The 227578-nt window shown below is 64.5% G+C and carries 210 protein-coding genes and 1 pseudogene (1 of these 211 only partly in view); 100 read left to right on the top strand and 111 right to left on the bottom strand.

The features are described 5' to 3' along the window. Nucleotides 1-191 precede the first annotated feature (191 nt). Together AB7008_RS06300 and AB7008_RS06295 are read right to left on the bottom strand one after the other, a co-directional pair. Entirely contained in the window at nt 192-575 is a 384-nt protein-coding gene (locus AB7008_RS06300; RefSeq protein ID WP_028157453.1) for a cell division protein ZapA, read from the bottom strand. Next, nucleotides 572-892, bottom strand: a complete 321-nt coding sequence (locus tag AB7008_RS06295) for a DUF4164 domain-containing protein (protein WP_020608063.1) — start codon at nt 890-892, stop codon at nt 572-574. The genes AB7008_RS06300 and AB7008_RS06295 overlap by 4 nt, the downstream gene beginning before the upstream one ends. Nucleotides 893-1177: 285 nt before the next feature. On the opposite strand from AB7008_RS06295, the gene tkt reads away from it, so the two are divergent. The 8 genes from tkt to AB7008_RS06255 all read left to right on the top strand — a co-directional run bounded on the left by tkt (nt 1178) and on the right by AB7008_RS06255 (nt 10712). Continuing rightward, nucleotides 1178-3163 carry a transketolase gene (gene tkt, locus AB7008_RS06290; RefSeq protein WP_304492791.1) on the top strand — a complete coding sequence of 662 codons (1986 nt, stop codon included), beginning with the start codon at nt 1178-1180 and terminating at the stop codon, nt 3161-3163. Nucleotides 3164-3332: 169 nt separating this feature from the next. Further along, complete coding sequence (gene gap / locus AB7008_RS06285; RefSeq protein ID WP_014498144.1) at nt 3333-4340, top strand: type I glyceraldehyde-3-phosphate dehydrogenase; 1008 nt, start codon at nt 3333-3335, stop codon at nt 4338-4340. Between the two features lie 138 nt (nt 4341-4478). Then, nucleotides 4479-5675, top strand: coding sequence for a phosphoglycerate kinase (locus AB7008_RS06280; protein WP_304492790.1), 1197 nt, complete (start codon nt 4479-4481; stop codon nt 5673-5675). Nucleotides 5676-5727: 52 nt separating this feature from the next. Beyond that, on the top strand, nt 5728-6795 hold the full coding sequence (gene fba, locus AB7008_RS06275; protein WP_028170307.1) for a class II fructose-bisphosphate aldolase: 1068 nt from the start codon (nt 5728-5730) through the stop codon (nt 6793-6795). A gap of 239 nt (nt 6796-7034) precedes the next feature. Next, nucleotides 7035-8060, top strand: coding sequence for a class I fructose-bisphosphate aldolase (locus AB7008_RS06270; protein ID WP_304492789.1), 1026 nt, complete (start codon nt 7035-7037; stop codon nt 8058-8060). 3 nt (nt 8061-8063) lie between these two features. Next, the gene (locus tag AB7008_RS06265; RefSeq protein ID WP_028157448.1) at nt 8064-8738 is read left to right on the top strand and encodes a thiamine phosphate synthase; all 675 of its coding nucleotides are present in this window, start codon (nt 8064-8066) and stop codon (nt 8736-8738) included. Nucleotides 8739-8746: 8 nt separating this feature from the next. Next, nucleotides 8747-9829 carry a tetratricopeptide repeat protein gene (locus tag AB7008_RS06260; protein WP_304492788.1) on the top strand — a complete coding sequence of 361 codons (1083 nt, stop codon included), beginning with the start codon at nt 8747-8749 and terminating at the stop codon, nt 9827-9829. Nucleotides 9830-9926: 97 nt separating this feature from the next. Further along, nucleotides 9927-10712 (top strand): inositol monophosphatase family protein, encoded by a 786-nt coding sequence (locus AB7008_RS06255; protein ID WP_248881434.1) that lies wholly within the window; start codon nt 9927-9929, stop codon nt 10710-10712. Between the two features lie 141 nt (nt 10713-10853). On the opposite strand, the gene AB7008_RS06250 is transcribed toward AB7008_RS06255, so the two are convergent. From AB7008_RS06250 to AB7008_RS06230, 5 genes are all read right to left on the bottom strand, one after another. Further along, complete coding sequence (locus AB7008_RS06250) at nt 10854-11153, bottom strand: hypothetical protein (protein WP_304492787.1); 300 nt, start codon at nt 11151-11153, stop codon at nt 10854-10856. A 20-nt stretch (nt 11154-11173) separates the two neighbouring features. Continuing rightward, nucleotides 11174-12277 carry a hypothetical protein gene (locus AB7008_RS06245; RefSeq protein WP_441258641.1) on the bottom strand — a complete coding sequence of 368 codons (1104 nt, stop codon included), beginning with the start codon at nt 12275-12277 and terminating at the stop codon, nt 11174-11176. 162 nt (nt 12278-12439) lie between these two features. Next, nucleotides 12440-15598, bottom strand: coding sequence for a multidrug efflux RND transporter permease subunit (locus tag AB7008_RS06240; protein WP_304492785.1), 3159 nt, complete (start codon nt 15596-15598; stop codon nt 12440-12442). A gap of 6 nt (nt 15599-15604) precedes the next feature. Then, nucleotides 15605-16798, bottom strand: coding sequence for an efflux RND transporter periplasmic adaptor subunit (locus AB7008_RS06235; protein WP_304492784.1), 1194 nt, complete (start codon nt 16796-16798; stop codon nt 15605-15607). 232 nt (nt 16799-17030) lie between these two features. Continuing rightward, nucleotides 17031-18059, bottom strand: a complete 1029-nt coding sequence (locus AB7008_RS06230) for an SAM-dependent methyltransferase (RefSeq protein WP_304492783.1) — start codon at nt 18057-18059, stop codon at nt 17031-17033. Nucleotides 18060-18442: 383 nt separating this feature from the next. Here AB7008_RS06230 and AB7008_RS06225 point away from each other — a divergent pair, with 383 nt between their 5' ends. The 3 genes from AB7008_RS06225 to AB7008_RS06215 all read left to right on the top strand — a co-directional run bounded on the left by AB7008_RS06225 (nt 18443) and on the right by AB7008_RS06215 (nt 21093). Continuing rightward, nucleotides 18443-19465, top strand: a complete 1023-nt coding sequence (locus AB7008_RS06225; protein ID WP_304492782.1) for a flagellar motor protein MotA — start codon at nt 18443-18445, stop codon at nt 19463-19465. A 153-nt stretch (nt 19466-19618) separates the two neighbouring features. Beyond that, a complete protein-coding gene (locus AB7008_RS06220) occupies nt 19619-20647 on the top strand; it encodes a peptidoglycan -binding protein (RefSeq protein ID WP_014498158.1) in 1029 nt (342 codons plus the stop codon). Beyond that, nucleotides 20647-21093, top strand: coding sequence for a GNAT family N-acetyltransferase (locus AB7008_RS06215; protein WP_304492781.1), 447 nt, complete (start codon nt 20647-20649; stop codon nt 21091-21093). The genes AB7008_RS06220 and AB7008_RS06215 overlap by 1 nt, the downstream gene beginning before the upstream one ends. Before the next feature lie 177 nt (nt 21094-21270). Here the strand turns inward: AB7008_RS06215 and AB7008_RS06210 are convergent, their stop codons facing one another. Next, the gene (locus AB7008_RS06210; protein ID WP_304492780.1) at nt 21271-23115 is read right to left on the bottom strand and encodes an ABC transporter ATP-binding protein/permease; all 1845 of its coding nucleotides are present in this window, start codon (nt 23113-23115) and stop codon (nt 21271-21273) included. 200 nt (nt 23116-23315) lie between these two features. Between AB7008_RS06210 and rpmE the strand changes: the two genes are divergently transcribed. Beyond that, the gene (rpmE, locus tag AB7008_RS06205) at nt 23316-23543 is read left to right on the top strand and encodes a 50S ribosomal protein L31 (RefSeq protein WP_008137002.1); all 228 of its coding nucleotides are present in this window, start codon (nt 23316-23318) and stop codon (nt 23541-23543) included. A 208-nt stretch (nt 23544-23751) separates the two neighbouring features. Here rpmE and rcdA read toward each other — a convergent pair whose 3' ends face one another. After that, the gene (gene rcdA / locus AB7008_RS06200) at nt 23752-24261 is read right to left on the bottom strand and encodes a protease adaptor protein RcdA (RefSeq protein ID WP_014498161.1); all 510 of its coding nucleotides are present in this window, start codon (nt 24259-24261) and stop codon (nt 23752-23754) included. 51 nt (nt 24262-24312) lie between these two features. Here rcdA and AB7008_RS06195 point away from each other — a divergent pair, with 51 nt between their 5' ends. Further along, complete coding sequence (locus tag AB7008_RS06195; RefSeq protein WP_441258640.1) at nt 24313-24462, top strand: hypothetical protein; 150 nt, start codon at nt 24313-24315, stop codon at nt 24460-24462. Nucleotides 24463-24823: 361 nt separating this feature from the next. On the opposite strand, the gene AB7008_RS06190 is transcribed toward AB7008_RS06195, so the two are convergent. After that, nucleotides 24824-25015, bottom strand: coding sequence for a DUF1192 domain-containing protein (locus AB7008_RS06190; RefSeq protein WP_441258639.1), 192 nt, complete (start codon nt 25013-25015; stop codon nt 24824-24826). 275 nt (nt 25016-25290) lie between these two features. Between AB7008_RS06190 and metG the strand changes: the two genes are divergently transcribed. The 3 genes from metG to AB7008_RS06175 all read left to right on the top strand — a co-directional run bounded on the left by metG (nt 25291) and on the right by AB7008_RS06175 (nt 31067). After that, a complete protein-coding gene (gene metG / locus AB7008_RS06185; RefSeq protein ID WP_441258638.1) occupies nt 25291-26970 on the top strand; it encodes a methionine--tRNA ligase in 1680 nt (559 codons plus the stop codon). Between the two features lie 67 nt (nt 26971-27037). Beyond that, a complete protein-coding gene (locus AB7008_RS06180; RefSeq protein ID WP_039158422.1) occupies nt 27038-28036 on the top strand; it encodes an NAD(P)H-quinone oxidoreductase in 999 nt (332 codons plus the stop codon). Nucleotides 28037-28190: 154 nt separating this feature from the next. Further along, on the top strand, nt 28191-31067 hold the full coding sequence (locus AB7008_RS06175) for an EAL domain-containing protein (protein WP_014498165.1): 2877 nt from the start codon (nt 28191-28193) through the stop codon (nt 31065-31067). Between the two features lie 782 nt (nt 31068-31849). On the opposite strand, the gene AB7008_RS06170 is transcribed toward AB7008_RS06175, so the two are convergent. Beyond that, the gene (locus AB7008_RS06170) at nt 31850-32107 is read right to left on the bottom strand and encodes a DUF7662 domain-containing protein (protein WP_028170312.1); all 258 of its coding nucleotides are present in this window, start codon (nt 32105-32107) and stop codon (nt 31850-31852) included. A gap of 137 nt (nt 32108-32244) precedes the next feature. On the opposite strand from AB7008_RS06170, the gene AB7008_RS06165 reads away from it, so the two are divergent. Next, nucleotides 32245-33741 (top strand): sensor domain-containing diguanylate cyclase, encoded by a 1497-nt coding sequence (locus AB7008_RS06165; RefSeq protein ID WP_304492778.1) that lies wholly within the window; start codon nt 32245-32247, stop codon nt 33739-33741. A 160-nt stretch (nt 33742-33901) separates the two neighbouring features. Here the strand turns inward: AB7008_RS06165 and galU are convergent, their stop codons facing one another. After that, complete coding sequence (gene galU / locus AB7008_RS06160; RefSeq protein ID WP_028157432.1) at nt 33902-34780, bottom strand: UTP--glucose-1-phosphate uridylyltransferase GalU; 879 nt, start codon at nt 34778-34780, stop codon at nt 33902-33904. A 253-nt stretch (nt 34781-35033) separates the two neighbouring features. Here galU and AB7008_RS06155 point away from each other — a divergent pair, with 253 nt between their 5' ends. Beyond that, nucleotides 35034-36365 (top strand): lytic murein transglycosylase, encoded by a 1332-nt coding sequence (locus tag AB7008_RS06155; protein ID WP_304492777.1) that lies wholly within the window; start codon nt 35034-35036, stop codon nt 36363-36365. A gap of 171 nt (nt 36366-36536) precedes the next feature. Then, nucleotides 36537-38240 carry an SGNH/GDSL hydrolase family protein gene (locus AB7008_RS06150; RefSeq protein ID WP_248881422.1) on the top strand — a complete coding sequence of 568 codons (1704 nt, stop codon included), beginning with the start codon at nt 36537-36539 and terminating at the stop codon, nt 38238-38240. Nucleotides 38241-38428: 188 nt separating this feature from the next. Here the strand turns inward: AB7008_RS06150 and AB7008_RS06145 are convergent, their stop codons facing one another. Together AB7008_RS06145 and AB7008_RS06140 are read right to left on the bottom strand one after the other, a co-directional pair. Next, nucleotides 38429-38803: a CsbD family protein gene (locus AB7008_RS06145; RefSeq protein WP_014498172.1), complete on the bottom strand. Its 375-nt coding sequence runs from the start codon at nt 38801-38803 to the stop codon at nt 38429-38431. A gap of 130 nt (nt 38804-38933) precedes the next feature. Further along, complete coding sequence (locus tag AB7008_RS06140; RefSeq protein ID WP_028157429.1) at nt 38934-39671, bottom strand: SDR family NAD(P)-dependent oxidoreductase; 738 nt, start codon at nt 39669-39671, stop codon at nt 38934-38936. Between the two features lie 98 nt (nt 39672-39769). Between AB7008_RS06140 and AB7008_RS06135 the strand changes: the two genes are divergently transcribed. Continuing rightward, a complete protein-coding gene (locus AB7008_RS06135) occupies nt 39770-40549 on the top strand; it encodes an SDR family NAD(P)-dependent oxidoreductase (protein WP_304492775.1) in 780 nt (259 codons plus the stop codon). 202 nt (nt 40550-40751) lie between these two features. Beyond that, nucleotides 40752-41639 (top strand): TauD/TfdA dioxygenase family protein, encoded by an 888-nt coding sequence (locus AB7008_RS06130; RefSeq protein WP_441258637.1) that lies wholly within the window; start codon nt 40752-40754, stop codon nt 41637-41639. Nucleotides 41640-41878: 239 nt separating this feature from the next. Here the strand turns inward: AB7008_RS06130 and AB7008_RS06125 are convergent, their stop codons facing one another. Beyond that, nucleotides 41879-42523: a YqgE/AlgH family protein gene (locus AB7008_RS06125; protein WP_014498176.1), complete on the bottom strand. Its 645-nt coding sequence runs from the start codon at nt 42521-42523 to the stop codon at nt 41879-41881. A 142-nt stretch (nt 42524-42665) separates the two neighbouring features. Between AB7008_RS06125 and AB7008_RS06120 the strand changes: the two genes are divergently transcribed. The 3 genes from AB7008_RS06120 to AB7008_RS06110 all read left to right on the top strand — a co-directional run bounded on the left by AB7008_RS06120 (nt 42666) and on the right by AB7008_RS06110 (nt 46248). Further along, nucleotides 42666-43508: a protein-disulfide reductase DsbD domain-containing protein gene (locus AB7008_RS06120; protein WP_248881420.1), complete on the top strand. Its 843-nt coding sequence runs from the start codon at nt 42666-42668 to the stop codon at nt 43506-43508. A 358-nt stretch (nt 43509-43866) separates the two neighbouring features. Further along, on the top strand, nt 43867-45234 hold the full coding sequence (locus AB7008_RS06115) for a flippase (protein WP_441258636.1): 1368 nt from the start codon (nt 43867-43869) through the stop codon (nt 45232-45234). A gap of 189 nt (nt 45235-45423) precedes the next feature. Then, the gene (locus AB7008_RS06110) at nt 45424-46248 is read left to right on the top strand and encodes a sulfite exporter TauE/SafE family protein (RefSeq protein ID WP_441258635.1); all 825 of its coding nucleotides are present in this window, start codon (nt 45424-45426) and stop codon (nt 46246-46248) included. A 147-nt stretch (nt 46249-46395) separates the two neighbouring features. On the opposite strand, the gene AB7008_RS06105 is transcribed toward AB7008_RS06110, so the two are convergent. The 12 genes from AB7008_RS06105 to cysG all read right to left on the bottom strand — a co-directional run bounded on the left by AB7008_RS06105 (nt 46396) and on the right by cysG (nt 57616). Continuing rightward, nucleotides 46396-47184 (bottom strand): 3-hydroxybutyrate dehydrogenase, encoded by a 789-nt coding sequence (locus AB7008_RS06105; RefSeq protein ID WP_028157423.1) that lies wholly within the window; start codon nt 47182-47184, stop codon nt 46396-46398. Nucleotide 47185: 1 nt separating this feature from the next. Then, nucleotides 47186-48361 (bottom strand): DUF3734 domain-containing protein, encoded by a 1176-nt coding sequence (locus AB7008_RS06100; protein WP_028157422.1) that lies wholly within the window; start codon nt 48359-48361, stop codon nt 47186-47188. 78 nt (nt 48362-48439) lie between these two features. Continuing rightward, a complete protein-coding gene (locus AB7008_RS06095; RefSeq protein WP_248881416.1) occupies nt 48440-48943 on the bottom strand; it encodes a CAP domain-containing protein in 504 nt (167 codons plus the stop codon). A gap of 92 nt (nt 48944-49035) precedes the next feature. Then, nucleotides 49036-50070: a sulfate/molybdate ABC transporter ATP-binding protein gene (locus AB7008_RS06090; RefSeq protein WP_014498183.1), complete on the bottom strand. Its 1035-nt coding sequence runs from the start codon at nt 50068-50070 to the stop codon at nt 49036-49038. Beyond that, entirely contained in the window at nt 50060-50971 is a 912-nt protein-coding gene (gene cysW, locus AB7008_RS06085) for a sulfate ABC transporter permease subunit CysW (RefSeq protein WP_441258634.1), read from the bottom strand. Before cysW ends, AB7008_RS06090 begins: the two co-directional genes overlap by 11 nt. 9 nt (nt 50972-50980) lie before the next feature. Beyond that, a complete protein-coding gene (cysT, locus tag AB7008_RS06080; protein WP_080584160.1) occupies nt 50981-51817 on the bottom strand; it encodes a sulfate ABC transporter permease subunit CysT in 837 nt (278 codons plus the stop codon). A gap of 37 nt (nt 51818-51854) precedes the next feature. Next, entirely contained in the window at nt 51855-52856 is a 1002-nt protein-coding gene (locus AB7008_RS06075; protein WP_028157420.1) for a sulfate ABC transporter substrate-binding protein, read from the bottom strand. 124 nt (nt 52857-52980) lie between these two features. Then, complete coding sequence (locus AB7008_RS06070) at nt 52981-53712, bottom strand: phosphoadenylyl-sulfate reductase (protein WP_038933483.1); 732 nt, start codon at nt 53710-53712, stop codon at nt 52981-52983. Next, nucleotides 53709-54224: a DUF934 domain-containing protein gene (locus tag AB7008_RS06065; RefSeq protein ID WP_014498188.1), complete on the bottom strand. Its 516-nt coding sequence runs from the start codon at nt 54222-54224 to the stop codon at nt 53709-53711. The genes AB7008_RS06070 and AB7008_RS06065 overlap by 4 nt, the downstream gene beginning before the upstream one ends. Beyond that, on the bottom strand, nt 54211-55866 hold the full coding sequence (locus tag AB7008_RS06060) for a nitrite/sulfite reductase (protein ID WP_028148399.1): 1656 nt from the start codon (nt 55864-55866) through the stop codon (nt 54211-54213). The genes AB7008_RS06065 and AB7008_RS06060 overlap by 14 nt, the downstream gene beginning before the upstream one ends. Before the next feature lie 11 nt (nt 55867-55877). After that, nucleotides 55878-56195 (bottom strand): DUF2849 domain-containing protein, encoded by a 318-nt coding sequence (locus AB7008_RS06055; protein WP_028148398.1) that lies wholly within the window; start codon nt 56193-56195, stop codon nt 55878-55880. Beyond that, nucleotides 56192-57616, bottom strand: a complete 1425-nt coding sequence (cysG, locus tag AB7008_RS06050) for a siroheme synthase CysG (protein WP_441258633.1) — start codon at nt 57614-57616, stop codon at nt 56192-56194. Before cysG ends, AB7008_RS06055 begins: the two co-directional genes overlap by 4 nt. 236 nt (nt 57617-57852) lie before the next feature. On the opposite strand from cysG, the gene cysD reads away from it, so the two are divergent. The 3 genes from cysD (at nt 57853) to AB7008_RS06035 (ending at nt 63113) form a co-directional block, all read left to right on the top strand. Beyond that, complete coding sequence (gene cysD, locus AB7008_RS06045) at nt 57853-58647, top strand: sulfate adenylyltransferase subunit CysD (RefSeq protein ID WP_028148396.1); 795 nt, start codon at nt 57853-57855, stop codon at nt 58645-58647. Between the two features lie 20 nt (nt 58648-58667). Beyond that, nucleotides 58668-60584: an adenylyl-sulfate kinase gene (cysC, locus tag AB7008_RS06040; protein WP_441258632.1), complete on the top strand. Its 1917-nt coding sequence runs from the start codon at nt 58668-58670 to the stop codon at nt 60582-60584. A gap of 363 nt (nt 60585-60947) precedes the next feature. After that, a complete protein-coding gene (locus AB7008_RS06035; protein ID WP_441258631.1) occupies nt 60948-63113 on the top strand; it encodes a malate synthase G in 2166 nt (721 codons plus the stop codon). A 158-nt stretch (nt 63114-63271) separates the two neighbouring features. Here AB7008_RS06035 and AB7008_RS06030 read toward each other — a convergent pair whose 3' ends face one another. Next, the gene (locus AB7008_RS06030) at nt 63272-63427 is read right to left on the bottom strand and encodes a Thivi_2564 family membrane protein (RefSeq protein WP_011084288.1); all 156 of its coding nucleotides are present in this window, start codon (nt 63425-63427) and stop codon (nt 63272-63274) included. A 275-nt stretch (nt 63428-63702) separates the two neighbouring features. Between AB7008_RS06030 and AB7008_RS06025 the strand changes: the two genes are divergently transcribed. Beyond that, nucleotides 63703-65796 (top strand): methyl-accepting chemotaxis protein, encoded by a 2094-nt coding sequence (locus AB7008_RS06025; protein WP_441258630.1) that lies wholly within the window; start codon nt 63703-63705, stop codon nt 65794-65796. A gap of 214 nt (nt 65797-66010) precedes the next feature. Here AB7008_RS06025 and AB7008_RS06020 read toward each other — a convergent pair whose 3' ends face one another. Then, on the bottom strand, nt 66011-66664 hold the full coding sequence (locus AB7008_RS06020; protein WP_028157413.1) for a DUF2865 domain-containing protein: 654 nt from the start codon (nt 66662-66664) through the stop codon (nt 66011-66013). Between the two features lie 17 nt (nt 66665-66681). Further along, a complete protein-coding gene (locus AB7008_RS06015; protein ID WP_441258629.1) occupies nt 66682-67464 on the bottom strand; it encodes a L,D-transpeptidase in 783 nt (260 codons plus the stop codon). Nucleotides 67465-67671: 207 nt separating this feature from the next. On the opposite strand from AB7008_RS06015, the gene AB7008_RS06010 reads away from it, so the two are divergent. The 3 genes from AB7008_RS06010 to AB7008_RS06000 all read left to right on the top strand — a co-directional run bounded on the left by AB7008_RS06010 (nt 67672) and on the right by AB7008_RS06000 (nt 69770). Continuing rightward, nucleotides 67672-68784, top strand: a complete 1113-nt coding sequence (locus AB7008_RS06010) for an AI-2E family transporter (RefSeq protein ID WP_304492759.1) — start codon at nt 67672-67674, stop codon at nt 68782-68784. Between the two features lie 79 nt (nt 68785-68863). Next, nucleotides 68864-69235 (top strand): DUF883 family protein, encoded by a 372-nt coding sequence (locus AB7008_RS06005; RefSeq protein WP_028157410.1) that lies wholly within the window; start codon nt 68864-68866, stop codon nt 69233-69235. 79 nt (nt 69236-69314) lie between these two features. Beyond that, nucleotides 69315-69770, top strand: coding sequence for a hypothetical protein (locus tag AB7008_RS06000; protein ID WP_304492758.1), 456 nt, complete (start codon nt 69315-69317; stop codon nt 69768-69770). 26 nt (nt 69771-69796) lie between these two features. Here AB7008_RS06000 and AB7008_RS05995 read toward each other — a convergent pair whose 3' ends face one another. From AB7008_RS05995 to AB7008_RS05985, 3 genes and pseudogenes are all read right to left on the bottom strand, one after another. After that, entirely contained in the window at nt 69797-70105 is a 309-nt protein-coding gene (locus tag AB7008_RS05995; RefSeq protein ID WP_441261192.1) for a hypothetical protein, read from the bottom strand. Further along, a pseudogene (locus AB7008_RS05990) lies at nt 70051-71181 on the bottom strand (PepSY-associated TM helix domain-containing protein); the annotation flags it as partial. The pseudogene AB7008_RS05990 and the gene AB7008_RS05995, both read right to left, overlap by 55 nt. A gap of 12 nt (nt 71182-71193) precedes the next feature. After that, nucleotides 71194-73524 (bottom strand): TonB-dependent siderophore receptor, encoded by a 2331-nt coding sequence (locus AB7008_RS05985; protein WP_441258628.1) that lies wholly within the window; start codon nt 73522-73524, stop codon nt 71194-71196. Between the two features lie 441 nt (nt 73525-73965). Here AB7008_RS05985 and AB7008_RS05980 point away from each other — a divergent pair, with 441 nt between their 5' ends. Together AB7008_RS05980 and AB7008_RS05975 are read left to right on the top strand one after the other, a co-directional pair. Beyond that, a complete protein-coding gene (locus tag AB7008_RS05980) occupies nt 73966-75108 on the top strand; it encodes an OpgC domain-containing protein (RefSeq protein WP_304492753.1) in 1143 nt (380 codons plus the stop codon). Nucleotides 75109-75288: 180 nt separating this feature from the next. Beyond that, on the top strand, nt 75289-75897 hold the full coding sequence (locus tag AB7008_RS05975) for a TetR/AcrR family transcriptional regulator (protein ID WP_041956215.1): 609 nt from the start codon (nt 75289-75291) through the stop codon (nt 75895-75897). 73 nt (nt 75898-75970) lie between these two features. Here the strand turns inward: AB7008_RS05975 and AB7008_RS05970 are convergent, their stop codons facing one another. The 15 genes from AB7008_RS05970 to urtA all read right to left on the bottom strand — a co-directional run bounded on the left by AB7008_RS05970 (nt 75971) and on the right by urtA (nt 89854). Continuing rightward, the gene (locus AB7008_RS05970; RefSeq protein WP_014498206.1) at nt 75971-77629 is read right to left on the bottom strand and encodes a CHASE domain-containing protein; all 1659 of its coding nucleotides are present in this window, start codon (nt 77627-77629) and stop codon (nt 75971-75973) included. Nucleotides 77630-77928: 299 nt separating this feature from the next. After that, complete coding sequence (ureG, locus tag AB7008_RS05965) at nt 77929-78552, bottom strand: urease accessory protein UreG (protein ID WP_014498207.1); 624 nt, start codon at nt 78550-78552, stop codon at nt 77929-77931. A 39-nt stretch (nt 78553-78591) separates the two neighbouring features. After that, entirely contained in the window at nt 78592-79320 is a 729-nt protein-coding gene (locus tag AB7008_RS05960) for an urease accessory protein UreF (protein ID WP_369525501.1), read from the bottom strand. Beyond that, a complete protein-coding gene (locus tag AB7008_RS05955) occupies nt 79301-79951 on the bottom strand; it encodes an urease accessory protein UreE (protein WP_304492752.1) in 651 nt (216 codons plus the stop codon). Before AB7008_RS05955 ends, AB7008_RS05960 begins: the two co-directional genes overlap by 20 nt. 12 nt (nt 79952-79963) lie before the next feature. Further along, nucleotides 79964-80263 carry a putative quinol monooxygenase gene (locus AB7008_RS05950; protein WP_014498210.1) on the bottom strand — a complete coding sequence of 100 codons (300 nt, stop codon included), beginning with the start codon at nt 80261-80263 and terminating at the stop codon, nt 79964-79966. A 129-nt stretch (nt 80264-80392) separates the two neighbouring features. Next, on the bottom strand, nt 80393-82108 hold the full coding sequence (ureC, locus tag AB7008_RS05945) for an urease subunit alpha (RefSeq protein ID WP_014498211.1): 1716 nt from the start codon (nt 82106-82108) through the stop codon (nt 80393-80395). Nucleotides 82109-82142: 34 nt separating this feature from the next. Beyond that, a complete protein-coding gene (locus AB7008_RS05940) occupies nt 82143-82682 on the bottom strand; it encodes an HD domain-containing protein (protein ID WP_441258627.1) in 540 nt (179 codons plus the stop codon). A gap of 3 nt (nt 82683-82685) precedes the next feature. Beyond that, the gene (locus AB7008_RS05935) at nt 82686-82991 is read right to left on the bottom strand and encodes an urease subunit beta (RefSeq protein WP_014498213.1); all 306 of its coding nucleotides are present in this window, start codon (nt 82989-82991) and stop codon (nt 82686-82688) included. A gap of 9 nt (nt 82992-83000) precedes the next feature. Beyond that, complete coding sequence (locus AB7008_RS05930; protein WP_007605424.1) at nt 83001-83303, bottom strand: urease subunit gamma; 303 nt, start codon at nt 83301-83303, stop codon at nt 83001-83003. A 39-nt stretch (nt 83304-83342) separates the two neighbouring features. Next, entirely contained in the window at nt 83343-84173 is an 831-nt protein-coding gene (locus AB7008_RS05925) for an urease accessory protein UreD (protein WP_028157401.1), read from the bottom strand. A 36-nt stretch (nt 84174-84209) separates the two neighbouring features. Then, a complete protein-coding gene (urtE, locus tag AB7008_RS05920; protein WP_014498215.1) occupies nt 84210-84905 on the bottom strand; it encodes an urea ABC transporter ATP-binding subunit UrtE in 696 nt (231 codons plus the stop codon). A 3-nt stretch (nt 84906-84908) separates the two neighbouring features. Continuing rightward, the gene (gene urtD, locus AB7008_RS05915) at nt 84909-85670 is read right to left on the bottom strand and encodes an urea ABC transporter ATP-binding protein UrtD (protein WP_014498216.1); all 762 of its coding nucleotides are present in this window, start codon (nt 85668-85670) and stop codon (nt 84909-84911) included. Nucleotides 85671-85675: 5 nt separating this feature from the next. Beyond that, nucleotides 85676-86845: an urea ABC transporter permease subunit UrtC gene (gene urtC, locus AB7008_RS05910; RefSeq protein WP_028157400.1), complete on the bottom strand. Its 1170-nt coding sequence runs from the start codon at nt 86843-86845 to the stop codon at nt 85676-85678. Next, complete coding sequence (urtB, locus tag AB7008_RS05905) at nt 86842-88449, bottom strand: urea ABC transporter permease subunit UrtB (RefSeq protein ID WP_441258626.1); 1608 nt, start codon at nt 88447-88449, stop codon at nt 86842-86844. Before urtB ends, urtC begins: the two co-directional genes overlap by 4 nt. Nucleotides 88450-88531: 82 nt before the next feature. Then, nucleotides 88532-89854, bottom strand: a complete 1323-nt coding sequence (gene urtA / locus AB7008_RS05900) for an urea ABC transporter substrate-binding protein (RefSeq protein WP_248881398.1) — start codon at nt 89852-89854, stop codon at nt 88532-88534. Nucleotides 89855-90359: 505 nt separating this feature from the next. On the opposite strand from urtA, the gene AB7008_RS05895 reads away from it, so the two are divergent. From AB7008_RS05895 to AB7008_RS05885, 3 genes are all read left to right on the top strand, one after another. Next, entirely contained in the window at nt 90360-91934 is a 1575-nt protein-coding gene (locus tag AB7008_RS05895; RefSeq protein ID WP_441258625.1) for a DEAD/DEAH box helicase, read from the top strand. Nucleotides 91935-91957: 23 nt separating this feature from the next. Then, the gene (gene infA / locus AB7008_RS05890; protein WP_008131890.1) at nt 91958-92245 is read left to right on the top strand and encodes a translation initiation factor IF-1; all 288 of its coding nucleotides are present in this window, start codon (nt 91958-91960) and stop codon (nt 92243-92245) included. Nucleotides 92246-92513: 268 nt separating this feature from the next. Further along, complete coding sequence (locus AB7008_RS05885) at nt 92514-92726, top strand: cold-shock protein (RefSeq protein WP_028148374.1); 213 nt, start codon at nt 92514-92516, stop codon at nt 92724-92726. 177 nt (nt 92727-92903) lie between these two features. Here the strand turns inward: AB7008_RS05885 and AB7008_RS05880 are convergent, their stop codons facing one another. Both AB7008_RS05880 and AB7008_RS05875 read right to left on the bottom strand, forming a co-directional pair. Then, on the bottom strand, nt 92904-93401 hold the full coding sequence (locus AB7008_RS05880) for a pilus assembly protein N-terminal domain-containing protein (protein ID WP_441258624.1): 498 nt from the start codon (nt 93399-93401) through the stop codon (nt 92904-92906). A 158-nt stretch (nt 93402-93559) separates the two neighbouring features. Then, complete coding sequence (locus tag AB7008_RS05875) at nt 93560-94387, bottom strand: sterol desaturase family protein (RefSeq protein WP_028157395.1); 828 nt, start codon at nt 94385-94387, stop codon at nt 93560-93562. Between the two features lie 269 nt (nt 94388-94656). On the opposite strand from AB7008_RS05875, the gene AB7008_RS05870 reads away from it, so the two are divergent. The 9 genes from AB7008_RS05870 (at nt 94657) to AB7008_RS05830 (ending at nt 103574) form a co-directional block, all read left to right on the top strand. Beyond that, nucleotides 94657-94821 (top strand): Flp family type IVb pilin, encoded by a 165-nt coding sequence (locus AB7008_RS05870; RefSeq protein ID WP_014498224.1) that lies wholly within the window; start codon nt 94657-94659, stop codon nt 94819-94821. Between the two features lie 340 nt (nt 94822-95161). After that, nucleotides 95162-95686, top strand: a complete 525-nt coding sequence (locus AB7008_RS05865) for an A24 family peptidase (RefSeq protein ID WP_014498226.1) — start codon at nt 95162-95164, stop codon at nt 95684-95686. A gap of 126 nt (nt 95687-95812) precedes the next feature. Next, the gene (gene cpaB, locus AB7008_RS05860; RefSeq protein ID WP_028157393.1) at nt 95813-96607 is read left to right on the top strand and encodes a Flp pilus assembly protein CpaB; all 795 of its coding nucleotides are present in this window, start codon (nt 95813-95815) and stop codon (nt 96605-96607) included. Between the two features lie 11 nt (nt 96608-96618). Further along, nucleotides 96619-98094: a type II and III secretion system protein family protein gene (locus AB7008_RS05855; protein WP_304492747.1), complete on the top strand. Its 1476-nt coding sequence runs from the start codon at nt 96619-96621 to the stop codon at nt 98092-98094. A 20-nt stretch (nt 98095-98114) separates the two neighbouring features. Then, on the top strand, nt 98115-98849 hold the full coding sequence (locus tag AB7008_RS05850; RefSeq protein WP_028157391.1) for a CpaD family pilus assembly protein: 735 nt from the start codon (nt 98115-98117) through the stop codon (nt 98847-98849). Next, a complete protein-coding gene (locus AB7008_RS05845) occupies nt 98846-100111 on the top strand; it encodes an AAA family ATPase (protein ID WP_014498230.1) in 1266 nt (421 codons plus the stop codon). The genes AB7008_RS05850 and AB7008_RS05845 overlap by 4 nt, the downstream gene beginning before the upstream one ends. Before the next feature lie 21 nt (nt 100112-100132). Next, nucleotides 100133-101596, top strand: coding sequence for a CpaF family protein (locus tag AB7008_RS05840; RefSeq protein WP_014498231.1), 1464 nt, complete (start codon nt 100133-100135; stop codon nt 101594-101596). A 16-nt stretch (nt 101597-101612) separates the two neighbouring features. After that, nucleotides 101613-102590: a type II secretion system F family protein gene (locus AB7008_RS05835; RefSeq protein WP_441258623.1), complete on the top strand. Its 978-nt coding sequence runs from the start codon at nt 101613-101615 to the stop codon at nt 102588-102590. A 9-nt stretch (nt 102591-102599) separates the two neighbouring features. Beyond that, complete coding sequence (locus tag AB7008_RS05830) at nt 102600-103574, top strand: type II secretion system F family protein (protein ID WP_039156207.1); 975 nt, start codon at nt 102600-102602, stop codon at nt 103572-103574. Nucleotides 103575-103637: 63 nt separating this feature from the next. Here AB7008_RS05830 and AB7008_RS05825 read toward each other — a convergent pair whose 3' ends face one another. The 3 genes from AB7008_RS05825 to AB7008_RS05815 all read right to left on the bottom strand — a co-directional run bounded on the left by AB7008_RS05825 (nt 103638) and on the right by AB7008_RS05815 (nt 106501). After that, the gene (locus AB7008_RS05825) at nt 103638-104450 is read right to left on the bottom strand and encodes a tetratricopeptide repeat protein (RefSeq protein WP_441258622.1); all 813 of its coding nucleotides are present in this window, start codon (nt 104448-104450) and stop codon (nt 103638-103640) included. Between the two features lie 93 nt (nt 104451-104543). Next, a complete protein-coding gene (locus tag AB7008_RS05820; RefSeq protein ID WP_441258621.1) occupies nt 104544-106046 on the bottom strand; it encodes a metallophosphoesterase family protein in 1503 nt (500 codons plus the stop codon). A gap of 251 nt (nt 106047-106297) precedes the next feature. Beyond that, entirely contained in the window at nt 106298-106501 is a 204-nt protein-coding gene (locus AB7008_RS05815) for a hypothetical protein (protein ID WP_018454690.1), read from the bottom strand. Nucleotides 106502-106721: 220 nt separating this feature from the next. On the opposite strand from AB7008_RS05815, the gene AB7008_RS05810 reads away from it, so the two are divergent. Both AB7008_RS05810 and AB7008_RS05805 read left to right on the top strand, forming a co-directional pair. Continuing rightward, a complete protein-coding gene (locus AB7008_RS05810) occupies nt 106722-108095 on the top strand; it encodes a leucyl aminopeptidase family protein (protein WP_441258620.1) in 1374 nt (457 codons plus the stop codon). Then, on the top strand, nt 108088-108954 hold the full coding sequence (locus tag AB7008_RS05805) for a C40 family peptidase (protein WP_441258619.1): 867 nt from the start codon (nt 108088-108090) through the stop codon (nt 108952-108954). Before AB7008_RS05810 ends, AB7008_RS05805 begins: the two co-directional genes overlap by 8 nt. Nucleotides 108955-109049: 95 nt before the next feature. Here the strand turns inward: AB7008_RS05805 and AB7008_RS05800 are convergent, their stop codons facing one another. The 6 genes from AB7008_RS05800 to AB7008_RS05775 all read right to left on the bottom strand — a co-directional run bounded on the left by AB7008_RS05800 (nt 109050) and on the right by AB7008_RS05775 (nt 117543). Continuing rightward, nucleotides 109050-110687 carry an ABC transporter ATP-binding protein gene (locus AB7008_RS05800; RefSeq protein WP_028157383.1) on the bottom strand — a complete coding sequence of 546 codons (1638 nt, stop codon included), beginning with the start codon at nt 110685-110687 and terminating at the stop codon, nt 109050-109052. A 7-nt stretch (nt 110688-110694) separates the two neighbouring features. Next, entirely contained in the window at nt 110695-111873 is a 1179-nt protein-coding gene (locus AB7008_RS05795) for an ABC transporter permease (protein ID WP_014498240.1), read from the bottom strand. Continuing rightward, nucleotides 111873-112982, bottom strand: a complete 1110-nt coding sequence (locus AB7008_RS05790) for a microcin C ABC transporter permease YejB (protein ID WP_028157382.1) — start codon at nt 112980-112982, stop codon at nt 111873-111875. The genes AB7008_RS05795 and AB7008_RS05790 overlap by 1 nt, the downstream gene beginning before the upstream one ends. Before the next feature lie 2 nt (nt 112983-112984). After that, nucleotides 112985-114859, bottom strand: a complete 1875-nt coding sequence (locus AB7008_RS05785; RefSeq protein ID WP_248881386.1) for an extracellular solute-binding protein — start codon at nt 114857-114859, stop codon at nt 112985-112987. Between the two features lie 14 nt (nt 114860-114873). Next, nucleotides 114874-116775, bottom strand: coding sequence for an extracellular solute-binding protein (locus tag AB7008_RS05780; RefSeq protein WP_441258618.1), 1902 nt, complete (start codon nt 116773-116775; stop codon nt 114874-114876). Nucleotides 116776-116988: 213 nt separating this feature from the next. Continuing rightward, the gene (locus tag AB7008_RS05775) at nt 116989-117543 is read right to left on the bottom strand and encodes a c-type cytochrome (RefSeq protein WP_441258617.1); all 555 of its coding nucleotides are present in this window, start codon (nt 117541-117543) and stop codon (nt 116989-116991) included. Nucleotides 117544-117762: 219 nt separating this feature from the next. On the opposite strand from AB7008_RS05775, the gene AB7008_RS05770 reads away from it, so the two are divergent. Continuing rightward, nucleotides 117763-118503, top strand: a complete 741-nt coding sequence (locus tag AB7008_RS05770) for a 3-deoxy-manno-octulosonate cytidylyltransferase (RefSeq protein ID WP_014498245.1) — start codon at nt 117763-117765, stop codon at nt 118501-118503. A 21-nt stretch (nt 118504-118524) separates the two neighbouring features. Then, nucleotides 118525-119385, top strand: a complete 861-nt coding sequence (locus AB7008_RS05765; RefSeq protein WP_038933521.1) for a prephenate dehydratase — start codon at nt 118525-118527, stop codon at nt 119383-119385. A gap of 32 nt (nt 119386-119417) precedes the next feature. On the opposite strand, the gene AB7008_RS05760 is transcribed toward AB7008_RS05765, so the two are convergent. Next, nucleotides 119418-120434 (bottom strand): LLM class flavin-dependent oxidoreductase, encoded by a 1017-nt coding sequence (locus tag AB7008_RS05760; RefSeq protein ID WP_441258616.1) that lies wholly within the window; start codon nt 120432-120434, stop codon nt 119418-119420. A 399-nt stretch (nt 120435-120833) separates the two neighbouring features. Between AB7008_RS05760 and metF the strand changes: the two genes are divergently transcribed. The 3 genes from metF to AB7008_RS05745 all read left to right on the top strand — a co-directional run bounded on the left by metF (nt 120834) and on the right by AB7008_RS05745 (nt 127060). Then, nucleotides 120834-121775: a methylenetetrahydrofolate reductase [NAD(P)H] gene (gene metF, locus AB7008_RS05755; protein WP_441258615.1), complete on the top strand. Its 942-nt coding sequence runs from the start codon at nt 120834-120836 to the stop codon at nt 121773-121775. A 7-nt stretch (nt 121776-121782) separates the two neighbouring features. Further along, nucleotides 121783-125631 (top strand): methionine synthase, encoded by a 3849-nt coding sequence (gene metH, locus AB7008_RS05750; protein ID WP_441258614.1) that lies wholly within the window; start codon nt 121783-121785, stop codon nt 125629-125631. A 640-nt stretch (nt 125632-126271) separates the two neighbouring features. Further along, nucleotides 126272-127060, top strand: a complete 789-nt coding sequence (locus AB7008_RS05745; RefSeq protein WP_028157374.1) for a hypothetical protein — start codon at nt 126272-126274, stop codon at nt 127058-127060. A 12-nt stretch (nt 127061-127072) separates the two neighbouring features. On the opposite strand, the gene AB7008_RS05740 is transcribed toward AB7008_RS05745, so the two are convergent. From AB7008_RS05740 to AB7008_RS05690, 11 genes are all read right to left on the bottom strand, one after another. Further along, nucleotides 127073-127702, bottom strand: coding sequence for a glutathione S-transferase family protein (locus tag AB7008_RS05740; RefSeq protein WP_441261191.1), 630 nt, complete (start codon nt 127700-127702; stop codon nt 127073-127075). Nucleotides 127703-128096: 394 nt separating this feature from the next. Next, nucleotides 128097-128690 (bottom strand): GNAT family N-acetyltransferase, encoded by a 594-nt coding sequence (locus AB7008_RS05735; protein WP_441258613.1) that lies wholly within the window; start codon nt 128688-128690, stop codon nt 128097-128099. Nucleotides 128691-128886: 196 nt separating this feature from the next. Further along, nucleotides 128887-131334: a penicillin acylase family protein gene (locus AB7008_RS05730; protein ID WP_441258612.1), complete on the bottom strand. Its 2448-nt coding sequence runs from the start codon at nt 131332-131334 to the stop codon at nt 128887-128889. Nucleotides 131335-131457: 123 nt separating this feature from the next. Then, complete coding sequence (gene glpK, locus AB7008_RS05725) at nt 131458-132963, bottom strand: glycerol kinase GlpK (protein ID WP_441258611.1); 1506 nt, start codon at nt 132961-132963, stop codon at nt 131458-131460. A gap of 263 nt (nt 132964-133226) precedes the next feature. Next, a complete protein-coding gene (locus tag AB7008_RS05720) occupies nt 133227-133619 on the bottom strand; it encodes an endonuclease domain-containing protein (protein ID WP_248881377.1) in 393 nt (130 codons plus the stop codon). A 106-nt stretch (nt 133620-133725) separates the two neighbouring features. Beyond that, nucleotides 133726-134499, bottom strand: a complete 774-nt coding sequence (locus tag AB7008_RS05715) for an SDR family NAD(P)-dependent oxidoreductase (protein ID WP_441258610.1) — start codon at nt 134497-134499, stop codon at nt 133726-133728. 163 nt (nt 134500-134662) lie between these two features. Then, the gene (gene pimD, locus AB7008_RS05710; protein WP_441258609.1) at nt 134663-135805 is read right to left on the bottom strand and encodes a pimeloyl-CoA dehydrogenase small subunit; all 1143 of its coding nucleotides are present in this window, start codon (nt 135803-135805) and stop codon (nt 134663-134665) included. A gap of 131 nt (nt 135806-135936) precedes the next feature. Beyond that, entirely contained in the window at nt 135937-137127 is a 1191-nt protein-coding gene (gene pimC, locus AB7008_RS05705; protein ID WP_441258608.1) for a pimeloyl-CoA dehydrogenase large subunit, read from the bottom strand. Between the two features lie 135 nt (nt 137128-137262). Beyond that, nucleotides 137263-138450: an acetyl-CoA C-acyltransferase gene (locus AB7008_RS05700; protein WP_014498261.1), complete on the bottom strand. Its 1188-nt coding sequence runs from the start codon at nt 138448-138450 to the stop codon at nt 137263-137265. After that, the gene (gene pimA / locus AB7008_RS05695; RefSeq protein WP_441258607.1) at nt 138447-140129 is read right to left on the bottom strand and encodes a dicarboxylate--CoA ligase PimA; all 1683 of its coding nucleotides are present in this window, start codon (nt 140127-140129) and stop codon (nt 138447-138449) included. The genes AB7008_RS05700 and pimA overlap by 4 nt, the downstream gene beginning before the upstream one ends. A gap of 126 nt (nt 140130-140255) precedes the next feature. Beyond that, entirely contained in the window at nt 140256-142352 is a 2097-nt protein-coding gene (locus AB7008_RS05690; protein WP_441258606.1) for a 3-hydroxyacyl-CoA dehydrogenase NAD-binding domain-containing protein, read from the bottom strand. Between the two features lie 130 nt (nt 142353-142482). On the opposite strand from AB7008_RS05690, the gene AB7008_RS05685 reads away from it, so the two are divergent. From AB7008_RS05685 to AB7008_RS05645, 9 genes are all read left to right on the top strand, one after another. Beyond that, nucleotides 142483-143349 (top strand): IclR family transcriptional regulator, encoded by an 867-nt coding sequence (locus tag AB7008_RS05685; protein ID WP_014498264.1) that lies wholly within the window; start codon nt 142483-142485, stop codon nt 143347-143349. Nucleotides 143350-143415: 66 nt separating this feature from the next. Continuing rightward, entirely contained in the window at nt 143416-144213 is a 798-nt protein-coding gene (locus AB7008_RS05680) for an ABC transporter ATP-binding protein (RefSeq protein WP_028151938.1), read from the top strand. Further along, on the top strand, nt 144210-144923 hold the full coding sequence (locus AB7008_RS05675) for an ABC transporter ATP-binding protein (protein ID WP_014498266.1): 714 nt from the start codon (nt 144210-144212) through the stop codon (nt 144921-144923). Before AB7008_RS05680 ends, AB7008_RS05675 begins: the two co-directional genes overlap by 4 nt. Before the next feature lie 12 nt (nt 144924-144935). Next, complete coding sequence (locus AB7008_RS05670) at nt 144936-145814, top strand: branched-chain amino acid ABC transporter permease (protein WP_014498267.1); 879 nt, start codon at nt 144936-144938, stop codon at nt 145812-145814. Nucleotides 145815-145816: 2 nt separating this feature from the next. Further along, on the top strand, nt 145817-146836 hold the full coding sequence (locus AB7008_RS05665) for a branched-chain amino acid ABC transporter permease (RefSeq protein WP_028151939.1): 1020 nt from the start codon (nt 145817-145819) through the stop codon (nt 146834-146836). Nucleotides 146837-146876: 40 nt separating this feature from the next. Then, nucleotides 146877-148106 (top strand): ABC transporter substrate-binding protein, encoded by a 1230-nt coding sequence (locus AB7008_RS05660; protein WP_304492729.1) that lies wholly within the window; start codon nt 146877-146879, stop codon nt 148104-148106. A gap of 142 nt (nt 148107-148248) precedes the next feature. Continuing rightward, a complete protein-coding gene (locus AB7008_RS05655) occupies nt 148249-149475 on the top strand; it encodes an ABC transporter substrate-binding protein (protein ID WP_028157360.1) in 1227 nt (408 codons plus the stop codon). A gap of 240 nt (nt 149476-149715) precedes the next feature. Beyond that, nucleotides 149716-150945, top strand: a complete 1230-nt coding sequence (locus AB7008_RS05650; protein WP_028151942.1) for an ABC transporter substrate-binding protein — start codon at nt 149716-149718, stop codon at nt 150943-150945. Nucleotides 150946-151139: 194 nt separating this feature from the next. Next, the gene (locus AB7008_RS05645; RefSeq protein WP_304492728.1) at nt 151140-152423 is read left to right on the top strand and encodes a glycerate kinase type-2 family protein; all 1284 of its coding nucleotides are present in this window, start codon (nt 151140-151142) and stop codon (nt 152421-152423) included. A gap of 155 nt (nt 152424-152578) precedes the next feature. On the opposite strand, the gene AB7008_RS05640 is transcribed toward AB7008_RS05645, so the two are convergent. Then, on the bottom strand, nt 152579-153100 hold the full coding sequence (locus tag AB7008_RS05640; protein ID WP_028157357.1) for a MarR family winged helix-turn-helix transcriptional regulator: 522 nt from the start codon (nt 153098-153100) through the stop codon (nt 152579-152581). Between the two features lie 175 nt (nt 153101-153275). On the opposite strand from AB7008_RS05640, the gene AB7008_RS05635 reads away from it, so the two are divergent. The 3 genes from AB7008_RS05635 to AB7008_RS05625 are packed head-to-tail and all read left to right on the top strand — an operon-like array spanning nt 153276 to nt 156819. Next, entirely contained in the window at nt 153276-154316 is a 1041-nt protein-coding gene (locus tag AB7008_RS05635) for a branched-chain amino acid ABC transporter permease (RefSeq protein ID WP_441258605.1), read from the top strand. Between the two features lie 5 nt (nt 154317-154321). Next, on the top strand, nt 154322-156091 hold the full coding sequence (locus AB7008_RS05630) for a branched-chain amino acid ABC transporter ATP-binding protein/permease (protein WP_049812996.1): 1770 nt from the start codon (nt 154322-154324) through the stop codon (nt 156089-156091). Further along, nucleotides 156088-156819: an ABC transporter ATP-binding protein gene (locus tag AB7008_RS05625; protein WP_014498276.1), complete on the top strand. Its 732-nt coding sequence runs from the start codon at nt 156088-156090 to the stop codon at nt 156817-156819. Before AB7008_RS05630 ends, AB7008_RS05625 begins: the two co-directional genes overlap by 4 nt. Nucleotides 156820-157059: 240 nt before the next feature. On the opposite strand, the gene AB7008_RS05620 is transcribed toward AB7008_RS05625, so the two are convergent. Then, entirely contained in the window at nt 157060-157695 is a 636-nt protein-coding gene (locus tag AB7008_RS05620) for a pyridoxamine 5'-phosphate oxidase family protein (protein WP_028157355.1), read from the bottom strand. A 121-nt stretch (nt 157696-157816) separates the two neighbouring features. Between AB7008_RS05620 and AB7008_RS05615 the strand changes: the two genes are divergently transcribed. Beyond that, nucleotides 157817-158701 carry a LysR family transcriptional regulator gene (locus AB7008_RS05615; protein ID WP_441258604.1) on the top strand — a complete coding sequence of 295 codons (885 nt, stop codon included), beginning with the start codon at nt 157817-157819 and terminating at the stop codon, nt 158699-158701. A 146-nt stretch (nt 158702-158847) separates the two neighbouring features. Here AB7008_RS05615 and AB7008_RS05610 read toward each other — a convergent pair whose 3' ends face one another. Then, nucleotides 158848-159267 carry a PaaI family thioesterase gene (locus tag AB7008_RS05610; protein ID WP_441258603.1) on the bottom strand — a complete coding sequence of 140 codons (420 nt, stop codon included), beginning with the start codon at nt 159265-159267 and terminating at the stop codon, nt 158848-158850. A 235-nt stretch (nt 159268-159502) separates the two neighbouring features. Next, complete coding sequence (gene pobA, locus AB7008_RS05605; protein ID WP_441258602.1) at nt 159503-160672, bottom strand: 4-hydroxybenzoate 3-monooxygenase; 1170 nt, start codon at nt 160670-160672, stop codon at nt 159503-159505. 260 nt (nt 160673-160932) lie between these two features. Between pobA and AB7008_RS05600 the strand changes: the two genes are divergently transcribed. The 4 genes from AB7008_RS05600 (at nt 160933) to AB7008_RS05585 (ending at nt 164617) form a co-directional block, all read left to right on the top strand. After that, nucleotides 160933-161949, top strand: a complete 1017-nt coding sequence (locus AB7008_RS05600; RefSeq protein WP_441258601.1) for a TRAP transporter substrate-binding protein — start codon at nt 160933-160935, stop codon at nt 161947-161949. Between the two features lie 294 nt (nt 161950-162243). Next, on the top strand, nt 162244-162753 hold the full coding sequence (locus AB7008_RS05595; RefSeq protein WP_014498282.1) for a TRAP transporter small permease: 510 nt from the start codon (nt 162244-162246) through the stop codon (nt 162751-162753). A 2-nt stretch (nt 162754-162755) separates the two neighbouring features. Continuing rightward, nucleotides 162756-164075 carry a TRAP transporter large permease gene (locus AB7008_RS05590; RefSeq protein WP_028157350.1) on the top strand — a complete coding sequence of 440 codons (1320 nt, stop codon included), beginning with the start codon at nt 162756-162758 and terminating at the stop codon, nt 164073-164075. 83 nt (nt 164076-164158) lie between these two features. Beyond that, nucleotides 164159-164617 carry a DUF3237 domain-containing protein gene (locus tag AB7008_RS05585; protein ID WP_441258600.1) on the top strand — a complete coding sequence of 153 codons (459 nt, stop codon included), beginning with the start codon at nt 164159-164161 and terminating at the stop codon, nt 164615-164617. Nucleotides 164618-164655: 38 nt separating this feature from the next. Here AB7008_RS05585 and AB7008_RS05580 read toward each other — a convergent pair whose 3' ends face one another. Next, a complete protein-coding gene (locus AB7008_RS05580; RefSeq protein ID WP_441258599.1) occupies nt 164656-165279 on the bottom strand; it encodes a histidine phosphatase family protein in 624 nt (207 codons plus the stop codon). Nucleotides 165280-165502: 223 nt separating this feature from the next. Here AB7008_RS05580 and AB7008_RS05575 point away from each other — a divergent pair, with 223 nt between their 5' ends. From AB7008_RS05575 to AB7008_RS05550, 6 genes are all read left to right on the top strand, one after another. Beyond that, the gene (locus AB7008_RS05575) at nt 165503-166183 is read left to right on the top strand and encodes a DUF2270 domain-containing protein (protein ID WP_028157347.1); all 681 of its coding nucleotides are present in this window, start codon (nt 165503-165505) and stop codon (nt 166181-166183) included. 130 nt (nt 166184-166313) lie between these two features. Then, entirely contained in the window at nt 166314-167123 is an 810-nt protein-coding gene (locus tag AB7008_RS05570; RefSeq protein WP_028151954.1) for a crotonase/enoyl-CoA hydratase family protein, read from the top strand. Beyond that, a complete protein-coding gene (locus AB7008_RS05565) occupies nt 167120-169003 on the top strand; it encodes a feruloyl-CoA synthase (RefSeq protein WP_441258598.1) in 1884 nt (627 codons plus the stop codon). The genes AB7008_RS05570 and AB7008_RS05565 overlap by 4 nt, the downstream gene beginning before the upstream one ends. A 24-nt stretch (nt 169004-169027) precedes the next feature. Next, the gene (locus AB7008_RS05560) at nt 169028-169789 is read left to right on the top strand and encodes an SDR family NAD(P)-dependent oxidoreductase (protein ID WP_028157345.1); all 762 of its coding nucleotides are present in this window, start codon (nt 169028-169030) and stop codon (nt 169787-169789) included. A 25-nt stretch (nt 169790-169814) separates the two neighbouring features. Then, a complete protein-coding gene (locus AB7008_RS05555; protein ID WP_028157344.1) occupies nt 169815-170234 on the top strand; it encodes an acyl-CoA thioesterase in 420 nt (139 codons plus the stop codon). Nucleotides 170235-170324: 90 nt separating this feature from the next. After that, on the top strand, nt 170325-171476 hold the full coding sequence (locus AB7008_RS05550) for an ABC transporter substrate-binding protein (RefSeq protein WP_028157343.1): 1152 nt from the start codon (nt 170325-170327) through the stop codon (nt 171474-171476). A gap of 213 nt (nt 171477-171689) precedes the next feature. Here the strand turns inward: AB7008_RS05550 and AB7008_RS05545 are convergent, their stop codons facing one another. Next, nucleotides 171690-172418, bottom strand: a complete 729-nt coding sequence (locus tag AB7008_RS05545; protein WP_441258597.1) for a glutathione S-transferase family protein — start codon at nt 172416-172418, stop codon at nt 171690-171692. A gap of 68 nt (nt 172419-172486) precedes the next feature. Continuing rightward, nucleotides 172487-172747: a hypothetical protein gene (locus AB7008_RS05540; protein ID WP_041956256.1), complete on the bottom strand. Its 261-nt coding sequence runs from the start codon at nt 172745-172747 to the stop codon at nt 172487-172489. 113 nt (nt 172748-172860) lie between these two features. Between AB7008_RS05540 and AB7008_RS05535 the strand changes: the two genes are divergently transcribed. Both AB7008_RS05535 and AB7008_RS05530 read left to right on the top strand, forming a co-directional pair. Then, nucleotides 172861-173559, top strand: a complete 699-nt coding sequence (locus tag AB7008_RS05535; RefSeq protein ID WP_014498294.1) for a helix-turn-helix transcriptional regulator — start codon at nt 172861-172863, stop codon at nt 173557-173559. A 5-nt stretch (nt 173560-173564) separates the two neighbouring features. Then, the gene (locus AB7008_RS05530; RefSeq protein ID WP_041956257.1) at nt 173565-173888 is read left to right on the top strand and encodes a YkgJ family cysteine cluster protein; all 324 of its coding nucleotides are present in this window, start codon (nt 173565-173567) and stop codon (nt 173886-173888) included. Here the strand turns inward: AB7008_RS05530 and AB7008_RS05525 are convergent. Beyond that, nucleotides 173885-174298, bottom strand: coding sequence for a hypothetical protein (locus AB7008_RS05525; RefSeq protein WP_014498296.1), 414 nt, complete (start codon nt 174296-174298; stop codon nt 173885-173887). The two genes, AB7008_RS05530 and AB7008_RS05525, sit on opposite strands and share 4 nt — an antisense overlap. Before the next feature lie 376 nt (nt 174299-174674). After that, on the bottom strand, nt 174675-175022 hold the full coding sequence (locus tag AB7008_RS05520; RefSeq protein ID WP_441261190.1) for a DUF3307 domain-containing protein: 348 nt from the start codon (nt 175020-175022) through the stop codon (nt 174675-174677). 405 nt (nt 175023-175427) lie between these two features. Here AB7008_RS05520 and AB7008_RS05515 point away from each other — a divergent pair, with 405 nt between their 5' ends. The 4 genes from AB7008_RS05515 (at nt 175428) to AB7008_RS05500 (ending at nt 179282) form a co-directional block, all read left to right on the top strand. Next, nucleotides 175428-176873: a TAXI family TRAP transporter solute-binding subunit gene (locus AB7008_RS05515; protein ID WP_028157339.1), complete on the top strand. Its 1446-nt coding sequence runs from the start codon at nt 175428-175430 to the stop codon at nt 176871-176873. Between the two features lie 125 nt (nt 176874-176998). Then, the gene (locus AB7008_RS05510) at nt 176999-177217 is read left to right on the top strand and encodes a hypothetical protein (protein WP_041956264.1); all 219 of its coding nucleotides are present in this window, start codon (nt 176999-177001) and stop codon (nt 177215-177217) included. 157 nt (nt 177218-177374) lie between these two features. Continuing rightward, nucleotides 177375-178484 (top strand): cyclic nucleotide-gated ion channel, encoded by a 1110-nt coding sequence (locus AB7008_RS05505; RefSeq protein ID WP_041956266.1) that lies wholly within the window; start codon nt 177375-177377, stop codon nt 178482-178484. Between the two features lie 12 nt (nt 178485-178496). Beyond that, complete coding sequence (locus tag AB7008_RS05500; RefSeq protein WP_441258596.1) at nt 178497-179282, top strand: enoyl-CoA hydratase/isomerase family protein; 786 nt, start codon at nt 178497-178499, stop codon at nt 179280-179282. Here AB7008_RS05500 and AB7008_RS05495 read toward each other — a convergent pair whose 3' ends face one another. Both AB7008_RS05495 and AB7008_RS05490 read right to left on the bottom strand, forming a co-directional pair. Next, nucleotides 179283-179717: a DUF6157 family protein gene (locus AB7008_RS05495; protein ID WP_253574418.1), complete on the bottom strand. Its 435-nt coding sequence runs from the start codon at nt 179715-179717 to the stop codon at nt 179283-179285. Nucleotides 179718-179734: 17 nt separating this feature from the next. Continuing rightward, complete coding sequence (locus AB7008_RS05490) at nt 179735-180379, bottom strand: glutathione S-transferase family protein (RefSeq protein WP_441258595.1); 645 nt, start codon at nt 180377-180379, stop codon at nt 179735-179737. Between the two features lie 84 nt (nt 180380-180463). On the opposite strand from AB7008_RS05490, the gene AB7008_RS05485 reads away from it, so the two are divergent. Together AB7008_RS05485 and AB7008_RS05480 are read left to right on the top strand one after the other, a co-directional pair. Beyond that, nucleotides 180464-181447, top strand: a complete 984-nt coding sequence (locus AB7008_RS05485; protein WP_441258594.1) for a helix-turn-helix transcriptional regulator — start codon at nt 180464-180466, stop codon at nt 181445-181447. A gap of 138 nt (nt 181448-181585) precedes the next feature. Continuing rightward, nucleotides 181586-181819, top strand: coding sequence for a hypothetical protein (locus AB7008_RS05480; protein WP_014498305.1), 234 nt, complete (start codon nt 181586-181588; stop codon nt 181817-181819). Nucleotides 181820-181875: 56 nt separating this feature from the next. Here the strand turns inward: AB7008_RS05480 and AB7008_RS05475 are convergent, their stop codons facing one another. From AB7008_RS05475 to AB7008_RS05460, 4 genes are all read right to left on the bottom strand, one after another. Then, nucleotides 181876-182823: a fatty acid desaturase gene (locus AB7008_RS05475; RefSeq protein ID WP_441261189.1), complete on the bottom strand. Its 948-nt coding sequence runs from the start codon at nt 182821-182823 to the stop codon at nt 181876-181878. Nucleotides 182824-182838: 15 nt separating this feature from the next. Beyond that, nucleotides 182839-183858, bottom strand: a complete 1020-nt coding sequence (locus AB7008_RS05470) for an alpha/beta fold hydrolase (RefSeq protein WP_441258593.1) — start codon at nt 183856-183858, stop codon at nt 182839-182841. 156 nt (nt 183859-184014) lie between these two features. Next, complete coding sequence (locus tag AB7008_RS05465; protein WP_441258592.1) at nt 184015-184818, bottom strand: MBL fold metallo-hydrolase; 804 nt, start codon at nt 184816-184818, stop codon at nt 184015-184017. A 249-nt stretch (nt 184819-185067) separates the two neighbouring features. Next, complete coding sequence (locus AB7008_RS05460; RefSeq protein WP_441258591.1) at nt 185068-185256, bottom strand: hypothetical protein; 189 nt, start codon at nt 185254-185256, stop codon at nt 185068-185070. A 150-nt stretch (nt 185257-185406) separates the two neighbouring features. Here AB7008_RS05460 and AB7008_RS05455 point away from each other — a divergent pair, with 150 nt between their 5' ends. Beyond that, nucleotides 185407-186357, top strand: coding sequence for a helix-turn-helix domain-containing protein (locus AB7008_RS05455; protein ID WP_441258590.1), 951 nt, complete (start codon nt 185407-185409; stop codon nt 186355-186357). Here the strand turns inward: AB7008_RS05455 and AB7008_RS05450 are convergent. The 3 genes from AB7008_RS05450 to AB7008_RS05440 form a co-directional block, all read right to left on the bottom strand. After that, nucleotides 186354-187361, bottom strand: a complete 1008-nt coding sequence (locus AB7008_RS05450) for a zinc-dependent alcohol dehydrogenase family protein (protein WP_441258589.1) — start codon at nt 187359-187361, stop codon at nt 186354-186356. The genes AB7008_RS05455 and AB7008_RS05450 overlap by 4 nt on opposite strands. A gap of 16 nt (nt 187362-187377) precedes the next feature. Then, nucleotides 187378-188991, bottom strand: a complete 1614-nt coding sequence (locus AB7008_RS05445; protein ID WP_441258588.1) for an acyl-CoA synthetase — start codon at nt 188989-188991, stop codon at nt 187378-187380. Between the two features lie 68 nt (nt 188992-189059). Beyond that, nucleotides 189060-189827, bottom strand: coding sequence for a FadR/GntR family transcriptional regulator (locus AB7008_RS05440; protein WP_304492708.1), 768 nt, complete (start codon nt 189825-189827; stop codon nt 189060-189062). A 166-nt stretch (nt 189828-189993) separates the two neighbouring features. Here AB7008_RS05440 and AB7008_RS05435 point away from each other — a divergent pair, with 166 nt between their 5' ends. Continuing rightward, complete coding sequence (locus tag AB7008_RS05435) at nt 189994-191199, top strand: ABC transporter substrate-binding protein (protein WP_085403529.1); 1206 nt, start codon at nt 189994-189996, stop codon at nt 191197-191199. A gap of 45 nt (nt 191200-191244) precedes the next feature. On the opposite strand, the gene AB7008_RS05430 is transcribed toward AB7008_RS05435, so the two are convergent. Beyond that, a complete protein-coding gene (locus AB7008_RS05430) occupies nt 191245-192189 on the bottom strand; it encodes a helix-turn-helix domain-containing protein (protein WP_304492707.1) in 945 nt (314 codons plus the stop codon). Nucleotides 192190-192450: 261 nt separating this feature from the next. Between AB7008_RS05430 and AB7008_RS05425 the strand changes: the two genes are divergently transcribed. The 6 genes from AB7008_RS05425 to AB7008_RS05400 all read left to right on the top strand — a co-directional run bounded on the left by AB7008_RS05425 (nt 192451) and on the right by AB7008_RS05400 (nt 201207). Further along, nucleotides 192451-194352, top strand: coding sequence for an AMP-binding protein (locus AB7008_RS05425; RefSeq protein WP_441258587.1), 1902 nt, complete (start codon nt 192451-192453; stop codon nt 194350-194352). A 40-nt stretch (nt 194353-194392) separates the two neighbouring features. Next, the gene (locus AB7008_RS05420; RefSeq protein WP_028157322.1) at nt 194393-195364 is read left to right on the top strand and encodes an ABC transporter permease; all 972 of its coding nucleotides are present in this window, start codon (nt 194393-194395) and stop codon (nt 195362-195364) included. Nucleotides 195365-195405: 41 nt separating this feature from the next. Beyond that, entirely contained in the window at nt 195406-196422 is a 1017-nt protein-coding gene (locus AB7008_RS05415; RefSeq protein ID WP_028157321.1) for a sugar ABC transporter substrate-binding protein, read from the top strand. Between the two features lie 77 nt (nt 196423-196499). Then, complete coding sequence (locus tag AB7008_RS05410; RefSeq protein ID WP_248881340.1) at nt 196500-198623, top strand: ABC transporter permease subunit; 2124 nt, start codon at nt 196500-196502, stop codon at nt 198621-198623. Continuing rightward, entirely contained in the window at nt 198620-199714 is a 1095-nt protein-coding gene (locus tag AB7008_RS05405; RefSeq protein WP_441258586.1) for a hypothetical protein, read from the top strand. The genes AB7008_RS05410 and AB7008_RS05405 overlap by 4 nt, the downstream gene beginning before the upstream one ends. Further along, nucleotides 199711-201207 carry a sugar ABC transporter ATP-binding protein gene (locus AB7008_RS05400; protein ID WP_441258585.1) on the top strand — a complete coding sequence of 499 codons (1497 nt, stop codon included), beginning with the start codon at nt 199711-199713 and terminating at the stop codon, nt 201205-201207. The genes AB7008_RS05405 and AB7008_RS05400 overlap by 4 nt, the downstream gene beginning before the upstream one ends. 10 nt (nt 201208-201217) lie before the next feature. On the opposite strand, the gene AB7008_RS05395 is transcribed toward AB7008_RS05400, so the two are convergent. The 3 genes from AB7008_RS05395 to AB7008_RS05385 all read right to left on the bottom strand — a co-directional run bounded on the left by AB7008_RS05395 (nt 201218) and on the right by AB7008_RS05385 (nt 206359). Next, a complete protein-coding gene (locus AB7008_RS05395) occupies nt 201218-201706 on the bottom strand; it encodes a DUF2059 domain-containing protein (protein ID WP_441258584.1) in 489 nt (162 codons plus the stop codon). 41 nt (nt 201707-201747) lie between these two features. Then, a complete protein-coding gene (locus AB7008_RS05390; protein WP_212453171.1) occupies nt 201748-202968 on the bottom strand; it encodes an OpgC domain-containing protein in 1221 nt (406 codons plus the stop codon). A gap of 349 nt (nt 202969-203317) precedes the next feature. Further along, entirely contained in the window at nt 203318-206359 is a 3042-nt protein-coding gene (locus tag AB7008_RS05385) for an ATP-binding protein (protein WP_441258583.1), read from the bottom strand. 261 nt (nt 206360-206620) lie between these two features. On the opposite strand from AB7008_RS05385, the gene AB7008_RS05380 reads away from it, so the two are divergent. The 5 genes from AB7008_RS05380 to AB7008_RS05360 all read left to right on the top strand — a co-directional run bounded on the left by AB7008_RS05380 (nt 206621) and on the right by AB7008_RS05360 (nt 211683). Then, nucleotides 206621-207115, top strand: coding sequence for a hypothetical protein (locus AB7008_RS05380; RefSeq protein ID WP_028157314.1), 495 nt, complete (start codon nt 206621-206623; stop codon nt 207113-207115). 313 nt (nt 207116-207428) lie between these two features. Then, the gene (locus AB7008_RS05375) at nt 207429-208466 is read left to right on the top strand and encodes a thermonuclease family protein (RefSeq protein ID WP_041956294.1); all 1038 of its coding nucleotides are present in this window, start codon (nt 207429-207431) and stop codon (nt 208464-208466) included. A gap of 234 nt (nt 208467-208700) precedes the next feature. Beyond that, nucleotides 208701-210353, top strand: a complete 1653-nt coding sequence (locus tag AB7008_RS05370) for a tyrosinase family protein (protein ID WP_441258582.1) — start codon at nt 208701-208703, stop codon at nt 210351-210353. Between the two features lie 9 nt (nt 210354-210362). Next, nucleotides 210363-211142, top strand: a complete 780-nt coding sequence (locus tag AB7008_RS05365; RefSeq protein ID WP_441258581.1) for a copper chaperone — start codon at nt 210363-210365, stop codon at nt 211140-211142. A 187-nt stretch (nt 211143-211329) separates the two neighbouring features. Then, nucleotides 211330-211683: a hypothetical protein gene (locus AB7008_RS05360; RefSeq protein ID WP_441258580.1), complete on the top strand. Its 354-nt coding sequence runs from the start codon at nt 211330-211332 to the stop codon at nt 211681-211683. Nucleotides 211684-211693: 10 nt separating this feature from the next. Here AB7008_RS05360 and AB7008_RS05355 read toward each other — a convergent pair whose 3' ends face one another. The 13 genes from AB7008_RS05355 to AB7008_RS05295 form a co-directional block, all read right to left on the bottom strand. Further along, a complete protein-coding gene (locus AB7008_RS05355; protein WP_441261188.1) occupies nt 211694-212089 on the bottom strand; it encodes a VirK family protein in 396 nt (131 codons plus the stop codon). A gap of 66 nt (nt 212090-212155) precedes the next feature. Next, entirely contained in the window at nt 212156-212467 is a 312-nt protein-coding gene (locus tag AB7008_RS05350; RefSeq protein WP_441258579.1) for a chorismate mutase, read from the bottom strand. Then, on the bottom strand, nt 212464-213153 hold the full coding sequence (gene ureG / locus AB7008_RS05345; RefSeq protein WP_304492700.1) for an urease accessory protein UreG: 690 nt from the start codon (nt 213151-213153) through the stop codon (nt 212464-212466). The genes AB7008_RS05350 and ureG (AB7008_RS05345) overlap by 4 nt, the downstream gene beginning before the upstream one ends. Continuing rightward, on the bottom strand, nt 213150-213848 hold the full coding sequence (locus AB7008_RS05340; protein ID WP_441258578.1) for an urease accessory protein UreF: 699 nt from the start codon (nt 213846-213848) through the stop codon (nt 213150-213152). Before AB7008_RS05340 ends, ureG (AB7008_RS05345) begins: the two co-directional genes overlap by 4 nt. A 23-nt stretch (nt 213849-213871) precedes the next feature. Continuing rightward, nucleotides 213872-215575, bottom strand: a complete 1704-nt coding sequence (gene ureC, locus AB7008_RS05335) for an urease subunit alpha (protein WP_441258577.1) — start codon at nt 215573-215575, stop codon at nt 213872-213874. A 12-nt stretch (nt 215576-215587) separates the two neighbouring features. Further along, nucleotides 215588-215926: an urease subunit beta gene (locus AB7008_RS05330; protein WP_441258576.1), complete on the bottom strand. Its 339-nt coding sequence runs from the start codon at nt 215924-215926 to the stop codon at nt 215588-215590. After that, a complete protein-coding gene (locus tag AB7008_RS05325) occupies nt 215923-216150 on the bottom strand; it encodes a HupE/UreJ family protein (protein WP_248881327.1) in 228 nt (75 codons plus the stop codon). The genes AB7008_RS05330 and AB7008_RS05325 overlap by 4 nt, the downstream gene beginning before the upstream one ends. Before the next feature lie 6 nt (nt 216151-216156). After that, nucleotides 216157-216459 (bottom strand): urease subunit gamma, encoded by a 303-nt coding sequence (locus AB7008_RS05320; protein ID WP_028148889.1) that lies wholly within the window; start codon nt 216457-216459, stop codon nt 216157-216159. A 26-nt stretch (nt 216460-216485) separates the two neighbouring features. Then, nucleotides 216486-217397, bottom strand: a complete 912-nt coding sequence (locus AB7008_RS05315) for an urease accessory protein UreD (RefSeq protein ID WP_441258575.1) — start codon at nt 217395-217397, stop codon at nt 216486-216488. A gap of 110 nt (nt 217398-217507) precedes the next feature. Then, nucleotides 217508-218782 (bottom strand): lactonase family protein, encoded by a 1275-nt coding sequence (locus AB7008_RS05310; RefSeq protein WP_441258574.1) that lies wholly within the window; start codon nt 218780-218782, stop codon nt 217508-217510. 62 nt (nt 218783-218844) lie between these two features. Then, the gene (locus tag AB7008_RS05305; protein ID WP_441258573.1) at nt 218845-219426 is read right to left on the bottom strand and encodes a cytochrome P460 family protein; all 582 of its coding nucleotides are present in this window, start codon (nt 219424-219426) and stop codon (nt 218845-218847) included. Nucleotides 219427-219450: 24 nt separating this feature from the next. Continuing rightward, entirely contained in the window at nt 219451-220059 is a 609-nt protein-coding gene (locus AB7008_RS05300; RefSeq protein ID WP_014498344.1) for a cytochrome P460 family protein, read from the bottom strand. Nucleotides 220060-220295: 236 nt separating this feature from the next. Beyond that, the gene (locus AB7008_RS05295; protein ID WP_441258572.1) at nt 220296-221834 is read right to left on the bottom strand and encodes an amidase; all 1539 of its coding nucleotides are present in this window, start codon (nt 221832-221834) and stop codon (nt 220296-220298) included. 222 nt (nt 221835-222056) lie between these two features. Here AB7008_RS05295 and AB7008_RS05290 point away from each other — a divergent pair, with 222 nt between their 5' ends. Genes AB7008_RS05290 through AB7008_RS05275 form a run of 4 tightly spaced genes read left to right on the top strand, consistent with a single transcriptional unit; the run spans nt 222057 to nt 223953 of the window. Next, nucleotides 222057-222674: a sulfite oxidase-like oxidoreductase gene (locus AB7008_RS05290; RefSeq protein WP_028157298.1), complete on the top strand. Its 618-nt coding sequence runs from the start codon at nt 222057-222059 to the stop codon at nt 222672-222674. After that, on the top strand, nt 222661-223422 hold the full coding sequence (locus AB7008_RS05285) for a ferredoxin reductase (protein ID WP_441258571.1): 762 nt from the start codon (nt 222661-222663) through the stop codon (nt 223420-223422). Before AB7008_RS05290 ends, AB7008_RS05285 begins: the two co-directional genes overlap by 14 nt. A gap of 5 nt (nt 223423-223427) precedes the next feature. Continuing rightward, nucleotides 223428-223694 carry a DUF6510 family protein gene (locus AB7008_RS05280; protein ID WP_441258570.1) on the top strand — a complete coding sequence of 89 codons (267 nt, stop codon included), beginning with the start codon at nt 223428-223430 and terminating at the stop codon, nt 223692-223694. 46 nt (nt 223695-223740) lie between these two features. Then, nucleotides 223741-223953, top strand: coding sequence for a hypothetical protein (locus tag AB7008_RS05275; RefSeq protein ID WP_028157295.1), 213 nt, complete (start codon nt 223741-223743; stop codon nt 223951-223953). A 28-nt stretch (nt 223954-223981) separates the two neighbouring features. Here AB7008_RS05275 and AB7008_RS05270 read toward each other — a convergent pair whose 3' ends face one another. The 5 genes from AB7008_RS05270 to AB7008_RS05250 form a co-directional block, all read right to left on the bottom strand. After that, the gene (locus AB7008_RS05270; protein WP_038957895.1) at nt 223982-224392 is read right to left on the bottom strand and encodes a DUF2000 family protein; all 411 of its coding nucleotides are present in this window, start codon (nt 224390-224392) and stop codon (nt 223982-223984) included. 88 nt (nt 224393-224480) lie between these two features. Next, nucleotides 224481-225251 (bottom strand): SDR family oxidoreductase, encoded by a 771-nt coding sequence (locus tag AB7008_RS05265; RefSeq protein WP_441258569.1) that lies wholly within the window; start codon nt 225249-225251, stop codon nt 224481-224483. Nucleotides 225252-225283: 32 nt separating this feature from the next. Beyond that, a complete protein-coding gene (locus AB7008_RS05260; RefSeq protein ID WP_304492689.1) occupies nt 225284-226258 on the bottom strand; it encodes a zinc-binding alcohol dehydrogenase family protein in 975 nt (324 codons plus the stop codon). Between the two features lie 41 nt (nt 226259-226299). After that, nucleotides 226300-227169, bottom strand: a complete 870-nt coding sequence (locus AB7008_RS05255; RefSeq protein WP_441258568.1) for an alpha/beta fold hydrolase — start codon at nt 227167-227169, stop codon at nt 226300-226302. A 186-nt stretch (nt 227170-227355) separates the two neighbouring features. Further along, nucleotides 227356-227578: the 3' portion of a helix-turn-helix transcriptional regulator gene (locus AB7008_RS05250; RefSeq protein WP_441258567.1), read on the bottom strand. The gene runs 710 nt beyond the window's last position; 223 of the gene's 933 nt are visible here — the last part of the coding sequence; its start codon lies beyond the right edge, outside the window; it ends in the stop codon at nt 227356-227358.

The raw sequence follows: 227578 nt of genomic DNA, 5'->3' as shown, positions 1-227578 counted from the left end.
CGCTCTCGCGCGGCATTCACGGGTTTTACCCTCCCCTGGAGGGGGAGGGTCGGCTCACATTGAGCGCAGCGAAATGTGAGACGGGGTGGGGTGACGGTCTCTCCACGCCGAACGCTGCCCGAGTGGAGAGATCACCCCACCCCGCTCGCGCGTCGCGCGATCGACCCTCCCCCTCCAGGGGAGGGTGAACGTCAGCCGATCGCGATGCCGTTGCCCACCGTCCGGTTCAGGACCTGGGTCGACTTCTCGATGCGCTCGGCGGCAGCGTTCAGCGCATTCACCACGGCGGTCTGGGTCATCCGGGCGCGCTCGACGGCGGCATTGCGGAAATCCCTGAGCTCAGTCAGCTCCTGCTCCATGGTGCGGACGCGGTTGCCGACGTCGACCAGCTCGTCGCAGACGGTCAGCGCCGCCATCACGGTGAGCCTGGCATCACCGATCTCGCCGAATTTTCCGCGCAGCGACTGAATCCGCATCTCCAGGCTTTCGGCGAGCTTGAGCAGCCGCACCTCCTGGCCCTCCTCGCAGGCCATGCGGTATTGCCGACCGTTGATGGTGACGTTGATGTGGCTCATCCGTCCTCTCCGGTATCGAGCACTGAGCGTATCGTCACGATGGCGGAATCCAGCCGATCGGAGATTTCGCGATTGGTGCGCTCGAGCTTGCGCGCCTTCACCAGCGCGCCGTCGAGCTCATCGGCAAGCCGCGAGCGATCTGCGCCGAGTGCCTGGATTCGCGCCGCGAGCTCGTTCTCGTCGCGATCGGCATCGCGCCGCCGCTCCACCGCGCTTTCAAGCGCGTCGAGCGCCGCCATGAGTCTGCGGGTCGCGATCTCGATCTCGACAGCCGAGGACTCCGTCATGGCAGAGCTGTTGGAAACGCGATCGTTCATGCAGTCAGCGGCGGAACCTGTGGCCTTGCCCGTGGGGCTTGCCGTCCGGCAAAAGACTCGGTTCGGCAAGCGGTTACAAGCAGAAATTTACGTGGCAAGCTAGCGGAGCGCAACGTCGCCGCGAAACTATGCACTGCTAAGCAACTTTTACGGCCAAACCGACGTTTGATTGCCTTGGACTCCCGGAACCGAGGTGCTATCCCAGCCCAACCTTCCGTGGCCGCCAGGCTCCCCCCACGCGGCCCGCACCACCGCCAAGCGCCTCATTTCAGACGGATTTCAGACATGACGCAAGTCGACCACAACCGCATGGCCAACGCGATCCGTGGCCTCTCGATGGACGCTGTCGAGAAGGCGAAATCGGGCCATCCCGGCCTGCCGATGGGCGCCGCCGACGTCGCCACGGTGCTGTTCACGCAATTCCTGAAATTCGACGCTGCAGTCACCGACTGGCCCGATCGCGACCGCTTCGTGCTCTCGGCCGGCCACGGTTCGATGCTGCTCTATTCGCTGCTGTATCTGACCGGCAATGCCGACATGACGCTGGATCAGCTCAAGCAGTTCCGCCAGCTCGGCGGCTTGACCCCGGGCCATCCCGAGAACTTCCACACCAAGGGCATCGAGACCACCACCGGTCCGCTCGGCCAGGGCATCTCGACCGCGGTCGGCATGGCGCTCGCCGAGAAGATGCTGGCCGCCGAGTTCGGCAAGAAGATCGTCGACCACCACACCTACGTGCTCGCCTCCGACGGCGACCTGATGGAAGGCGTGTCGCAGGAAGCGATCGCGATGGCCGGGCACTGGAAGCTCGGCAAGCTGATCGTGCTCTACGACGACAACGGCATCTCGATCGACGGGCCGACCTCGATCTCCGATTCCGTCGACCAGGTGAAGCGCTTCAAGTCCGCGGGCTGGGCCGCCGAAAAGATCGACGGCCATGACCAGGCCGCCATCGCTGCTGCGATCACCCGCGCGCAAAAATCCAACAAGCCGACGCTGATCGCCTGCCGCACCACCATCGGCTTCGGCGCGCCGCACAAGGCCGGCACCGCGAAGGCGCATGGCGAGGCGCTCGGCGCCGACGAGCTCAAGGCCGCCAAGGAAAATCTCGGCATCTCGCTCGAGCCGTTCTCGGTGCCGGATGACGTGCTGAAGGCCTGGCGCGCAGCCGGCAGCCGCGGCGCGGCGGCACGGCAGGAATGGGAAGCACGGCTCGGCGAGCTCGGCAGCCGCAAGCGCGCCGAGTTCGAGCGCCGTCTGCGCCACGAGCGTCCGGCCTCGCTCGCGAAGGCGGTGCGCGCGTACAAGAAGGAGCTGCTGGAAAAGCCGATGATTGCGGCGACCCGCAAATCCTCGGAAGCGGTGATCGAAGTCATCGCCGGCGCGATGCCGATGGAATTCCTCGCAGGCTCCGCCGACCTCACCGGCTCCAACAACAACAAGGCGAAGTCGGCCACAGCTTTCTCGGCCAAGACGCCGAAGGGCCGCTTCATCCATTACGGCATCCGCGAGCACGGCATGGCGGCCGCGATGAACGGCATCTTCCTGCATGGCGGCTTCGCGCCGAACGGCGCGACCTTCCTGGTGTTCACCGACTATGCGCGTCCCGCGATGCGCCTTGCCGCGCTGATGGGCGCCGGCGTCGTCTACGTGATGACGCACGATTCCATCGGCCTCGGCGAAGACGGCCCGACCCACCAGCCGGTCGAGCATCTCGCCGCACTTCGCGCCATTCCGAACATGCGCGTGTTCCGCCCCGCCGACTCGATCGAGGTCGCCGAGTGCTGGGAGCTTGCGCTCAATCGTATCGACGGCCCGACCGTGCTGGCGCTGACGCGGCAGAACCTGCCGCAGCTCCGCACCAATGCGCCGAACGACATTCCCTGCGCGGCCGGCGCCTACGAGCTGGTCGCCGCCCAGGGCGAAGCCAAGGCAACGCTGTTCGCTTCCGGCTCCGAGGTCGAGATCGCGGTTGCCGCCCAGAAGCAGCTCGCCGAGCGCGGCATCGCGTCACGGGTGGTCTCGGTGCCGTCGCTCGAGCTTTTGTTAGCGCAACCAGAAGCCAAGCGTGCCGAGATCATCGGCAACGCGCCGGTGAAGGTCGCGATCGAGGCCGCAGTGCGCTGGGGCTGGGATGCCGTGATCGGCCAGGATGGCGATTTTATCGGCATGCATTCGTTCGGCGCGAGCGCGCCGGCGAAGGATCTTTACAAGCATTTCGGCATTACCGCCGAGGCTGCGGTTAACGCTGTGCTGAAGCGCGTTAGCTGAGAGTTGAGCTTGCCAAAAAAAAGGACTACGTAACGTCTCATATGATCAAGCACCGCCCGGCCGAACCGGGCGTCCGCCCCTAAAAAACCCTCGCAGGCGCGTAGAGCGCGTTGTGCGGGATGATTAGGCTTATCGAACCCGTCATTGAACGGTCATAAGGAGATGAAACATGGCAGTCCGCGTTGGAATTAACGGTTTTGGCCGCATCGGCCGCAACATCCTGCGGGCTATTGCCGAGTCCGGCCGCAAGGACATCGAGGTCGTCGGCATCAACGACCTCGGCCCGGTCGAGACCAACGCGCACCTCCTTCGCTTCGACAGCGTCCATGGCCGCTTCCCCGGCACCGTGACCGTCGATGGCGACTCGATCAGCCTCGGCGGCAGCAAGATCAAGGTGACCGCCGAGCGCGATCCCTCGAAGCTGCCCTGGAAGGATCTCGGCGTCGACATCGCGATGGAATGCACCGGCATCTTCACCTCGAAGGACAAGGCGTCCGCGCATCTCACCGCCGGCGCCAAGCGCGTGCTGGTCTCCGCGCCCGCCGACGGCGCCGACGCCACCATCGTCTACGGCGTCAACCACGACACGCTGACCAAGGATCATCTGGTCGTCTCCAACGGTTCCTGCACCACCAACTGCCTCGCGCCGGTCGCCAAGGTGCTGAACGACCTGGTCGGCATCGAGACCGGCTTCATGACCACGATCCACGCCTACACCGGCGACCAGCCCACGCTCGACACCATGCACAAGGATCTCTATCGCGGCCGTGCGGCTGCGATGTCGATGATCCCGACCTCGACCGGCGCCGCCAAGGCGATCGGCCTCGTGCTGCCCGAGCTGAAGGGCAAGCTCGACGGCGTCGCGATCCGCGTGCCGACCCCGAACGTCTCGGTCGTCGACCTCAAGATCATCGCCAAGCGCGCCACCGACGCCAAGGAAATCAACGCGGCGATGAAGCGTGCGTCCGAGCAGCAGCTCAAGGGCATCCTCGGCTACACCACCGCGCCGAACGTCTCGATCGACTTCAACCATGATCCGCACTCCTCGACCTTCCACGAGGACCAGACCAAGGTGCAGAACGGCACGCTGGTGCGCGTGATGTCCTGGTACGACAACGAGTGGGGCTTCTCGAACCGCATGGCGGACACCGCCGTCGCGTTCGCGAAGGTGATCTAACGCCACTCTCGTGTCCCGGACGCGATGCAGCGTGAAACGCTGCGTCGCAGATCCGGGACCCATGTCCCTCCAGCGTAGGTCCCGGTTCTGCACGGCGGCACTCCGCGCCGCTATGCGCCCGGGACAAGAGAGTGTCCGATGACCAACAAATTCCGCACCCTCGACGACGTCGATGTGAAGGGCAAGCGCGTGCTGCTGCGCGTCGATCTCAACGTGCCCATGGACAACGGGCGCGTCAGCGACGCGACCCGGCTCGAGCGCGTCGCGCCGACCATCACCGAAATCTCGGACAAGGGCGGCAAGGTCATCCTGCTCGCGCATTTCGGCCGGCCGAAGGGACGCGACCCCAAGGAGTCGCTCAAGCCGGTTGCCGAAGCGCTGTCGAAAGTCGTGAACAGGCCCGTCGCCTTCGCCGACGACTGCGTCGGCGAGCCCGCGGCCACGGCCGTGGCGGCGTTGAAGGATGGCGACATCCTGTGCCTGGAAAATACCCGCTTCCACAAGGAAGAGGAAAAGAACGATCCCGCCTTCGTCGCGGAGTTGGCAAAACTCGGCGACATCTGGGTCAATGACGCCTTCTCGGCCGCGCACCGCGCCCATGCCACGACCGAAGGCCTCGGCCACAAGCTGCCGGCCTATGCCGGCCGCACCATGCAGGCCGAACTCGTCGCGCTGGAGAAGGCGCTGGGCTCGCCGACCAAGCCCGTCATCGCGATCATCGGCGGCGCCAAGGTCTCGACCAAGATCGATCTGCTCGAAAACCTCGTGACCAAGGTCGACGCGCTCGTGATCGGCGGCGGCATGGCCAACACCTTCCTGCACGCCCAGGGCGTCGCGGTCGGCAAGTCGCTGGCCGAGAAGGATCTCGCCGCGACTGCGATCCGCATCATGGAGAAGGCGGAAGCCGCCAATTGCGCGATCATCCTGCCGGTCGACGCCACCGTCGCCTATCATTTCGCGGCGAACGCGCCCTCGCATGCCTACGGGCTCGATGCGATCCCGGCCGACGGCATGATCCTCGACGTCGGCCCGCAATCGATCGCGCGCGTCCACGCGGCGATCGACGACGCCGCAACGCTGGTCTGGAACGGACCGCTCGGCGCCTTCGAGATGCAGCCGTTCGACCGCGGAACCGTGTCGGCCGCCAAGCACGCCGCCGAGCGCACCAAGGCCAAGAAGCTGATCTCGATCGCGGGCGGCGGCGACACGGTTGCGGCCCTCAACCAGGCCCATGTGGCCGGTCAATTCACCTACGTCTCGACCGCCGGTGGCGCATTTCTTGAATGGATGGAAGGCAAGCCCCTTCCCGGCGTCGAAGTTCTGCGCACCAAGTAATCAGTCGGCCCTTTAAGTCGGCCTTGCAGGCCCAAACCGGAGAAAAAGACAGATGGCTCGGATCACGTTACGTCAATTGCTCGACCATGCAGCGGAGAACGATTACGGCGTACCGGCCTTCAACATCAACAACATGGAGCAGGCGCTGGCGATCATGGACGCGGCCAACACGGTCGACGCGCCCGTCATCATCCAGGCCTCGCGCGGTGCGCGCTCCTACGCCAACGACATCATGCTCAAGCACATGATGGACGCGGTGACCGAGATCTATCCGCACATTCCGGTCTGCGTGCATCTCGACCACGGCAACGAGGCCGCGACCTGCATGACCGCGATCCAGGCCGGCTTCACCTCGGTGATGATGGACGGCTCGCTCAAGGCCGACGGCAAGACCCCCGGCGACTGGAACTACAATGTCGGCGTCACCAAGACCGTGACCGACATGGCCCATCTCGGCGGCATCTCGGTCGAGGGTGAGCTCGGCGTGCTCGGCTCGCTCGAGACCGGCATGGGCGACAAGGAAGACGGCCATGGCGCCGAAGGCAAGCTGAGCCACGACCAGCTCCTGACCAATCCGGACGAGGCCGTGAAGTTCGTCCAGGAGACCAAGGTCGACGCGCTCGCGATCGCGATGGGGACATCGCACGGCGCCTACAAATTCACCCGCAAGCCTGACGGCGACATCCTCGCCATGAACGTGATCGAGGAGATCCACCGCAAGCTGCCGAACACGCATCTGGTGATGCACGGCTCCTCCTCGGTGCCGCAGGACCTCCAGGACATCATCAACGAGTTCGGCGGCAAGATGAAGCCGACCTGGGGTGTGCCGGTCGCCGAGATCCAGCGCGGCATCAAGAACGGCGTGCGCAAGATCAACATCGACACCGACAACCGCATGGCGATGACCGGCCAGATCCGCAAGGTGTTCAAGGAGCACCCGGAAGAGTTCGATCCGCGCAAGTACCTGAAGCCCGCCATGGAAGCCATGACCAAGCTGTGCAAGCAGCGGCTCCAGGAGTTCAATACCGCAGGCCAGGCCTCCAAGTTCAAGAAGGTCCTGACCCCCGCCGAGATGGCCAAGCGCTACGCCAAGGGCGAGCTGGATCCCCGCGTCGCGTAGCGATCGCGTGATGGCGTAAGCCCCTCAGGCCCATTCCCGGGTCATTCCGGGACACGCGAAGCGTGGGCCCGGAATCCATAACCACAGCCTGGGGTTATGGATTCCGGGCCTGCGCCTTTCGGCGCATCCCGGAATGACAGAAAGCCCCCTTTACCCTGCGACGAACGTTAACTCGGCAATTGCCCGAGAACGGTCTATTTTCACAGGCAAGGGCAGAATCGTTTTGGGAGGACCTCTCGATGAATCTGACTGAGCTCAACAGGATCGCGACCGCCATGGTCGTGTCAGGCAAGGGCATCCTTGCCGCCGACGAATCCTCCGGCACCATCAAGAAGCGCTTTGACGCGATCGGGGTGGAATCGACGGAATCAAATCGACGCGACTATCGCGAGATGCTGTTCCGCTCCAGGGAGGCCATGAGCCAGTACATCTCCGGCGTGATCCTCTATGACGAGACGATCTGGCAGGATGCGAAGGACGGCACGCCCCTGGTCAAGCTGATCGAACAGAGCGGCGCCATCCCTGGCATCAAGGTCGACGAGGGCACGCAAGCCCTGCCGATGTGTCCGGGCGAGCTCGTCACCGTCGGGCTCGACAAGCTCGCCGAACGCCTGAAGAAATATTACGAGCGCGGCGCGCGCTTCGCCAAATGGCGCGCGGTGATCGATATCGGCGGCGGCATTCCCTCGATGACCGCGATCGGCGTCAACGCCCATGCGCTGGCTCGCTACGCTGCGCTGTGCCAGGCCGCGCAGATCGTGCCGATCGTCGAGCCTGAGGTGCTGATGGACGGCGATCACGACATCGACCGCTGCTATGAAGTGACGACCCGCGTGCTCAACAAGACCTTCCAGGAATTGCGCGTGCAGCGCGTTGCGCTCGAAGGCATGGTGCTGAAGCCGAACATGGCGATCTCCGGCAAGAAATGCGCGAAGCAGGCCCCCGTCGAGGAAGTCGCGGAGAAGACAATTCGGCTGCTGAAGGCCTGCGTGCCCGCGGCCGTGCCCGGCATCGCCTTCCTCTCCGGCGGCCAGTCGGACGAAGAGGCGACGGCGCATCTCAACGCCATGCACAAGCTCGGGCCGCTGCCCTGGGGTCTGACCTTCTCCTACGGCCGCGCGCTGCAGGCCGCGCCGCAGAAGGCCTGGTCCGGCAAGGCCGAGAATGCCGCAGCCGGCCAAAATGCATTCAGCCATCGCGCCCGGATGAATGGTCTGGCGTCCAAGGGCGAATGGCAAAGCAGCCTGGAAAAGAAAGCAGCCTAGATCTTGTCGAACAAATCGCCTCCGCCGCGCCCGGCGCCGCGCCTTTATCTCGCGACGCCTGCCGTCGATGATCCCGCTGCGTTCGTCGCCGAGCTACCGGGCCTGCTCGCCGCCGCCGACGTCGCGGCCGTGCTGCTGCGGCTGAAGGAGACCGACCAGCGCACCATGATCACGCGCATCAAGACGCTGGCCCCGCCGGTCCAGAGGGCGGGCGCCGCGCTGCTCGTTGAAGGTCATGCCGAACTGGTCGCACGTGGCGGCGCCGACGGCGCGCACCTACCCGGCATCGCCGCGCTGAAAGAAGCGCTGCCATCGCTCAAGCCCGATCGCATCGCCGGCGTCGGCGGGCTGACGACGCGGCACCATTCCATGGATGCGGGCGAGATGGGCGCGGACTATGTGCTGTTCGGCGAGCCTGACGCAAAGGGCCAACGCCCGTCGTCCCAGGCGATCGCCGAGCGGCTGGACTGGTGGGCCGAGCTGTTCGAGCCGCCCTGCGTCGGCTTTGCCACCTCGCTCGAAGAGGCGCACGACTTCGCCGCCAGCGGCGCCGATTTCGTGCTGGTCGGCGATTTCGTCTGGTCCGATCCGCGCGGTCCCAAGGCCGCGCTGGTCGAGGTCGACGCTGCGATCAAGAAGGCCCATGCGGCCGCGCTTGCGGGTCAGGAGCACGGCTAGCGCCCGACATGAAGCTCCCGCGCATCACCATCCTGGCCACGCTGCTGCTGACGGCGCCCGCGGCCGCGCAGCTCCAGATCACGCCGCCGGTGGCAACGCCGGGCGCCGTGCCTGAGAAACAGAAGCCCAAGCCGCCCGCGGCCGCCAAGAAGAAGGAGGCCGCGCCGGCGCCAAAACCTTCGGCCTCGCCCAAGCCGGCCGCTTCGCCCAAGCCGGCGCTGCCTGCAACCGTGATCCCCGCGCCGGCCGCCGACAATCCCAATGTCGATCTGGTGTTCGGCGCCTATCAGCGCGGCCAGTACAAGACGGCGTTCGATCTCGCCACCGCCCGCGCACAAGCAGGCGATCCCAAGGCGATGACCATGCTCGGCGAGCTCTATTCCAACGCCATGGGCATCCGCCGCGACTACGCCAAGGCGCTGGAATGGTACAAACGCGCCGCCGATGCCGGCGACCGCGAGGCGATGTTCGCGCTCGCCATGCTGCGAATTTCCGGCCGCGGCGGCTCGGTCGACAAGAGCGAGGCGGTGAAGCTGATGGCTTCCGCCGCCAAGCTCGGTGAGCCCAAGGCGGCCTATAACCTCGCGCTGCTCTACCTCGACGGCCAGACCCTGCCGCAGGACGTCAAGCGGTCCGCCGAGCTGCTGCGTCAAGCCGCCGATGCCGGCCTGCCCGAGGCACAATACGCGCTGGCGACCTTCTACAAGGAAGGCACCGGCGTGCCGAAGGACCCGGAACGCGCGGTGCGCCTGCTCCAGGCGGCTTCCCTGGCGGACAATGTCGATGCCGAGGTCGAATATGCCATCGCCATGTTCAACGGCACCGGCACGCCGAAGAACCAGCCGGCCGCCGTCGCGTTGCTCCGCAAGGCCTCCCGCCAGGGCAGCGCGATCGCGCAGAACCGCCTGGCCTGGGTGCTGATCAACGGCATGGGCACGTCCGTGGACAAGGTCGAGGGCTTTAAATGGCACCTGGTGGCGAAAACCGCCGGCAAGGGCGATCCGGAGCTCGACAAGCAATTGTCCGACCTGCCGGCCGAGGACCGCGGCAAGGCCGAGGCCGCCGCCAAAAGATGGCTCGGGACCAAATGACTTGACGCAATGACTTGACCTTGGGGCCCTCGCAGGGCACCCAATCCTTCAAACAGGCGCGATTTCGCGCCATTTCCCCCGATCAAGACCAGAGCACATGCTGTATTCCGCCACTATCAACGTCATGGTCAAGGCCGCGCGCCGCGCCGGCCGCAGCCTCAAGCGCGATCTCGGCGAGATCGAGCATCTCCAGGTCTCGCTGAAGGGGCCGGCCAATTTCGTCTCGCTGGCCGACAAGCGCGCCGAGGAGATCCTCTATCAGGACCTCGCCAAGGCCCGTCCCGGCTACGGCTTCATCGGCGAGGAAGGCGGCACCCGCGAGGGCAGCGACAAGAGCCACACCTGGATCGTCGACCCGCTCGACGGCACCACCAACTTCCTGCACGGCATCCCGCAATTCGCGATCTCGATCGGCCTCGTGCGCGAGGGCACGATCATTGCGGGCGTGATCTACAACCCTGCCAATGACGAGCTCTACATCGCCGAGCGCGGCAAGGGCGCCTTCCTCAACGACCAGCGCCTGCGCGTCGCCGGCCGCCGCCAGCTCAACGAATGCGTCGTGGCCTGTGGCCTGCCCCATATCGGCCGCGGCGACCACGAGGAATTCCGCCGCGAGATGACCGCGATCCAGGACCGCGTCGCCGGCCTGCGCCGTTTCGGCGCCGCCTCCCTCGACCTGGCCTTCGTCGCCGCCGGCCGCCTCGACGGCTACTGGGAGCGCAACCTGCAATCCTGGGACATCGCCGCCGGCATGATCATGGTGCGCGAGGCAGGCGGCACGGTGAGCGACATCGCAACGCCGGGCGACGCGCTGGTCACGGGCGACGTCGTGTGCGGCAATGAATTCGTGCACGGGGAGCTGGTGAAGATTTTGCGGAAGTAGGCGTGGTTTACCCCCCGTCACGTCCCCGACGAGCAGGACAGTTTGCGGCGCACCGTTGCGCCGGGACCATGCTAAACGCCGTCCTCTCCTGCGGCCCTGGCTGCGTTGCGTACTTAGCCGCGCTGCGTTCGGTGAACGCGTCTATGTGCAAACGCAGAAGGGATCATTCTCATCGCAATCGCAATCGTCCAAATGCTTAGCGAGACTTGGATGGTCAGCGACGAATTCTTTCAGCTTCTGGAATCTGCTCCGACTCATCTTGATAAAGACGGTCTCCTTGGTCTTGCCCAGCGCTCTCCGTAGACCTTCCGGTACGTCCGCCTTGTCGGCCGCTTTTGCAGCAATCTTGTCGGCTGCTTCTGCAATTTTCAACAGGCGATGCTGTCCGACATGCACTGTCGCTTTCTTTGCCGACTTCTTTTTCGCGGGCTTCTTGGTCATCTAATCAGTCCTCCATCATATTACTGTTGAAACACGAACGTCGGCTTGAATATCTTCAACTCCAGGAATTGTTGAACTGCTATTGCGGCTCCCTTCTCGGCTGGTCCACCCGTTGCGGTTATCAAGCCAGCAAACAACGGGCCTTTCCCTCCCTTTTTCGCGGCAACGCCGTTGAACAGAACCGAGCGGGCGTCGAGCACTTCATCGATGATACCGGTTTTATCCAGAAACAGGCCCACCGTAAGCTTATGGACGTCCTTACGCGACACGCTTGCGCCGAAATTCGCGTCCGCCACCTGGAAGGTGCCGCCGACGGGAGAAAAAGTCACCTTGGGGGTTACCGAGCCACCGATGGTGGTCTCGAAGTCAAGCTGATCTACCATCGTCGGCGGCCCCTTTGCGTCGACGGCGGTGGGGTCCTGTCTTCCGTCGGCGCTCAGATTCCCAAAAAGCGTGAGCTGCACGAAATCGTGGATCACCCTGCGCATACCAACGTTACCGGTGATCGGGTAGACGATGTTCGCTTCCACAATTGATTTTGTGCAATAGCTGTCCGGAACGGTCGCGACCAAGCCGTGGAAGGTATCCGTAATCGTGAAATAGCGCTGGCTCTGCCGCGATCTGTCGAAGTTGCCCTTAGCGTTGAGCGAGGGCAACGTCATGATCGGCAACGGGCGGAGAAAGTTTACTTCCGAACCGAGATTATTGGTTTCTGTTCCTGTGAGATCGAAATTATAGGCGACGCCGGTGTGGAGCATCAAATCGACGACATAACGCGCAAACCCCGTTAGCGACGTAGATTTGAAGCCTCCGATCGTGGTCGGGTCGGCCTCATACGCCTCCTTGGCCGCTCTACCGATCGCGTAGGAGTTGTCATCGACCTTCTGAAACGTACGGCCGTTTGCCAAGTGAATCACATGATGATTTTTTTCGTGCGTTAGAAAAGTAAGAATCGAGTCAATGACCGCCTGACGCGTTTCGCAGCGAATTTGCCTGACAATGGTGTAGGTCGATACGTGAGCGAAGTCGTCTGGCAACGGATGAATAGCGCACCCGCTGATGATCAAAGCACAAAACGCAATAACAATCGCACGCCGGCAATTCGCGAAATCGCGCGCCAACATAACCGCCCCCTAAAAATTTCCCCGGAGCGATTATGCATGGAATCAAATCCACCGAAAGTTGAATCTTTGGTGCAAGTCTCCTACGAGCGATCCAGCAAGAAGCCTGACCAACTTTGGGCGATAGGGGATCGCAATTATCCCCGATGCGAACGACGCAATATATTACCTCGACCTAGCCGGTGCCGGCGGCCCATACACCTCGCCGTCCTTCGCCGCCTTCGGCTCCCGGTCCCCGGCCAGCACGCGCTGCACCGAGACGAAGAACACCGGCACCATCAGCAGCGCCAGGATCACCACTGCGATCATGCCGCCCATCACGATGCTGCCGAGCGCCTGCTGGCTGGCGCCGCCGGCGCCGTGCGCAATCGCCATCGGCAGCACGCCGCAGATGAAGGCAAGGCCGGTCATCAGGATCGGGCGGAAGCGCAGGCGGCAGGCCTCGATGGTGGCTTCCACCAGCGGCTTGCCCTCTTTCCGCAGATCCTTGGCGAACTCGATGATCAGGATCGCGTCCTTTGCCGCGAGGCCGATGATGGTGATCAGCCCGACGGTGAAATAGACGTCGTTGGGCAGGCCGCGCAGCATCGCCGCGGCCACCGCGCCGACGATGCCGAGCGGCACCGTGAGCAGCACCGCGAGCGGAATGGTCCAGCTCTCGTAGAGCGCGGCAAGACACAGGAACACCACGAACACCGACAGCGCCAGCAGGAACGGCGCCTGCGAGCCCGACAGCTTTTCCTGGAGCGACTGTCCGGTCCATTCATAGCCGAAGCCCCGCGGCAATTTGCCGGCGAGCCGCTCCATCTCGGCGATCGCGTCGCCCGAGGTGAAGCCGGGTCTCGCCTCGCCGGAGATGCGCACAGCCGGATAGTAATTGAAGCCCGCGATCTGCGTCGGGCCGCGCGCCCATTCGACCGTGGCGAAAGAGGAGAACGGCACGAGCTGGCCACGGCTGTTCTTGACGTTGTAGTTGAGAATGTCCTCGGTCCGCATGCGGTCGCGGGCATCCGCCTGCACCACGACGCGCTGCATGCGGCCGCGGTTCGGGAAGTCGTTGATGTAGTTCGAGCCGAGATTGGTCGAGATCGTGTTGTTGATGTCCTCGAAGGTGACGCCGAAGGCGCCGGCCTTCTCGCGGTCGATCACGAGATTGACCACGCCGGCCTCGGGCAGGCCCTCGATGTAGACCTTCTGCAGCACCGGGCTGGCATTGGCCTCCGCGATCAGCTGGTCGGCGGCGCGCATCAATGCCGGATAGCCTTTCTGGCCGCGGTCCTGGAGACGGAACGAGAAGCCCGAGGAGTTGCCGAGATTGTCGATCGGCGGCGGCTGGAGCGCGGAGATCTTTGCATCGCGGATCGACGACGACAGATCGCGGTTGATGTCGTTGACGATCGCGGCGGCGGAGTCCTTCGGCCCGCGCTCCGACCAGTCCTTCAGCGTGATGAAGGCCTGCGCGGTGTTCATGCCCTGGCCGGAGAAGCTGAAGCCGGTGAGGAAGGTGACATCCTTCACACCCGGCCGCTCGGCGAGATATTTCTCGACCTTCTCGATGACGGCCTCGGTGCGGGGATACGACGAATCCGACGGCGTCTGCACGTCGGTGGTGACGAAGCCCTGGTCGTCGATCGGCAGGAAGCCGCCGGGCAGGCTGACGAAGGCCCAGGAGAGACCGACCAGCAGCGCGACATAGACCATCATCAGGCGGCCGGTCCGCTTCAGCGAGAAGCCGACGGTGCGGGAATAGCCCTCCTTGCCGCCTTCGAGCATGCGGTTGAACCAGCCGAACACGCCCCGCTTCGCATGGCCGTGGCCGGCGGCGACGGGCTTGAGCAGGGTCGCGCACAGCGCCGGCGTCAGCGACAGCGCGAGGAAGGCGGAGAAGCCGATCGCGGCGACCATGGTCACCGAGAACTGGCGGTAGATGATGCCGACCGAGCCGGGGAAGAACGCCATCGGCACGAACACGGCCATCAGCACCAGCGTGATGCCGATGATGGCGCCCGATATCTGCGCCATCGCCTTCCGCGTCGCTTCCTTCGGCGGCAGGCCTTCCTCGGACATGATGCGCTCGACGTTCTCGACCACGACGATGGCGTCGTCGACGAGGATGCCGACCGCGAGCACCATGCCGAACATCGAGAGCATGTTGATGGAATAGCCGGCGAGCAGCAGCGCGGTGCACGCGCCCAGCAGCGCCACGGGCACCACGATGGTCGGGATGATGGTGTAGCGGATGTTCTGCAGGAACAGGAACATCACCACGAACACCAGCACCACGGCTTCGACCAGCGTCGTCAGCACCTTCTTGATCGAGGCCTCGACCACGGGCGTGATGTTGTAGGGAATCTCGTAGGAGATGTTGGCCGGGAAGAAGCGCGACAGCTCCTTCATCTTCTCCTCGACCGCGCTCGCGGTCGCCAGCGCGTTGCCGGTCGGCGACATCAGCACGGAGAGGCCCGCGGTCGGCTTGCCGTTCAGGCGCGTGTTGAACTGGTAGCTGAGGCCGCCGACCTCGATACGTGCGACGTCGCGCAACCGCACGGTCGAACCGTCGGCATTGGCGCGCAGGATGATGGAACCGAATTCGTCCGGGGACGAGAGCTGGCCCTTGACCAGCACCAGCGAGGAGGTGCGCTGGCTCGCGGTCGACGGCTCGGCGCCGATGCTGCCCGAAGCGACCTGTGCGTTCTGCGCGGCGATCGCCTTGTTGACGTCGTCCGCGGTCAGCCCGTAGCCGACGAGCTTTGCCGGATCGACCCAGACGCGCAAGCTGCGTTCGGTCGAATAGAGCGTGGCGCGGCCGACGCCGGGGATGCGGCGGATCTCGCCGAGCACGTTGCGGATCATGAAGTCGCCGAGGCCGACTTCGTCGAGGCTGCCGTCGGTCGAGTTCAGCGTGATGATCTGGAGCACGGCACTCGAGGCTTCCTCGATCAGGATGCCCTGCTGGATCACCGCGCGCGGCAGCCGCGCTTCGACGCGCTTGATGCGGTTCTGCACCTCGACGGAGGCGGCGCTGGTATCGGTGCCCGGCTGGAAATTGGCGATGATCTCGACCTGACCGAGCGAGTCGCTGGTCGATTCGAAATTGAGGATGCCGGAGGCGCCGTTGAGCTCCTCCTCGATCAGCCGGGTGACGCTGTTGTAGAGGTTTTCGGGCGAGGCGCCAGGATAGCTGGTCGAGATCGAGATCGAGGGCGGCGCGATGATCGGATATTGCGCGATCGGCAGCAGCGGCACCGCGATCGCGCCGATCAAGCAGATGAACAGCGCGACCACCCAGGCGAAGATCGGCCTGTCGATGAAGAAGCTCGCCATGGCGCGTTACCGCGTGACCTGCTGGGCGTGCCGGTTGTCCGCGGTCGCATCCGCTTCCGACCAGGGTTGCGGCTTGACCTTGTCGCCCGCGGCGAACTTCTGGAAGCCTTCGACCACGACCTTGTCGCCGGCCTTGAGGCCTTCGGTCACGAACCAGAGTCCGTCCTGCACCGACCCCGTGCGGACCGGTTGCACGGCGATGTGATTGTCGTCCTTGACGACGAACACCTCGCTGCCGCCGCCGCCGTTGCGCTGGATCGCCTGCTGCGGCACCGCGATCGCGTCGCTGTCGAGACCCTGGTCGATCCGGACGCGGACATACATGCCCGGCAGCAGCTCGCGCTTGGGATTGCGGAACTCGCCGCGCAAGGTCACCTGGCCGGTATGGGCATCGACCTTGGCATCCGAGAACAGCAGCTTGCCGTCGAGCGAATAGAGGGTGTTGTCGTCGAGCACGAGGCGCACCTTGGCGGCATCGGCCGCGATGCGCTCGAGGTCGCCGCTCTCGAAGGCGCGGCGGAGCTGGTTGAGCTCGGTCACCGACTGGGTGAAGTCGGCATAGATCGGATCGAGCTGCTGGATGGTGGCAAGATTGGTCTCGTTCTGCACCGCGAGCGCGCCCTCGCTGACCAGCGCCGCACCGACGACGCCGTCGATCGGCGCGCGCACGGTGGCATAGTCGAGATTGAGTTTTGCGCGCGCGAGTTCGGCGTTGCGGCCTTCGACCTCGGCATGGGCCTGACGCTCGGCCGCGATCGCCTTCTCGTTCTCGGCTTCCGGGGCAGCGCGATCCTTGGTGAGGGTGGCGATGCGGTGCGCCTGCTGTCTCGCCTGCATCAGCGCGGCCTCGGCCTTGGCGACGGCCGCCTCGCTGGCCATCACCTCGACCTCGAACGGACGCGGATCGATGCGATAGAGCGCATCGCCCGCCTTCACCTCGCTGCCCTGACGGAACAGGCGCTCGACCACGATGCCGGAGATACGCGGCCGCACGTCGGAGACGCGCGTCGGCGCGATGCGGCCCGGCAGCTCGCGCACTACGGCGCGCGGCTGCGGCTTGACGATGACGACGCTGACGTCAGGGTCGGCGGGCTGGGCAGCGGACACCGCAGAGACGGATTCGTCGCAGCCCGCGAGCAGCGGCGTAAAGGCCGCGAGCATCATTGCAACGCATGCCGATCGCGCGCGAAGTCCTGACATGAAGTTAAGCGCCCCGATGTTGTTGAAACTGAAATCACGCTCCGCACGAGCCCGTTCTGGGCGATTCCACGCGGCTGATGCCGTCAAAATAGAACGTAGTTGCTGCGACGCAACGCATTGCGTGGGCGGCTCAATGCCACATGACCTATCCTGCTGAGTTCAGGGCGCTTTTCGGGACTCACCGGATTGTGAATCGGGTTCCATCGCGGCGTGCTGCGACACAAGATCGCAATTACCCGGGGGCCTTCATCCGGTAGTGGCTGACGCCCCATTCGCTGCCATCGGCGTAGCCGAACAGCCCTGATGTCGCGAGGAAGAACCAGCGCCAGCGTCGCATCCACAAAGCGGTCTCCTCGCCGTGGACGTTGCGCAGGGACGCTTCGATCGTATCGCGATGCGCATCGAAATTGGCGAGCCAGTCGTTCGCGGTGCGCTGATAATGCGTTCCGCTCCAGCACCATTCCTTCTCGATCCTGAAGACGTCGCCGAATTGCCTGACGAGGTGATGGCTCGGCATCAATCCATCCATGAAGACATGCTGCGCGATCCAGTCCTCGCGATTGGCGCGGTCGAACAGATGAGAGCCGGAACGATGGGTGACGATGTGCATGAAGAAGCGCCCGTCAGGCGCGAGCCAGGACCGCACGCGCGTCATCAGCTTGCGCCAGTTCATCATCTGCTCGAACATCTCGACCGAGACGATGCGATCGAACTGCCCGTCGGGCGCGAACACGTTCATGTCCGCGGCGACCACGCGCAGGTTCAACAGCCCGCGCAGCCGCGCCTGCTCCTCGACATAGGCGCGCTGGGCCTGCGAGTTCGACACCGCCGTCACTTTCGCGTGCGGGAACCGCCGCGCCATCCATAGCGACAGCGAGCCCCAGCCGCAGCCGAGCTCGAGGATGGTCTGGCCGTCGGCGAGACCGGCGTGCTCGACGGTCTGGCGCAGCGCCTCCTCCTCCGCCTCCTGCAGCGTGCTCGCATCGGACTTGTAGAAGCAGGACGAATAGTTGCGGTTGGGGCCGAGCACCTCCGCAAAGAACGCCGCGGGCACCTCGTCATGCCCGGCATTGACGGCATCCGCGTCCCCGGCGATCGGCCGCAGGATCATCCGCCCGGCGAAGGCGGCATCGTCGGCCGCGCCCAGCGCGGACATGCGCATCGCCGTGCGCGAGCACAGGCGCTGGATCGCGGCACGGATCACGACATCCGGCAGCGGCACGCGTTCGGCAGTCCCGAAGATCGCGGAAACGACGCTCATGCGACCACTCCGTTGATCAGGTCTCGTTGTGGTGGCGGCGGAAGGAACGGACAGGCTCGGGCGTTGCCACCCGCCCGGCGGGCTCCGATGTCCAGACGGGTTCGACCGAGCGGCTGCTGCTGCCGCGCCACCCGGGCGAGCGCCATCCGGACCGCGAGCAAGAGCGCGATGACGGCCAGCCCCCCAGGATTCGTCACCATGCAAAAAGTCCGACCCAAGCCTGCGGAATGCCGAAGTTTTGCAAATTGCGCCTCTATCAAAGCGCGGTTTCGGCTTTGGGTTCCGAGAGCTCTCCACGAAATCGGCACATCCGGCGCTTTTTTTGGGCTGCCGCTGTGCCATAGTGCGCCCCGCAAGCAAGTTCCTAACGGATGATACCGGCCATGCCGCCAGGCGCCTCGCCCCGCTCCCCCATCGATATCGAATATACCAAGCTATCCTCACCCAGCGTTTTCCTGGTGCGGATGCTGGTCTTTCTGGTGCTGTGCACCCTGGTCGGCGTGGTGCTCTACAAGCAGATCATCCTGGCCTTCTTCGCCAATCCCGGCCTCAATGCCCTGATCGGCGGCGTGCTGTTCATCGGCATCATCCTGGCCTTCCGCCAGGTGATCCGGCTCTACCCCGAAGTCTCCTGGGTCAACAATTTCCGCATCGCCGATCCCGGCCTGGCGCCGTCCCGGCACCCGAAACTGCTGGCGCCGATGGCCATGATCCTCGGCGGCGAGCGCACTGGGCGGATGACGATCACCCAGACCACCATGCGGCACCTGCTCGATTCGATCGCGACCCGCCTGGACGAGGCCCGGGACATCTCCCGCTACATGACCGGCCTGCTGGTCTTCCTCGGTCTGCTCGGCACCTTCTGGGGCCTGATCGAGACGGTCGGCTCGGTCGGCAAGGTGATCGACGGACTCAAGGTCGGGAGCGATTCCGGCGCCCTGTTCGACACGCTGAAGGAGGGCCTCGCCGCCCCGCTCGGCGGCATGGGCATCTCGTTCTCCAGCTCGCTGTTCGGCCTCGCCGGCTCGCTGATCCTCGGCTTCCTCGATCTGCAATCGAGCCAGGCCCAGAACCGCTTCTACACCGACCTCGAAGACTGGCTCGCCACCACCGTGCGCGAATATGGCCACGGCGAGGTTGCGGTCGCAGCCGGTGGCGGCGGCGGCGTTGCCAGCGGCGAGCTCCAGGCCGCCGTCGAGCGGTTGCGCTCCGTGCTTGAGGAAGGCAGCGCCAGCCGCGGCACCACGGCGGCAATGGCGAGCCTTGCCGAAGCCATCCAGGCGCTGGTCTCGCACATGCGGACCGAGCAGCAGATGATCCGCGAATGGGCCGACGGCCAGGGCGAGCAGAACCGCGAGATCCGCCGCCTGCTGGAGCGCATCGCGCGCCAGCCGGAGAAGGGCTAGCGACAGCGAAGATATCGTGCCCCGGACGCGGCGCAGCACGAAGTGATGCGCTGCTGAGCCGGGGCCCAGAGAAACGAAGGAATGGGTCCCGGCTCTGCGCAGCAGCGCTTCACGCTGCAGCGCGTCCGGGACACGAGAGTGGAGATCGACGACATGGCTCTAGCCCGCGGCCGCCGCAGCGAAACCGGCTTCAACTACTGGCCGGGATTCGTCGACGCGCTGTCGACACTGGTGCTGTCGATCGTGTTCCTGCTGTCGGTGTTCCTGGTCGTGCAGTTCTTCCTGTCGCAGGAGGTCACCGGCAAGGACAAGGCTCTGGAGCAGCTCAACGCCAAGATCGCCCAGCTCAACGAGCTCCTGTCGCTGGAGAAGCTCGGCAAGCTCACGCTCGACGACCAGGTCTCGCAATTGAAAGCGGGCCTCGCCTCGGCCGAGACCGAGCGCGATCGCATCAAGGGTCTCTATGACGGCCTCGCCGCCGCCGGTAACGACGCCCAGGGCAAGACCACCGAGCTCGGCAAGGCGCTGGACTCGGAGAAGGCGGTCTCGGCGCGGGCGCTGGCGCAGATCGAGGTGCTGAACCAGCAGATCAGCGCGCTGCGGCGGCAACTGGCGGCGCTGGAGGAGGCGCTCGATGCCAGCGAGAAGCGCGACAAGGAATCGCAGAACCGCATCGCCGATCTCGGATCCCGCCTGAATGTTGCCTTGGCGCAGCGCGTGCAGGAATTATCGCGTTATCGCTCGGAGTTCTTCGGCCGCCTGCGCGCCATCCTCGGCAACCGTCCTGACATCCGCATCGTCGGCGACCGCTTCGTGTTCCAGTCCGAAGTGTTCTTCGACACCGGACAGGCGACCTTGCTGCCGGAAGGCCGCGCCGAGCTCGACACACTGGCGACCGCGCTGATCGATCTCGACAAGAAGATCCCGAGCGAAATCCCCTGGGTGCTGCGCGTCGACGGCCACACCGATTTGCGCCCGGTCAGCGGCGCGAACTTCAAGTCGAACTGGGACCTATCCGCGGCGCGCTCGATCTCGGTGGTGCAATACCTGATCTCGCTCGGCGTGCCCGCCCAGCGCCTCGTCGCCGCCGGCTTCGGCGAATTCCAGCCGCTCGACACCGCCAACACGGAAGAGGCCTACAAGCGCAACCGCCGCATCGAGCTGAAGCTGACGGAGCGGTAGTGAGCGCCCTCCACCTCCGCCCCTACCGCGCCGAGGACGAAGCCGCCGCGATCGACCTCTGGCATCGCACCTGGCAGCAGGCCTATCCGCAGATCGATTTCGCCGCGCGGCTGGACTGGTGGCGCGAGCGCTGGCGCAAGGATCTGGTGCCGAAAGCCTCGATCGTGGTCTCGGAAGCGGACGGCGTGCTGACCGGCTTCGTCACCATCGACGGCGAAGGCTATCTCGACCAGCTCGTGGTCGATCCCGCGCACTGGGGCTCGGATGCGGCGCGGCTGCTGGTGGATGAGGCCAAGCGCCTGTCACCATCAGGCGTCACGCTGCTCGTCAACAAGGACAATGCCCGCGCCATCCGATTCTACGAGCGCAACGGGTTTGCCCGTGCCGGCGAGGATCTGAACCCGACCTCGGGACGGCCGGTGCTGAAGATGGTGTGGAAGCCGTAGATATTCTCTCCGCTGTCGTCCCGGCGAAGGCCGGGACCCATACCGCGTGATTTATCGATAGGCGCAGGTGGTCGTTCCGCGGGAAGACTCTTCACGACGAGCCTCCGCCAAACTTCTCCCTGTGGTTATGGGTCCCGGCCTTCGCCGGGACGACACTGAATTTGGAGCAGCCGCCCCTCACGCCCCCTCGAACTGAAGCCTCGCGAGCCTCGCATAGAGCCCGTTCGCAGCAACGAGCTCCGCGTGCGTGCCCTGCTCGACGATCTTGCCATGGTCCATCACCAGGATGCGGTCGCAGGACAGCACGGTGGCGAGCCGGTGCGCGATCACCAGCGTGGTGCGGTGGCTCATCAGCTCCTCGAGCGCGGTCTGCACCAGTGTCTCGCTTTCGGCGTCGAGCGCGGAGGTGGCTTCATCGAGCAGCAAGAGCGGCGCATCGCGCAGGATGGCGCGGGCGATGGCGATGCGCTGGCGCTGGCCGCCGGAGAGCGTGACGCCACGCTCGCCGAGCGGGGTCTCGAAACCTTCGGGCAGGCGGCGGATGAATTCGGCGGCATGCGCGAGCTCGGCGGCGCGCTCGACCTCGGCATCGGTCGCATCGGGCCGGCCGAAGCGGATGTTCTCGCGGGCGCTCGCGGCAAACACGTTGGATTCCTGCGGCACCAGTGCGATGCGCAAGCGGAAATCGCGCGGGTCCGCGGATTTGACCGGCACGCCGTCGAGGGAGATTGCGCCGCTCCGCGGGTCGTAGAAGCGCAGCAGGAGATGAAAGATGGTGCTCTTGCCGGCGCCTGAGGGGCCGACGATCGCGACCTTCTCGCCGGGGCGCACGGTGAACGACACGGCATCGAGCACATTGACGTGGGGCCGCGCCGGATAAGCGAAGCTGACCTGGTCGAAGCCGACCTCGCCGCGCGCCGGCACCGGCAGCGCGCGCGGTGACGCCGGCGCGGTGATCTCGGGCTGCACATGCAGGATCTCGAACAGGCGCTCGGCGGCGCCGGAGGCGGCCGAGACCTCGCCCCAGACCTCGCTGAGCTGGCCGAGGCCGGCCGCGGCGAAGGCCGCATAGAGCACGAACTGGCCGAGCCGGCCCGGCGAGATCGTGCCGATCAGGACGTCATGCGAGCCGATCCAGAGGATCGCGACCACGCTTGCGAACACGATGAAGATGACGATGGCGGTGAGCACGGCGCGGGCCTGCGTCGAGGTGCGCGCGGCCTCATAGGCCTGTTCGACCTCGCCGCCGAAACGCTTCTCGGCGAGCCCTTCGCTGGTATAGGCCTGCACGGTGCGGATGGCGCCGACCAGCTCGCCCGCATAGGCGGACGCATCGGCCAGCGTGTCCTGCGCGTTGCGCGACAGACGCCGCACCCAGCGCCCGAACGCGACCAGCGGCAGCACGATCAGGGGAATGGCGAGCAGCACAAAGCCGGACAGGCGCGGGCTGGTGATCACCATCATCGCCGCCGCGCCGAAGAACATCATGAGATTGCGCAGCGCGATCGAGACGGAGGCGCCGACCGCGGACTTGATCTGGGTGGTGTCGGCCGTGAGCCGCGACACCAGCTCACCGCTGCGCGCGGAATCGAAGAAGGCCGGCGAGAGCGAGAGCAGATGGGCGAAGACGTCGCGCCGGAGGTCGGCGACGATGCGCTCGCCGATCGTCATCACGAGGTAGTATCGCGAGGCGCTGGCAAGCGCGAGCACGGCGACCACCGCGATCATCACCGAGAAGTAGCTGTTGATCAGCGCGATGCCTTCCGGCGTCAGGCCGAAATCGATCATCCGCCTCACAGCGACGGGCACCAGCAGCGTGGTCAGCGCCGCGATCGTGAGCGCGACGAAGGCGAGTGCCGCGCGGCCGCGATAGCGGGCCACATAGGGCGCGAGCGCCAGCAGCGGCCGCAGCTTCGCGCGGCCCTTCGCCGGCGTCTCGATCAACTCGGCTTCGATCGACGGGGCCTCAGGCGCGGCATGCTTGTCGCGGTATTGGTCGTCAAGCCGTTCCACAGCGCTCATGAGATCGGACCCAAGGAGACAGATGAACTCCACATAGGCCGCTGCGGGGGGAGTGGCAAATCCGGGATGTCCCTTAGGGAACGGCCCGGTTCTCCTTTGCCCACAATGGCTTGTTTTAAAGGGGCCTGTGGGGTATAGACCCCGCCAAATCCGTCATTCGATAGCCACTCAAGACAGGCGCCGGGCGCCGAGGAATTGCCATGAAAGCCGAAATTCATCCGAATTATCATACGATTAAGGTCGTGATGACCGACGGAACCGAGTACCTGACCCGCTCCACCTGGGGCAAGGAAGGCGACACGCTGAACCTCGACATCGACCCGAAGTCGCATCCGGCCTGGACCGGCGGCAACGCCCAGATGCTGGATCGCGGCGGCCGCGTCTCCCGCTTCCAGAAGAAGTTTTCGGGCTTTCTCAAAAAGGATTGATCCCGCCGCAAGGCTGGAGACGAAAAACGCCCCCGGTGAGACCGGGGGCGTTTTTGTTTGTGGGTCCAAACCCGTCATCCTGAGGTGCGAAGCTTGCGATGCGAAGCATCGCAAGGGGAGCCTCGAAGGATGAGCGGCCACAGTCGGGCCGTCGCCCTTCGAGGGCCGCTGAAGAAGCGGCCACCTCAGGGTGACGGTTCGAAATCGATTACCGCTCGAACGCGGCCTTCAGCGCGTTGAGCTGCGGCACCAGCGGGTTGCCGATCGCCACGTATTCGACCGGCGGGGTGTGAATGGTTGTGTCGAGGCGGCGCACGCGGGTCTGAAGGCTCATCGAGCGATGGATCAGGTCCTGGAGCTGCGAGGGCAGCTTCTCGACGGTGTCGGACGGGCCGGGATCGGCGGCGGTGAGCTTGACCTTGGTCTTCTCGCGATTGGCCTGGCTCAGCGTCATCTCGCCTTCCTTCACGGCGCGGTGCAGCAGCAGCCAGGAGGCAAGCTGCATCAGGCGGGTGGTCAGGCGCATGCTCTCGGTCGCATAGGTGAGGCTGACGGCGCGATCGAGCGCCTTGGCCTCGGCGCGGCCGGCGCCGTCGAGATAGGCGGCGGTCTCTTCGACCAGGTCCATGCCTTCACGGAACAGGACGCTGAACGCCGCAGAATTGGTGAACCGCTCGCTGAGTTGAACGAGAGCACCTTCGGCTTGCAAACGTTCCATGGTTAACGCCCCTTACGCAACTGCCTGACTGTCCGGCTTTGGCGCCGGCTTATGATGAACAAATCATTGCGCGGGCGGGACGCGGAGTCCAGCGACAAGCGCGGATATGGTTTCCGCGCGTCTTTCCTCGGAATTCAACCGGAACGAGACCCAAAAAAGGCAAAAAAAGAGCCGCCGGAGACCGGCGGCTTTGAAAGTTGATAACAGGGAGGCGTCAAACAGAGTGGACAGGAGCCACTCGGTGTCCAAACGAGGACAGTTCCAGTCATAAACCCGAAAGCTTAATTGGAAGTAAACGAGCTAATTTTTTGAGAGTCCGTTAGCCATGTCGGTCACTGGCCGAGTGCGCTGCGGAACAAACCTTCCGATGTCATTCCGGGGCGCGCGTAGCGCCGCCCGGAATGACGGTGGAAGTTCAGTGCACCGTGGAAGAATCTATCCGTCATGCCCGGGCTTGTCCCGGGCATCCACGTTCTTCGTCGTTGTTGGAAAGAAAACGTGGATGGCCGGGACGAGCCCGGCCACGACGCCGTGGAAGCGGCTCGCGTTACTCTGTCGAAGTCTACTTCTTGAAAAAACTATCCGCCGCATCGCGCGAGGCGCGCTTCTTGGTGGCGGCTTCATCGAGCCTTGCGATCTCGGTGTTGAGCAGCGCCACGCGCTCGGTCAGTTCCTCGACTGACAGGAGTGAGAGATCCTGTCCGATTTCATGGCTGACCTTCTTGCGCGGCTTGTCGTCGTCCTCGATGGCCATGTGTCCTCCCGGGCAGTCCTGTCCTGAACGACGCCGATCTGGCGCTTTCCGAGCCGAAATGGTATCGCTTCTCCACAAGGAGAATTTGCAGTGACTTTCGCGAGCGCGCAACACCTGACGCGAATGCCCCGGCCCAACCGCAAGGAGGTTGACCGGACGGGATAAGCGCGCGTCCACGCGCGTGAGGCATGAGCCGACCCCAAGCCCTTCCGATCATGCGGGAGGGCTTTTGATTTTTCGTCGGTCGGCATCACCAAACGCGAAAGACCGCAGTCATGACCAAAATTCTCATCACCAGCGCCCTTCCCTACGTGAACGGCGTCAAGCATCTCGGCAATCTCATAGGCTCGCTCCTCCCCGCCGATGTCCATGCCCGCTTCAGGCGGCAGATCGACGACGACGTGCTGTTCATCTGCGCCACCGACGAGCACGGCACGCCGGCTGAGCTCGGCGCCGTTCGCGCCGGACAGGATGTCCGCACTTTCTGCGATGCGCAGCATGCAATCCAGGCCGACATCTACCGCCGGTTCGGCCTTTCCTTCGACCATTTCGGGCGAACCAGCTCGCCACAGAACAGCGCTCTGACGCAGCACTTCTATCGCAGGCTCGACGATGCCGGATTGATCGAGGAACGTAAGTTGCCGCAGGTCTGGTCACCCACGGACGGCCGCTTCCTGCCGGACCGCTACGTGCTCGGCACCTGCCCGCATTGCGGCGACCCGTCCGCGCGCGGTGATCAATGTGATCGGTGTGGCGCGCTGCTCGATCCGCCCGAACTGATCGACCCGCGATCCGCGCTGTCGGGCGACCGGGCGCTGGAGGTCCGCGAAAGCCGCCATCTGTTCCTGCGCCAGTCGCAGCTTGTCGGAGCGTTGAGCGCGTGGATCGACAGCCGCTCCGGCTGGCCTTCCTTCGTGGTGTCGACCGCGAAAGGCTGGCTGACAGCCGATCTGCGCGATCGCTGCATCACGCGCGATCTGGCCTGGGGCATCCCGGTTCCGCGACAGGGATTCGCCGACAAGGTCTTCTATGTCTGGTTCGACGCGCCGATCGGTTACATCGCCGCCACCCAGGAATGGGCCGCCGCCGCGCCGGGCCGCGACTGGCGAAAATGGTGGTGGCAGGCCGATGACGTCCGCTACGTCCAGTTCCTCGGCAAGGACAACATCCCGTTCCACACCGTGAGCTTCCCGGCGACGCTGATCGGCTCGAACGAGCCCTGGAAGAGCGTGGACGTAATCAAGGGATTCCACTGGCTCAATTACGAGGGCGGCAAGTTCTCGACCAGCCGCAATCGGGGCATCTTTACCGACCAGGCCCTGGAGGAATTGCCCGCCGATCTCTGGCGCTGGTGGCTGATCGCCAACGCGCCCGAGACCGCCGACACCGATTTCAACGTTGCCAGGTTCGTCGCCGACGTGAACAAGGATCTCGCCGACATCTTCGGCAACCTCGTCAATCGCATTGTCAGCTTTGCCCATCGGGCCTTCGACGGCCGGATTCCGGAAGGCGGCGCTCCTGACGAGGCCGAGCACCTGCTCGCACGGGAACTGGAGCAGCGTATCGCGACGCTGCGACGGCATCACGAGGCGCTCGAGTTTCGTGCAGCGGCCGCCGCGACGCGCGCGATCTGGGATGTAGCGAACGCGTACCTGCAGCATGCCGCGCCGTGGACAGCCATCAAGTCCGATCGGCTTCGCGCGGCGATCGTGACGCGAACAGGCCTCAATCTGGTCCGCACCTGCGCCGTGCTGGCGTGGAGCATCGTGCCCGGCCTGTCGGAAAACGTGCTGCACGCCTTCGGTGGCGAAGATGCCGCGCCACGCTGGCCCCGTGGCCCAATCGCGGACCTGCTCGATGGCGGTGCCGGCACGGCGATCGCGCCGATCGGTCCGCTGGTCGAAAAAATCTCTCCCGAAAGAGCAGGCCATCTGGCGGCGCGGTTCGGGCCTTAATGTCGTTTCACTTCGGCGGAAAAAGGCGATATGCCATCCGCCGAATTCATTCATCCAAGGACACATCATGGACAAGCTGCCCGCGCAAATGACCGTGGTCGCCATCTCCAAGCCCGGCGGACCGGAGGTGCTGGTGCCGGAACAACGTGCCGTTCCGCAGCCCGGTCCCGACGAGATCCTGGTCAAGGTGCAGGCCGCGGGCGTCAACCGACCCGACGTGGCGCAGCGCTCCGGCGCCTATCCGCCGCCGCCCGGCGCCAGCGACCTGCCGGGGCTCGAGATCGCTGGCGAAGTGGTGGCGGTCGGCAGCAACGCCAAACGGCACAAGATCGGCGACAAGGTGATGTCGCTGGTCGCCGGCGGCGGCTATGCGCAGTACTGCATCGCGCAGGACGCCCAGGCGATGAGCGTGCCGCCGGCACTGTCGATCAAGGAAGCCGGCGCGCTGCCGGAAACCCTGATGACGGTCTGGCACAACGTGTTCGAGCGCGGCGGGCTGAAGGCCGGCGAGACGCTGCTGATCCATGGCGGCTCCTCCGGCATCGGCACCATGGCGATCCAGCTTGCGAAAGCCTTCGGCGCGAAAGTGTTCGTCACCGTGGGATCGCAGGACAAGATCGATGCCTGCCTCAAGCTCGGGGCCGACCGCGCCATCAACTACAAGACCGAGGACTTCGTCGCCGTGGTCAAGGCGGAGACCAACAATACCGGCGCCAACCTGATCCTCGACATGGTCGCCGGCGAGTATGTCGACCGCAACTATGATGCCGCGGCGGTCGACGGCCGCATCGTGCAGATCGCAACCCTCAACGGCCCCAAGGTCAGCGTCAACATCGCCAAGGTAATGGTGAAGCGCCTCACCCATACCGGGTCGACCTTGCGCCCCCGTAGTAATGCGGACAAGGCGGCCATGGTGGCCGCAATCGAGGCGAAAGTGATGCCGCTGTTGCGCGAAGGCCGCGTCAAGCCGCTGATGGACAGCAGTTTCCCGCTGGAAAAGGCATCCGACGCACACCGGCGCATGGAGACCTCGGCACATATTGGCAAAATTGTGTTGGAGGTCTAGGCCAGCGGCCCATCAGGCAAGGCGGAAACCCTTTGATTTTCCTCGCTTTCGTGGCATCTATCGCGACGCGCCGAACCATCTTGTTCCGTTCGGAAAACGCCTTGCACTGACCACCTTGCACTGAAGAGTTTGCGTCGAACGCGGAGAACCGACCTTGCGTCTGATCAGGTGCCTCGCGCCCATAGCGCTGGGCCTCATGATTCTCGTCGGCGCGTCCCCGGCGCGCGCCCTGGATGCCGTCAGCGTCCGCGGCGACGCGCCCGCGATCGACCTCACCGGCGTGCTCGAGCATCAGCGCAGTGACGCCGATCGCATCCAGGTCTCCACTGCACCCGGCACCGACGGCATCGTCCGCCGCATCGAGGTGCGCGCCCGCGAGGGCGGCCAGAACTGGGTGGTGTTCGCGCTCGCCAACAACACCGACGACCAGCTCGACCGCCTGATCGTCGCCCCGCATTACCGCATCGTCTCGTCGGGCCTGCTCTGGCCCGACCTCGGGCTGTCGCGCATCGCGACCATCACGCCGTCGATCGGCGACCGCCCGGAACGCCAGGAGAGCGCGACGGCCGACGTGTTCCGCATCACGCTTGATCCCGGCGCGGTCGTCACCTTTGTCGCGGAGTTGCGCACCGACAAGCTGCCGCAGCTCTATCTGTGGGAGCCCGAGTCCTACAAGGACAAGGTCAACTCCTTCACGCTGTACCAGGGCATCGTGATCGGCATCTCCGGGCTTTTGGCGCTCGTGCTCACCATCCTGTTCGTGGTGAAGGGCAGCATCATGTTCCCGGCCGCCGCGGCGCTGGCTTGGGCGGTGCTGGTCTATATCGGCGTCGATTTCGGCTTCTGGGGCAAGGTGCTCGACATGTCGAACAACGCCGAGCGCATCTGGCGCGCGGCGGGCGAAGCGATTTTGGCGGCGACGCTGCTGGTGTTCCTGTTCGCCTATCTCAACCTCAGTCGATGGCACGTGCGCTATTCGCACATCACCGTCGGCTGGCTCGCATTCCTCGGCTCCCTCGTCGCGCTGGCCCTGTTCGATCCGGCCGTGGCGTCCGGCATCGCGCGCATCTCGCTGGTGCTGATCGCTTTCGCGGGCTTCGCGCTGATCGTCTATCTCTCCACCCACGGCTTCGACCGCGCGGTGCTGCTGATCCCGACCTGGTTCCTGCTGGTGGTCTGGGTGGTCGCGGCCGGCATGACGGTCGCCGGCTCCGTCACCAACGACATCGTCGGCCCGGCGCTGCTCGGCGGCCTCGTGCTGATCGTGATGCTGATCGGCTTCACGGTGATGCAGCACGCCTTTGCCGGCGGTGGCGCCAGCACCGGCGTTGTCTCCGACATCGAGCGGCGGGCACTGGCGCTGGCCGGCTCCGGCGATCTGATCTGGGACTGGGACGTCTCCGCCGACAAGGTGTTCACCAGCCCCGAGACCGAAGCCCTGCTCGGCCTCAAGCGCGGCACGCTGGAAGGCCCGGCGGCGTCGTGGCTCGAGGTGCTGCATCCGCTCGACCAGGACCGGTTCCGCGCCGCGCTCGACAGCGTGCTCGACCAGCGCCGCGGCCGCCTGGTGCAGGATTTCCGGCTGCGCACGCCGGACGGTCATTTCATGTGGTTCGCGCTGAAGGCGCGCCCGGTGGTCGGCTCGGACGGCGAGGTCTCGCGCGTCGTCGGCACGCTCACCGACGTCACCGAGCTGCGCAACGCCGAGGAGCGCCTGCTGCACGATTCCGTGCATGACAACCTCACCGGGCTGCCCAACCGCAAACTGTTCATGGACCGGCTCGGCGCGGTCGCGCATTTCGCCAAGACCATGCCGACGCTGCGGCCGACGCTGATGGTGATCGACCTCGACCGCTTCAAGCAGGTCAACGATTCCGTCGGCATCGCGGTCGGCGACTCGATCCTGCTGACGCTGGCCCGTCGCCTCACCCGCATCCTGAAGCCGCAGGACACGCTGGCGCGGCTCGCCGGCGACCAGTTCGGCCTGATCCTGCTCTCGGAGCAGGACCCTGCCCGCATCACCGCCTTCGCCGAGACCATCCGCAAGACCATCCGCGCCCCGATCGCCTTCAACGACCGCGAGATTTTTCTCACGGCCTCGATCGGGCTGGCGCTCTCCGATCCGCAGACCCAGTTGACGGACGAGATCATCAAGGACGCCGAGCTTGCGATGTATCATTCCAAGCGGATCGGCGGCGACCGCATCGACGTCTACAAGCCTGCGATGCGCGCGCGAAAGACCGACCGCCTGACGCTGGAGAGCGAGCTGCGCCGCGCCATCGAGCGGCAGGAGCTCACGATCCTGTACCAGCCGATCGTGCGGCTGGAGGATCGTTCGATCGCCGGCTTCGAGGCACTGGTGCGCTGGGATCATCCGAAGCTCGGACGCATGGCGCCGTCGGAATTCATCAGCATCGCGGAAGAGACCGGCCTGATCGTCGACCTCGGCATGTTCGTGCTCGACCAGACCGCAAAGCAGCTTTCGGTGTGGCAACGCGCGATGCGCTCGCGCGAGCCGATCTTCGCCTCCGTCAACGTCTCCTCGCGGCAATTGCTGCGCCACGATCTGATCCACGACATCCGCACCGTGCTGTCGCGCTCCTCGGTGGCCCGCGGCACGCTGAAGCTGGAATTGACGGAATCGCTGGTGATGGAGAACCCGGAGCACGCAGCCCAGATGCTGACGCGCATCCGCGAGCTCGGCACCGGGCTGTCGCTCGACGATTTCGGCACCGGCCATTCCTCGCTGGCCTATCTGCAGCGCTTCCCGTTCGACACCATCAAGATCGACCAGTCCTTCGTGCGCACCACCAACCGCGGCACCCGTCCGGTGATCCTGAAGTCGATCATCGCGCTTGCGCATGATCTCGGCATGGACGTGGTCGCGGAAGGCGCCGAGACCGATTCCGACGCGGTCGAGCTCTACCAGATGGGCTGCGAATACGCGCAGGGCTTCGCGTTCGGCGAGCCGATGGACGCGGACGCGGCGATGCGCCTGCTCACGGAAGTGCGGCTGGAAGCGGCGAGCTAGCGCTCATCTTCTTCCGCTCTCCTCCCGGAAAGGGTCGCTCGCAAAGCGAGCGGGGTGCCGCACCGGCGCGCTGATGCCGGGCTTGATCCAGATCAATGGACCCTGCTCGACCGTTCTCAGGATGAGCAGACCACGCGCGTCTTTGTCAGGAGTCACGGATGAGCCGGCACCTTTTCTACGCGATCACCCTCATCGGCACCGGAGTGTTCCTCGCCTCCTCGGCCGAAGCAGTGACAGCCGCACGATGCGAGGATCGAGGCGCAAATTGCCTCGGCTCATGTGCCAACTACACCGGCGGGGCCGGTGACGTTCGAGGACGCCAGAACACATGCGTCCGCACCTGCGACCGGCAGACGGCCAGCTGCCTTATACGAGCCCATGCCGCTGACGAACGCTGGCCCGGCAATCGCCAATGAAGGCCGTGGTTCTACACTTGGGCTGAACACGTCGGCTAAACACGTGGGCCAAACATTTGGGCTAACGCCCCCCGTCTCGCGCTTGCGGCGCAGCGCGTCCAGCTGGCCTATCCTGGCTTGCGTCGTAGCCCCGCGACCAAACCAAACCCCACCAGCAGCGAGATCGCGGCGAGGCTGCCCCAGACCAAACCGGCCTGTTCGAGATAGACATCCTGCGAGATCGGGTCGTAGCAGCGGCCGAGCTCATTGAAGCAGTCGCGCCAGCGCCAGTAGCGGGCCTCGAAGGCGAGCGCGAACAGCTGCCTGTTGCAATCAGGGCTGCGCCAAAAATCCCCCTTAGCCAGCGCAGAATCATGCAGCGTCAGCTCACCTGCGCTGCTTCTTCCTGGTGAACCGCACGCTCTGGCCGTCCGGCATCCGCGTCGCGACGAACCCCGCGGCGAGACAGGCTTCGCGCTGGGGCATCTGGATGTCGGGGCTGCGGAGGCTGTCCCACCATGAGGCGCGATTCGCCGCACGCGGCAGGGCCGCGCCGATGATCTCCTCGATCTGCTCGAAGCTCAGCACGAATTCCGTTTGCTTCTGCCGCATCAGATAATCCCGCAGCGCGTCGTAATCGTTCACAATCGTCCTCTCGTCCCAGCTCCGCTGCCCAAAAGCGATGCCTGCGGAAACCAATTCTTAACTCATTGCGATCGCGCCGTCCCGGCTTAAACACTACGCAAGATTTCGGGCGCATCCACTAGTGTCGGGAGCAATCGATGCTATCTGGATGGCGCGACGTCACGCCCCGCCGGCCGTGGCGGATTTCGGCGAAGCTGCTGATCATATCGTCCGTCGTGACGGTGATCGGCTTTTCCGCCATTTGCGTCAACGTCATGCTGGACATGCGCCGCGGCGAGGAGGCCCTCGCGCGCCAGACGCTGGACAATCTGGCCACCTCCATCGAAGCAGATATCAGCCGCAACATCGAGATCTACGATCTCTCCCTGAAGGCGGTCGCCAGCAACATGCTGCTGCCGGAGATCAATGCGGTCTCGAAGCCGATCCGTCACCTGATCCTGTTCGACCACGCCACCACGGCGCGGCACTTCGGCGCCATCCAGGTGTTCGATGCCGAAGGCAGGCTGACCATCGACGCCTCCACGCTCGATCCCCCGCCGGAGAACCGGAGCGAGGAGGATTACTTCAGGGTTCATCGCGACGATCCCGACGCCGGCCTCTTCATCAGCCGTCCGATGCTGTTCCGCGGCGCCTATTCCATCGTGCTGAGCCGGCGCATCAGCGATACCGACGGCGGCTTCTTGGGGGTCGTCACCGGCTCGATCCGCTTCAGCTACTTCCACGAATTGTTCGAGCGCCTGAACCTCGATCCCGATGATACCATCACCGTGCTGAGGCGCGATCGCACCATCATGATGCGGCGGCCGTTCGATCTCGACGTCATCGGCAAGAATCTGGGGACACAGCAGAGCTGGAAGGCCGACAATCTCAAGGCCGGCGGGTCCTATGCGGGCCAGGGCCCGGTGGACGCGACGCCGCGCCTCTACGTCCGCAGCACCGGCCCGGGTCCGCTGTTCGTGGTGGCAGGCAAGCCGCTCGCCGCCGTGTTCGAGCTCTGGCAGAAGGAAGCCTACCGCATCGGCGCCGTGGTCCTGGCGCTCATCCTGTTCATGCTGGCCTCGACGCTGGTGCTCGCCCGCGAGATCAGTCGGCGCGCCGAAGCCGAGCGCAAGCTCGAGGAGATGGCGACGACGGATGCGCTCACCGGCTTGAAGAACCGCCGCAAGTTCGACCAGGTCATCGACGTCGAATGGCGCCGCGCGATGCGCCAGAAGACGCCGATCGCACTGCTGATGATCGATGCCGATCACTTCAAGGCCTACAACGACACGTTCGGCCATCAGGCCGGCGACCAGGTGCTGGTCGGCATCGCCATCTGCATTTCCGATTCGGTGCGGCGGTCCGGCGACTGCGCCGCGCGCTATGGCGGCGAGGAATTCGCGGTGCTGCTGCCGAACACCTCGGCCGCCGAGGCCTTCAATATCGCCGAGACGATCCGCGGCAAGGTGCAGGGCTGGTCCGACGACCAGGCGACGTCGACGGTCTCCTGCGGCATTGCGGGCTTGGTTCCTACCAGCGGCCTGGACTGGCCGGTCCTGGTCGCCGCCGCCGACAAGGCGCTCTATGCGGCGAAAGCCGGCGGCCGCAACCAGTCCGTGGTCGCGAGCCTTCCGAAGCTGTCGCTGGTGGCGTGAGACCTCAGTGTCGTCCCCGCGAACGCGGGGACCCATACCGCGGAATCTATCGATCGTCGGAGGTGGCAGTCCCGAACGACGAGTCTTCGCCAAACTACTCCCTGGGATCATGGGTCCCGGATCTGCGCTTCGCTTGTCCGGGACGACACCGAGAGTGTGGCTATGACTGCCCCAGATACTTCTTCATCTCCGCAATGAGCCCATCACGCAGTTCCGGCCGCTTCAGGCCGTAGGCGATGTTGGCGCGGAGGAAGCCGGGCTTGGAGCCGCAATCATGGCGCTCGCCCTCGAACTCGACGCCGTAGAATTTCTGCGACTTGGCGAGGCCGATCATCGCGTCGGTGAGCTGGATCTCGCCGCCGGCGCCGCGCTCCTGGGTCTCCAGGATCTTGAAGATCTCCGGCTGGAGGATATAGCGGCCGGTGATGGAGAGATTGGAGGGCGCGGTGCCCTTGGCCGGCTTCTCGACCATGCCGTCGACCTCGAACATCTTGCCGGTGCGCTTGCCGACGCCGCAGATGCCGTATTGATGGGTGAGATGATCGGGCACCGCCTCGACCGCGATGACGTTGGATTTTTCGCCGAGCGTTGAAGCCGTCTCGATCATCTGCTTCAGGCAGCCGGTCGTGTTGAGCACGAGCTCGTCGGGCAGCACGACCGCGAACGGCTCGTTGCCGACGATGTCGCGCGCACACCAGACCGCGTGGCCGAGGCCGAGCGGCGCCTGCTGGCGGGTGAAGCTGACGGCGCCGGCCTCCGGCTGGTTCTGCGCCAGGATGTCCTGCTCGGCCTTCTTGCCGCGCGCGGCGAGCGTCGCGTCGAGCTCGAACATCTTGTCGAAATGATCTTCGATGACGTTTTTGTTGCGGCCGGTGACGAAGATGAAATGCTCGATGCCGGCTTCCCTCGCCTCGTCATAGACGTATTGGATCAGCGGCTTGTCGACGATGGTCAGCATTTCCTTCGGCATCGCCTTGGTGGCGGGCAGGACGCGGGTGCCGAGGCCGGCGACGGGGAATACGGCTTTGCGAATTTTCATGGGACAGATCGAATACCTGAGGACGTGAAGGGAGCAATGGTATCTTGCTAGCTTGTTTGCAGCCGCTAACAAAGGCGGATGTGGGGCCTCGCGCTCACAGAGTTGAGAAAAAGGCCGACACCAAAATTCACCTTTGTTAAGCTATTGGCAACCGGTACCGGGCCTCCTGAAGGCGGATTTTCGGCCGGACAGGTAGGGTATGATGCAATCAGTGGCAGCGCTGGCGAAACGTGCTGGATTTGTGACCGGCGCAATGATGCTTGCGACCGCTGTGCTGCTGCCTGTCAGCGCGAACGCCCAGGCGCAGAACGGTCTGTCGAACCTGTTCGGTGGCATTTTCTCCGGCCCGAATCCGGCGCCCTCGCAAGCCCCGCCCGGCCCCGGCGGCGCGCTGCCCTGGACCGGCGAGGACGGCGCCTCCGGTCATCCGCTGATGACGGCCGCCGCGATCCGCGAAGCGGCCGCCAACTTCAACAATTGCGTCGCGGGGATGTGGCCCGATGCCGCACGCCGCAACATCACGCAGGAGAATTTCCAGCGCTTAACGGCCGGGCTCACACCCGACCTGCGCATCATGGACCTGATGGATTCGCAGCCGGAATTCACCAAATCGATCTGGGACTATCTCGACATCCTCGTGAACGACAACCGCCTCGCCAAGGGCCGCGAGGTCCTCGCCAAATACAAGGCGCAGTTCGACGCCACCGAAAAGGCCACCGGCGTCGACCGCTATATCATCGCCTCGATCTGGGGCATCGAGTCCAATTACTCGACGCAGATGGGCGACCGCAGCGTGCTGCAATCGACCGCGACGCTCGCCTGCATCGGCCGCCGCCAGGCCTATTTCAAGGACGAGTTTCTCTCCGCGCTGGAGATCCTCAACCGCGGCGATCTCAGGCCTGAGCAGATGCGCGGCTCCTGGGCCGGTGCCTTCGGCCCGACCCAGTTCATGCCGACCGCGTTCAAGCGCTTTGCCGTGGATGGCGATGGCGACGGACGGCGCGACGTCGTCGACAATCCCAGCGATCTGATCGCCTCGACCGCCAACAATCTGAAGAAGGACGGCTGGCAGGCCGGCCAGACCTGGGGCTACGAGGTCGTGGTGCCCCAGGGCTTCAACTACATGCTGGCCGATCGCGCCAAGGCGATGACGATGGCGCAGTGGGAGAAGCTCGGGCTCAAGCGCCCGGCCAACCAGCCCTTCCCGCATCCGGCCGAGAAAGCCTATCTGCTCGCCCCCGCCGGGGCGCAGGGCCCGGGCTTCCTGATGCTGCAGAATTACCGCGTCATCATGAAGTACAACCCGGCCGAGGCTTATGCGCTGGCGATCGGCCATTTTGCCGACCGCCTGCGCGGCGGCCAGCCCTTCGTGCAGCCCTGGCCGCGGCAGGAGCGCGAGCTGTCCCGCACCGAGCGGCTGGAACTCCAGCAACTGCTGGCCCAGCGCGGCTTCTACAAGGGTACCCCGGACGGCCAGTTCGGCGGCCAGACCCGGGAGGCGCTGCGCAATTTCCAGGCCTCGATCGGGGTCCCCGCCGACGGATTTGCCTCCTCCGACGTGCTGGATCGGCTCCGCGGGCGGTAAAACCGCCCCGAAAGTAACCCTGAACAGGGATTTTGCCCGATCACCTTGACCGGGACGGCTGTTCCCCGGTGTATGGCGGAAGAATCTGCGAAGAGAATCTGCCCGTTTGGCGCCGGATTCCGCTATTATATCGAGCCTGTCCCAATCCCCATTGCGCGTGCCTGAGATCGCATGTCGAAGCCAAAGTCTTTCTTCAAGGCGCTGACCGAGACCGGCCCGTTGATCGCGCTGGGGACGGCGCTTGCGATCCTGGTGTCGGTCGCGGGACCCGCCTCGGCGCAGTTCTTCAACTTCCCCGGCTTCGGCGGCCCGCCGCAGCGGCAGGCCCCGCCACCACGGAACGGTGGAGGCGGCGGCTGGTTCGGCGGCGATTTCTTCGCGCCGTTCCAGCAGCAACAGCCGCAGGCGCCGCGCCAGGATTTTTCGCGCGCGCCGGCACCTAGCAAGCGCGACACGACGCCCGACAAGAACGTGCTGGTGATCGGCGACGCCATGGCCGACTGGCTCGCCTACGGCCTCGAAGACGCCTACACCGAGCAGCCCGACATGGGCGTGATCCGCAAGCACAAGACCACGTCCGGGCTGATCAAGTACCAGCCGAAGGGTGAGCCCGCGGACTGGGCGGGGGCAGCGAAAGGCATCCTCGAGACCGAGAAGCCCGACGTCATCGTCGTCATGCTCGGCCTCAACGACCGCATCTCGATCCGCGAGGCCGCGCCCGACAAGGCGACGGACAAGGACAGGAAGAACGACAAGGGCGCGCGCGCCAAGCCGCAAGGCAAGCCAGGCGACAAGGCCGGCGACGCCAAACCTGATTCCGCCGCCAAGCCGGACGACAAGCCCGCCGACGCCGACCTGCCGCAGGACGACGCCGACAACGCCGACACCCCGGCGGCCGCAGCGCCCGAGAAGACCGCGCGCAACCCGAACGGCCTCTACGAATTCCGCGACGAGCGCTGGGTCGAGCTCTACGGCAAGAAGATCGAGGAGCTGGCCAACGTCCTCAAGTCCAAGGGTGTGCCGGTGCTCTGGGTCGGCCTGCCCGCGATCCGCGGCCCCAAGGGCACGGCGGACATGCTGTTCCTGGATTCGCTCTATCGCGAAGGCGCGGCCAAGGCCGGCATCACCTATGTCGATGTCTGGGACGGCTTTGTCGACGAAGCCGGCCGCTTCCTCCAGAAGGGCCCGGACTTCGAAGGCCAGATCCGCCAGCTCCGCAGCTATGACGGCGTCTATTTCACAAAGGCCGGCGCACGCAAGCTCGCCCACTATGTCGAGCGCGAGATCACGCGCCTGCTCGCCGGACGCTCCGGCCCGATTGCGTTGCCGAGCGAGCCTGCGACCCCCGACACCAGCGCCGAGCCCGGCAAGCCCGCGCCGCGGCCGCTGGCGGGCCCGATCGTGCCGCTGGTAGCGGCCTCGATCTCGACCGATCAATTGCTGGGCGGACCGGGTTCACGTCCCGCCGCCGTCGATGCGCTCGCCGCGAAGACGATGGTGAAGGGTGAGCCACTGGCCGCCCCCGCCGGCCGTGCCGATGATTATGCCTGGCCGCGCCGCGAAGTCGGCCGCGAGCAGGCCAAGGGCGATACGCCGATGGCTGCGACGACGCCGGATGGTGGTGCTGCGGCTCCCGGTACGCCAAGCGCCGCCGCCGCGATCGCGCCGCCCAGACTCGCGCCGAAGAAGCCGCCGGTGGTGCAGCAGCCGCAGCAGCCGGCCCAGGCATCGCCGTCGTTCCGCGATTTCTTCGGCTTCGGCTCTCCGCAGCCGCCGCCGCGTCAATTCGCGCCGGCGCCGCGCAATCCGAATCCCAATCCCGCGATCCCGCGCCCGCCTGGCAACGTCGGGCGATCGGCGGAGATGTTCCGGTAGTTTTTCTGAATTGAGATCTCGTGTCCCGGACGCGCTGCAGCGCGTAACGCTGCTGCGCAGAGCCGGGACCCAGCATTGCAGCACTCACAAAAGAATGGGCCCCGGCTCAGCAAAGCGGCTTTACCGGACGATGCTACGCATCGCCCAGGCCGCATTGCGTCCGGGGCACGAGAGACGGGAGCTTTGGCTCAGCCGTAATAGCGCCAGCGCGGCGGCGGGCGACGGGCCGGACGCGACATCAGAAGCGCGAGTGCGAAGCCGATCCCGCCGGCGATCAGCAGCGCACCGAGCGGATTGTCCTGTACCTTCTTGGCAAGCGCCTGCGAACCGTCGCGCAAGGTCTCGGCCGGCTTGTCGTAGGCATCCTTGGCGTAGCCCGCCGCCGTCTCGCCGGCGTCGCGCACGGCATCCTTGGCCTGGCCGTAGAGGTTCTGCACGGTGCCGGCGGCTTCCCGCGCCTTGCCTGACGCCTGTGTCTGCGCATCGCCAGCGAGATCACCGACGGCGCTTTCTGCGCGCCCAGCGAATTCCTTGGCCGATCCGACGATCCGATCCTTGTCCATGTTGCTCCTCCTCGGGGGTCAGCCCAAGTAACCGATCAGGAGCAGTGCGGTTCCAAGCTTCTGCGAAAGTGTGTAGGCCGGACTACGCTTCCGCCTGCGCTCTCCGGGCGGACCAGTCGCTCCATCCGGGCTACAGGATGAGCCCGCCATCGACCACCAGCGTCTGGCCAATGATGTAGGACGACAGCGGCGAGGCCAGGAACAGCGCCGCGCCCGCCATGTCAGCCGGCGTGCCCAATCGCCGCAGCGGAATGCGTGACAACGCGCCTTCGAGCCGCTTGGGATTGTCGGTGGTCACCTTCGTCATCTTGGTGTCGACGAGGCCGGGTGCGATACCGTTGACGCGGATGCCGTCCTCGGCCCAGGCCTCGCCCAGCGTCCGCGTCAATCCGACTGCGCCGGTCTTCGAGGCGTTGTAGGCGGGATTGCCCATGGTGGAATGATAGGCTGCGGTCGAGGACACCATGATCAGCGCGCCCTTGCTATCGCGCAGCATGGAGTGAAACCGCGTCGCGCAGGCCATCAGGCTCATCAGATTGACCTCGACGACCTTGCGGAAGCCGGCCATCTCGAACTCGCCGCGGCGATAGAGCACCGCGCCCTGCGCGAGCACCAGGATGTCGAGCCGGTCGAACGACGGATCGAACGCCTCGATCGCGCCGGCATTGCTGACATCGAGCTGTGCATAAGCGAGCCCCGTGAGATCGGAGCCTTCCCCAGCTGAATATTCCGTTGCGTGAGCACGCGTGCCGCAGACTGCAACTTGCGCGCCCCTGGCGCGAAAGGCTTGCGCGATGCCGTTGCCGATGCCGCTGGAACCGCCGACCACCAGCACCTGCTTGCCTGAGAAATCGAGCTCGTTCGCCATCGCGGCCTCCCCTTTTGTTTTGCTTGTTTGACCTGTCTGCGGATCGATGCCAGCCTTGTCCATCTCATAACAAGAAACAAGAGACGCGAGGAAACGGCATGTCCGAATTCAAGGAGCTCAGCCGGTCGGTGAAGGGCCTGACCGTTCTCGTCACGGGCGCGGCGAGCGGCATGGGGCGCGCGACCGCGCGCGTGTTCGCCGCTGAAGGCGCGAACGTCGCCGTCACCGACTTTGATGAACAGGGCGCGCTGTCCGTTGCCAGGGATATTGCAGCGAACGCCGGATCAGCGAAGGCGTGGAAGCTCGATGTCGCCGATGGCGGCGAGATCAAGCGCGTGGTTGGCGATGTCGCGGCGCATTTCAGCGGGCTCGACATCATCGTCAACAATGCCGGCATCTCCGTGCGCGTCGCGATCGACGACGAGGCTTACGAAGATGCCTGGGCCAGGGGCATCGCGGTGATGCTGACGGCGCATCCGCGTATCATCCGCGCTGCGCTGCCGCACCTGCGCAAGTCGAAGAGCCCGCGCATCGTCAACATCGCCTCGACCGAGGCGCTCGGCGCCACCGCATTGCACAGCCCCTATTCGGCAGCGAAGGGTGGCGTGGCGAGCCTCACGCGCTCGCTCGCCGTCGAGCTCGGCCGCGAGGGCATCACGGTCAACTGCATCTGCCCGGGCCCGATCCGCACCGCCATCACCGACCGCATCTCCGAAGAGCACAAGACCATCTACGCCAAGCGCCGCACTGCACTCGGCCGTTACGGCGACCCCGAGGAGGTCGCGCATATGACGCTCAGCCTGTGCCTGCCGGCGGCCTCTTTCCTCACCGGCGCGGTGATCCCGGTGGATGGCGGGCTGATGGCGCGCAACGCGTGAGAGGTATCAAAGGCGCGTAGCCCGGATGGAGCGTAGCGCAATCCGGGAAGGTCTTTCCGCGGGGCAAGAACCCCGGATTACGCTGCGCTCCATCCGGGCTACGGGCTACCATGCGTGGCAAGCGTTGACATCTGCTAGTGCGAGAGTAGCTTTTTCACGGGCAGAGCGGGACCAACCGCTCGCGGTTCGCGGGAGAAACACCATGACGATCGCCATCCGGCAGCTTCAGACACATTTTGTCGGCGAGGTTTCCGGCCTCGACCTGCAAAAGCCTCTCACCGAGGCCGAGGCGCGCGAGGTCGAGGCTGCCATGGACAAATATGCGGTGCTGGTCTTCCACGACCAGGACATCACCGACGAGCAGCAGATGGCCTTCGCGCTGAATTTCGGCCAGCGCGAGGACGCGCGCGGCGGCACCGTGACCAAGGAGAAGGACTACCGGCTCCAATCGGGCCTCAACGACGTCTCCAATCTCGGCAAGGATGGCAAGCCGCTGGCGAAGGACAGCCGCGCGCATCTGTTCAATCTCGGCAACTGCCTGTGGCATTCGGACAGCTCGTTTCGCCCGATCCCCGCAAAATTCTCGCTGCTGTCGGCGCGGGTGGTGAACCCGAAGGGCGGCAATACCGAGTTCGCGGACATGCGCGCGGCCTATGACGCGCTCGATGACGACACCAAGGCGGAGATCGAGGATCTCGTCTGCGAGCACTCGCTGATGTATTCGCGGGGATCGCTCGGCTTCACTGAATACACCGACGACGAAAAACAGATGTTCAAGCCGGTGCTGCAACGGCTGGTGCGGACGCACCCAGTGCATCGCCGCAAGTCGCTCTATCTTTCATCGCATGCCGGCAGGATCGTCAGCATGAGCGTCCCCGAAGGCCGGCTGCTGCTGCGCGATCTGAACGAGCATGCGACGCAGGCCGAGTTTGTCTACGTCCACAAATGGAAGCTGCATGATCTCGTGATGTGGGACAACCGCCAGACCATGCATCGCGTCCGCCGCTACGACCAGTCCCAGCCCCGCGACATGCGGCGCGCGACGGTGGCGGGGACAGAGCCGACGGTACAGCAGCAGGCAGCGGAATAGGCGCGGCATTGGAGTAGCCACAAATTCCGCCGTCGTCCCGGACAAGCGTAGCAAAGCGAAGCGCAGATCCGGGACCCATAACCACAGGCCGTGGTTTGGCGAAGACTAGTGGTGACCAGCCCGCTTCAACAACGACTTCCTGGGGTTATGGGTCCCGGATCTGCGCTCCGTTCTGGACAACGCTACGCGTTGCCAGAAGCTCCGCTTGTCCGGGACGACAGCGGAGGTTGGCGCAACAGTTACGCGTGTCCCGCCTCGTTGGATAGCATCCCGGGATCGATGCCGATCTTGCGCAGCGCGCGGCCGTACTTCTCGTCGACATCGTCGCCGAAGATCAAATCCGAATCCGCATCGCAATGCAGCCAGCCATTGCTCTGGATTTCCGTCTCGAGCTGGCCCGGCGCCCAGCCGGCATAACCAAGCGCGAGGATGGCGTGCTTCGGGCCGGAGCCGTTGGCGATCGCCCGCAGGATGTCGACGGTCGCGGTGAGGCAGACGCCGTCGTCGATCCGGAGCGTCGCGTTCTCGATGTAGAAATCGCTGGAATGCAGCACGAAGCCGCGGCCGGTATCGACCGGCCCGCCGCGCAGCACCTTCATGCTTTCGGCGTTCTCCGGCAGCTTGATGTGCTCGCCCTTCTTGATGATGCCGAGCTGCTGCAGGAGCTCGGGGAAGTCGATGCTGCCGGCGGGATGATTGACGATGATGCCCATCGCGCCCTCGGCGGAATGCGCACAAAGATAGATCACCGAGCGCTCGAAGCGCTCATCACCCATCACGGGCATCGCGATCAGGAGCCGACCGTCGAGATAACCGGCCGAACTGGGGAGCGCGGGAGCCGCGCTGCGGGTGCTTTCGCCCGTCCTTTTGCCTGTGGGAGCCATCGGTGAAGCACTCCGGTTTCAATTCCTATCCTGATGTCGGGCCGGGCCGCTGTCAAATCAAGGCTTGCCTAGACTTGATTCAGGTGCATCCATCACAAGCAATTCAATGGTTTGCCCAGGGGCGACCCTGTAAAGACGTGCCATGCTGACAAGAGTTCCCCTGCATGCGGCGATTGGCGTCGCAACAACCCTGCTTGCGTCGTCGATTGCGCTTGCCGCCCGCGCCGACGACGCTTCGCCCTGGCAGCGCGACGGTCATTCCGCAGTGCGATTGCTGGCGGGATCGCGCAGCGGCGCCGTCCTGCTCGGCGGTATCGCCTTCCAGCTCCAGCAGGGATGGAAGACCTACTGGCGTATCCCCGGCGATTCCGGCGTTCCGCCGCGGTTCGATTTCTCGAAATCGGACAATGTCGAAGCGGTGACGGTGATGTGGCCGGCGCCGCTGAAATTCGATGACGGCGCGGGTGGGCATTCGATCGGCTATCACGGCCAGATCGTGCTGCCTCTGCGCATCGTGCCCAAGGCGCCCGACAAGCCGGTGACGCTGCGCGCCGAGATCAACTATGCCGTGTGCGAGAAGCTCTGCGTTCCCGTCGAGGCCAATGTCGAGCTCGGCTTCAACAACGTCGCCTCGACCGAGGACGCCAATCTGCGTGCCGCGCTCGACACCGTGCCGAAGCCTGCCACGATCGGTGATCCCAATCCGCTGACCATCCGCGACGTCAGGCGCGACGGGCCCAAGAATGTCGTGGTCGATGTGGTCGTGCCCGATAGCCGCGGCGTCAATTTGTTCGTGGAAGGGCCGACGCCCGATTGGGCGTTGCCGATCCCGGCGCCGGTCGAGCGCGGCGGCCCGCCCGGCGTGCAACGATTTTCCTTCGAGCTCGACGGACTGCCGCCGGGCGCCAAGCCCGACGGAGCGGCGCTGAAGTTTACGCTCGTCGCGCCCGAGAAATCGTACGAGTTCAATACGAATTTGGAGTGAGCCGGAGCTATCGTCCCAGCGAAGGCCTGGATAGCGGCGAGCGAGTTGCTCTGCTAGCGCCCCACATTCAGCTGTCGTCCCGGGGCGCGCAACGCGCGAGCCCGGGACCCATACCCACAGGGTGTGGTTTGGCGAAGACTCGTGGTTACCTGTGGGCGCAACAACTTCTCCCTGGGGTTATGGGTCCCCGCCCCCCGTGCGCAATTGCGCACTAGGCGGGGAGGACAGCTAGGCTGGAGCGACAGCATGCCTCACCCAACCCAATCTTAACGAATGGTTGCTAATCCCCCAAGGGCTACCGCATCAGGCCTGCCGCAACATGCGGGACGCCTGATACGGACGCCCTGGGGATCTCGAATTGGCCGTGATGGATGCAGAACCCGCAACGACCGGACCTGCCGGCCTCATCGCGCGGCTGCGCGCGAAGCTGACGGGCGGATCGAACGAAGCGTCGCTGACGCGGCGCTTGGCGGGCACCATCTTCATCATCCGGGTGATCAGCGCGGGCCTTGCCTATGTCTCGCAAGTTCTGCTCGCGCGCTGGATGGGGACGTCCGACTACGGCATCTATGTCTATGTCTGGACCTGGGTGCTGCTACTCGGCAGCATGATGGATTTCGGCATCTCGGCGTCCGCGCAAAAGATCATTCCCGAGTATCGCACCAGCGGCGAGCATGCGCTGCTGCGCGGCTTTCTCTCCGGCAGCCGCTGGCTGACCTTTGCCGCGTCCACGCTGGTGTCGCTTGGGCTCGCCGGAATCGTCAAGCTGCTGTCGCCCTGGATCGATCCGGCCGAGGTGCTGCCGCTCTATATCGGCTGCATGACGCTGCCCGCCTTCGTCGTCGCCAACACCCAGGACGGCATCGCGCGCTCGCATGACTGGATGCGGCTCGGTCTGATGCCGCAATTCATCATCCGCCAGGCGCTGATCATCGGCATCACCGCCGCTGCCTTCCTGCTCGGCTATCATCTCGGCGCGGTCGCCGCGATGGTCGCGAGCGCCGGCGCGGTGTGGATCGCGATGACCGGGCAGATGGTGGTGCTGAACCGCAGGCTCGCCGATCACATCGAGCCCGGCCCCAAGACCTACGACATCAGCGGCTGGCTCGCCGTCTCGCTGCCGATCCTGCTGGTCGAGAGCTTTTACCTGCTGCTGTCCTATACCGACGTGCTGGTGCTTCAGCAGTTCCGCCCATCGGACGAGGTCGGTGTCTATTTCGCGGTGGTGAAGACGCTCGCTTTGGTCTCGTTCATCCACTACGCGATGTCGGCGACCACGGCGCATCGCTTCGCCGAATACAACGCGCTCGGCGACAAGGCGCGCCTGTCGGCCTATGTCGCGCATGCCATCAACTGGACGTTCTGGCCGTCGCTGGCGGCGACGATCGTGCTGCTTGCGCTTGGCAAGCCGCTGCTCTGGCTGTTCGGCCCGCAATTCACGGTCGGCTACGACATCATGTTCGTCGCCGCGATCGGCCTCGTGGTGCGCGCCGCGATTGGACCGGTCGAGCGCCTGCTCAACATGCTCGGTCAGCAGAAGATCTGTGCGCTGGCCTACGCGCTGGCCTTCGTGATGAACCTCGTGCTCTGCATCGCGCTGGTGCCACGCTTCGGCGGTCACGGCGCCGCGGCCGCGACCTCGATCTCGCTGACATTCGAGACAGTGCTGCTGTTCTGGATCGTGCGCCGGCGGCTCGGCCTGCACGTGCTGGCGTTTGGCAAATAGGCGCCGCCACCCGGGTTGCCGGCCTGGAGAATGGCTGTTTCGCGCCTTGCGCGGCGGCGACTGAAACCCCCTCCCCGCCCGCAGTATGTAGCAAGATTTTTCTTATTCAACCCAAGCGGTTGCGCTTCAGGGAAATTTTATTCTACGTCATATTGCCCAACCGACGAGATAAACCTAAGATTCCCAGACATGATTGATCCGCTCTATGTCGCCTCCGGATTCGGCGTCGGCCTGCTTGTCGGGATGACCGGCGTGGGTGGCGGTTCGCTGATGACGCCGCTGCTGATCCTGCTGTTCGGCATCCACCCCTCCACCGCCGTCGGCACCGACCTGCTCTATGCCGCCGCCACCAAGACCGGCGGCAGCGTGGTGCATGGCTGGTCGCGGAGCGTGCACTGGCCCGCCGTGCTGCGGCTCGCCTGCGGCAGCATCCCGGCGAGCGCGCTGACGCTGCTCGTGCTGTGGAAGCTCGACCTCAGGAGCGATGCCGAGCGCAGCCTGGTCAATCTGGTGCTGTGCTTTGCACTGCTGCTGACCGCGACCTCGCTGATCTTCCGCAAGGCCCTCATGGAGCGCTATCGCGGCCGGCTGGAATGTGTCGACGATCGTGCCACGGCGATCGCGACCATCGTCACCGGCATCGTGCTCGGCGTGCTGGTGTCGATCTCGTCCGTCGGTGCCGGCGCGGTCGGCGTCACCGTGCTGCTGCTGCTCTATCCGCGCCTGCCGATGGCGACCATCGTCGGCTCGGACATCGCGCATGCGGTGCCCCTGACGCTGGTGGCCGGTGCCGGACATTGGGCGCTCGGCGACGTCGATTGGGCCCTGATGGGCGTGCTGCTGCTTGGCTCGTTGCCCGGCATCATCGTCGGCAGCCTCAGTGCGACGCGCGTCCCCGAGACGGTGCTGCGGCTGACGCTTGCCTGCGTGCTGTTCGTGGTCGCCGGCAAGATCATGTTCGCGGAGCTGAACCTGTCGTCCGCGATCGTGACAGCGCTGGCCTGGACGCATTAGGCCGAGGGTTGCACCCCACTCTCACTGTCATCGCCCGGCTGACCGGGCGATCCAGCATTCCAGAAGCTAACGTTGGCGAACGCGCTCTTGTAACTTCCGCCGCGGCGTACTGGATGCCCCGGTCAAGCCGGGGCATGACACCGGTCGTTACTCCGCCGTCCAGCCGCCGTCGATCGACAGGTTGGTGCCGGTGATCTGCGCGGCGTCGTCGCCGCACAGGAACAGCGCGAGCGCTGCGACCTGCTCGGAGGTGACGAACTCCTTGGTCGGCTGCGCGTCGAGCAGCACGTCGTTGATGACCTGCTCGCGCGTGAGGTTGCGCGCCTTCATCGTGTCGGGGATCTGCTTCTCCACCAGCGGCGTCCAGACATAGCCGGGGCTGATGCAGTTGCAGGTGATCTTGTGGGTCGCGACCTCGAGCGCCACGGTCTTGGTCAGGCCGGCGATGCCGTGCTTGGCCGACACATAGGCGGACTTGAAGGGCGAGGCGACCAGCGAGTGCGCCGACGCCGTGTTGATGATGCGGCCCCAGCCCTTCTTCTTCATGCCGGGCACCGCCGCGCGGATGGCATGGAAAGCCGAGGACAGGTTGATCGCGATGATCTGGTCCCACTTCTCGACCGGGAATTCCTCGATCGGCGAGACGAACTGGATGCCGGCATTGTTGACGAGGATGTCGACCGAGCCGAACGACTTCTCGCCGAGCGCGATCATCCCGGCGATCTCGGCGGGCTTGGTCATGTCGGCCGGCGAATACACCGCCTTCACGCCGAAGTCGGACTCGATCTTGGCGCGTTCCTTCTCGATGTCTTCCGGCGAGCCGAAGCCGTTGATGACGACATTGGCGCCGGCGGCGGCGAAGGCGCGCGCATAGGCGAGCCCGATGCCGCTGGTCGAACCGGTCACGACGGCGTTCTTGCCTGACAGACTACCCATGTTATTCGCTCCTTTTTGGCGGGGGCGCGGTGACGTCCCCCGTGAGATCGTAGGTCACCATGGTCTCGCCGGACTGCGGCCGCTCGAGCCAGTCCTTGTGGCGCATCGACAGATGCACGTCGCGCACGCCGGCTTCCCAATGCTCGACCATGGCGACATGCGAGAAGTCGTAATCCTTCGACGAGGATTCGTAGTTCTTGCTGCGATAGATCAGGTGCACCACGGTGACGGTGCTTTCGCGCGACACCTTCGCGAGGAATTCGACGGACGGATCGTTCTTCAGATAGTCCGGCAATTTGCCGATCAGGTCGCGCACGGCCCTGCGGGCGTTGTGCAGCTGCTTGTTCTTGTCGGTGTTCATCCGCGTGCGGCTGGAGAAGCGGATGTCCTTCTCGCGCTCGGTCGCCTCGAGCAGCGAATTCGGCAGATCGCCGCGGGCGCTGAACAGATCGACCTGGAAGATCAGCATGTCGCGAGCGACCTCGGCATCGAGCACGTAGTCGAGCGGCGTGTTGGAGGCGATGCCGCCGTCCCAGTAATGCTCGCCGTCGATCACGACGGACGGAAAGCCCGGCGGCAGCGCGCCGGAGGCCATGATGTGCTCGGGGCCGATGGTCTTGCCGAGCTTCTTGAACTCGTAATTGTCGAAATATTTGAAGTTGCCCGAAGTGACGCCGACGGCGCCGACCGACAGGCGCGTCTTCAGATCGTTGATGCGGTCGAAATCGACCAGGCGCTCCAGCGTCTTCTTCAGCGGCGCGGTGTCGTAATAGCTCTCGGCCTGCTTGCTGCCGGGCGGCCAGAGCGGCGCGGGCGGAATGCGCGGCGTGAAGAAACCGGGCACGCCGAAGGTCGCGATCAATGCGGCACTGGTCGAATTGAACAGCTCGCGGCTGTGATCGCTCTTGCCGATCGGCTTCCACGGCACCGGCGCCGACACCATCTCCCAGAATTCCTTGAGCCGGTTGATGCGGGTGTGTCCCTCATTGCCGGCGATGATGGCGGCGTTGACCGCGCCGATCGAGATCCCGGCGACCCATTCCGGCTCGAAGTCGAAATGGCACAGCGCCTGATAGGCGCCGGCCTGATAGGAGCCGAGCGCCCCACCGCCCTGGAGGACCAGGACGCGCTGCGCCTTCGCGGGGACTGTTGCGACTTCCGGGCTATGATCGGTCATGTGGGAACAATAGCAAAAGGCGAGCCACCGTGGCGACAGTCCGCCGCGGCGTCAATGCATCCCGGGATCAAGTCTGGCTTATCGGGGGTCGGTCGAGGCCAGGATCAAGGTCCAGAACACCTTGTATTTGGTGCCGGGAGCATAGCCCGCCGCGATGCCCAGTTTTGTGACACCGCTCTTGAGCATGTTGGCGCGGTGCGGAGGCGAGTCGCGCCAGCCGGAAAACGCTTCCGCCAGCGTATGATAGCCCGCCGAGACGTTCTCGACCGCCACCGTCGCCGGATAGCCGCCCGCGCTGAGGCGCTTGGCCAGCGGCGCGCGGACGTCATGGTCCATCTTGTTGGCCGCCGCCATGGCCTGGGACTGGGATTCGGCGAGCCGCATCAGGTCGGGGTCGATCACGACGGTGCCGAGGGCGTTGTTCTGGCGGTATTGCGAGATCATGATCGCTGCCGCCTGCGCGTCGAGCTTGGCGCCCGGGACCGACATGTCGGCATACATGGTCGGCTGCTGGACCGGTGCTTCGTTGCCGGCGCAGCCGGCGAGAAGCAAAGTGATTGATATCGCGGCCGCGGCGCGCATTTTCAGGAGCCCCCAATGAGGGGCCGTTGTTGCATACCAACCGTGGCTGAAAGGTGAATATTGAGGAAGATTTGAGCGTTTGGCCGCGGCGCCTAGCCCGCAAATATCCGGTAGCGGCGCGGTTCGAGGCCGATCGTGTCGCCGGCGCGAAGTTCCCTGTCGCGCGGGGCGTCGATCTCGATGGTCTCGCCGCCGGACAGGGCCACCTCGGCCCGCTGCACCGGGCCGAAATTCCGGACGTGCTGCACGGCGCCCTCGAAGGCACCGCTTCCGGGCGGGCCGACCAGCATGTCATGTCGCCGCACGAACAGTTTTGACGCGCCAGACACCAAGCCGTCTGCTGCAAGATTGAGTGGGCGGTCGCCGAGCCTGATGACGCCGCCTTCGACCTGGACCGGCAGCTCGATGGATTCGCCGATGAAGCCGTGGACGAACGCGGTCGCCGGGCTTTCATAGACGTCGTCGGGCGAGCCGATCTGCTCGATCCTGCCCTTGTCCATCACCACGACGCGGTTGGCGACTTCGAGCGCCTCCTCCTGGTCGTGGGTGACGAAGATCGAGGTGACGTTGATCTCCTGGTGCAGCGAGCGCAGCCATCGGCGCAGCTCCTTGCGCACCTTGGCATCGAGCGCGCCGAAGGGCTCGTCGAGCAGGAGGATGCGCGGCTCGATCGCGAGCGCGCGGGCGAGTGCGATGCGCTGGCGCTGGCCGCCGGAGAGCTGGCTCGGATAGCGGTCGGCGAGCCAGTCGAGCTGCACGAGATCAAGCAGCTCCTTGACGCGCGCACGAATGGTGGACTCGTCCTTGCGGCTGGCGCGCGGCTGCACGCGCAGGCCGAAGGCGACGTTCTCGAACACCGTCATGTGGCGGAACAGCGCGTAGTGCTGGAACACGAAGCCGACGTTCCGTTCGCGCGCGCCCTGCGCCAGCGCATCCTCGCCATTGAAGGAGACCTCGCCGGAATCGGGCCAGTCGAGGCCGGCGATGATGCGCAGCAGCGTGGTCTTGCCGGAGCCGGACGGCCCGAGCAGCGCCAGCAACTCGCCATTGTCGACCTTGAGATCGACGCCGTCGAGGGCTTTGAAGCTGCCGAACTGCTTGACGAGATTCCTGACTTCAATGGTCACTTGCGTCGTGTCCTTCGTCGAGGTGACGTTCGAGAACGGTCTTGGCGATCAGCGTGATCAGGGCCAGCATCGCCAGCAGCGAGGCGATCGCAAACGCAGCAACGAACTGGTACTCGTTGTAGAGAATCTCGACCAGCAGCGGCATGGTGTTGGTCTCGCCGCGGATGTGTCCCGATACCACCGACACGGCGCCGAATTCGCCCATCGCGCGCGCGTTGCAGAGCAGGACGCCGTAGAGCACGCCCCATTTGATGTTGGGCAGGGTGACGCGGAAGAAGGTCTGCAGGCCCGAGGCGCCGAGCGAGATCGCGGCCTCCTCTTCCTGCGTGCCCTGCTCCTGCATCAGGGGGATCAGCGCGCGCGCCACGAACGGGAAGGTCACGAAGGTGGTGGCGAGCACGATGCCGGGCACCGCGAACAGGATCTGGATGTCGTGATCCCTAAGCCAGCTGCCGAAATAGCCCTGCGCACCGAACAGCAGCACGAAGACGAGGCCCGAGATCACCGGGCTCACCGAGAACGGCAGGTCGATCAGCGTGATCAGGAAGGTCTTGCCGCGAAACTCGAACTTGGCGATGGCCCATGCCGCGACGAGACCGAATACGAGATTGAGGCCGACCGAGATCGCCGCCACGATCAGCGTCAGCTTGATTGCAGCCAGCGCTTCCGGATCGGCAAGCGCGGAGAAATAGGCGAGAACGCCTCTCGAAAAGGCCTGCGCGAACACCAGAACCAGCGGCAGCACGACGAAGACGCTGAGGAAGGTCACCGCCAGCGCGATGATGGCGATACGTATTGCGGGCGGTTCGGTGCGAAGGCTGTCGCGTGCCGCAGCGGCGTGTGCACGTGCGCGCGCATCGGTCGAAGGCAGCGAGACGGAATCTGCGATCTGCATCGTCATGATCTGCCCTCAGCGCGCCGGAATCCGGCTCTGCGCCCAGCGCTGGAGCCGGTTGACGGCGAAGATGATGACGAAGGAGACGACGAGCATGACCACGGCGATCGCGGTCGCGTCGGCATAGCGGAATTCGGACAGCCGGATCACGATCAGGAGCGGCGCGATCTCGGACACGTTCGGCAGATTGCCGGCGATGAAAATCACCGAGCCGTATTCGCCGACCGCACGGGCGAAGGCGAGCGCGAGGCCGGTGAGCAGCGCCGGTCCGAGCGAGGGCAGGATCACTCGGATGATGGTCTGCCAGCGGCTGGCGCCGAGGCTGCCCGCGGCCTCCTCGATCTCGGGGTCGAGGTCCTGGAGCACCGGCTGCACGGTGCGCACCACGAAGGGGATGCCGATGAAGATCATGGCGACGAAGATGCCGATCGGCGTGAACGCCACCTTGATGCCGAGCGCGGCGAGCGGCGCACCCAGCCAGCCCTTCTCGGCAAACAGCGCGGTCAGCGCGACGCCGGCGACCGCCGTCGGCAGCGCGAACGGCACGTCGACGATGGCGTCGAACAGCCGGCGTCCGGGGAAGCGGTAACGTACCAGCGCCCAGACGATGATGCTGCCCATGACCAGATTGACGCAGGCCGCCGCAAAGGCGAGGCCGAAGGAGACGCGCAAGGCGTTGAGGGTGCGGCGGCTGGACAGGATGTTCCAGAATTGCTCGGGGCTAAGCTCCAGCGATTTCAGGAACAGCCCGGCAAGCGGAATCAGGATGATGATGGAGAGCCAGGAAAGCGTCAGTCCCATCGTGAGACCGAAGCCCGGCAAAGTCCGTCGTCGTGCTGCAACTGCGCTCACCAGGCCCCCTGCTATAGCCTCCTAAGACGGCGCCCGATCAGTTCTTGTAGATCTGATCAAAGACGCCGCCGTCGGCAAAATGTTCCTTCTGCGCCTTGGTCCAGCCGCCGAAAACGTTGTCGATCGTGAACAGTTCGACCTTGGCGAAGGAGTTTTCGTACTTCTTGGCGATCTCTGCGTCGCGCGGACGGTAGAAATTGCGCGCGGCGATTTCTTGGCCTTCCTTGGTATACCAATACTGGAGGTAGGCATCGGCGGCGTTGCGGGTGCCTTTTTTATCGGCAACCTTGTCGACGATCGCGACCGGCGGCTCGGCGAGGATCGATTGCGGCGGCGCCACGATCTCGAACTTCTCCGGACCGAATTCCTTCAGCGCGAGGTAGGCCTCGTTCTCCCAGGCCAGCAGCACGTCGCCGACGCCGCGCTCGACGAAGGTCACGGTGGCGCCGCGCGCACCGGTGTCGAGCACCGGCACCTGCTGGTAGAGCTTTCCGATGAAGTCCTTGGCCTTGTCGGCCGAGCCGTATTTCTTTTGGGCAAAGCCCCAGGCCGCGAGATAATTCCAGCGCGCCCCGCCGGAGGTCTTCGGGTTCGGCGTGATCACCGCGACACCGGTCTTGAGCAGATCGTCCCAGTCCTTGATGCCCTTCGGATTGCCCTTGCGCACCAGAAACACGATGGTCGAGGTATAGGGCGATGAATTCTGCGGCAGACGCTTCTGCCAGTCGGTCGCGGTGAGGCCCTTGTTCGCGACGGCGTCGATGTCATAGGCAAGCGCGAGCGTCACCACATCGGCCTGCAATCCGTCGATCACGGCACGCGCCTGCGAGCCGCTGCCGCCATGCGACTGCTTGATCTCGACGCTCTTGCCGGTTTCCTTCTGATAGGCATTCGCGAACGCCTTGTTGAACTCGGCATAGAGCTCGCGCGTCGGATCGTACGACACGTTCAAGAGATTGATGTCAGCAGCGAGAGCCGAGCTCGCCAACAATCCAGTCAAGAGCAGCCCTGCCGCGAGCGGAACGATACGGCGCATCATGTCCATCTCCATTCACCTCGACGACCTCATCGTCATCGATGGCACGCGGGCATAACTCGGGGCGAAACGCTCTCAAGTCAACGGAACCGGATTTTCTTGTTCGTAGCCGGACAGCTCGACTGTGCTACGAAGTCTTCATCGTGTGGATGCCGCATTCTGTCTTGGCTCGGCCGCGCCAGCGGCCGGCGCGCGCATCCTCGCCCTCGGCCGTTCTGCTGGTACAAGGCATACACCCAACCGACAGGAAACCGGACTCCACCAGCGGATGACGCGGCAATTTGGCGCGGACGAAAATGGCTTCGAGTTCCTCGCGCGAGACATTGGCGAAGGGGTTGAACTTCAACCGCGCGCCGTCGTCCTCGACCACCGGAATGTCGGTGCGCGCATTGCCCTGAAAGCGCTTGCGGCCATTGAGCCACGCATCGAACGGCTTCAGCGCACGCGCCAGCGGCTCGACCTTGCGGATGCGGCAGCAGGCGTCTGGATCGGAGAACCAGAGGTCGCGGTCGGGATCTTCGCGCGACAGCGTCTCCTCGGCAGGCTTGATCGAGCGGACGTCCTTCAAGCCGAGTTCCGCGATCAGCGTGTCGCGATAGGCCAGCGTCTCCTCGAACAGCCAGCCGGTGTCGAGGAAGATCACGGGGATCGCCGGATCGACGTCGGCCATGACCTTCAGCAGCGTCGCCGATTCCGTGCCGAAGGACGACACCAGTGCAAGCTTCTCGCGCCCAACCGCCTTCAACGCCGCGGCGATGACTTCCGCAGGCGAAGCATCGCGCAGCGCGCGATCGAGCTCCTCCGCCGAGGGCAGCGCGGACGCGGATACCGAAGCGACCTGGGACGCGATTGCGTTCACGTGCCGACACCTTCGGAGTGACGCAGCTGCATCCGCCGGTGCAGCGCGGTGATGCGGCCGTCGCCGGTCGGCTGATAGAACACCGAATAGCGCTTCGCGGTCTGCATGAACGCTTCCGCGTCGGCCTGCTTCTTGACCTCGAAGGAATCGAAGCCGGCGCGCAGCATGAACACGAACTGGTCGCGCAGGATCTGACCCGTCGCACGCAATTCACCACGGTAATCGTATCGCTCGCGCAGCAGCCGCGCCTGGCTGTAGGCACGTCCGTCGCGGAAGGTCGGGAACACCAGCGCCACCACTGCGATCCTGCCGAGATAGGGTACCAGCTCGGCGATGTCGCGGTTGTTCGGCCAGATCACCCCGACCTTGCCGGCGCGCGCGAGCAGCGATTCCGCATCGCTCAGGAAGCGCTCGGCCGGCACCAGGATGTCGCCGCCCTCGGGCAGCGGCGTGTCGACGGCCAGCTTGGCGAAGCTGTCGTCGGCGATTTTTCCGCCGTTAACGAGTGGCATAGACGCGCTCCTTGAAGGGTTCGACGCCGAGGCGCTTCACCGTGTCCATGAACAGCTCTTCCGGCCGCTCGCGCAGCGCCAGATAGGCTTCCACGATATCCTCGACGACGTCGGCGACCTCGTCGAACTTGACGCCGGGACCGATCAGGGTCCCGAGCGCGGCGCCCTCGTCGGCGCGGCCGCCGATGGTGATCTGATAGACCTCCTCGCCGTTCTTCTCGACGCCGAGGATGCCGATATGGCCGACATGGTGATGGCCGCAGGCATTGATGCAGCCCGAGATGTTGATGTGCAGACGGCCGATCAGGTTGGCGAGCTCGTGATTGGCGAAGCGCCGCGTCAGTTCCTGCGCGATCGGGATCGAGCGCGCGTTCGCCAGCGAGCAATAATCCAGACCGGGGCAGGCGATGATGTCGGTGATCAAATTGACGTTCGGCGTCGCCAGCCCGAGCTTGTCGAGCGCCTTCCACAAGGCCGGCAGGTCGCGCTTGGCGACGTGCGGCAGCGCGAGGTTCTGCTCGTGGCCGACGCGGATCTCGCCGAAGGAGTATCGGTCGGCGAGATCGGCGAGCGCGTCCATCTGTTCGGCGGTGGCATCGCCCGGAGGCGCGCCGATCGGCTTCAGCGAGATCGTGACGATGGAATAGCCCTGCACCTTGTGCGGGGCCACCGAGTTCTTGCGCCACGCCTCGAAATCAGGATCGGCCGCGGCCTGGCGCAGCTCGTCCGGATTGTGCGGCAGCTTCTCGTAGGACGGATAGGTGAAGCGCGAGCGGATATCCTCGATCACCTCGTCGTCGATCTGGAGCGAGGAGTTGCGGATGTGCTGCCACTCCTCCTCGACCTCGCGCGAGAACTTCTCGATGCCGAGCTCGTGCACCAGGATCTTGATGCGCGCCTTGTAGATGTTGTCGCGGCGGCCGTACTGGTTGTAGACGCGGAGGATCGCCTCGATGTAGCTGAGGATATCGCGGCCATGGACGAAGTGCTTGATTGTCTTGCCGATGAACGGCGTGCGGCCGAGACCGCCGCCGACCAGCACCTCGAAGCCGGTCTCGCCCTTCTCGTTCTTGATCAGCTTCAGGCCGATATCGTGGATCTTGATCGCGGCGCGATCATGGTCCGACGCGGTGATCGCGATCTTGAACTTGCGCGGGAGGAACGAGAATTCCGGATGCAGCGTGGTGTGCTGGCGGATCAGCTCCGACCAGATCCGGGGATCCTCGATCTCGCCGGGCGCGACGCCGGCCCACTGGTCCGACGTGACGTTGCGCATGTTGTTGCCGGAGGTCTGCATCGCATGGATGCCGACCTCGGCGAGATCGGCGAGTGCATCCGGCAACTCAGCGAGCTTGATCCAGTTGAACTGGATGTTCTGCCGCGTGGTGAAATGGCCGTAGCCGCGGTCGTATTTGCGCGCGACATGGGCGAGCGCCCGCAACTGGTTCGATGCCAGCGTGCCGTAGGGAATCGCGACGCGGAACATGTAGGCGTGCAGTTGCAGATAAACGCCGTTCTGAAGCCGCAGGATCTTGAATTCGTCCTCGGTAAGCTCGCCGGACAAGCGCCGCTTCACCTGGTCGCGGAACTCCGAGACGCGCTCGTTGACGAGCGTGCGGTCGATTTCATCGTAAGCATACATAGGAGAGTGCCTTAAACCTGGACCGACGACCCGATAGTCACGCCGGTGCGGCGGATCTGTTCGCGCAGATTGCCGGGTTCGATCTTGCCGTCCGCGCCGACCTGCACCGGTGCGATATAGGGACCGATCGCGCCGACGTCATCGGCAACGGACTCCGCAAGCAACGCTTTGGCCTCGTCCGAGTTGCGCACGATCGCGGCTTCCGACAGGTCCGCGGACCAGCTCTTGGCGGCAGTGCGGTAAACCACGATGCCATCCCAGGTGCGGTTGGCGGTCACGACCGACGGGCCGGCGATTTTGATCTTCTTCTGTTCAAGCGGGGAGGTCATTCGGCTGCATCCAATAGGTCAGAGATGATGTGTTGAGGTGTCTGGCGGCGAAGCGAACCGGCATGCCGGACCACGTCGCCGATGATGAGGATGGCGGGACCGCCATGGGTCCGCCGCACGAGCTCGGGCAGGTCGCGCAGCGTGCCGATCGCGCCTTGTGCGTCCGGCCGCGTGACGCGGGCGAACACGCCGACCGGCGTCTCCGGCGAGCGGCCGGCCGCGAACAAGCCTTCGCGGATCGCGGGGGCAGCGGTCATGCCCATGTAGACCACGACGGTCATCTTGGTGTCGGTCAGCGTCGACCAGTCCACGTTCTCGGCATCGCGCGCCTTGTGCGCGGTGAGGAAGGTGATGCGGGTCGCTTCATGACGATAGGTGAGCGGCACCTCGAAATCGGCGGCGCCGCCGAGCCCTGCGGTGATGCCGGGAATGATCGAATAGGCGATGCCGGCCGCGCGTAGCGCTTCGACCTCTTCGCCGCCGCGGCCGAACACGAAGGGGTCGCCGCCCTTCAGCCGTACCACGCGCTGGCCGGATTGCGCGGCCTCGATCATGCGCTTGTTGATGGCGTCCTGGCCGATGCCGGGCTTGCCGACGCGGCGACCGACCGGAACGCGGGTCGTATCGCGGCGGATGCGGTCGAGAATTTCGCCCGAGACCAGCTCGTCATGAAAGACGATGTCGGCATCCTGGAGCGCGCGTAGCGCCTTGATGGTGAGAAGGTCGGGGTCGCCGGGCCCGGCGCCGACCAGCGCGACCGAGCCTTCCGGCTTGTCGGCACGCGCAAACGCGGACGGATCGGAGATCGCCTTGATCGCGCCGTCGGCCTCGCCCTTGCGGCCCGCGAGCACGGATGCGCCGATCGGACCGTCGATGACGCGCTCCCAGAAGCGGCGGCGCAGCGGAAACTCGACGATGCGTTCGTTGATGGATTTGCGGAAGCCGCCGATGAACTCGGCGAGCTCGCCGATGCGGGCCGGCAGCAGCGCCTCGATCTTCTCGCGCACGCGCCGCGCCACCACCGGCGAGGTGCCGCCGGTGCCGACCGCGACCACGACATCGCCGCGATCGACGATCGCCGGAAAGATGAAGCTGGAATGTTCGAGATCGTCCATGACGTTGACGGGCAGGCCGAGCGCCTTGGCGCGGACCGACATCGCCACGCCGACATCGCCCGCGCCGGCGCAAACGATGGCAATGACGCCCGAGAGATCGGCGGTGAGCGGATCGCCGGTGGCGATTTCGATCCGCGCAGCGTCGTCGGAGCTTAGGCTCAGGTCCTGATTGCCGTCGATCGCATGCACGCGGATGCGCGCACCGGCAGCAGCGAGCACGCGCAGCTTGGCGCGCAAAAGCTCACCCGCGCCGATGAGGACCACCGGACCGGCCTTGAGATCGAGGAACACCGGCAAGAACCGCATGCGATACTCGCTTCCCCCACATCCGGGGTTGACTGGAATTATTTTCTATATATGTGTCGTTTCGAGCGCGCAAAGAGAAAATTTTTTCTTCTCTTCTGCACCGCAACTATAGAAAATTCGCCTCCAAACGCAAAGTGGCAGAGATGCATCTTCTCAGGACCGATTCCGGTGCAGATGGACGGGACTCCGTCCCCCTCGTTTCCGAGCAAATTCCCGTCGGGCTGACCGCCCCCAGCATGGACCATTTGGACCAGCTCGAGGCGCAGAGCATCTACATTTTCCGCGAGGCCTTTGGCCGCCTGAAGAAGATCGCCCTGCTGTGGTCGCTCGGCAAGGACTCCAACGTCATGATCTGGCTGGCGCGCAAGGCGTTCTTCGGCCGGCTGCCGTTCCCCGCCCTCCACGTCGACACCGGCAAGAAGTTTCCGGAGATGTATCGCTTCCGCGATCATTACGGCAAGGAATGGGATCTCGATTTGCGCGTCGAGCCCTGCCCGCCGATCGATGCCGTCGATCCAACGCTGCCGCCGGCGGCCCGTTCCGCCGCGCGCAAGACCGAGGGCCTCAAGATGGCACTCGGCAAATACGGTTTTGACGGCCTGATCGCCGGCATCCGCCGCGACGAGGAAGCCACCCGCGCCAAGGAGCGCGTGTTCTCGCCCCGCGGCCTCGAAGGCAATTGGGACGTCCGCGACCAGCCGCCGGAGTTCTGGGATCATTTCAATGCGTCGCCGCCGCAGGGCGCGCATTTGCGCATCCATCCGATCCTGCATTGGACCGAGGCCGACATCTGGGCCTACACCAAGCGCGAGAACATCCCGATCATCCCGCTTTATCTGTCGCAGAACGGTAAGCGCTATCGCTCGCTGGGCGATCAGGACATCACCAATCCGGTCGCATCGACCGCGTCGACCATCGACGAGATCCTGGCCGAGCTCGAGCAGACCAAGGTGCCCGAGCGCGCCGGCCGTGCGCTCGACCACGAGACCGAGGACGCCTTCGAGCGCCTGCGCGTCGCCGGCTATCTCTGATTCAAGGACGCAACGCGGCTATGAACATGATCGTCACCCCCGCTTCGCCCGCCACTCCGAACGGCACCACGCGTCCGCAGGTCCGCATCGTCATCGTCGGTCATGTCGACCACGGCAAGTCGACGCTGGTCGGCCGCCTGCTGCACGAGACCGGCAGCCTGCCCGACGGCAAGCTCGAGATGCTGAAGGCCGTCAGCGCGCGGCGCGGCATGCCGTTCGAATGGTCGTTCCTGCTCGACGCGCTCCAGACCGAGCGCGACCAGGGCATCACCATCGACACCACGCAGATCCGCTTCCGCACCAATTCGCGTGACATCGTGCTGATCGACGCGCCGGGCCATGCCGAATTCCTGCGCAACATGATCACCGGGGCCTCGCAGGCCGACGGCGCGGTGCTGATCATCGACGCGCTCGAAGGCGTGCGCGACCAGACCAGGCGGCACGGCTATCTCCTGCACCTGCTCGGCGTGAAGCAGGTCGCGATCGTCGTCAACAAGATGGACCGCGTCGATTTCAGCGCCGAGCGCTTCAAGGAAATCAGCGACGAAATCTCGGCACATTTGCAGGGCCTCGGCGTGACGCCGACCGCGGTGATCCCGATCTCGGCCCGCGACGGCGACGGCGTCGCGGAGCGCACCGACCGCATCGGCTGGTACAAGGGCCCGACCGTGGTCGAGGCGCTGGACCGGCTCGAGCCGGCACGTCCGCTGGGGGCCCTCGCCCTGCGCCTGCCGGTGCAGGCGATCTACAAGTTCGACGACCGCCGCATCGTGGCGGGCCGCATCGAATCCGGCAGCCTCATTGCCGGCGACGAGATAGTGATCATGCCGGCCGGCAAGATCGCGAAGATCAAGACCGTCGAAAGCTGGCCGGTAACGCCGGTCGCAGGACGGCAGGGCGCGGGCCGCTCGGTCGGCATCACGCTCGACCGCGAATTGTTCATCGAGCGCGGCGACATCGTCGCGCATGTCGGCTCCGCACCGCGCGAGACGCGCCGTCTGCGCGCGCGCATCTTCTGGCTGCACGACAAGCCGCTCGCCAAGGGCGACCAGCTCCTGGTCCGCTGCGGCCCGAAGGAAAGCCGCGCCACCGTCGTCGCCATCGAGAAGGCAGTCGATCCCGGCGAGCTGTCGAGCGTCGAGAACAAGGCGATCGGCCGCAACCATGTCGGCGAGATCGACATTTCGCTTTCGAGCCCGATTGCCGCCGATCCCTACACCGAGAATCCGCGCACCGGCCGTCTCGTGATCGAAGTCTCCGGGCGCATCGCCGGCGGTGGTCTCGTGCTGTCGGTCGATGCCGGCCAGCGCGCCGTGCCGGTCGACATCGTGCCGGTGGAATCGGCGCTGCGGCCCGACGAACGCTCCGCGCGCTACCGCCACAACGGCGCCGTGGTCTGGCTCACCGGCCTGCCGGCATCCGGCAAGTCGACGCTGGCGAAGGCGCTGGAGCGGCGGCTGTTCACCAATGGCGGCTCGCCGATCCTGCTCGACGGCGACACGTTGCGCGCCGGGCTCAACAACGATCTCGGCTTCTCCGCCGCCGACCGCAGCGAGAATATCCGCCGCCTCGCGGAGGTCGCGACCCATCTCGCCCGCAACGGCCACATCGCGATCGTCGCCGCCGTCTCGCCCGCCCGCGAGGACCGCGCCACCGCACGCCGCATCGCCGACACCGCGTTCCGCGAGATCCATGTCGCGACGCCGGCACAGGTCTGCGAGGATCGCGATCCCAAGGGCCATTACAAGAAGGCCCGCGCCGGCGCGCTCGCGTCGTTCACCGGCATCGGCAACGATTACGAAGCGCCGCGGGCTGCCGAGCTCGTGATCGACACGTCGGCCCGCACGGTTGCGGATGCCGCGGACGAGATCGAACGGATGCTGAAGACCACCGGCGTGCTGTTCGACGAACTCGTGGACCTCGCCGCGAATATTTGAGTCTGTCCTAGTCCCCGCGGTCGTCGCCCGGCTTGACCGGGCGACCCAGTATTTCCAGAGACAGCGTTAGGATACGGAGAAGCCGCCGCGTACTGGATTCCCCGCGTGGCGCCTACGCTGAAGCTTCAGCGCCCCTGGACCTCAACCCCGGCGAAGCCTTGGCGTAGCCGGGTCGCGGGGAATGACACCGGTGCGTGGGGCCTCGCACACCTCGTCTTGACATTTTGACAAACCTTTGGGGGTCTTCTCACGGCCTCCTTTTTGGGGCTAATAGGCCCTGAAAGCCGCCCCCTATGGGCGCATTTTGCTGCTGTCGGGTCAAAAGCAGCCAAAAAACAGCCATTTCCAACAAGAAAGCCCATCATGAAACGCGTCGACGCCCACGGATTGAAGATCGCTCCCGTCCTTTTCGATTTCATCGCCAAGGAAGCGGCCCCGAAAACGGGAATCGCGCCGGACGCGTTCTGGGCCGGGGTCGCCGCCATCATCAAGGAGCTGGGGCCGAAGAACCGCGCGCTGCTGGCGGTGCGCGACACACTGCAGGCCAAGATCGACGACTGGCACCGCGCCAACAAGGGCAAGGCGTTCGACCTCAATGCCTATACCGCCTTCCTGAAGGAGATCGGCTATCTCGTCCCCGAGCCGGCGACGCAAAAGGTCGAGACCGCCAATGTGGACGACGAAATCGGCAAGATCTGTGGCCCGCAGCTCGTCGTCCCCCTCACCAATGCGCGCTACGCACTGAACGCGGCGAACGCGCGCTGGGGCTCGCTCTACGACGCCTTCTACGGTACCGACGCGATCCCGCACGACGCTGCCGAGAGCGGCAAGGGCTACAACAAGGCGCGCGGCGACAAGGTGATCGCGAAGGCAAAAGCCTTCCTCGATGCCGCCGTGCCGCTGGCGACCGGCAGCCACACCGACGTCACCGCCTACAGCGTCGTGGCGGGCCAGCTCGCGGTGAAGCTGAAGAGCGGTAATGCGACCGCGCTGAAGAACGCTGCGCAATTTGCCGGCTTCCAGGGCGATGCTGCGGCACCTTCCGCGGTGCTGCTCGCCAACAACGGCCTGCATGTCGAGGTCAAGATCGACCGCAGCAGCACGATCGGCAAGGACGATCCCGCCGGTGTCGCCGACATGGTCATGGAGGCCGCGGTCTCGACCATCCTCGACATGGAGGACTCGGTCGCCGCGGTCGACGCCGAGGACAAGGTGCTGGTCTATCGCAACACGCTCGGCCTGATGAACGGCACGCTGTCGGCCGATTTCGAGAAGGGCGGCAAGACGCTGACCCGTTCGCTCAATGCCGACCGCAGCTACAAGACGCCTGACGGCAAGGGCGAGGTCAAGCTGCACGGCCGCAGCCTGCTGCTGATGCGCAATTGCGGTCACCACATGTTCACCGACGCGGTGCTGGACGAGAAGGGCGAGGAAGTCCCGGAAGGCCTGCTCGACGCCGCCGTCTCCGGCCTGCTTGCGATCCACGACCTCAAGGGCAACTCCAAGGTCAAGAACAGCCGCACCGGATCCGCCTATATCGTCAAGCCGAAGATGCACGGCCCGGACGAGGTCTCGCTGACCTGCGAGATCTTTGACCGCGTCGAGAAGATGCTGTCGCTGCCCGAGAACACGCTCAAGGTCGGCATCATGGACGAGGAGCGGCGCACCACCGTCAACCTCAAGGCCTGCATCCAGCGTGCCTCCAAGCGCATCATGTTCATCAACACCGGCTTCCTCGACCGCACCGGCGACGAGATCCACACCTCGATGGAAGCCGGCCCGATGATCCGCAAGAACGAGATGAAGGCGCAGGCCTGGATCAAGGCCTATGAGGACTGGAACGTCGACATGGGCCTGATCGACGGCCTGCCCGGCCATGCCCAGATCGGCAAGGGCATGTGGGCGGCACCCGACAAGATGGCGGACATGCTGCAACAGAAGCTCGCGCATCCGCAGGCCGGCGCCACCACCGCCTGGGTGCCCTCGCCGACCGCCGCGACGCTGCACGCCCTGCACTATCACCAGGTCAACGTCACCGCGCGCCAGCAGGAACTCACCAAGGGCGGTCCGCGCGCGAAGCTGTCCGACATCCTCACCATCCCGGTGTCGAAGTCGAACTGGGCGCCCGACGACGTCAAGCAGGAGATCGACAACAACTGCCAGGGCATTCTGGGCTATGTCGTGCGCTGGATCGACCAGGGCGTCGGCTGCTCCAAGGTGCCCGATATCCACGATGTCGGCCTGATGGAAGACCGCGCCACCTTGCGCATCTCCAGCCAGCATCTCGCCAACTGGCTGCACCAGGGTGTCATCACCGAGGCGCAGGTGATGGAATCGCTCAAGCGCATGGCCGTCGTGGTCGACAAGCAGAACGCCGGCGATGCGATCTACAAGCCGATGGCGCCCGCCTTCGACGGTGTCGCGTTCAAGGCGGCCTGCGACCTGATCTTCAAGGGACGCGAACAGCCGAACGGCTACACCGAGTACATCCTCACCGCCCGCCGCCGCGAGGCCAAGGCTGCGGGCTAAAGCCCGATCATTCAAATACCAAAGCCCCGGCTCGCGCCGGGGCCTTTTTGTTTTTCGGGCCGTAGCCCGGATGGAGCGAAGCGCAATCCGGGACCGGCGTTGCTTGGGGCAGGCCCCGGATTTCGCTGCGCTCCATCCGGGCTACGCGTCCCACCCCGCTAGAACACCGTCAGATATTTCAGCAGCGACACCACGCCGATGATGATGACGACCACGCGCGCGATCTGCTTGGCGCGGCCGTCCATGGGCAGCATGTTGATGAGATAGAGCACGAGAATGACGACAAGAAATGTGACGAGTACGCCGACCAGCATCGCAAGGCCCCCCTTCAGGCAAATTGTCTGACGGTGTTCTAACGCCCACCTCCCGCGCAGGTTCCACTACGGCAACTCACTGCAACTTCTAGTAAATACGTACTTCTACGATCAGGCCGGCCTGCCTAAAACTTTACCCTTTTCGTTTCAGATGCAGAAACCGTTTGGGTCATGCGCCGCAAACGGCACGCGATTGCCGATCTGCGTGCCCCTCCGTTTTCGACGTTGCCGGGGCGTCTCGACGAACTTTGCAATGGGAATTTAGGGGGGCTTCGATGCTGAATCGTCTGACCGTGTCCGCGCTGCTGAAGGCGGTGATCGCCATCACCTCGGTCTGTGTGGTGATCGCGCTCTCGCTCACCGCCTACGCCTCCTGGGACCGCCTCAAGACCGCCAACCGCATCTCGCAGATCGCCGACGCCTCCGCCGATCTGTTCAAGGCGATGCACAATCTGCGCACCGACCGCTCGACCACATCGCGGCTGCTGAACGCGACCGAGCCGATGGATTCCGAGATCGAGAGATATCTGCGCGCGCTGCGTGATGCGCAGATGCCGGCAATGGCCCGCGCGCTCGAGCTGCTGCCGAGCATCGACTTCCCGCAATCCGGCTCGCTGATTCCGGAACTCGCGCGCCTCAACAAGCTCCTGATCGAAGAGCAGAAGCAGTTCTGGGAGGACGTGGCCAAGCCCAAGGATCAGCGCCGCGCCGGCCTGACCAAGGAATACATGGAGACGACGCAGGGCCTGCTCGACGTGCTCGACAAGCTCTCGGGCGTCCTCGCCGCCACCGTCAACCATCAGGACGCCGTGATCGACCAGCTGCTGTCGATCAAGCAGAGCGCCTGGCTGCTGCGCAACACCGCGGGCGAGGCCTCACTGATCGTCTCGACCGGACTTGCAGCCGGCAAGATCACGCCGGAGGGCCGCTACAGCTATACCCAATTTGTCGGCGGTACGGCCGCGATGTGGAAAGCGCTGGAATTGTCGACCTCGGGCATGCAATTGCCGCCCGCGCTCGCATCCGCCATGACGGCGGCCAAGACCGCTTACTTCGAGCCGCAATATCTCACCCTGCGCGACCGTCTCGCGGACACGCTCGCCAAGGGCGAGAAGGCCGAGATGACGGCCAACCAGTGGAGCCCGCTCACGGTCGGCCGCATGGCCAGCGCGGTCGCAGTGGCGGAAGCCGCCCTCGACGCCGCCAGGGCCTATACGCTGGATGAGCGCGGCGCAGCGCAGCGCGCGCTGATCGTGCAGCTCATATTGCTGGCGCTCGCCATTGGCCTCGCCGCCGGCGCGGTCACACTGGTCAGTCGCCGCGTCATCACCCCGCTCAACACCATCCGCGACGCCATGCTCAAGGTCGCCGGCGGCGACCTCGCCGTCGACAGCGGCTATCTCGACCGCCAGGACGAGATCGGCGCGCTTGCCGGCGCGCTGGAAACCTTCAAGAAACAGGCGACCGAGAAGCTCAAGATCGAGGCGCAGGAGCGCGAGCGCAATGTCGGCACGGCCGCGCGCCAGCGCGCGGTCGAGACCTATGTCAGCGAGTTCGAGGGGGCGGTGCGCAAGACGCTCGGCGAACTGAGCGAAGCGTCCGGCGAGATGCGCAAGACCTCGGGCGACCTGTCCGCCGTGTCGCGCCAGACCAACGACCGCGTCCAGGTCGCCGGCAAGGCCTCCAACGACGCCTCCATGAGCGTCGACAGCGTTGCCGCCGCGGCCGAGGAGCTCTCCGCCTCGATCAACGACATCAGCCAGCAGGCGGCGCACGCCGCGGGCATTGCCAGCCGCGCCGTCAACCAGGCCCGCGAGACCGACGGCACGGTGCAAGGGCTGGCGCAGTCCGCAGGACGCATCGGCGAGGTCGTCGGCCTGATCAACACCATCGCGGCGCAGACCAATCTGCTCGCGCTCAACGCCACGATCGAGGCCGCACGTGCGGGCGAAGCCGGGCGCGGTTTCGCGGTCGTCGCCTCCGAGGTGAAATCGCTGGCCAGCCAGACCGCGAAGGCCACGGAGGAAATCTCCGGGCAGATCGCCGACATCCAGAGGGTGGCAAGCGACGCAATCAACGCGATCCAGACCATCGGCGGCATCATCGGCGAGGTCAACGAGGTCGCCACCGCGATTGCCGCCGCCGTGCAGGAACAGGGCGCGGCGACCCAGGAGATCACGCGCAGCACGCAATTTGCGGCGCAGGGCACCAGGAACGTGTCGGACAACATCACCGGCGTGAAGGCCGACGCGGATGCTGCCGCCGGTGCGGCGGACAACGTCAAGCAGGCCTCGGAAACGCTGGAAACCCAGAGCCGCCAGCTCGGCCAGCAGGTCAGCGACTTCCTGGGGAAGATCCGCGCGGCCTAACGCTGCTGCGGGTTGGGAAAAAAGCTGCCGCTACAAATCCAGTGTCGTCCCCGCGAACGCGGGGACCCATAACCACAGGGAGTGGTTGTTTCGCTAGGTTGCTAACTGCGAGCTTCGCCTAACCACTTTCTGTGGTTTTGGGTCCCGGATCTGCGCTTCGCTTGTCCGGGACGACGTGAGATTGAGGCCCCGGCGGCGCACGCAACGTTGCCCCCTACTCCTTCGCGACCACCGGCACCTGGCGGAACCTGGCTCGCACCGACTCCGGCAGCGGCGAAAAATTCATCGCGACGCCGCGGCGGTCATTGGCATTGCGGCTGGCGACCACCAGGCCATCGCTGCCCGCGACGATGTCACCCTTGCGCAAAGTGGGATCGTCCTCGACCTTGACCTGGGCGAGTCCCACCGGATCCTTGCCGTTGCAGGTGCAGCCCGCAACGATCTCGTTGCGGAAGCGGAACGCATTGGGCAGGTCGGAATAGGATTTTCCCTTGTCCGTCGTGGCGTCGTCGATATTGCTGCCATAGACCAGCGAGGTTTCGGACGTCGGGCAGAAGCTCTTGCAGGACTGCGCCTTGCTCTCGGCGTCGTTTCCTTGCGCCGGGAAGTAGCGGCCATCGCAACCGCGCACGCAATAGGCAGTGCCGCCGCCATAGAAGGCCCGCTGGCGCGGCGTGTCGTAGCGCGGCATGTCATCGGGCGGGAACGGCATGCGGATCTCCGGTGCGGAGCGCATGCGGAAGCCGCCGAACAGCGCCGAGAAGAAATCTTGCGCATGCGCCGACGGCGTCAACGCGAGGCCGAACGCGGCGATGGCGAAGCACGCCGCCGCGCCGCCGGCCAGTTTGCCGATCGAACGTCTGTTCATATGACCTCGCTCAACTCTCAGTTCACTGCCGACGTCGTGACGTTCAGCGCCTGCCGTCCCGAAGGCAGCGTCGTCACCGGCGAGCGCTTGCGTACGGGGTCACCGCCCTTGTCATACCCCTTGGCCATCAGCGGGGCGTTCTTCGGCAGCACCACCACCTTGGCGCCGACATTGACGCGACTGAACAGGTCCGTGACGTCCTCGTTGGTCATGCGAATGCAACCGGAGGACACGAACTTGCCGATCGTGGTGGGATCGTTGGTTCCGTGGATGCGGTATTCGCTCGAGCCGAGATACATCGCGCGTGCACCGAGCGGATTGCCGGGTCCGCCGGCGACGAAGCGCGGCAGATAAGGCTGACGCGCGATCATCTCGGCCGGCGGATGCCAGTCCGGCCATTCGGCCTTGCGGCTGACGCTCTGGACGCCGGCCCAAGTGAAACCTTCGCGGCCGACGCCGACGCCGTAACGGATCGCGCGGCCATTGCCGAGCACGTAATAGAGATAGGTGTTGCCGGTATCGATGACGATGGTCCCAGCCGGCTCGTTCCGGTCGAAGCTGACGATCTGCTTGCGCAGCCGGTCGGGCAAGGCGGCATCCTCGTCGGCGGCCCGCGGCGCTGCGTTGACGTAACCCCGCGAATAGCTCGGGTCCTGCAGATATCCCTGCGGCTGCATCGGCGCGTAGCTGAGCGTCTGGGCCTGTGCCGCGAAGGGCACGGTCAGCATTGCTGTCGCGAAGCCAATGGCGGTGGCGGCGCGCAGCGAGAAGCGGCGACGGACTGGAGAGAACCTTGTCATGTGCTGCCCCGTTGGATGTGTGCATCAGGGTGATGCGGCTTCCCAACCAACGCAGCTGGACCGACTCAAGTTCCACCGCTCGTTGCGGCGACGACGTCACAGTCAAGCGAGCAAAACTTCACGAAACCGCGATGGAACCGGAACGTCCGCCCGGACGTTCTACTGCCAACAATGGGCGCGCGGAGGCTTCCGTGCGGGAGAGAGATCGTGCGCGTCCTTCCCACCGAACGTCTGATTTCCGGTAACAACGAGGGCGACCCGCTTCCCGACAGCCGTGTCGAGCTGCCGCCGGTGGTCCGCCGCACCGAGTTCGTCGCGTTTGCACTCGCCGGTCTGTTCCTGATTGCCGTCGTCGCGGTGCTCTATGTCGCCAGGGCGTTCTTCCTCCCGGTCGTGATGGCTGTCGTCGCCGGCACCATGTTGTCGCCGGCCGCCAGTTTTCTCGAGCGGCGGCATGTGCCGCGCGCCCTCGGCGCCGTGCTGATCGTGATCGCGGTGACGACGGTGGTCGCCTTCGTCGTCGCGCTGATTGCCGTGCCCGCGATGGAGTGGAGCTCGCGCCTGCCGGAATTGGGCGCGCAGTTGAAGGAGAAGATGCACGTCTTCGACCGGCCGCTGGCGCTGTGGAAGGAGTTGCAGACAATGGTTGGCGGCTCCGAAGGGCTGCCGAGCCTTCCGCTGCCGAAAGCCGAATGGGTGCAACCGACGCTGGAATTCCTGTCGCCGACCTTCGCCGAATTCCTGCTGTTCTTCGCCACGCTGATCCTGTTCATCGCGAGCTGGCGGGACCTGCGGCGGGCGCTGATCATGAATTTCGGCGATCGCGACGCGCGGCTGCGCACGCTGCGGATCCTCAACGAGATCGAGGTCCATCTCGGCAACTATCTTTTGACGGTGACGCTGATCAATGTCGGCGTGGGCATCGCAACCGGCATCATCTGCGCCATCACCGGCATGCCCAATCCGGCCGGGCTCGGCGCGCTTGCGGCGGCGCTCAATTTCATCCCGATCATCGGACCGGTCGCGATGTTCGTCATTCTGGTCGCGGTGGGGCTCGTCGCCTTCCCGACCATCGGCGGCGGACTGATGGCGGGGCTCGCCTTCGGCGGCATCACCTTCCTGGAAGGGCATTTCGTCACGCCGACCATCATCGGGCGCAGGCTTTCCCTGAACGCACTTGCCGTCTTCATCGCGCTGGCCTTCTGGACCTGGCTGTGGGGGCCGATGGGCGCATTCCTGTCGTCGCCGCTCCTGATCGTCGGGCTGATCCTGAAGGAGCACCTGCTGCCGGAGAATTCGCCGCAGCTGCCGCAGGCATGACCGGTTTCCCCGAACGGAACTTACCCGGGCACGAAACGTTTTCCGCCTATCTCAGCCGCCAACAGCTTTGGAGCTCCTGATGTCAATGACCAATGGCGAAACCGGGATGAGAGACTGGACCGACAAAGCCACCAGAGAACGCCTTGAGAAGGATTTAGCAGCCGTGAAAAGCGATATCGCCGCCCTCACCGATCAGATCACCGACGCGCTCAACACCTTTGCCAATTCCACCAGCAAGCAGGCCCGCCGCGGCTATCGCCAGGCCCGCGAGAGCGTGGATTCCGCGGTCGACGACATGTCGGATCGCGGCAGCGCCATGATGGAAGCTGCGCAAGACGCCTACGGCTCGATCGAGGAAACGCTGGAAGACGCCATCACGCAGCGGCCGCTCGCGACCGTCGGGCTCGCGCTCGGCATCGGCTTCCTGATCGGCGTCGCCTGGCGCCGGTAGCGTGGGCGCAGGACCTTGACGTTACGGCGGCGCCGTCGCGCCGTCGCTGCCGGCTTGCGGGGATCTGAGGAGCAAGGCCATGTTACAGCGCATCATCGAGGGCATCAGCGCATCGACGGGCACGACCGTCCGCCTGACATCGCTCGCCGCGGGCGCGGCACTCGCGCTCTTCATCACCACGGGCTTTCTCTGCGCCGCCGCGTTCATCTCGGTCCTTCAGACCTACGGACCGGTGCAGGCCTGCCTTGCCGGCGCCGGCATCTTCTTCCTGCTGACGCTTGCCGCGGCGGGGAGCTATTGGGGCTACAAGCGGGAGATGCGGAAGCGCGCCCGGATCGCCGCCGAGCGCGCCGCAAAGTCGGCCGCTTCGAGCATGCTCGCCGACCCCATGCTGCTCGCGACGGGCCTCCAGATCGCTCGCGCCATCGGAATCAAGCGGCTACTGCCGATCCTGGCAATCGGCGGCGTCGCCCTTGGAATCATGGCGAGCCGTGCCGGCGCATCCGACGAGGCGTCGGCCGAACCGGCCGAATAATGGTCGAATATCCCGGACTTGCTGCATCAGTCCCGATTGCGGACGATGCAGAGTGCTGCGACCGCGAGCGGAATGGTCAACGCGCTCCAGGACAGGGGTAGCCAGATCCCGGTCTGGCCAATCAAGGCCGCCAGCAGGCCGAATACGCTCAGGGCAGCAAGCAGTGCCGGCCAGCGCCAGATCAAGGCGAGCGAGCGACGACCGGTCATTCGGCACCGCCCGGCGATGGCAGCGGCATCGCCGCCGGGCTCAGCTTCGCGGCCGGCGATCGCGCAAACCAGAGATACAAGCCGCTGCCGAGCACGAAAATCGTCACGAGGTCCAGCAACACCCAGATGATCTTCAGCGGCATGCCGCCATAGTCGCCGAAATGCAGGGGACGCGAAAGCTCCAACGCACGCAGATACCAGGGCATGGTCACCGCCGAGATCAGAGCGCCGCTTCTGGCGTCGACCAGCACCGGGCTGAACAACCGCGATGTCAGCGGTTCCTTACCCTTGGTCCAGACCACGTAATGATGGGGCGAGCCGAACGGCGCGCCAGGAAACACGACGCTGGTCGTGGTCATCTCGGGGAAAGCCGCCTTCACCGTGTCATAGGCAGTCTGCGGCGAGGACAGTTCGGAGGTCTGCGGCACCGGCTTGCCTTGCAGCGGCGTCAGCATCGCGCGCACGTCGGTCTGCTGCCACAACGCGAATAATGGCGTCGAGAGCTCATTGATCACTCCGGTAGCGCCGACCACCAGCGCCCAGCCGAGCGTGACCACGCCGAGCAGATTGTGCAGGTCGAGCCATTTCAGCCGGCGCGATCGGGCCGCGCGCACGGTGCCGAAATCCAGCTTGCGCATGAACGGCCCGTAGATCGCGATCCCCGATACGATCGCCGCGATGAACAGCAGAGCCATCGCACCGAGGAACAATTCGCCCGGCAACCCCATGAAGATGTCGCGGTGGAGTATCAGCATCAGTTGAAGGAACGAGAGGCCATCCGCGCCGAACGGTTTTGTCTGCTTCAGCACGTCACCAGTGTGGGCGTCGAACCGGATCGAATACAGCGCTTTGCGGTTGGCGTTGAACGCCTCCCATGAGCTCGCCATATACACCATGATCTTGGGCTCGTCGTCGTCGACGAATACGGAGATGATGGTCTCGCCAGGATACATCTTCCGGCTGGCATCGACGACCCGGTCGAGACTGACATTGGGCGTGCCCTCCGGCACCTGCGCGTAGGGCAACGCATCGTCGAGCAGGCTGTTGATTTCCTCCCGCAACACCAGCGGCAGGCCGGTGATGCAGACGAGGAGCAGGAACAGCGTGCAGATCAGGCTCGTCCATTTGTGCACGAAGAGCCAGCGCCGCAACGCGGGCTTTCGTTCGTACACGCGTTCCCCGAAGATTGCCTGATCGCTCATTCCGCTCCCCTCCTACCAGCGGTATCGTAGCGTCGCAATCACGTTGCGGCGCAGGCCGTAATAGCAACCGAAATCCTGGCAATAGGTCACATAGGTTTTGTCGAACAGGTTTGTGGCGTTGACCTGCGCCGAATAGCCCTTGAACATCGGCCCGAGCGCGGAGAAGTCGTAATGGATCGCCGCGTCGAACAGCGTCACATCAGGGACATAAAACGTATTGGCCGTGTTTCCCGGAAGCTCGCCGATGTAGCGCACGCCGCCGGACACGCCGAAGCCGTCGAGGGCGCCGCCGCGGAACGTGTAGTCCGCCCAGACCGAGGCGGAGTTCATGGGAAAGCCGACCGGATGCTTGCCAAGCTGCGCGGCGGTGTTGGTCTTGGTCACGACGTTGTCGAGATAGGTGTATGAGGCCAGCACCGTGAGTTCGCGATTGACCTCGGTCTTGGCCTCGAACTCGACACCGCGCGACCGAACCTCGCCGGTCTGCACGCGTGCGGTCGGACCGTGTGTCGAGTCGGGGTCCGGTGTCACCACGTTCTGCTGGACAAGGTCGAACGCCGCAATCGTGTAGAGCGATTTATCGTTGGGCTGGTACTTGATACCAACCTCGCCCTGCTTGCCGGTCGTCGGCATGAAGGGCCGGTTGAAGAAATCCGTGCCGGCGGTCGGCTGGAACGACTCCGTGTACTGAATGTACGGTGCGACGCCGTTATCGAACTTGTAGAGCAGCGCCCCGCGCTTGGTGACTGCGGTATCGGACTTCGGGGCGATCGTGGTGACGTTCGTCGCGAATGACAGGCTGTCGGTGCGGGACTGCGCAAGATCGTGGCGAATGCCGAGCAGCGCCACCCAGTGATCATACTTGATCTGGTCCTGGATATATTCACCGACCTGATCGATCTGCTGGCGGTTTCGGGTCGTGAACGGCACCGGCCCGAACGGCGTGCCATAGACCGGATTGAAGGCGTTGATCGGCGGAACGACGGCAACCGTGCCATTGAGGGTCTTATCGACGCCGTTACGATAGTCGATGCCGGCGAGCACGGTGTGCTCGATCGGACCGGCATGGAATCTCGCTTCGGCCTGGTTGTCGACGGCGACGGACCGGATGCTCTCCTGTGTGGTGTAGGCACCGCGAGTCATGTTGGTCGGGTCAGTGCCGGCGTTGGGGGACACCACCGCGAAGTCGGTGCTGAGATCGGTGTAGCGCAGGTTTTGCCGGACTTTTACGCTATTGTTGAAGCTGTGCTCGAACAAATAGCCGACCGAGCTATAGGTGCGGTCGGTCTTGTCGAAGCCCGGCTCGCCCGAATAGAAGCTGGTCGGAATGAAGCTGCCCTTGAAGGGCGTGATGGTGCCGATGCCGCCCGGCAGCAGCTGATTGTAGAAGCCGGCCTTGGGATCGCGCTGATAGGTGCCGAGCACCGTCAGCGTCGTGTTGTTGTCCGGTCGCCAGGTCAGCGACGGCGCGATTGAGATGCGCTGGTAGTCGCCATGATCGACCTGGCTGCCGACGTCGAAGCCCGACGCTGTAAAGCGATAGAGAAACTCCTTGTTCTTGTCGATCGGTCCCGACAGGTCGACGCCGGCCTGCACGCGATTGTAGCTGCCTGTGGAAACGAACATCTCGTGATAAGGCTCGAGCGTCGGCCGCTTCGAGACCATGTCGACGAGGCCGCCCGGCGAAGACTGGCCGTACAGGATCGAGGCCGGGCCGTGCAGGACCTCGACCCGCTCGAGATTGAACGGCTCGACCAGCGAATAGGCGAAGATGCCGAAGTCGAGCAGTCGCAGCGAGTCCAGATATTGGTCAGCGAGGAAGCCGCGGACATAGACGGCATCGGTGCGGGCATCGGCGCCGGCGAACTCGCCGCGCGTACCCGGGGTGTAGCGCACCGCCTGCGCGATGCTCTGCGCGCCCTGGGCCTGGATCTGATCCTGCGTGATGACGGAAATCGCGGCCGGGGTCTCGATCAACGGCGTATCCGTCTTGGTGCCTGTCGCGCTCCTCGTCGCGACCATGCCGTCGACATGGCCGAATGCCGATTCCTTGTGGCCTCCCCCCGCTCCAGCCCCGGCTGCGGGCGTCGCAGCGGCGCCGGCAGGTGCATTCGCGCGCGAGACCGCTCGCGCGCGCGCCGCGCCGCGGCTGCGCGCGGATGATGCATTGACGCGCTTCGGCGATGCACTGCTCTGGACGATCACCGGCGCGAGCTCGGTGCCCGCCCCGGCGACCGAGCCCGCCGTCGATGATTGGGCCGCCGCCCCTCCCGCAGTCACGATCAAAACAACTGAGCTGACGGCCCCCAAGAGCCGCCAGCGCCCCACTTCCAAAACGCCCACCGCAACTTCCCCAACTTCCAGCGACTGCGAATGGTTGCAGCCGGAACAAGGAGTTACCGCAGCGGTTCGAGGATCCGTGCTAGAAGTTCTGCAATCTGGAGGTTTTCCATTTCCAAGCTGGAGAAGCTCTGCAGCCGGAAGCAGATCGGTGCAGCAGCAACCGTGACCGATGGCGCAACGCGGTCACGGAGGTACCAGACCGAGAATTTCCGAGCCGCGATCGCTGACCGCGGAGGCGCCGGCGGCGACCGCAAGACAGTCGTCTGCCTTTGCAGAAGTTGCGTCGCGGACGAGTTAAGCGAGGGCAAGCAAATGCAGCGGCTCGCCCTGCGCAATTTTACGCCAGTCGGGACAAACCGGCCTGCTCACGCAAACGCTACTCGGATAGGCAAGCGGTTGCCGATAAAAGTAGCATCCTGATTCCTAAAGCTATTTTACTCAATGAAACCGTCCGTCAAGGCGAACCTCGCCGCATTCCATCACGATGCCAGATTGTATTTGACGCTCGGCATTGCCAACTGGTCGGTGTTCGTCGACCACATCCCGAACAACGTCGTCAATCTGCTGACGCTGCGAAATTTCGGCTTTAGCGGCGCCGCGGACCTGTTCGTGTTCGTGGTGGGTTATGGCGTCGCCATCATTCACGGCAGGATGGCGCTGGAGCGCGGCTACGTCGTTGCGGCGACGCGCATCTTTCGCCGCGTCTGGCGGCTCTACGCCGCCTATGTCGTGCTCTTCGTGATCTATATCGACACCATCGCCTATGTCGCCTCGCAATCGATGGCGCCGGAGATCATCCACGAATACAACATCTCCGGCATTCTCGAGCATCCGCTACGCATCCTGGTCCGCGGCCTCGTGCTCCAGGAAGAGCCGCTGAACCTCGACCTCCTGCAACTGATGATCCCGCTGATGGCGTTCTTTCCGTTTGCGCTGTGGGGTTTGTTGCGACGGCCGAACCTGACGCTGGCGGCATCGGTCGCGCTGTACGTTGCGGCGCGCTGGTTCGACTGGAATTTCCGGGTCTATCCGGACCAGGACTGGACCTTCAATCCGCTGTGCTGGCAGATGCTGATGGTCCTGGGCGGCTGGTTCGCCGTGACAGGCGCCTCCGGACGCGCGTTGCACGACATGTCCTGGCTGCGGATCCTTGCGGGTGCCTATCTCATCTTCGCGATGGCCGTCACCTTGATGCGGCATTCGCCCGCGCTGTCGATCTATTTGCCGGACATCGTCGTCAACGGCATCGCGCCGACAGACAAGGAAAACCTCGCACCCTATCGCGTGGTCCACTTCCTCGCGCTCGCCTTCCTCGCGACCCATCTCATTCCGGCCGACCACCCCGGCCTGAATTGGCGGCCGCTTCAGGCGGTGATCACATGCGGCGAGGAATGGCTCGCGGTGTTCTGCATTGCCGTGTTCCTGTCCTTCGCCGGCCATCTTATCCTGATCACTGGACCGAACCTCATGGTGATGCAGATCGCGGTAAGCCTCGTTGGCTTTGCCGCGATGACGGCGGTGGCCTATTACATTTCCTGGTCGAAACGGCAGGACCTGCCGGCCGCCCTGCGGCAGCAGGCCTAGAGCTTCGTTCCGATAATCGGAACGGAGCTCCAGATTCCTGTTTTGACGCGTTTTCTTCACGCGAACCGGTATCTACGTCGCACGAAAACGCTCTGGCCAAATAATCGTGCGATTCTGCTAGGCCGAGACCTGTGGCTGCGCTAAGCGGGAAGCCTCTGCGTGAGGGGACCGGGCGTGGCGATGGCAAAGGGCGGGGGTGATGAGGCTGACAGCGCGCCCCGGCGCGGCCGGCCACGATCGATCGAGACCACCAACGCCATTCTCGAAAGCGCCTATGCGCTGATGGCCGCCACCGGCCTTGCCGCCACCTCCATCGACGCCGTCGCACGCCACTCCAGCGTCTCCAAGATGACGATCTACAAATGGTGGCCGTCGCGGGAAGCGCTGCTGATCGACGCCTTCCTTCATCATGCCGCGCAGATGCTGCCGTTGCCGCCTGCGAGCTCCGGCAGCCCCGCGGCGCGCTGTCGCCGCCATGCCGCGGCCTATGCCGAGGCGCTCCAGGGCGAGTTCGGCAAGGTGCAACTCGCCGTCGTCTCCGAATGCATTTCCAAGACCGGCTCGGCGGAGCTGTTCTATGCCCGCTACCTGCAATTCCGCCGCGACGCACTGGTCGAGATGATCGCCGCGGGCCAGACGGATGGCAGCATCCTGGCGGAGGCAGCGCCCGAGGATCTCTACGACGCCATCTATGGCAGCCTGTTCTACCGCTACGTCTTCGGCATCGCACCGATCACGCCGGCCTACGCGCGCAATCTGGTCGACCTGGTGCTGCGGCCGAAGGGTTAGGGCATGATCCGGAAAAGTGCGAAGCGGTTTTCCGAAAAGATCATGCGCAAAACAACAATCTGAAGCGCGACCTCTATCGCACGGGCCTGACCGGCGCCGAGATCTTGTCGGTGCGGTCGCGCTCGGACATGTCGACAACCGTCTCCATCGGCGCCGTCAATTCATAGACGTAGGAGGCGTCGGTGAAGTAGCGCTTGGCGGTGCCGCCGAGCGCTTCGGGCGCGACACGGTCGAGCAGGATCAGACCGAAATCGGAATCCGGGCGGCGCGTCGCCTCGCTGGTGTTGAACTCCTCCCAGCGGAAATGGAAGACCTCATCGGTCCCCTCGCCCGTCACCGTCCAATTCGCGGTGATGTGCGGATGCTTTCCGACCAGCGACAGACCTTCGTCGGAGTGCGAGGCGAGCTCGAAGAACAGGAGCGACAGGCTCTGCGCGGCGCGCGCGCTGACCGCGATGTCGGGGCCGGTGACGGCGATGCGGTCGGCATGCGGGATGGCGCGCGCCTCGAACAGGCCCTTCAGCTTGACGCCCTGCCACTGACTCTCGCTGAGCAGCGAGACCACGTTGGACATGGCGTGGATGCGGCCGATCAGCAGTTCACGCGCGACGTCGATGTCCGAGCCGTGGCGCAGCGTGCGCGTCACGATCGACTGGATCACCGCCAGGATGTTCTTGACCCGGTGGTTGAGCTCGTCGATGACGGCGGTCAGCCGGCGCTCGAAGCCGATCCGCACCTGGATTTCGCGGCTGAGCCGCAGATTGTTGTAGGCGACATAGCCGAACAGGCCGCACACCATCGCGGTGATGGCAAAACCGATCGCCGCCACGATGATCGCCGTCTGCTCGGCGCGCCGCGCCGAATTGGTCTTGGCGTAGTAGCCGAGATGCCAGTCGCGCCCGCCAAAGCTCACCGTGCGCGTCGCCGACGGCGCCGGCCCGTCCGCTGCCGTCATGCGTGACGAGACCACGCCCTGGTCGTTGGCAACGAGCTCGCCACCTTCCCTGCGCGGATCCTTCAGCGCGACCGAGAACAACGACATGTCGTCATTGGTCAGCATCAGGGAGGCGAGCTCGTAGGAAAATGTGACGAAGCCCGCCGGCTCGGTCGCGCCCTCGGGAATGACGGGCGCGGCCACGATGATGCCGATGGGCCCGCCGCCCCGCAGCAACTGAACCGGGTCTGAGGCGACCGACCTCTTCTCGACACGCGCACGCGTCAGCATGGCGCTGCGCACCTGATCCTGCTCGTAGCTGCGGCCGGGCAGCGCCTTGGTCTCGTTGCTGCGCGGCTCGAGGTCCATGAGCACATCGATCGGCTGGGTGACCTTTGCAAGATCGATCGGCTTGTCGTCATAGGAGCGGATCTGCGGATTGGGGAAGCCGGCGCTCGCGATCGCATCTTCCGCCGGCAGAAGCTCGTTCGGTTTCAGCCGGGCGACCCACCCGGCGACCACGAAATCGGTCTTGAAGGCGTAGATGGCCGAGCGCAGCGGCTCCAGCATGTTCGGCTTGATGACCGACGGGGCACGGAACAAGCCTGAGGCGACACGCGCAAGCAGCTCGCGCTCGGTCAGCCGGTCCTGGACCAGGCTCGCGTGGACGTCGATCGCGCGCGCCAGCGCGATCCGGTCCAGTGCCAGCTCCTGGTCGTGGACGCGATAGGCCGCGAGCCCGGAGAGGAGGGCTCCGAGCAGGGCGATGAAACCGATGATAAAACCCAGCCGGACCACTTCGACTACTCAGGCGAAAACAGCAGGTCGGCAATAAACACGGAGCATATCAACGCCGCTCGAACGGCCATGTGCCGAAACAGAGTGGACCCCAGTAACGGAGATAATGAAGGAGGAGGCATCAGTACGCAACTTCGGTCGCCTGAAAAGCTTAATTCGCCCGGCCGATGGTCTGGCCATGAAGGCTTTGCTCCGGGCACCGGAGGTAGTTAATCGCCATGTCCGAAATTTGTTCCGCGGATGCGGCTTTTGCCCCAGAGGTTAATGGCGGAGAACGCCTGCGCCACGTCGCCGCGCCGTCAGCTCGCCCGTTTCAGGCCGCCTTTGGCCTCGATGAAGCCGACGATCTGGTCGAGCCCCTCGCTCTTTTTCAGGTTGGTCATGACGAAGGGGCGCGCGCCGCGCATGCGCCTGGCGTCCGTCTCCATCTTCTCCAGGGAGGCGCCGACATGGGGCGCGAGGTCGATCTTGTTGATGACCAGGAGGTCGGAGCGGGTGATGCCGGGGCCGCCCTTGGAGGGGATCTTGTCGCCGGCCGCCACGTCGATGACGTAGATGGTGAGGTCGGCGAGCTCCGGGGAGAAAGTGGCAGCCAGATTGTCGCCGCCGGATTCGATCAACACGAGGTCGAGCCCGGGGAATTTTGCGCGCATGTCGGCGACCGCGGCCAGGTTCATCGAAGCGTCCTCGCGGATCGCGGTGTGCGGGCAGCCGCCGGTCTCGACGCCGGCGATTCGGTCCGGCGTCAGCGAGCCCGAGCGCACCAGGAATTCCGCGTCCCATTTGGTGTAGATGTCGTTGGTGATCGCCGCGATGTCATAGCGCTCGCGCATGGTCTTGCAGAGCAGGTCCATCAGCGCGGTCTTGCCCGATCCGACCGGGCCGCCTATTCCGACGCGCAAGGGGCCGTGAGATTTCGACATGTCACTCGCTCTCTCTTGATGGGTTAGAGGCCGCACCGCTCACGAGCGAAACAGCCGCGTATATTGCGTCTCGTGCCGCAGGCTGGCGAGATCGGCGCGAAACGCCGCGCCGCCGAGGTCGTCCAAGGTCGCATTCAACGCACGATTGGCGGTCGCGGCAACGGCGGCTTCCAGCTTCACCAGCACCCGCTGGCTGTCGGTCTGGCCGAGCGGAATGAGGCGGCTCGCCGCCGAAATCCAGTTCGAGACCAGCGCATGCAGGAAGGCGTGCAGCGTCGGCGCCAGCGGCACGCCGTGCACCGCCGCAACCACGCCGACGGCGACAGGATAGATCAGTGCCGTGCGACATGCCGCAACCATGGCATCAAGCCCGTCGGCACCCCACGCGGCGCGGGAGATGTCGATGAAGGCGCGCCCCTGCGAGCTCGTCTCGAGCTGCCGCTCGCGCGACGGCACGAAGGCGGCGGCGAGCTCCGCGATATCGGCCAACGTGGTGTCCTCGCCCAATTCAGTGGCGCGATGGGCGTGGACCAGGAACGTCGCATCGCAAAAGCCGGAGCCGTCACCCAGCATGGCGTCGAGCCAGTCGGCCAGCGTCGCGCTGTCGGTGATGTCGCCCGCCTCGACCGCCCATTCGATGCCGCTGGAATAGGAGAAACCGCCGACCGGAAAGGCCGGCGACAGCCACGTCATCAGCCGGTACAGCGCCGCCGCCTCGCGCTCGGCGAGGTCAGCGGCGCTCACCGGCTCATTTGTGGTCATGAGCATGCTTGTGGCCGTGGTGGTCGTCGGGGTGGTCGCAATGCTCGTCGTGGTGATGGTGGTGGCCATGATCATGCGCGGCATGATCGTGGTGGTCGTGACCGTGATGATCGTGGCCATGATGGTCATGGTGATCGTGACCATGATCGTGGTGGTGATGGCCGTGATCGTGATGCGCATGGTCGTCGTGGCCATGTGCATGGCCGGCATCGGCGTAAGCGCCGCCTTCGGGATCGAACGGCGCCTCGATCTCGACGACGCGCGCACCGAGGCCCTTCACCATGGCCTCGATGACATGGTCGCGGCGGATGCGCAGGCTCTTGGCCATGATCTGCGTCGGCAAATGGCGATTGCCGAGGTGCCAGCCGACGCGAATGAGGTGGTGCGGATCGCGGCCGCGGATCTCCAGCAGCGGCTCGGGCGCCGCGACCACTTCGACCAGCCGGCCGTCCTCCAGCACCAGCGCGTCACCGCCGCGCAACGCGACGGCATTCTCCAGGTCGAGCAGGAATTCGAGGCCCCGCGTCCCCGTCATCGCCATGCGGCGGCGGTGCCGGTCGTCGAAATCGAGCACCACCGTATCCGCCGGCGTCTCCGTGAAGCCGTGCTGTCCCTTAACCTGCGTCGCCCGGATCATGCTTTTACCCCGTTACCGTGTCTCGACCTTCTCGGGCGTGATCACTTCAATCTTTGGCGGCGCCGTAAAACACTTCACCGCGACGCGGCCGAACGTCTTCATATGCTCCATGGCGCGATGCGGCACCAGCGCCTCGGCGCTCTCCCACTGCTCGACGAACACCATCTTGGCGGGATCGGTGACGCTTTCGTGCAAATCATAGGCGATATTGCCGGGCTCCTTCCGCGTCTCCTTGATGCAGGCGGTGGCGGCCGCAATGAATTCGGCGCGCGTCTCGGGCTTGATGGTCAAGGTGGCAACGACGTAAATCACGAGAAATCCTCCCGGCTTTTCTTCTAAGGTAAGATACCGGGCGGGACCTTAGACCAGGCGGGGTCGAACGCAAAACCGGAAAAGCCGCCCCCCCGGGCCTGCGCCGGGGGCATGCGTCCAGACGCTATTTCAGTACATGAAATATCGCTGCGCCATCGGCAGTACCTCGGCGGGCGCGCAGGTCAGCAGTTCGCCGTCGGCGCGCACCTCGTAGGTCTCGGGATCGACCTCGATATTGGGCGTGGCGTCGTTGTGGATCATGCTCTTCTTCGAGATCTTCCCGCGGGTGTTCTGCACCGCATAGAGCTTCTTGTCGATGCCGAGCTTTCGCGCGAGGCCGCCGGTGACCGCCGCCTTCGAGGTGAACACCACGGACGACGCGGTGCGCGCCTTGCCGAAGGCACCGAACATCGGCTGATAGTGCACCGGCTGCGGCGTCGGGATCGAGGCGTTGGGATCGCCCATGGGGGCCGCGACGATCGAGCCGCCCTTGATGATACAGTCCGGCTTGACGCCGAAGAAGGCCGGCGACCACAGCACGAGATCGGCGAGCTTGCCCTTCTCGACCGAGCCGATCAGTTTCGACACGCCGTGGGCGATCGCGGGATTGATCGTGTACTTGGCGATGTAGCGCTTGACGCGGAAATTGTCGTTGTCCTTGCCCTTGTCCTGGTCGAGCGACCCGCGCTGCTTCTTCATCTTGTCCGCGGTCTGCCATGTCCGGATGATGACTTCACCGAGGCGGCCCATGGCCTGCGAGTCCGAGGAGATCATCGAGAGCGCGCCGAGATCGTGCAGGATATCCTCGGCCGCGATGGTCTCCTTGCGGATGCGGCTCTCGGCGAAGGCGAGGTCCTCGGCGATCGAGGGATCGAGGTGATGGCACACCATCAGCATGTCCAGATGCTCGTCGAGGGTGTTGCGGGTGAACGGCCGCGTCGGATTGGTCGAGGACGGCAGCACGTTCTTCAGCCCCGCGACCTTGATGATATCAGGCGCATGTCCGCCGCCGGCGCCCTCGGTGTGGAAGGCGTGGATGGTGCGGCCCTTGAATGCCTTGACCGTATCCTCGACGAAGCCGGATTCGTTCAGCGTGTCGGTGTGGATCATCACCTGAATGTCGTAGTCGTCGGCCACCGACAGGCAGGTATCGATCGCCGCCGGCGTCGTGCCCCAGTCCTCGTGCAGCTTCAGCGCACAGGCGCCGGCCTTGATCATCTCGACCAGCGCGGCGGGCCGCGACGCGTTGCCCTTGCCGGAGATGCCGAGATTGACCGGGAACGCGTCGAACGACTGGATCATCCGCCCCATGTGCCACGGCCCCGGCGTGCAGGTGGTGGCGAACGTGCCGTGCGAGGGACCGGTGCCGCCGCCGAGCATCGAGGTGACGCCGGACATCAGCGCGTGCTCGATCTGCTGCGGACAGATGAAATGGATGTGGCTGTCGAAGCCGCCGGCGGTCAGGATTTTCCCTTCGCCCGCGATCACGTCGGTGCCGGGGCCGACGATGATCGTGACGCCCGGCTGGATATCGGGATTGCCGGCCTTGCCGATCGCGGAGATCATGCCGTCCTTGATCGCGACGTCGGCCTTCACGATGCCCCAGTGATCGACGATCAGCGCATTGGTGATGACGGTGTCGGCCGCGCCCTGCTTGTTGGTGACCTGCGACTGGCCCATGCCGTCGCGGATCACCTTGCCGCCGCCGAACTTCACCTCCTCGCCATAGGTGGTGAAATCCTTCTCGACCTCGATGATGAGATCTGTATCGGCCAATCGCACCTTGTCGCCGGTGGTCGGGCCGAACATGTCGGCATAGACGGAACGCTTTATTTTGACGGACATCACAAGCCCCGTTTGCGTTTGAATTTTTGATTGTTCACAGCGAAGCCTTCGCTGCTCTTACGGCATCGTCGAATTTTGCATCGAGCCACGAATTGCCGCCACGGCATCCGGCAACGACCTGCTCAGCCCAACCCGTGTAGTCGGCGAGATCGTCGCGCTCTTCGGCGGACGGGTCGGAATGAATGCGCGCGCCGATATTGCTGATCTTGTCGGCGATCTTGATCAGCTTGGCGCCGGCCGGTTTTTTCGGCGCATCGACGATCTGCCGGCGTCGCCGCTCTGGTTTGGGCAGGCTCATGTCGTCGGTGCATTCAACGACGAGGGAAGCGACGCGGTCAGAAAACCTCTGCGCAAGTTCCTCGCGCGTCGTCTCGGTGTCCTCGATCGCATCATGCAACCACCCGGCCGCGACCAGTTCGGCATCGGCCCCATCTGTCGCCGTCGCAAGCAGGTTCGCGACCTCCGCGAGATGGTTGATGTAAGGCTCGTTGCCCCGCCCCTTGCGCGCCATGCCATTGTGCCGACGCGCGGCCAGCTCGGCGGCTTCAGAGACGAGGCGGACGGCGGAGAGCATGACTCACAGCTTCCCCATCACGTCGCCGCGGAAACCGTAGATCGTCTTCTTCCCGGCCACGGCGACGAGCTGGACGTCGCGGGTCTGGCCCGGTTCGAAGCGGACGGCCGTGCCGGCGGCGATGTCGAGGCGCATGCCGCGGGCTTTCTTGCGGTCGAATTTCAGCGCCGGGTTGGTCTCGAAGAAATGGTAGTGCGAGCCGACCTGGATCGGACGGTCGCCGGTGTTGGCGACCGTCAGCGTCACGGTCTTGCGGCCGGCATTGAGCTCGATCTCGCCGTCCAGGATGAAGAGTTCGCCGGGGATCATTTTGCGCTCCTACCTGATCGGCTCATGAACGGTGACGAGCTTGGTGCCGTCCGGAAAGGTCGCCTCGACCTGGATGTCGTGGATCATCTCGGGGATGCCTGGCATCACCTGATCGCGGGTGAGGACCTGCGCGCCGGATTGCATCAGCTCGGCGACGGTGCGGCCGTCGCGCGCGCCTTCGAGGATGAAGTCGGAGATGATCGCGATCGCCTCGGGATGGTTGAGCTTGACGCCGCGATCCAGCCGGCGGCGGGCGACGATCGCCGCCATCGAGATCAGGAGCTTGTCCTTTTCGCGGGGAGACAGGTTCATGCAGCATCTCTTCCGTTCAATGCATCAATTCAGCAGCCATCAACTCAGCCACAACCGAGGCAACGCCGCGCCGGTCCGCGCCAGCACCGCCATCATGTCGGCGCGCAAGCGCGCCGCATCTTGGGCACAGAACCGGGCCATTGCAAAGCCATTCCAGGCGGAGATTCCAACCTCGCCGGCGAATGACTCCGTGGCCTCGCGGATACGCTCGATCAGCGGCTCGTCGCCGGGAACGATCAGCGCCGTACCGATCGCGGCACCGCCCTTGGCCACCGCCGATCGCCCAAGTTTTGCACCGATATTGCCGTCGAGCCTGACGGTTTCGGCGAACACCAGCTTGCCACCACGACGCAGCCGCCAGCGATCAATGAACTCGCCCTGCTCCATCCGCTCGCCCATGGCGGTGCGGCCGAACACGACGATCTCGCAAAGCAGAAGCGAGGCGGCCTCGTCGAGCTCGATGTCGAAACGACGATGGACCCGGGCCCGATCGAACAGGATCGTCTCCTGGGGCAACCAGCCGAGATGCGCGCCTGCGGCGACCTTCAAGGCGATATTGAGCTGCGCCGCCGCCCCTGGCGCGCGATAGACCTTCTCGGCCGCAGCCGTGGTCAATGTCAGGCGTGAACCCTGGCCTGCCGCGATCTCGATATCGAAACGATCTCCGCCAGCAACGCCGCCGGCCGTGTTGACGAACACGCCGGAGAGTCCCTCGCCCTCCGGCGAGGGAAAGCGCACGCGCAGGGAGCCGGACTCATGCAAGACGCCCCGCCGCGTCACGCCATCGCGCGCATGGACGTCGAAGCGCACCGCGCCGCGGGCGCGGTTCGCCTCGAATACCGAAGATGTCGTCAAAGCGTCGCTGCGCATCCGCCTCCCCAGCCGGCCGCGGCAGAAATTTTCGGATTACAGCGCCATCTGGCGGCTGATTTCGGCCGGATCGAGATTGGATCGATCGCAGGAGAATTTCACCGCACCGCGATCCATCACGGCGAAACTGTCGCCGAGTTCGCAGGCAAAGTCGAGATATTGTTCGACCAGCACGATGGCGATGTTGCCGAGGTTACGCAGATACGAGATGGCGCGACCGATGTCCTTGATGATCGACGGCTGGATGCCCTCGGTCGGCTCGTCGAGCAACAGCAGCTTTGGCCGCATCACCAGCGCACGCCCGATCGCGAGCTGCTGCTGCTGGCCGCCGGAGAGGTCGCCGCCGCGCCGGCCGAGCATGGATTGCAGCACCGGGAACAGCGAGAACACGTCGTCCGGAATGTGCCTGTCCTCGCGCTTGAGCGGACCGAAGCCGGTCTTGAGGTTCTCCTCGACCGTCAGCAGCGGAAAGATCTCGCGGCCCTGCGGCACGAAGCCGATGCCCTTGCGCGCCCGCTCATAGGGCTTGAGGCCCGTGATGTCGCTGCCGTCGAGCACGATCGCGCCCGAGGAGATCGGATACTGGCCGACCATGGCGCGCAGGAGCGAGGTCTTGCCGACGCCGTTGCGCCCGAGCACGCAGGTGACCTTGCCGGGCTCTGCGGCGATGGAGACGCCGCGCAGCGCCTGTGCCGCGCCGTAGAACAGGTTGATGTCCTTGACCTCAAGCATCGCTCAGCGCCCCAGATAGACTTCGATGACCCGCTCGTTGGACGAGACCTGGTCGATGGTTCCTTCCGCAAGCACGGTGCCTTCATGCAGGCAGGTGACCTTGACGCCGAGCTCGCGCACGAACGTCATGTCGTGCTCGACGACCATCACGGTGTGGGTCTTGTTGATTTCCTTGAGCAGCTCGGCCGTGAGATGCGTCTCGACGTCGGTCATGCCCGCGACGGGCTCGTCGACGAGCAGCAGCTTCGGATCCTGCGCCAGCAGCATGCCGATCTCGAGCCACTGCTTCTGACCGTGGCTGAGGCTGCCGGCGAGGCGGTTGCGGGCATCGGTGAGGCGGATCGTCTCCAGCACCTTGTCGATGCGCTCGGATTCCGCCCTGCTGCCGCGCCAGAACAGCGTACCCTTGACGCTGTGGTCGACATTGAGCGCAAGCAGGAGGTTGTCCTGCACGGTCTGGCTCTCGAATACGGTCGGCTTCTGGAATTTGCGGCCGATGCCGAGCTCGGCGATGCGGGTCTCGTCCAGACGCGTCAAATCGGTGACGCCGTCGAACAGCACCGTACCCTCGTCGGGCTTGGTCTTGCCGGTGATGATGTCCATCATCGTGGTCTTGCCGGCGCCGTTCGGGCCGATAATTGCGCGCATCTCGCCGGGCGCGAGCGTCAGCGACAGATTGTTGATGGCGTGGAAGCCGTCGAACGAGACGTGCACGCCGTCGAGATAGAGCATCGCGGAGGTCGCGCGGGTGTCCATGACGTTCATTGCGCCTACTCCGCCATCTTGGGTTCGGTGACGCCATCTTCGGCCGCGGCGCTCGCGCTGGTCGCCGCGGTGCGTTTCTCTTTTGACGACTCCCACCAGGCATTGAAGGTCCCGACGATGCCCTTCGGCAGCAGCAGTGTCACCAGGATGAACAGCGCGCCCAGCATGAACAGCCAGTAGGGCGCGAGCATGCCCGAGGTGAAGAACGTTTTTGCGTAGTTGACGACGACGGCGCCGAGTGCCGCGCCGATCAGCGTACCGCGGCCGCCAACCGCGACCCAGATCACCGCCTCGATCGAATTGCCGGGTGCGAATTCGCTCGGGTTGATGATGCCGACCTGGGGCACGTAGAGCGCACCGGCAACGCCGGCCATGCAGGCCGACAACGTGAACACGAACAGCTTGTAGGATTCGACGCGGTACCCGAGGAACCGACTGCGCGATTCCGCATCGCGGATTGCGATCAGAACCTTGCCGAGCTTGGAGGACACGACGGAGCGGCAGATCAGGAAGCTCAGGATCAGCGCCAGGCAGCTCAGCGCAAACAGCGCGGCACGGGTGCCCTCGGCCTGCACGTTGAAGCCGAGGATGTCCTTGAAGTCGGTCAGGCCGTTGTTGCCGCCGAAGCCGAAATCATTGCGGAAGAAGGCCAGCAGCAGCGCATAGGTCATCGCCTGCGTGATGATCGACAGGTACACGCCGGTGACGCGGGAGCGGAAGGCGAGCCAGCCGAAGCAGAAGGCAAGCAGGCCGGGCACGACCAGCACCATCAGTGCCGCGAACCAGAACATGTCGAAGCCGTACCAGTACCAGGGCAGCTTCGAATAGTTCAGGAACACCATGAAGTCGGGCAAGATCGGGTTGCCGTAGACGCCGCGGGTGCCGATCTGCCGCATCAGGTACATGCCCATCGCGTAGCCGCCGAGCGCGAAGAAGGCGCCGTGGCCGAGCGAGAGGATGCCGCAATAGCCCCAGATGAGGTCGATCGAGAGCGCGAGGATCGCGTAGCAGACATACTTGCCCCAGAGCGCGACCAGATAGGTCGGCACCTGCAGGACCGAGCCCGCGGGCAGCAGCAGGTTGGAGAGCGGGATGAGGATGCCGCAGGCCGCGACGATGGCGAGAAAGATCGTCGCGCCGCGGTCGAGCGACCTGGTCAGCATGTGGGGGGTCATGCTTCCACCGCACGGCCCTTGAGCGCGAACAGGCCGCGCGGCCGCTTTTGAATGAACAGGATGATGAGAACGAGGATGGCGATCTTGCCGAGCACGGCGCCTGCGACCGGCTCCAGGAACTTGTTGGCGATGCCGAGCGTGAAGGCGCCGACCAGCGTGCCCCAGAGATTGCCGACGCCGCCGAACACCACGACCATGAAGCTGTCGATGATGTAGCTCTGGCCGAGATTGGGGCTGACATTGTCGATCTGCGACAGCGCCACGCCTGCGATGCCGGCAATGCCGGAGCCGAGACCGAAGGTCAGCGCGTCGACGCGCGAGGTGGCGATGCCCATCGAGGCCGCCATGCGGCGGTTCTGCGTCACCGCGCGCATCTCGAGGCCGAGCGCGGTGTAGCGCAGCATCGCGAGCAGGATGACGAAGACGGCCAGCGTGAAGCAGAGGATCCAGAGCCGGTTATAGGTGATGGTGATCTGGCCGAGCTCGAACGCGCCACTCATCCAGGAGGGATTGCCGACCTCGCGGTTGGTCGGGCCGAACATGGTGCGCACCGCCTGCTGCAGCACCAGCGACAGGCCCCAGGTCGCCAGCAGCGTCTCCAGCGGACGGCCATAGAGGAAACGGATGATGCTGCGCTCGATCAGCACGCCGATGCCGCCGGCGACGAGGAAGGCGAGCGGCACGGCGATCAAGAGCGAATAATCGAAGAGTACGGGATAGCGGTTGCGGATCACCTCCTGCACCACGAAGGTGGTGTAGGCGCCGATCATCACCATCTCGCCATGGGCCATGTTGATGACGCCCATCACGCCGAAGGTGATGGCAAGCCCGATCGCGGCGAGCAGCAGCACCGAGCCGAGCGAGAGGCCGTACCAGGCATTCTGCACCGTGGACCAGACCGCGAGCGAAGACTGGATCGAGCCGATCGCGCTCGCGGCGGCCTTGGTCACCGAGGCCGGCTGGTCGCCCATGCCTGTCAGCAACGCCATCGCCTCCTGGTCGCCGCGCGCCTTGAGGGTCGCGACTGCCTCGAGCTTCTCGACTTCGGTGGCATCGGACTTGAACAGCAGGATGGCCGCGCGGGCTTCGCCGAGCGCAGCCTTGACCGATTTGTTGGTTTCCTTGGCGAGCGCGCCATCGACCGCCTCGAGCGCGGTCTCCTCATGCGACTTGAAGACGGATTGCGCAGCCTGCAGGCGCGTTCCGACGTCCGGCGACTGGAGCGTCAGGCTGCCAAGCGCGGCGTCGACGCTGCGGCGCAGGCGGTTGTTGAGGCGGACCGCGCTCGCGCTGTCGGGAACGCTGGCGACGGGCTCACCGGTCGCGGCATCGATCGACTTGCCATCGGCACCGGTGACGTAAACCTTCTTGCTGTCAGGATCGGCCATGAGACGGCCGTCCTGGAGCGCGCTGATGATGGGGAAAGCCAGCTTGTTGCCGCTGCTCGCGACCACGCCGATCGCCTCTTCCGTGTCGGAGTAATCGTCGTTGGCGAATTTGGCGACGGCGTCCTCGAACGGACCGGCAAAGGCCGGAAGTGCGAACGCGATGAGGAATAACGAGAGGACAAAGGTCGACAGACGAGCGGATAGATTGGTTGGCACTGTGGATCACCCCGGCAGAAGTGGGGAGAAGGCGGCGGAATAGCCGTCTTCTCCCGTCGTGCGATCAAACGTCAGATCCGGATCAGGAGCCGGAGCCGAGGCACTTGTTGGTCTTGGTGTTGAAGTTGCCGCACTTCTTGCCGACCCAGTCGCCGACCAGGTCCTTGGAGCCGTCGAGCTCCTTCGACCAGGCATCGCCGGCAACGAGGCTCGGGGTCTTCCAGACCACGTCGAACTGGCCGTTGCCCTTGATCTCACCGATGAACACCGGCTTGGTGATGTGGTGGTTCGGCAGCATCTTCGACACGCCGCCGGTCAGGTTCGGCGCCTCGATGCCGGGCAGCGCGTCGATCACCTTGTCCGGATCGGTCGACTTCACCTTCTCGACGGCCTTCACCCACATGTTGAAGCCGATCACGTGCGCTTCCATCGGATCGTTGGTCACGCGCTTCGGGTTCTTGGTGTAGGCCTGCCAGTCCTTGATGAACTTCTCGTTCGCCGGGTTCTTGATCGACTCGAAGTAGTTCCAGGCGGCGAGATGGCCGACCAGCGGCTTGGTGTCGATACCGGCGAGCTCTTCCTCACCCACCGAGAACGCGACCACCGGGATGTCCTTGGCCTTGATGCCCTGGTTGCCGAGCTCCTTGTAGAAGGGGACGTTGGCGTCGCCGTTGATGGTCGAGACCACCGCGGTCTTCTTGCCGGCCGAGCCGAACTTCTTGATGTCGGCCACGATCGTCTGCCAGTCGGAATGACCGAACGGCGTGTAGTTGATCATGATGTCTTCCTGGGCGACACCCTTCGACTTCAGATAGGCTTCCAGGATCTTGTTGGTGGTGCGCGGATAGACGTAGTCGGTGCCCGCGAGCACCCAGCGCTTCACCTTCTCGTCCTTCATCAGATAGTCGACGGCGGGGATCGCCTGCTGGTTCGGCGCCGCACCCGTGTAGAACACGTTGCGCTCGCTCTCCTCGCCCTCGTACTGCACGGGGTAGAACAGGATGTTGTTCAGCTCCTTGAACACCGGGAGCACCGACTTGCGCGACACCGAGGTCCAGCAGCCGAACACGACCGCAACCTTGTCCTTGGTGATCAGCTCGCGCGCCTTTTCGGCGAACAGCGGCCAGTTCGAAGCGGGATCGACGACGACGGCTTCGAGCTTCTTGCCGAGCACGCCGCCCTTCTTGTTCTGCTCGTCGATCAGGAAGAGGACGGTGTCCTTCAGCGTGGTTTCGCTGATGGCCATGGTGCCGGAGAGAGAATGAAGGACGCCGACCTTGATGGTGTCGTCCGCGGCCTTTGCGCCGGTCAATGAAGCCAGACCGAGCATCAGTCCGGCGGTCGCGGCGAGCACGCCGCGGCGGCTAAATGACGCCGCTATATCGTGAGTGGATTTGGTAAGCATGAGTGTATCATCTCCCTGACGCAGACGTGAAAAAGACGCTGCGAACGGCCCCACGGCCGCCTGCGATTAACGGAATCGCAAGAACCATGCCATGGGCTGAGCACATGCCAACCTATTGGTCAGGCTAGGTAATTTTGCTACAATCCAACTTTCGCCGCAGTCCAACTGCTCAAATCTTGGGCGAATAAAATGTATGCCAATGCGGCAGACAGGTTATTTTTTAAGCAAACCAGCGCCTCTGTCTAAATTTCCGGCATAACTATTTCTGCACTGCAATCGCGGTTTGAGGCCGCGTTGCCTTGAAACCGCCCCCTGAATGTTCCATATGAAGGTTCGAGACCTCTTGCGAATCAAGGGGTCGTAGCGAGCCGCGTGTTCTTAAGCCCTTTCGGGCCTCTGGCTTGCCCCATCTCATCAAGCCATCCGACACCCCAAACACGCAGGTGTCTATTCGACACCCTTATTGCGCGTGCCCCGCTGATTGCGCCGGGCGCCCGCTTTCGACATGGAAAGAACCCATCTTTTGACTTCCTTTCAGGACTTCGGCCTTGCCGAACCCATCGCGCGTGCTCTCGCCGAAGAGAATTACGTCACTCCCACCCCCATCCAGGCCCAGACGATTCCCACGGCGCTGACCGGCCGCGACATCGTCGGCATCGCCCAGACCGGCACCGGCAAGACCGCGTCCTTCGCGCTGCCGATCCTGCACCGCCTGCTCGAGAACCGCATCAAGCCGCAGCCGAAGACCTGCCGCGTGCTGGTGCTCTCGCCCACCCGTGAGCTGTCCGGCCAGATCCTCGACAGCTTCAACGCCTACGGCCGCCACATCCGCCTGTCCTCGACACTGGCCATCGGCGGCGTGCCGATGGGCCGCCAGGTTCGTGCGCTGATGCCTGGCCTCGAGGTCTTGGTGGCGACCCCCGGGCGGCTGCTCGACCTCGTGCAGAGCAACGGGCTGAAGCTTGGAAGCGTCGAATTCCTCGTACTCGACGAGGCCGACCGCATGCTCGACATGGGCTTCATCAACGACATCCGCAAAATCGTCGCCAAGCTGCCGATCAAGCGGCAGACGCTGTTCTTCTCGGCCACCATGCCGAAGGACATCGCCGAGCTCGCCGACGCGATGCTGCGGGACCCCGCCCGCGTTGCGGTCACCCCGGTGTCCTCGACCGCCGAGCGGATCAACCAGCGCATCATCCAGGTCGATTTCTCCGCCAAGCCCGCCTTCCTGACCAAGCTCCTGAAGGACGAGCCGGTCAATCGCGCGCTGGTCTTCACCCGCACCAAGCATGGTGCCGACAAGGTCGTGAAGACACTCGAGAAGGCTGGAATCGCCGCCAGCGCCATCCATGGCAACAAGTCACAGAACCATCGTGAGCGGACGCTCGCCCAGTTCCGTTCCGGCGAGATTCGCACCCTGGTCGCCACCGACATCGCCGCCCGCGGTATCGATGTCGACGGCATCAGCCACGTCATCAATTTCGACCTGCCCAACGTGCCCGAGACCTATGTGCACCGTATCGGCCGTACCGCGCGTGCCGGTGCCGACGGTACTGCGATCTCGCTGGTCGCCGGCGGCGAGGAACTCAGCTATCTCCGCGACATCGAGCGACTGATCAAGGTGGCGCTGCCGCGCGAGGATCTCCGCACCGATGCCGGGCGCCGCGATGCGGGTCCGCCCCCGCCGCAGCAACGACAGGGCCGGCCGGGCCGCCCGGGCCAGCGTCCGCACGGGGCAAGGCATGGTGAGGGACGTCACACTGACGGACGACGCACCGACGAAAGGCATGCCGACGGACGCCACCATAGCGCCGCCAAGCACGGCGATGGACGGCCCGGTGAAGGCCGGCACGGCGACGGACGGCATGTTGAAGGAAGGCCCGGCAATAACGGCCCGAAGGCCTCGAAGGGGTCTCGTCGCCGCCGCTCCGGTGGCAAGATGCATTCTTCCCCAACCGACCGGTCGGAACAGCGTCCTGCGCATAGCGCCGGCAAGCCCGATGGGATACAAGGCGTGGCCTTTTTACGCCGCGAGAGTCGGCCGAACGGCCAACCGACCCGCAAACCCTTTTCGCACTAGCCGTCCACGACCTGGAGAAATTCATGGCTAAGGAAGAGCTGATCCAGTTCGAAGGACTGGTCACCGAAATCCTCCCCGACGCGCGCTACCGCGTGCAACTCGACGCCGGGCACGAGATCGTCGCCTACACCGCCGGCAAGATGAAGAAGAACCGCATCAAGACGCTGGCGGGCGACCGCGTGACCGTGGAAATGTCGCCCTACGACCTCGAGAAGGGCCGGCTGATTTTCCGCCACAAGGACGAACGTCCGAGCGGCGTGGGCGGGCCTCCCCGTCCCGGACAGCGCGGTGGCCAGTTCCGCCGCCGCTGATCCGCTTCCAGCGGCTCGGCTGCGAAAGTAAAATTCTGACCTGTATGCTGATCCGCCGTGTCGATCGCGGCGGATCAAAAAATCGTGCACGTCAGGATTGTTTTGGTGCCTTAACTCCAATAAAATCGGCTCATCGATTTTCGGCCGGACGACATTGGCATCCACCGGTACAGCCGGTTCAGACACGCTGACGACCCTTCCAGAAACTCGATCTAACCCGCCTGCGAAAGTAGGCTTCGACACTGCACATCTGAGAAGGAACTACCCCGTGAGCATGGGAACCGTGAAGTGGTTTAACGCGACCAAGGGCTTTGGCTTCATCCAGCCCGACGATGGCGGCCAGGACGTCTTCGTACACATCAGCGCCGTCGAGCGCGCCGGTCTCGGCACGCTGCGTGAAGGTCAGAAGGTCTCTTACGAGATCGTGGCCGACCGTCGTTCCGGCAAGTCGGCAGCGGACAACCTCCGCGCCGCCGGTTGAGCCCACGGGCCTTCGGCCCGGACGGCTCTAGCGAGCAAGCGAAAGGAAAAGGCCGTGCGCAACGCACGGCCTTTTTTCATGTCCGAAAGAGCGGATGGACTCGGCAGGTCGTACCGGCCGCATCCGCGCTGTTGTAGACGCAACTGGACAACGCGTCGGTCTTGCCAGTTCGTCTTGCTAGTTCGTTTTGGCGGCCGCGCCGGCATTGCCGCTGGCGTTGTTGTTCAACGAACCGGCCTGGCTCATCGTGTTGTTGAAGTAGTTGTCGCTGTCGCCGAGCGTCACGCGGCGCTGGCACAGCGGCATGCAGCTGTAGGACTCGCGCTCGACCCCGCGATAGACGGTGACGAGCCGGTCGCTCGGACCTTCGACCTGGATCTGACGGTCGACCAGGATCTCACCGCCCCGGTCGAGCGCGATAAAATTGGTGGCACCGTAGCCCTTCCCGGTCACGACGATCATGCCGCCGGGCTGGAGCGTGACGTCGGCGATCAGGGGATTGCCGACCACGATCGTCGCCACCTTGCCGGGCAGCCGGACCAGCTTGGCCTGGTCGACATTGACGGCGATGGTGTCGGCAGTCGCCTCGGCAAGGCTGGCGGCCGGCGATGCCAGCACCGCAGCCGCAACCAGAAGACAAACGCGCGCATGACTGCGCAGCAACTTTTTACGCATACTCTTACCCCCGGGACGTCACAAACCGGCAGAAGCGATTCGATACACAGCGGAGCCGGTGCCCGACCCGGCTAACCTGCCCTTAATTCGTGAACGTTCCGCAAACTCGCCGACTATTGTTTGAACGGACTGGGCGTTTTGCTGCCTCAGAAGATCCCTTACTGGCGGAACGGATAGGCGAGCTGGCCCCCGATCTCCTTCGGCATGGTCGCTTCGTCCTTGCCGTAGTCCTGCGGCAGTTTCCCCTCCGGCATGCGGAAGGTGCCGAACAGCACGTCCCAGATCGGAAACGTCCCGGCAAAATTGGTGTCACCGCCCTCTTCGAGCGCGGTGTGGTGCCAACGGTGGAACACCGGCGTCGCCAGCACATATTTGAACGGCCCGAAGGTCCAGTTCAGGTTGGCGTGCACGAAGGCCGAATGGAAGGTGGTGAACGGACCGAGCCAGATCATGACGTTCGGGGAGATGCCGGCCATCAGCAGCACGACGTCGACGCCGATCGTCCCGAGCATGAGATTGACGGGATGGAAGCGCGCCGCGGAAATCCAGCCGATCTCCTCCGACGAATGATGGATGGCGTGGTACTTCCAGAATCCGCCGTCGTGGAACAGCCGGTGCAGCCAGTACAGCATGAAGTCAGACAGCACCAGGAACAGTATCGCCTGTACCCACAGCGGCAACTGCGCCAGCGGGCCATGGCCATTGTCGTAGAAGGCGATCAGGTCGTCGGCGTCGTGGATGTTGAAGACGGCACCGGCACCGACGATCAGGAGTCCGATCCGCATGGTGCGGGCGAACACCGGAACGAAGAACCAGTAGCAGATGTCGGTGAGGATCTCGCGCTTGCGCCACCACGGCACGCCGGGATTGCAGGCCCAGAAATGCTCGAGCACGGTGAAGACCGCCGCGAGCACGAAGGTGACGGGGACCATCTTCTGGATGGTCTCGCCGAGCATCAAGGCGACTTGCATGGGCAGGCTCGACATCGTCGCCTCTCTTCCAAACTTCTGATCCCGCCTAGGCCTACTCCCCGAAATTTAAGGGAGGGTGAAGTCCACGGCGTGCTTGGGGCGCATTTGGAACAGGAAGAATTTCGATTGCGTCCTTAAGGCCAAATTCACTCTGGGCAAAAGCATCGGGCTGGAAGCCGGTTTGCCCGATCGAATTAACTCTACCGAAAGAGCTCGGATCTCATGTTTATCGCGTCAAGCACAGCGCCGAACGAGGCGATCACACCCCAGACGGAGTTTAGTTCATGAAGAACCTGATTGCGCGTTTCGCGAAGGATGAATCCGGCGCCACCGCCATCGAATACGGCCTGATTGCCGCCGGCATCGCGCTGGCCATCATCACCGTCGTCAACAACCTCGGCAGCTCGCTGAACACCAAGTTCGGCTCGATCAGCTCCTCGCTGAAGTAAGCGACCGACCAACGACGGCAAATGCCCCGGACCTCCGGGGCCTTTGTTTTTCTGAATGCGGCGAGTTCCAGTGGCGTTACGCGAGTACAGAACCGAAGCCGCGGTTGCGGCGAGTGAGGCGGAGGCGGCAGAGACCTCTTCGCCGGCGTACTGGGTTTGCCTTGCGCTGCTGCTCGCGACGGCCGTCCTCGCCGCGCGCATTGCCAGCATCTGGTGAGTGCGCCACCGGCAGGTCCCAGCTCGCAGCGCCGCTGCCGCCGTTGTCGGTTTGTTTAGCACTGCCGGCTAGCATGCGGCGACACCCCGATCCCGCGATGAACCCAAGCTCAAGACGCCGCCCATGATCCTCGACCTTGCGCGCCTTCTGCTCTTCCCGGCCCTGATGGCCTTCGCCGCCGCGAGCGATCTCTTCACGATGACCATCTCGAACCGCGTGTCGCTAGCGCTGATCGCGGGCTTCTTCGTGCTCGCCTTCGCCGGTGGCATGGCACCTTACGAGATGCTGAGCCATGTCGGCGCCGGCGCGCTGCTCCTCGTCGTGGCCTTCGGCTGCTTTGCGATGGGCTGGATGGGCGGCGGCGACGCCAAGGTCGCGGCTTCGGTCGCGCTCTGGTTCGGCTTCGCGCAATTGATGGATTTCCTGCTCTACGCCTCGCTGTTCGGCGGAGCCCTGACGCTGCTCCTGCTCCAGTTCCGGCAATGGCCATTGCCTTACGGGCTGGCGGGCCAGGCCTGGCTGGCACGGCTGCACGACAAGGAGAGCGGCATTCCTTACGGCATCGCGCTCACGCTCGGCGCGCTGATGGTCTATCCGGAGACCGAATGGGTGAAGGCGATCGACCTCGCTCACCTCGCACTGCGCTGAACGCACCGGGTAAGCCGGCGTTAAGCCGATTTAGATACGCCTCATTAACCATGCTTTGACGAATAGCTGGTCAACTGCCGATTACGGCGGCGGCTGCGTCGCGGCGTTTTGTGGAAAGTGAAGCGTATGAATAGGGCACGCATTGTCGTCCTGACGGTCGCCATCTGCGCCGGCGGTGTCGCCGCGTACCTGGCGAGCGGCTCGGACTCTGCGCCGCCACCGGCGGCTCCGGTCGCGCAGCTTCCGACCGTCGACGTCCTGGTCGCCAAGAACGACATCGGCCTCGGCCAGACCGTGAAGCCGGAAGACGTGCAATGGCAGACCTGGCCGGCCGCGACCGCGAGCTCCACCTTCATCCGCCGCAACGAGCGCCCCGAGGGCGCAACCCAGGTCATCGGCGCGATCGCCCGCGCGCCCTTCATCCAGGGCGAACCGATCCGCGACCAGAAGCTGGTCAGGGCCGAGGGCTCCGGCTTCATGGCGGCGATCCTGCCGACCGGCATGCGCGCGATCTCGACCGAGATCTCGCCGGAGACCGGCGCAGGCGGCTTCATCCTGCCCAACGACCGCGTCGACGTGCTGCTGACGCGCCGCCTCAAGAACGCCGACCAAAGCGCCGGCGCCCAGGACATCGTCACGTCCGAGATCATCCTGGCCAATATCCGCGTGCTGGCCATCGACCAGGCCCCGAAGGAAAAGGACGGCCAGAACACCGTGGTGGGCAAGACCGTCACGCTCGAGCTCAATCCCGCGCAGACGGCGACGCTCTCCGCGGCCCGGCAGAGCGGCACGCTGTCGCTGGCGCTGCGCAGCATCGCCGACGTCAAGATGAGCGAGATCACGCTCGATGATTCCGCGAAGCGCGATGGCGTTTCGATCATTCGCTACGGCATTCCAAGCGCGACGGCGAAGGCACGATGAGGACTGTCGATATGAATTGCAGGGCAGATTTGGCGACGATGCGAACCTCGATGGTCCGCGCCCTGTCGTTTTCGGCCGCCTTCGCGCTGACGCTCAACCCGGTGCTCACCCCGGCGGTCGCCGCCGACTACCGCCCCGTGGCGCAGGTCGCGGCCGACGGCCAGATGAACGCACGCTTCCTCTCGCTCGGCGTCGGCAAGTCGATCGTGATCGACCTGCCGCGCGACATCAAGGACGTGCTCGTCGCCGATCCCAAGATCGCCAATGCGGTGGTCCGCTCGTCGCAGCGCGCCTACATCATCGGCGCCTCGGTCGGCCAGACCAACATCGTGTTCTTCGATTCCGCCGGCCAACAGATCGCGGCCTATGACATCGCGGTCAAGCGCGACCTCAACGGCCTGCGTGCCGCGCTCAAGCAGGTCCTGCCCAATTCCGACATCCAGATCGACGGCCTCGGCGACGGTGTCGTGCTGACCGGCTCGGCGGCGAACCCGCTGGAAGCGCAGCAGGCCAATGATCTCGCCGCGCGCCTCGCCGGCGGCGCCGAAAAGGTGGTGAACTCGATCGTGATCCGTGGCCGCGACCAGGTCATGCTGAAGGTGACCGTCGCCGAAGTCGCGCGCACCATCGTCAAGCAGCTTGGCATCGATCTCACCGCGAACCTGAACTACGGCACCTCGGTGGTGAGCTTCACCAATTCCAACCCCTTCACGGCTCTCGGCAAGAATCTGGTGGACGGCAACGCTTTGACCACGAAGTTCGGCGCGACGCCGTCGGTGCAGGCCACCCTGCGCGCGATGGAGAGCGCCGGCGTGATCCGGACGCTGGCCGAGCCGAACCTGACCGCGATCTCCGGTGAGTCCGCGACCTTCATCGCCGGCGGCGAATTCCCGGTACCGGCGGGCTATGCGTGCGATCCCACCACGCATGTCTGTACCACCCAGATCAGCTTCAAGAAGTTCGGTATCTCGCTCAACTTCACCCCCATCGTGCTGAGCGAGGGCAAGATCAGCCTGCGCGTGATGACCGAGGTCTCGGAACTGTCGAACGAAAATTCGATCACGCTGTCGCAGGCCGTGACATCGAACTCGGTGAACTCGCTGACGGTGCCCTCGATCAAGACCCGCCGCGCCGAGACCTCGCTGGAAATTCCCTCCGGCGGCGCGATGGCCATGGCCGGCCTGATCCAGCAGCAAACCAAGCAGGCGATCAGCGGGTTGCCGGGACTGATGCAGCTCCCGATCCTCGGCACGCTGTTCCGCAGCCGTGACTTCGTCAACAACGCGACCGAGCTGGTGGTGATCGTGACACCTTATGTCGTCCGCGCGGCGTCGCCAAAGGACCTGTCGCGGCCGGATGACGGCTTCGCCGCGCCCGCGGATCCGCAGGCCGAGCTGATCGGCAATATCAACCGCATCTACGGCGTGCCCGGCCGGACCGAACCGGCCAAGAACTACCGCGGCACCTACGGCTTCATTACCGACTGAGGCGGAACGGGGATTTCACGATGATCACAGCACCACCCCAGATTCGCAAACGCGCCATCCGTTTCGGTGGCGCGCTCGTCGGCATGGCGCTCGTCCTCGGCGGCTGCCAACACAACGAAGCGGTCACTGCCTCCATCCCCGACGATTACAAGCAGCGCCATCCGATCGCGATCGAGGAGCAGAACCGCTCGATCGTCGTCTTCGTCGGCCATGCCCGCGGCGGATTGACCGCCGCCCAGCGCGCCGACGTGATGGGCGTCGCCTCGGCCTGGCTGCACGAAGGCACCGGCGCCATTCGCATCGACGTGCCGTCCGGTACGCCCAACGCGCGTCCGGTCGCGGACACGATGCGCGAGATCCAGGCGATGCTGGCGGGCGCGGGCGTTCCGCCGCGCGGCGTCAACATTCGCCCTTACCAGCCGGAAGACAGGCGCTTCCTGCCGCCGATCCGGCTCACCTATTCCAAGATCGCCGCGATCGCCGGTCCCTGCGGCCTGTGGCCGGACGACATCGGTCCCTCGATGAAGAACAAGAGCTGGTTCGAGAACAAGGACTATTACAATTACGGCTGCGCCTATCAGCGCAACATGGCGGCGATGATCGACAATCCGTCGGACCTCGAGCAGCCGCGGCCTGAAACGCCGTCCTATACGGCGCGTCGCATCACGGCCTTCGAGAAGTATCGCAAGGGAACGACGACGGCGACCATCTATCCTGAGGCCGAAAAGGCCAAACTCAGCGACACCGGCAAATGATCAGCTACGCTCGCCAGACTCAAGAAGAGCAGCCCGAGGCGCCGACGCCGGTCGAGGAGCATATTGCTCCCTCGCCGCGCGTGTCGGTCCAGGCTTTCTGCGAGACCGTCGAGACCGCTGCCGCGGTGCAGTCGGCCGGCGAAGACCGTCGTCTCGGCAAGGCCCATCTGAAGATCCAGATGGGCGGCATGGCGGCGGCAATCGAAGCCTACCGCTCGGCGCCGACGCCGAACGTGATCGTGCTCGAGAGCGACGGCCGCAACGATCTCCTGACCGGCCTCGACCATCTCGCCACGGTCTGCGACGCAGGCACCCGCGTGGTCGTGATCGGCCGCATCAACGACGTCACGCTCTACCGCGAGCTGGTGCGCCGCGGCGTCAGCGACTACGTGCTCGCGCCGGTCGGCGCGATCGACGTCGTGCGCTCGATCTGCAACCTGTTCTCGGCGCCCGAAGCCAAGGCGGTCGGCCGCATCATTGCCGTGGTCGGCGCCAAGGGCGGCGTCGGCGCGTCCACCATCTCCCACAACGTCGCCTGGGCGATCGCGCGCGACCTCGCAATGGACTCGGTCGTCGCCGATCTCGACCTCGCCTTCGGCACCGCCGGGCTCGACTACAACCAGGACCCGCCGCAAGGCATTGCCGATGCCGTGTTCTCGCCGGATCGCGTCGACACCGCCTTCATCGACCGCCTGCTGTCGAAATGCACCGACCATCTCAGCCTGCTGGCGGCGCCGGCGACGCTCGACCGGGTCTATGATTTCGGCACCGACGCGTTCGATGCCGTGTTCGACACGCTGCGCTCCACCATGCCCTGCATCGTGCTCGACGTTCCCCATCAATGGTCGGGCTGGACCAAGCGCGCCCTGATCGGGGCGGACGACATCCTGATCGTGGCGGCGCCTGACCTCGCCAATCTGCGCAACACCAAGAACCTGTTCGATCTGCTGAAGGCCTCGCGCCCCAACGATCGGCCCCCGCTCTACTGCCTGAACCAGGTCGGCGTCCCGAAACGGCCCGAAATCGCCGCCGCCGAGTTCGCCAAGGCGATCGAGAGCCAGCCGGTCGTCTCGATCCCGTTCGAACCGCAGATCTTCGGCTCGGCCGCCAACAACGGCCAGATGATCGCCGAGATCTCCGCCAACCACAAATCGATCGAGATGTTCCTTCAGATCGCCCAGCGCCTGACCGGCCGCAGCGAGACGAAGAAGCAAAAGTCGTCCTTGCTTTCACCCCTGATTGACAAGTTGCGGGGAAAATAAGCCGCCGCATGGAGTTGTTAAGTGTTCGGTAAGCGTAGCGGAACAGACACCGATACTCGGGCTCCCAAGCCCGGCGCCGTGTCGCCAGAGCCTGCCCAGGCTCCGGCGCCCGCGGTGTCGCGCGCGCCGCCCCCGCCGGCCGTCGCCTCGCCGCCGCTCGCCCCCGCCCGGCCGGCGCCGGCGATGGAATCCCGCCGCTCGGACAATTACTACGAGGTCAAGGCGACGATCTTCGGTGCGCTGATCGAGGCCATCGACCTCGCCCAGCTCGCCAAGCTCGACTCCGAGTCCGCGCGCGAGGAAATCCGCGACATCGTCAACGAGATCATCGCGATCAAGAACATCGTGATGTCGATCGCCGAGCAGGAAGAGCTGCTCGACGATATCTGCAACGACGTTCTCGGCTACGGCCCGCTGGAGCCTCTGCTGTCGCGCGACGACATCGCCGACATCATGGTCAACGGCGCCGACACCGTCTACATCGAGGTCGCCGGCAAGATCCAGCGCACCGGCATCCGCTTCCGCGACAACCAGCAGCTCCTCAACATCTGCCAGCGCATCGTCAGCCAGGTCGGCCGGCGCGTCGACGAATCCTCGCCGATCTGCGACGCGCGCCTCGCCGACGGCTCCCGCGTCAACGCCATCGTGCCGCCGCTGTCGATCGACGGGCCCACGCTCACCATCCGAAAATTCAAGAAGGACAAGCTGACGTTGGATCAGCTGGTCAGGTTCGGCGCAATCTCGCCGGAGGGCGCGGAAATCCTCCAGATCATCGGCCGCGTCCGCTGCAACGTGCTGATCTCCGGCGGCACCGGCTCCGGCAAGACCACGCTGCTCAACTGCCTGACCAACTACATCGAGCACGACGAACGCATCATCACCTGCGAGGACGCGGCCGAGCTCCAGCTCCAGCAGCCGCACGTGGTGCGTCTAGAAACCCGCCCGCCCAACATCGAGGGCGAAGGCCAGGTCACCATGCGTGAATTGGTGCGCAACTGCCTGCGTATGCGCCCCGAACGCATCATCGTCGGCGAAGTCCGCGGACCCGAGGCGTTCGACCTGCTCCAGGCCATGAATACCGGCCATGACGGCTCGATGGGCACGCTCCACGCCAACAATCCGCGCGAAGCGCTGTCGCGCTGCGAATCCATGATCACGATGGGCGGCTTCTCGCTGCCCTCGCGCACCATCCGCGAGATGATCTGCGCTTCGATCGACGTCATCGTCCAGGCCGCGCGCCTGCGCGACGGCTCGCGCCGCATCACGCACATCACCGAGGTGATGGGCATGGAAGGCGACACCATCATCACCCAGGACATCTTCCTCTACGACATGGTCGGCGAGGACGCCAACGGCAAGATCATCGGCCGGCACCGCTCGACCGGGATCGGCCGCCCGAAATTCTGGGAGCGTGCGCGCTATTACGGCGACGAGAAGCGCCTTGCCGCTGCGCTCGACGCGGCGGAAGTCGCGCCGAAGACATGAGCAGATCGGCGCAGCCATGAACATGCAGGTCCTTGCCCTCGCTTTCCTCGCCACCGCCGCCGTCGGCGGCATCGCCTGGGTGTTCCTCTATCCGCTCCTGTCCGGAGAACGGAAGGCGGAAAGCCGCCGCGCCTCGATCGCGCGCGCCGATGCGCCCGCGGCCAAGCAGACCGAAAAGAGCCAGCGGTCGCGCCGCGAGCAGGTCGAGACGTCGCTCAAGGATCTCGAGGCGCGGCGCCAGCAGGAGAAGAGCGTTCCACTCGGTGTGCGCCTGTCGCAGGCAGGGCTCGACTGGACGCCACAGAAATTCTGGATCGTGTCCGCCGTCGTGGCGGGGATGCTGTTTGCGATCGCCCTGTTCGTCGGCGGCGGCATGCTTGGCGCCGCCGGTCTTGCCTTTGCCGGCGGCTTCGGCCTGCCACGCTGGGCGCTGGGCTTCCTGAAGAAGCGACGCGAAAACAAGTTCCTGGCGGCGCTGCCCGATGCGGTCGACGTGATCGTTCGCGGCATCAAGGCGGGCCTGCCACTGTTCGAATCGATCAAGGTCGTCGCCGCCGACTCGCCTGAGCCGCTGCGCAGCGAGTTCCTGGCCATCATCGAGACCCAGGCGATCGGCATGCCGCTCGGCGAGGCCTGCTCGCGTCTCTACGAGCGCATGCCGTTACCGGAAGCCAACTTCTTCGGCATCGTCATCTCGATCCAGCAAAAATCCGGCGGCAACCTCTCCGAAGCGCTCGGCAACCTCTCCAAGGTGCTGCGCGACCGCAAGAAGATGAAGGAAAAGATCCAGGCGATGTCGATGGAGGCCAAGGCCTCGGCCGGCATCATCGGTTCGCTGCCGCCGATCGTGATGTTCCTCGTCTATCTCACGACTCCGCACTACATCTCGCTGCTTTGGACCCATCCGACCGGCCAGCTCATGCTGGTCGGCTGCGTCGTCTGGATGTCGATCGGCATCATGGTGATGAAGAAGATGATCAATTTCGATTTCTGACGGTGCCGTATGGTCGAATTCCTCGTTTCGAAACTGCATGATGTCCGCTTCATGACCATGCTGCTGGCGGCCATCGCCGCCAGCGCCACCGTCTATACGCTGGTGATGCCGCTTTTCGCCGGCGAAGGCCTAGCCAAGCGCATGAAGGCGGTGGCGAGCGAGCGCGAGCGCATCCGCCAGCGCGAGCGCGACCGCCTCAACAAGAGCGAGAAGGTCTCGCTGCGCCAAACGCCCAAGCAGGTCGTCTCCCGGGTCGTCGAGGACTTCAACCTCACCAAATGGCTTGCGCAGGAAGCCGCGCGCGACAAGCTCATCATGGCGGGCTATCGCGGCCAGGCGCCCTACATCACCTTCCTCTTCGCCCGCGCGGTGGCTCCGCTCGTCCTGTTCGTCGGCTCGATCATCTACGTGTTTCTGATCGCGCATATGCAGCAGGCGATGCCGATCAAGATCGGCATCTGCATCGGTGCGGCCTATCTCGGCCTTCAGGCGCCCATGCTGTTCCTCAAGAATGCGATTTCCAAGCGCCAGCTATCGATCAAGCGCGCCTTCCCCGATGCGCTCGACCTGCTCCTGATCTGCATCGAATCCGGCATGTCGGTCGAAATGGCGTTCCGGAAGGTCGCCACCGAGATCGTGGGCCAGTCGATCGCACTGTCCGAGGAGTTCACGCTGACCACGGCCGAGCTGTCCTATCTGCAGGATCGCAAGGTCGCTTATGAGAACCTGGCGCGGCGCACCGGACTCGAGGGCGTCAAGTCGGTGTGTCTCGCGCTTCAGCAGGCGGAGCGCTACGGCACCCCGCTCGGGCATTCCTTGCGCGTCATGGCGCAGGAAAACCGCGATATGCGCATGAACGAGGCCGAGAAGAAGGCCGCCGCGCTGCCACCGAAGTTGACGGTGCCGATGATCCTGTTCTTCCTGCCGGTGCTGTTCGTCGTCATTCTCGGACCGACCGGCATCAAGATCAGCGAGCTGCACTGACGGTCAAGACGCGGACCGCGCGCGGTCCGCCGGCAGCTTCAGGATTGCAAGATCAGGCTCTGATCAGTCGGGCTGGCTGAGCGAGGCGACCGGCGTCCGCTTCGGTGCGCCGCGCGGCGCGTCGCTGCGGCTCAGCATTTCCTTCAGATAAGCGACATTGGCCGCTGCCTGGTCCGGCGGCAGGTCGGCCTTCACGATCGTCTCGGCTTCGGCGAAGCGGCCCTGGAGACCGACGACGAGGCCGAGATTCTGCCGCACCCGAGTATTGGCGCGCGGCGAGGCGTAGGCCTGCCGCAACGCCTCTTCGGCCTTCGGCAGGTCCTTCGACAACATGTAGGACAGGCCGAGATTGGAGAGCACGCCGGGATCGCCCGGCGCGATCTTCAGCGCGCTCGCATAATAGGAACGCGCCTCGTCGTGGCGGCCCATCTGATCGAGCGCGGTGCCCTGCACCGAGAGCAGGCGCCAGTCCGGATTGTCGGGCGAGTGCGCCTTCGACAGCACGTCGAAGGCCTGCTGAAAATTGCCGTTGTCGGCGAGCGCGCGGCCATACTGCGCGAGCAGCGCCTTGTTGCCGGGATTGGCTATGGTCGCCTGCTCGAGCACGGCCGCGGCCTGGGCGCGCTGGCCGTTGGCGCGCAAGGCCTGGCCGTAGCCGAGCGCCGCGTCGGCGTCCTTGGGATTGGCGCGGTAGCGCTCGCCATAGACCTCGACGGCGCGCGCGGGATCGGCGGGCGCGGCTTCCGTCCGCGGCCCGACAGAACCGGTGACGTCGGAGAGTTTCGACATGGCCGTGCAGCCGCCGAGGCCCATCGCCACTGCCGCCACCAGCGAAGTGGACGCGAGAAGCCGGGCAAGACTGAACCGTTGACGCATGACGCTTTTGACTCACGAGCGATTGATCGAGCCGAACGTGCCAGCAATAGTCTGTTAACCCTAACGGCGGGTTAACGTCAGCCTGGCTGCCCCTCACGGCGGTGTCTGCGGCGGCGGCTCGCCACCGAGGGCCGGATCGAGACCAAGCACCTTCACCGGCTCGTTCAGGTCGTGCAGCAGCAATTGCAGCCGCCGCCGCGCCTGAGCAACATCGACGCCCGCGCTCGGCATCCCAGGCCATTCGCGCCGGAAGTCGTCGCGGTTGACCAGCCGCTTCGCAAGCAGCTCGTCAAGCTGAACGTCGTCAATGCCGAGCACGTCGGCGCAGTGCTCGATCAAGCGGCGCAGCAGCAACTTCACCGCGGCCAGCGCCTCGGCGTCATCCCTGCGCTCCGATCTCGCGAACTTACCCTCGATATCGGCCCAGGCCCATGAGGTGACGAGATAGGCATGGAGCGCGCTCGGCCAGTCCACCTCGGCGTCGGCATAGAAAGCGCGGCGCATCAGCAGCCGGCGAGCCTGTGCGGCAACTTGATCACGCTTCAGCATCGCACATGAGGCGATCTCGATGGCCGACTGGACGGCGGGGTCGCGGGAAAAATCCCGTCCTGCCGGCAACCTGATGACGCCGTCCGGCAGGTTGGAGTCGAGCAGCCCGAAGGTGCCGTCGTTGCGCGGCCGCGAATAGCGCGTGATCGCGAACTGGTGCTCCGTGCGGCCGGCCCGGGACGACGCGTCAAAATGAATGATGTTGAAGCCGGCATCGTCACCGGCCTGCCCGGTCGAGGACGGACAGGAGAGCACGTAGATCGTACGCCAGAAGGCTTCGCCGCTCTCGCTCCGCGTGGCACGCGGATCCGGGATCGAATAACGGGTGAGCCCCTCGACATGCCGGTGTCCGTGCAGGACCAGATTGACGTTGAGCGACGTCGCCGCTTCGAGGAAAGTTGCGGGCGCCGCGAGATACATCAGCGGTTCGTCGGGCACGCCGAGAAACCGCTTTCCTTCGCCGGTCGCCTGCGGCAGCGGATGATGATGCAACGCCAGCACGCGCACCAGATTTTCCGCCGGCTCGGCATAGTCGGCACGTCCCACGGATCCCATGCTGCCCGCGAGCTCGACGCTCAGCCGGGCGGAACCCGCGACAAGCGCGCTGTAGGCGCTCTCGCCGATATTGCCGCTCGCGAGCGTTGAGAGGCTCGCGCGGTTGGAGTCCAGCAGCACCAGATCGAGGCCGGCCTGGCGGTAATAGACGCTCTTCGAGCTGCGCGGCAGATGCAAATAATCATAGACGTCGTGGCGGCCCACGCGCTGGCTCGGGCGCTTGACGTCGTGATTGCCCGCGACCGCCTGGATGTCGGTGAACAGTCCGGTCTGCCGGAAGGACGCGATGACGGCGAGCGCTTCGTCCAGCGCGCGCGGCGTCGGGGCGTCCACGAGATCACCCGTGATCAGCAGAATGCGATCGGGAACGTCCGCGAAGTCCGCCATCGCCTCACGGATTGCAGCACCGAGCGCCTCGGTCGTCGCCAGCAATCGGCCTGACCCGTCCAGATGCAGGTCGGAAATCTGCGCAATAACAAACGCTCTATCCATTTTGCGCCGCTCATTTGCGAATGCTGCGCCGCCCAAACGATGAGAAGAATGCTTTCGACGAACAGGTTTGGCCGGATATCAAGCCGGCCCGCCGCGTTGTTGCGCTCAGCAGAACCGCACGGCACAATTTAAAATATCCGTCAATAATGCCACAACCGCGGCGCTAGTAAAGCCCCGCGGCCGCGCGCTCGTGAACGGCAGTTCTCAGCATGAGATACGAGATCCGCCCGGCGATTGTTTCGCTCACCCGATCAGTATTCGATGGCAAGCCGCTTGCGGATTTCGTCGATGCGCTTGTCGAGCGCATCGAACCGCGCGTGGACGGAGCGGTCATGGAGATAGAAGACGTAACCGCCGGCAAGGAATGCGAAGATCCAGTGATGATGCTCGACATAACCGAAAATCGCCTCGACGGCCTGGCCGATGAATGTGACCACGCTCCACACAAATTCCATTGCAGTTTCCTCCCGGCAGGCCTCGTCTTCGACCGCCGGTCATCTCCTGCATAGTTTTCCCAGTCGATCCGGCAGCCGTTGCCGGAACCTAGCATGGGCCCCTTGCGGCGAGTAGCGGGTCGCTGAACGGTGACAGCAAAGCCGATTGCAGCCGCGGCGAAACTCTGCGAAGTCTCGTCTATTCGCATGACCCGCTCGATCTGACGATCCGGACCCGCCAATGCCTTCTGTCTTCGAGACATCGCCCACCGCCATCCCGATCACCTTCGTTACCAAGTCGAGCTGGGATCAGATCGCCGAGAAATTGCCGCCGGTGCAGCGCCAGTTCGCCACCGCGAGCGCCTTTGCCGCCAAGCCGGGCGGCTATCTCGCGCTGCCCGCTCCGGACGGCGCGATCGCGCAAGTGCTGTTCGGACTCGAGGACGAGGGCGCGAGATCACGCGACCCGTTCCGGCCGGGCGCCCTGCCCGGCCTGCTGCCGCCGGGCATCTATCGCTTTGCCAATGCGCCGCACGATGCGCGGCTGGCGTCGCTCGCCTTTGCACTCGGCAGCTACCGCTTCGCCCGCTACCGCAAGGCTGACCGCCCCGCCGTCCGCCTGGTCCCGCCCGATGGCATCGACGCCGCCGAGATCGATCGCGTGGCGGATGCCGCGATGCTGGCGCGCGACCTCATCAACACGCCGTCCAACGACATGGGGCCGGAGGAGCTGGCCGCGGCCGCGCAAGCGCTCGCCACGGAATTCGGTGCGAGCTTTGCCTGCACCATCGGCGAGGATCTGAAGACGAATTTTCCGCTGATCCACGCCGTCGGCATGGCCTCCGACCGCGCGCCGCGGCTGATCGACATCGGCTGGGGCGATCCTGATCATCCCAAGGTGACGCTGGTCGGCAAGGGCGTCTGCTTCGACACCGGCGGGCTCGACCTCAAGCCGTCGAGCGGCATGCTGATCATGAAGAAGGACATGGGCGGCGCCGCCAACGTGCTGGCGCTCGCGCGCATGGTGATGGATGCGAAGCTCAAGGTCCGCCTGCGCGTGCTGATTCCGGCGGTCGAGAATGCCGTCTCCAGCAATGCCTTCCGGCCGCTCGACATCTTCACCTCGCGCAAGGGCATCACGGTCGAGATCGGCAACACCGATGCGGAGGGCCGGCTCGTGCTCGCCGACGCGCTGGCGCTGGCCGACGAGGAAAAGCCGGACCTTCTGATCGATCTGGGCACGCTGACCGGCGCGGCGCGCGTCGCGCTGGGGCCGGATTTACCGCCCTTTTACACCAATGATGAGACGCTGGCCGCGGACGTCGCGCGGTGCGCGGCGAGGGAGAACGATCCGTTGTGGCGCATGCCGCTGTGGCCGCCTTACGATGCGTGGCTGGACTCCAAAACGGCCACCATCACCAACGCACCGTCCGGCGGCTTTGCCGGCTCGATCACCTGCGCGCTGTTCCTGCAACGGTTCGTCGAGCAGGCGAAGAGCTGGCTTCACGTGGATATTTACGGCTGGACCCCGTCGGCGAAGCCGGCGCGGCCCGAAGGCGGCGAATGTCAGGCCGCGCGCGCCATCTACACTTTGCTGAGCGAGCGCTATGGATGATCCAAGACACGATCCAAGGCACGACCCAAGGCTGACACCGGCGCGCGGCGACCTCGCCGCGAAATATCTCGAAGGCAAGGTGCAAGCCGACCGCTTCGTCACGGGCGAGGAATTCGAGGTCTTCGAGGCGATCGCGCCGGTGCGCGAGCAGCCGTCGTCGAACGCGATGCTGATGACGGAGGCGCTGCGCGGCGAACGCGTCACGGTCTACGACCGCAATGGCGAGGGCTGGGCCTGGGGCCAGCTTGGCGGCGATGGTTATGTCGGCTGGCTCCCCGACGCAGCCCTGATGAAGCCGGCCGCCGCGCCGACCCACAAGGTCAGCGCGCTCCGAACATTCGCCTTCCCCGGTCCCTCGATCAAGCTGCCGCCGGCCGGCACACTCGTGCTGGGCTCGAAGATCACGGTGGTGCGCGAGGACGGCAGCTTCGCCGTGACGCGCGACGGACAATATCTGCCGAAGGCCCATCTCGCCCGGCTCGCTCATCGCGAGCCGGACTTCGTCGCGGTCGCCGAACGCTTCGTCGGCACGCCCTATCTCTGGGGCGGCAAGAGCAGCCTCGGCATCGACTGCTCCGGCCTCGTGCAGGTTTCACTGACAGCAGCGGGCATCGGCTGCCCGCGCGACAGCGACATGCAGCAGGCAGGGCTCGGCCGCGCGCTGGAGCCGCATGAGCGGAGCAAGCTGCAACGCGGCGATCTCATTTTCTGGAAGGGCCATGTCGCCATCGTCCGCGATGGCGGCACCATGGTTCATGCCAACGCGCATCACATGGCAACCGTGATCGAGGCAACCGAGCCGGCGATCGCGCGGATCAAGGCGGCGGGCAGCGAAATCGTCGCGATCAAGCGGCTCTAGGGCGACTTCGTAGGATGGGTAGAGCATCGCGAAACCCATTCTTCTCGCCATGCGCTGCGATGCGACGGGTTTCGCTTCGCTCTACCCACCGAAGACTAGGTCGCCACCGCCCCGTTCCCCGCGGTCTCCAGCCGGAACGCCGCCGCGAACAGCGCGCGCGTGTAATCCGTCTTCGGGCTCTTGAACAGTTCGGCGGCCTGTCCCTCCTCGACCACCTTGCCGCCGCGCATCACGATGAGATGGCTGGCGAGCGAGGCGACGACGCGCAAATCGTGCGAGATGAACATGTAGGTGAGATCGCGCCTGCGCTGGAGTTCCCGCAAGAGGTCGACCATCTGCGCTTGAATCAGCATGTCGAGTGCGCTGGTCGGCTCGTCCAGCACGACGAAATCCGGCTCCAGCACGACCGCGCGCGCGATGCTGATGCGCTGGCGCTGGCCACCGGAGAATTCATGCGGATAGCGATAGCGGGTGTCCGCCTTCAGCCCGACGTCCTCGAGCGCCTTGACGACGCGCGCCTCGCGCTCCTCGCGCGACAGCTTTGGCTGATGCACGGTGAGGCCCTCGGCGACGATGTCGGCAACCGACATGCGCGGGCTGAGCGAGCCGAACGGATCCTGGAACACGATCTGCATGTCGCGCCGGAACGGTCGCATCTCCTTGAAGCGCAGGCCCTGGATGTCCTTGCCGAGGAACACGATGCGGCCGTTCGAGGAGATCAGCCGCATCAGGGCGAGCCCGAGCGTGGTTTTGCCCGAGCCGGATTCGCCGACGACGCCTAGCGTCTCGCCCTTGCGCACGGCAATGCTGACGCCGTCGACCGCCTTGATGTGGCCGACCGTTTTGCGCATCAAGCCGCGCTTGATCGGAAACCAGACCTTCAAATCATCGGCGGACATCACCACCGGTGCATTCGGCTGTGGCGGCGCCGGATCAGGCTTCGGCTCCGCCGCGAGCAGGTCGCGCGTATAGGGATGGTTCGGGGTCCTGAAGACCTGCTCGACCGGCCCCTGCTCGACAATCTCGCCGCCCTTCATGACACAGACATGGTCGGCGATGCGGCGCACGATGCCGAGATCGTGGGTGATGAACAGCAGGCTCATGCCGAGCCGGGAGCGGATCTCTGCGAGCAGCGCCAGGATCTGTGCCTGCACGGTGACGTCGAGCGCCGTGGTCGGCTCGTCCGCGATCAAGAGGTCCGGCTCGTTGGCAAGCGCCATCGCGATCATGACGCGCTGGCGCTGTCCGCCGGAGAGCTGGTGCGGATAGCTGTTGAGCCGCGTTTCGGGCTCGGGAATGCCGACCTGCGTCAGCAGTTCCAGCGTCCGCTTGCGCGCCTCGGCATTGCTGGTCGGATTGTGGAGCTGGATGATCTCGCCGATCTGCGCCTCGATCGTGTGCAGCGGATTGAGCGAAGTCATCGGCTCCTGGAAGATGATGGAGATATCGCTGCCGCGAATCTCCCGCATCTGCTGCTCGGACTGGTCGATCAGCTCCCGCCCCTTGAAGCGGATGCTGCCCGAGGGATGCGAGGCATTCGGATAGGGCAGGAGCTTCAGGATCGAGAGCGCGCTGACCGACTTGCCGGACCCGGACTCGCCGACCAGCGCGACGCATTCGCCGCGCTTGATCTGGAACGAGACCTTGTCGACCGCAAGCGTGGTGGCGCCGCCCTGGTGGAAGGCCACCGAGAGGTCGCGGACGGCAAGCAGGGGCTGGTTGATCGCGTCCATCACGCCCTCACTTGAACGTCTTGCGCGGATCGAAGGCGTCGCGCACGGCTTCGCCGATGAAGATCAAGAGCGACAGCATGATCGCGACCGAGAAGAAGCCGGAAAAGCCGAGCCAGGGCGCCTGCACGTTAGACTTGCCCTGCGACAGCAGTTCGCCGAGCGACGGCGAGCCGGGCGGCAGCCCGAAGCCGAGGAAATCGAGGGCCGTGAGCGTCATCACCGACGAGGAGACGATGAACGGAAGGAACGTCATCGTCGCGACCATCGCGTTCGGCAGCAGATGCTTGAACATGATCACGGCGTTCGACACGCCAAGCGCCCGCGCGGCCTGGATGTACTCGAAATTGCGCCCGCGCAGGAATTCCGCGCGCACGAGCCCGACCAGCGACACCCAGGAAAACAGGAGCAGGATGCCGAGCAGCACGAAGAATCCGGGCACGAGCACCGACGAGAGGATCAGCAAGAGGTAGAGCGAAGGGATCGCAGTCCATATCTCGATGAAGCGCTGGAACAGCAGATCGACCCAGCCGCCGAAATAGCCCTGCACCGCGCCGGCCGCGATGCCGACGACCGAGGAGACAATGGTCAGGCACAGGCCGAACAGCACCGAGATGCGGAAACCGTAGATCAGCCGCGCGACCACGTCGCGGCCCTGATCGTCGGTGCCGAGCCAGTTGTATTCGAGGTCGCGGCAGCTCTTGAGGCCCTTCTTCTCGACGACAGGCTTGCACTGCGCCTCGGTCAACATCCAGGTCGGCGGCGACGGCGCCGGCGTCGGCAGATCGAGATTGTGGGTGTCGTAGGAGTAGCGGATCAGCGGCCAGACGATGCTGCCGCCCTTGTCCTTGATCAGCTTCTGCAAATAGGGATCGCGGTAGTCGGCCGCCGTTTCGAAGTCGCCGCCGAAGGTCGTCTCGGAATAAGTGACGAAGGCCGGCCAGTAGAGATGGCCGTCGTACTTGATCAGGAATGGCCGGTCATTGGCGATCAGCTCGGCAAACAGCGACACCACGAACAGGATCATGAAGATCCAGAACGACCAGTAACCGCGCCGGTTCGCCTTGAAATTCTGCCAGCGCCGCCGGTTGAGCGGCGATGGCACGAACGGCTTGCGCGTGATCGGCACGGCATCGCCGAGCGGTGACTTTGCGGTGGTTTCGATCGGGGTCGGGGCGGCGAGTGTCATCAGACCTCCCGTGCCTCGAAATCGATCCGCGGATCGATCCACATGTAGGTGAGGTCAGAGATCAGGTTGATCACGAGGCCGACGAGCGAAAAGATGAAGAGCGTGCCGAACACCACGGGATAGTCGCGGTTGAGAACGCTCTCGAAACTGAGCAGTCCGAGCCCATCCAGCGAGAAGATGGTCTCGATCAGAAGCGAGCCCGAGAAGAAAGCGTGAATGAAGGTGCTGGGAAAGCCCGCGATGACGATGAGCATCGCGTTGCGGAAGACGTGGCCATAAAGCACCCGATTCTCGCTGCAGCCCTTCGCGCGCGCAGTCATCACGTATTGCTTGCGGATCTCGTCCAGGAACGAGTTCTTGGTCAGGAACGTCATGGTGGTGAACGCACCGAGCCCCATGGCGATCAGCGGCAGCGTCAAATGCCAGAAGTAATCGATGATCTTCCAGTACCAGGGAAATTGCGACCAGCCGTCCGACGTCAGTCCGCGCAATGGGAACCAGTTGAAGAACGAGCCTCCGGCGAACAGGATGATCAGGAGGATCGCGAACAGGAAGCCGGGAATCGCGTAGCCGAGCACGAGTACGCTCGACGTCCAGGTATCGAAGCGCGTTCCGTCCTGGACCGCCTTGCGGATGCCGAGCGGAATCGAGATCAGGTAGGTCAAGAGCGTCAGCCAGATGCCGAGCGAGATCGAGACCGGCAGCTTTTCCTTGACCAGCTGGAGCACGCTGACATCGCGAAAATAGCTGTTGCCGAAATCGAAGCGGGCGAAATTCCACACCATCAGCGCGAAGCGTTCGGGGGCCGGCTTGTCGAAGCCGAATTGCTTCTCCAGCTTCTTGATGAAGTCGGGGTCCAGCCCCTGCGCGCCGCGATATTTCGAATTGATGGCATCGCCACCAGCGCCCAGCTGTCCCGGCGCACGCTGCGCAAAGTCGCCGCCGCCGGAAATTCGCGAGCTGCCGCCGGTGTCGGCGCCCGAGAGCTGCGCGATCACGCGCTCGACCGGGCCGCCCGGCGCGAACTGCACGACGACGAAGGAGACGAAGAGAATCCCGAGCAGCGTCGGGATCATCAAGAGGATGCGGCGGGCGATATAGGCGCTCATGATTATTTCGCCTGCTCGAGCTTGGCCGCCTTGGCATTATCATGCCACCAGATTTCGGGAGCGCCGACGCCGTTGGCGTAACGCGGCAGCTTCTGCGGATGAGCGAATTGGTCCCAATAAGCGAGCCGGTGCGTCTTGTTATACCATTGCGGCACCCAGTAACGGCCGGCGCGGAACAAGCGGTCGAAGGCGCGGCAGGCGACGGTCAAATCCTCGCGGTTGTCGGCCGCCATGATCTTCTCGATCATGGCATCGATCGCCGGGCTGGCGACGCCCGCAAGATTGTACGAGCCCTTGGTTGCCGCGACCTGCGAGGAGAAGAACGATCGCATGGCGTCGCCGGGCGTCGCCGACATGCTGAAACGCTGGATCGTCATGTCAAAGTCAAAATCTTCCTGGCGCGCCTTGTGTTGCACGGCATCGACGAGACGCACGCTCGCTTCGATACCGAGCGTGCCCAGGTTCTTGATGTAGGGCGCGTGGTGCGGCTGGAACGAAGGCTCGTCCAGCAGGAACTCGATCCTGAAGACGTCGCCATTCGGCAGCACCCGCTTGCCGTCCTTGATCGGCATGCCGGCCTCGGTCAGCAGTTGCTGGGCCTTGCGCAACAGGCTGCGATCTTGTCCGGAGCCGTCTGAGATCGGAGGCGTGAACGGCGAGGCGAACACTTCGTCTGGCACCTGGCCGCGAAACGGCTCCAGCAGCTTCAGCTCTTCCGGCGACGGAGGCCCATTGCTTGCCATGAGGTCCGAGTTCTGGAACGGTGACACCGTGCGGGCATACGCGCCGTACATGATGGTCTTGTTGGTCCATTCGAAGTCGAAGGCATTGATCAAGGCCTCGCGCACGCGCGGGTCTTTGAACTTGTCGCGCCGCGTGTTGATGAACCAGCCTTGCGCGCCCGACGGCGTGTCGTCGGGGACCACCTCCATCTTGACGCGCCCGTCCTTCACCGCAGGAAAGTCGTAGCGCGTCGCCCAGATGCGCGAGGTGAATTCCTCCCGATAGAGGTAGTTCTTGCCGGTGAACCCCTCGAACGCGACATCGCGATCCCGATAGAATTCATAGCGCACGACGTCGAAATTGTAGCTGCCGCGGCAAGCCGGCAGGTCGGCAGCCCACCAGTCCTTGACGCGCTCATATTCGATATAGCGGTTGACCTCGAACTTGCCGACCTTGTACGGACCAGAGCCGAGCGGGGTATCAAGCGACGTTTCGTCGAAGGCGCGAGACGCATAATACGTCTTCGAGAAGATCGGCAGGCTCGCGACATAAAGCGGCACGTCGCGGGCGCGCCCCTTGGCGAAGGTCACAACGAGCGTCGCATCGTCGATCGCTTCCGCGCTCACCATGTCACGCATCTGCAGGATGATCAGCGGATGTCCCTTGGTCTTCAGCGATGTCAGCGAAAACGCCGCGTCGTGGGCGGTGAGCTTGCTGCCGTCGTGGAATTTCGCCTCCGGCCGCATGGTGAAGCGATAGACCAGTCTGTCCGGTGATATCTGCACGGATTTGGCGGCAAGCCCGTACATTGCATCAGGTTCGTCGTTTGCGCGCACCATCAGCGGCACAAACGTCATGTCCATGCCTTGCGCGCCGTCACCCTTCAGGATGAAGGCGTTGAGCGAGTTGAAGGTCTGATAGGACTGGTTGTAGGCGCGCACCGACGGAATGAGCGAGAACGTGCCGCCCTTCGGCGCATCGAGATTGACGTAGTCGAAATGGTGGAAGTCGGCGGGATATTTGAGATCGCCGAACGCCGAGATGCCATGCACCTCAGGCGGCAGTTCCGACGCCACAGCGCCGCGCGACAGAGCGGCGCTGAGCGCACCGCCGGCACCCAGGGCCAGCACATGCCGGCGTGAAAGCTGCGCCATGCGGAGAGTATCCTTCACGACTTCTTTGCGATCCGCGCCGCCTTGTCAGCGTCGTACCACCAGATGAACGGGAAGCCGGACTGACCGTATCTGGGCAATTCCGTCGGCCGGCCGAAGCGATCCCAGCGCGCGGTGCGTACCTTCGTGTAGGTCCACTGCGGCACGACATAGTGATTCCACAGCAGCACGCGGTCGAGCGCCTTGGTTGCGGCGACGAGATCGTCGCGATCCCTCGCATAGATCAACCGCTCGATCAGCTTGTCGATCGCCGGATTCTTGATGCCGGTAATGTTGCGCGACCCGGGGATATCGGCGGTCTTGGACGACCAGAACTCGCGCTGCTCGTTGCCCGGCGACTGCGACTCGCCCCATGAGTTGGTGACGACGTCGAAATCCCACTCACGAGTCCTGTTCTCGTATTGCGTCGGATCGACCGTCCTGACGCTGACGGCAATGCCGAGCCGCTCCAGCGAGGGCTTGTAAAACAGGGTAACCCGCTCGAAGCTCGGATCCGAGTTCAGCAATTCGAGGGCGAACTGCGCTCCGGTCTTTACGTCGATCAGCTTGCGATCGCGCACCTCGTAGCCCGCCTCCTTGAACAGGCGCAGCGCCTCGCGCAGATTGTCGCGCACGGCTTCCGGACTGCCGCCGACCGGATTGGTGTAGGCCGTTGTGAAGACTTCGGGCGGGACTTCGGCGCGAACGGTCTCGAGGATTTCGAGCTCTTTGCCCTGCGGCAATCCGGTCGCCATCAGCTCGTCGATGCCGTCGAAATAGCTGCTGATGCGCTTGTACTGACCGTAGAAGATCTGCTTGTTCATCTCCTCGAAGTCGAAAGCGTAGTTGAGAGCACGGCGGACGCGGGGATCGCTGAACTTGGCGCGGCGCAAATTTGGCACGAACGCCTGCATGACGCCCGAGCTGCGATTGGCGAATTCCTCGAGGATCACCCGCTTTTCGGTCACGGCCGGGAAGTCGTAGGCCGTCGCCCAGTTCTTCGCGCTGTTCTCGGTGCGCCAATCGACCTGATCGGCCTTGAAGGCCTCGATCGCCACGGTGGCGTCGCGGAAATACTCGTAGCGCAGCTCCTCGAAATTGTTGCGGCCGACGTTGGCGGCGAGATCGCGGCCCCAATAGTCCTTGACGCGCTCCAACGCGATCGAACGACCGGCAACGAATTCCTTGACCCTGTAGGGGCCGGAGCCTAGCGGCATTTCGAGCGTGGTCGCTGAAACATCGCGCTTGCGGCCCTGCGCGTCGGTTCCCTCCCACCAATGCTTGGGCAGGACCGTGAGCTGTCCGACGATCTGCGGCAATTCGCGGTTACCCGGCGCGTCGAATGTGAATTTCACCTCGCGCTCGCCGACCTTCTCCGCCTTCACCACATGGCTGTAATAGGCCGAATACATCGGGTGGTGCTTCTTGAAGGAATCCAGCGAGAAGATCACGTCATCGGTGGTAACAGGCTTGCCGTCATGCCATTTGGCCTGCGGCCGCAAGCGATAGGTGACGAAGGAGAAATCGTCCGGGTGGCTGACGGCTTCGGCCAGCGCGCCATATTCGGTCGAGACTTCGTCGAGCGCGGGCGTCAGCAGGGATTCGTAGATGAACGCGACGGCTCCGGAGACCTGCCCCTTCACTCCTGATACCACGATGTTGAAATTGTCGAAGGTACCGACGGCGATCTGGCGCGCAACGCCGCCTTTGGGCGCTTCCGGATTGACGTAGTCGAAGCGCTTGAAGTCGGCGGGGTATTTGACCTTTCCAAACAGCGACAGAGCATGCCGCCAGGGCAGCTCGCTGGCGGATTGCGCCGCGGCCGTGCCGATGACGGGAAGGCCCCCTAAGGAACCGAGGGCGGGGAGCGCTACGGCGGCAGTGCCGGTGAGCAGGAGATCGCGTCGGGTAATGGCCAAATCAACATTCCTGGTCTTGAAGGAGGTTACCCCTTTAAGTGCTCAATATAGGCGAGGTTTCGACGGAATATGTTGCTTTTTCCTCATGTTGGAAGCCCGGACGGCCTGTCGGATGCGGCCAAACGCCCCGATAAACTCACCGCGAGGCCCGGATAAGCAAACGGCCAGGCTTTTCAGCCTGGCCGCACTTTCCAAGATCGGTTTTTGACGGCCTTACTTCGACGCCGTCGGGATCGGCTGAGGATGCTCTGACAGCGAATTCAGATAGGCAATGACGTCGGCGCGCTCGGAGTCCTTCGGGATGCCGGCAAAGCCCATCGCGGTGCCCGGGATGAAGCCCTTCGGGTTGGCAATGAACTTGTTGAGGTCGTCGAACGACCAGGCGCCGCCCTTGGCCTTCATGGCGGCCGAGAAGTTGAAGCCGCCACGGCCCTCGCCCCTGGCTTCGCCGACGACGCCATAGAGGTTCGGACCGACGCGATTCGGGCCGCCCTTCTCGAAGGTGTGGCAGGCGCCGCACTTCTTGGCGGCCGCCGCGCCCTTCTCGACGGAGGCGGTCTGGAGCAGCTTTTCGATCGGCTCGGAAGCAGCGGGAGCAGCGCCGCCTTCCTTGCCGTGGCCGGCGTCTTCCTTCACGGCAATCTCGAAACCCGGCTTCTCGAGCGGCTTCGGCGTGAACAGCGCCTGGGCGGCGAAGCTCGTCACCAGCAGGATGAGACAGGTGCCCAACACGGCACCGAGAATCTTATTGAGTTCGAAAGAGTCCATTTCCGGCCAGGCCCCACACCACAGTAAGGAAATAGCGGCCGCGCGGCCGCCAGGACGAGCCTCGGGAGAATCAAACGTTCCTTGTTGTTTCCCCGAGTTTTGCCATTGAGATATCGGTTTGCCCGGGGTCTGGCAACCCGTATAAGCGACCCGGCTTTCAGCCCGTCCCCACCCCATTTCTCGACGCGGAAAACCTCTCGTTTCCAGGCCCTTGACCCGATGATCGATCCCCGCATCCTGGTGCTGATCCCGGCCCGCATGGCCGCCACCCGCCTGCCCGGCAAGCCGCTCGCCGACATCGCGGGCCTGCCGATGATCGTGCATGTGATGCGGCGGGCAGAGGCCGCCGGCATCGGCCGGGTCGCGGTCGCAACCGATACGGACGAGATCGCCTCCGTGGTCACCGCCCATGGCGGCGAAGCCGTGATGACCCGCCCGGAGCACCCCTCTGGCTCGGACCGCATCCACGAGGCGATGCAGAAGCTCGATCCCTCAGGCAAGGCCGAGATCGTGGTCAATCTCCAGGGCGATTTCCCGACCATCACGATCGACAACATCCGCGAGGTGCTGCCGCCGCTGCAGGATCCGGCCGTGGACATCGCGACGCTGGCCTCGCAGATCCATACCGAGGAGGAGGACCTCGCGCCGAGCGTCGTAAAAGCGATCGGAACCTCGCTCGGCGGGAAACGCATGCGCGCACTTTATTTCACCCGCGCGACCGCTCCGACCGGCGACGGACCGCGCTACCACCATATCGGCCTCTACGCCTATCGGCGCGCCGCGCTGGAGCGCTACGTCTCTCTGCCGCCATCGCCGCTGGAATTGCAGGAGAAGCTCGAGCAGCTCCGGGCGCTCGAGGCTGGGATGCGGATCGACTTCACCATCGTCGACACCGTGCCCCGCGGGGTCGACACGCCGGCGGACCTGGAGACCGCCCGCAGCATCCTTTCCAAATCCTGAGCCGCTGTTACAAGGCCGATCATGAGCAAGCTGAAAATCGCATTCCAGGGCGAGCCTGGGGCCAACTCCCACATCGCTATCGTCGAGGCCTATCCTGACGCCGAGCCGATGCCCTGCGCCACCTTCGAGGACGCGCTGTCGGCGATCTCGTCGGGCGAGGCCGACCTCGGCATGATCCCGATCGAGAATTCGGTCGCGGGCCGCGTCGCCGACATCCATCACCTGCTGCCGGCCTCCGGCCTCTTCATCATCGGCGAATGGTTTCTGCCGGTCCGCCATCAGCTGATGGCGGTGAAGGGGACCAAGCTCGAGGACATCAAGAGTGTCGAGAGCCACGTGCATGCGCTCGGCCAGTGCCGGCGCATCATCCGCAAGCTCGGCATCAAGCCGATCGTGCACGCCGACACCGCCGGCAGCGCCCGCGACATCTCCGAGCGCAACGACAAGGCCGTTGCCGCGATCGCCTCGCGGCTTGCGGCAAAGATCTACGGCCTCGACATCCTGGCCGAGGACATCGAGGACGAGGCGCACAACACCACGCGCTTCGTGGTGCTGGCGCGCGAGCCGAAATGGGCGGCGCAGGGCTCGGGGCCGCTGGTCACGACTTTTGTATTTCGCGTGCGCAACTTGCCGGCCGCGCTCTACAAGGCGCTCGGCGGCTTTGCCACCAACGGCGTCAACATGACCAAGCTCGAAAGCTACATGGTCGACGGCAATTTCTTCGCCACGCAGTTTTATGCCGACGTCGACGGCCACCCCGACGACAAGGGGCTGGCGTTCGCGATCGAGGAGCTGAAATTCTTCTCGCGCGAATTCCGCATCGTCGGCGTGTATCCGGGGCACCCGTTCCGCGCGACGTTCAGCGAAACGCAGCAGGATTGATTGGCCACCCTCCCCCTCCAGGGGAGGGTAAGCTACGCCGCGGCCGCTCTCAGCCCGAACGCCTCCGCCAGCAGCGAATACGACTTCTTCCGTGCGTCGTGGTCGTACACGGCCGTGATCACCATCAACTCGTCCGGCTTGCTCGCATCGATCAACGGCTGCAGCTTCCTCTGCACCGTCGCCGGATTGCCGACGAAGAGGCGCGAACGGTTGCGCGAGATCGAAATGCGCTCGGCATCCGTATAGGGATAGGCCAGCGCCTCCTCGACACTCGGCAGCGGCAGATATTGCCCGCGGTCGCGGCGCAGGCGGTTGAGATCGAACGAGGTGGCGAGCTTTTCGGCCTCCTCGTCCGTGTCGGCCGTGATGACGGCGACGGCGAGGATCGCGTGCGGGCTCGCGCTCCAGGCCGAGGGCTGGAAGCGGTTGCGGTAATGCACCATCGCATCGATCGCGTCATGGGAGGCGAAATGATGGGCGAAGGCGAAGCCCATGCCGACCTGCGCGGCGAGCTCCGAGGAATAATCGCTGGAGCCGAGCAGCCAAATCGGCGGCAGCTTGGTGTCGTCGGGCATCGCGACGACGTTGTTGTAGGGATGCCCTGCGGGAAATTCGCGGGTCTCCCACAGAATCAGTTCGTGCAGCCGCTCCAGGAAGTCGTCGCCCTCGCGGCGATCCAGCCGGCTGCGCAGTGCGTAGGCGGTGGCGCCGTCGGTACCGGGGGCGCGGCCGAGACCGAGATCGATGCGGCCGGGAAACAGGGCTTCCAGCATCTTGAAGCGCTCGGCCACCACGAGCGGGGCGTGGTTGGGCAGCATCACCCCGCCGGAGCCGACGCGGATGTGCTTCGTCACCGCCGCGATCTGCCCGATCATCACGTCGGGCGCCGGGCTCGCCACCGAGGCGAGATTGTGATGCTCGGCGAGCCAGTAGCGGACATAGCCAAGCCCATCGACATGGCGCGCCAGATCGATGCTATTGCGCAGCGCCGCGGCGGGTTTTGTACCTGTGGTGACGACGGAGAGGTCGAGGACTGAGAGCGGGATCATGGCGCGCTAAGGTAGTGAAGGCCGGCGCGGCGGCAATGGGCAGACTGCGCAGGTCTGGCGTGTGCAGGCAGCGAGCCCGCACGGCAAGAGCGGTTGTGGCGATGGGACAAGATTTATCGTAGCAACATCATCTTCACATTGCCCACACTTCATACTTACTTCTGCCCGCCACCAAAATCGTTACAATATATTGATTTACCTTATATTTTGTTATAGGTACACGCTTCCCACTTACCCTCTCACTTGCGCAATATTTCCACCGTTCCAGGTAAAAGTGGGCCACTTCCCATCCCCGATGGGCTGTCGAGTGCGACCGCTTTGGCTTATCTTGCCCACATCCAATCGAGACCTGACTGCCGGCCGCCAAGAACCGGACGAGCCCCTGGAGTGAGTGGTGCCATGACCGATCTGACGACGCCTGCCCGAGCCGAAGGGCAAGACGGGCACCTCCAAAACGGGCACCTCTCCTCGAAGCGGCCTGCGATCTCCTTCGAGTTCTTTCCGCCCAAGACGGAAGAGATGGAGCGCAATCTCTGGGAGACCATCAACCGGCTCGCCCCGCTCGACCCGAAATTCGTGTCCGTGACCTATGGGGCCGGCGGCTCGACCCGCGAGCGCACCCATTCGACCATCGCCCGCATCCTGAAGGAGACGGCGCTGCTGCCGGCCGCGCATTTGACCTGCGTCGGCGCCTCGCGCGGGGAGATCGACGAGATCGTCGACCGCTATCACGAGGTCGGCGTCCGCCACATCGTCGGCCTGCGCGGCGATCCCGTCGGCGGCATCGGCACGCCCTATTCCAGCCATCCCGACGGCTACCAGAGTTCGGCCGACCTCGTTGCGGGCATCAAGAAGCGGCACGGCGACATCGAAGTGTCCGTCTCCGCCTATCCCGAAAAGCACCCTGAAGCGCGCGACTTCGACGCCGATATCGACACCCTGAAGGCCAAGGTCGATGCGGGTGCGACGCGCGCGATCACGCAGGTGTTCTTCGATAACGACCTCTACTTCCGCTACCTCGACCGCGTCCGCGCCCGAGGCATCGACATCCCGATCGTGCCCGGCATCATGCCCATGCACAATTTCAAGCAGGCCCGCAATTTCGTCACCCGCGCCGGCACCTCCGTGCCGGAATGGCTGGCGGAGAAATTCGACGGCCTCGACGACGACGCCGAGACCCGCAAGCTGGTGGCCGCGACGGTTGCGGCCGGCCAGGTGCAGAAGCTGGCGAAGCGCGGCGTCGACACCTTCCATTTCTACACCATGAACCGCGCCGATCTCGTGTTCGCGATCAGCCATTTGCTCGGCATCCGCGCCAAGAGCGCGCAGAAGGCGGCGTAAGAAGATAATGACCGTATCCACCTCTCCCAAGCGAACTGCCCTGCTCAATGCCGCGCGCGAGCGCATCCTCGTGCTCGACGGCGCCATGGGCACGATGATCCAGAACCTGCAGTTCGACGAGGCCGCCTTCCGCGGCGAGCGCTTCAAGGATTTCCATCGCGACCTGCGCGGCAACAACGACCTGTTGATCCTGACCCAGCCGCAGGCGATCGAGGACATCCACGCCGCCTATTTGCGCGCCGGCGCCGACATCGTCGCGACCAACACCTTCTCGACGACCTCGATCGCGCAGGCCGATTACGACCTCACCGACATCGTCTACGAGATGGCGCGCGAAGGCGCCCGCCTCGCCGGCAACGCCGCAAGGCGCGTCGAGGCCGAGGACGGCAAGCCGCGCTTCGTTGCGGGGGCCATCGGCCCGACCAACCGCACCGCCTCGATCTCGCCCGACGTATCCAATCCCGGCTACCGGGCCGTCACGTTCGACGATCTGCGCAAATCCTATGGCGAGCAGATCAACGGCATGCTCGATGGCGGCGTCGATCTGCTGCTGGTCGAGACCATCTTCGACACGCTGAACGCCAAGGCGGCGCTCTATGCGATCGCCGAAATCACCGAAGAACGCGGCATCGACGTGCCCGTGATGGTGTCGGGCACCATCACCGACAAATCCGGCCGCCTGCTGTCGGGCCAGATGCCGGAAGCATTCTGGAATTCGGTGCGACACGCAAAACCCGTGACCATCGGCTTCAACTGCGCGCTCGGCGCGGAAGATCTGCGCGCCCACATCGCCGATATCGGACGCGTCGCCGACACACTGGTGTGCGCCTATCCGAACGCCGGCCTGCCCAACGAATTCGGCCAGTACGACGAGACGCCGGAATATATGGCGCGCCTGGTCGGTGAATTCGCGCGCGATGGCCTCGTCAACATCGTCGGCGGCTGCTGCGGCACCACGCCGGACCACATCGCGGCGATCGCAGCGGCCGTCGCCCCGCACAAGCCGCGCATCGTGCCGGAAATCGAACCGCGCTTAAGGCTCTCCGGCCTCGAGCCATTCATCCTGACGGAAGCCATTCCGTTCGTGAACGTCGGCGAGCGCACCAACGTCACCGGCTCCGCCCGCTTCCGCAAGCTGATCACCGCCGGCGACTACACCGCCGCGCTGCAGGTCGCCCGCGACCAGGTCGAGAACGGCGCGCAGATCATCGACGTCAACATGGACGAAGGACTTCTGGATTCGGAAGCCGCGATGGTGACCTTCCTCAACCTCGTCGCCGCCGAGCCCGACATCGCCCGCGTCCCCGTGATGGTCGACTCCTCGAAATTCTCGGTGATCGAGGCCGGCCTGAAATGCGTGCAGGGCAAGCCGGTCGTCAACTCGATCTCGATGAAGGAAGGCGAGGAGAAGTTCATTCACGAGGCCAAGATCGCCCGCCGCCATGGCGCGGCCATGGTGGTGATGGCGTTCGACGAGGTCGGCCAGGCCGATACGTTCGCGCGCAAGACCGATATCTGCAAGCGCGCCTACGACATCCTGGTGGATCGCGTCGGCTTCCCGCCTGAGGACATCATCTTCGATCCGAACATCTTCGCGATCGCGACCGGCATCGAGGAGCACAACAATTACGGCGTCGACTTCATCGAGGCGACGCGCTGGATCCGCCAGAACCTGCCGGGCGCGCACATCTCGGGCGGCGTCTCGAACCTGTCGTTCTCGTTCCGCGGCAACGAGCCGGTGCGCGAGGCCATGCACTCGGTGTTCCTGTATCACGCCATCAAGGCGGGCATGGACATGGGCATCGTCAATGCCGGACAGATGATCGTCTATGACGACATCGATGCCGAGCTGCGCCAGGTCTGCGAGGACGTCATCCTCAACCGCGACCCCGGCGCGTCCGAGCGCCTGCTGGCGCTCGCGGAGAAATTCCGCGGCAACAAGACCCAGACCAAGGAAGCCGATCTCGCCTGGCGTGAATGGCCGGTGGAAAAGCGGCTGTCGCATTCGCTGGTGCATGGGATCACCGAGTTCATCGAGGTGGACACCGAGGAGGCCCGCAAGGCATCCAAGCGTCCGCTCGACGTGATCGAGGGACCGCTGATGGCCGGCATGAACGTGGTCGGCGACCTCTTCGGCGACGGCAAGATGTTCCTGCCGCAGGTGGTGAAGTCCGCACGCGTGATGAAGCAGGCGGTCGCGTGGCTGATGCCGTTCATGGAGGAAGAGAAGGCGCGCAACCTCGCCAACGGCATCGGCACCGAAGGCTCCTCGTCCGCCGGCAAGATCGTGCTCGCGACCGTCAAGGGCGACGTCCACGACATCGGCAAGAATATCGTCGGCATCGTGCTCCAGTGCAACAATTTCGAGGTGATCGACCTCGGCGTGATGGTGCCGGCGGCCAAGATCGTCGAGACGGTGAAGGCGGAGAAGGCCGACATCGTCGGGCTATCAGGCCTGATCACGCCCTCGCTCGACGAGATGGCGTTCTTCGCCGGCGAATTGCAGCGCGAAGGTTTGAAGCTACCGCTCTTGATCGGCGGCGCCACCACGAGCCGCGTGCACACGGCGGTCAAGATCGACCCGAGCTATCGCGCCGGTCCCGTCGTCCACGTCAACGACGCCAGCCGCGCCGTCGGCGTCGCCTCCTCGCTGCTGAGCCCTGAGAAGCGCGAGGCCTACGCCGCCGAGGTGCGCGCCGAATACGCCAAAATCTCGGACGCGCATCTGCGCGCGCAGGCCGACAAGAAGCGCCTGAAGCTCGCGGCCGCACGCGCCAACCGCGTGCCGGTCGACTTCGCCGCGAACAAGCCGGTGAAGCCGACCTTCTTGGGCATCCGCAGCTTCGACGATTACGATCTCGCCGAGCTGGTGCCCTATATCGACTGGACGCCGTTCTTCCAGACCTGGGAGCTCGCCGGGCGTTTTCCGGCCATCCTCGACGATTCCAAGGTCGGCGAGGTCGCGCGCTCGCTCTATGACGATGCGCGCAAAATGCTCGACCTGATCGTCAGGGAAAAATGGTTCCGGGCGCGTGCGACGGTCGGCTTCTGGCCGGCGAACGCTGAAGGCGACGACATCGTGCTCTATGCCGACGAAAGCCGGACCAGGCAGATCGCGACGCTGCACACGCTGCGCCAGCAGCTCGAGAAGCGCGAGGGCCGGTTCAACGCTGCGCTCGCCGACTTCGTCGCGCCCGCCGGCGTGCCCGACTATGTCGGCGGCTTCGTCGTCACGGCCGGTATCGGCGAGGACGTGGTCGCTGACCGCTTCAAGATGGCCAATGACGACTACTCCTCGATCCTGTGCAAGGCCTTGGCCGATCGCCTTGCCGAGGCCTTCGCCGAGCGCATGCATGCCCGCGTGCGCCGCGAGTTCTGGGCTTATGCACCGGACGAGGCGCTCTCCAGCGAGGACCTGATCCTCGAGAAGTACCAGGGCATCCGCCCCGCGCCCGGCTATCCCGCGCAGCCCGATCACACCGAGAAGGCGACGCTGTTCGAGCTGCTCGACGCGGAAGCGACTGCCGGCGTGAAGTTGACCGAGAGCTTTGCGATGTGGCCGGGCTCTTCCGTGTCCGGGCTCTATTTCGCGAACCCCGAGAGCTATTATTTCGGCGTCGGCAAGATCGAGCGTGACCAGGTCGAGGACTATGCCGCACGCAAGGGCATGACGGTGGCGGAAACCGAGCGCTGGCTCGCGCCGGTGCTGAACTACATCCCGTCGCAGCAGACCGACAAGGCCTTCGCGGCGACACCTGCGAACGACGAGACGTCGAAGGATCTCGCCTCGCATCCGCCTGGCTGCACCTGCGCGGTGCATCTCGTCTGGCAGAAGAAGCGCGCGGGGGCGGGGTAGGCCCGCCTTCGCTTCCCAGCCCGCCTTCGCTTCCCAAGACTAAAAAAGTGAAAAACAACCCCATGCACAGTAGAGGTGGGGTTGAAAGGCTTGAGGAATTTCGGTCTTACCGAAACGACTTGCTCCGTCGGGCAAAACACCAGTAATATTCCATCATCGCTTGCCGTGCGAGTTTCGCACTTCGTCGGATGCCGCATGCTCCATTCTCGTGTCCCGGACGCGGTGCGGCGCGCAGTGCCGCTCCGCAGAGCCGGGACCCAGAAGGCAGCACCGGAGATGCCGTGAGATGGGCCCCGGCTCTGCAGCGCACCGCTCAAGAAGCGCTGCGCTGCGTCCGGGGCACGAGAGCGACAGCGGTAGCTCGACATGCGCGGCAAATCGAACATGCAACCGCAGCGAAAGCGACCTCGCCTCACAACTCGCCGCGCCCGCTTTTGTCTCACGGGAACCGGCCCCCGTGTGAACTCGTTCACTTGTCCGCTCAACCTTGATTCGCTACTCTATCGGTCTACTACCTTCAAACCGATGGTTTGCTTGGGATCGAACATATGACGCAGTTCATTGCACTGTTCGTCGCCGCGATCGCCCTTGTCGTGCTGCCCACGATTGCCGCGGCTGACTGTCCGAAAGGCTACGTGCCATGCGGCGAACGAAACCAGTTGTGCTGCCCGCGAAAGTAGCAAGTCGCAAATGGCTCTGGCTTGGTAGCCTCGTCTTTGTCGCGATCGGCCTGGTGATGGTTGCAGCCTGGGTCGGTTTCCCGCGAAAGAAACACACGATCACGGCCATCCTCTCCGAGACCGGATATTTCGAGGTGGTCCCACCCAGCACGTTCGGCGGTCCCGGCACCATCAACACAATCGAATATCTGAGCAATGGTCGGCTCGAGCTGCATCCGACCTGCGATATCGACCCCGCGCTGCTGGCCGACAAGATCCGGAAATCACCGACCGTGGACCGGGACCTGAAGCAGTCGCTCGAGAAGAATCTCGACGTGTCCGCACAGGTCAGGGACAAGCTGTCGGCGGTCGCCGGAATGCAGCAAGTTGATTCAATTCACCTCAAGCTCGAGAACGCCAACATTCTCCTGATTTCCGACGAGTCGCTGATATCGACCCGCAATGCCCTGCTGAAGGCCGAATGCGAGGACGCGATCGCCATGAACATTTCGAGCGGCGGCGTCGTCTGCCAGACGCGCTCCGTGCTGGAAGCCGACGTCGTCTACGAGATCAAATATCACAACACGATTTCGATGGAGGAGCGGGCCAAGCTGACATCCGAGATCGCGGCGAAGCTCGAGCTGGACGCACACCAGGGATCGGACGACAAGGTGTCCGGCTCTCAATTGTTCTTTGGCATCAGGCTGTCGCCCAATCCGATCGTGCTGAAGACCGCGACGGGCGAGATCAAGCCCTGCAACAGGAGATAGGACGCCGCGCTTTCACCCCTTCGGCGGGGCCAGCGGCTGCACGATCTCCCCGAACGGCGCCAGCGCCTCGCAGCGCTCGGCGTGGGCCGACAGCGCCGGATAGCGCGATGGCTCGAACAGTTGCGGATGCGCCTCGCGGGTGAAGCGGACGACGCAGGCAACCGCAATGTCGGCGTGGCCGATCCGGTCACCCAGCCAATACGGCGTCGTCACCCCGGCGCGTTCGGCTTCGAGCACCTTAAGCACGTCGGCGATCTGCGCCTGGCAGCGCTCGACCCACAGCGCAAGCTGCTCCTTGCGCAGCACGCGCTCATAGAGCAGGCTCACCGCCTTGTCGCCGAGGCCGGTGGCGAGCGCGCAGATGCGCAGGTGCTTTCGCCGCTCGGCGCCGCCGCGCGGCAGCATCGCCTTCTCCGGCCCGACGAGCTCATCGAGATAATCGAGGATGATCGTGCTCTCGATCAGCGCCTCGCCATCATCACACACCAGCGTCGGCACGCGGCGCAGCGGGTTGTACGGCGCGATCTTGTCGGCATCGCCGAAGGTCGACCAAGGCTTGTGTTCGAAGGCGAGCCCGTAAAGCCGCAGCGCGATCGCGACGCGGCGCACGAAGGGGGAGTCGTATTGGCCGATCAGGAACATGGTTTTTGCTCGCGCGTCATGGCCGGGCTTGACCCGGCCGCAGGGCCCAAGCCCCTTCAGCGTGGCGTAGGCCCGGCCATCCATCTTTCTTCAGATTAGAAAGCGGTGGATGCCCGGATCAAGCCCCGGGCACGACGGATTTGAACCGGGCAACCTACGTATGCAAAATCTTCATCCTTGTTTTCTGTGGCAGCGCGCGGGTTTCACATGTCGGCGCGAACAGCAGGGCTGACCTGCTTCAAGGCCACGCAGCGCGGATTCTCACTCGCGAGGGAAAGGAGGAGGTGTTTTGAGGTCGTAGCCCGGATGGAGCGAAGCGAAATCCGGGTCGATCAGGATGTGAGAAGGCCCCGGATTACGCTGCGCTCCATCCGGGCTACGGCCGGCCTGCGCATCATTCGATGATCGGCACGTGCTTCGCCGCCGTCCGCGGCGCCGTTCCGTCGAGGCGCGGATCGTCCGCAACCTCGATCTGGCGGCGGAACGGGCGGAAGCCGGAGCGCTGGTAGAACGCGACGGCCGAGGGATGGTCGAAGGTGCAGGTGTGCACCCAGACCCGGCGCAGCTCGCGAGACCATGCGAGCTCCAGCGCGCGGTTCATCAGGAAGCGGGCGGCGCCCGTGCCGATCAATCCGGCGGTGACACCGAAATAGACCAGCTCGCACTGGCCGGCCTCGCGGAAATCCAGCTCCAGCAGGCCTTCGTCGCGGCCGTCCACGACGAGGGCATAGACCTCGACACCCGGCGCGTGGATGATCGCGGCGAGCTCCGCATCATTCATGCGCGGCCGGGAAAACCACAGCCACTCCTCGCCGACGCGGCGGTAGAGGTCGCGATACCAATGAAGCGCGGGCGCGTCGACCTTGCGCAAGGTCCACGCACCTGGAGGATCGTCGCGGCGCGCGGGAGGCGCGGTCATCTCCAGATGGGTGACGACCGCGGCGATCTTGCCGGCGGGGATGTCGGAATAGCCGTCGGGGATGATCATGGGGCCTCTCGGTGGAATCATGGCGCTGATCGAAGCGGGACTGCGCTCCCTCTCCCCGTTCTTACGGGGAGAGGGTTGGGGTGAGGGGCTTTCTCCGCGCGCGTTATCTGTCGATAGACCTGTACCCCCTCACCCGGAACGCATCTCGCGATGCGTTCCGACCTCTCCCCGCAAGCGGGGCGAGGTGAACCCTCGCTCATCGCGGCGTCAAGATGATCGCTTCCGCGGTCGCGGCTTCGACGGCCGGGCGGCTGTAGAGCAGCGGGACGTATTGGCCCGTGGCCCAGAGCGGAGCGAGATCGCGGTAATGGGCGCTGAAGGGATCGCCGGATTGGCCGGGCGTGTTGATGGTGCGGCTCGCATCCCAATTGCCGACGTCGAGCACCATGCGGAACGATGCGCCGGCGAACAGCTGGTAATCGGCACGGCGATAGGTGGCCGCGCGCGGCACATTGGCGGCACCGCCATAGGCGAGCGGGCCGACCGAGAGCTGCGCGGCGGTCGCCTTGTCGGCGAGCGGCATCAAGGCATGGTCGAATTTCGCGACATGCAGCCGGCCCCAGCGCCAGGTCGAGGCATCCGGCCCGAGCTTGCCCGTGACGTCGGCCACCGCGGCGCCGAGGCTGTCGCGCAGGATCTGGTCGCGCGCGGCAGCGGGATCGGCGCCGAACGACGCATCGGGAGATTCCAGATAGGCGACCAGCGCCGAAATGCTCGACGCCTCCGGCGCGATCAGATCGGCGGCCTTGGGTGCCGTGGTCTTCAGCAGCACCGGCCCAAGATGATTGGCGATCCAGACCTCGAACACGGCGGCTGCCGCGCTGTCGGCGGCATCGCGCGCGTCCCATGGCTTGAGCAGCTCGAGACCCTTCTTCACATTGGGATCGTCGGAGGTGAGCGGCTGCAACAGCTTGACGAGGCGCCGCCCCAGCATCGCGGTGTCGTCGTTCTGCAAATCCATGGCGTCGGCGAGCGTCACCTTGCTGTTGGCCGCGAGCACCTCGGTGATGCGTTGCCAGCGCGCGCTGTCGGACCATTCGAACCCGACCTTGCGTTCGGCTACCGGATAATCGGCCGGCAGGTTCATCTGGTTGGCGGTGGCGAGAAAGCCCTGCTTGGGCTGATAGGCTTTCGGCAATTCGTCGAGCGAGAGAAAGCCCTGCCACTCATAGCGGCCGTCGCCCGGCACCGGCATCAGGCCGTCGAAGTTGGCACGGCGCGGCGTCTTGCCGGCGGCGACCCAGCCGATATTGCCGCGGGTGTCGGCATATACCTGGTTCTCCGACGGCGCGCCCCAGCGGCGCATGGCGGCGAGGAAGCCGTTCCAGTCCTTCGCGGTCATGTAATCGGAGGAGCCGAAATAGGCTGACGTGCCGGGCTCGAACCAGATCGAGCGCACCGCGAAGGCGCGCTTGTTGCCATCGTCGACATAGATCACCGGACCGTGCCGGGTGAACTTCAGCTCGAAGTCGCGATCGGCCTCGCCCTTGACCTGCTCGGTCTCGTGCACGATGCGCATGTCTTCCCAGCCATTGCCGTAGCGGTACTGGTTGGGGTTTTGCGGATTGAGCTCGTAGACGTAGAGGTCTTCCTGGTCGACGTTGAAGATGGTGAGGCCGAACGCGATGGTGCCGTTGTGGCCGATCGAGATGCCGGGCAGCGCCGGCTCGCCGGCACCAATCACGGAGAGGCCCGGCGCGTTGAGGCCGACGATGTAGCGCAGCGAGGGCACGCTGTGCTCGCGATGCGGATCGTTGGCGAGGATCGGGCGGCCCGTCGCCGTGCGCGAGGCCGCGATCACCCAATTGTTGGAGCCGATGGTGTCGCGCTGCTGGTCGGCCTCAGTGAGGTATTTGTCGGGATCATGCGCGAGTGCGGCCTGCTTGTCCTTCGGTGCCGCGAAAGCCACCGGGCGGGTCGCGAGATCGTAGGCCGCGAGCACGGCCTTCGGCACGCCGCAGGGGTCGAGCCCATCCGGCACTTTCGTGGTCCATGCCGGTTCGAGCTTGACGCGAAAACGATCGGCATCGAGGCCGGCCGCGCAGGCGACCAGCGAGCGCTTGACCTCGGAGGCGACGTTGCGCGTCAGGCCGTGGCTGCGAATGCGGACGACGTCATCCGCCGTCCACGGATCAGGCATGGTGCCGGCGATCCTGAACTCGATCGGCAGCGGACGCTTTCCCGCGCGCACATCGGCGACATAGGCATTGACGCCGGCGACGAACGCGTCCGCATAGGTCTTCGCCTTGGGACCGTAGGCCGCCCACTCCGCGTTCATGTCGCCGCGATAGAGGAACAGCCGCAGCGCCTTGTCCTGCTCGGCATAGGCCGGGCCGAAATCCTTTGCGAGCAGGCCGAGACCGCGCTTGCGCCAGAGATCGATCTGCCAGAGCCGGTCGCGCGCGGCGTTGAAACCTTGCAGGAAGAACAGGTCGTGCTCGTTACCGGCATAGATGTGCGGGATGCCCCAGACGTCGACCAGGATCTGGGCGGGGGCGTCGAGGCCGGCGACATCGGTCTTGAGCTGCCGCGCACTTCCGAGCGGGTTCGGCTTGTCGCGCGCGATGGCTGTCGAGGTGAGCAGCGCGGCGCAGATCGCTGCGCCGCAGAGTTTTCGGATGACCCGGTTGAGATCCGTGTTCATTGTCTTCTCCCGTTGTTGTTATTTTAGTTCGTAGCCCGGATGGAGCGAAGCGTAATACGGGAATCTTACTCGTGGAGAGAACCCCGGATTACGCTGCGCTCCATCCGGGCTACAAGAATCCGCCTATCCCTCCCCCTCGTCGCTCGCGAGCACGCCCTTCACCGCCCTCGCCCAACCCGCGAGCTTCCGCTCCCGCGTCGCCTGGCTCATGTTCGGCTTGAAGCGGTGCTCGAGGCGCCAATTGTCGGCAAACTTCGTCGGCTCGGGATAGACGCCGGCCTGGAGGCCGGCGAGGTAGGCCGCGCCCAGCGCCGTGGTCTCCTGGATCACGGGGCGATCGACCGGTGCGTCCAAGAGATCGGCGAGGCGCTGCATGGTCCAGTCGGAGGCCGTCATGCCGCCGTCGACGCGCAGCACGACGCTCGCGACTTCCGAGCTCGGCCAGTCCGCGCGCATAGCAGCCCAGAGATCAAACGTCTGGTAGCAGACGCTCTCCAGCGCGGCGTGCGCGAGCTCGGCCGGGCCGGTGTTGCGGGTGAGGCCGAACAGCGCACCGCGCACGCGCGGATTCCAGTAGGGCGCGCCCATGCCGACGAAGGCGGGCACGAGATAGACGCTCTGCATGGAATCGGATTGATCGGCGAGCGGTCCGGTCTCGGCCGCGTGCTTGATGATGCCGAGGCCGTCGCGCAGCCACTGCACCGCCGAGCCTGCGACGAAGATCGAGCCTTCAAGCGCGTAGGTGCGCTTGCCGTCGAGCTGGTAGGCGACGGTGGTGAGCAGCTTGTTCTTGGAGACGACCGGCGTGGTCCCGGTGTTGAGCAGGGCAAAGCAGCCTGTGCCGTAGGTGGACTTCATCATGCCCGGGCGGAAGCAGGCCTGGCCGATGGTCGCGGCCTGCTGGTCGCCGGCAATGCCTGAGATCGCGATCGCACCGCCGAACAGGTCCGGCGTGCTCTCGCCGAAGCGGGCGGAGGAATCCTTCACCTCGGGCAGCATCGAGCGCGGCACGCCGATGATCTCCAGCAGCTCGTCGTCCCACTGGCCGGTGTGGATGTTGAACAGCAGCGTGCGCGAGGCGTTGGTGGCGTCGGTGGCGTGCACCTTGCCGCCGGTGAGGCGCCAGAGCAGGTAGCAGTCGACGGTGCCGAACATCAGTTCGCCGCGCGCGGCACGCGCCCGCGCACCGGGAACGTGGTCGAGGATCCAGGCGACCTTGGTGCCGGAGAAATAGGGATCGATGATCAGGCCGGTCTTCTGCGAGATCACGGGCTCGCGGCCGTCGGCCTTGAGTTTGGCGCAGATGTCGGCGGTGCGGCGGTCCTGCCAGACGATGGCGCGGTGCACGGCGTGGCCGGTGACGCGGTCCCACACCACTGTGGTCTCGCGCTGGTTGGTGATGCCGATCGCGGCGATGTCCTTAGGCCCGATGCCGGCCTGCTCGATCGCGTCGCGGCAAACCATCACGGTCGAGGTCCAGATGTCCTCCGGCTCGTGCTCGACCCAGCCCGAGGCCGGAAAATGCTGCGGAAACTCCTGCTGCGCGCGGGCGGCAATCGAGATGTCACTGCGAAAAACGATGGCGCGCGACGAGGTGGTGCCCTGGTCGATGGCGAGGACGAAAGACATGGAAGCTACCTTGGCGTTTCCCTGAGAGGGGTCATTGTGTCGCGCCAAAGGGAGCGGATTAGGGCGGGAAGGTCAAGGTTGGTCTCGCTTACCCTCCCCTGGAGGGGGAGGGTCGGCTCACATGAAGCGCAGCGGAATGTGAGACGGGGTGGGGTGACAGTCTTTCCGCATCGCGCGGTGCCCGTGCGGAGAGATCACCCCACCCCGCTCGCGCTACGCGCGATCGACCCTCCCCCTCCAGGGGAGGGTAAGATAGCGAACTTCTACTTGCGTCGATGTTTCAATCGGATCGTTTCTGCCTCGCGCGATCCGTACAGCTCGACATAGATCCGTTCGAGCACCGCGGTCAGATCGCTCGTGATCTCCGAATTCCAGAAGCGAATGACACGATAGCCTTCGTTCTCGAGCCAGCTCTGCCGCGCGTGATCTCGCGCGGCCGTGTCGTCCTCATTGTGGTGTCCGCCGTCGAGTTCGATGATCAGCCGCTTGGCCGGGCAGAAGAAGTCGACGATGTAAGGACCGATCGGCGCTTGCCGGCGGAAGTGTGAACCTTCGAGCGGGAGCTCTCTGAGGGCACGCCACAATATCCGTTCATGCGGAGTGGTGTTGGCCCTCAGCTTCTTCGCGGCAGAACGTCGGATCGATGTTGAGACCATTTGTGTGGCTTCACCCCACCCCGCTCGCGCTGTGCGCGAGCGACCCTCCCCCTCAGGGGAGGGTGAAGTGAAGCGCCACCTCAATACAATTGCAAGTGGTAGGAGGCTACACCGCGGCCGTCGTCACGCCGCCATCGATCACGATGGTCTGGCCGGTCATGAAGCTGGACGCGTCGGAGGCGAGGTAGGCGACGGCGCCGGCGATTTCGTCGGGTTCGCCGATGCGGCGAAGGGGCGTGGTGGCGGTGCGGCGCTTGAGGTTGGCTTCGTCTTCCCACAGCGCGCGGGCGAAATCGGTCTTGACGAGGCCGGGCGCGATGCAGTTGACGCGGACGCCCTTCGGGCCCCATTCGCCGGCGAGCGAGCGGCACAGCGCGAAGTCGGCGGCCTTGGAGATGCCGTAGGCGCCGATCACGGTGGAGCCGCGCAGGCCCCCGATCGAGGAGATGATGACGACGGAGCCGTTGCCACGCTCGGCCATTTGCGGGATCGCCAGCGCGGAGAGCCAGATGTTGCTCTTGACGTTGCTGCCCATGATCTTGTCGAAGGCCTCGTCGGTGATGTCGAGCAGCGGGCCGTAATACGGATTCACCGCGGCGTTGCAGACCAGGATATCGATCTTGCCGTAATGCTTGGTCGTGCCCGAAATCAGCGCCTCGACTTCGGCCTTGCGCGCGATGTTGCAGGGAATGACGATGGCATCGCCGCCGGCCGCATTGATGCCGTCGGCCACCTCCTTGCAGGCTTCCGCTTTCCGCGATGACACCACGACCTTGGCGCCGAGTTTTGCGAGCAACTCCGCGGAAGAACGGCCGATGCCGCGGCTGGAGCCAGTGACGATTGCGACCTTGCCGGTGAGATCGAACGGGGTGTTCTTCATTGTTGTTGGGCTCCGCTGATTCCATTTACTCGATGTCATCGCCCGGCTTGACCGGGCGATCCAGTACTCCGCGGCTGAAGTTGCGCGAACGAACTGCCGCCGCGGAGTACTGGATGCCCCGGTCAAGCCGGGGCATGACAGTCTTCCTGTGGTCTCGATCAACTCAGATCAACCCACCGCCATCCGCGACGCGGCGCTGGTGGTAGTCGGTGTCGCCAAAGCTGTTCTCGATCATGGTGAGGCGCTTGAAGTAGTGACCGATCTTCGCCTCCATGGTCATGCCGATGCCGCCGTGGAGCTGGATCGCCTGCTGTCCCACGAACTTCAGCGACTTGCCGATCTGCACCTTGGCCGCGGCGATCGCGTTGGAGCGCTCCTTGGCGTCCTCGAAATCGCCCGCCATGGTCGCGAACATCGACATCGATCGCGCCTGCTCGGCGGCGACGAACATGTCGGAGGCGCGATGCTGCAACGACTGGAACGAGCCGATCGCGACGCCGAACTGTTTTCGCGTCTTGATGTACTCGACCGTGGTCTTCAGCGATTCGTCCATCAGGCCGACGGCCTCGGCGCAGAGCGCGATGCGGGCTTCGTCGACGACGCGCTCGATCAGCGCGAGCGAGTTGTCGGGATTGCCAAGCGCCGCATCGGCGCCGACCTCGACACCGGTGAAGGTGATGTCGGCGGCGTGCAGGCCGTCCTGGGTCGGGTACGACTTCTTCGTCACGCCCTTGGCATTCGCCGGGACCAGGAAGACGCCGATGCCGGCCTTGTCGCGGCGGTCGCCCTTGGTGCGGGCGGTGACGATCAGGGTCTCGGCGTTCTCGCCGTTCAGCACGACGAACTTCTCGCCGTCGATGACCCAGCCGTCGCCCTTCTTCTTCGCCGTCGTCGAGACGTCGAAGAGATCGTAACGCGAGTTCTTCTCGAGCTGGGCGAACGCGAGCGTCTTGCTGCCGTCGATGATCCCTGGCACATGCGCGGTCTTCTGCGCATCGGAGCCGGCGTGGCGCAAGAAGCCGCCGCCGATCACGACCGTTGCCAGATACGGCTCGAGCACCAGCGCCTTGCCGAGCGCCTCCATCACGATCATGGTCTCGACACCGCCGCCGCCGAAGCCGCCATCGGCTTCCGCGAAGGGCAGGCCGAGCAGGCCCTGCTCGGCGAGCTTGCCCCAGACGGCCTGACTCCAGCCGCCCTTCTCCTTCATGTACTTCTTGCGGCTCTCGAAATCATAGGAATCGGTCAGCAGGCCGTCGATGCTGTCCTTGAGAAGCCGCTGCTCCTCGTTCAGATCAAAATCCATTTCTTTGGTTCCTCGTACCCGGAATTTTTTGTTTCGCCATCCCGGGGCGCGCGTAGCGCGAGCCCGGGATCCATACTCCCGATCGTGGTTATGGATTCCGGGCTCGCGCTACGCGCGCCCCGGAATGACGCCTAGAGCCCCAGCACCGCCTTGGCGATGATGTTGCGCTGGATCTCGTTGGAGCCGCCGTAGATCGAGACCTTGCGGTTGTTGAAGTAGCTCGGCGCGATCTGGGCGGTCCACTCCATGGCTTCGTTCGAGCCGTCGTCGCCGTGCACGTCGTAGGGTGCCGCGAACGGACCGATCACTTCCATCAAGAGCTCGGTGGTGGTCTGCTGGATCTCGGAGCCCTTGATCTTCAGCACCGAGGACGCCGGATTCGGCTTGCCCTTGCCGTGCTTGCCTTCGTCGGCGACGACGCGGAGCTGCGTCAGCTCGAGCGCCTTCAGCTCGATCTCACAGGCCGCCAGCTTCTCGCGGAACGCGGCGTCCTGGATGATCGGCTTGCCGCCGGACTCGACCTTGGAGGCCAAGTCGCGGATGCGGCGCAGCCGCTCCTTGGAGACGCCGACCCGCGCGATGCCGGTGCGCTCATTGCCGAGCAGGAATTTGGCGTAGTCCCAGCCCTTGTTCTCCTCGCCGATCAGGTTCTCGATGGGCACCTCGACGTCGTCGAAGAACACCTCGTTGACCTCGACGCCGCCGTCGATGGTCTGGATCGGACGCACGGTGACGCCCTTCGACTTCATGCTGAAGACGATGAAGGAGATGCCCATCTGCTTCTTGGCGGAGGGGTCGGTGCGGCAGAGGCAGAAGATCATGTCGGCGTGCTGAGCGAGCGTGGTCCAGGTCTTCTGGCCGTTGATGATCCACTTGTCGCCCTTGCGCTCGGCCTTGGTCTTGAGCGAGGCGAGGTCGGAGCCGGAGCCGGGCTCGGAGAAGCCCTGGCACCACCAGTCGTCGACATTGGCGATGCGCGGCAGATACTGCTTCTTCTGCTCTTCGTTGCCGAAAGTGTAGATCACCGGGCCGACCATGCTGACGCCGAAGGCGAGCGGCTGCGGCGCCGGATAGGACTGCAGCTCCTCGTTGAAGATGTAGTGCTGCACGGAGGTCCACCCCGTCCCGCCATACTGCTTCGGCCAGTGGCTGACGCCCCAGCCCTTCTTGTCGAGAATGCGCCACCACGTCACCATCTCGTCCTTCGAGAGATGACGGCCCTCGACCAGCTTGCGCCGCGTATCCGGCGGCACGTTGTCGCGGAAGAATGAACGCACTTCCTCGCGAAACGCCTGCTCTTCCTTCGTGAATGCGAGATCCATCGGATCCTCCTGTGAAACGTTATTCCCTATTCGTCATTCCGGGGCGCGCAAAGCGCGAACCCGGAATCCAGAAGTTTGTGGCTCGAGGTTCCGGGTTCAGTCGCTGGCGCGAATGCCCCGGAACGACGGAGCCCGTTACTGCAACACCTCGAACAGTCCCGCCGCGCCCATGCCGCCGCCGACGCACATGGTGACGACCGCGTACTTGGCCTTGCGGCGGCGGCCTTCGATCAGGGCGTGGCCGGTCAGGCGCGCGCCCGACATGCCGTAGGGGTGGCCGACCGAGATCGCGCCGCCGTCGACGTTGATCTTCTCGGGGTCGATGCCGAGCTTGTCGCGGCAATACAGCACCTGCACCGCGAAGGCTTCGTTCAGCTCCCAGAGGCCGATGTCGTCGACGGTGAGGCCGTGGCGCTTGAGCAGGCGCGGCACGGCGAAGACCGGGCCGATGCCCATCTCGTCCGGCTCGCAGCCGGCGGAGACGAAGCCGCGGAAGATGCCGAGCGGCTTGAGGCCGCGCTTCGAGGCTTCCTTGTCGCTCATGATGACGGAGGCGCTGGCGCCGTCGGAGAGCTGGCTGGCATTGCCGGCGGTGATCGAAAAGCCTTCGCCGCGCACGGGCTTGAGGCCGGCAAGGCCTTCAGCCGTGGTCTCGGGGCGCGGGCCTTCGTCCTGCGACAAGGTCACCTCCTTGAACGAGACGGCGCCGGTCGCCTTGTCGGTGACCGCCATCTGCGTCGTGATCGGCGCGAGCTCGTCCTTGAACTTGCCGCCCTGCTGGGCCGCGGCGGTACGGCGCTGGCTCTCCAGCGAATACTCATCCTGCTTCTCGCGCGAGATGCCGTAGCGCTTGGCGACGACTTCGGCGGTGTCGATCATGGGCATGTAGACCTCGCCCTTGATCTTGAGCAGCGCCGGGTCCTGGGCGTGGAAGCCGTTCATCTTGTCGTTCTGCACGAGGCTGATCGACTCGCCGCCGCCGCCGACCGCGATCTCGACGCCGTCGAAGATCACCGAGCGCGCGGCCAGCGCGATGGCCTGCAGGCCCGAGGCGCATTGCCGGTCGATGGTGGTGCCGGCGACGGTCACGGGGAGACCTGCGCGGAGCAGCGCCTTGCGCGCGATGTTGCCGCCGGTCGCGCCCTGCTGCAGCGCTGCGCCCATCACGACGTCCTCGACCTCCTTCGGATCGACCTTGGCGCGGGCGACGGCCTCGCCGATGGCGTGGCCGAGCAGCGTCGCGCCCTCGGTGGCGTTGAGCATGCCGCGATAGGCCTTGCCGATCGGGGTGCGGGCGGTGGAAACGATGACGGCGTCGGTCAAGAGCGACCTCCTGATGCGTGTTGGGTGGATTGTGATGGTTTCTGCTGCTGGCGCAATTCGTGGCGCGACAATTTTCCGACCGGCGTGCGCGGCAGATCGTCGACGAACTCGACCGCTGCCGGCAGCTCGTGCTTGCCGACCTTGCCCGCAAGTTGCGCGCGCAGCTCATCGAGCGAGAACGGCTTTGCGTCCGGCTTGAGCTTGATGAAAGCCTTGGCGGCCTCGCCGCGATACTGGTCGGGAATGCCGAGCACGATCACCTCGTGCACGCCTGGAATGGTGTAGATCGCCTGTTCGATCATCTGCGGATAGACGTTGAAGCCGCCGGAGATGATCATGTCCTTCTTGCGGTCGACCAGGAAGAAATAGCCGTCGGTGTCGACATAGCCGATGTCGCCGGTGAGGAAGCGGCCGTCCGAAAAGGACTCCGCGGAGCCCTTCGGCTTGTTCCAGTAGCCCTTGGTGACGTTCGGGCCCTTGATACGGATTTCGCCGACTTCGCCCGGCGGCAGCACTTTTGTCGGATCATCCAACGAAACCACGTCGAGCTCGATCCCGGGCAGCATCAGGCCGATCGACCCCGGCTTGTCCGGTCCCGTCGGCGGGTGGCCGGTGCCGGGCGAGCAGGTCTCGGTCATGCCCCAGCCGCTGCGCAGCTTCTTGCCGACCTTGCGTTCGAAGAAGTTCGCGATCTCCACCGGCAGCGGCGCGCCGCCGGAGCCGATGACGGCGAGCGAGGAGAAGTCGCGCTTGTCGAGATCAGGCAGCGCTGCGATCGCGATCCACATCGTCGGCACGCCCGGGAAGTACGTCGCGCGCTTGATTTCGATGTCGCGCATCACCGCCTCGACATCGAAGCGCTGATGGAGCGAGATCAGATTGCCGCGGCTGAGCGAGGACAGCAGCACGACGGTGAGCGCATAGATGTGGAACAGCGGCAGCACGCAGATCACGCGCTCGACGACGTCGCCACGCGCCGCACGCGACGGCTTGCCCCAGACATCGTAGATCGACACCGCCGAGGTGAGATTGCCATGGGTAAGCATCGCGCCCTTGGGCAGGCCGGTGGTGCCGCCGGTATATTGCAGCAGCGCGACGTCGTCCGCCGTCACGGACGGCCACTCGGCCGGCGCGGTCGCGCCCTCGACGAAGCTCTTGAAGGTGACGATGCGGGGATCATCGGGGATCGGTGCCTGCGGCGTGCCGACCTTGCCCCAATCGTCGTCCTCGCAGACGACCAGGCGATCGATCAGGCCCTTCTCCAGGAACTTCAGCGCGGTCGGCAGCAGCGTCGCGAGGTTGGAGGTGACGAGCAGGCGCGAGCCGGAATCCGAGACCTTGTGCGTCAGCGCGATCTCGCCGTCGAGCGGGGAGAGATGCGCGACGCGGGCACCGGCCTTGAGCGCGCCGAAGAAATTGACCGGATGGTCCGGGGTGTTGCCGAGGAACAGCGCCACGGAGCTGTTCTTGCCGCAGCCGGCGCGCAGGAAGGCAGCCGCGGCACGCTCGGCCATGGCGGCGAGCTCGGTATAGCTGATCGGGCGATCGCGGAATTCCAGCGCGGTGCGCGGGCCGAAATCGGCGGCGGCTTTCGACAGCAGGTCAGGCAGCGAGCCCTGGACGATGGTGTCGTCCCAACGCACGCCCTCGGGATAAAACTGTTCGCCGGGATGGGTCATGGATTCCTTGAGACTACACAGACCGTCATTCCGGGGCGGCTCGAAGAGCCGAACCCGGAATCTCGAGATTCCGGGTTCGCCCTACGGGCGCCCCGGAATGACTGAGAGCTGGAGCGCGAAGCTCCATCACGCCGCCTTCGACGCCGCGGCCAGCGACGCGAACGTCTTGCCTTCGGCCGCGAGCTTCTTCAGCAGCGGCGCGGGCTCGAGGCTCGGATCGTTGGTTTCCTTGGCGTAGAAGGAGAGACGATCGGCGATGTGCTTGAGGCCGACGGTGTCGGCCCAGAACATCGGGCCACCGCGGTAGATCGGCCAGCCGTAGCCGTAGAGCCAGACCACGTCGATGTCGGAAGGACGCGCCGCGATGCCCTCTTCGAGGATCTTCGCGCCCTCGTTGATCATCGGGTACATCATGCGCTCGAGGATCTCCTCGTCGCTGACGACGCGCTTCTTGCGGCCGAGACGGAGCAGCGTCTCGTCGATCAGCTTTTCGACCTCCGGATCGGGCAGCGCCGAGCGGCTTCCTGCTTCATACTTGTAGTAGCCCTTGCCGGTCTTCTGGCCGAAGCGGCCAGCTTCGCAGAGTGCGTCCGCGATCTCCGACTTGATGCCGCGGTCCTTGCGCGAGCGCCAGCCGATGTCGAGGCCGGCGAGGTCGCCCATCGCGAACGGCCCCATCGGCATGCCGAATTTGGTGACTACGGCATCGACCTGCTGCGGCAAGGCACCTTCGAACAAGAGCTTCTCGGACTGCTTGCCACGCTGCGCCAGCATGCGGTTGCCGACGAAGCCGTCGCAGACGCCGACCACGGCCGGCACCTTCGCTATCTTGCGCGCGATGGTCACGGCGGTGACCAGCGCATCCGGCGCGGTCTTGTCGGCGCGCACGATCTCGCACAGCTTCATGACGTTGGCGGGCGAGAAGAAGTGCATGCCGAGCACGTCCTGCGGCCGCTTGGTCGACTTCGCAATCTCGTCGATGTTGAGGTAGGAGGTATTGGAGGCGAGCACGGCACCGGGCTTGACGTATTGGTCGAGCTTGCCGAACACTTCCTTCTTCACCGCCATGGTCTCGAACACGGCCTCGATCACAAGGTCAGCATCGCCGACATTCTCGATGCCGACGACGCCGTTGATCAGCGCCATGCGCTTGGCGGGCGCGTCGGCCGGGATGCCGCCGCGCGCGGCGGTCGCTTCCCAGTTCTTCTGCATGATGCCCATGCCGCGCTTGAGCTGCTCCTCGCCGGTCTCGATCAGGGTGACGGGAACGCCGGCATTGGCAAAGGACATCGCGATACCGCCGCCCATGGTGCCGGCACCGAGGATGGCGACGCGGTTCACGGGTCGCGACTTGGTGCCTTCAGGAACGCCGGCGATCTTGCTGGCCTCGCGCTCGGCGAAGAAGGCATAACGCTGCGCCTTGGACTGGTCACTGGCCACGAGCTTGAGGAAGCCCTCGCGCTCCTTCTTCAGGCCCTCGTCGAACGGCAGGTCGATGGCGTAGCCGACGGCGTCGGCGGCCGCGAACGGCGCTTCCAGGCCGCGCGACTTCTTGGTCATGGCGGCGACCGCATTGGTGAAGATCGAGCGGTCGGCCTTGGCCGCGGCGAGCTTGGAATCGTCGTCGCGCAGGCGCCGCAGCGGACGCTTCTCGGCGAGCAGCTTGCGGACGAAGGCTTCGCCGCCGGAGGCCGGACCTTCGACGATCTCCTCGATCAGGCCGTTCTTGAGCGCTTCGGCAGCCCCGATCGGATCACCGCCGACGATCATCTTGACCGCGAGCTCCGGCCCGACCGCGCGCGGCAGGCGCTGGGTGCCGCCGGCGCCCGGCAGCAGGCCGAGCTTCACCTCGGGCAGGCCGAGCCTGGCTTCCTTCACGGCCACGCGGAAATGACAGGCCAGCGCGACCTCGAGGCCGCCGCCGAGCGCGGTGCCATGGATCGCGGCGACGACCGGCTTGGGCGAGTTCTCGATCTCGGCGAGGACGTCGTTGAGGGCGGGCGGCTTCGGCGGCTTGCCGAATTCGGTGATGTCGGCACCGGCGATAAAGGTGCGGCCGGCGCAGGTCAGCACGATGCCCTTGATCGCGGGATCGGCGATCGCGGCCTTGATGCATTCGAGAATACCGCCGCGCACTGCGGCACTCAGCGCATTGACCGGAGGACTGTTGACCGTGACGATCCCGACTTCGTCATGACGCTCAAGCTTGACCACTTCGCTCACGGCTTCCCTCCTTGGTGGGGATTTACTTTTGTTCGATTTCGCGGTGCGGAATTTAATTCCGCATCTTGACGGCAGGGTTATTTTGAAGCACGGACGTTGTCAACGACTCCGCGCAAGAAGCAGATCAGGGATGAAGCGTACAGGCAAGAAGACTGCGACCGATCGGAATTTCGTCGTCGCGCTTTCCCGCGGACTAGATGTTTTGCGCGCATTCCAACCCAGCGACGGACTTCTCGGCAACCAGGAGATCGCTGCGCGTACCAACCTGCCTAAGCCGACCGTTTCGCGCCTGACCTACACGTTGACGAAGCTCGGTTATCTGACACCGGTTCCCCGTTTCGAGAAGTATCAGCTCGCGCCCGCCGCGATGGCGCTCGGCTATGCGGCGCTATCCAATCTCGGCGTTCGGCATTTGTCCGAGCCATTTCGCGAGGAAGTGATGCGCGCGACCGGCGGCGCCGTCGCAATCGGCGGCCGCGACCGTCACAGCATGATCTATTTCGGGCAAAGTCGCGGCAGCGAGACAGTCGGCGTTCAACTGGACGTCGGCTCCCGCGTGCCGATTGCAACCAGCGCGATGGGCCGTGCCTATTTCTGGGCGCTCGACGAAGAGGGCCGCGCCGAGGTGTCCCGCATCCTGCGCGAACATTACGGCAGCCGGTGGCCGAAGATGCGCGACGGACTGGAACGTTCGGGCGAAACGGTCGCGAAATACGGTTTCGCGATGTCCGTCGGCGACTGGCATGACGACATCGGCGCCGCCGGCGTCGCGCTCAAGCTCAACGACGGAACCGGACCTTACGCATTCAATTGCGGCGCGCCCGCATTCCGCTTCACGGAAGAGCGTTTGATCAACGACATTGGACCGCGTCTGCTGGCGATGGTAAGGAACATTGAAGCGGCACTCGGGGGACTGATGCCGCAATCCAAAAAAGAAGTCAGCAAAAAGCTGAAATCAGGAGGAAAAGTTGCGCGTGTGGCCGAGGGGTTCAGATAGCCTTTGTCATCACCGGGAGCGGTTCGCATCGCCCCTTCGCCCACTGACGTGTGTGGGCGAGACGAGATGACGCAGGCACAGCTCGCGCGGGGGACATCGCCCCTGCTCGCGGTTCGCGACGTCAGCGTCGTGTTCGGCGGCATCATCGCGCTCAACGGCGTGTCCTTTGACATGCACAAGGGCCAGATCCTCGGATTGATCGGCCCCAACGGCGCCGGCAAGACCACGCTCTTCAACTGCCTCTCGCGGCTCTATCAGCCGTCGTCGGGCGACATCCTGATGGAAGGCGTGAGCATCCTGTCGCGGCCTCCGCACCGGATCGCCGAGATCGGCATCGGCCGCACCTTCCAGAACGTGGCGCTGTTTCCGAACCTCTCGGTGATGGATAACGTCCGCGTCGGCGCCCATTCGAAGACCTCCAGCGACATCATCAGCGACTCCCTGAGGCTGGCCTGGGTCCGGCGCAGCGAGACCGACGTCAACAAGAAGGTGCAGGAGATCCTCGCCTATCTCAAACTCGAGGACGTCGCCCACACCATCGTGTCCGGCCTGCCCTTCGGCACGCAGAAGCGCGTCGAGCTGGCGCGCGCGCTCGCGGCCGACCCGAAGATCCTACTGCTCGACGAGCCCGCCGGCGGCCTCAACCACGAGGAAGTCTACGTGCTCGGCGACCTCATCCGCCGCATCCGCGACGACCGCCACATGACCGTGCTGCTGGTCGAGCACCACATGGGCCTCGTGATGTCGATCGCCGACCACGTCGTCGCGCTGAATTTCGGCAAGAAGCTCGCGGAAGGCACGCCGGCCCAGGTGCAGGCGGACCCCGACGTCATCAAGGCCTATCTCGGGAGCAAGGACCAATGACGACGCTGCTCAACGTCAAGGACCTGCGCGCCTATTACGGCCAGGTCCAGGCGCTCCATGGCCTGTCCTTCTCGCTCAACGAGGGATCGTTGACGACGCTGCTCGGCGCCAATGGCGCCGGCAAGACCACGACCCTGCGCGCGATCTGCAACATGGTGCGTTCCACCGGTGCGATCGAGTTCGAGGGCAAGCCGCTGAGCAACCGCTCCACCGAGAGCATCGTGCGGTTCGGCATCGCCCACGTGCCGCAGGGCCGCGGCACCTTCACGACCATGACGGTCGAGGAGAACCTCCAGCTCGGGGCCATCACCCGCAAGGACAGCGCCGGCATCGTCTCCGACATCGAGCGCATGTACGCGCATTTCCCGGTGCTGAAGCAGCGCCACACCCAGCAGGCCGGCACGCTCTCGGGCGGCGAGCAGCAGATGCTCGCGGTCGCCCGCGCGCTGATGCTGCGGCCGCGCCTGATGCTGCTCGACGAGCCGTCCTTCGGACTGGCGCCGCTCGTCGTGCGCGACCTGTTCGGCATCCTCGGCAAGATCAACCGCGAGGACAAGGTGTCGATCCTGGTGGTCGAGCAGAACGCCCAGCTCGCGCTCGAGCTCGCCGACCAGGCCTATGTGATCGAGACCGGACGCATCGTGATGTCGGGCAATGCCAAGGACATCGCGAACAACGAAGAAATCCGCAAATCCTATCTGGGTTACTGAGGAGCCGGCACGATGGAGCTGTTCACCAACCAAGTGCTGGCCGGCATCGCCACGGGCGCGATCTACGCCTGCATGGCGCTCGCCGTGGTCATGATCTACCAGGCGATCGACCATCTCAACTTCGCGCAGGGCGAGATGGCGATGTTCTCGACCTTCATCTCCTGGCAGCTGATGCAGTGGGGCGTGCCCTACTGGGCCGCCTTCGTCATCACGCTGGCGCTCTCCTTCGTCGCCGGCATCGCGATCGAGCGCATCCTGTTCAAGCCGCTGGCGAAAGCGCCGGTGCTGACCAACGTGGCTGGCTTCATCGCGCTGTTTGCGATCATCAACTCCTCGGCCGGCCTGATCTGGGACTTCACCATCAAGCAGTACCCGACCCCGTTCGGCTCCGCGCCGTTCCTGGGCAGCCAGCTGATCTCGACCCACCAGGCCGGCATGATCGGCGTCACGGTGCTGCTGCTGCTCGGCCTCTACTTCTTCTTCCAGTACACGCGCATCGGCCTGGCCATGCGCGCGGCCGCCTCGGTGCCTGAATCGGCCCGCCTCGTCGGCATCAACACATCCTGGATGATCGCGCTCGGCTGGGGCATGGCGACCGCGATCGGCGCGATCGCCGGCATGCTGATCGCCCCCGTCGTGTTCCTCGAGCCCAACATGATGGGCGGCGTGCTGATCTACGGCTTTGCCGCCGCGGTGCTCGGCGGTCTCACCAGCCCGTTCGGCGCGGTGGTCGGCGGCTTCCTGGTCGGCATCTTCGAGAACCTCGCCGGCACCTACATCCCCGGCGTCGGCAATGAGCTGAAACTCCCGATCGCGCTCGCGCTGATCATCTCCGTCCTGGTCGTCAAACCCGCTGGCCTGTTCGGCCGGCACATCGTCAAGCGAGTTTGATCATGAGCGCTGCAGAAGAAGTCGTTGCAGAAGGCCACGAGGCGGTCGAGGCCGTTCCGAAGCGGGCCATGACGCTGGGCACCGGCACGTCGCTGGTGGTGCTCGCGGCACTGCTGATCGCACCCGTCTTCGTCAAGAACTTCATCATCTTCCAGATGACGATGCTCCTGATCTACGGGCTCGCGGTGCTGGCGCTGAACATCCTGACCGGCGGAAGCGGCCAGTTCTCGCTCGGCCAGAGCGCGTTCTACGCGGTCGGCGCCTATACGACCGCGGTGCTGATGGAGCATTTCAACGTCAATTACGCGCTGACGCTGCCGATCGCCGGCGTCGTCTGTTTCGGCTTCGGCTTCCTGTTCGGGCAGCCGGCGCTGCGGCTCTCCGGCGTCTACCTCGCGCTCGCGACCTTCGCGCTCGCCACCGCCATGCCGCAGCTCCTCAAGCTGAACTTCCTCGAGCACTGGACCGGCGGCGTGCAGGGCCTCGTCGTCACCAAGCCGGACGCGCCGTTCGGCCTGCCGATGTCGCAGGACATGTGGCTGTACTACTTCACGCTCGTGGTCGTGATTGCGATCTACATCTTCTCGGTGAACCTGCTGCGTTCCCGCTCGGGCCGCGCCTTCATGGCGATCCGCGACAACGAGATCGCAGCATCCGCGATGGGCGTCGACGTCGCGCTGTACAAGACGCTGGCGTTCGGCGTCTCCGCCGCCATCACCGGCATCGCCGGCTCGCTCGGCGCCATCGCCGTGCAGTTCGTCGCGCCCGACAGCTACACCATCACGCTCGCGATCTCGCTGTTCCTCGGCATGGTCGTCGGCGGCGTCGGCTGGCTGCCCGGCTCGATCGTCGGCGCAGCCTTCATCATCTTCGTGCCGAACATCGCGGAGGGCATCTCCAAGGGCCTCTCCGGCGCGGTGTTCGGCGTGCTCCTGTTCCTCGTCATCTACCTCGTGCCGCATGGCGCAAGGCAGGTCGCGATCCTGGGCCAGCAGCTCGCCGGCCGGCTCAGGAAGAACTGAAGCGTCCATCAAGACTGTTGTTTTAACCAAGGAGACCCAATTGCTTTTCGGAAGAATACTGCGAACCACCGCACTCGTAACGGCGGTCGTGACCCTCACCTCCGGCGCAGCACTTGCCCAGAAGAAATACGACACCGGCGCGTCCGACACCGAGATCAAGATCGGCAACATCATGCCGTACAGCGGTCCGGCGTCGGCCTATGGCATCATCGGCAAGACCGAAGAAGCCTATTTCAAGATGATCAACGACAAGGGCGGCATCAACGGCCGCAAGATCAACTTCGTCACCTATGACGACGCCTATTCGCCGCCGAAGGCCGTCGAGCAGGTCCGCAAGCTGGTCGAGAGCGACGAAGTGCTGGCCGTGTACAATCCGCTCGGCACGCCCTCGAACACCGCGATCCAGAAGTACCTGAACGCCAAGAAGATCCCGCAGCTCTTCGTCGCCACCGGCGCGACCAAGTGGAACGACCCGAAGAACTTCCCCTGGACCATCGGCTGGCAGCCCTCCTACCAGAGCGAAGCGCAGATCTACGCGAAATGGCTGATGAAGGAAAAGCCGAACGCCAAGGTCGCGATCCTCTACCAGAACGACGATTTCGGCAAAGACTACCTCAAGGGCACCAAGGACGGTCTCGGGGCCAAGGGCGCGTCCATGATCATCATGGAAGAGAGCTACGAGATCTCCGAGCCGTCGATCGACGGCCACATCGTCAAGATCAAGGCGGCCAATCCCGACGTGCTGCTGATCTACGCGACGCCGAAGTTCGCGGCCCAGACCATCAAGAAGACCGCCGAGCTCAGCTGGAAGCCGCTGCAGATCCTCACCAACGTGTCGATCTCGGTCGGCAGCGTGATGAAGCCGGCCGGCTTCGAGGCCTCGCAGGACGTGCTGTCGGCGGCCTATGCCAAGGACTCCACCGACCCGCAGTGGACCAACGACCCCGGCATGAAGAAGTGGAACGAGTTCGTCGACAAGTACATGCCCGGCGCCGACAAGACCGACACCGGCATGGTCTACGGCTACGGCGCAGCGTCGACCCTGGTCAAGACGCTGGAAATGTGCGGTGACGACCTCACCCGCGCCAACCTGATGAAGCAGGCCGCTTCCTTGAAGGATTTTGCACCGGACACGCTGCTGCCCGGCGTCAAGATCAACACCAGCGCCACCGACTTCGCCCCGATCTCGCAGCTCCAGATGCAGCGCTTCAAGGGCGAGAAGTGGGAACTCTTCGGCGAGATCATCAGCGGCGACGTCGCTTCCGAGTGACGCTGACGCAATAGTCCAAATCTGGTTAGTTCAAGTCTAGTCAAATCTGACAAAGCCCCCGCGGGCGACCGCGGGGGCTTTTTGTTGACGTCAGGCGTCAATCTTGTTCAATGCGGCGCCGATCCATTCCGGGTGGAGAAAGATGACTGTCGTTCGATTTCAGGTTGCGGCCGTTTCGGCCGCGCTCGCTTTGTGCACTGCGGTGAGCAGCCCGGCACTGGCGCAAAAGAAATACGACAGCGGCGCTTCCGATACCGAGATCAAGATCGGCAACATCATGCCCTATAGCGGGCCGGCCTCCGCCTATGCCGCGATCGGCAAGGCCGAGGAAGCCTATTTCAACAAGATCAATGCCGAGGGCGGCATCAACGGCCGCAAGATCAAGTTCATCTCCTACGACGACGGCTATTCGCCGCCGAAGACGGTGGAGCAGGCGCGCAAGCTGGTCGAGAGCGACGGTGTGCTGCTGATCTTCGGCTCGCTCGGCACCTCCACCAACGGCGCCATCCGCAAATACATGAACGAGAAGAAGGTGCCGCAGCTGTTCGTGGCGAGCGGCGCCTCCAAGTGGAACGATCCGAAGCAATATCCGTGGACCATGGGCTGGCAGCCGAGCTACGCCAGCGAGGCGCGCATCTACGCCAAATACATCATGAAGGAAAAGCCGGACGCGAAGATCGGCGTGCTCTACCAGAACGACGATTTCGGCAAGGACTATCTGAAGGGGCTGAAGGACGGCTTAGGGGCCAAGGCGTCGATGATCGTGCTCGAAGACAGCTACGACACGTCGGAGCCCGCGATCGACGAGCACGTCGTGAAGCTGAAGGCCTCGGGCGCCGACGTTTTCCTCAGCATCACCACGCCGAAATTCGCCGCGCAGGCGATCAAGAAGGCGGCCGAGATCAACTGGCATCCGGTCCACATCATCTCCAACGTCTCGGCGTCGGTCGGCGGCGTGCTCGAGCCCGCGGGCCTGGAGATCTCGCAAGGCATCCTGTCGGCGAGCTACACCAAGGACGGCTCCGACCCGCAATGGAATGCCGATGACGGCATGAAGAAATTCTATAACTTCCTCGCGCAGTACGACCCCAAGGCCAACAAGCTCGATGCCGGCGTGGTGTTCGGCTATGCCGCGGCCCAGACCATGGTGAAGGTGCTGCAGATGTGCGGCGACGAGCTCACCCATGAGAACGTCATGAAGCAGGCCGCTTCGTTGAAGGATTTCGAGCCCGACACGCTGCTGCCCGGCATCAAGATCAACACCTCCGCCGATAATTTCGCCCCGATCGAGCAGCTCCAGATGATGCGGTTCAAGGGCAGGAAATGGGAGCTGTTCGGCGACATCATCTCGAGCGAGCTCGGCCATTGAGGCCGCGCAACTCAAAATCGCTTCCGGCTGATTAATCAACTCAAGACAGCCGCGCCGTCTCGCAGTCGCACACGGGCGCGCGCCGGTCCCTGACTACTAAAGGAGCAGCCCCTGCGACACAGCCGCGGGGGCTTTCTGTTGAAGGCCCCCGGTAAATCGTATTGAATTGCGTCCGCGCCGCCAAAAATCATCAAGCCAAGAAAAGGGACGCACACACACCAAGAAAATAGGGAGATAGGAATGCCCGCTGTCACCGGCAAACTTGCGGCTGCGTCACTGGCGCTTGCGCTCATTGCGGCCTCGGCCTCCACTGCATCGGCCCAGAAGAAATACGATACCGGCGCGACCGACACCGAAATCAAGATCGGCAACATCATGCCCTACAGCGGACCGGCCTCCGCCTACGGCATCATCGGGCGGACCGAAGCCGCCTATTTCAAGAAGATCAACGACGAGGGCGGCATCAACGGCCGCAAGATCAATTACATCTCCTATGACGACGCCTACTCGCCGCCGAAGACGGTGGAGCAGGCCCGCAAGCTGGTCGAGAGCGACGAGGTGCTGTTCATCTTCAACTCGCTCGGCACGCCGCCGAACTCGGCGATCCACAAATACATGAACTCGAAGAAGGTGCCGCAGCTGTTCGTCGCGACCGGCGCCACCAAGTGGAACGATCCGCAGAACTTCCCCTGGACCATGGGCTGGCAGCCCAATTACCAGAGCGAGACGCAGATCTATGCGAAGTGGCTGCTCAAGAACAAGCCGGACGCCAAGATCGCGGTGCTCTACCAGAACGACGATTACGGCAAGGACTATCTCAAGGGCCTCAAGGATGGCTTAGGGTCCAAGGCCGCCTCGATGATCGTCATCGAAGAGAGCTACGAGACTTCCGAACCGACCATCGACAACCACATCGTCAAGCTGAAGTCGACCGGCGCCGACGTCTTCATGAACATCACGACGCCGAAATTCGCCGCCCAGGCGATCAAGAAGAATGCCGAGATCGGCTGGAAGCCGCTGCACTTCCTCAACAACGTCTCGGCCTCCGTCGGCAGCGTGATGAAGCCGGCCGGCTTCGAGAACGGCCAGGACATCATCTCGGCCGACTATCTGAAGGACGTGTCGGATCCCGCGTGGAACAACGATCCCGGCATGAAGGAGTTTCTGGCGTTCATGACCAAATACTTCCCCGAGGGTGACAAGCTCGATAAGGGCACCATCGTCGGCTATGCCGTGGCACAGACGCTGGTCCAGGTCTTGAAGCAGTGCGGTGACAATCTCACGCGCGAGAACGTCATGAAGCAGGCGGCGAACGTGAAGGACTTCCGCACCGAGGCGCTGCTGCCGGGCGTCAAGATCAACACCTCGCCGACCGATTTCGCGCCGATCAGCCAGCTTCAACTCGAGAAGTTCAAGGGCGAGAAGTGGGAGCTGTTCGGAGACGTGATCAGCGCCGACGTCGGCGGCTAGCCGCCTTAAAGACGAGACGACGGAAAGCCCGCTGCGAGACCATCGCAGGGGGCTTTCTATTGTACGCCGATTATAATCACGCGATTGCACAATCGAATGATGGCAAAGGCCGCTTACGCTTGTCCGCGTGATGCGGTAGGCAAGTGATCGGCGATATCTCGCCAGTTGCTCCCTGTCCGCCGAAGGCCATCGTCATGACCGACCGACGTCCCCTGCTCCGCGCGCTCTACGACGCCGCCGTTGCCGCCGCCCATCCCAGCACGATTCTAGCGCCGCATCTGCGGCCCGCGCCGAAAGGGCGCGTGATCTGCCTCGCGGCCGGCAAGGGCGCGGGTGCGATGGCCGCGGCCGCCGAGCGGCACTATCTCGATACGCTCAAGCTCGCGCCGGAGCGCCTCGTCGGCATCGCCACCACGCGCCACGGCTATGGCGTGCCGACGCGCCGCATCCGCGTGGTCGAGGCCGGTCACCCCGTGCCCGATGAAGCCGGCCTGAAGGGCGCCGCCGATACGCTCGCGCTCGCAAGCGAGGCCGGGCCGGACGATCTGCTGCTGGTGCTGCTCACCGGCGGCGGCTCGGCGAACTGGATCGCGCCGGTGGACGGCATCAGCTTCGCGCAGAAGCAGGCGGTCAACAAGGCGCTGCTCCGCTCGGGCGCGCCGATCGGCGAGATGAACACGGTCAGGAAGCATTTGTCGCGCATCAAGGGCGGCCGGCTGGCGCGCGCCGGCAAGAATGCCGCCGAGATCGTGACGCTGGCGATTTCCGACGTGCCGCACGACGATCCGTCCGCGATCGCCTCCGGTCCCACCGTGCCGGACCCGACCACGCTGGCGGATGCGCGCGCGATCGTCGCGAAATACAAGCTCGCCATCGACGACGCCGTCCGCCGCGCGCTCGACGATCCCGCCAACGAAAGCTGCAAGCCGGGTGACGCCGCCTTCGCGCGTGCGCATTTCGAGCTGATCGCGCGGCCCAAGCAATCGCTTGACGCCGCGGTGAAGCTCGCCAAGGAAGCGGGCTACGAGACCATCGATCTCGGCGCCGATCTCGAAGGCGAGGCCCGCGAGGTCGCGGCCGATCACGCCAGGCTCGCGCTTCAAGCACGCGCGCAGGGCAAGCGCCTTGCGATCCTCTCCGGCGGCGAGCTCACGGTCACCGTGCGCGGCAATGGGCGCGGCGGCCCGAACCAGGAATACGCGCTGGCGTTAGCCTCGCTGCTGAAGGACACGCCTGATATCTCCGCTCTCGCCGGCGACACCGACGGCGCCGATGGCGGCGCCGGCCACCCCACCGATCCCGCCGGCGCGCTGATCGATGCGGCAACCTTCGCGAAGATGAAGGCGCTGGCGCTGCAGCCGCAGGCGTATCTGGACAACAACGACGCGACGACGTTCTTCGAGGCGACCGGCGATCTGCTGATGCCGGGACCGACGCTGACGAACGTGAACGATATCCGGGTGATTTTGGTGGATTGAGGCGCGCTTACCCTCCCCTGGAGGGGGAGGGTCGATCGCGCGCAGCGCGAGCGGGGTGGGGTGACGGTGCCTCCACAACGAACGCTGCCCGTGTGGAGAGATCACCCCACCCCGGCGCTTCGCGCCGACCCTCCCCCTCCAGGGGAGGGTAAGAGTCAAAACTCGTTCGCGATCTTCGAGAGCATCTCGATCAGGGCTTCGCGGTTGGACTGCCCGAGCAGCTCGTTCAGCCGGGACTCGTGCTTGGTGGCGACGAGCTTTTTCGCCCGGGTCAGCACGGCCTTGCCCTTGTCGGTCAGCACCAGGATGTGCGAGCGGCGGTCGTTGGTGGAGCGGATCCGGGCGCAGAGGTCGCGGCTCTCCAGATTGTCGAGCATCGCCACGAAGTTCGGGCGCAGGATGCCCAGCGTCGAGGCGATCTCGGTCTGGTTACGGCCCGGATTCTTCTCGACCAGCAGCAGCACCGAGAACTGCGCGGGCGTGAGCTGGAGCGAGGCCATGCAGCGCAAGAAGTTCTCGAACACCTTGAGCTGCGCCCGCTTCAGCACGTAGCCGAGCTGCTCGGAGAGCTCGCCAAGCTGGAGGGCTTCGGGCTGGGCCTCGGCCGCGTCCTTGCGGCCCTTGGCCGCGTCGCCGGGCTTTTCAGAAGACTTTTCAGCGGTTTTGGAAACGGTCATCGCCTCGTGCTCGTGATCCCGCTAAATTCGGGGCGGGTCGTCCACCCACCCTTGAAGTTATATTTGATAATTGTTATGGACCATATCAAATATCGTCAGCGTTTCAATGGCTGTGAGCGGACCGTCCACCGCAATTGCGGAGGCCGGTCCCGATCTTGAGGGGGAGCGTCCGGTCTTGAATACCACCATCATGCTGTTCCTGGTACAGGACGGCATCACCAATGGCGCGATCTATGCGCTGCTCGGCCTGGCGCTGGTGCTGGTGTTCGCCGTCACGCGGGTCATCCTCATTCCCCAGGGCGAATTCGTCACCTACGGCGCGCTGACCTATGCCTCGCTGGCGGCGGGCCAGATGCCGGGCACGGCAAAGCTCGCGCTGGCGCTGGGCATCGGCGCCTTCGTGTTCGACCTGTTCGTGGCGCGCAAGGCGCTGCACGGCCGCCTGATCGTGCGCAGCCTCGTCACCAATGTCGTGCTGCCAGCCATCGTGCTGGCGCTGACCATCTACTTCGCCGCCCAGAAGCCGCCGGTGGCGGTCTGCATCGCGCTGTCGCTGGTGATCGTGGCGACGATCGGCCTCTATCTCTACCGCATCGCCTTCCAGCCGCTGGCGCACACCTCCGTGCTGGTGCTGCTGATCGCATCGGTGGGCGTCCACCTCGCGCTGCAGGGCCTCGGCCTGCTGTTCTTCGGCGCCGAAGGCCAGCGCGGACCCGCCGTGCTGTCAGGCGCGTTCACCGCCGGCGCGCTGCGCTTCACCGGCCAGAGCATCACCGTCTACGCCATCACCATCGCCTTCATCGTCGGGCTCTGGCTGTTCTTCGGGCTGACGCTCTACGGCAAGGCGCTGCGCGCGACCGCCGTGAACCGGCTCGGCGCCCGCCTCGCCGGCATCCGCACCACGCTGTCAGGGCAGATCGCCTTCCTGCTGGCCTCCGTCATCGGCGCGCTGTCGGGCATCATGATCGTACCGATCACGACGCTCTATTACGACTCCGGCTTCCTGATCGGCCTGAAGGGCTTTGTCGCCGCGATCATCGGCGGCCTCGTCAGCTATCCGCTCACCGCCGTCGCGGCGCTGGTCGTCGGCATCGTCGAGGCGTTCTCGTCCTTCTACGCCTCCAACTACAAGGAAGTGATCGTCTTCATGCTGCTGATCCCCGTGCTGCTGCTGCGCTCGCTCGCCGCGCCCGCGGTCGAGGAAGAGAAGGACTGACGCGCATGCAGAGCCGGCTTCCCATCCTCATCTTCGCGCTTCTCATGGCGGCGATCCCGCATCTCCCGGGCATGCCGCCGTTCTGGATCGTGCTGCTCGACAATATCGGCCTTGCCGCCCTCGTCGCGATGGGCCTCGTGCTGCTCACCGGCGTCGGCGGCCTGACCTCGTTCGGCCAGGCGGCTTTCGTCGGCTTCGGCGCTTACACCACCGCGGTGCTGTCGACGGCCTATGGCCTGTCGCCGTGGCTGACCTTGCCGCTGTCGCTGCTGGTCAGCGGATCGTTGGCGGTCCTGCTCGGGCTGGTGACCGTCCGTCTCTCCGGGCACTATCTGCCGCTCGGCACGCTCGCCTGGGGGCTGGGCCTGTTCTATCTCTTCAGCAAGCTGGAATTTTTGGGAAGAAACGACGGCATCTCGGCGATCCCGCCGCTGTCGATCGGTTCGTTCAAGATGCTGTCGCCCGGCTCGATCTATTACGCGATCTGGGTTGCCGTGATCCTCTCGGCCCTGCTCACGATGAACCTGCTGGATTCCCGCACCGGCCGCGCCATCCGCGCGCTGCGGCGCGGACACGTCGCTGCCGAAGCGTTCGGCGTGCACACGCCGCGCGCCAAGCTCCTGGTGTTCATCCACGCCGCGGTGCTCGCCGGCCTCTCCGGCTGGCTCTACGCGCACCTCCAGCGCGCGGTGAACCCGACGCCATTCGGCGCGCAGGCCGGCATCGAATATCTCTTCATCGCGGTGGTCGGCGGCGCCGGCTATGTCTGGGGCGGCGTGCTGGGCGCGGCGATCGTCGTGGTCCTGAAGGAGGTGCTGCAAAGTTATTTACCGCTGATCCTGCCCGGCTCCGGCCAGGTCGAGACCATCGTGTTCGGCATCATGCTGGTGGCGCTGCTCCAGCTTGCGCCCGGCGGCGTCTGGCCCTGGCTGATGTCGTTCCTGCCCGAACGAACCAGCGGCAAGAAGCCGGACACCTCGCTGAAACTGGAGCAGCGCACCCGCGCGGCCGGCCAGTCCGGCGTCCTGCTCCAGGTCGAGAAGGCGCGAAAGCAGTTCGGCGGCGTGATCGCGGTCAACAACGTCTCCTTCGACGTGCAGGCGAAAGAGATCGTCGCTTTGATCGGACCGAACGGCGCCGGCAAGAGCACGACGTTCAACCTGATCACCGGCGTGCTGTCGGCGACCTCGGGCTCGATCTCGGTGCTCGGCAAGAAGGTCGACAGGGCGCCTCCGCAGGAGATCGTCAAGCTCGGCATCTCCCGCACCTTCCAGCATGTGAAGCTCGTCCCCGACATGACCGTGCTGGAGAATGTCGCGATCGGCGCGCATCTGCGCGGCCATTCGGGACCGATCTCCTCGATGCTGCGGCTCGACCGCGCCGATGAAGCGAGGCTGCTCGCGGAGGCCGCCCGCCAGATCGAGCGCGTGGGCCTCGCCGAGCAGATGCATCAGCTCGCAGGCTCGCTCTCGCTCGGCCAGCAGCGCATCGTCGAGATCGCGCGTGCGCTGTGCGTCGATCCGATGCTGCTACTGCTCGACGAGCCGGCCGCCGGCCTGCGCCACATGGAGAAGCAGCGCCTTGCCGCGCTGCTGCGCGAATTGCGCGACGGCGGCATGAGCGTGCTTCTTGTCGAGCACGACATGGGCTTCGTGATGAACCTCGCCGACCGCATCGTGGTGCTCGATTTCGGCACCAAGATCGCGGAAGGCACGCCCGCCACGATCAAGACCAATCCCGAAGTGATCAAGGCCTATCTCGGAGTGGCGGCATGAGCGCGCTGTTGTCCGTCGCCGACGCCCATGTCGCATATGGCAAGGTCGAGGCCGTGCGTTCGGTCTCGCTCGAGGTCGGCGCCAACCAGATCGTCACCATCGTCGGGGCCAATGGCGCCGGCAAGACCACGCTGCTCTCCGCCATCATGGGCATTTTGCCACTGAAAGGCCGTGTCGCCTTCGCAGGACAAGATCTGTCACGGCTCGACATCGAGGACCGCGTCGCGATGGGGCTCGGCCTCGTTCCAGAGCACCGCGAGCTGTTCGTGACCATGAATGTCGAGGACAATCTCGAGCTGGGGGCCTTCCGCATCGAGCGCAGCAAGGCGAAAGCCTCGATGGAGCGCGTCTACACGCTGTTCCCGCGGCTGAAGGAGCGGCGCAAGCAGTTGGCGGGCACCCTCTCCGGCGGCGAGCAGCAGATGCTCGCGATGGGCCGCGCGCTGATGGGCGAGCCGAAGCTCTTGATGCTGGACGAGCCGAGCCTCGGCCTCGCCCCGATCATCGTCGCCGACATCTTCCGGATCGTCACCGAGCTCCGCGCCGGTGGTGTCTCCGTGCTGCTGGTCGAGCAGAACGCGCAGGCCGCGCTGAAGATCGCGGACCAGGCCTATGTGATGGAACTCGGCGAGTTCGTGCTCAGCGGCAAGGCCAGCGATATCGCGGCGAACGAGCGCGTGGCGGCCAGCTATCTCGGCTTCCAGCACGAAGGCGCGAGTGTGATCTGATTGCCTGGCTGGCTCCTCTTCCTTCTCCCCTTGCACGAGAAGGTGGCATAGGCGGCCTCGGCCGCCGTTCTTAAGAACGCCGATGCTTCGCATCGGCGGCTATACCGCCTGATGAGGGGCTCTCTCCGCGAATTGCGACGTGGGACCATCGCAGGCAGAGAGAAACCCCTCACCCGTCTCGTCGCTACGCGACGAGCCACCCTCTCCCGCAAGGGGAGAGGGTGCACCGTGCGAGCCTGACTAGCTTTCGCTTGAAGGCAGACTCGCTTTTCCCTTCAACGCTGCGACCTCCGCTTCCAGCTCTGCGATCCGCTGGTCCCTCGCCGCAAGCGCTGCCGCGACATCCGGCGCATCGAACTTCTGCGGAATGTGCTGCGGGCAGTTGGTGTCCCACGCTGCGATCTTGAACAGGATCACCTGCTCCGGGCGCGCGCGGTAGCCCTTGGGCATCAGCGACGTCGTCAGCGCCTCGTCGTCCTCGACGACGCGCGCCTCGCCCCAGATCTTCACGCGGCGGCGATGGGCGTAGTCCATCACGAAGATATAGGCCTTGGGATTCTCGGACAGGTTTCCCTGCGTGATGTATTGCCGGTTGCCGGCGTAGTCCGTGAAAGCCAGCGTCTGCTTGTCCAGCACCTTCAAAAACCCCTTCGGGCCGCCGCGATGCTGGATGTAGGGCTGGCCATCGGCCGATGCCGTGGCGAAATAAAAACTGTTGGCGTCAGCCAGGAACGCCGCGAGGTTCTCGTCGACCTCGGTGCGCCAGCCGCGCTGCTCGGCATGGGCATAGCCTTCGCGCGATCCCTTTCGGGTCTGGATCGATTTCACCGCCGGCGTGAATGCCACGTCGCTGGCGTAGGTGAGAGCTGCCGTCATCGGAACATCTCCTGAAATCCCGGCGCATTCCTGCGTCTTTCGGGGTCTAAGGTGGCCCTTCCGGCGGCCAAAACAATCTGGCGGCTTGACACTTCATCATTGCAATATATGCAATAATATCATGGACCGCCTCGAAGCCATGCACGTCTTCGTCACCGTCGCCGATCTGCGCGGCTTTGCGCCGGCGGCGCGCAAGCTGCAGCTGTCGCCTTCGGCCGTGACGCGGCTGATCGCGGCGCTGGAGGAGCATCTCGGCGCGCGGTTGCTGCAACGCACCACCCGGCAGGTGAGATTGACCGATGTCGGCACGCGCTATCTGGAGCGGGCGCGGCGCATCCTCGCCGACGTCGAGGAGGCCGATGGCTCCGCGCGCGAGGAGCGCAACCGGCCGAGCGGGCGTCTCGTGGTGTCGGCGCCGATCGGCTTCGGCCGGCTCCATGTCGGGCCGGTGATGACCGCCTACCTCAAGCGCTATCCCGAGGTCGCCTGCGAACTCAGGCTATCGGACCATCTGGTCAACCTCGTCGAGGATGCCGTCGACGCCGCCGTCCGCATCGGCCATCTCGCCGACTCCTCCCTCGTCGCGCGCCAGGTCGGCGAGATGCGGCGGATCGTGGTGGCGACGCCGGGCTATCTGAAGCGCCATGGCGAGCCGAAGACGCCGGAGGCGCTGCTCGAACACCAGACCATCGCGTTCGGCCCGTCCGCGAGCTGGCGCTTCGTGCAGGACGGCCGCGACATCGAGGTCATGGTCAACCCGCGCTTCACCAGCAACAGCGCCGACGCCGCCCTGCAATATGCCGAAGCCGGCGGCGGCGTGACGCGCGTGCTGGCCTATCAGGCCGCGGAGGGCCTCAAGCGCGGGCGGCTCAAGATCGTGCTGGCGAAATACGAGCAGCCGGCGCTGCCGATCCACATCGTCTATCCGACCTCGCGCCTGCTCTCGGCCAAGGTGCGCGCATTCATCGATCTCGTGGTGGAGACCGCGGAGTGGAGGTTTGGGTGATGGTCTCGTGTCCCGGACGCGCTGCAACGCGTAGCGTTGCGGCGCAGAGCCGGGACCCGGAACGCCAGAGCATGGGCTGCGGATGGATGGGCCCCGGCTCTGCGGAGCGGCACTTCGCGCCGCACCGCGTCCGGGGCACGAGAGCCTTACCCCTTCTTCGGCACCACGCGGAACGTCCCGCTCGCCCGTGCGATCACAGCGTCGTCGGCCTTGATCAGGCATTGCGCGAAGCAGATCGTCTTGCCGGTCTTGATCACGTCGCTCTCGATCGAACACCACTGCCCGATCTCGGCGGAGCCGACGAAATCGACCGAGAGTGAGACCGTCACGAACGAAGTGGTCCAGTTCGTCACCAGCGCGCAGCTATAGCCCATGGCGTTGTCGGCAAGCGCGGCGATGAGGCCGCCGTGGATCAAGCCACGGCCGTTGGTGTGCGGCCTTGCCAGCCGGAGGCCAATAATGACTGCCTTGTCGGTGTTCTTCGCGTAAAGCGGCTCCCAGGGTTCGGTGAGAGGGCTCTTGCGAAACAACGGCTCGAAGCCGTCGGGGATGTCGGTGTCAGTCATGGGTGTCTCGCGTTGCTGGCTGGCGCCATTGAACGCGATGTGGATGACAGTTGCACCGCCTACAAAGTTTTAAACGGGATTTGCGCGGGTGTTTGAAACGGGCGTCGTCGTCGGTGCCGTAGGGTGGGCAAAGGCGCGAAGCGCCGTGCCCACCATCTCTCCACAAAACACAAGGTTGGTGGGCACGCTTCGCTTTGCCCACCCTACGGCACCTACGGCACCGATGGCACCCGTCCTAAAACGGCAGCCCCACATAGTTCTCCGACAGCGACGTCATCGCGGCCTGCGACTGCGTGACGTAGTCGAGCTCGGCGAGCTGGATGCGCCCGCCGATGGTGCCGGTGTCGGGGAATTTGTGCAGCATCGAGGTCATCCACCAGGAGAAGCGCACCGCTTTCCAGACCCGTGCCAGCGCCGTGGCGGAATAGGCGTCGATGCCGGCGTTGGACTTCTCGTCGTAGAATTCGCGGAGTGCGTTTGACAGATAATGCGCATCGCTGGCAGCCAGGTTCAGCCCCTTCGCGCCGGTCGGTGGCACGATGTGGGCAGCGTCGCCGCACAGGAACATCTTGCCGAACCGCATCGGCTCGGCGACGAAGCTGCGCAACGGCGCAATGCTCTTCTCGATCGAGGGGCCCGTGACCAGATTGTCGGCCGCCTCCTGGTCGAGCCGGCGCTTCAATTCGTCCCAGAAGCGGTCGTCCGGCCATTGGTCGACATGGTCGTCGAGCGCGCACTGCACATAGTAGCGGCTGCGCTTGGTCGAGCGCATGGTGCAGAGCGCGAAGCCGCGGGCATGGTTGGAATAGATCAGTTCGTGGCTGACAGGGGGCGTCTCCGAGAGGATGCCGAGCCAGCCGAACGGGTAGATCCGCTCGAACTCCTCGATCGCCGTGGCCGGGACGCTGGCGCGGCTGACGCCGTGAAAGCCATCGCAGCCGGCGATGAAGTCGCAATCGATCGTGTGGGTGACCCCGTCCTTGACATAGGTGACGCGCGGCCGACTGCCGTCGAAATCATGCGGCTGCACGTCCTTGGCCTCGTAGACCGAGGTGAGACCCGCGGCCTTGCGCGCATTCATCAGGTCGAGCGTGACCTCGGTCTGGCCATAGATCATGACCGTCTTGCTGGTCGCGGCCTTCATGTCGATGCGGTGACGGCGGCCGGAAAAGGCGAGCTCGATGCCTTCATGCACCAGGCCTTCGGCATGCGCCCGCGCGCTGGCGCCGATCTGGTCGAGCAGCGCGACGGTTCCCTCCTCGAGGAGGCCAGCACGGATGCGGCCGAGTACGTAGTCCGGGCTCTGCCGCTCCAGAACCACATTGTCGATGCCGTATTGGTGCAGCAGTTGCCCAAGCAACAATCCGGCCGGCCCGGCCCCGATGATTGCGACTTTTGTCCGCAATACTTGCTCCTCCCGATCCTGTAGGTTTTCGCCGCGGCTCGCTTGTCGCCTCGGTCCGCGCAAGATAATTATATCATATAATCGTTGGGCAAAAGGGGAGTGCGCCCGAGCAGCGACAAATCCATGCAACATGGCTGACGTAGATGACGCGGCGGCACGCCGCGCCAGTTCCGGCTTGAATGCGCCGGCAAATTAGATAACATGTTAATTAATGAGACCGGGCCATCGAAGCCCGCCGTCGAAACAGGGAGAGACGACCGATGAGGAAAGCCTGTCTGGCGTTGCTGCTGGCAGTAAGCGTGAGCCCCGCGTTCGCGCAGGACAAGACCTTCGACCTGAAAGTCTCGCACTGGGTGCCGGCGTCGCATCCGCTGCAGAAGTCGCTGGAAGACTGGGTGGCCGCGGTGAACAAAGATTCCGGCGGCACCATCACCGGCAAGGTGTTTCCCGCCCAGCAGCTCGGCAAGGCGTTCGACCATTACGACATGGCACGCGACGGCATCGCCGACGTCACCTACGTCAATCCCGGCTACCAGCCCGGCCGCTTCCCGATCGTCGGCGCCGGCGAATTGCCGTTCCTGATCTCGGACGCCAAGGGCGGCTCGATGGGGCTGGACGCCTGGTACCGCAAATATGCCGAGAAGGAGATGAAGGACGTCAAATACTGCCTCGCCTTCGTCCACTCGCCCTCCTCCTTCCATTCCAAGACCAAAAAGATCGTGATGCCGGAAGACGTGAAGGGCCTGAAGATCCGTCCCGCGCACGCCACCATGGCGAATTTCGTCACCTCGCTCGGCGGCACCAATGTGCAGTCCTCCGCGCCCGAAGTGCGCGACATCATCGAGCGCGGCGTCGCCGACGGCGTCACCTTCCCCTGGGGCTCGCTGGTGCTGTTCGGCATCGACAAGGTGACCAAGTACGACATGGAGGCGCCGCTCTACACCACGACCTTCGTGTTCGTGATGAACAAGGACAAGTACAACGCGATGTCCGACAAGCAGAAGGCCGCGATCGACAAGAACTGCTCGACCGAGATGGCCGGCGTGGTCGGCGAGCACTGGGGCAAGTTCGAGGATGCGGGCATCGACAAGGTCAAGGCGGAATCCAATCATGAGGTCTACAAGCTGACACCCGAGCAGACCGCCGCCTGGAAGAAGGCAGCCGAGCCGCTGGTCAAGACCTGGGGCGAAGGCGCCAAGAAGGCCGGCGCCGATCCCGACGCCGCGTTGGCGGATCTGAAGGCCTCGCTGAAGAAGTACAACGCGCTGGCGGAGTAGGCGCCGCGGCGAAAGAAGCACGGTGGCGAGGACATCTCGCCGCCGTTGTTCTTCAGGCGGGTTGAACGGTGAGGAGCGCACGCCGCTTCCTCCCCCCTCTCCCCGCCTGCGGGGAGAGGGTTGGGGTGAGGGGGAGTCTCCGCGGGGCGGTGGCAGTTGGACGCGCGGAGAGTCCCCCTCACCCGGAATCCGCGCTTCCAGCGCGAATTCCGGCCTCTCCCCGCACGCGGGGAGAGGCAAAGTGCGCGGCGACATCTGAATCAAGAGAATGACCTCACGCGATAGGACTCTCCCATGAAGCGCTCCTGGATGGACCGCATCATCGACACGATCGAATGGATCGCGGCCGGCTTCGTCGGCATCGTCGCGCTCGACATCTTCCTGTCGGTGCTGCTGCGCAACACGCTGAATTACTCGATCCCCGATTCGTTCGATATCGGCCGGATGCTGCTCGGCATCCTCATCTTCTGGGGCATCGCCGCGACGTCCTATCGCGGCACCCACATCACGGTCGATCTCGTCTGGGGCAATGTCGGGCCGCGCTACCAGCGCTGGATCGACGTGTTCGCAACGCTGGTGCTGCTGTTCGTCGTCACCGTGCAGACCTGGACGCTGTTCGACAAGGTGCGCGGCACCTACAACGACAACGTCCAGACCTTCGACATGCACATGCCGACCTGGCCGTTCTTCGCGGTCGCGTGGATCGGTGATGCCGCGGCCGTGCTGCTGATCGCGATCCGCACCTACCGCCTGATCTTCCATCCCGAAGACATGCACGATCCCAAATTGAAGGCGACGGAGTAATCATGAGCACCGATGCCGTCGCCTTAATCGGCTTCGTTTCCCTGTTCGTCCTGATGCTGCTGCGCGTGCCCGTCGGCATGGCCATGGGCCTCGTCGGCGTGTCCGGCTTCGCCTATCTCGTCAACGGGACGGCGGCGCTGAAGCTGGTCGGCCAGACCTCGATGCGCACGGTCACCGACTACACCTTCGGCGTCATCCCGATGTTCCTGCTGATGGGCTCTTTCGTCAGCAATTCAGGCATGAGCCGCGAACTGTTCCGCGCCGCCAACGGCTTTGTCGGGCATCTGCGCGGCGGGCTCGGCATCGCCACCGTCGGCGCCTGCGGCGGCTTCGCCGCGATCTGCGGCTCCTCCGTCGCGACCGCCGCGACCTTCTCCGCCGTCGCCTATCCCGAGATGCGCCGCTTCGGCTATCCGCAGTCGTTTGCCACCGGCGTGATCGCGGCGGGCGGCACGCTGGGCGCGATGCTGCCGCCCTCTACCGTGCTCGCGGTCTACGGGATCATCACCGAGCAGGACATCGGAAAGCTCTTCATCGCCGGCATCATTCCGGGCCTGCTGGCAATGACCATGTACATGATCACGATCTTCCTGATCGGTCATTTCCGCCCGGACTTCCTGCCCAAGGGCAAGGTGCTGCCGTGGCGCGAGCGCTTTGCGGGCCTGAAGGACATCTGGGCGCCGGTCTTGCTGTTCGTCTTCGTCATCGGCGGCCTCTACGGCCTGCCCTTCCTGCCGCGCTTCACGCCGACGGAAGCCGGCGGCGTCGGCGCCGCGGGCGCCTTCATCATCGGCGTTGTCACCGGGCGGCTCGACCGCGAGAAGATCTTGGCCTCACTGCTGCAGGCGACGCGTACCGCGGCCGCCGTGTTCACCGTGCTGATCGGCGCGCTGATCTTCGGCTATTTCCTCACGGTGACGCAGACGCCGCAGAAGGTGACCGAATTCCTCACCGGTCTCGGCCTCGGCCCCTACGGCGTGCTGGCGCTGATCATGGTGATGTATCTCGTGCTCGGCTGCCTGATGGACGCCATGGCGATGATCATCCTCACCGTGCCGATCATCTTTCCCGTGATCACGCATCTCGGGTTTGATCCGATCTGGTTCGGCGTCATCATCGTGATGACCGTCGAGCTCGGCCTGATCCATCCGCCGGTCGGGATGAACGTCTTCGTCATCAAGAGCGTGGTGAAGGACGTCTCCTTCTCCACGATCTTCAAGGGCGTGATCCCGTTCGTGGCGACGGACCTCGTGCGGCTGGTGATTTTGATCGCGTTCCCTCTGCTGGCGACCTGGCTGCCGACACGGATGATGGCGAATTAGCTGAACGAAGATCGTCACTTACCCTCCCCCTCCAGGGGAGGGTCGAACGCAGCTTCGTTGGTCATAGCAAGTAAGAGGTGCCCATGACTCCCACCCTCGAGACCAAATACGTCTTCACCATCACCACAAAAATCGGCGACGTCGTCACCGCCGGCGAAACCGGCATCGGCGTCCGCCGCATCATCCCGATTATCGGCGGCGAGGTGGCGGGCGCGATCACGGGCAAGGTGCTGCCGTTCGGCGCCGACTTCCAGACCATCCGTCCGAACGAGCTGATCGACCTCGAAGCGAAATACGCCTTCGGGACCGATGACGGCGCCGTTGTCTATGTCGAGAACAAGGGCATGCGCTTCGGCCCGGTCGAGCTGCTGCAAAAGCTGAAGCGCGGCGAGCCGGTCGATCCGAAGCTGATTTACTTTCGCACGGTCCCGAAATTCGAGACGGGGCACGAGAAGTATCGCTGGCTGATGGAGCACATTTTTGTCGGCTCAGCCGCACGCCATGCGGATCGCGTCGTGATCGACGTGCATCAGGTGGTGTGAGGGTCACGCATGCTGCGATTGTAGTGGAGCCGAGCGCACTACTTCGCCGCAGCGATCCAGTCGGTGGCCTTCATCCGCGCGACCAGTTTTGGCTGTCCTGACGGATCGGGCCTGTAGACGAACGCCTCGCCTTCCTGCACATCGCCGGCGTCCTTGCCGAAGGCGTCGGCAAAGTTGGTCTTGTGGGTGACCAGGAGGGTATCGGTTGCCCCGGACGGAGGCGTGTTGACGAGGTCGCGCACCGCGGCACCCGCCTTGCGATTGGCGCCGCCCGGGTTCGCCATCGCCGATGCGCCGCCCCCACTGTCGGTCAATGCGTCGACCGCCTGGACGTCCCGGCTGGACAACAGTTTTCCCGTCTCGACGGCGCGGTTGAGTTTGCTGGTGAGCACAAGACCGATGGGAATGCCGAGCTTCCTGACGGCCCGGCCGACGTCCGCAGCCATCTCGCGCCCGTTCGTGCTGAGCTGACGCTGCGCCGTCATGTCGGTGAAGTTGAGGGGATAGACGTCCTTTTGACTGTCGTCCGTAGCGCCATGGCGGAACATGATGACATAGCCACCGCCCCGGAGCTCGCTCACCAGCGCATCGTTATCGACCGCTCCTGCCGGATACAAAGGGGCCGGAAAGACCAGGAGAGCGATGCAGGCAATCTTCCTCATTGGACACCTCCGATGAGCCGGCCATCAATCCACGCACCCAAATGCCCGCGGCGGCGGCGAAAAGCTTTGCCGGGCGCTTGCGGTTTCCTTAATTGTTGCTCCAGATTCGCCCTTTTCGGCGGCGAGGCCCGCGGTCAGCAACCCTGAATCCGCCTTTGACGCAAGGCTCGGCTGGTTTCAGGATGGTCCGGCGCAAGGTTGTGCAGACCACGGGAGTCCCACCATGTCTCTTATGGCTTCCAGCGAACCAGCTCCCCGACACACCTTCGACTCCGCCGAAATGGGCGCCATCGCTCATCTCTACCGCGGCGAGGTCTATCGATCGACGATCTGGCGAACGCGGCTCGACAACACGACCAATTGGGCGATCGTCACGATGGGCATCGCACTGTCGACGACCTTTTCGAGCCCGGAGGCTTCGCCTCTGCCGCTCGTACTCGTCGGACTGCTCCTTGCCGTGTTCCTTGGTATGGAGGCGCGGCGTTATCGCTATTTCAATGTCTGGCGTGCCCGGGCTCGTTGGCTGGAGAGGAATTTCTATGCGCCAATCTTCACCGGCGAAGCGCACGATGACAGCTGGAAGGATGTCCTCGCGCGCGACTACACTGCGCCCCGCCATCACATTTCGTTTGTCCGCGCGGCCGGACGGCGGTTGCGTCGCAATTACGTCTGGATCCTCGCCATCCAGGCAACCGCCTATTACGGCAAGATTGCAATCCATCCGACGCCTGCGTTGACCTTGACGGAACTTATTGATCGCGCCGCCGTCGGACCGATTCCCGGCTGGATCGTTCTGATCATGGGCTTTGCCTACAATTTCGGGTGGCTGGCGTTCGCGCTCGGCACGATGTGGCTCGACCAACGCGAGCACGGGACCAAGGGCGACCAGGTGGCGATGGGTTGATGACGCGGAGCGGTTACCCGTTCCTGGGGGAGCCGAGACGAGTGTAGCGGCCCGCCGTCAGGGACGGGCTGCTCCGTCTTGACTCCCCCAGAATTCGTTATACAACATAACTATTCTGACAAGGACGCAAATGACACAGGGAAACGCCGAGACCGCTGACGCGGGCGCCTCCGGGCTTTTGAGGATCGAGCGGGCGGACCGGGTTCTGACCGTGGGCCTGAACCGGCCGGCCAAGCGCAATGCGCTCAATGACGGCATTATCCTCGAAATCGGCGAGTGCTTTGCCTCCCTGCCCGAGGATATCGGCGCGGTCGTCATCCACGGCATTGGCGATCATTTCTCCAGCGGTCTCGACCTCTCCGAGCTCCAGGACCACGACGCGACCGGCGGCCTCCTCCATTCCCAGATGTGGCACCGGGTGTTCGACCGCATCCAGTACAGCCGCGTGCCCGTGATCGCCGCGCTCCGGGGCGCGGTCATCGGCGGCGGGCTGGAGCTTGCCTGCGCCGCCCATATCCGCGTCGCCGAGCCCTCGACCTATTTCGCCCTGCCGGAAGGGCAGCGCGGCATCTTCGTCGGCGGCGGCGGCTCGGTGCGGCTGCCGCGGCTGATCGGCGTTGCCAGGATGATGGACATGATGCTGACCGGCCGCGTCTACAGCGCGACCGAAGGCGCCTCCTACGGCTTTGCGCAATATGTGACGGAGGCCGGCAACGGGCTCGGCAAGGCGCTGGAGCTTGCGACCAAGGTCGCCGCCAACGCGCCGCTGACGAACTTCGCCGTGCTGCAGGCGCTGCCGATGATCGCGGAGGCCAATCCGCAGGCCGGCCTGTTGATGGAATCGCTGATGGCAACGGTTGCGCAGAGCGACAAAGAGGCAAAACGCAGGATCCGCGAATTCCTCGAGCACAAGACCGCAAAGGTGAAGCCGAAGTCATGAGCGGACAGCCGTCCTCTTCCAGCATGGAGCGCGGCGCGAGCACTTCCCCGCTGCGGCCCATTTCGTTCGGCGATCCCGTCGTCAACATCGAGCGGCGCGACGACGGCACGATTTACCTGCGGCCAAAGCAGCCGCTCGGCGACTATCCGGTCCGCCTCACCGACCGCCTGCATCACTGGGCGACGACGACGCCGGACCGCGTCTTCATGGCCGAGCGCGAAGGCGGCCGCGGCTGGCGCAAGATCACTTACGCCGAGTTGCTCGCCGCGAGCCGGCACATTGCTTCCGGGCTGATTGCGCGCGGCCTGTCGGCGGAGCGGCCGGTCGTCATCCTCTCGGGCAATTCGATCGACCACGCGCTGCTCGCGTTCGGCGCGTTCTATGCCGGAATTCCGTTCTGCCCGGTGTCGCCGGCCTATTCGCTGGTGTCGAAGGATTACGGCAAGCTCTCTTACCTGATGAAGCTGCTGACGCCCGGCCTCGTCTTCGCCGAGGATGCCGGCAAGTTCGCGGATGCGCTCGCCGCCAATGTCTCTGATGGCACCGAGATCGCCGCGTCCTGGGGCAGCGTGCCGGGTCGCGACGTCACCCTGCTCGCCGACCTCATGGCGACGCCGATCCGCAGCGATCTCGACGAGGTGCACAGCAAAATCGGCCCCGACACGATCGCAAAATTCCTGCTGACGTCGGGCTCCACCGGCAATCCCAAGGCGGTCATCAACACCCAGCGCATGATCTGCGCCAACCAGGTGATGCTGCGCGAGACGCTCGCCTTCCTCAAGGACGAGCCGCCCGTCATCATCGACTGGCTGCCCTGGAATCATACGTTTGGCGGCAACCACAATATCGGCCTGACGCTCTACAATGGCGGCTCGATGTATCTCGACGCCGGCAAGCCGGTGCCGGGCGGCATCGAGGAGACCGTGCGCAATCTCCAGGAGATTTCGCCGACGGTCTATTTCAACGTTCCCAAGGGCTATGAATCGCTGCTGCCTTATTTGCGCGACGACCAGGGCCTGCGCGCAAAGTTCTTCGACCGGCTGCACGCGATGTTCTTCTCGGGCGCAGCACTATCGCCGTTCGTCTGGAACAGCCTCGACGAGCTCGCAGTGAAGGAGAAGGGCTACCGCGTGCCGATGCTGACCGGCCTGGGCGCGACCGAGACCGCGCCGTTCTTCATGTCGGTCAATCCGCGCACCAGCCGCTCCGGCCATGTCGGGCTGCCCGTGTCGGGCAATGACGCCAAGCTGGTACCGAACAACGGCAAGATGGAAGTGCGCGCCAAGGGGCCGAACGTGATGCCCGGCTATTGGCGCCAACCCGACATCACCGCAAAATCCTTCGACGAGGAAGGATTTTACAAGATGGGCGACGCGCTCAAGCCCGTCGATCCCGACGATCTCAACGCCGGCTTCGATTTCGACGGCCGCGTCAGCGAAGACTTCAAGCTCGGCAGCGGAACCTGGGTCAGTGTCGGCCCACTGCGTGCGCGCTTCGTCGCGGCCTGCGCGCCGCTGGTGCGCGACGTCGTCATCGCCGGCATCAACCGCGACGAAATCTCCGCGCTGGTGCTGCTCGACCTCGACGGCTGCCGGCTGATCAACCCGACGCTGCCGGCCGACGATCTCACCGTCACCGCCCGCGACCGGCTGGTCCGTGAAGCCTTCCGCGAGCGCCTGACGCGCTTTCTGTCTTCGGCCACCGGTTCCTCGACACGGATCACGCGCGCGATCCTGCTGGATACGCCGCTGTCGATCGACAAGGGCGAGGTCACCGACAAGGGCTCGATCAACCAGCGCGCGGTGCTCGAGCATCGCGGCGCGCTGATCGAGGAGCTCTACGCTGCCAATCCATCGGACCGTGTGATATCGGTCGGGTAGAAACCATCGCTACAGGAGAACGCCATGTTGTTGAAGGATCAGGCAGTCATCGTTACCGGCGGTGCATCGGGACTGGGCGCGGCGACCGCGCGAAAGCTGGCGGCGCAGGGCGCCAAGGTCGCGGTGTTCGACCTCAATGCCAAGCTTGCGGAGACCGTCGCCGCCGAGCTCAAGGGCGTCGCCGTGACCTGCGACGTCTCCGATGCCGCCTCGGCTGAGGCCGCGATCGCGCAGGCGACCAAGGCGCATGGACCCGCGCGCGTGCTGGTGAACTGCGCCGGCATCGGCGTCGCCAAGCGCGTGGTCGGCCGCGACGGGCCGATGGCGCTTGCCGATTTCGACAAGGTGATCAAGGTCAACCTCATCGGCACCTTCAACATGCTGCGCCTCGCCGCAACCGAGATGTCCAAGCTCGAGCCGCAGGCGACCGGCGAGCGCGGCGTCATCATCAATACGGCGTCCGTTGCCGCCTATGACGGCCAGATCGGCCAGTCGGCCTATTCGGCCTCCAAGGGCGGCATCGTCGGCATGACGCTGCCGATTGCGCGCGAGCTCGCGCAGTTCGGCGTCCGCGTGCTGACGATCGCGCCCGGCCTGTTCCTGACGCCGCTGCTGGCCAACCTGCCGCAGGAAGCCCAGGACTCGCTCGCGGCCGCGATCCCGTTCCCGCGCCGGCTCGGCCATGCCGACGAGTTCGCCGCGCTCGCGCTGCACATGGTCGAGAATTCGTACCTGAATGGCGAAGTGGTGCGCCTCGACGGCTCGCTGCGCATGGCGCCGAAGTAAGGCGCAACGAAAGCAGGGCCATCGCATGTTCGTGAACCGGCGCGACGTCCAGATCCAGTGGGGCGACTGCGACCCCGCCAACATCGTCTATTACCCGCGCTATTTCGCGATGTTCGACGATTCGACGTCGACCCTGTTCGAGGTCGCCGGATTCTCCAAGCAGGACTTGGTCCGCAAATACGGCCTGGTGGGTATCCCCATGGTCGACACGCGGTCCAAGTTCTACATCCCTTCGACCTATGGCGACTGGATCACCATCGAAACGAAGATCGAGAGCATCAAGCGTTCGAGCTTCGAGGTGAAGCACAACGTCTACAAGGGCGAGGCACTGGCGATCGAGGGTTTTGAGACCCGCGTCCTGGTCGGCCGCGATCCCGTTAACCCCGAGAAGCTGAAATCGGCACCGTTTCCGGCGGAAATGGTCGCCAAATTCACGGGGAATTAGGTCTGGAGCTAAATCGCCGCATCGCCAAAAGAGGGGGCTGAATTACCCCCCGATTTCTGCTTTCAAAGAAACACGTCAAGGGAGGAATAGATGAAACGCTTTTACCTGACCGCCGCCATCGCTGCTGCGACGCTTGCCCTGCCGGCTCTGCCTGCGCTGGCCCAGACCAGCGAAATCACCATCGGCATCACCACCACCACGACCGGCCCGGGCGCGGCGCTCGGCATTCCCGAGCGCAACGCGCTGGAATTCGTGCCGAAGGAGATCGGCGGCGTGCCGCTGAAGGTGATCGTGCTCGACGACGGCGGCGATCCCACCACGGCAACCACCAACGCCCGCCGCTTCGTGACCGAATCCAAGGCCGACATCATCATGGGCTCGGCGCTGACGCCGCCGACCATCGCGGTCTCCAACGTCGCCAACGAGGCCGGCATTCCGCATTTCGGCCTGGCGCCGTTCCCGATCACGCCTGAGCGCATGAAGTGGTCGGTGGCGATGCCGCAGCCGATTCCGATCGTGGGCAAGGTGCTGTACGACCACATGAAGTCGAAGGGCGTAAAGACGATCGGCTATATCGGCTATTCCGACTCCTATGGCGACCTCTGGTTCAACGATCTGAAGGCCCAGACCGGGCCGATGGGCATGACCATCGCCGACGAGGAGCGCTTCGCCCGTCCCGATACGTCGGTGACCGGACAGGTGCTGAAGCTCGTCGCCGCCAATCCCGATGCGATCCTGGTCGGCGCTTCCGGCACCGCAGCCGCGCTGCCGCAGACCGAGCTGCGCGAACGCGGCTATCAGGGCCTGATCTACCAGACCCATGGCGCCGCCAGCATGGACTTCATCCGCATCGCCGGCAAAGCGGCGGAAGGCGTGCTGATGGCTTCCGGTCCCGTCATGGACCCCGAGGACCAGCCGGACGAGGCCGCCACCAAGAAGCCGGGCCTCGCGCTCAACACCGCCTATGAGGCCAAGTACGGCCCGAACAGCCGCAGCCAGTTCGCCGGTCATTCCTATGATGCGTTCGAGATCCTCAAGCGCATCATTCCGACGGCGCTGAAGACGGCGAAGCCCGGCACGCCTGAATTCCGCGAAGCGATCCGCCAGGCGCTGCTGTCGGAGAAGGAGCTGGCAGCGAGCCAGGGCGTCTACAACTTCACCGAAAAGGACCGCTACGGCCTCGATGAGCGCTCACGCATCCTGCTCACGGTGAAGAACGGCAAGTACACGCTCGTGAGGTAAGGCGCGGCGAAAGTTTCGAGACGACGAGAGCCGGCCTGGTGGGGCCGGCTCTTTTGTTTTTCTTTTGGGGCGAATTGCCTACCGAGGTCGTCATGCCCGGGCCTGTCCCGGGCATCCAGGTTCTTCGCGCGGCAAGGCGTGGATGGCCGGGACAAGCCCGGCCATGACGGTGTGGAGAGTTCAGCGCCTCGAGACTACGGTCTTGTGAGCGCCTCAAGCCGCCTGCCGCAGCGGGGTCCAGGCGAATTCCGTATAATAATCGTCCATCATGCGGTCGACATAGGCGGTGAGGTTCGCAAATCCCTCGGCGCGCTGACGCAGGCCGGATTCGAAGAAGGGCGTCAGGATTCCGGCGAGCGCGCCGAAGGCGGTGGCATCGACGCCGCAGGGCTTGTTGCCCATCAGGTAGGCCTTGTCGCCGAGCTGGACCGAGAGCGCGAACAGCGAACGCACCGCGAGATCGACGTCGTCATCGGGCGCGTGGCGGCCGAGGCCGGAGAGCAGATAGTTCTCGGCGACACGGAATTGCGCATCCTCGCGCAACTTTTCGCGATTGTGCTCCGGCGCGCCGTCGAAGAAATGCGCGGGCCCCTTGGCGAAGTTGACCGGATCGACCCAGCGCGCCCCGACCAGCGCCCAGTAGACGTGATGCTCGATCATGCGCTCGAACGCCCAGGCCTGCGCCCGCTCGGCCAGCGACAGCCCGGCGTCGAAATCGAAGCCATAGCGGCGCTCGATATGGGCGCGGATGAAGGTGGAATCGGCCACCGCCTCGCCGCCGTCGTCGATGAACGGCAGCTGCCCCTTGGGCGAGGCCGGCGGCATCGCCCGCTCCTTCCGGTAGGGCAGTCCCGCCATCTTGAGCTGCACCTCGGTCTTGGTGACGAAGGGGCTGATTTCCGGCAGGCCGAAGCCGGCGCCAAAGCCATAAAGCGTGATCATGCGAACTCTCTCCTGGACCTGCGAAATTGGGGCTTGCGAAATTTGGACTTGCGAAACTTTGAGGGAACCTAGTGACCGGCTGCTGCCACCATGGTGGCAGCAGCCGTGATATCTTCTGCGAACCGGGCCCCCCGCCAGGCGCGGGCCATGACATGGCGGGCCAGCGCGTCCGCAGCCTGGGTCAGCAGGCGTGCCATCACGCCTGCGAGAGCAAATCGGAGGTCGACGGCCATGAGATCGAGCGAAACGAGGCGGCCGAGCGCCCAGGCGGACCAGACCTGTGCCCGCAACATCGGAATCGCCGGGCCGAAATGGGTTGGAATGATCATGGACAAAATCCCTTCAGTCGATGTGTTGTCCCGGTATAGACACCCCCTGCTGCCAACATCCTGTCAGCAGCAGCGCGCCGTTTTCTGATCCGTCCCCCGATGAGAGAATCGCCATGAGACGCGCCGACCGGCTGTTTCAGATCATCCAGGTGCTGAGGCGCACGCGTAAGCCGCTGACCGCGGACGCGATCGCGGCCGAGCTCGAGACCTCGAAGCGCACCATCTATCGCGACATCGCAACCTTGATCGGCCAGCGCGTGCCGATCCGCGGCGAAGCCGGCATGGGCTACATCCTGGAGAAGGGTTTCGACCTGCCGCCCTTGATGCTGACACCCGACGAGATCGAGGCGGCGGTGCTGGGCGCGCAATGGGTCGCGGGCCATGCCGATTCCGCGCTGGCACGCGCGGCCGAAGATTTGATGGCCAAGATCGCCGACACCGTGCCTGAGCGCTTGCGTCCCTTCGTGCTGGAGCCGGCAAGCCGCGCGCGGCCGAGCTGGAACAGGGAGCCTGATCGCCTCGACATGGCGCGCACGCGCACCCAGATCCACGAAGGCAAGAAGATCATGCTGCGCTATCGCGACGAGCAGGGTCGCCCCAGCGAGCGCATGATCTGGCCGATCTCGGTCGGCTATCTCGAAGCCGTGCGCCTGCTTGCGGCCTGGTGCGAGCTGCGCGGCGACTTCCGCAGCTTCCGCACCGACCGCGTCGTGGATGCGAGCTATCTCGACGATAAATATCCGGAGCGGCGCGACGTGCTGCGCGCAAGATGGCGGCAGAGCCTGGTCTGGGGCCCGCCAAAGGACACGTGAGCGCGATGGAAGAGATCTCCCCCGTCGACCTGTCGAGCTGGTGCCAGAGCTGCGGCGCCTGCTGTGGCTATTCGGAGAACTGGCCGCGCTTCTCGATCGAGAGCGACGAGGAGCTTGCCGCAATCCCCGAGACGCTCGTCAACGCGCGCCAATCCGGCATGCGCTGCGAGGGCGATCGCTGTTCGGCGTTGCGGGGGGAAATCGGAAAGCAGACGGCCTGCGGCATTTACGAGGTGCGGCCGGAGGTGTGCCGCACCTGCATGCCGGGAGACGCCGAATGCGCGATGGCGCGGCGGAAATTCGGACTGCCGCTAATCGAGGCCGCTTAGGCTGGTACGGCTACAGCTGGAACGGCTTCGCTGACCTCGTCGTCGAACCCGTCCTCAAGCGGTGCAAGCACCGAGAGCGGCTTGGTCGACAGCGTGATCGGCTTGCGGCCCCCCGACAGCGACGGCGACGATTTGACCGTGCTTTCGCGCGACAGCGCGTACAGCGTCGAGCCGACGCGGCCGCCGTTGTCGATCAGGTCACGCTCGCTGCAGCTGGCTGCGATCGCGACCGCCAGCGAGTGCAGATGGCTGCGGCGATAGCAGAACAGCGCCAGCCTGGCGCGCGCGTCAGGGGAAACACTCTCAACCAGCCTCGGCAGGCCACTCTCGCTGGCGCGATACATCTCGCCAAGGAGTTCGTCGCGGACCGGGCAGAAATCGCTTTCATAGGCGTCGCGGCTTGAAAACATTGCAGTTCTCCCTCGATGCGGAAGATGCAGCGCAATTCTCTAATGAAAGGTTAACCACGCCGCCCGGTAGTCACCCGGGGTCCTTGCGCCCCGGTCGCGAATCGGAGGCGCCGTCTGGGGCCGGAGCCATCGCATCTCAGCCGATAAGTCGGGCGCCAGTACCTCCACGGCGTCATGGCCGGGCATAGCCGTCCGAAGGACGGCGTCGCTTCCGCTCGCCTTTGTCCCGGCCATGACGGCTGGCCACGCGGCACGAAGAACGTGGATGCCCGGGCCTTCGCCTCGCCGAAGCGGCTTCGGCCGCGCAGGCGGGACAAGCCCGGGCATGACGACCTCTTATGAATGCCGATCGACGACTATCCGCAGGCCGCCGGCGTCAGTTCGCGGCCATGAAGATGGAAAGGCCGAAACCGGTCAAATGATGCAGGGCCTGGTCGACGCCGATCAGGGTCCAGAACCAGGGATGCGCCAGGTCGACACCGAAATTGGCGGAGACTAACCCCTTGGCGCGGTCGATGGTGATATGGATCGCGAAGTCGATGAACGCGACGAACCAGAACCGCGGCGCCACCAACAGGATCAGCGGCAGCGCAACCGCGAGGTGAATCAGGCAATGCACCAGAAGCGGCAAAGCCCAGCCGTGCTTCTGGTCCTTGCCGTGCGCCATCCAGGCGGTCTGGAGCACGAAATCGGCGATGATGTGCTTGAAGGTGAGCAGCAACATCCAGCCAATGAGCGCTTCGACCGGAACCGCCGATGACATGGGTGGAAACGACAAGCTGACGCCCTCATTGACGTGACAAGAAAGATCGGAGCGTTCAGCGCAACTTCTTTTTTGGACCGGTCAAATCGCCGGGACGTGTGATTTATGACATCTCCCGCGACGGAATGCAGCCGGGGGGAACTGGAAAATCGCCAACTGTGGCTAACTGGTGATAGGATGACCAACCGCCGCGGCCAGATCGAGTAAGGTTACCTCCGGCTCGAAATTTGCATTCCGGCATCGGCACGTTATCATCGTCGGCAGAGAAATTTCGTTCTTTTTTCAGACGTTTAGGAATTGCAGGGCGCCTGCCGCGATCGCATCCGCGAGCCGTCCGCCACTCAGAAATAGGGCCGGAGTGCTGCCATGAGTACTGAAGGCCCGACCTCGTCACCGACCGAACCGCCACCGCGGCGCCCCAAGGTAATCAAGACCAATCAGCAGCAGGTCCTTCTCTACGTCGTGCTGACCCTGCTGCTGTCGCTCGCTACCGTCTGGGGCGGCCGCGCCATGCTGCACAATTCGGAGACGCTGACCTTTGCCGTTGGCCCGCCCAACAGCGACGAAGCGCTGTTCGCCGCCAAGCTCGCCACCTTGCTGAAGAACAACGCCTCGCGCTTCCGGATCAAGATCGTCAACAACGCAGACAATGCCAAGGCGCTGGCACAGTTCGACCGCAAGCAGGCCGACCTCGCCGTCCTTCGCACCGACACCAAGGTGCCGCTGCGGGCGCGCACGCTCGCGATCCTCGAGCACGATCTGGTGCTCCTGCTCGGTCCCGGCAACAAGAAAATCAAATCGCTCGCCGAACTCAAGAAGAAGAAAGTCGCCGTCGTCGCCGAGAACGAATCCTCGCTTGCGTTCGTACGCAGCATCCTCGACATCCCCGACGGTCCGGATGCCGCGAAGATCCAGATGGCGCCGCAGGGTGCAACGCTCGACAAGCTGTTCGCACCGGCGAGCGGCTTTGGCGCGGTGATCGCCATCGTCCATGCCTCCAGAGCGGTGCGGGACAAGGCCTATGAGCAGGTCGCCAGGCGCGGCGGCTTCACGCTGAACGCGATCGACGAGGCCAAGGCGCTGGCACGCAGGATTCCCGGCATTTCCAGCGAGACGCTTACTGCGGGCACGCTGTCTGCGTCGCCGGAAATTCCCGACGACGACCTCGACACGATCGGGCTCGAATGGCTGCTGGTCACGCAATCCAGGATGTCGGCGGGCACGGCGGGCGAGCTCGCGCGCGTCGTCTATGAGAACAAGTCCGCGCTCGGGCTCGACAACGGCTTCGCCAGCCGAATCGAGCCGGCCTCCGTCGAGAAGGATGCCTACGTGATGGCGCATCAGGGAGCGGCCGACTACATCAACGACGACACCAAGTCGTTCATGGATAAGTACAGCGACCTGATGTATCTGGGCGCCGCCGCGCTCAGCGTGATCGGCTCGATCTTCGCAGCGATCTACGCCAAGATCACCCGGATCGCGCCGGAGAAGGCCGGCGAGCTTTCCACCGCCGTCCTCGACGTCGGCGAACGCATCGAGCACGCGCATTCGCTGGACCAGCTCGAATGTCTCCAGGACGAGCTGGAAGGCATTTTGCGCGGCGCCGTCATAGGTCTCAGAGACGGCACGATCAGTACCGACGGGCTCGACACCTTCAAGCTCGGCTACGAGTTCGTCCGCGACGAGATCGGCATGCGCCGCGACTATCTCAAACGCCACTGCGGCGAGGCCGACAAGATCGCCCAGGATACGGCCCCTCCCCAGCAGGACGAGAGCAAGATCGTCGTGGTGAAGACAGCTCAGAGTGCCTGACCTATCGATTTGACGGATCTCGCAGCGGCGCCTTGCCGGCATTTCCCGGGGATCCCGGGGCTGAATTCGGGAACCGTCCCCCGTCCGCAACCCGTTTGCTCCCGGATACAACCGGAGCACGCGCGATGCGTCCACTCCTCGTCATTATCCTTCTGGGCATGCTGGTGGCGGCTGGATATTTCGCCTATTCCGCAATGGCGATCGAGGGTGAGCCGATCCCGACGGAAGGCTATGTGGCATTGGCGCTGGGAGCGGGTTTCGCCATCGCCGTCGGCGTCGGCCTGATGATGCTGCTTTTTTTCAGCAGTCGCCGCGGCTACGACGAGCCGCCGCATTTCAGATAGCGCCTCGAGCCCACCAGGGCACCGGGCTTTCCACAACCGTCCGACGATGCTGCGGGCAGTCCCCTGCCCGTCGTTGACGGCTCCTGCCCGGGCGGGCACTTTGGCGGCGGCGTCCCAGCCGGGACCTAGAGAGACACGACCGAGCCCGCCTTCCCGCATGTCCAAGCCGCTGATCCCCGCACTGGCCCAGTTCGTGGCCGCCACGGCCGGCCGCAACATGACCAAGGCAGCCTATGTGGCGGTCGGGCTCGGCGTACTCAGCATGGTGCTGCTGACGGTCAACCCGGCCTATGAGACGTTGCACCGCTGGGTCGACGCCCTGCTATGGGCCTGCCTCGTCTATTTCGTGTTCGAATGGGTGGTCCGGCTGCGCCACATGGCACAAACGGGGCGCCTGTCGCTCTACATGACCTCCTCTGCCGGAGTGGTCGATGCTCTGGGGGCGCTGGCCGTGCCGGTCGCGCTCCTGATCGGCATCGAGCCGAAGACGGCCTGGCTGCTCAGCGTGCTCTGGGTGTTGAAGGTGGTGCCGGGCATTCCGGGCCTGCGGCAGCTGCGCCGGGTGCTGGTGCTGGAATCGGGGCCGCTGGTCAGCGTGCTCGTGATATTCCTGATGGTGGTGTTCCTCGCTTCCGTCGCCGAATATTTCCTGGAGCGGGACGTGCAGCCGCAGACTTTCGGCAGCGTCCCCGCCGCGCTGTGGTGGGCTGTCGTCACGCTGACGACGACGGGCTACGGTGACGTCGTGCCGGTGACGCCGCTGGGGCGCATGGTGGCGGCAATGGTGATGATCTCCGGCCTCGGCGTGTTCGGGCTGTGGACCGGTATCCTGGCGACCGGCTTTGCCGCCGAGACAAGGCGCGACAATTTCCTCAAGACCTGGGAATCCGTCAGCAAGGTGCCGTTCTTCGCGGCGCTCGGGCCGTCGGCCATCGCCGACGTCACCCACATGCTGCGCACCATGGAGCTGCCGGCGCGCACCATGATCATCCGCAAGGGCGCGCAGGGCGACTGCATGTATTTCATCGCAGCCGGCGAGGTCGAGGTCGACCTGCCCGGCAAGAAGGTCCAGCTCGGCGAGGGCGCGTTCTTCGGCGAGATGGCGCTGCTCGGCAACAACAAGCGCGGCGCCAACGTCTCGACCACGAAGGTGTCGCGGCTGCTGGTGCTCGACCTCGTCGACTTCCGCGTGCTGATGGCGCGGCATCCCGATCTCGCCGAGACCATCGATGCGGAAGCCAAGCGCCGCACACTCGAAAACAAATAAATGGAGACAAGAATGTCGGACACAGCCGACGCAACCTCAGGCCCCGTGCTCGAACGTGACGGCGCACGCGCCACCATCCGCCTCAACCGGCCCAAACATCTCAACCGGCTCCAGGCCGAGGATCTCGGCGAGTTGGTCAGGCTTTTCGACCGGATCGAGGCCGATCCTGATATCCGCGTGCTGGTGCTGACCGGCACGGGGCGGGCCTTCTCGGCCGGCTATGACCTCAACTCGGTTGCCGAGCGCGCGGTCAGCGCCAACGAGCAGCAGAGCGCGGGCTCGGCGTTCGAGGTCGTCGTCAACCGGCTGGAGGATCTCGGCGTGCCGACGATCTGCCGGCTCAATGGCGGCGTCTATGGCGGGTCGACCGACCTCGCGCTCGCCTGCGATTTCCGCATCGGCGTCGACACCGCCGAGATGTTCATGCCGGCGGCGCGGCTCGGGCTGCACTACTACAGAAGCGGCATCAAGCGTTACGTGACGCGGCTCGGCGTCGACAATGCGAAGAAGCTGTTCCTCACCGCGCAGAAGATCAGCGCGCCGGAGATGCTGCGGATCGGCTATCTCACCGCGATGGTGCCGGTGGAATTCCTCGACGAGGAGGTCGACAAGCTCGCCAACATCCTCGCCGGCAACGCGCCGCAGGCAATGGCCGGCATGAAGCGCGCCATCAACGAATTCGCCCGTGGCGAATTGGACGAAGCGGCCGCCGATCAGCGCCACCGCGACAGCATGCGCGGCCACGAGATCAAGGAAGGCATCAAGGCGTTCGCTGAAAAACGGCCGCCAAAATTCTGATCACGCCCGCTGCGACCGCATCGCGCGCACCTGCGTGAGCTTTGGATCGCGGACGAGCGCCTGGTAGCGTTTGCTGTCGACGGCGTAAATCGCGATCCGGCCCTCACTGTCGGCATGAACGCCCCAGCCGAAGCGCTTGCCCAGGCTCGACGCCCTCATGCACGCCTGCCCCCGGGAGAAGAACGCTTCACGGGCCGCACGCTTCTCCGTCTTCGTCGCCTTCGCATCGAGCTCGCGTCCCGGCGCAGACGTCGCGAAGATCACGTCGTCGGACGTGTGCTTGTAGGGTGCCTTGGCGATCATCTCGTATTGCAGGCACGCCACCGTCGGCTTTCCCGCGCGCAGCGGCGGCTCCTCGCCGGTATGCGCGGGACAGTCTTCAGCCACCCGGATGAAGGTGTTGAAGCAGTTGGTCGTGTGGATCGACTTTGTCATCTGCAACCCTGGATCATTCAACCACCTGCAGCCGCGGCATGCTGCGCCGCCATCTCATCGTCGGCGGCATTGATCCGCTGGAACGCACGCCGCGAGGTCATGCGTTCGGCATAGCGAACGAATACGTCTTTCTTCGGCACGATACCGAACATCATCGTCCAGCTGAACGCGACACCCCACAAGATATCCGCGGCCGTCATGCGCTCGCCGAGCAGATACGGCCCCTTCGACAATTGCGTCTCGAGCGCGCCCAGCATGGTGTCGTAATCGGCGTAGGGCGACTGCATGATCGGCGCCGGCTCGCGCTGCATGAACTTGTCGATCAGGGCCGGCTCGAACGATGCGCCGTAATAGGCGATCCAGCGCAGGTACGGACCGCGCAGCGGGTCGTTCAGCGCGGGCGTCAGCCCCGCCTGCGGAAACAGATCGGCGAGATAGATGGTGATCGCGACCTGCTCGGTCACCAGCGCCTCGCCGTGGCGGACCGCCGGCACCTTGCCGAGCGGATTGATGGCGAGATAGGCGCCCTGGCGCTGCTCGCCGGCCTTCATGTTGAGGACGTGGAGATCGTAGGGCGCGCCCAGCTCCTCCAGCAGCACCCGCGTGCCGGTGGCGCGGCTTTGCGGCGAATAATACAGGGTGATGCGGTTTTGATCGGTCATAACACGTCTCCATCTGGCCGGCTGGCGATGGCGCTTGTAGCGGACCATACCTGACATCCTGTGTCAGGTATGGTTTAAGGGATCATGCGCGCGAGCAGAATGTTGTCGATCCTCACCACCCTCCAGGCCAGGGGGCAGGTCACTGCGCCCGAGCTCGCGGAAGCCTGCGAGGTGTCGGTGCGCACGATCTATCGCGACATCGACGCGCTCGCGGCGTCCGGCGTCCCTGTCTACGCCGACCGTGGCGCGGAGGGTGGCTATCGCCTGCTCGACGGTTATCGCGTGCGTTTGAACGGCCTGTCGCAGAACGAGGCGGAGGCCCTGTTCCTTGCGGGACTGCCGGGGCCGGCCGCGGCCCTCGGGCTGGACGCGGCGATGATCGCCGCGCAGAACAAGCTGATGGCGGCACTTCCTGCCAACCTTCGCGAAGACGCCGGGCGGATGCAGGAGCGTTTTCACCTCGACGCACCCGGCTGGTTCGGCGAGACGGAAGAACCCAAACATCTTCGCTCCATCGCCGGCGCGGCTCTGCGCGGGACGCTGATCAAGATTCGCTACCAGAGCTGGCGCGCGGAGAAGCAGCGCCGCGTCGCGCCGCTCGGGCTCGTGCTGAAGGGCGGCAGCTGGTATCTCGCAGGCCAAGTCGACGGCAGCGTGCGCACCTATCGTGTCGCGCGCGTGCTGGACTGCACCGCGCTCGACGACCGCTTCGATCGTCCCGCCGCGTTCGATCTCGCCGCCTATTGGCAGGCAGCGACGCTTCGCCTCGAAGCCGAGATGCATCCCAATGTCGCGATCGTGCGGCTGTCGCCGCTCGGCGTCAAACTGCTCGACGCGCTGAGCCAGCCTTACGTCAAGGCGCGCACGCAGCTTGAAGAGACCATCGATGCGGACGGCTGGCGCATCGCGCGCGTGCCGACCGGCAAGACGTCATGGCACGCCGCGGCCGAATTGTTGCGGCTGGGGTCCGAGGCCGAAGTGCTGGAGCCCGCCGATCTCCGCGAGAAGATGGCGGAGATGACGCAGGCGATGGCTGCGCGCTATCGCGCAGCGGCGCAAAAAGCCTGACAGCGGCGCATTTCGCCGAATGCCACGAAACATTCCTGAAACACGATTCCTGCCTCGCGCCCTGAACGCGTTCGCGTCTCAGCCCGACGGAGAAGCAGGGACACAACAACGGCCTTAGCGCCACACTGGAGAATGAAAATGTTTCGTAAGCTTGCTCTTGGTCTGATCGCTGCTGGTTCGCTCGGTGCTGCCGCTCTCGCGCCCACCGCGGCTTCGGCCCACGGCTTCCATCATCACTGGGGTCCCGGCTGGGGCTTCGGCGGCGTCTACGTCAACACCGGCGTCAGCAACTGCTACCAGGAGCGCGTCGTCCGGACCCGCCATGGCCTGCGCGTCCGCGTCGTGAATGTCTGCGCCTACGGGATCTACTGATATCTGACGTCCTCGACAAAGCTCCGGCCGCAGTGCGGCCGGAGCTTTGCATTGGGTTAACCAATCTGCCGATGCCGGCGGAACCAGGCCCAGGTCTCGCGCGTCGTCCTGATGTAGCCGCGGCCGCGATAGACTATCTCGTCGTCGACGATCTCGTTCAGCTTCGGCAGCGCGTGAAACGGGATCGAGGGATAGGCGTGGTGCTCGACATGGTAGGGCATGTTCCATGCGAACCATTTGACGATCGCGCTGGTGTAGGTGGTGCGCGTGTTCTGGAAGGCGCTGCGGATGCGGTCGCAACCGGTGTGCTCGGCATAGAGATAGGGCCGCAGGAAGGACTGCCCGATCATCAGCGGGACGATCCAGACCCAGAGCAGCAGCGCTGAGGAAAACCACAGCGAGAGCGCGAGCAGCAACGCATAGAGCCCGGCATAGGCGCGCGCCTCGCGCACGATGGTGGCGCGCTTGTTTTCGGGAATCCAGGGCACGGTGACCTTGCCGGTGACGGCGTGGCCGAGCATCAACCGGAGGCGGCCGGCGACCTGAAGCAGGCCGCTATAGGCGAGCGCGAGCTGCGTGTCGGATTTCGGCTTCACGCCGACAATCAGCTCCGGGTCCTTGTCCGGATCCTGGGTGTAGCGGTGATGGTCCCAGTGAAACAGGCAGTAATATTCGTAAGGTTGTCCGATGATGAAGGCCGAGGGATAGCCGACCGCAAGGTTGAGGCCGCGGCTCCTGAACGCGGTCTTGTGCGCGGTCTCGTGCAGCGCCATGAACAGGAAGGCGACGAAATAGCCCTGCACCGCCATCAGCGGCAGCGCCCATAACACGCCCCAGACTGAAGAGACCTTCCAGACCAGCACACCGACCAGCACGATCAGGCCGTAATGGCTGAGACTTTTCGCGGCCCCCTTGAGATTGGAGCGCACCGACAATTCACGCAGCATGGCCGGGCTCAGCGGCTTCAGGCGATGGCCGGACTCTGAAACGGTCGCGTCAGTCATCATCGAAGGCTCGTCCTACTTGCTGAGAAGCTCTGCGACCTCGGCCTTGAGGAAGGCCTGGTCGCGCGGATTGTTGAGGGGGTTGCCGGCGCGATGGCCGTGCAGCGACGGGATCGGATGCAGCACCGCCGATTTTGCGTTGATCAGCCTGCCGAGCTCGTCCTCGTTGTCGCGGGCGTCGAAATAGCGGTCGGTCGCACCCGGCATCAGCAGCATATGCGCCTTGATCGCGGCCAGCGCCCGACCGAGGTCGCCATCGAATGACGCGCAACGACTGATGTCACCGCGCTGCCAGATCCCGGCTTGCGCGAGGAGATCATTGGCGTCGCGCCGGGCAAAGGTCGCGTCCCAGTTCCGGACGAGATAATCCTCGAGCGAGGTGAAGCCCGCCTCGCGCCACAGCTCGTCGCGGTAAAAGCCGTGCGACATCGCCCAGCCGGCATAGACGCGTCCCATGGCGCGATAGCCGGCAACGGGCTTCTCGACGAAGCGGCCGTCGCGGAAGGCGGGATCACCGGTCAGCGCGGCCTTCACGCTTTCGAGGAAGACGTAATTATAGGGCGCACATCGCGCACTGCCGCAGACCACCGCGGCCCGCGCGACCATGTCGGGATGCAGCGCCGCCCAGTGATAGGTCTGCATGCCGCCCATCGACCAGCCATAGACCAGCGCGAGTTTTGTGATGCCGAAGCGCTCGGTCAGCAGCCGGTGCTGGATCGCGATGGCGTCGTGATAGGTGATTTGCGGGAATGGCGCCTCGCCGGAATTCGACGGCGAGGACGACAGGCCGTTGCCGAACAGGTTCGGGATGATGATGAAGTAGCGCGTAGGGTCGAGCACGCCATCGGGCCCGATCAGCCATTCCGTGTCGTAGTGTTGGGCACTGAACGAGGTCGGGTAGAGGATAACGTTGTCCCTGGCGGGGCTGAGGGTGCCGTAGGTCTTGTAGGCGAGCTTCATCGCGGGGAAGACGGCGCCGGACTGAAGCGTGACGTCGCCGGCCTCGAAGATCTCGTAGTCGCGCTGCCCGGTCATGCGTCCAACTCCCGCTCACGCGGCCGCAGCATGCGGCCGCCGAGACAACGATGCATCGTTCGTGCCGGACCGGCAACGCATCGTTGCGCCCGCACTTAATATCTGTACTTATAGTACAGTTATTAGGTCAGGACAAGGGGTTTTGGTCGTCGCGCGTCAGGCGATGGCCGCGATGTATCGCTGCACGGACGCTGCGAATGCGGCCTTGGCGCCGGAGGCGATGTTGCGGCCCCACCAGGCGCCGTAGATGCGGTCAAAGGCGAGCGGCTCCAGAGCGGCCGCGATCCGCCGCACCGCGGCGGCGTTGAGCGGCATGTAGTTCGGATAGGAGTACATGAAGCTGACGAAGCGGCGGTCCATCGTCACCTGTGCGATGTCGCCGGTGAGCAGCGCGCCCTTGCCCTCCGCACCGCGCGAATGGTGCAGCATGGTGGCGCCGGCGAAATGACCGCCGGTGCGCAGCAGCAGCACATCGTCGGAGATGCGATGCTGATCGCCGGTCCAGTGCACGATGGCGGGATGCGGCCGCGTCACCCATTGGCGGTCATCGGCATGCAGATAGACCGGCGCACCGGCGAACGCCTCGCTCCAGTCGGCAACCGCGCCATAGTAGTGTGGATGCGAGATCGCGATCGCCTTCAGCCCGCCGAGCGAGCGCACATGCGCGACAGCTTCCGACGTCGCTAGCGGGACGCAGTCCCACATTAGACAGCCGTCACCGAGCGGCACCAACAGCGCGCGCTGGCCGATGGCGAAGCTCGGCTCGGACCCGATGCCGCTGAGGTCGAGATCATCCCGCCACGCAAGGCGGTGCCGTTCCGCCAACGCTTCGCCTGTGAGGAAGGTTTGGCCCTTCCAGTTCACGAACTGCCGCTCGTCCTCGCAGATCGGACAGGATGCGGGCGGTTTGTCGCTTTCAGGAAATTGGGCGCCGCAGGTTTCGCAGGTCCAGAGAGGCATGGCCATGATCCAGAAGAAGGAGGGGACACCCACGAGATGACGCCGTAGCCCTCCCATCGCAAGTGCGGACGAACCAACCCGGTTAGCAAATGTTACTTTCCGGTCCCCCCGGCGCCAGTTGGCCGGTCATGTGAGCCCGTCTTGTCAGCCCTGCTTGTGCAAGACCATTTCTGCCGGCCGTCATTCAACGCTCGATGGCATCGCGCTCCCCTCCCCGCCGCTGTCGGGCTGTCTCGGCTACAAGTTCGGCTATGTCGCCGTGTTCGTGCTGGCAGCCGCGTTCGGCGCCATCGCGATCGCCTGCGTGCTGATGATCCCCGCAAAGGCGATCGACGATCGCGCGGCTGCAGGGAGGATGACCCCGACAGCGCGCCGGATGCGTTCACCATGCTGCTCAAGCACCGGGCGCGGCTCGTGCCGGCGCTCGCGCTTTTTCATCTCGGCACACCGGGCTGCGGCACCAGGTCGCGGTCACAGCGCGTCATCGCGAGTGACTTATCACGCAATCCGGCGCTTTTGCGGTTGCGGCGCACCGGCCTGACGATACAACCTGCCGTAAATCGCCAACCAATCTGCCCTTCCCGATCGATGATCCAGCCTCAACTCTCATTCGATGGCGACCCGAATGGCCAGGCCTATGAAAGATGGCGCGAGCAGTTCTGCCGCCAGGTCGCGGACGTCGATTTCGTTCCGATCGGGGAAGGACGGGTTCACCGGACCATTTCGCCGGCCATCCTTCCGCGCCTCCGGCTCTCGGCCTCGTTCGGCACGCCGATGTCCTTCGTATCGCTCGGGACCAACGACGAATTGGTGATCACGATGTCGCCGAATTCGGCGCTGAGCGGGGCCATGGGACGACGTCCGCTGGAGGTCGCCGCCGGCGACGTCACGATCGGCGACCCCTCGATCAAGGGCGCCCAGATCACCCAGACGACTCACGGCAACTTCCAGACCGCGCTGCTGCCGCGCAAGGCGCTGCTGCGCGCGTGCCCGAATGCCGAGGACCTGATCGCGCAGTCGATCCCCGGCGCCAATCCGATCACGTCGATGTTCCTGCGATATTATGATCTCGCGCACGCTTATGCCGACAAGCTCGCGCCCGCGGAGCTCGATGCGGTCTCGCAGCATTTGTTCGACCTCTCCGTGCTGATGATCGGAGCGCGCGGCGATGTCGCCGAGCAGGCTCGCATGCGCGGCCTTGCGGCGGCGCGTCTCGAAACCCTCAAATCCGACATCCTGGCGCAGCTCGACAGCCCCGCGCTGTCGCTCACCGTCCTTTCAGCCGCGCACCGGATCAGCCCGCGCACGATCCAGTTGATGTTCGAGCAGGCCGGCATCACCTACAGCGGCTTCGTGCTGGAGCAGCGGCTGCTGCGCGCCGAGCGGCTGCTTCGAAATCCAAACCTGCGCACGCGCAAGATCATCGAGGTCGCACACCTCGCCGGCTTTCACGACGTTTCCTACTTCCATCGCGCGTTCCGCCGCCGCTTCGGACGGACGCCCGACGACGTCAGGAAGCTCTCCGGCGAGATGGGCTAAGGAAACTCAACCACGATCTTGCCGAAGTGACCGCCCTGCTGCATCAGCCGCAACGCGTCCGGCACGGCATCGAAGCCGAACGCACGGTCGATCACCGGCTTCATGCCGTTGCGGCCGATCGCGGCCGTCATCCCCTCGAACATACGGCGGCTGCCGACCGACAGGCCGATGACGTGCAGGTTCTTGGAGAACAGGCTCGGAATCGCTATCTGCTGCGAGAAGCCGGTGAGCACGCCGATCACCAGTATGTTGCCACCGACCCTGATAGCCTCGAGCGACTGCGCAAAGGTATCCTTGCCGCCGACCTCGACGACGTGATCGACGCCGCCGCCGGTCCAGTCGGCCGCGGCCTTGCCCCATTCCGGCACCGAACGATAATTGATGGTGTGGTCGGCGCCGAGCGCCTTGGCCCGTTCGAGCTTCTCGTCGCTCGACGACGTCACGATCACGCTCGCGCCGGCGAGCTTTGCGAATTGCAGCGCGAAGATCGACACGCCGCCGGTCCCCTGCACCAGCACGGTGTCACCGGGTTTCACCCTGGCCTCTTCGAACAGCGCGCGCCACGCCGTGAGGCCGGCGCAGGGCAGCGTCGCCGCTTCCTCGAATGAGAGGTGCGATGGAATGCGGCTGACGCCCTCGGCATCGAGCAGCATCACCTCCTGCAACACGCCCGGCCGCGTACCGCCGAGCGCATAGCGGCGGCTGGTCGCCGACACCTTCCCGTCGATCCAGGACTGGAAGAACATCGGACAGACGCGATCGCCAACCGCGACGCGGGCAACGCCGTCACCGACCGCGATGACTTCGCCGGCACCGTCCGAGAACGGGATCAGCGGCAATCGTGAGATGCCGCCCTTGCCCTGCACCGTGAGCAGATCACGGTAGTTGAGCGATGCCGCCTTCATCCGCACCGTGACCTGGCCGACGCCAGGCGTCGGTTCCGGCAGATCGGCCAGCTCCAACCCCTCGATCGACCAGTCGCGCGCGACCTGCCAGACCTTCATGGCGACCGCTCCGTGCCTACGTTCCAAAATTCTTCTGGATCGCCTTGTCGAGCGTCTCGCCGCCGACGAAGCGCTGGCGCAGCTCCCGCTTGAGCAGCTTGCCGCTCGGGTTCTTCGGCAGGCTGTCGACGAAGATGACGCGCTTGGGCACCTTGAAATGCGCCATCTGGCCGGCGCAGTGCTTGATGACGGCATCCTCGTCGAGCTTCTCGCCGGTCTTGACCACGACAATGGCCGTGACCGCCTCGATCCAGCGCGGATCGGGCAGGCCGACGACGGCAACTTCCGAGACCGCGGGGATGCGATAGACCATCTCCTCGACCTCGCGGCTCGCGACATTCTCGCCGCCGGTCTTGATCATGTCCTTGACGCGGTCGACCACGGTGATGTGGCCCTCGGCATCGACGGTGGCGAGATCGCCGGAGTGAAACCAGCCGCCGGTGAAGGCCGCCGCGGTCTTCACGGGGTCATTGTAATAGCCGGAGAGCAGATGCGGCGAGCGGTGCACGATCTCGCCGACCTCGCCGACCTTCACATCCTCCATCGCCGTGTTGACCACGCGCGTCTCGACATTGAACACGGGCTTGCCGGCCGAGCCGGCCTTGCGCAGCTGGTCCTCCGGCCGCAGCACGGTCGCGAGTGGCGCGATCTCGGTCTGGCCGTAAAAATTCCAGAATTTTACGGCGGGCAGGCGGCGCTGGAGTTCGAGCAAGACTTCCACCGGCATGATCGAAGCGCCGTAATAGCCCTTCTGCAAGGTCGACAGATCGGTCTTGTCGAAATTCGGCGAGCGCAGCATCGCGATCCAGATCGTCGGCGGCGCGAAGAAGGACGTGATCTTGTGTGCCTGGATCAGCGCCAGGATGTTGTCGGCAGTCGGCTTGCCCGTGATCACGCCGGAGGCGCCGAGATAGATCTGCGGCCCCAGGAAGACGTCGAGCTGGGCGCAGTGATAGAGCGGCAGCGCGTGCAGGAACTTGTCGTCCGCGCTCATGCCGCCGTCGATGATGCAGCTGACGTACTGCCACATCACGGCTTCATGGGTCAGCATCGCGCCCTTGGGCAGCGATTCCGTGCCACTGGTGTAGACGATCTGTGCGAGATCGCGACTGTCGACGGATGCCTCCAGGAACGAGCCGTCAGGGCCGAGAAGATCGTCGAAAGTAGTGATGTCCGCGGGCGCTGTGGCCGGATCCTCGCCCGGCAGCCAGATCATCTTCTCAACCGCGCAGTCCTTGGCCGAAGCGGTGCGCGCGGGCTCGACGAAATCGGGACCGGTCGCGAGCAGCTTTGCGCCGGAACTCTTCAGGATGAAATTGATCTCGTCCGGATTGAGCATGAAGTTGATCGGCACCAGCACCGCACCGATCCGCGCCAGCGCGAAGCGCAATGCCGCAAACGCGTGCGAATTGCGCGAGAGCACGGCGACGCGATCGCCCTTGCTGACGCCCAGCCCGAGCAGACCGCGGCCGAGCCGGTTGCAGATCGCGTCCATCTCGGCAAACGTCCAGTTCACGTCGCCGCAGCTCACTGCAAGCTTGTTCGGCTCGCGGCCTGCCGAGCGGCGCAGCAGGTCGCCGATGGAGTGCTCGCGCGCTTTCGAGATGGTGGCCGCGATGTCGCCGGTCATGTGTTCCTCCGTGTGATATCTTTATTTGTTGGATTTCTTGGCTGAAATCTTGTGTCTTCATCAGGCGCCTATCTGCGCCGGGCCGCCTGGGCGTGCTCCATGTACATGTGCTCGACCGACCGATCGAGCGAGGCGATTTTCTCGAAACCGCGCCGCCAGTCCTGCAAGTGCCGGCGCGTCCAGAGCACGCCGGCCTCGCGGTCGCGGCGGCGGATCGCGTCGATCAGATGGCGGTGCGCGGCGACGAGGCGTGGGCCGCCTTCGGCAACGCCGGTCACGATCATCTCGGTGGTCGGATAGAACAGCTGCGCCGCCGGCTCGCGTGCGAGCTGGAGCACGCGGTTCTGCGAGGCCTTGGCGACCAGCACGTGGAATTCGGCATCGCATTCGGCGAGCGCGGCGGGATCGCCGAGCACGGCCTCGCTGCGCACGAGATTGTTGGTGAGCTCGGCGAGATTCGCTTCGGTCGCGCGCTCCACCGCGCCTTCGATGCTCGCCACCTCCAGCGTCATCGAGGCCTCGTAGAGCTCGCGAAACGTCACCTCATGCAGCACCAGTGCGCGGCTGAGGCGGCTTGCGAGCTTGGTGTAGCGCGGCAGGCAGGCGTGCAGACGGCGCGAGGAATCGCGGCTGATCAAGCCGCCCTCCTCCAGCACGCGGATGCCTTCGCGAATGGTCGAGCGGTTGACACCGAACTGGCGCACCAGATCATGCTCGGTGCCGATGGGATCGCCGGGCTTGATGCGCCCATTGACGATCTCGCGCTCGATGGCGTCGGCGACTTTCTGATAGGCCGGCGCGACATCGATCGGACGGAAGAGCGGCGAAACCGGCACGATAGCCCCCAAATGGCGATTGTCCGACAAACTATAGGATCACCCCGAAGACGCGTCAAACTGCGTCATTCATGCCGCAGATGCAGCAAATTGACTCCTGGGAAACCTCGCTCTAGCTTTGTCGGACAAAGGGACAGAATAGTCCCGTACAAGAGGAAACGTATCCATGAGACCTATCGCAGCACTCGTGTCTGCGGCCGGCTTGCTGTCGGCTGCCCTGATCGTCCCCGCCTCCGCCCAGCAGACCCCGCTCAAGATCGGCGTGCTCTCCGACTTCTCCTCGGTCTATTCCGACATCGGCGGCCAGGGGAATGTCGAGGCCACCAAGATGGCGATCGAGGATTTTGGCGGCCAGATGTTCGGCAAGCCGATCGAGATGGTCGCAGCCGACGTGCTCAACAAGCCCGACGTCGCCTCTACCATCGCGCGAAAGTGGTGGGAGACCGAGGGCGTCGACATGATCATCGACCTGCCCACTTCCGCCACTGCGCTCGCGGTGATGGAACTGTCGAAGCAGTACGAGAAGGTGATGATCGTGACCGATGCGGCTAGCTCCGACATCACCGGAAAATCCTGCTCGCCCTACACCGCGCACTGGACCTACGACACCTATTCCAACGCCCACACCGTCGGCAGCGCCATCGTCAAGAACGGCGGCGACAGCTGGTTCTTCCTCACCGCGGACTACGTGTTCGGTCATTCGATCGAGCGCGACACCGGCGACGTGGTAAAGGCAGCCGGCGGCAAGGTGCTCGGCAGCGTCAAGCATCCGCTCAACACGGCCGATTTCTCGTCATTCCTGCTTCAGGCCCAGGCCTCCAAGGCCAAGATCATCGGGCTCGCCAATGGCGGCGGCGACACCATCAACGCGATCAAGCAGGCCGGCGAGTTCGGCATCGTCGCCGGCGGCCAGAACCTGGCCGCGATCGTGATGTTCATCTCCGACGTGCACAGCCTGGGCTTGAAGCTCGCGCAGGGTCTGATCATCACCGAGGCCTATTACTGGGACCTCAATGACAAGACCCGCGCCTTCGGCAAGCGTTTCCAGGAGCGCATCAAGCGCATGCCGACCATGAACCAGGCCGCGACCTATAGCGCCACGCTGCACTACCTCAAGGCCGTACAGGCCGCCGGCACCAAGGACACCAAGACCGTGATGGCCAAGATGCGCGAGCTGCCGGTGAAGGATGCCTTCACCGACAACGGCATCCTGCGCGAGGACGGGCGCATGGTGCACAGCATGTTCCTGTTCCAGGTGAAGAAGCCTGAGGAATCCAAGGGCCCGTGGGACTATTACAAGCTGCTCGCCGAAGTGCCCGCCGACCAGGCCTTCCGGCCGCTGAAGGACGGCGGCTGCCCGCTGGTGAAGTAACGCCGACAACGACGGACCTGCATCGCCAAGCGCGGTGCAGGTTCTCTAGCGCCGTCGCAAATCCGACGGGCTGTGGCCGAACTTCTTGCGGAACACCGTGCTGAAATAAGACGAACTGCTGAAGCCTAGCTGATAGGCGACCTCGGTGATCGACAGCGACCGCAGTTCCGGCCGCGTCAGCACGTCGTAGCAGCGCTGCAGCCGGCGATCCAAAATCCATTCGGACACCGAGACATCGGTCAGCCGGAAGAGATAATGCAGATGCCTGAGCGAGACGCCATTGCTCTTCGCAATCTTCTCCAGCGACAGATCCGCATCGGTAAGGTGCGCCTCGATCCAGGCCTTGACCGAGCGCAGGCGGGCCTGCTGCGCGCTCGCATCCTCCGAGAATTCGTCCCGCTCGCCCATGTCGAGCGCGAGCGCCAGCACGTCCATCAGCTCACCGCCCAATCGCGTGCGCGCGGTCTCGTCGAGCGGCGCGCCTTCCGCGGCGAGCGTCGCGCAGAACTCGGCGGCGATCCGGCCAAGTCCGCGGCTCGTCGCCATCGTCGTCACGACCGGCAGCCGCCCTTCGCTGAAGCGCGCCGAGAATTCCGCGCGCGGAATCTCGAGATAGAGCGATCGTACCTTGCCGACGCATTCGAGATCATAGGCCTCGGAGGCCGAGAAGATCGCGCTCACGCCGGGATTCGACAGCAGGGTCTGACCGGCCTGAAGCACGTTGACCCGGCCCTGCTGGACGAATTCGACGTAGTAGCAATCCTTGTCGAGCTTTGCGATATGCCGTTCGCGGCGCGAGATGCGCTGCTCCGACAGCAGGACGTCGGTCATGGTCACCGCGCCGAACCGTGCCTCGCGAATGAAGCCGTGATAGTCGGATCGCTCCTCGGCGTTCACGTCGACATGGACGTAGACGTCGCAGATCGCGCCTTGCCACGCGGCGTAGCGTTTGGACGGCTCCAGATCGTCTGTCGAAAACACCAGGTTCATCGTCCGCCCATCCGTTGCGCCGCCATGATGAACGTCGTTTGTGCATCGCACAAGCTGGCCACGCATCGAGATTCTAGAGGGCCGCCGCCTACACGCAAGACCGTTTGCGCGGAGAAGCAAAAGCTTTGCGCTCCGGAGCAAGCCGCGCTCCGGCATGTGGCCTATGAAGAACAAAAAACGGTCAATGAGATAGGCGGGAAACGTTCGCTTGCATCAGCTCGGATCAGCCGCAGCACGAACTGCCGTGCCGCCCGAATGGCGATGCGCGTGAGCAGCGCTTTGCCATCCCCCATCACGACGCGGTTCACGCAGCCGGTCAAGACCATTGCCGATATCGAGGCGCTGGAGCAGCGGCCTTACGACTCGCTCATCCCCGCCCGCAATCTCGTTCATCTCTTCGAAGCTACGGCGCATTTGCATCCCGATCGTCCCGCGCTGACGGTTCTGACCAAGGGCTCGCGCGAGCCTGATGACGCGACGCTGACGCATCGGCAATTGCTGGCGGAGATCACGCGCGCGGCCAATCTGTTCAGATCGCACAGGATCGGCGAGAGCGGCGGAACAGTTGCGTTTCTCTGCCCGATCCTGCCGTCGCTGTTCCCCGCATTGCTCGGTGCCCAGGTCGCGGGAGTGGCCAGTTCGATCAACTATCTCCTGAACGAAGACGCGATCGCCGACCTGCTCCAGGCGCAGAATGCAACTGTTCTGGTCGTGGCCTCCGAAGCGGCCGATCCCGCGATCTGGATCAAGGCAAACAACGTCGCGCAACGCGTCCCGTCGCTGAAGACCATTTTTGCGATAGGCGCGAACGGTCCGCTGCCTGGAGGTTTTCTAAACTTCAATGAGGCGGTCGGGAGCACGCGCGGCACGCTGGACTTCGCACCTTCGACCGATCGCAATGCGATCTGCGCCCTCTTCCACACCGGCGGGACCACCGGGCGGCCAAAGCTGGTTCGGCTGACACATGGCAACCAGATCCATGCCGCCTGGAGCTTTGCGCAGGTCCACGGACTGGATGAGCTGGACGCCGCCGTGAACGGTTTTCCGCTGTTTCACGTCGGCGGCACCATGACGCTCGGCCTGTCGATTCTCGCTGCCGGCGGTCATGTGATCATTCCCTCGCCGTACAGCCTCAGAAGTCCCGAAGCGATTCGCGACTATTGGCACACGGTGGAGCGGTTTCGCGCGACCATCGTGAGCGGAGTGCCGACTTCGATTGCCGCTCTTGCCGAGGTGCCGATCGGATCCTCCGATGTCAGCACCGTTCGCATGGCGCTCACCGGCGGGGCCGTGGCTCCCAAGGCTGTCAGCGACAGGTTTCAGGCGCGGACCGGGATTACCTTGTTCGAGACCTACGGGATGACGGAGACCGCGGCCGCGATCGCTTTCAATCCCGGCCGTGGCACTCCCGTGCAAGGCAGCGTCGGCTTCAGGGCACCGTTCGCTAAGACCAAAATCGTCGCTCTGGCTGATGCCGAACTGAAGACAGAGTGTCCGCCTCTCACGAGCGGCCTCGTCCTCGTGAGGGGACCGCAAGTGTTTCCCGGATACGTCGATCCCCAGCACAACAAGGGCGTGCTCACCGACGACCACTGGATCGTCACCGGCGACGTCGGCTATCTCACCCCGGATCAACGCCTCGTGCTGACGGGGCGCGAGAAGGACCTCATCGTACGAAGCGGCCACAACATCGACCCTGCCGCAATCGAGGACGTCGCGAACGCCTTCCCCGGTGTCCAGATGAGCTCGGCCGTCGGCATGCCCGACGCCTACGCGGGAGAGGTTCCAGTTCTCTTCGTGGTGCCCTCCCCCGGGCAGACAATCGATCTGGCGCAATTGCGCGAGCATCTCGAACACAACGTCAATGAGCCTCCTGCGAGGCCAAAGCGCGTCGTCCTGCTCGAAGCTCTTCCGGTTACCGCCGTCGGGAAGATCTTCAAGCCCACGCTTCGCGATCTCGCCGTCCGGGAAAAGGTCAGGACCGAGATCGATCGCATCTTCGGCCCCGACACGGCGGCAGATATCCTCGTCGAGAAAGACGAGAAGCTCAACACAGTCGTCAGCATCTCAGTCCATTCCGGTGATCTGGCTCGAACAGAGATGCTCGTCGAAAGCCTTGCAACGCTTCCACAAACCTATCGTATCGAGAACCAATCGTCCTGACGATCGCGCAACAGCCGGGTCGAAGAAAGGCAAGACGGGGATGAAGCGCTTTCGTTTCAATCAGCAAGAGATCGTCTTCGCAGTCTTCGCGCTGCTGTTCCTTTTGTTTTCGATCTTCCTGCGCGGCTTTCTGACGCCGGACAACATGCTGACGCTGCTCCAGAACGTGGCAGTGCTCGGCATCCTCGGCCTTGCCATGGCGATCGTCGTGATCGGACGCGGCATCGACATCTCGCTGATCGCGGCCCTTGCGGTTCCGCCGGGACTGGTGCTCCAGATGGTGCAGAACGGTCATTCGCTGCCGGCCTCGCTGCTCACCGCCGTGCTGCTCACGATCGCGTTCGGCCTCGTCAACGGCTGGCTGATCGCCTATGCCGAAGTCCCTTCGCTGTTTGCGACGTTGGCAACGGGCCTGTTGCTGGCCGGGCTCGGGCAGACCGCGCTGTTCCAGCTCGACGTCGTGCAATGGAGCCCGGGCATGGACGGCTTCGAGCGGCTCGGACAGGGCACCATTCTCGGCATTCCGACGTCGATCTGGATGTTCGCAATCGCCTGCATCGTGGTTGCGTTCCTGCTGCGCCAGACGCGCTGGGGCGCCTATATCTATGCGATCGGCGACAACCCCTACGCCGCGCGTGTCACCGGCATTCCCTCACGCCCGATCATCGTCCTGCAATATGTGATCACCGCCCTGATCGGCTGCTTTGCCGGCCTCGTGATGGCGGCATCCGTCAACTCGATGCCGACCCGCATCTTCAACTCGACGCTCATCTATGACGTCATCCTGGTCGTCGTGCTTGGCGGCATCGGGCTATCAGGCGGCCGCGGCGGCGTGCTCAACGTCGTCATCGGCACGCTCGTCATCGGAACGATGCTCAACGGCATGACCATCATGGACATCTCCTACGCCGGGCAAAATCTCATCAAGGGCGTGGTGCTGCTGCTCGCCGTCATCACGGATTCCTTCCTGAATCCGCGCAACGAGGAAACGGCACAACAGGGCGACATCTGAGCGATCCGACCATAACGACAACCACAACCAAGGAGGAAGCAATGAAGCATTTCGGCAACCCGACAAAGGCAATTGTTGCCGCACTGGGTCTTGCGGCAATGACCGCGCCGGCCCTCGCCCAGCAGGGTCTGGACGAGCCGTTCCAGAAGCCGTTCAAGGAGGCACTGGCCGGCAAGACCGTGGCCTATGTGCCGGTCGCCATGAATTTCGACCTCACCGAGGGCTGGTATGCCGGACTGAAGAAGGAGCTCGAGCCGTTCGGCGTCAAGTTCGTGATCCGCGACGCCAACTGGAACACCAACGCCGGCGCGCAGGCCGTCACCTCGCTGATCTCGGAGAAGCCGGCGGTGATGGTGGTTCATAATCCGGACGTCCAGACCTACGCCAAGCTGCTGCAGCGCGCCGAGAACGAAGGCATCTACGTCATCCAGATCAATATGGGCTCCGCCTATCGCAGCTCGGCCTTCGTCGGTGCCAATTGGGTCGAGATCGGCGAACGCCAGACCGAAGGCGTGGTCAAGGCCTGCGAGGGCAAGTCCAACAAGATCGCGATCATCCAGGGTGCGCTGTCGGCCGCCGCGAGCGCCTATACGCTGAAGGGCGTCGAGAACGTGCTCGCCAAGCATCCTGAAATCAAGGTGGTGTCGAGCCAGGCCGCCGATTGGGACGCCGCCAAGGCCAAGGCGATCACCCAAACGGTGCTGAAGCAGAATCCCGATCTCTGCGGCATCGTCGGCTTCTGGGATGGTATGGACATCGGCACGGCAGCGGCCGTCAAGGAGGCCGGCCTCACCGGCAAGGTCTTCGTGGCAACTTCCGGCGGCGGCGAGCGCAAGGGCGCGTGCGAACTGGTCAAGTCCGGCGCGTTCGATCTCAACATGAGCTACGACGTGCCGACCCAGGCCGCGCAGATGGCCGGCACCATCAAATGGCTGCTGTCGTCGGGCATCAAGCCCGGCTCCGTCAAGGGCTCGGAATACACCACGCTGATTCCGATCACCAAGGAGAACGCCGATAGCCAGATGGCCTGCTGGAATCTCAGCGACCTCAAGAAATAATTGTCGCGACGCAAGACCCTGGCGTCCCGGACGATCTCACGTCCGGGACGCGGTCTCGAAACTTGCAAGGTCCCGGAATGCCGATGCGCGACACCCTGACAAGCCTGCGTTACCGCTACTGGCCCGATCATCTCCTCGGTGAAATCCTGTCCAAGCGATGGACCGAGACAGCTATCCCGGTCATCCTCCTCCTGATCGTCGGCCTCGCGCTCAGCCGGTCCATCGACAATTTCCTGTCACCAGCGAGCCTTGCCGACACCGCGCGCCAGGCCGGAGAGATCGGCTTCATCGCGCTCGGGCTGGCGCTGGTCGTTATCGTCGGCGGCATCGACCTCTCCGTCGGTTCGATCTTCGCACTGACCGATTTCTGTGCCCTCTATCTTCTCGACGTGCTGGGCTGGCCGGTCCCGGCGGTGGTGGCGGCCACCCTGCTTTGCGGTGCGCTGCTCGGCGCCGTCAACGGCATCCTGATCGGATATTTGCGACTTCGGGCCTTCATCACCACGCTGATCACCCTGATCATCTACCGCTCGGCCTACGATCTCCTGATCCAGCGCTACTCCAACGCGATCGCGTCGGCCTTCCCCGACATTCCGTCCTGGGATTTCATCGGCGCCGGCAGCATCTTCGGCATTCCGACCGTGGCGCTCGCCTATATCGTCATCGCCATCTTCGGCCATATCTTCATGACCCGGCTGCGCCCGGGCTGGCACATCACCGCGATCGGCGGCTCGCGTCGTTCGGCATACAATTCCGGCATTCCCGTCCGCCGCACCATCGCGCTCTGCTACGTCGCAAGCGGTGTGCTGACCAGCATCGGCGCGCTGTTCTTCGCGTCGCGGCTCGGCACCGTCGGTGGCGACATCGGCGTCGGACTAGAGGTCATCGTGCTGACCGCGACGGTGCTGGGCGGCATCACGCTCGGCGGCGGCAAGGGCTCGGTCGCCAAATCGGCGGTCGGGGTGCTGATCGTGCTCCTGATCACCAACGGCCTGACGACCATGAATGCACGTGGCGGCGTCAACCGGATGGCGCTTGCCGGCATCCTGCTCGTTGCTGCCATGGTCGACATCCGCTGGCAGAAGAACCGAACCCGCATCATCAGCAAGGTCTACGTTGCGCCAACCTATCACGCGCTACCTCCGCCTCCGCCGACCGAGATCGGGCAGGGCGGCCCGTTCGAGCAGAACGACAAGCTGCGCAACGTCGAATCGATCGGCCTCGGCCGCATCGAGGCGCCGGAGGACGTCATCCTCGACCGCCACGACAATCTCTATGCGGGATCGCGCCATGGCGACATCATGCGCTTCCTCGCGCCCGACTATCAGAAGATGGAGGTGTTCGCCCATATCGGCGGCCAGCCGCTCGGCATGGCATTCGACCGCGAGGACAATCTCTACGTCTGCATCGGCGGCATGGGGCTCTACCGGATCAAGCCTGACGGCACGGTGGAAAAGGCCACCGACGAGACCAATCGCAGCATGCGCTCGGTCAACGACGACAGCCGCCTGCGGCTCGCCGACGATCTCGACATCACCGACGACGGGCTGATCTTCTTCTCCGAGGCCACCGTGCGTTACGAGATGGACGAGTGGCCGATCGACGGTCTCGAGGCGCGCGGCAATGGCCGCATCATCTGCTACGACACCAAGACCGGCGTGACGCGTACCGAGCTGCGCGGCCTCAAATTCCCCAACGGCATCTGCGTCGCCAGCGACGGCCAGTCGATTCTCTTCGCCGAAACCTTCGGCTGCTCGATCAAGCGCTATTGGTTCGCAGGGCCAAGGAAGGGCAAGGTCGAGGTCGTCATGGACAATCTGCCTGGCTACCCCGATAACATCAACCTCGCCTCCGACGGCAATTACTGGCTGGCGCTGGTCGGCATGCGCAGCCCCTCGCTCGACCTCGCCTGGAAGATGCCCGGCTTCCGCCGCCGCATGGGCAAGCGCGTGCCGGTGGACGAATGGCTGTTCCCCAACATCAACACCGGCTGCGTGGTCAAGTTCAACGAGCAGGGCAAGATCGTCGAATCGTTCTGGGACCTGCGCGGCGAGAACCATCCGATGATCACCTCGATGCGCGAGCATCGCGGCTATCTCTATCTCGGTGGCATCCTCAACAACCGGATCGGCCGCTACAAGCTCGACAACGCCGATCCGAACTTCGTCCAGTACGACAAGCGGTGGGGGAAGCAATCGTGATCGCGGCCGTCAGGGAGTTCGCCAACCGCTTTCTCGGGCGCGGCGACGCCACCATCACCGTACCGTCCTTCGACGGCGCATTGAAGCCCAACCAGAAGCTGGAAGCGGCCGAGACCCTGCTAGCCTGCGAGTCGCCGGAAGACCTCGCCACCGACGGCCGCAATCTCTTCATCGGGGACGGCCAGAGGCTGCTCCGCCTGGACGGCACGGCATCGGAGGTCCGCAGCTTCGAGCGGCCGATCTCGGCACTCTGCGCTCTCCCCGGCGGCGGCCTCGCCGTCGCGCTCGGAGGGCGCGAGGTGCGTCTCTACGCAAGTCCCTCTGCCGAGCAGCCGAACGCGACCTTTGCAGATAGCGCCTTCAATGCCGTCAACGCGCTGACGCTCGCGGGCGACAACACGCTGATCGCGACGGACGGCTCGGCGACATGCGGCGTCGATGACTGGGCACGCGATCTGATGGAACTCAACCGGAGCGGCCGGGTGTTCAGGCTCGATCCCGCCAACAAGACCGTGACACCGCTGGCCCAGGGACTGGGCCATGCCTTCGGTGCCTGCGCGCATGGCAACGGCGTGCTGGTCAGCGAGAGCTGGCGTCACCGCCTCGTGCTCGTGGCACCGGGTACATCGCCGCGAACCGTCCTTGCTCACTTGCCGGTCTATCCGTCGCGGCTGTCAAAAGCCTCGGGCGGCGGCTACTGGCTCACCGCCTTCACGGCGCGCACCCAGTTGATCGAGTTCGTGTTGCGCGAGCCCGCTTACCGCCGCCGCATGATGGCAGAGATCGATCCGGCATATTGGGTGGCCCCACGCCTGCGCTCGGGCTTCTCGTTCAAGGAACCGATGCAGGGCGCGCACATCAAGACCATGGGCGTGATCAAGCCGTGGGCGCCGCCGCGCTCCTATGGCCTCGTCATCCGACTCGATGTAGATGGCCAGCCGCTCTATTCGCTGCACAGCCGGGTCGACGGCGCCAATCACGGTATCGTTGCGGCGATCGAGATGGGCGGCGACCTCGTCCTGATCGCCAAGGGACCGGGCCGCGTGCTGCGACTGCCGCTGTCCGGTCTTGCCGAGGAGTTCCGCTCATGAGCGACATCGCACTCTCGCTGCGCAAGGCCACAAAACTTTACGCCGGCGTGCCCGCCATCGACGGGGTCGACTTCGACCTCCGCCGCGGCGAGATCCACGCGCTGGTCGGCGAGAACGGCGCCGGCAAATCGACACTGACCAAGGTGATGGCCGGCGTGGTGACACTGACTTCGGGGACCATGACGATCGACGGCGCCGACGTCGCACCACGGACACCGCTGGAGGCGCGCAATCTCGGCATCGCCATGGTGTTCCAGGAAAACAGCCTGGTGCCGACCATGACTGTCGCGCAGAATCTATTTCTCGGGCAGGAGAAATTCTATAACCGCCTGCGCGGCATCTACATCGCTGCGCAGCAGTTCCTGCAATCGCTCAATTTCGACGTGACGCCGACCGCCACCGTCGGCGGCCTCGGCGCCGCCAAGAAGCAGATGGTGGAGATCGCGCGCGCGGTTTTGCACCGCGCCAAGGTCATCATCTTCGACGAGCCGACGGCGTCGCTGACGCCGGAAGAGAAGAAATACTTCTTTGACCTCGTCCGCGATCTCAAGAAGCGCGGGGTCTCGATCGTCTTCATCTCGCACGCCCTGGAAGAAGCTTTGCTGCTCGCCGACCGCATCACGGTTCTGCGCGACGGCAAGCACGTCGTCACCGACGATGCCACCAAGTTCGACCGCGCGGCGATCGTGCAGGCCATGGTCGGGCGCGACCTCTCCAACACGCTCTACGGTGCACGAAAGAGCAGCGTGCGGCCGCCCGGCGCGCGCGTACTCACCGTGCAGAACCTGAAGATGGCGCCGATGGTGAAGAACAATTCGCTGTCGGTGTTCGCCGGGCAGATCACCGGCGTATTCGGCCTCGTCGGTGCCGGCCGCACCGAAACGTTCAAGATCGTCTCAGGTGTGCTCAAGCGCGACTTCTTCCACGGCGGCGAGATCTTGCTACACGACAAGCCGGTCCGCTACCGGGTGCCGGCGCCGGCGGTCAAGGCGGGCATCGCCTATGTCACCGAGGACCGCAAGGTCGAGGGCTTCTTCGAGACGTCCTCGATCGCACGCAACATCTATCTCGGCCTTCTGTCGAAATTTCCCAAGGGCCGCATGATGCTGTCGCAGCGAGAAAACGAGGCAATCGGCAGGACCTGGATCGAACGGCTCAAGGTTCGAGCGATTGGCAACGACGGCAAGGTGGTCGAGCTTTCCGGCGGCAATCAGCAGAAGGTCGTGATCGCCAAGTCGCTGGTGCAGGAACCGGACCTGATCATCTTCGACGAGCCGACCCGCGGCGTCGACGTCGGTGCCATCGTCGAGATCCACGAGCTGATCAACCAGCTCGCCGACGAGGGCAAGGCGGTGGTGGTCATCTCATCCTACCTGCCCGAGATCATGGCGCTCTCCGACCGGATCCTGGTCTCACGGCAGGGCAAGGTCGTGGAGGAATTCTCCGCGCTCGACGCGACGGAGGAGAGGATCATGTACGCGGCGATCCACTGAGCAGGACGATCTACGGCTTGCGCGCCTTCTGGCGCAGCGCCTCGATGAGGCGCAGCTTTAGTTCATCTGCGGCCTTCTGGCTGACGTCCTGGCCGATCTGCGCGCTCGCCTGCGCCAGCGCGTCGGACTTTTCCATCAACTTCCGGCCAGCAGGCTGGGCATAGAACGCCTCGATCTGGCGTAGCTCGTCGACGGTGAAGTTTTTGGCATAGAGAGTGGCGATCTGGTCGATCATCGAGGCAAAGAACGGCGCGTAGATATCCGAGCCCGGCGCCGTCATTGCATCATAATCGTGCTCGATCTCAGGCCGGTCCTGTGCGACCACGGGTCTCAGCTTGAGCAGGAGTTGCGGGAGCACCGCGCGATACTGATCAGCGATCTTCAGCGTGGCGACGAGTTTCCGCGCAGCATCCATCGCCTCGGGCGACGGCCCTTGCGCCGACGCGTTGCAGACGAGGAGCAGGAGGGCGCCGGCAATCGTCAACAAAAATCTCGACATGCATCTCTCCCGAAAAATCGTCCCGGCGACGCGATGTGTTCTCAGCGGCGAGCCGGAGCCGCGCCGATGACCGTTACCGGCACGCCTTCGGCGGCGGCCTCCCGCTCGTCGTCGACATCCGTCACCTTGACGAAGAGGCTGGGCACCCGTTCGGCGCGGTCGAGCAGCCACGCCGCCCCGAACATGATGACGAAGCCGGCGAACGAGACGGCGAGTTGCTCCCAGACGCCCCTCGTGTATTGCATCAGGATCCAGTGCGCCGAGAACGACAGGAACACGCTGAGGCAAAAGATCGGCAGCGAATGCTGGCCGCAGAGGATGACCGGGTGCGCCCATCTCGAACGCAACGCTTTCCAGTGGCGCGGGATGAAATAGGTCATCCAGATCGCCAGCGCCAGAAAGTGCGTGAAGCGCAGCATGTCGAGGTCGGTCTTGTCGATCGGATAGATCGCCTTGATCATCCATTTCGGGATCAGCGCCTCGAGCGCAGGGATGTGCCAGGTCATCACGATCAGAAACGCGAAGGCGAGCCAGGCCGCCGCCAGTCCCATCACCGCCTTCGACCACACCCATGTCGCGATCTTGTCGATCTGGCCGACGCCACACCAGGCGGCGAACACGAACATCAGCTGCCAGCAGAACGGGTTGAAGTACCAGGTCGTGCCGGGCGGATAGGAGGCGATGTTCCAGTCGAACCGGCGCGCCAACACATACAGCACGACGGAGGCGGCCAGCGTCAGGTTCGGCCGGCGCACCAGGCCCCACACGATGAAGGGCGCGGCGAGCACCAGCGTGATGTAGAGCGGCAAAACATCGAGATTGACCGGCTTGTAGCGCAGCGAGAGCGCCTGACCTATCAGGATGTCCGGATGGTCGAGAAAATTGTGAACGTTGAACTCGTCCGCATACATCGGGTTGTCGAACCTCCTGACCGTGCGCGCGATCTGCGCCGTGAACAGCAGGAACAGCATGATGTGGGCAACGTACATCTCGCCCGCGCGCCGCCACAGCCGCTTCAGCGCGGCGAGAAACCAGCCGCCGGCGACGATCGGCCCGTAGATCCAGCCGACCAGGTAGCCGGAGATGAAGACGAAGAACTCGGCGGCGTCACTGAAGCCGTAGTTGCGCAAGGTCAGCCAGGCCACGACGTCGTGCGGGATGTGATCGAGGAAGATCATCCACAACCCGACGCCGCGGAAGAGATCGAGCCGCAAATCGCGCTCGACCGGCGCCAACAAAGCTGACTGGTCCCGTGTGATCATGGCCCCGCCTCGTCCGGATGGGCGTCGCGCCGTCGCGGCGCCAAAAAATCGAATGCTAAAAAATACAGATCAAAAGTCACCTGGCCCTGCGGCTAGTGCCGACGGTAGCCGACCTTGGCGTCCGTGCAAGGGGCTTCATCACCAGGGCGCGCAGACCGCGTCCGGCAAGTCATGAAACCTTGAACGGTGCCGGCAGGAGGTGGTGGTCCTCCCTGCAAAATGTCGAAAACAACCCCATGCACAGTAGCGACGGTCTCTTAAGTCCTTGCTTTGCCTGCGAAACTCAAATGACCCGTCGGGCAAAAAAATCAGCCGGACGGTACGATCGCACGCCAGGGAGGGAGCAGGGTCAGGTCAGCTCGCCACCCCGGGCGAGCATCTCGGTCAGCATCGCCTCGGCCTTGTGCTGGAGCGGCAGCGCGCCGCTCTCGGAGGCGATCGCGACGGTCGCACGCAGGGCAGCGAAGATGGCTGCCTTGTTCTCCTCGCCGGAGGATGGCGTCACCATGGCCTCGCCGAACAGGGCCTCGGCCTCGAGGCCGGAAAACCCCTGCTGGCGGGCGGTGTTGCGCGCCTCGCGCAGCATGTTCTGCGCGGCCTGGACTTCGCCGAGGCGGAAGGTTGCGAGCGCAAGGTAGATCGAGCTGCGCAGCACCGCCGAGGTATAGCCGACCGCCTTCGCCTCCTCGCGCGCCTCGGCCAGCATGCCGCGCGCCCGGTCGAACAGCCCCTGCTCCAGATAGGCGATGCCGAGATGACAGGCGAGCACCGGCACGAACAGCCGGATGCCGTGCTTCTGCGCCAGCACGAACCCGTCTTCGAGAATGGCAGCGGCCGCGGCCGGCTCATTGCGCCCGAGCATCAGCCAGCCGCCGCTATAGGCGGCGGCGACGCGGTCGTAGGGACGGTTGGTCTCTTCCGCGATCGCGGCGGCCTGTCGCTGGAGCTGGCCGGCGGCGTCGAGCTCGCCCATGACGGTGTGGGTGATGCTGTTCATCATGCAGCACAGCAGGAGCAAAGATCGTGCAGTCGTGCCGATTGGGGCACTGGCTGCGGGCGCGGCGAGATGGGCGCGGGCGGCGGCCAGCATTTCCTCTGCGCCATGGTAGCGCCCGGCAAGAAAATAGGCCTGCCCGAGGCCATACTGCGCGAGATTGCGCCAGGCGGGATTGCCCGAGGTCTCCGCCAGATGCACGACGTCTTCGCCGATCGCGACGGCTTCGACGGGCGTTCCATAGAAATTCTGCGCCCCCGCTCTCATCGTCATGGCCGCGACCTTGCGCCCAATGTCGTTGATCGCATCGGCTCGGCGTTCTGCTTCCCTTCCCAAATCCAGGGCTTCGGCGACACGCGCCGATCCGGCAAAGGCCAAACGCGCCTCCATCCGGAGATCGATGGCGTCCACCTCTCGCGCGTGCGTCACAGGAGTCTTGTCGAGAGATCCCATCGCGATCTCGAAATAGTCGACCGCGTCGGCATAGGCCGAGCGAACCAGACATTTTCGAGCGGCGCTCCTGCCGTGTTGAAACGCCTTCTGCCAATCCTTTGCCCTCGTCGCGTGATAGCAGAGCGTGTCCGGACCATCGGCCCATGCCTCATCGTCCTCAAGCGCTGCGAGTATGCTGGCATGGATGCCGTCCCGCACCTTTTCGACCATCGAATCGTAGGTCACCTGCCGGACCATCTCATGCCGGAATTCGAGCGAGTCCTCCAATTCACTGTCGATCCTGACGAGCAGTTCGGCGCGATCGAGCGCGGTAAGGCAATCCTGCAGGACGTCTTCCGGCAAGGCCGCTACCTTCCGCAGCATGGCCTGGTTTGCTCGATGTCCAAGCGCCGCAGCGATCTGGAGGAGTGACCGTTCTTGTCGTGACACGCGATCAAGGCGCGCCGCGATGACGCCCTGGATGCTGCTGGGGATACCCAGCTCATCAACAGGACGCGCGAGGGAAAGATCACCCCACTGACCAAGGAGCATGCCGCTGTCCTTCAGATTGCGGCAGACTTCCTCGATGAACAGCGGAACGTTGGACGTATGAGAAATGATCCGATTCTTCAGGTCTGCGTTGGTCGTGGCGGGGCCAAGCATATCCGCGAGCATGGCCAGGCCCGAATCGTCGTCGAGAGGCCGCATCGCCACGATTTCCGGGCGACAGCGTGCGATCCACACCGGCATTCCATTGGGCCGCGTCGTCAGCAGCACGAGCAAATCGGGGCATTGCAGCCCTGAGAGGGTGGCCACCACGGCATCGCTGGCCCGATCGATCCAGTGCAGGTCCTCGATCAGAAGAATGGTGCGCTGGCGACGGGCGACGCCCTCGACGATCGCGCAGCTTGCATCTGAAATCGCACGACCACGCGCGTGAGGCTCCAATTCGTCCCATTGCGAATCGGAAATCGGCAGGTCGAGGACCGCGTCGACCGCTCGCTGCTGTACTGCTGGCAACGCGTCCCTGGGATCGTCCGCCTTGGTCTGATCAAGGATCGACAGCAACAGACGCTTGAGGGCGCTGTACGGCGCACCCTGGAGATTCGGGCTGCACTCGGCATCGATCAGCCGCCAGCCGCTGGCGCGGAGGTCCTGCGCGAACTCATGCGCGAGCCGCGACTTGCCAATGCCGGCGTCTCCCATCAGCAGAACCGTCTGCCGACTGGCGCTGACCCTTTCCGCAGCACGCCACAGCAAGGCCCGCTCCGTCGTGCGATCGACGAAACGGGAAATACTGCGCGCTCGCCGGACCCGCCAGCTCGAAAGATCGCTCGCACCCATGACCCGGTACACAGGCTGGGGTTCACCAAAGCCACGGAGCGCCTTGCGGCCGAGGAATTCAAAGCGGACGTGCCCGTCGGCAAGCTTCTGGCAGGCCTCGGAGACGTAGATCTGGTTCGCCTCGGCCGCTGCCTCAAGCCGCGCGGCCAGATGCTGGGCTGCTCCGCCGATCTCGTAGACCTTGGAGAATTCGCTCGCGACCATGTAGGCTACGACATGGCCCGAGTGGAGGCCAACCCGGACCTGAAGTCCGGGATCGCCCAGGCTGCCGACACGCCGGACCAGCTCAATGGCCGCGTGGCAGGCCAGCGGCGCGTGGTTGTCGTCGGCAATCGGGGCGCCGAATACCGCGGCCAACCCGTCGCCCAACTCCTTGCTGACGATGCCGCCGAACTGGCGCACCGCGCCTCTCATTGCCGCGAGCGCCGGTTCAAGGCGCAACACCGCCGCCTCCGGCTCCAGCTCGGCAACAAGGCCTGTGGAATCGACGACGTCGGCGCGCAGAATCGTCACAAACCGCCGTTCGCTGTCGGGGTCGATGCGCTGACGGACCGCCGCTCCGCATTTGGAGCACCAGCTGTCGCCCGGACCAATCGCCGACTGACACGCGAAGCAATGCATTCCAGCGCCTTAAACGACTGCCTCGGCAGTCCGCTCCAACGCCCGCGAGGCGTTTGACGTACATTACCCATAGTGGAATGCATGGCAATTGGGCTTGCGGGATACGTGATGTTACAGGATGGTAGCCCGCTGGGCGAAGTACAGTCCTGAGTGGCGGCGTGACTGCGCACAACAAGTTGCGTGATCGGCCGCAGCGTGACGCGTATTTTCGGCCGGTCCCGCTACAGGTTTTGACAAACAGACATATTGAGGAAAGAGGCGATGGCCGGACTGGTATATAGCGGCAAGGCATTTCGAGACTTGATGAACAGCAATTACTATCCTTTGGCGAATATGAAAAAGAGCGTCGCGAAGCTCAAGGCATCGGACGACATCGACCTGCCAACTTTGGAATACGGCCAGTACCACCTGATTTTGAACCCGGCATCGAATTGGCCGCAGGGAAGCGCCAAGTATTGGCACAAGGAGAAGGGCCGGGCCCGCGTCGACCTCAGCACCCAGCCGAACACGGTCCCCCTGTCCAAGGATGAGCCGGGCGTCATTCCCTTGACCCGATGCGATCTGCTCGATGCCTGTGTCCGGAAATGCTTCAACTCCGAGCCGCCGATTCCGATGAAGACGAAGATCATCACCCACGCGGCAAGCGATGCTTTCGCGCATCGGCACGAGATCCGGCTGGAGTGGGAGTACAAGAAGGGCGAGGACAAGGCTCCTACGCTGCTCTATCTGACGATGGTCTGCCCGCACAGGTCCTGATCTCCAGAAACGTTCTGCTTCGTTCAAGCAATTACCATCGCCCGCGTGCTCCAGGCGCGCGGGCGCGTTGTTTTTGCCGACTGCTCATGCCACTGGCGACTGGCCCACAGTCTGCCCATCCCCACTTTCGAGCGATCCATCACGAGAGCGCCATGGTCCGCTTCGGCCGAGAGCCGTTGCCGAAGCCGTAACGTGTCGCGCCTGTCCCATCTCCCGTCATGGGCCTGTCGCACGAAAATGATTCGCTGCCCCTCGGAGTGCATGCGAGTTGCCTCTGTGAGGCGATCGTCCTGCGCTAGAACAGGAGCGCCCGATGCCCGTTGGACTGCTGGAGGTCGTAGGCACCATCGATGTCGGCCAGTTCTGGCCGGAGGGCCGGTCGGACGCCGACACGACCAAGGTCGTGGTGAATGTCGCCCCTGACGCGATCCGCTTCCGCAAGAACGACTCGGTGCCGTTCCAGCCGACGCATGTCTTCGAGGGCGCCAAGGTCAAGGGCCGGACTGCGACGGCGCCGATCAAGAACGGCAAGCTCACCATTCGCCTTCAGGGCATCGACGCGCCGGAGCTGCATTATCAGCCCTCGCCGCTCTCGGCCGCCGAGAAGAAGGGCCTGAGCGACGCCAAGCGGCAGGCCTATCACGAGGTCACACACCCCTACCGGCAGTTTCTTGGCGCGACGACGAGCAAGGCGCTGCATGACTTCCTCAGCAGCGCCGGCGGGCCGACGCTCGCCTGCCGCGTGTTCACCCATGTCGATGCGCCGAACGAGGTGTTCGATACTTATGGCCGGCTGGTCGGCGACATCGAGGTGACGGTCGCCGGCAAGACCATCGACATCAACCACTGGCTGGTCGAACAGGGCTTTGCCTATCCGACCTTCTACTCTTCGATGAACGACGACGAGATCAAGGCCTTCCTCGCGCTCGCGAAGCCCGCACGCGCGCAGAAGCTGCCGGTCTGGAAGCATCTCGCCAAGACCATTCCCGCCTTCGACTTCGACCTGCGCGAACCCAGGAAGAACGAGACCGACGTGCTCGCGACCGACAAGGGCCCGGTGATCCTGCCGAAGCTCTATCGCCGCTACACCAACTGGTCGGCGCGCAAGAAGGCGAAGGTGACGAGCCAGACCTTCCAGAAATTCTTGGGCGAAGGCTCCGGCGGCAAGCCCGACACCTGCTACGAGATCGACGACTTCCTGACCAACGGCGTGCACTCGGCCACGCCGCGCAATTTCGCCGACTTCGTCGAGGGCGGCAAGACGATCAAGTTTCAGCCGGACGGGCTGGTGTTCGGCGAAGCGCCGTCGAGTCTCGTGGGGGCGGACGGCAAGCCGATCACGACGTTCTGAGGATGCGCGCGGCCGACCGGGTTTGACGGCGTTTTGTCGCAGATTGTTGCCGGCCGTGAGCTCGCATCTTCATGCGCCGCTATTCTCCTGTCGTTGCAGGCATTTCCGGCGGCCGACGCCGGCCGATCAAAGACCGCTCGCGCCAGCGGTTAGAATCCGCCACTACACAACCATAGATTTTTCGTCTATTTTCCTGGTCGCGGCGATTGCAAGGCGTCCTCGGCAAAAGTCCGGGTGACCCAGGATGCCGGCTCTCAAAGCGGGCTGGTGGATGAGAGGAAGACCAATCCGGCGGAGCCGCCTGCCCGTTCTCTCGGCGGGCCGGCGCCGCAGTCAAGCGACAAGGAGAACGGCATGCTTGTTCGACAGAACGTGTGGGAGCTTGGCAGCGACTGGGCAGATCCGATTCTCTGGTACGCGCGCGCGGTTGGCGCGCTGAGGCCGAAGCCGCTCAACGATCGAACCAGCTGGCGCTTCTGGGCCGGCATGCACGGCTATCATCAGGGCCTGTGGGAGTTCTACGGCTACAAGGCGGCCGGCGAGCAGGTTCCTGCCCAGGCCGACTTCGACGAGTTCTGGCAGCAGTGTCAGCACGGCAGCTGGTATTTTCTGCCGTGGCACCGCGGCTATCTGATCGGGTTTGAGAAGCTCATTCGCTCGACCGTCGTTACGCTCGGTGGGCCGCCTGACTGGACCTTGCCCTACTGGAACTACTTCAAACCCGGTCAGGATGGCTTGCCGCCGGCATTCGGCAGCCCGGACTGGCCAGACGGCACAGGCAACAATCCCCTCTTCATTGAACAGCGGTGGGGACCCGGCGATCCCTCGCAGCCCGGCAAGGTCTTCGTCCCGCTCGATGCCGTGAACCTAGATGCGATGGACGTTCACGAGTTCACCGGCGTGGCAAGTGGCGGCGACCGCGGCTTCGGTGGCATCGACACCGGCTTCGAGCACGGCGGTACCAAGCATGGCGACATCGAAAGTCAACCGCACGATCAGGTTCACGGCCTTGTCGGCGGCGAGAAGATGTTCCCGGAGGCGAGCCCAAGGCCATTGCCGGGACTGATGTCGTCACCGGTGACGGCCGGTCTGGATCCCATCTTCTGGCTGCACCACGCGAATATCGATCGGCTGTGGCAAAGCTGGAGGCAGAGCGATTCCCGGAACACGGATCCGGAAGAAGCCAGTTGGAAGAAGGGACCTGCCAGCCTCGGCCAGCACAAATTTGTCGTTCCTCTCCCCGACGGCTCGCCGTGGGAGTACACGCCGGAACAGATGTCGGACTTTGCCGGGGTGGGCTATACTTACAGCGATTTCTCGCCGGCAGGCGCACCATTGGTGGCCGTTGCCGGCAGGACAGCGACACCAGCAGGAGCGGTCGCGATGGCGAGATCGACTGGAGCAGCAGTTGAGGTGCTTGGCGCCAATGCCCAATCGCTTCCCGTCGCAGGGAAAGGTGCCGAGACCTCCGTGCAACTCGATGCGCGTACGCACACGAAAGTCGCCGCCAGGCTGGCTGCCGGCCCCGCGCCCGGGGCACGCGCGGAGCAGGTCTTTCTCAATCTGGAGAATGTGCGCGGATATTCCGACGCCACCGTGCTGCAGGTCTATCTGCAGTTTGCGGGGAAGGACGGCGCGCCGTCCGTCGAGCGGCAGGTCGGGAGCATCGGGCTCTTCGGCATCACCAAGGCGACGGAGAGCGATACCGGGCACGCGGGAGACGGCTTGTCGTATACGCTGAACATTACCAAGCCCTATTCGGAGTTCGCCGGTTCGGGCACCGTCGATCCCGCAAAGGTCGGCGTTCGCCTCCAAGCCGTCGCGCCGGTGCAGCAGTCGGCCGACGTGAGTGTCGGCCGCATCAGCATCGTCCGACAGGGCGATTGACGTCCGCTGATGACGCCCGCGGCCTACGAGCGTCTGCAGATCCGTATTCCGCTCACCGTCGCGGCTGCCGCCGCGTGGGCGGCCGTCGTGGCGTTGTCGGACCAGCGCAGGCTCGTCGCCTTCTGCAACAGCGATGTCTGGCCGGTACTTTCGCTCGATCAGCTCGCCCTTGCCATGACGTTCTATTCGCCGGCGAGATTCGCCGGCGAATGGATGCTGATGGTCGCGGCGATGATGACGCCGATGCTCGCGGGCGCCGTCGGGCACGTTCGTGCACGAAGCCTGCCGCGTCGACGCATGCGGTCGATGGCGCTCTTCATGATCGGATATTGCGCCATCTGGGCTGCCTGTGGGATTCCCATCGTACTGGCCGTGCTGGCGCTGCAACTGATGCAATCATCATCGATCGTCACGATCGCATTGGCGGGATCGCTCGTCCTGGTCTGGCAATTCTCCCCCGGGAAACAGATCTGCCTGAACCACTGCCACGACTTGCCGCCGCTGGCGGCGTATGGGATCAGGGCCGACCTGGCTGCACTCGGATATGGCGTCACCCAGGGTATCTGGTGTTGCGGCGCCTGTTGGGCGCTGATGCTCGTTCCATTGGCGACGCAAGGCGGGCATTTGCCGGCGATGGCCGCAATCAGTGCATTCCTGATTGCCGAGCGCCTGGACAAACCGCGGCGCCCGGCCTGGGAGGTGCGATGGCCATCGACCGCTGCCAGGCTGCTATGGTTCAGGCTCGGCCTTTGGCGACGATCGGAGAGCGCCGGAGTGAAGGCAACCTGATCGGTGCCGATGACACCGCGACGACGCGATTCCCGCAGGCGACCGGGCAAACTTTGCCGGCGACCCCGCCGCACCGGCAATTTTTTCAAGCCGCCGATGAGCGCGAGCCCGGAAACATCGGGAAATCCAACGAAAGGATCTGGCACGCACGTTGCTTGCCCTTCGCGATCGTCTCGGGGGGCCGAACATGCAAGTCACGCCAGGAGCATCAATCTTCGGCTACCAGCCTGCGAAAGCCGGCTCAGCGACCGGCGCATCGAAGTCGTCGGCGACCGACAATGGTGGGCTCCCGCAAGCCAACGGAGATAGTGCATCGGGCGACAGCAGCGTCGTGCAGGAGTTCCTGAAATACGCGAAGATGAATCCCTTCGATCGTATGCGGGCTGCCATTCTGAAGAGCATGAATCTCAGCGAGGCCGACCTCGCCAATATGACCCCGGACCAGAAAGCGGCGGTGGAGCAGAAGATCCGCGACGCCATCGAAAAGCAGCTGGAGAAGAAGGACCAGCAGCCCGGCAGTCTGATCGACCAGTCCGCGTAACGACCGCGCGTCACCAGTGGAATGTCGCGCCTTTTCCAATCTCGCAATCGAATGCCGTATCCTTGAGAACGGCGTCATTGACGGCGTCCAGGATCATCGTGCGCGCTTCGATCCTGCCGTTTGGGTGCACCCTGAACGACAGGAATTCCCTGACCGCCTTGTCCGGTCTCACCGTGAAATGGGTCGTTGCAAAAGCGATCGTCCCGTCAGGCTGGATCATGTATCCGTCAAACCGCATGCTCGCCTTGACCGGAGGTCCCGCCGCGCCCGTGCCGCGAACTTGACAGGCTGAAAGGTCGACGAGCATGCGAAATTCCTTGCCATCGAGGATCGCCTTGTTCAGCGCCGTATAATCGGCGTTTCCGGGTTCGTCCGCGATCGCGGGGGGCGTCCAGAAGCTTGCCACGATCGCCAGAGCGGCGGCACAGCTGCGCAGATCATTCGACAAATGTGGCTCCCAGGGTTGGCGGCTCTAGCCGGCTCCCGACTCGAACTTCACCGCCTCATGATTGGTGATGACCTCTCGAACGACCAGGGCATGCAGCTTCCGGGTAAAATCCGGATCGAGCCCGCTCTGTGCGGCGAGCATGCGAAGCCGCTTCAATTGCGCCGCTTCACGCCTGGGATCCCGGGACTCCAGCCCATGCCTGGCCTTGATCTCGCCGATCGCATCGGTGCAGCGAAAGCGTTCTGCGAGCAGGTGCACCATCGCCGCATCCAGATTGTCGATGCTGCGGCGCAGCCTGGCTAGGTCGCCGGCAAACTCCTGATCATCATCCGTCATCGCTCGGCACCTCCAGACAGCGCCGCGGCGGACAACCCGCCCTTCTGCAGAATGAAGCCCGCGATCTCATCGACACCCTGGCCACTCTTCAGATTGGAGAAGATGAACGGTCGCGCGCCTCGCATCCGCCGCGCGTCCGCTTCCATGATCTCCAGGTTCGCGCCCACCATGGGAGCCAGATCGATCTTGTTGATGACCAGCAGATCGGATCGCATGATCCCCGGCCCTCCCTTGCGCGGGATCTTCTCTCCTGCGGCGACGTCGATCACGTAGACGGTCAGGTCCGCAAGCTCCGGGCTGAAGGTGGCGGCGAGATTGTCGCCGCCCGACTCGACGAAGCAAAGCTCCGCGTCCGGAAACTTCAGGTTCATGTCGTGGATCGCCGCCAGGTTCATCGAGGCGTCCTCCCGGATGGCCGTATGCGGACAGCCACCCGTCTCCACCCCCATGATGCGCTCTGCCGCCAATGCCTGCGCGCGGGTCAGAATGAGCTGATCCTCCTTGGTGTAGATGTCGTTGGTGATGACGTAGATCTCGTAGAAATCGCGCAGGTGCTTGCACAGCGCCTCGACCAGCGCCGTCTTTCCGGAACCGACCGGACCGCCGATGCCGACACGCAGCGGCCCGTTGGTTGCCGCAATGCCGGGTGTGCGGGGAGACCTGCTCTCGCGTTCAATCGTCTTCATGACCGAAACAACCTCGTATACTGGAGCTCGTGTGCGATGGACGCGAGCTCGACCATCAGGCCCGCCGAACCGAGATCGTCGACCGTCTCGCGGCTTGCGATTTCACTGCGCGACAGGATCGGCAGCTCGAGCGCCGCGATGGCGAGCTGACCATCGGTCTGACCGAGAGGCACCAATCGCACGCCCGCGCTCACCAGATTGGCGACGTAGCTGTGCAGGAACGCCGGCAGCGCGATGTCGGCGGCAATCCGCTCGCGCGCCGCTCGTGCTCCGAGCACGACGGCCAGCACCGGCGGACATTTCGGGTCGGAGAACATGTCCAGAATTCGATCCGGCCAGACACTGCGAAGGGTGGCAAGGCACGCCGACGATTGCTGTGCGGATTCGAGCACGAATTCGGATGTGCCGCGGGAAGCGGCTGCGAGTTCGGCCAGATCCGGGAGCTGGTCCTCGGCGCCCTCGGCCACGCATCGGTAGGCTTCGCTGAAGAAGATGGCTTCGTTCCGGCCGGAGCCGTAGCAAAGGTCGGCCTCGAGCCAATCGACCAGGCTGCGCCGATCGGAGACATAGCCGGCCTCCACGGCCCACTCCAGTCCGTGCGAGTAGCTGTAGGCCCCGTTCGGAAACGACGGCGAAAGCCAGCTCTGCAGCCTCAGGAACGCCAGCGCCGTTTGTCCATAAGTCTGGTCTGTCATCGCACCACCATGCCGGCAACGCGTCAGTACATGAAATAGCGCTGCGCCATCGGGACCACATTCACCGGCGGACACGTGAGCAGCCGTCCGTCGGCCCGCACCTCGTAGGTTTCAGCATCGACCTCCATGCGGGGCAGCGCGTCGTTGAGGATCATGGAATGCTTGCCGATCGACCGCGTGTTCGAGACCGGCAGGAGTTGCTTTGCCAGACCCAGCTGTCTCGTCGTTTCGAGCGAGGCCTGGCTGACGAAGGTCACGGAATTTCTGCCGGGAGAACGGCCGAAGGCACCGAACATCGGCCGGTAATATTCCGGCTGAGGCGTCGGTATCGATGCATTGGGGTCGCCCATGATCGCGGCGACGATCATGCCGGATTTCAGGACCATGTCGGGCTTGATCCCGAAGAACGCCGGATCCCAGACGACGATGTCCGCGAGCTTTCCGACCTCGACCGAACCGACATGGCGTGACATTCCCTGCACGATGGCCGGATTGATCGTGTATTTGGCGACGTAGCGCCGCGCCCTGAAATTGTCGTTCTGCCCGGTCTCCTCCGGCAACCGCCCGAACTGCTTCTTCATCTTGTCGGCGGTCTGCCATGTCCGGGTGATCACCTCGCCGACGCGCCCCATCGCCTGGCTATCCGACGACACGATCGAGAACGCGCCGAGATCGTGCAGGATGTCCTCCGCGGCGATCGTCTCCTTTCGTATGCGGCTCTCCGCGAAGGCGACATCCTCCGGAATGCGACGGTCCAGATGGTGGGTCACCATCAGCATGTCGAGCGCTTCGTCGAGCGTGTTCGCGGTGTAGGGACGCGTCGGATTTGTCGAGGCTGGAATGACGTTGCTCTCGCCGCAGACCTTGATGATATCAGGCGCATGCCCGCCGCCGGCCCCTTCGGTGTGAGCCGCATGGATCGTCCTGCCCCTGAACGCGGCGATCGTGCGCTCAACGAACCCGCCTTCGTTCAGGGAATCGGTGTGGATCATGACCTGCACGTCCATGTCGTCGGCGACGGAGAGACAGCAGTCGATCGATGCGGGCGTTGCGCCCCAGTCTTCGTGCAGCTTCAGGCCGCACGCGCCGGCTTCGATCTGCTCGATCAGGCCCGCAGGGACGCTCGCATTGCCCTTGCCGAAAATGCCGAAGTTCATCGGGAACCCATCCAGCGCCTCGAGCATCCGATGGATGTGCCATGGCCCCGGCGTACAGGTCGTCGCCGTCGTTCCAGCGGCAGGTCCGGTGCCGCCACCCATCATGGTCGTGACGCCCGAGAAAAGCGCCTCGTCGATCTGCTGCGGGCAGATGAAATGAATGTGCGTATCCATTCCGCCGGCGGTGATGATCTTGCCCTCGCCCGCGATGATTTCCGTCCCCGGCCCAATGATGATCGAGACACCCGGCTGTGTGTCGGGATTGCCCGCCTTGCCGATGGCGGCAATGAGCCCGTCCCTGATCGCGATGTCGGCCTTGACGATTCCCCAGTGATCGAGGATCAGCGCGTTGGTGATGACCGTATCGACCGCCCCCTGCGCGCGCGTGAGCTGCGATTGTCCCATGCCGTCGCGAATGACCTTGCCGCCGCCGAACTTGACCTCCTCGCCATAGATCGTGAGGTCCCTCTCGGGCTCGATGAAGAGGTCAGTGTCCGCCAGGCGCACCCTGTCGCCGACCGTGGGGCCGAACATCTGCGCATAGGCCGCGCGGCTCATCGTGTGGGACATGTCTTCCTCATCTTATTCGTTGGCGCCGGACGCATTGGTCCCTGAGTCCAGAGGTCCCATCACGCCGCCGCTGAAGCCGTAGATGCGCCGCGCTCCGGCAAACGGGATCAACGAGACCTCGCGCGACTGGCCCGGCTCGAACCGCACGGCCGTCCCCGCCGGGATATCGAGGCGGCACCCATGGGCGGCGGATCGATCGAACACGAGTGCGGCGTTCACTTCGGCGAAGTGATAATGGCTGCCCACCTGGACCGGCCGGTCGCCGGTGTTGGCTACGGCAATCGACAGTCCCGTCCTGTCCCCGTTCAGGACGATGTCGCCGTCGGCCGGAATGACCTCCCCGGGAATCATGCCACGCCTCCAAGCAGCAGCAGCCCGACAAGCCCGGCGCATACGCCCACGAGCGCGCTCCACGTTCCCACCAAGGTGACCGCAATCAGATGATCCGCGCCGCTGAACGGATGGACGAGACCGGCGTCGAACGAACTGCCCGCCCCTGGGACACGATGAGCGAAGACCGGCGATACAAGCAGGCTCAACGCGGCGGCGGCACCAAACGGAACGATACGCATCATCAGCTCCTATCGGATCGGGTTGTGCACCGGGACAAGCTTGGTCCCGTCCGGAAACGTTGCCTCCACCTGAATCTCGCGGATCATTTCCGGGATGCCCTCCATGACCTGGTCGCGGCGCAGCAGCCGGCCGCCCTCTGACATCAGATCCGCGACCGATCGTCCGTCGCGGGCGCCTTCCATGATGGCATCCGAAATCAGCGCGATGCTTTCGGGATAGTTCAGCTTGACGCCGCGCGCGAGCCGGCCGCGCGCAACAATCGCGGCGAGGGCTATCATCAGCTTGTCTCGTTCCCGTGGCGTCAGATTCAAGATGCTCCTCCCACTTGGCCGCGCGGTTAACAGGACCACATCTTCGGCACTCCGAAGGGACCGGATCCGAGCTCATGGTTGAGTTGATCGAGGAAGCGGCGCAGACCTCGCCTGAGATCCACGCTTGCAATCGCGGCGACCCGGACCACGATGATCGCGCCCACGATCGTGACGCCGCACGCGCATTCCAGGGACGCACCGATCTCGCGCAATCTCTCGAGCCGGGCCTCGAGACCCGGACCGAAATAGATCATGGTCGCGATCGCCTTCCAGTTCGAGAGCAGGGCCGTCTTCCGAAGCTGCAGGAGCGCCTGGTCGGAGGCGAGGAAGCCATCTGCCCATACCAGACGGCCGTCGACCCTGACGCGCCAACTGTCCAGGATATGCCCGGCGAGAATCTCCTCGCCGCTCTCGATGCGGCCGAGAACCAGCCACTCGAGGGCAATCAATTCGGTGCCCGAGCTCAGATCGATCTCGGTCTGTCGCGCGATGCGCGCCTGGTTGAAGACGATCGTCTCTTGCGGAAGCCACGCAAGCCGGGCATTTCCCTCGGCCCTTAACCGCGTCCGGATTCGGGCAGGCCGATCCAGCGCCCGATAGACCTTCTCCGCGGCCTGCGTGGTCACCGCGACCGACGCATTGCCTTGAGCGACCACCTCGATCCTGATCTCGTCGCCGCCTGCGACACCGCCCGAGGTATTGATAAGGACCGCCTCCTTGCGCCGACGATCATCGACATTCGGGAAGGCAACGGCCATCGGAAACTTCTGATAGACGTCGATGATCTCCGTGCCGTTCGCGGCGCCCGAGAACACCACGCGAGCTTCCCCGGCGGCGCGCTGCAGATCGAATTTTTCCGTGGCGCTCTGCCCGTCTCTCGCGTGGCCGGGATGAGCCGCGGACGCCCCGCGAGAGCGCTCGTGAATTGCCTCAAACATCCGTCTCGGGGCTCATGATTGACCGTGTGTGTCTCGCATGTCGGCGAGGGAGAGGCCGGGCGCGGAACGGCAATGCCGACCGCCCCCGGACTCATGTCGCGAAACCGGGATCAGAATCCCGCAAGACCCTGGGAGCCGTTGTACGGGATCTTGACGCTGCCGATCTCCTTCAGCGAACCGTCCGGCTGGGTGCTGTAGCTGACCAGCTTCGAGGCGTTGCCGTAGATCTGATAGAGATAGGCGCCGTCGGGCGAGATCCAGCTATCGCTGGGACCGCTCGTCACGGTTCCGTTCAATCCCCTCGCGGTGCCGTCGCCGGGGACCTTGGGACACGCCGGATCGCACGCGATCTCCAGGCCACTGCCATTGATGCGGTAGCTGCTGATGTTGCTGTAGCCGAAATTCGTCGCGTAGATCGTGCGATCATCGGGCGCGATGGCCAGCCAGCACAGCTCGGACGGCAGGCCCGCGCTGGTGTCGATCTTGACGAGCGAGCCGATCTTGATCGAGCCGTTCTTCTCGATGGTGCAGATGGAGCATCCGTCGCCGACGGCATAGCCGATCACGAACGTATTCGGACGCTGATTCAGGAACGCGATGTAGAACGGAGAACCGCCCTTCGCGTCGTAGAACCTGGCCGTGCCGAGCGAGCCGTCCTTTTGCAGGGCGAACACGGCGAGGCCGTCCGGATCCGGTGCATTCGACGCGATCGAGTGCAACGCGCCGCCGGCGCGCTGGACCCAGAGAATCGGCGAGCCGTCGGGATACAAGCCGGTGTGCGCGATCGGCTCATCGAAAGTGGTGCCGACAAGAACAAGCTCCTCGTTGGGCGAGACCACGACCATGGTGGAGACACGGTTCCGCTTGCTGTACGTGTTCACCGTGTATCGCTCGGGCCGCGTCTTGAGCATGCCTTCGGCATCGACCGACATCAACCGAAGATGATCCGGTCCGAACGCGTGCAACACGAAGAGGGTGCGCGTCGACGGAGCGAAAGCCAGCGATTTGGCCGTGCCGCTCCTGCCCTCGACCGGGTTGCCGGTCGACTTCACGTCGAGCAGCGTGAGACGACCGTCGCTCTCCAGGCGGAAGCTCGAAACGGAATTGTCGCCGCCATTGGTTGCAAACAAAAAGCGCCGATCGGATGTAATGATGACGCTTCCCGCACCCTCGTAGGAGTTGGGCGCGCTTTCCTGGCCGCTGATCGGCTTGAATTCGCCGGAGCCGGCGCCGCCCGTCTTGATACGCGCGACCTCGACCAGCTTGCCGTCCGCCTGCCGCGTGTAGTGAATAATGGCGTTATCGATCTCGTTGGTCTGGATATAGAGATGGCCGGTCTGCCCCTTCGACATTCCCATCTCGCTCGTCGTCGCCTCTTTAGCCATCTCTCGCTCCTTTGATGATTGGCTTTGGTAAATCGAATGACTTTCGGTGACCTGCACCATCGCTATGGCTTCAGCGGAGGGTATCCATCGACGTAAACCCAGTCGGACGCCCGCACGGGCACATGGCACGCCTGGCATTGGGCCCTGTAATTCGTCGTCGTCGTTTTCGAGCGATCGCCCGCGTCGAACCAGGACCATCCCCAGCCGTCGCCCCACAGCGCGCTCTCCGGGTGACGGTTCGCGGAGTCCTTCACCATCACGAACCACCCCTTCAAAGCATCGGCGCGGCTGACGGTACCGGTCGTCATTTCAGAGGTTGCCGTCTTGAACACCTCCTTGACCAGCACCGCACCGTCCGGGAAGCGCTTGTCCTTTCGATAGGCGTCGATCACTCCAGGCGAGGCGTACACGACGTGAAGTTCCTTCGAGCCGTGAGTGTCGCCTGCCGCAATCGCCCAGCTTCCGAGGAGCTGATAGGTCGTACGATAGTCATCGGGCACGTGCAGATGCCCGTCGCGGTCGGCGACACTCGCACCGGTCGAAACACCATCCGCCGCGTTCGCCCGCAGCTGTGACTGCGTGACCGCGGCCGCGATCCCAAGGATCACGACGAAGGCGACGCAGGCGGCTCTGAGGATCTTCATGCCGATCTTCCGCCGATTACGCGGTCACCGCGCGTCCTTGTTGTCCAGCAGCGGATAGAACTGGGTCCAGACCTCATCCTTCTTGGCGTTGGCGATATGGCAGTAGGCGCACTCGTCCTTCGACTTCACCTTGGCCATCGGCGCCTTCGGTTCGTGGTGATTGAAGTTGAAATAGCCCCACCCGTTGGTGTCGGCGAAGCGCTTCGAGTCCTTGACGGTCACGTCGGCGCCGTTCCACTTGCCCGGGAAGTAGCCACGTCCCGACGCTTCCGTTCGCGAGCCGTCGGCGTTCTCCTGCGGCAACGTCAGCTGCAGCTCCTTGAACAGGATCGTCCCCTCGGGGAATTCGCCGGTCTTCTTGTAGATCGCGTACGAGCCCGGCTCGATATAGACGTTGTGGAATTCCGGGAAGTTCGCCTGCCCGCCGTTGAGGGCATTCGGCGTCAGCGGCGACCCGACATAGACCCACTCGTGGAAATTCTTCGGCAGGAGCAACTGCCCGTCCGCGGTATATTCCGGCAGATAGCGCGTATTGCTCTGGGCGTTGCTATCCTTGAGCGATCCGAAGAACAGGATCGTTGCGACCGCACTGCCTACGATGACCGCCGCTGCTGCCTGGACTCTCACGCGCATTGTCTTCTCCCGCGACTGCGGCCGAACGCGCGAGGCGCCGGCACGATTGACCTGTCGAGAGATGACTTAGCCAGTCGTGGAAGATCCGGCGCGCTGGGGATTGCTTCCGCTTTGGCCATCTTGATGCATTCCGTTCCAAACTTGCGATCGGTGAAGAGGTTCACGCTTCGAAAGCAAGACGCGCGGCCGCGATCGCCGTGCGGACGGGCCATGGAAGCGACCGAGAGGGTGCAAGGTCAGCGGGTGAGGTCTGAAAGCGGGGGTGCTCTCAGCGGGCGCTCGCGGCAAATCCGGTAATTGTCCTGCCAGGGGCGAAGCCGCTCGAAAGCCGCGCTCGCAGCCAGCACGTCGAAGTCGGCGTTTCGCCGGCCAATGATTTGCATCCCGACCGGGAGACCGTCGGACAGACCTGCCGGAATCGAGGCTGCCGGATGGCCCGTAAAGTTGACGAAGTAGGTCAGGCCCCATCCGATCAGAGGATCTATCTCGACACCATTGATCGACTTCGGTCCGACCGTGTTGCCGTCGCTGGCATTGTCGACCGGCGGGCACGCGACGGTCGGCGTAACCAACAGATCGAATCCTTCAAGGACGTTCTGGAAGGCATCGTAGACCTCCGACCGGACGGCCTGGTCGCGGAAGAAATCGAGCCCCGACATGCGATTGGTCTTCTCGACCCAATCCATGTATTCAGGTGGAAAGTCGTCGCGATGCTTGCCGAGCAGATCGATGCCGTCGCGCTTCATGTTCTCGATCGCTTGCAGGTTCAGAAGCATGTAGAGACGCGACCAGACGTCGCTCAGCTCCCGTTGCGAGCGAACGATGCCGAGCTTCACCTCCTCCACGTGAGCGCCGGCTTCCTCGAACGCCTGTACCGCGCGGCGAACCGTCGCCGCGACTTTTCCGTCGACCGGAAAGACGTCCAGATCCGGACTGTAGGCAATCTTGAGGCCACGGATCGACCGACGGGTCGCTGCGGTGAAATCGACGGGCGGCTCGATCAGGCTGAAGGGATCTCGCGGATCAGGACCGGCGAGTACGTTCAGGGCGATGGCGGCATCTTCGACCGTCCGCGTGATGGGCCCTTCGAACAGGAACGGAGAGTCGGCCACGCCGAACGCGTTGGGACGCACGAGGAACGGCACCCGTCCGAACGACGCCTTGTAGCCATACACTCCGCACCAGGCGGAGGGGATTCGTATCGAACCGCCGGCATCCGTACCTTCTGCAATCGGCAGAAGTCCATCGGCGACCGCCGCAGCGCTTCCTCCGGATGAGCCGCCCGTGTTCTTGGCAAGATTGAACGGGTTGCGCGTGGGACCGAACAGGTAATTGTCGCAGGTGCCTCGGAATCCCATGAGAGGGCTGTTGGTCTTGCCGAGGAACACGGCGCCCCCACGCTTCTCCATGCGCTCGCAGAACACGCAGTACCCGTTCACGACGTGGTGCTTGAGCGCGCGGATGCCGCCCAGGCTCGCGGGCCAACCCGGCTTGAAGTCGAACAGATCCTTGAGCGCCGAAGGGATGCCGTGCAGTGGCCCCCACGACTCGCCGGCCACCAGTGCGCGCTCGGCCTCTTTCGCTCTCGTGCGGGCGCCGTCGAAATCGAGATAGACCAGCGCATTCAAGCTCGGGTTGCGCGCTTCGATGCGCCGGATGAACGCATCGACCACGTCAACCGGCGACAGATCACGCCGCCGGATGCGGGCTGCCAGTTCGTGCGCGGTGAGGTAAGCGAGTTCGTCGGAATGCAAGGGCAGGCTCACGCTCGACATCGGCTCCTCCTTCTGAACCACTTCAGGACGAAGCCGCATTTGACATTGAAACAGTTCCTGCCTGCGCAGCCGTGATTGCTTCGTCTTTCGCAATCTTGATGCATTCGCCGCGACGGCCATCGACAAGGCATCGCTCAGGGTTCATGTGCGCTGACGTGGGCTGCAGGTTACGCCGACGCGCGTCGGGACATCCCGCGCGTCACCGCACAAGGGCACGCTTCCATGGACCGATCTCCCGTTTCTCGCGGCTTCAAATCCAAGCGACAGGCACCCGAAGCCGTGCGGCTGCCGCCGGGCCAGTATCTGACGACCGACTTCCCAGTGCTGTCCGCCGGCCCCACGCCGGATATCCGTGTCGCCGACTGGAAGATTGCGCTTCAACTCGGCGGGTCGTTGCTGGGGAAATGGACCTGGGACGAATTCAAGGCACTGCCCCAGACCACGATCACGGTCGACATTCACTGCGTCACCAAATGGACGAAGCTCAGCACGGTCTGGCAGGGCGTCAGCTTCGACGATCTTCTCAAGGTGGTCGGGTTGAGCGAGCCGCCGGACGCCTATGTCATGGCGCATTGCGACGGCGGATACACGACGAACCTTCCGGTGGCCGACCTGGTCGCGGGAAAGGCGATGATCGCGACCCGTTATGAGGGTCTGCCGCTGGCCCCGGCGCACGGCGGCCCCGCGCGACTTCTGGTGCCGCATCTCTACTTCTGGAAGAGCGCAAAGTGGCTGCGAAGGCTCCGCTTCATGCCCAAGGACGAGCCCGGGTTCTGGGAATCGCGTGGTTATCACAACTATGGCGATCCCTGGCGGGAGCAACGTTATGACGGCGACTGATCCGCCTCTGCAGCAGCCCAGGATCGCGTGGCAGACCGGTCGCGTGCTGGCCATCGTGGCCGAAACAAGCCGGGTGAAGAGCATCATGCTGCAGCCGGCCGACTGGTCCGGGCACTGGCCCGGCCAGCACGTCGACATCCGCCTCACCGCCGATGACGGCTATCAGGCCGAACGAAGCTACTCGATCGCGTCGCCTCCGGAAGAAGAACTGCTCACTCTCACGGTGGAACGGGTCGAGCACGGAGAGGTGTCCTCCTATCTCCTCGACGAATTGCGGGTTGGCGACGCTCTCGAATTTCGGGGCCCCATTGGGCGGCATTTCATCTGGAGCCAAACGCGCGGCGGACCGATCTGCCTGGTCGCGGGCGGCACCGGGATCACGCCGCTGATGGCCATGTTGCGCCACCGCAGGAGGTCGCCTGCACCCATACCGGCATCATTGATCTATTCTGCACGCAGCCTTGCCGACGTCGTGTACCGGGATGAACTCGATACGATGGCTTACGACGATCGCGACCTGCGCCTGGTCTATGCGCTCACCCGCGAGCATCCGAGCGACTGGAACGGACATCGGGGGCGGGTCAACGAGGCTCTGCTCGCGGAGAGCAGCTTTACGCGCGAGCAGAATCCCACGTTCTTCATTTGCGGTCCCACCGGGTTTGTCGAAGGCATCTCGAGCATGCTCGTGAAGCTCGGCTTCGACCCTCTCGCCATAAGAACCGAGCGTTTCGGGCCAACAGGAGCATGATCGCCATGGCAGACAACATCGCCGACCTCATCCTTGGCGGTGATCCCGGCACGCATTTGCTTCAAGAAGCCTTTGCCTTTGACATCACCCTGACGAAGATCCGGTGTGCGGCATGCAACACCGTGTCCTGCCTTGGCGCTCTGGCCGTCGACGGCGGGCCGGTGGAGGCGCTCGTCAAGTGCGCAGATTGCGGAAGCGATCTGATGAGGGCGACGCGCACGCAGAGCGGATGTGTCCTTGAAATGCACGGCGCCCAGCACCTGTACTTCTGAATGCCGCGCCCGATCGCCCGCCAGACTGCGAAATCAAAGACCCGCCATGCACGGTGAAGACATCCACCTCGCTGAAATCGAGTGCCAGATTGCCGCCACGGCGGCGAAGCTTCGCGAGCTGATTGAACAGTCGGCCTCACATGTCGCCGCGATGAGCGAAGAGCTTGTCGGTCAGCGAATTGACGATCAGGCCGCGCGGCTCGAGATTCTGATCAGGCGCCGCGACGAGCTCCTCAGAGCCAGATCAGGCGAAGACTGAAAGGACGGCCGGAGCAGATCGGGAAGCCTCAGCTGTGAAATTTCAACCCGTCGACGATCTTGTCGATCACCTTGCGCTCGGCGCGCATCGAAATCCCAACCAGATTCAGCTCTGTGCGGGAAACCGCCTTCACGACTTCGCGGTTGGCGGCGTCGTGAGCGGTCCTGAACATGTCCTCGGTATAGAGCCCCGGCGTCACTCCGCGCGTCAGCGCGCGATCGAGCGCGCGTGACAGCGCCGCGCGGTCGGCGCCATAGATCAGGATGGGTTGGCCGATCAGCGGCAGATATTTCGTCCCGGAGCCGTCCTCGTAGGGGTCGCCGATGCAAGCCGGGAAAGCCGCCGCGATCCCGCTGGCGAGGAAGGAGGCCACATTCAGCTTCTGCCACGGCTCAAGGTCGGTGCGGACCACGACCGCGATCTTGGTGTCAAACTGCATGAGAGCGAAAGAGCCCTTCCCAAGCTTGCGCGCATCGAACGCCAGGCAGGCGGCCCACTTCCGCGGACGCCCTGCGGGTGCAAGCAGATTATATCGACTTCACCTCGCCGCCGTCCATCCGCAACGCCGAGCCGGTCATCCAGCGCGCGCCGGGCGATACGAGGAACGCCATCAATTCGGCAATCTCTTCCGGCTCGCCGTAACGCGCGATCCCGGCGTCCTTGGGAAACTTCGCCGTAGCTTCCTCGATGGTCATGTTGTGCAGGGGCGCCCAGTGCTCGAGATAGGAGCGGCGGCGGCCCGTCATCACCGGCCCCGGCAGGACGCTGTTGACCTGGACGCCATCGCTGATTCCCTTGTCGGAGAACGCCTTGGCCAAGGCAACGATTGCAGCGTTGATGGTGCCGACCGCGGCATAGGGCGCCTTGGGGAAAGAGGCCGAGTTTCCCGACATCAACACCACCGCCCCCTTCGCAGCCATGAGCGACGGCCAGGCGGCGATCGTGAGCCGCCGGGCGCCATGCAGCTTCAACGCCAGTCCGGCGTCCCACTGTGCCTCCGTCGTCTCGAACAGATCGACCTGAGGTACCGCACCTGCGATACTGAGCAGGGCATCGATCCGGCCGAACGCCGCCAAGGTCTGGTCGACGACAGATTGAGCAGCACGAGGTTCGGCCAGATCGGCATCGATCACCAGCACCTCGGCGCCGGCGGCCCTGACCGCCTTTGCGGTGTCCTCGAGATTGGCGCGGTTTCGCGCGACCAGGGCAAGCGCCGAGAAATCGCGCGCCAGGCGCACCGCGGTCGCCCGGCCGATTCCCTGGCTCGCGCCCGTCACGATCGCGACTGATTTCGACATATGACCCCTCCCGAATACCAAGCTTGCAAATATCAGTCGCGAACAACGACCATCTTTCCGACGGCCTCGTTCGCCTCCATGACGCGATGCGCCTCGCGAATCTCGTCGAAGCGAAAGACCCGCGCCGGCTTGACGTCCAGCCGGCCGGTCGCGGCGTCGGCGGCGATTTCCCGCAGCGGCACGTCGGAGAGCGGAAACCCGGGCGTGCCGAACACGAAGCTGCCGAAGAAGGTCAGATAGACGCCGCTCGGCATCTGCAGCAGCGGGTTGAAATCCGGAATCGGATCAAGCCCGCCGAGCCAGCCGGCGAGACAGGATCGGCCGCCGCGGCGAAGCATGGCGAGGGAGTCGAGCACGACGCTGTTGCCGACGAGGTCCAGGACTGCGTCGACCTGCTTCGCCTCGGGCAGATGCTTTGACAGATCGCGCCGTTCGATTTCGCAGCGCGCGGCTCCGAGCTTCTCCAGCATGGCAAAGCGCTCCCGGCTGCGCGTCGTCGCGATGACGCGCGCGCCGGCATTGACCGCAAGCTTGAGTGCCGCCTGACCGAACGAGGAGGTCGCTCCGCGAATGACGAGAAGCTGACCTTTCTCGAGGTCGAGATTTCGGAAGAGACAGGTCCACGCCGTCGCGAAGGTTTCGGGGATCGCGGCGAGTTCGGCCCAGGGCAAATCCGCATCGATCGATGCGACATTCGAGACCGGCGCACGCGTGTATTCGGCATAGCTGCCGTTGATGGTCCGGCCGAGACCGCCCATCAATGCGGCCACCTTGGCGCCCACCGGAAATTCTCCGCCTGGGCACGACTTGACGAGACCAACGCATTCGATGCCGCTGATCGGCGCCGCTTCGGCCCATTCACCCCGGCGCATATGCATTTCCGCATGATTGATGCCGAATGCCTTGACCTCGATGACGGCATGACCAGGCTGCGGCTCCGGCTCCGGAACGTCCCGGTAGACGAGGCTGTCCAAACCGCCGAATTTTTCAAGAACGATAGCGCGCATGACGGCTCTCCTGACGTTTTTCGCGGCGAAGGAAGTGACCGTTACCCATTCGAATTCAGCTGGCCGAGAAAATCGCCGATCGCCGCCGCGATCTCCCGCGCATGAGTCTCGAGCGCAAAGTGCCCTGTGTCGAAGAAGCGCACTTCCGCGCCCGGCATGTCGCGCTGAAACGCCTTCGCGCCCGCCGGCAGGAAAAAGGGATCGCTCTCGCCCCACACCGCCAGGAAGGGCGGCTTGTGCTTGCGGAAGTAGGCCTGGAATTCCGGATACATGGCGACGTTGGTCCTGTAGTCGCCGAACAGATCGAGCTGGATCTCGTCCGCACCGGGGCGCTCGAGATAATGGTTGTCCAGCGTGTATCCGTCAGGGGAGACCAGGGAGGCGTCAGGCACCCCGTGGGTGTATTGCCAGACCGTCGTCTCCGGCGAAAGGAACGATCGCAGCACCGCCCGATTCGCTTGCGATGCATCTTGCCAGTAAGCCCGGATCGGGCTCCAGCCTTCGCTCAATCCCTCCTCATAGGCATTGCCATTCTGCGAGATGATGGAAACGATGCGCTCGGGATGTCGAAGGGCCATCCGAAAGCCCGTCGGCGCGCCATAGTCGAAGACGTAGAGCGAGAAACGAGCAAGTCCGATGACTTCCGTAAATCGTTCGATCACCTGCGCCAACGCGGCGAACGTATAGGCAAAGCTCTCGCGAGCCGGCATGTCGGACTGGCCGAACCCGGGCAAATCCGGCGCCACCAGTCGGAAGCGATCCGAGAGCGCCGGGATCAAATCGCGGAACATGTGGCCAGCGGTCGGAAATCCGTGCAGCAGCAGCAGGGCGGGCGCGTCAGCCCGGCCAGCCTCCCGGTAAAATACGTTCAGTCCGTCCACGTCCGCCTTGCGGTATCGAATGCTCGTCATCTGTGGTCCCTCCCTCGACACCTGTTGCGCCCGGTAAAATCAATGATCCGATGGCGGCCGATCCGAGGCGGTCTCACCTGGACATTTCGCGGCTCGGGGCGATCCGGTTACAGATTCCCCGAGGATTTCTGCACGCACCAGACTGCCTGTCGCCTGCTCCTCCCGATCTACGCGCCTCGTATCTATTCATTCGAACTCCCTGCGATAGTCCGTAGGAGTCCAACCCGTCGCCTTGCGAAAGGCGGAGCTGAAGGAGCTCGTTTGCGCATAGCCCAGGCTGAGTGCGATGTCCGTAATCGATACCGCGCGATCCGCCAGCCGCAGCTTGGCGAACTCCATGCGTCGCTGCACCTGATACTGGTAGGCCGGGATTCCGAACGACTTCTTGAAGGCACGGCAGAAGTGGTGA

Source organism: Bradyrhizobium sp. 521_C7_N1_3, from assembly GCF_052075975.1.
Lineage (GTDB): Bacteria > Pseudomonadota > Alphaproteobacteria > Rhizobiales > Xanthobacteraceae > Bradyrhizobium > Bradyrhizobium japonicum.
This window is presented reverse-complemented; position numbering and strand designations above follow the sequence as displayed.

Excerpts from the sequence above, each read along its gene's own strand:
- cysD (WP_028148396.1), top strand. The coding sequence starts at position 57,853 with ATGGACCATTTGGACCAGCTCGAGGCGCAGAGCATCTACATTTTCCGC.
- AB7008_RS05430 (WP_304492707.1), bottom strand. The coding sequence starts at position 192,189 with ATGAACCTGGTGTTTTCGACAGACGATCTGGAGCCGTCCAAACGCTAC.
- AB7008_RS05870 (WP_014498224.1), top strand. The coding sequence starts at position 94,657 with ATGAAGAACCTGATTGCGCGTTTCGCGAAGGATGAATCCGGCGCCACC.
- AB7008_RS05545 (WP_441258597.1), bottom strand. The coding sequence starts at position 172,418 with ATGATCACGCTTTATGGCTTTGGCGCCGGCTTCGGCCTGCCGGAAATC.
- AB7008_RS05815 (WP_018454690.1), bottom strand. The coding sequence starts at position 106,501 with ATGGAATTTGTGTGGAGCGTGGTCACATTCATCGGCCAGGCCGTCGAG.
- AB7008_RS05490 (WP_441258595.1), bottom strand. The coding sequence starts at position 180,379 with ATGACCGATCAAAACCGCATCACCCTGTATTATTCGCCGCAAAGCCGC.
- pimA (WP_441258607.1), bottom strand. The coding sequence starts at position 140,129 with ATGACCCATCCCGGCGAACAGTTTTATCCCGAGGGCGTGCGTTGGGAC.
- metF (WP_441258615.1), top strand. The coding sequence starts at position 120,834 with ATGACCGATCTGACGACGCCTGCCCGAGCCGAAGGGCAAGACGGGCAC.
- AB7008_RS05825 (WP_441258622.1), bottom strand. The coding sequence starts at position 104,450 with ATGCGTCAACGGTTCAGTCTTGCCCGGCTTCTCGCGTCCACTTCGCTG.
- AB7008_RS05505 (WP_041956266.1), top strand. The coding sequence starts at position 177,375 with ATGTCCAAGCCGCTGATCCCCGCACTGGCCCAGTTCGTGGCCGCCACG.
- AB7008_RS05880 (WP_441258624.1), bottom strand. The coding sequence starts at position 93,401 with ATGCGTAAAAAGTTGCTGCGCAGTCATGCGCGCGTTTGTCTTCTGGTT.
- AB7008_RS05310 (WP_441258574.1), bottom strand. The coding sequence starts at position 218,782 with ATGGCTAAAGAGGCGACGACGAGCGAGATGGGAATGTCGAAGGGGCAG.
- glpK (WP_441258611.1), bottom strand. The coding sequence starts at position 132,963 with ATGTCTTTCGTCCTCGCCATCGACCAGGGCACCACCTCGTCGCGCGCC.
- rcdA (WP_014498161.1), bottom strand. The coding sequence starts at position 24,261 with ATGGAACGTTTGCAAGCCGAAGGTGCTCTCGTTCAACTCAGCGAGCGG.
- AB7008_RS05555 (WP_028157344.1), top strand. The coding sequence starts at position 169,815 with ATGTTCGTGAACCGGCGCGACGTCCAGATCCAGTGGGGCGACTGCGAC.
- AB7008_RS05765 (WP_038933521.1), top strand. The coding sequence starts at position 118,525 with ATGAGCAAGCTGAAAATCGCATTCCAGGGCGAGCCTGGGGCCAACTCC.
- infA (WP_008131890.1), top strand. The coding sequence starts at position 91,958 with ATGGCTAAGGAAGAGCTGATCCAGTTCGAAGGACTGGTCACCGAAATC.
- AB7008_RS05550 (WP_028157343.1), top strand. The coding sequence starts at position 170,325 with ATGAAACGCTTTTACCTGACCGCCGCCATCGCTGCTGCGACGCTTGCC.
- cysC (WP_441258632.1), top strand. The coding sequence starts at position 58,668 with ATGAACATGATCGTCACCCCCGCTTCGCCCGCCACTCCGAACGGCACC.
- AB7008_RS05795 (WP_014498240.1), bottom strand. The coding sequence starts at position 111,873 with ATGACACTCGCCGCCCCGACCCCGATCGAAACCACCGCAAAGTCACCG.
- AB7008_RS05685 (WP_014498264.1), top strand. The coding sequence starts at position 142,483 with ATGAAGCGTACAGGCAAGAAGACTGCGACCGATCGGAATTTCGTCGTC.
- AB7008_RS05480 (WP_014498305.1), top strand. The coding sequence starts at position 181,586 with ATGTTTCGTAAGCTTGCTCTTGGTCTGATCGCTGCTGGTTCGCTCGGT.
- AB7008_RS05575 (WP_028157347.1), top strand. The coding sequence starts at position 165,503 with ATGTCTCTTATGGCTTCCAGCGAACCAGCTCCCCGACACACCTTCGAC.
- metG (WP_441258638.1), top strand. The coding sequence starts at position 25,291 with ATGACCAAAATTCTCATCACCAGCGCCCTTCCCTACGTGAACGGCGTC.
- ureC (WP_441258577.1), bottom strand. The coding sequence starts at position 215,575 with ATGTCCCACACGATGAGCCGCGCGGCCTATGCGCAGATGTTCGGCCCC.
- cpaB (WP_028157393.1), top strand. The coding sequence starts at position 95,813 with ATGAATAGGGCACGCATTGTCGTCCTGACGGTCGCCATCTGCGCCGGC.
- AB7008_RS05295 (WP_441258572.1), bottom strand. The coding sequence starts at position 221,834 with ATGTCGAGCGTGAGCCTGCCCTTGCATTCCGACGAACTCGCTTACCTC.
- AB7008_RS06210 (WP_304492780.1), bottom strand. The coding sequence starts at position 23,115 with ATGAGCGCTGTGGAACGGCTTGACGACCAATACCGCGACAAGCATGCC.
- AB7008_RS06240 (WP_304492785.1), bottom strand. The coding sequence starts at position 15,598 with ATGGCGAGCTTCTTCATCGACAGGCCGATCTTCGCCTGGGTGGTCGCG.
- AB7008_RS05835 (WP_441258623.1), top strand. The coding sequence starts at position 101,613 with ATGAACATGCAGGTCCTTGCCCTCGCTTTCCTCGCCACCGCCGCCGTC.
- fba (WP_028170307.1), top strand. The coding sequence starts at position 5,728 with ATGGCTCGGATCACGTTACGTCAATTGCTCGACCATGCAGCGGAGAAC.
- AB7008_RS05580 (WP_441258599.1), bottom strand. The coding sequence starts at position 165,279 with ATGAGGAAGATTGCCTGCATCGCTCTCCTGGTCTTTCCGGCCCCTTTG.
- AB7008_RS05790 (WP_028157382.1), bottom strand. The coding sequence starts at position 112,982 with ATGAGCGCCTATATCGCCCGCCGCATCCTCTTGATGATCCCGACGCTG.
- AB7008_RS05385 (WP_441258583.1), bottom strand. The coding sequence starts at position 206,359 with ATGCATTGCTTCGCGTGTCAGTCGGCGATTGGTCCGGGCGACAGCTGG.
- AB7008_RS06110 (WP_441258635.1), top strand. The coding sequence starts at position 45,424 with ATGATTGATCCGCTCTATGTCGCCTCCGGATTCGGCGTCGGCCTGCTT.
- AB7008_RS06300 (WP_028157453.1), bottom strand. The coding sequence starts at position 575 with ATGAGCCACATCAACGTCACCATCAACGGTCGGCAATACCGCATGGCC.
- AB7008_RS05445 (WP_441258588.1), bottom strand. The coding sequence starts at position 188,991 with ATGACCGGCGACATCGCGGCCACCATCTCGAAAGCGCGCGAGCACTCC.
- AB7008_RS05820 (WP_441258621.1), bottom strand. The coding sequence starts at position 106,046 with ATGGATAGAGCGTTTGTTATTGCGCAGATTTCCGACCTGCATCTGGAC.
- AB7008_RS05260 (WP_304492689.1), bottom strand. The coding sequence starts at position 226,258 with ATGCGCGCTATCGTTCTTGAAAAATTCGGCGGTTTGGACAGCCTCGTC.
- AB7008_RS05455 (WP_441258590.1), top strand. The coding sequence starts at position 185,407 with ATGATCCAGCCTCAACTCTCATTCGATGGCGACCCGAATGGCCAGGCC.
- AB7008_RS05850 (WP_028157391.1), top strand. The coding sequence starts at position 98,115 with ATGATCACAGCACCACCCCAGATTCGCAAACGCGCCATCCGTTTCGGT.
- pimD (WP_441258609.1), bottom strand. The coding sequence starts at position 135,805 with ATGGATTTTGATCTGAACGAGGAGCAGCGGCTTCTCAAGGACAGCATC.
- AB7008_RS05515 (WP_028157339.1), top strand. The coding sequence starts at position 175,428 with ATGAGTACTGAAGGCCCGACCTCGTCACCGACCGAACCGCCACCGCGG.
- AB7008_RS05735 (WP_441258613.1), bottom strand. The coding sequence starts at position 128,690 with ATGATCATCCCCGACGGCTATTCCGACATCCCCGCCGGCAAGATCGCC.
- AB7008_RS05380 (WP_028157314.1), top strand. The coding sequence starts at position 206,621 with ATGGCCGGACTGGTATATAGCGGCAAGGCATTTCGAGACTTGATGAAC.
- AB7008_RS05785 (WP_248881386.1), bottom strand. The coding sequence starts at position 114,859 with ATGGCGCAGCTTTCACGCCGGCATGTGCTGGCCCTGGGTGCCGGCGGT.
- AB7008_RS06075 (WP_028157420.1), bottom strand. The coding sequence starts at position 52,856 with ATGATGCGCCGTATCGTTCCGCTCGCGGCAGGGCTGCTCTTGACTGGA.
- AB7008_RS06030 (WP_011084288.1), bottom strand. The coding sequence starts at position 63,427 with ATGCTGGTCGGCGTACTCGTCACATTTCTTGTCGTCATTCTCGTGCTC.
- AB7008_RS05540 (WP_041956256.1), bottom strand. The coding sequence starts at position 172,747 with ATGATCATTCCAACCCATTTCGGCCCGGCGATTCCGATGTTGCGGGCA.
- AB7008_RS05980 (WP_304492753.1), top strand. The coding sequence starts at position 73,966 with ATGAAACCGTCCGTCAAGGCGAACCTCGCCGCATTCCATCACGATGCC.
- AB7008_RS06125 (WP_014498176.1), bottom strand. The coding sequence starts at position 42,523 with ATGGCTCCCACAGGCAAAAGGACGGGCGAAAGCACCCGCAGCGCGGCT.
- AB7008_RS05270 (WP_038957895.1), bottom strand. The coding sequence starts at position 224,392 with ATGCAGTTTGACACCAAGATCGCGGTCGTGGTCCGCACCGACCTTGAG.
- AB7008_RS05285 (WP_441258571.1), top strand. The coding sequence starts at position 222,661 with ATGACGGCGACTGATCCGCCTCTGCAGCAGCCCAGGATCGCGTGGCAG.
- AB7008_RS06025 (WP_441258630.1), top strand. The coding sequence starts at position 63,703 with ATGCTGAATCGTCTGACCGTGTCCGCGCTGCTGAAGGCGGTGATCGCC.
- AB7008_RS06000 (WP_304492758.1), top strand. The coding sequence starts at position 69,315 with ATGTTACAGCGCATCATCGAGGGCATCAGCGCATCGACGGGCACGACC.
- AB7008_RS05830 (WP_039156207.1), top strand. The coding sequence starts at position 102,600 with ATGGTCGAATTCCTCGTTTCGAAACTGCATGATGTCCGCTTCATGACC.
- AB7008_RS05460 (WP_441258591.1), bottom strand. The coding sequence starts at position 185,256 with ATGAAAAAGCGCGAGCGCCGGCACGAGCCGCGCCCGGTGCTTGAGCAG.
- AB7008_RS05510 (WP_041956264.1), top strand. The coding sequence starts at position 176,999 with ATGCGTCCACTCCTCGTCATTATCCTTCTGGGCATGCTGGTGGCGGCT.
- AB7008_RS05570 (WP_028151954.1), top strand. The coding sequence starts at position 166,314 with ATGACACAGGGAAACGCCGAGACCGCTGACGCGGGCGCCTCCGGGCTT.
- AB7008_RS05315 (WP_441258575.1), bottom strand. The coding sequence starts at position 217,397 with ATGTTTGAGGCAATTCACGAGCGCTCTCGCGGGGCGTCCGCGGCTCAT.
- AB7008_RS05855 (WP_304492747.1), top strand. The coding sequence starts at position 96,619 with ATGAATTGCAGGGCAGATTTGGCGACGATGCGAACCTCGATGGTCCGC.
- AB7008_RS05275 (WP_028157295.1), top strand. The coding sequence starts at position 223,741 with ATGCACGGTGAAGACATCCACCTCGCTGAAATCGAGTGCCAGATTGCC.
- ureG (WP_014498207.1), bottom strand. The coding sequence starts at position 78,552 with ATGTCGAAATCTCACGGCCCCTTGCGCGTCGGAATAGGCGGCCCGGTC.
- cysW (WP_441258634.1), bottom strand. The coding sequence starts at position 50,971 with ATGACGATGCAGATCGCAGATTCCGTCTCGCTGCCTTCGACCGATGCG.
- tkt (WP_304492791.1), top strand. The coding sequence starts at position 1,178 with ATGACGCAAGTCGACCACAACCGCATGGCCAACGCGATCCGTGGCCTC.
- urtD (WP_014498216.1), bottom strand. The coding sequence starts at position 85,670 with ATGAACGTCATGGACACCCGCGCGACCTCCGCGATGCTCTATCTCGAC.
- AB7008_RS05375 (WP_041956294.1), top strand. The coding sequence starts at position 207,429 with ATGCCCGTTGGACTGCTGGAGGTCGTAGGCACCATCGATGTCGGCCAG.
- AB7008_RS06020 (WP_028157413.1), bottom strand. The coding sequence starts at position 66,664 with ATGAACAGACGTTCGATCGGCAAACTGGCCGGCGGCGCGGCGGCGTGC.
- AB7008_RS05620 (WP_028157355.1), bottom strand. The coding sequence starts at position 157,695 with ATGACGGCAGCTCTCACCTACGCCAGCGACGTGGCATTCACGCCGGCG.
- pimC (WP_441258608.1), bottom strand. The coding sequence starts at position 137,127 with ATGGATCTCGCATTCACGAAGGAAGAGCAGGCGTTTCGCGAGGAAGTG.
- AB7008_RS05425 (WP_441258587.1), top strand. The coding sequence starts at position 192,451 with ATGCGCGTGAGCAGCGCTTTGCCATCCCCCATCACGACGCGGTTCACG.
- AB7008_RS05465 (WP_441258592.1), bottom strand. The coding sequence starts at position 184,818 with ATGCCTCTCTGGACCTGCGAAACCTGCGGCGCCCAATTTCCTGAAAGC.
- gap (WP_014498144.1), top strand. The coding sequence starts at position 3,333 with ATGGCAGTCCGCGTTGGAATTAACGGTTTTGGCCGCATCGGCCGCAAC.
- AB7008_RS05650 (WP_028151942.1), top strand. The coding sequence starts at position 149,716 with ATGCCCGCTGTCACCGGCAAACTTGCGGCTGCGTCACTGGCGCTTGCG.
- AB7008_RS06060 (WP_028148399.1), bottom strand. The coding sequence starts at position 55,866 with ATGTATGCTTACGATGAAATCGACCGCACGCTCGTCAACGAGCGCGTC.
- AB7008_RS06250 (WP_304492787.1), bottom strand. The coding sequence starts at position 11,153 with ATGACCAAGAAGCCCGCGAAAAAGAAGTCGGCAAAGAAAGCGACAGTG.
- AB7008_RS05525 (WP_014498296.1), bottom strand. The coding sequence starts at position 174,298 with ATGTTTTCAAGCCGCGACGCCTATGAAAGCGATTTCTGCCCGGTCCGC.
- AB7008_RS06100 (WP_028157422.1), bottom strand. The coding sequence starts at position 48,361 with ATGACCGATCATAGCCCGGAAGTCGCAACAGTCCCCGCGAAGGCGCAG.
- AB7008_RS05420 (WP_028157322.1), top strand. The coding sequence starts at position 194,393 with ATGAAGCGCTTTCGTTTCAATCAGCAAGAGATCGTCTTCGCAGTCTTC.
- AB7008_RS05955 (WP_304492752.1), bottom strand. The coding sequence starts at position 79,951 with ATGATCCGGGCGACGCAGGTTAAGGGACAGCACGGCTTCACGGAGACG.
- AB7008_RS06190 (WP_441258639.1), bottom strand. The coding sequence starts at position 25,015 with ATGGCCATCGAGGACGACGACAAGCCGCGCAAGAAGGTCAGCCATGAA.
- AB7008_RS05520 (WP_441261190.1), bottom strand. The coding sequence starts at position 175,022 with ATGTTGCTGCTCACCTTCAAGCACATCATCGCCGATTTCGTGCTCCAG.
- AB7008_RS06035 (WP_441258631.1), top strand. The coding sequence starts at position 60,948 with ATGAAACGCGTCGACGCCCACGGATTGAAGATCGCTCCCGTCCTTTTC.
- AB7008_RS05630 (WP_049812996.1), top strand. The coding sequence starts at position 154,322 with ATGCAGAGCCGGCTTCCCATCCTCATCTTCGCGCTTCTCATGGCGGCG.
- AB7008_RS06195 (WP_441258640.1), top strand. The coding sequence starts at position 24,313 with ATGATGAACAAATCATTGCGCGGGCGGGACGCGGAGTCCAGCGACAAG.
- AB7008_RS05475 (WP_441261189.1), bottom strand. The coding sequence starts at position 182,823 with ATGACTGACGCGACCGTTTCAGAGTCCGGCCATCGCCTGAAGCCGCTG.
- AB7008_RS06135 (WP_304492775.1), top strand. The coding sequence starts at position 39,770 with ATGTCCGAATTCAAGGAGCTCAGCCGGTCGGTGAAGGGCCTGACCGTT.
- AB7008_RS05595 (WP_014498282.1), top strand. The coding sequence starts at position 162,244 with ATGAAGCGCTCCTGGATGGACCGCATCATCGACACGATCGAATGGATC.
- AB7008_RS05775 (WP_441258617.1), bottom strand. The coding sequence starts at position 117,543 with ATGGACTCTTTCGAACTCAATAAGATTCTCGGTGCCGTGTTGGGCACC.
- AB7008_RS06065 (WP_014498188.1), bottom strand. The coding sequence starts at position 54,224 with ATGCCACTCGTTAACGGCGGAAAAATCGCCGACGACAGCTTCGCCAAG.
- AB7008_RS05365 (WP_441258581.1), top strand. The coding sequence starts at position 210,363 with ATGACGCCCGCGGCCTACGAGCGTCTGCAGATCCGTATTCCGCTCACC.
- AB7008_RS05680 (WP_028151938.1), top strand. The coding sequence starts at position 143,416 with ATGACGCAGGCACAGCTCGCGCGGGGGACATCGCCCCTGCTCGCGGTT.
- urtA (WP_248881398.1), bottom strand. The coding sequence starts at position 89,854 with ATGCTTACCAAATCCACTCACGATATAGCGGCGTCATTTAGCCGCCGC.
- AB7008_RS05470 (WP_441258593.1), bottom strand. The coding sequence starts at position 183,858 with ATGACCGGGCAGCGCGACTACGAGATCTTCGAGGCCGGCGACGTCACG.
- AB7008_RS05535 (WP_014498294.1), top strand. The coding sequence starts at position 172,861 with ATGAGACGCGCCGACCGGCTGTTTCAGATCATCCAGGTGCTGAGGCGC.
- AB7008_RS05280 (WP_441258570.1), top strand. The coding sequence starts at position 223,428 with ATGGCAGACAACATCGCCGACCTCATCCTTGGCGGTGATCCCGGCACG.
- AB7008_RS05875 (WP_028157395.1), bottom strand. The coding sequence starts at position 94,387 with ATGTCGAGCCTGCCCATGCAAGTCGCCTTGATGCTCGGCGAGACCATC.
- AB7008_RS06220 (WP_014498158.1), top strand. The coding sequence starts at position 19,619 with ATGGCTCTAGCCCGCGGCCGCCGCAGCGAAACCGGCTTCAACTACTGG.
- AB7008_RS06155 (WP_304492777.1), top strand. The coding sequence starts at position 35,034 with ATGATGCTTGCGACCGCTGTGCTGCTGCCTGTCAGCGCGAACGCCCAG.
- AB7008_RS05330 (WP_441258576.1), bottom strand. The coding sequence starts at position 215,926 with ATGATTCCCGGGGAGGTCATTCCGGCCGACGGCGACATCGTCCTGAAC.
- AB7008_RS05675 (WP_014498266.1), top strand. The coding sequence starts at position 144,210 with ATGACGACGCTGCTCAACGTCAAGGACCTGCGCGCCTATTACGGCCAG.
- AB7008_RS05935 (WP_014498213.1), bottom strand. The coding sequence starts at position 82,991 with ATGATCCCCGGCGAACTCTTCATCCTGGACGGCGAGATCGAGCTCAAT.
- AB7008_RS06005 (WP_028157410.1), top strand. The coding sequence starts at position 68,864 with ATGTCAATGACCAATGGCGAAACCGGGATGAGAGACTGGACCGACAAA.
- urtC (WP_028157400.1), bottom strand. The coding sequence starts at position 86,845 with ATGACCCCCCACATGCTGACCAGGTCGCTCGACCGCGGCGCGACGATC.
- AB7008_RS05395 (WP_441258584.1), bottom strand. The coding sequence starts at position 201,706 with ATGTCGAGATTTTTGTTGACGATTGCCGGCGCCCTCCTGCTCCTCGTC.
- AB7008_RS05435 (WP_085403529.1), top strand. The coding sequence starts at position 189,994 with ATGAGACCTATCGCAGCACTCGTGTCTGCGGCCGGCTTGCTGTCGGCT.
- cysG (WP_441258633.1), bottom strand. The coding sequence starts at position 57,616 with ATGCGGTTCTTGCCGGTGTTCCTCGATCTCAAGGCCGGTCCGGTGGTC.
- AB7008_RS05255 (WP_441258568.1), bottom strand. The coding sequence starts at position 227,169 with ATGACGAGCATTCGATACCGCAAGGCGGACGTGGACGGACTGAACGTA.
- AB7008_RS06230 (WP_304492783.1), bottom strand. The coding sequence starts at position 18,059 with ATGAGCGTCGTTTCCGCGATCTTCGGGACTGCCGAACGCGTGCCGCTG.
- AB7008_RS06140 (WP_028157429.1), bottom strand. The coding sequence starts at position 39,671 with ATGGCGAACGAGCTCGATTTCTCAGGCAAGCAGGTGCTGGTGGTCGGC.
- AB7008_RS05410 (WP_248881340.1), top strand. The coding sequence starts at position 196,500 with ATGCCGATGCGCGACACCCTGACAAGCCTGCGTTACCGCTACTGGCCC.
- AB7008_RS05760 (WP_441258616.1), bottom strand. The coding sequence starts at position 120,434 with ATGATCCCGCTCTCAGTCCTCGACCTCTCCGTCGTCACCACAGGTACA.
- AB7008_RS05350 (WP_441258579.1), bottom strand. The coding sequence starts at position 212,467 with ATGACGGATGATGATCAGGAGTTTGCCGGCGACCTAGCCAGGCTGCGC.
- AB7008_RS05495 (WP_253574418.1), bottom strand. The coding sequence starts at position 179,717 with ATGACAAAGTCGATCCACACGACCAACTGCTTCAACACCTTCATCCGG.
- AB7008_RS05560 (WP_028157345.1), top strand. The coding sequence starts at position 169,028 with ATGTTGTTGAAGGATCAGGCAGTCATCGTTACCGGCGGTGCATCGGGA.
- AB7008_RS05600 (WP_441258601.1), top strand. The coding sequence starts at position 160,933 with ATGAGGAAAGCCTGTCTGGCGTTGCTGCTGGCAGTAAGCGTGAGCCCC.
- AB7008_RS05400 (WP_441258585.1), top strand. The coding sequence starts at position 199,711 with ATGAGCGACATCGCACTCTCGCTGCGCAAGGCCACAAAACTTTACGCC.
- AB7008_RS05800 (WP_028157383.1), bottom strand. The coding sequence starts at position 110,687 with ATGGACGCGATCAACCAGCCCCTGCTTGCCGTCCGCGACCTCTCGGTG.
- AB7008_RS05925 (WP_028157401.1), bottom strand. The coding sequence starts at position 84,173 with ATGCGCAGCGACGCTTTGACGACATCTTCGGTATTCGAGGCGAACCGC.
- AB7008_RS06130 (WP_441258637.1), top strand. The coding sequence starts at position 40,752 with ATGACGATCGCCATCCGGCAGCTTCAGACACATTTTGTCGGCGAGGTT.
- AB7008_RS05645 (WP_304492728.1), top strand. The coding sequence starts at position 151,140 with ATGACCGACCGACGTCCCCTGCTCCGCGCGCTCTACGACGCCGCCGTT.
- AB7008_RS06150 (WP_248881422.1), top strand. The coding sequence starts at position 36,537 with ATGTCGAAGCCAAAGTCTTTCTTCAAGGCGCTGACCGAGACCGGCCCG.
- AB7008_RS05305 (WP_441258573.1), bottom strand. The coding sequence starts at position 219,426 with ATGAAGATCCTCAGAGCCGCCTGCGTCGCCTTCGTCGTGATCCTTGGG.
- AB7008_RS06165 (WP_304492778.1), top strand. The coding sequence starts at position 32,245 with ATGCTATCTGGATGGCGCGACGTCACGCCCCGCCGGCCGTGGCGGATT.
- AB7008_RS06180 (WP_039158422.1), top strand. The coding sequence starts at position 27,038 with ATGGACAAGCTGCCCGCGCAAATGACCGTGGTCGCCATCTCCAAGCCC.
- AB7008_RS06255 (WP_248881434.1), top strand. The coding sequence starts at position 9,927 with ATGCTGTATTCCGCCACTATCAACGTCATGGTCAAGGCCGCGCGCCGC.
- AB7008_RS05625 (WP_014498276.1), top strand. The coding sequence starts at position 156,088 with ATGAGCGCGCTGTTGTCCGTCGCCGACGCCCATGTCGCATATGGCAAG.
- AB7008_RS05720 (WP_248881377.1), bottom strand. The coding sequence starts at position 133,619 with ATGGTCTCAACATCGATCCGACGTTCTGCCGCGAAGAAGCTGAGGGCC.
- AB7008_RS05585 (WP_441258600.1), top strand. The coding sequence starts at position 164,159 with ATGACTCCCACCCTCGAGACCAAATACGTCTTCACCATCACCACAAAA.
- AB7008_RS05450 (WP_441258589.1), bottom strand. The coding sequence starts at position 187,361 with ATGAAGGTCTGGCAGGTCGCGCGCGACTGGTCGATCGAGGGGTTGGAG.
- AB7008_RS06145 (WP_014498172.1), bottom strand. The coding sequence starts at position 38,803 with ATGGACAAGGATCGGATCGTCGGATCGGCCAAGGAATTCGCTGGGCGC.
- AB7008_RS06105 (WP_028157423.1), bottom strand. The coding sequence starts at position 47,184 with ATGGGTAGTCTGTCAGGCAAGAACGCCGTCGTGACCGGTTCGACCAGC.
- AB7008_RS05290 (WP_028157298.1), top strand. The coding sequence starts at position 222,057 with ATGGACCGATCTCCCGTTTCTCGCGGCTTCAAATCCAAGCGACAGGCA.
- AB7008_RS05500 (WP_441258596.1), top strand. The coding sequence starts at position 178,497 with ATGTCGGACACAGCCGACGCAACCTCAGGCCCCGTGCTCGAACGTGAC.
- AB7008_RS05615 (WP_441258604.1), top strand. The coding sequence starts at position 157,817 with ATGGACCGCCTCGAAGCCATGCACGTCTTCGTCACCGTCGCCGATCTG.
- AB7008_RS05300 (WP_014498344.1), bottom strand. The coding sequence starts at position 220,059 with ATGCGCGTGAGAGTCCAGGCAGCAGCGGCGGTCATCGTAGGCAGTGCG.
- AB7008_RS06235 (WP_304492784.1), bottom strand. The coding sequence starts at position 16,798 with ATGTCAGGACTTCGCGCGCGATCGGCATGCGTTGCAATGATGCTCGCG.
- AB7008_RS05730 (WP_441258612.1), bottom strand. The coding sequence starts at position 131,334 with ATGAACACGGATCTCAACCGGGTCATCCGAAAACTCTGCGGCGCAGCG.
- AB7008_RS05740 (WP_441261191.1), bottom strand. The coding sequence starts at position 127,702 with ATGTTCCTGATCGGCCAATACGACTCCCCCTTCGTGCGCCGCGTCGCG.
- AB7008_RS05665 (WP_028151939.1), top strand. The coding sequence starts at position 145,817 with ATGAGCGCTGCAGAAGAAGTCGTTGCAGAAGGCCACGAGGCGGTCGAG.
- AB7008_RS05770 (WP_014498245.1), top strand. The coding sequence starts at position 117,763 with ATGATCGATCCCCGCATCCTGGTGCTGATCCCGGCCCGCATGGCCGCC.
- AB7008_RS05640 (WP_028157357.1), bottom strand. The coding sequence starts at position 153,100 with ATGACCGTTTCCAAAACCGCTGAAAAGTCTTCTGAAAAGCCCGGCGAC.
- ureG (WP_304492700.1), bottom strand. The coding sequence starts at position 213,153 with ATGAAGACGATTGAACGCGAGAGCAGGTCTCCCCGCACACCCGGCATT.
- AB7008_RS06055 (WP_028148398.1), bottom strand. The coding sequence starts at position 56,195 with ATGACCTCCCCGCTTGAACAGAAGAAGATCAAAATCGCCGGCCCGTCG.
- AB7008_RS05340 (WP_441258578.1), bottom strand. The coding sequence starts at position 213,848 with ATGACAGACCAGACTTATGGACAAACGGCGCTGGCGTTCCTGAGGCTG.
- AB7008_RS05865 (WP_014498226.1), top strand. The coding sequence starts at position 95,162 with ATGATCCTCGACCTTGCGCGCCTTCTGCTCTTCCCGGCCCTGATGGCC.
- AB7008_RS05805 (WP_441258619.1), top strand. The coding sequence starts at position 108,088 with ATGGATGATCCAAGACACGATCCAAGGCACGACCCAAGGCTGACACCG.
- AB7008_RS05610 (WP_441258603.1), bottom strand. The coding sequence starts at position 159,267 with ATGACTGACACCGACATCCCCGACGGCTTCGAGCCGTTGTTTCGCAAG.
- AB7008_RS05810 (WP_441258620.1), top strand. The coding sequence starts at position 106,722 with ATGCCTTCTGTCTTCGAGACATCGCCCACCGCCATCCCGATCACCTTC.
- AB7008_RS05390 (WP_212453171.1), bottom strand. The coding sequence starts at position 202,968 with ATGATCACACGGGACCAGTCAGCTTTGTTGGCGCCGGTCGAGCGCGAT.
- AB7008_RS06245 (WP_441258641.1), bottom strand. The coding sequence starts at position 12,277 with ATGTTGGCGCGCGATTTCGCGAATTGCCGGCGTGCGATTGTTATTGCG.
- AB7008_RS05845 (WP_014498230.1), top strand. The coding sequence starts at position 98,846 with ATGATCAGCTACGCTCGCCAGACTCAAGAAGAGCAGCCCGAGGCGCCG.
- AB7008_RS06295 (WP_020608063.1), bottom strand. The coding sequence starts at position 892 with ATGAACGATCGCGTTTCCAACAGCTCTGCCATGACGGAGTCCTCGGCT.
- AB7008_RS05670 (WP_014498267.1), top strand. The coding sequence starts at position 144,936 with ATGGAGCTGTTCACCAACCAAGTGCTGGCCGGCATCGCCACGGGCGCG.
- metH (WP_441258614.1), top strand. The coding sequence starts at position 121,783 with ATGACCGTATCCACCTCTCCCAAGCGAACTGCCCTGCTCAATGCCGCG.
- AB7008_RS06280 (WP_304492790.1), top strand. The coding sequence starts at position 4,479 with ATGACCAACAAATTCCGCACCCTCGACGACGTCGATGTGAAGGGCAAG.
- rpmE (WP_008137002.1), top strand. The coding sequence starts at position 23,316 with ATGAAAGCCGAAATTCATCCGAATTATCATACGATTAAGGTCGTGATG.
- AB7008_RS05960 (WP_369525501.1), bottom strand. The coding sequence starts at position 79,320 with ATGCTCATGACCACAAATGAGCCGGTGAGCGCCGCTGACCTCGCCGAG.
- AB7008_RS06095 (WP_248881416.1), bottom strand. The coding sequence starts at position 48,943 with ATGCGCGCCGCGGCCGCGATATCAATCACTTTGCTTCTCGCCGGCTGC.
- ureC (WP_014498211.1), bottom strand. The coding sequence starts at position 82,108 with ATGTCCGTCAAAATAAAGCGTTCCGTCTATGCCGACATGTTCGGCCCG.
- AB7008_RS05485 (WP_441258594.1), top strand. The coding sequence starts at position 180,464 with ATGCGCGCGAGCAGAATGTTGTCGATCCTCACCACCCTCCAGGCCAGG.
- AB7008_RS05745 (WP_028157374.1), top strand. The coding sequence starts at position 126,272 with ATGCGGCGAACGAAACCAGTTGTGCTGCCCGCGAAAGTAGCAAGTCGC.
- AB7008_RS06260 (WP_304492788.1), top strand. The coding sequence starts at position 8,747 with ATGAAGCTCCCGCGCATCACCATCCTGGCCACGCTGCTGCTGACGGCG.
- AB7008_RS05715 (WP_441258610.1), bottom strand. The coding sequence starts at position 134,499 with ATGAAGAACACCCCGTTCGATCTCACCGGCAAGGTCGCAATCGTCACT.
- AB7008_RS06015 (WP_441258629.1), bottom strand. The coding sequence starts at position 67,464 with ATGACAAGGTTCTCTCCAGTCCGTCGCCGCTTCTCGCTGCGCGCCGCC.
- AB7008_RS05895 (WP_441258625.1), top strand. The coding sequence starts at position 90,360 with ATGGAAAGAACCCATCTTTTGACTTCCTTTCAGGACTTCGGCCTTGCC.
- AB7008_RS05530 (WP_041956257.1), top strand. The coding sequence starts at position 173,565 with ATGGAAGAGATCTCCCCCGTCGACCTGTCGAGCTGGTGCCAGAGCTGC.
- galU (WP_028157432.1), bottom strand. The coding sequence starts at position 34,780 with ATGAAAATTCGCAAAGCCGTATTCCCCGTCGCCGGCCTCGGCACCCGC.
- AB7008_RS05975 (WP_041956215.1), top strand. The coding sequence starts at position 75,289 with ATGGCAAAGGGCGGGGGTGATGAGGCTGACAGCGCGCCCCGGCGCGGC.
- AB7008_RS05360 (WP_441258580.1), top strand. The coding sequence starts at position 211,330 with ATGCAAGTCACGCCAGGAGCATCAATCTTCGGCTACCAGCCTGCGAAA.
- AB7008_RS05565 (WP_441258598.1), top strand. The coding sequence starts at position 167,120 with ATGAGCGGACAGCCGTCCTCTTCCAGCATGGAGCGCGGCGCGAGCACT.
- AB7008_RS05325 (WP_248881327.1), bottom strand. The coding sequence starts at position 216,150 with ATGATGCGTATCGTTCCGTTTGGTGCCGCCGCCGCGTTGAGCCTGCTT.
- AB7008_RS05415 (WP_028157321.1), top strand. The coding sequence starts at position 195,406 with ATGAAGCATTTCGGCAACCCGACAAAGGCAATTGTTGCCGCACTGGGT.
- AB7008_RS06270 (WP_304492789.1), top strand. The coding sequence starts at position 7,035 with ATGAATCTGACTGAGCTCAACAGGATCGCGACCGCCATGGTCGTGTCA.
- AB7008_RS05590 (WP_028157350.1), top strand. The coding sequence starts at position 162,756 with ATGAGCACCGATGCCGTCGCCTTAATCGGCTTCGTTTCCCTGTTCGTC.
- urtE (WP_014498215.1), bottom strand. The coding sequence starts at position 84,905 with ATGCTTGAGGTCAAGGACATCAACCTGTTCTACGGCGCGGCACAGGCG.
- AB7008_RS06225 (WP_304492782.1), top strand. The coding sequence starts at position 18,443 with ATGCCGCCAGGCGCCTCGCCCCGCTCCCCCATCGATATCGAATATACC.
- AB7008_RS05265 (WP_441258569.1), bottom strand. The coding sequence starts at position 225,251 with ATGTCGAAATCAGTCGCGATCGTGACGGGCGCGAGCCAGGGAATCGGC.
- AB7008_RS05930 (WP_007605424.1), bottom strand. The coding sequence starts at position 83,303 with ATGAACCTGTCTCCCCGCGAAAAGGACAAGCTCCTGATCTCGATGGCG.
- AB7008_RS05655 (WP_028157360.1), top strand. The coding sequence starts at position 148,249 with ATGACTGTCGTTCGATTTCAGGTTGCGGCCGTTTCGGCCGCGCTCGCT.
- AB7008_RS05940 (WP_441258627.1), bottom strand. The coding sequence starts at position 82,682 with ATGCTCTCCGCCGTCCGCCTCGTCTCTGAAGCCGCCGAGCTGGCCGCG.
- AB7008_RS06120 (WP_248881420.1), top strand. The coding sequence starts at position 42,666 with ATGCTGACAAGAGTTCCCCTGCATGCGGCGATTGGCGTCGCAACAACC.